The organism is Allomuricauda sp. XS_ASV26 (assembly GCF_041224615.1).
Taxonomy (GTDB): Bacteria; Bacteroidota; Bacteroidia; order Flavobacteriales; family Flavobacteriaceae; genus Flagellimonas; species Flagellimonas alginolytica.
Genome location: NZ_JBGFGK010000028.1, coordinates 57,672 through 288,357, shown reverse-complemented (window position 1 = coordinate 288,357; position 230,686 = coordinate 57,672). Strand labels below are relative to the sequence as shown.

Genomic DNA, 230,686 nt, shown 5'->3' with positions numbered 1-230,686 from the left:
GTTTTCAAGGGTACCTTTAAAAGAAGGGTCGTTCGTTATCTTATTGAAAGACTCCTCTACAAAATATGTATCCTCCGCCAAGGTTACCTCTTCCGCGATCTCTTCCAATCGTTTTCTTGTAGCGGCATCTTTTGCTATTATGTAATCTATGACCGTTTGGCTCAAATCATTACTGCTGGCAAGTAATGTTGGCCCAAGTTTTTTGACCTCCTCTTTTTGTGCCTCTGTGGCAACAGGGCTGTCCAGTATTCCTTTTTTGATTTGCTCTCCGAACAAATCATCCAATTTTTCAATATTGTTTACCTTTTCATCTGCCTGTACCTTAAAGTCTTCCCTTGTTATAAGGCCCTCTGACAATTGATCTTGTAATTCTTCCAGTTGTTTCAGCTCGGATTCTCTTCTATCAAAGATTTGAGAAATAATATCTCTTAGCGAGCCTACAAACTGGCCAATATCCGAATTGAAATCATCCACACTTACCACATTGTTCCAATCCGGGTCATAACTGGTCTCCACCATACCCTCCACCAATTGGTAGTCGGTATTGATCTTAATGTTATCGAACTCCACACGAATCCGAGTGAATTTGCCCACGTTTACCTCTCCTCCTGTCACCACATTGGCAACATCGACCACTTCTTTGATACTTTCCAAAAAGGGCAACGTGATATAGCCCCAACCGGAGAAATGGCCGTTGCTCCACGGACTTCTTTTTCTTTGTCTGAAAGTCCGTGGATAATTTTGATTTCAATAAGTCAAAGAACTTTTGATTCTGACACAATTACTAGATGTTTAGGTATTCACAAATACTTATTTAAAGATTCTTCAATTCTTTCTTTTAAATTTTCAAGGTTATTAAATTTCTCAGACCAATTATAACTTTTCATCTCACTATCATCTTTGGACATAAAATCAAAAAACAAATGGCTATCTTCATAAATAATGACAATCCCCATATTACTTTTATTTTCCAAATCAATTGCTAAAGTTCTTATATTTTGAAAGTTCACTTCTTCTTTAAATGTCAAATTTGCATTCTTGATTTCATTTAAATTCTCGAACCACATTTTTATTTCTGTCTTAGTATTGTTAAAGTCCATTTTGATCAATTATTTGAATATTAGATACTTTTATCATATTCATATCTAACCAAATTGATTTAAATCATTCTATAAATAGCTATCAAATGCCAGGAATTTGTTTACTTTCATACTTAATTAAAAAGTTCATCCAATCATTAAGTAGATTTAACATAAATGAAGTATCAACCTCAAACGGTTCAAACTCCTCAAAACCATTGCGAATGATGCATTTTTCTCCTAGAACCTCTACAATACACCAATCATCACTTGCGAATGAATATTTTTGTTTTCTTTTAATAGCTTTATTGATTTCTTTGAGTACATATTTTATTTTATCTGATTTTGAAAATTCCTCAAATCCCAAATGTGCTAACATTGAATATTTTGGAGGAAAAAATTCCATCATTGGGTATTGATTCCCCTTTTCATCAACTCTTATATAAAAACTTCTTTCTATTTCCATTACTAAAAAATTGGGAAGGCTGATATTATTTGGTTTGTCCCATCCGATTTCAAAAACATTCTTATTTCTATACCTTCGGTGCTAAAACCTTTCCATGTATTTCCTGTAACAAGTATTTTATTTATAAATGCATTTTGAATCTCAGTTAAAATTTTGTAGTTCCTCTATTTTTCTTTTCCACATATCTTTATCAAAAACAATTTGATACTTATTTATCAATTCATCATATAATTTTTTTTCAGATTCAATCACTCTTTTGCAAAAAATCAATTCCTCTTCTTTTGATAGTTTTATTGGCTCTGCAGGATAGTCATCATTATATGTCAATTGATAAATAAAATCCAACGCTCGTATCTCATTTTTTAAATCTTGACTTATTGGCAAAGCATCAACGTTAACATTTTTTACCCTTGACATATCGTTGGGAGTTTCATAAAGCCAAATAGGAGAACAGAAGTATTCAAACAGATACATTATTTTTTTCATAATTTTTTAAAATTATTTAGTTGCAGATTTCATATTCGCACCGACAACGTACCCATTACTTCCTGTTGTAATGGCTATTCGTTGTTTATTTCCTTGATAAATCAATTCGTATATGGGTCGACCGTTCCCAGAACCTTGATAACCTACAATCTTATTTTTCTTAAGCGCTTGCAAAATGAAATCCGAAATATTGGTCTCGCTGATTCCAGCATCAATAAATTCTTGTTTGTGTCTTAAAATATGTTCAAATCCAGAGGAAGTATTTCCTTTTTCAAGAAAAATAATTTTGTCCTTATTATTTTTAAATATCCAAATTAAATCAGCTTCTGTAAATTTTACCCCAGAAGCCCTAAGCTGCACTATTAAGGCTTCATCCAATAAATTTCCATTCTTACCTAACCTCCTTCCAAGGTCATCCCACTGCGCTTTGGTAAAGTTACGCAGGCCAATTAAAATATCCTTTACCTTCTTGATCTTGGTAACGGCCCCTATGCCCGTGGCAACAGAAAGTAGCTGCACGTCCAGCACCGCCCGTTCATAACGTTCCTCGTTTACAAAGGAGTAGTAGCTGTAAACTTCCAAGGTTTCCCACAGCTTCTCGGATACTTGGTCGCTAAGGTTTTTTATCTCTTTCCAATCCGTAATAAACTCGAAAAAATCCTCTACCGCCTGTCTGGTGTCATCAAACCCTTTGCACTTATCCAGATATTGCTGTAATTGCTCCTGCCTTTCCTCATCGTCCACGGTAAACTTATCCAGTTCCTCCTTCATCCAATCCAAGAGTCCTTTTCGTTCATCAGGCACTTCAACGGTCTCCAACAGTTTATTCAACCGCTCCCTGTTTACTTTTACGGCCATGGGGTTGCACTCTATATAGGCCACTGTAAACGAATAAATGAGTTGGTGGATGCCACTTCCCAAATCCTTTAGTAACTGTGGCAGTTTTAAAACACCATCTACTTCCATATACACTCCATCCACCAAACCAGACAGATAAGGAATATCGCTCCCTGAGTATAGATTTTCGTTCGCAACCTCGGCATCCCTCCACAAGCAATATGGAACAATTCCTTTGTCTTGATAGCTTTCCCAATCTTCACTGTTGCATTGTTTCAGGAAGTCATAAATTTCTTCCAGTTTTTCTATCGTCTCCCAAAATGCAACACTGTTTTCAGGGTCATTGAGAATTCTTTGGGCCTCTCCCAGAAAAATCTCATCCTCTGCCTTTTCAATGCTTGTCTGCAGTTTGTTGTTCTTTTGGATGACCTGATCGGCCATTCCATTGCCGGTATCGTACCCATCTTCACTAGTGGATTCTGCGATAAGGTCATTGGATATGGTTTTATAAACTTCTTGATTGGCAACAAGTTCATTTTTGGTCTCAATTGTAATATGGGGGCTGGATAGCAATTCGGATATATGGTCGTCCTGTTTTTGGTTCAGTTCCTGCAAAAGGGAAACTTCTTCTTCCGTTCCTGTATAGTTGCTCAGTAGTTCATTGATTGCATTGAACAACTCCCCAATATCCTCAACGAATGCATCTACATCCCCAATATTGCTCCAACTTGGGTCATATTCCGTCTGCACCAAACCATCAATGAGCTGGTAATCGGTATTCACAATGATATTTGTGAAACCAACCGTTATTTTGGTGTCCCCAAAATATGGCACGGTAATGAAACCCTTCCCAGAAAAAAGGCCGTTGCCTCTCTGTACCTCAACCACAGTAACAGGAAAATCCCCTGCCATAAACACTTCGTTCACGCCAAGGCTGAGCAACGGATCCTGATTGGAAATTTCAACATCTGGTGGAATGCCGCAATTATAGTAGGCCATTTCGTCCTCTGTTGGGGTGGTAAACTCGTGTATCGCAGAATAGGCCAGTCCACCGTTCGGGGTGCATTCGCCGCCCACACGGAACTCGTAGGTGGTACCCGACTCCAAATTTCGGATGGTGGCCTCGTTCGCCTGCGACCACAGCCCAAACCAATCGTCTTCCCCATAGCCTTTTTTACGATACTGCACCCTATAGCGCAAATGTTGCTCCATTTGCCAATTGATCTTTACGGTCTGGGAGTTCTCAGCCTCGGAGAGCACAAAACGTGGCGGTGGGCAATCGGCCCGGTAGGTAAAATGGTAGATTTCGCTCATCCCGTTGTTACGGAACAGGGAGGTCTCCGTAAAGCCGTCGCTCACAAAGGCCCTTACCTGCCAACCGTAGGTCTTCCCCTCCAAAAGCGGCATCTGTGCCGGGCCGTAGTGCAGGGTGGTGGCATAAGTGGTGGTTTGGTACAGCGGTGGACTTGCTAAAAAGGCCGCCTGTGGATCCATTCCTGTGTCCCATAGTTCCTTTAAAGTGAACTCGTACTGTACCGCTCCTGCGTTGATGTGTCTTGGCGTCCAGTTAAAAATAATGTTCTGTGGTTTCTGGGCCGTGACCAAGTCACCTCGAAAAGGAACATTGAGCAATGGTGGGTCGTTGAGCAGCAAATAGATATTGGCGCAACTGCGATTACTTATACGCTGACCCGAAAACTGGTCGTACACCTCAAAACAGAAGCGGTACTGCCCTTCGGGCAATTGTTGGCCATACTGTTGCTGGGAGATACCCACCAGATTGTTATAATTAAAATAAGCCTGTAGATCCAAATTGGTCAACCTGTTGTTGATGCCTCCGTTGAGGATAATGGGTATGGTCCCCGAAACAAAATCCGTAGATTGGAAATTGATTCCGGGTCCCTCCACATAAAGTTTTAATCGTACTTGCCTACCGGATTCTTGGGCATCGGTGAGCAAAAGGTTCACAAAGAGTTTTTCCTGCGTTGTGGTGGTATAATCAGAAAGTTGAAAACTGTAAGGTGGTATTATCTGTGGGGTGACCTGTACCGGGTAGATTTGAGCGGTTGCCAATACAGTGTACAATAAACAATATACAATGAACAGTTTATTAAATAATGACTGGTAGGTTTGAGGCCATGTGAGATTCTTCTCGATGTTCAGAATGACATTCACCAGGCTTTGATAATTTTTCCTTTTGATTATTGTAAATTGTTTATTGCTCATTGGTCACTGCTTTTGCACTTTAACATCCATAACTATGTGAGAGTTAGCTCCATCTTTTACAAACTCTTTTATTTTGATGGCTCCTTTTCTACCATCCCATGTTTCAAACAATACTATTCTTGGAACTTCGGTATCATCAAAATCCTGAATTCCCCCAATCGTTTCTTCAATGGTCATTTCGGATAAAAGGGCATCATCTTCCATAGCATCAAATTCCACAACAGAAAGTGATGCTCCACACTCGCAAGATTCCTGCAGGTTGATGAACTTGGTATGTTTTGCATTGGGTATTGGTTCAAACGTACAATCCTCAACCTCATCTGGAGACACAAATTTGTTGAAGTTGAAATCTTGATTCAAGGCAAAAAAAGCAACATCAATAATGCTTCCGTTATCCAACGGAACACCTTCTTTTATATATACTTCTCGTGATGTAGTGGAGTAAAATGCGCCTACAATATTGTTGTTATGTGCTGAACTGATCCCAAGCTTAACATTATTAATGATTCTTAAATTGGTATCATCATAAATGGTTATCTCTTTGGTGATTGTATGCGACCGTTTACTATTGGAAGCTTTTAACTTTAGTTGATGAACACCTGGGGTATGAATGGTAATAGTTGGATTTGTCTCCATGCTCGATGATGGAACCGCAGTATCAAAAGTCCATTCAAAATTTGTAGCACTTATACTTTTGTTGACAAGGGTCAGTGAAACGGGTACCTGAAAGTCATCATCATCAAAAGCAACTTGATAATCGAAATCGGCATAAACATCTGGGGTTACGGTAATGGTATCGGAGACCAGTTGTGTTTCTCTCCCATTACTGGCTTCAAGGATTATGACATGGTCACCCGGTTCGTTAAAAACTATATGCTGCGGTGATTTCTCCGTGGATTGTGATGGAATGCCTTTTTCAAATTTCCATTGGTAACGGTCCGCTCCCGTAGTCATATTTTCGATATTGACCGTAACGGGCGGGTAGTTATCGTCAACTATGTGGGCTTCAAATTTGGGGATTATAGCTTCGTCTATCTGTATTTGATATTGAAACGTTTCGTTGCTTCCATCCCGGTTGGATGCCTTCAAGTCAATTGTATAGCTACCCGGTCTGTTGTAGCGAACCATACCCGGGTTTTTATCTGTGGAGGAGGATGGTTCACCTCCTTCAAAAGCCCATTGATATGTGTCCGCACCTTCGGTAAGGTTATTTATTGTGACACGAACGGGCACGGAATAATCATTCGATTCCGCAGTAACTTCAAAATGAGCCTTTATGGGAAGAGCCACTTCTTTGGCACATGAAACCAAAAAAACGATCAGAATGAGGATGGCTGTTTGTTGATACCGCCTCATAAGATCACAATCTTCCTGATTTCACTCCCTTTGGCCGTTTCCAGGAGCAACAGGTAAACCCCAGAGGCTAAATCCATAGCGTAAGGTACTTGGTAATAAGCGCTATCCTGTAATTGTTGCTCGTCGTAAATATGGTTCGTGGTAAGACCAAACAATCGCAAAGCGGCAGGGGATGCTTCTTGAAGGGATACGACTACTGTAAACATACCCGAAGAAGGGTTGGGAAATACCTTAAACTCTTTAATAAAAGGTGTAATGGATTCCCCGACATCCGGGAGTTCCCTAGCTTCTGCTACAATAATGGACTTTGAAATATCCTGGTAACAATCTCCTTGATAATTCCGAAGAATCACTTCGTAAGCACCGGGTTCTTCAAACCTAACGATTACAGTACCCTTTTCTTGCTCAATTACTTTCATTCCAACGGGAAAGACCCACTCTTCATTGGTCCCAATAGGATTACTTGTATTCACCAAAACAACATCCTCGCCTGCGAAGGCTTGTGATGTAATCAAAAACTGGGAATCAATCTCTATTTCGGTTGTAGTAATTTCGATGGTATCACTTCCAGAGCAACCTAAACTATTAGTCACCGTCGCAGTATATCTACCAGGTTCGGATAAAGTGACTTTGGGTGAGTTGCTACTAAATCCATTATCAGAAATCCATTTGTATTCGGCATTGGGATCGTTTATGGTAATATCCGATGTATGCTCTTGCCCATTGCATAGCGTTCTATTTCCTCCCAAATCTACTTGCGTAGGGAATGGTGCTTCCAAGATTACTTCTTTGCTAGTGGTGCAGCCTACGGCATCAACAACCTCCAAGTTATAGCTCCCCTGCCCGATATTGTTCAGTGACAATGAAACTTCATCTACGTTCCACAAGTAAGTATATGGTGGTATTCCTCCTATAATTTCCACATCTAAACTACCGTCTTCTGACTCAAAACAGGTAGGTGATACTATATCAATTACACTTACAGTTAACTCTTCTGGCTGATCTATGGTCACCTGAGCACTTACTTCGCAACCATAAAAATCCATTACATATACAAAATAGGTACCTGCAATTAGATTTTCCGCAATTTCTGTATCGGCTCCTGAAGACCATGAAATGTTATAAGGGGGCATCCCTCCTTCTATGGCTACCGTTGCCCATCCATCGTTACCATTAAAACAACTGACATCCAGTTTATCCATTTGCAGAACAATAGGGTCAGTTTCCTGAACCGGGTATTCATAATCCGTTGGTTCTTCTAGCATATTATTCACGTAAACACCTAGAATAATTCCATTGGCATCTTCAATATTGACCGCATATTCACCAGCATCCACATTATCCAATATATTTCCGGTTACATTTGGAATAGTTTGCCAGATATTTTGGTCATCTTTCTTTTTCCAAGTGTAGATGTAGGCAAACTGACCATTTATCAATGGATCAAAAGGCACTCCTCCTGATGCGATGGCCATCAATTGACCATCATCGGATGGATTATTGAATAGGTTTTCCCCATTACAGGAAATGGGTATGGTTTGTACTACACTCAAATCCAAAGCGGGCGGCTCATCTAAAATAAACTCAGCAACATAGGTACATCCTTCTTTCTGTACTGCATTTTCGTAGTTGGCATCAGTCACAGTCATTGTGTATGTGCCAGCTGGAACATCATGCATTTGAACAATATAACCCTCTGGAGCAGTTTGAGCTGTTGTTGTATTGATAACATTGTCTTGTTCATCCCGCCATTGATATGCATAACTATCATTGTTTAAAGGCGTTCCTCCATTTACTTGAACCGTGATACTTCCGTTGGTAAAGCCAAATGCTGTAGGTTGCACATATTGTGGGTTGGAAATTGATACCGGAGCATCGGGTTGACCAATGGTAACTTCTGCCTCGGCTTCACAACCCCGGGAATCCACAACATAAACTGTATGGTTACCCAACCAAAGTCCTTCGGCAGTTTCGCTTGTAGCTCCAGTTGACCATAAGTATTCAAACGGGGGTGTTCCGCCATTGACAATTGCTGTGGCTGTTCCGTCTGTTCCTCCAAAACAGTTGATGTCCGTTTTTTCTATTTGAACGGTAAGGAGTTCGGGTTCTTCCAATACATAGGTCACATCATTGGTTTGTTGCAGTTGGTTGTTAATATAGGTGCCGATTACAACCCCATTAGCATCCTCAATATTTGCAGCATATTCGCCCGCTTCCAGATTGCTGAGTACATTGGAACCATTGTTGGGAATATTTTGCCAATTGTTTGGCCCAACTTTTTTCTTCCAAGTATATATGTATGCATACTGACCATCGATCAAGGGGTCAAAAGGTACACCACCAGTGGCAATTATGGTTAATTCACCATCGTTGGATGGATTGCTATATATATTGGCGCTGTTGCAAGAAATGGGAACAGTTTCTTCTATACTCAATTGCAGCTTAGGAGGGCCTATTAGCTCAAAATTTTGGGTTAAAATACACCCTTGTATATCATCTGCTTCACTATAATTGGCATCCGATATATTCAATGTGTAAGTTCCTGCAGTTACATTTTCCAAGGTGATACGATATACATTGTTCACATATTGTGCAGAGGTTGTATTAATAGGATTATCATCTTCATCGTACCAGGTGTAGTCATAGCTATTGTTTTGATAGGGAGTTCCGCCCGAAATATCCACAGTGATGCTACCATCGGTAAAACCATAGGCGGTGGGTTCTACAAAATTGTCATCAGTAATCTCCCCTATTGATAGTGCCTTTGAAGGTTGACCGATATATATTTGGTCATCTTCTTCATTGGATATACAAATGGCATTGCCATTGACCCGCTGTACTGCCACCTCATAATTGCCTTCCTCCAAACCAATTAGCGTATGATTATTGGGATTATCAAAATCCGTCCAATTGCCCTCATTATTGACCTTAAATTGGTACTTGCCTTCCTCGGAACCACCAGAGGCGGTTATTTTAAAACGACCATCGCTGCCTCCAAAGCAATACACATCGTTTAGTTCTTGGAGAACAAACATGACCGGATCGGGGTCCTCTACTACAAATTCATCCGAAAACTCAAGACTGTTCCACGATTCGTCTTCAATATCCTCACCATCTGGATGTGTTTGATATTTTACCAGATAGCTCCCTTCTACTAAAATTTTCGGAAACGTATAGGAATAGGTATCATCTTGGTTGTCAATTAAAACCGTGGTGTCTTTTTGTACTAAGATTGGGCCATCTGGGTCATTTGCATCATAAACTGAAACAACGAGTTCTTCATTAATATTTTCATCTAAATCCCTATCCAGAATCATGGTAAAACTGCCATCATCGGCTCCTACGCAGGAGGTTTTATGAGGGGTTAGGTCGAGGAGTTTTGGTGAGCAGCCGATGATATTAAATGTAAAACTATCTTCAGGATTCAACACAACATCTGAAAATGACGCCTCAACTGTATACCTCAATTGTAAATTTCCATCAAAAAGAGAGTCATAATTAAGACCAAGTGCCTCTTCTAAGCTAACATTTAATGGATATCTATTCGAAAAATTTGGAATTTCAACCCACTGACTGTTTTTATTGTAATATTCCCATTTCAAACCCTCTACCGTGTGATCTTGGTTGTCCTCATATTGTTCAAATAAGAGTTCTGTTGGACACCGTTCAAAATCATCTGGATTCAAATTTGGTAACAATATTGCATAATAATCAATAGGTAAACATGTTCCAGCTTGCTCATTCGCTGTACATGTAATTTCTTCTGGTCCATCATAAAAAAGATTAATTGATTCAAATAAGCTTATTTTTTGGTCTACTTTATCATCAGGGTCATCACAATACCAACTAAATTGTCCACAAGGTCCATTACAATTCCAGTTGGGGTCATCGTTATACTCTTCCTTAAAATCGACATATATGTCTACTTCATCTTCAATTAAAAGATATACGCCAGTTTCATAAGAAATACCATATTGAAATTGGTACTCATCATAAAAACAGTCTATGTCGTTGATAAAATTTATTGTTGGTTTTTTAGAATGTACGAACAACTTAGATTGTGAAAATGTAAGTTGACACAACAATCCTAAAATGACAAACAACACTAGTTTTTTCATAGTATTTAATATTTTACATCCAAACTTATAATTTCACTCACCCCTCCATCCCCAAAAACTACCCGAAACAGATACTCATAAGTATTGTTGGGTTGTACTTTACGGTCCACTAAGCCTCTTGCTTCAATTGGAACTTCTTTTAACAGGTTTTTGGGTTGGCCTTGTACTCCTTTGTAAATGGTGATTTTGGAAGCATTGGGTTCTTTATAAGCTTTCCAGTGAATGGTTATGGTTCCGGCTTCTTTATCCGCTTTGCCATACAGTCCTTGTAATGGAGGGTGTAAACTGGTCTTGGGCACAATTACCGTAAGTGGCGGTGCCGGGTCGGAATCGAGTTCGCTGTCGTCAATGGCAATAAGGGTGTACGTGTATTGCTGGCCTTCGACTACATCTTCGTCTGACCACTGCTTCCTGCCCTCTGCTATATGTCCTCTGCTACCCGCATACTGCATACTGCTATCTGCATCCTGCTTACTGGTATCTGGATATTGCATTCTGTCAACCGTATAAACAAGTTTCCAATCAAGACTATCACCCGCCTTCCGATATAGCTCGTGCCTTACCACATCGTCACTGGAGCTACTGGCCCAACTGAGATGCACTTTGCCATTCTTTATATTGTAAGATTTGAATACGGGCTGCGTAGGTTTTATAAAATCTGGCTTTTTGAGTTCCAGGATTTCCGAGGGTTCGGACATATTGAAGCGTTGGTCCACGGCAATCAGCTGGTAATACACTTTGCTGTTGAGATTCTTTACCGAAACACTGTCATAATAGATTGTGTTTTGATGTGGTGAAACCGTAATCTGTGAATATTCTTCGTCTTTATTGTTACCTCTAAAAATGCGATAGCCCAGTATATCTTTCTCGATATTGGCGGCCCAACTTAGGGTTACTACTCCCAAACTATCCACTTTTCCTGTAAACCCTTTGGGCTTGGTCGGGGGAACGGAGTCCACGGGCTGCACCAATGCCGGGAATGAAGTTCGCTTGCTTCCATTTTTGCCCAATGCAGTAATCGTCATGTAATTTGTTGGCATTAAGCTATCGTACCGTACTTTTCGTGCTTCGGGCGGTATATTTTTTACCACGGTTTTATATGCCCCATCAACATTATCACTTTGGTTAAGTTCAAACCCTGTGATCATAGTATTCCCTTCTTCCATAAACTCCCACTCCAACAATACCGTTTTATCATCTTCAAAATATCTTGAAGTGATATGGGGCACGTAGGCCAACTTTTTTTCTCCTTTTCCGGAAACCACTTCGGAGATGGGACTTAACTCCCCAAAAGGTGTCTTGCCCCTTATTCGATAATAATACGTCTGACCATTGGTAATGGAATCCGTATAAAACATCCGCATCGGGTCAGTTTTTTCACTATTATTGAGTGTGGTAAGAGGTAAATCATTCAATCCTTTAAAGTTGACCCCATCAATAGACCTTTCCACGAAATAGCTGTTATATGTCTGGTTATGGATGGCATAATTCCAGCTCAGCATGGATTTTCCATCAAAAAAAGCCACAGCTAAATCCAAAGGCCTGGGTAAATCTTCATAATCGTGAAGACCAATAAAAACCCCTCCTTCTTTAATTTTTATTAAAGTTTCAGGAACCAGTGAAGTAATTTTATATACATATTTTTCGTTCGCATACACCTCTTGATCTACATATCCCAAACCTGCCATTTGAGCTACTTCATAATCTTGATCGGCAGCATATAAACCCCATGTAAATCGTTGTTCTTGTTCTTCAGCTAAATTAATTATGGCCGATAGTTGGTCCATTCCCTCCACATCAAAAGCTTCTCCGTAAATGGATTGTGCCATCACGGCTGCATTATCATTTTTATCTATCACTGACACCCATTCTTCCAATGGTTCGGGCTTAAAGGTCCCCAGAAGCTTTTCAATTGGGGCTGATAATGTTTTTTTATTGCGAGTGACGGTGTATCGTTTCACCTGATAACCATATTCGTTCAGCTTCCGCCATGCCAATGGTGTAGTAACTGCCCATCGGAGCATTATTCTACCATCTTGTTGTGGACGGGCCATCGCTACAATTTCCGGCACATTTTTAACCAAAGAATCTTGTTGGGCATTAATTTGAATTGCAGTAAAGCAAATTATCAACACTGCCATAATATTTTTTGAAGAAATCGAATATTTCATGGCGATGCGATTAATAAGGGTTATTGTATTTAAAGATTTGTGAAGTCCCCTCGATTTCTCCAGGAAGCATGTATTGGAACCTTACCTTATAATCCCCTGTTCTGATGGGTGGCATAATGCCATTTATGATGTAGTTGTACTTAGCAATTTGGGATTGATATTTCGATGGTTCATGCAAATAGACATTGACTACTTTATATTGGATATCTATAAAATCCTGTTTGTAGTAATACGGTAGATTATATCGATATGGAATCCTCCTGTCTAATAATGAATAATCGGGATTGGATTCCAAATACGAGATGTACCAAGTCAGAATATCCACTCCTTTTTTGGGCGGTACACCTAGTTTCTTCGTATCTCGGTCAACTGTGAAACGGGATTCCAAGGGGTAACCCTCATATATAAGTGGGTGTATAGCTTGGTGATAATAACTGTCACTCAAGATAGCCTGTCTTGAGATCATAGGCTTATTATCCGAATATTCAGCTCCTAATATTTCATCCTTCCCAAAACGTTCCGATGGTATAATAACATCTACCTGTAGTGCGTGAACATTGGAGTGAATGGGATCTAATAAATATTGATCTACTTGCTTGGCCGCTACTTTATCCTTAAAAGTGTTGTATTGACTTGTAGTGAACTCGAAAACCAAAATTTCGGTTTCTGCGGTTTGTTTTGCTTCAGTTCCTATTTCTCTGTTACGTACTTCGATCGAGGTACCTTCCTGACCACTGTTTTCCGAAACATAGTTTTCGTTAATGGTTCCTGAGCTTGCCTCTTCCGGCGATGCGCTTAATAGTTTAAATGTGTAGGTTGTTTGATTCTGCAATTCAGGAAAATCAAAGCGTACCATTTTATCCGAAGCATTGTAAACTACTTGATTTTTGCTTACAGATTGTGATTCCGTTACAAACTGTGTGGATTGCACCCAATCCGTCTTCGGCGCAAATAAATAAGGTTGCCCCCTTTTTAGTTTTACGTAGCCCTCGCTACTCTCATTTTGATAAAAGTATTGCTGATCCACCACGGGATATGTGTAAACCACATTGGTAAGAGGAATATAGTCAGGTGCTTCTCCAGTGGTAAAGCTTCGCTCTTCTATTTCTTTTGCTGGCTTTCCATTCTGGGTCAGCGTAATCCATCGGTTTCCTCTCCATTCTTGAAAACTTACAGAAACCTTTACATCGATCGCAGTATTTGGAGGCAAAATATCATGAGAGACAAAATTTGCCAAGTCATGGTTTTCATTCCATTCCAGCTCTCCATTGATTGCCGTTCCCTCACTTGTCACTCGATATTCATCCAAGAGAATGCGATAGGTTTTCACACCTTCATCATCCTCCAACTCAAATGGGTGATCTATTCGCATATTAAATGCAGCCTGTGGGACAGCAAACACATCAATATTATCAGAACCATCCCTTGGAGTAACATCAGCAATCACTTTTAAACCACCTAAAGGTGAACCCCCGATAATCTCGCATTCTTCCCCAAGTTCTATTTTAAAACGGAACCTTCCTTTGACCAATCCACCCAAAAGGTTAAAATGCCCGCCCAAGTATCCTTTAAACCATGCTGGATTGGGTAGCTTTGCTTGAAGAAGAACAGCCGCACCCGCTTTTATTATGGGTATTTTTTTCTTAACGAAGAGTAGTTTTATATTTATGCCCAACTCGCCTTGGAGGTAAGCATAGGCCTGCCCATTGGCATACCAACCATCAATCCCTATTTGTCCTTTACCTTTACATGCGGCCTCACCATAATCCTTGATCATAATATCAAAGCCAAATCCTGCTTGGAATCTTGCATAGAATATCAAAAAGGTCATATCCCCTGTATCCAAGCTAAAGTCAGCTCCAAAGGCAAATCCCATTCCGCTCTCCAAAGCATTTAAGTCCCGCATATAATCGAGGCTTTCTATATCTACACCCAAAATTTCAGCAACAATAGGGGGAGGCGGTGGACTACCTGGCAAATCCTCACCGATCATTAAATATGATGTGCTTTTTAGACTAAAGTTGCCTAACCCAAGTTTCAATCCAATACGATCTTGTGGGGTTCCGATATGCAGATACCATTCTTCGGGTTCAATATGAAAAACGGCCCATCCGGCTCTTCCTCTGGGTCCGACCCCTTGAAAAAAGCCACCGGGTGTATTCACGTAAATTTCCAGTTCGGCATGGAATGTTCTGTGCTGAAAATCCATCTCCATGGCAAAATGGGCATCTATGCCTACATCAAAAGTCAACCCATCTTGGGGAAAGCTCACTTTGCTGTAATCCACAAGATTGGTTTCTTTGAGACGTTGCATGGTGGGATTGTTCTCGCCAAAGGAGTTGATTTGTTCCTCCATGTCTTTCAGCTTTTGTTTGAAAGCTTCTCCAAACTGAAAGTCCAATGCTTTAACAATATGTCCTTCCCCAAAGAACATAACACGGTTAAGACCGTAATGGTTATTAAAATCCATTTCGAAGCCTACCTTGCCATTGAATGCTTTTTCATTGGCCAGTGCAAAGCCGACCAGCGCTCGAAAGCCAAGCGCATTGTTCTCATTTGGGATATAGGATTGTCCGGAAGGAACCAATGCAGAGTATTCTCCAGGCTTTTTGCTCATCCTATAATATGCGCCGCCTCCAAAACCATTTACTTTGGCCGGACCAATAAAAGCCGGAACTTGGGATTGCGATAGGTCGGCGTATGCGTCTACATACCAATATCTAAAATCTGTTTTGCCAAACCATGCCGAAGCGTCTACAGCAATCCCGTTAAATGTAGCTCCCAACTCTCCGTAAAAACCATCTCCATAAACAGGATCATCATTTTTAATACTTACCATGCCTTCGATTTGAATGGTACCCAAGTCAGCTTGCACATGAATGTCGTGTATGTCCAGCTTTTGAAAGCGCCAGCGATGTAGCCCTTCATTTTCATTGAATCCACCAACAATGGAAACCGTTGTATTTCCCGCAAACCCTTTTTCCATCATATTTACATCAAGGTTAAAAGTGAGCGCTGCGGAAGTGTTACTTGCGTTGATATAAATATCTGAAATGGTTACAGGAAAATTGGCAAAGGTGACATCCCCTGTATAGCCCATGTGATCCACTTGAAAATAGGGCGAAACGGTCTGTAATTGTAAGTTTTGAAAGGTTATCCCCTTAAAATCAATCGTACCTTTGTCTGGATCCGAAGTACTGTTGCTTCCCTTAATGGCCAAATTGCCATGCAGTACGGCCTTGGGTCTGAACTTTTTTTCAGATACCCTTAATTCCACGTAAGAATTGGCAGTGATCGTTGCCTTTGCTTTAAATACATCAAAAGGTATGGCATCGTTGGTCGTTGCGGTTAGTAGATACTCGTCATTTACAGGGTCGATGATAGCTTGATAATTAAGTGTCCTTTGTTTGAGCGTTGTTTTGTCATTTGCTTCCTCCACTGTAACCTTTTCCGTAACGGGCAACACGATCATACCGTCAAACCCAGCTCCAACCAGATTATTTGCCAACAAATCAGCTTCTATATGATCTACTGAAAACTGCCACTTAGAAGCCTCTCCTTCATTTATTGGCAAAACATTGTCTGCCGAAAAATTCCCTGAGACTCCTACCCCGTCAATAAGTAAATTAGATGCTTGAAAAGTGATTCGTTCCTCACTATTCCTTTTTTTAAACTGTTTGGGTAAAATAACTTGAACGCTATTTACGTATACACCACGCCATAGCTGTTCGTGACCAGGGATTAAATATTGTTGATAGCCTTCGGGAAATTCTACGCTTGATGAATTTCGGACGTCACTAAAATCAAAAACGGCATTGTTGATGTCAAAAACGAGTCCTCCTTTTCCAGAATGATCAGAAATGTGGTTTTTTGCCAATTGGAAAGCGGGTAAATCAATTTCAACCAAAATATCGTTCCAGTCCCCAACTATGGTTTGGAAATGTCCCTGTACTTTTACATTTTCATCCGTAATAACTTCAAAATAGGAATCCACAGGTTCCAACATACTTCTGGGAAAAAGTACATCCGCAGTAATTCCCAATTCTTTAAATCCTCCGCAATCAATGGTAACATAAGTGAGGTCTTGAACATTTCCGGTTTCCATATCTAACCCTCCCTGTAACGCTACTAATCCGTTACCCCCGTTTATCGGAATACCTATATCTCCCAACAACACCAAATTGGCATCACCATAAATGCCACCTTGATGGGAGATTTTAATGTTGTCCGCACCAAAAAATAACTCTATTGGTTCGCCATCTGTATCCGTTTGCGGTATTTGAATATGGACAAAAGCAGTGACTGCTGCATAATTGGGCATAATTTTAGCCTTACTTATAGCCATTCTATAAGTAATAGTTCCTATCTTTTTTTTTACTCCAATAGGTAGGATTGCCAAGTCATTTGAAGAAATGAGGTCTATATAATTTTGAGTTTCTTCCAGTTTTTCAAAAACCGATTGGGCAGCACCTAATTGCTGGGTTATTATGGTGTCTCGTGAAAAGTTTTTGTTGATATACTCCTGATCAAATTCACTTTTCGTTGAAGAGTGAATTAAAAAATGATTCTCGTTATGCCCCAACAGTTGGTCAAAGCTCCTAATTTTAGTTTTTTTGGGATGTAATGAGTCTGTTTTTTCAAGTTTGTTTGCACTTGCATATTGAAGCAATTGTACGACCAAAAAAAAGGTCAGTAATACCCTTTTGTACATAGAAAATTCATCTAATTTCTTGGGGGAAGAGAAAATGTTTTAACAATTATTTCGGAAAAATAGTCGAAAAGAAATGTGAATGGGGCCTCAATTGACGGATGGCACTTTTCAATTGACGGATGAGGTTATTTTCTTAAAAAAGGATAGAAAAATATGATCTAAAACTAAAAATTATTATAGATCAAGCTTCTGCTGACAACGAAGTGCACTAGAATTTGGCTTTGATTCTATTTAAAAACAAAAAATCCCAAACCTAATGGTTTGGGATTTGATAAACTTAAGGGTGGAAGACCGGGTTCGAACCGGCGACCTCTGGAACCACAATCCAGCGCTCTAACCAGCTGAGCTACAACCACCATTTAAAGCGGATGCAAAAATACTTTTTTGTAATGATTCAACCAAAATATTTTTCAATTTCCATCAATAAAATTATATCCAATGGATTTGCCCTAGAAAAATCCCGCATTCAACTAACATAATATCAAATCTGTACAATTTACCGACGAAGTGCACGTTTTTAAGACCAAACACACAATTTTGGCAGTTTCACAACAAATAATTCCAATTAATGTAGTGTAAAGGTAGATTTACCATAAATAATTTTCAACCTATTGTTGTCAGAAAAAAACTTCATACCCAACAACTTTAAAACACTATCATTTTGTATGGTGGTACTGGGCTTTTGTCTTTTTTCCGGTCCGCTCTTAGGACAAACCAGCAAAAAAGACAGTATGGAGCTTAGATTACGTCGGTTGGAATCTACCAACAGATTTAATCCCAAGGATAGTACCCACATTAATCTACTCCTAGGTTTGGCAAGAGTTTACAGGTTCCACGACAACGAACGTCTCTACGATGTGGCCCAAAAAGCCTTGGAATACAGTAGTGAAATTAATTACAACTATGGCACCATAAAAGGATTGGAAGCCGTGGCAAACTATTACTATGATAAAGGGGATAGAAAAAAATCCATGCCCCTGTTCAAAGAAGCGCTTCAACTTTCGAAAGATGTGGAGGATGTTCAAAGTGAAATATCCATATTGAACACTCTGGCCCAAAATTATAGTTTCGAAGGCAACTATGCCGAAGCTCTTAACTTAAATCTGAAAGGCATTGATCTGGCAAAACAGATCAACAACCTTAAAATGCTCTCGGTACTCAATGAAAACATAGCCGGCCTCTATGCCGACCAGAAAGATTTTAAAAATGCTCTGATGTTCTACGATACGGTCCAAAAAATAAATCGCAAAGTGGGCAACGAAATTATCGATGCGGAGACCCAGAGCAATATGGCATCTTTATACAGAGATGCTAAAGATTATAAAAATGCAATCTTCAACATCAACCGCAGTATAAACACATTCGAAAAATACAAAATATACGATTGGCTTGCCTACGCCTACGAGGTAAAAGGCGATATCTACCTGGATCAAAAAAAATATAAGTGGGCCTTGTATTGGTACGATCAAAGTAATATGCTCTTTAAAGACGAGATTGAGGACAATAGGATAAAGATCCAATTAATGAACGGTATGGCCAAAGTCTATTATGGCTTGGAAAAGGATAGTTTATCTTTGGTGCATGCAAAAAAAGGTCTCGCAATATCCCAAAAAATAAAATCGCTACAAGGACAGATCGATTGTTCTGAGACTTTGTACAAAATATATAAAAAGAAAGGTGAAAACGAGGAGGCACTGGCCTATCTCGAAACTTTTAAAACCCTGTCCGATTCCCTGTTTATGGACAAAAACAAACAGAGCTTGTCCTTGCTCGAAACCAAATTGGAATATCAACAGGAGAAAAAAGAATTGATCGAGGCCAACCAAGCCGCATTGGCCAAACAACGGAACTATATTTATTTTTCAGTAATTGTTTTACTTATTCTGAGTATCATCACCTTTGTGGTCCGTAGGAGTGAAAAGATCCAGAAAAAACTGAACAGGGAGCTCAAGGAAAAATCTTTGGCCGTAACCCAGCGAGAAGCGCAGCTGCACGAAATCAATAAAACGAACACCAAACTATTCTCAATCATCGGGCACGATCTGCGAGGACCTATTGGAGGATTGCAAAGTATTTTAAAAATGTTCACCGATGGGGATATTTCAACCAAGGAACTGGTATCTTATATTCCAAAACTAAAGTCCGATGTGGACAATATTTCCTTTACACTGAACAATCTATTGTCTTGGGGCATGAACCAGTTGAACGGAGTGATCACCAAGCCAAAACGCGTATCATTATCCACATTGGTCGTCAACAATATTCAATTACTGTCGGAAATTGCGAACAACAAGTCCGTTAAAATAATAAATCAACTGCCGGATAATCCCCGTATTTGGGCGGACAACCACCAAATAGATATTGTTATCCGGAACCTTTTGAGCAATGCCATAAAATTTACGCCCGAGAATGGTCTTATTACCGTAGGTGCCGAGGAAAAGGCGGGCATGTGGCAGATATCGGTAAGGGATACTGGTGTTGGTATGACCCAAGAAATGCAGGAATCCATATTCAAGGACTCTTCCAACATCACTACTTACGGAACCAACAACGAAAAAGGTACCGGTTTAGGTTTATCGCTATGTAAAGAAATGGTCCACAAAAATAATGGCGAAATCTGGGTAGAAAGTACGCCACGTAAGGGGACGACCTTCTATTTTACCGTACCAAAAGCATTGAAAAGATACCAAAATGCATCTTGATCAAATCAAATCGCACAAACTGTCCACGCCTACAAAACGTTCTACTGTAAACCCTTCGGCATGCTCCACCCCTATTATTCTACCTAGGTCCCTTGCCCTGTAATTAACACTGTCCGTAAAATTTTTACTACTGATGGGAGTTTCGGGCTCATCGCTATTGGGATCGTAAAATTGAGAGCTGTACGCCATTATGGCCTCGGTTTTTTTATCAATAAAACCGCTAACATCCACAACAAAGTCGGGTTCCAAATTTTTCCATTGGATGTAATGGTAAACCAATTTTGGTCTCCATGCTTCCTGCCATTCGTCATCCCCGTCCATTTTAGTGTCAATTTTCATTAAACCACTCAAAAAGCAAGCGTCACTTACCAATTTACTGCCGCGCGCATGATCTATATGTCTATCATCAACGGCATTGCATAATACAATTTCTGGTCTATACTTACGAATAATTTTAATGAGCTCCAGTTTATGCTCTTTGTCGTTAACAAAAAAACCATCGGCAAACTCCATATTTTCCCGAACGGCAACACCTAAAATTTTTGCAGCCCTAGCCGCTTCTTGGTCCCTTATTTCGGCAGAGCCCCGTGTTCCCAATTCACCACGGGTCAAATCTACTATACCTACTTTTTTACCTTTGGAAATTTCCTTTGCAATGGTGGCCCCTGCCCCTAGTTCGGCATCATCAGGATGGGCACCAAACACTAAAATGTCTAATTTCATATATATTCTTAAACCGTAACGGTCATGGATTTTACCTTGGCTATTGCCTGTTCTATATCCTCGACCAAATCTTCTATTTCTTCAATACCCAACGAAAAACGGATCAGAGAATCCTTTATTCCCTGCTTGGCCCTATCCTCAGGGCTCATTAGCGCATGGGAGGTCTGTGTTGGCGAGAGCATGGTGCTTTCAATCCCAGCTAAGCTCATGGAAGGTTTTATCAATTGTAGTTCTTTAAAAAATAAAGACGCATCAATTTCTGGATTCAGCTCAAAGGACAACATGCCCCCAAAGCCTCTCATTTGTGATTTGGCCACTGCATGTCCCGGATGATTTTTTAACCCCGGGTAATATACATTGTCCACATCTTGGTTGCTCTCCAAATACTCCGCCATTTTCATCGCATTTTCGTTCTGGGCCCTAACACGAATGGCCATAGTTTTTAGACTTCGCTCCAACAACCAAACGGTGTAATCGCTTAAACTGCCTCCAAAACAAATTCCTGTTTGGAATACTTTGTCCATATTCTCTTGTGATGCAGCTACTACTCCTGCACAAATATCCGAGTGTCCGCCCATATATTTTGTTGCGCTGTGCACCACCACATCGATTCCAAAATCTGTCGGGGTTTGATTTACCGGACTTGCAAAAGTATTGTCGATCATAGAAAGGATTCCTTTCTTTTTTGCCAAATCCGCTACTCCTTTTATATCGGTAATGGTCAATAATGGATTGGATGGTGTCTCCAAATACAACACTTTAGTGTTGGGTTTTATTTCCTTTTCAAAATCATCCACTTCCCACCCATTGGTAAACGAATATTCTATACCAAACCGTTCAAACTGGCTCACCGCAAAATGATAGGTGCCCCCATAAATGGTTTGTTGCAGTACAACATGATCACCGGCCTGAAGAAAAGTCATTAAGGCTGTGCTGATGGCCGCCATACCACTGCCAAAGATCAAAGCGGCCTCGGTATGTTCCAAGGCTGCCAATTTTTTGCACAAAGCTTCCTGGTTGGGGGTATTAAAATATCGTGGATAACGTTTTACCTCCACATCATCAAACTGATACGAGGTACTCATATACAATGGCGAAACGGCTCCCTTGAACGCTTTATCCTCCAATTCCCCAACATGGGTACAGATGGTGTTCAGACCTTTTTTATCACTTTTCATATTGGATTTTCTTTATGCTAAAGATACGAAACCCATTATACTTGCACCTTCTTCCAGTTTCCTTTTTTGAACCAGACCATGGCCAAAACTGCCAATAAAATTTCCGCTGCGGTAATGGCCACAAAAACACCAGTTGCGCCCCAACCTAAAACCAGTGCCGAGATATAGGCCAATGGCAATTGGAAGAACCAAAAGGAAAGCAAGTTGATCTTTGTAGGGGTCCTGGTGTCCCCTGCCCCGTTAAAAGCCTGGGTCATAACCATTCCATAGGCGTAGAAAATATAGCCCACCGCAATAATCTGAAGACAGAGCGCACCGCTCCCAACAACTTCCGGTGTTGAATTGAACCATGAGATTATGGTCTTTGCAAAAATGAGGTAAACCAAGGAAACCAAGCCCATGAACCAAGCATTGTATTTTCCTGTTTTCCAAACAGATCTTTCTGCCCTATCGGGTTGTTTGGCACCTAGATTCTGGCCGACCAAAGTTGCTGCAGCGTTGCTCATGCCCCAGGAGGGCATTAAGGAAAACATCATTACCCTAATGGCAATAGTGTAACCTGCCAACACTTCGCTTCCAAATTCGGACATGATCCGCATTAAGAAAATCCAACTGGAGGTACCGATCAAGAACTGTGCAATGCCACCTAAGGAAACCTTTACCAGGTTTGCCATAACCTTAAGGTTGACAACCAAATCCTTGGCCGCCAATTTGATTTTGCCCCATCCAAAGAACAAAATTCCCAATTGGAACAGTACCGCTGTTCCACGACCGATATTAGTGGCGACCGCGGCCCCTTTAACTCCCATTTCCGGTATTGGACCAAATCCAAAAATGAACATGGGGTCCAAAATTATATTGAGCCCATTGGAGAGTACCAAGGTCCACATGGCAATGGATGCATTTCCTGCACCCCTAAATATGGCATTGATCAAGAACAGTAGGACCACAGTGATATTCCCTCCTATCAAAAATTGGGTATAACCGTAACCTTCTTCTATCAAGTCGGGCTCTCCCCCCATTAATCCAAGGATTTCTTTGGCATAAACTATTCCGAAAATGCCAATTACCACAGAAATTAAAACACCCAATCCTATGGCCTGCACTGCGGCAATTCGAGCTCCATCCACATCCTTTTCGCCTATTCTACGGGCCACCACTGCGGTTGCCGCCATGCTTAGACCAATGGCCAAGGCATACACCAAAGTAATTACGGATTCCGTTAACCCGATAGTCGCAACTGCATTTACACTTACTTGGGAAACGTAAGCAATATCCACCAAAGCAAAAATGGATTCCATGAGCATTTCCAAGATCATGGGAATGGATAACATAAAAATGGCTTTACGGATGCTTCCTGTGGTAAACTCAGTCTCTTTCCCAGAAATAGCTATCCAGAAATACCGAATAAATTTTTTAAATGAATTTGTATGTTGATTTGTCATTATAAATAGAATTATGTGTAAAAAAAGAAGTGAAATACCTAGTTACCGAGAAGTTTTCGGTTACTTAAATCGGGTTTCCCCAACGTTGGCATCTATCGCGTACATAATTCTTATAACTTCATAATGGCGCAAAGATGCGAAAAAAATGGATACAATTATATCTATTTTATATTTATCGGAAAATCAGTTGTAGTATTTTAGTAACCAAACCAATTCAAAAATTCTGAAAACCATGCGAATTAAACTTTTGATTACCATTGGAACATTATCGTCCTTGGTACTTCTATCCTCCTGTAAAAAAGGTCCAGAAACTATAGAAAGTAAAGAAAAAACGGGTTATCAAGGGCAAGGAAAAAGTCCAGTTGTACCTACGGTGGACAAACCCATCCAAAAACAATGGAGAGGCGTTTGGGCCTTTAACGACAGTACTACTTTTTTCTCCAATAAGTTCGATGGTGCCCGACTGAACGGCGTTGCCTACGATGGCAATGATCACTATACCGTTTGGATAACAGCAGAAAATACCCCCATTAATGTGAGTCCCTGGTACGCCTTTCAGGTTTGGTCCAAAGAGGCGAAGGAGATTACCGTACAGATCAATTACCAAGATTCCCGAAGCAGATATTACCCAAAAATAAGTACTGATGGTAAAAACTTTAAGCCTTTGGACAGTACCCGTTTTAAAGCAATTAATCCGGGTGAAGGCGAGTTTGGCATTAAAGCCGCACCAGAATCTGCCGAGCTTACCATTAGTGTCAACGAAAAACCTACTTGGGTGACCGCTCAGGAGCTATATACATCTGCCGTAGTGAAGGAATGGGTGGATTCGTTGAGCCAAAAGAGCTTCATTGACAATTATCCCATTGGGCTTTCCAAGGAGAAAAGAACCATGCATTTAATGGAAATCAACGAAAATACTGTCACTAAAAAAGCATTAATGATCATATCGAGGCAACATCCACCAGAGGTTACTGGATTTTTGGCCATGAAATCCTTTATAGAAACCATCTCCAATGATTCTGAACTGGCTAAAAATTTTAGAAAGGAGCATACCATTTTTGTTGTGCCATTAATGAATCCTGATGGAGCAGATAACGGTCATTGGCGGCACAACATGGGCGGAATCGACCTTAATAGGGATTGGCAAAATTTTAATCAACCCGAAACTCGGAATGTTCGCAATTTTCTTGTGGATAAAGACAAAGAATATGATTTTGTCTTTGGCGCAGACTTCCATTCCACTTGGGACGACATTTATTATCCCATTGATACAACGGTTACCGGTAAAAAAGGCAAAATAATCTTTGATTGGATCGAAAGGATCGGAGATAGATTACCTCAAAAGAAAACCAATGTAAGTGCTTCCGATGAAATTGACCCGACCATGGTATCCAGCAAATACTTTTATGTGCACCACAATATGCCATCCATAGTTTTTGAACTGGGCGATAATACCTCTAGACCTTTCCTAAAGGAAAAGGGCAAGGTGGCCGCAGAAGAGATTATGAAGTTATTAATGGAACAATAGCCTACTTTTTGGCATAATGTACTTTGTACCTCCAAAAACTAATTCCACCTAAAATAAAGACCCCGAGTACTGTATACCATACAAAGCTTGGGGTTATTACTTGGTCCCCACTGGCGTAACTATGCAGTCCGACCAAGTAGAAATTTACGCCAAAATAGGTCATCATAATACTGGCGAAAGCCACAATGCTCGCAAAATTGTATATCCATTTGCCACGTAGTCCCGGAACCAGCCGCATGTGCAAAACAAAGGCATACACCATAATGGAGATAAGGGCCCAGGTTTCTTTAGGATCCCAGCCCCAATAACGCCCCCAACTCTCGTTGGCCCATTGTCCTCCTAAAAAGTTGCCAATGGTCAGCATTACCAAACCTGCCGTTAATGCCAGTTCGTTAATCACGGTGAGCTCCTTAATATTCAGGTCCATACGTTTTTTGTTCTTTTCCGTGGTGAGTATGATCAATAACAACGCAACTACACCCAAGATCATACCTACCGTCAACGGTCCATAACTACCTACAATAACAGCAACATGGATCATTAACCAATAGCTGTCCAATACGGGAACCAAATTACCTATGGCCGGATCTACCCAACTTTGGTGGGCTATCCACAATAACATGGAAGTTACAAAGGCGCTTGCCGCAATGGTGAGCTCACTTTTTCGGCCAAGGGCCAGTCCAATGCCCATAGTTGCCCAACCTACGTACAATATACTTTCATAAGCATCGCTCCAAGGCGCGTGCCCCGAGATATACCATCGCATTATCAACCCAACGGTATGCCAAATAAAGAATAAAACAATGGTTCCCTTTAACAGGTAGGCAAAGGCGTCCAAAAATTTACGCTCCTTAAAAATTTTGGCAATCAGAACAAAAAACAACAGCACACCGACCATGGCGTAGTACTTGTACAATCGGTTGAACAAATCCAGTTTGTTATATATGATCTCGGCTTTTATTTTGTTGTCCGATGGCAATATTTCCGCTCCATGGTTTACCTGATTTTGTTTAAAGGCGTCCAACAATCTATCGGGCTGGGAATAATCCCCGGTCGCAATGGATTGTTGCAAGGAGTTTAAATAGTAAGGCATTGCATTGTTCACAAAATTGGCATATAACGAATCTTGCATTTGATATTGACCAGAACGGTATTCCACAGCAGAGATCCATTTGTTGTTCTCATCGTTCAACAAAGGAAAAATCTTCACGATCTGTCCACTCAGCGCAATATCCAACAAGCTTAATCGCTCCCCTACTTTTTTAATGTCCTTCTCAAAATTGGATGGATTATTGGTGGATGTTGCTTTTTCCAGATACGGCCTTAGTTTGTACGCCCCTTTGGCATCAAAAAAATCGGTTGCTTTTACAAATTCTGTGCCTTCCGGAACTCCTATTACTTTTCTAATACTATCGTTTTGCCATTTTCCCACTTCAATAAAATCCACGGTATACCAAACACCCGGATTGAGCATCATGGAAAGGAAAACTTGACCTGGCGTAAGGTCTTTGTATTTGTTTTCCCCACTTAGTTTTCGCAATAGTTCAGAAGCAAAGGTGTGTACGGGTTTCATTCGTCCTCCCTCGTCCTGTATGACCAATGCGCCAAATTTTTCCGCATGTTCCCTGGCAACAGTCGTAGCTTGGATAACTGAGTCGATTTGAGCTTTTGTGGGCAGCCCTTGGTGCTCATGTGACGTTTCTTGTGCGTTTATGGAAACAAAAGCAAAAAAGAGCGTAATTGTGGTCAAGGCGGCTTTTTTGGCCTTTATTTTTTCGAGCATTGCCTGTAGATCCCTAAATCGTGTTTTTCCGTAGAACATAATACCCATTAGTCCAATATAGAGAAGAAAGTACCCTATATAGGTAATCCAGGTCCCCCACCAATCGTGGTTAACGGAAAGTACTGTTCCCTTTTCATCGGGGTCAAAACTGGATTGAAAAAACCGATATCCTTTATGATCTAAAATATGGTTCATATAAATATCATAATCAAAAGGTCTTTCGTCGTGAACGGTTACTTTGCTCATAAAAGAAGCATATCCTGTTTCGGTCCCAGGGTATTTCTCGGCGATAAAATCGTTCAATTGAACAGAGAACGGAAGCTCGTACACTTTAGAGCCATAACTTAATGTAAAATCGAGACCTCCAACATTGAACTTATCGGAAAAATTGGAATTTCCCTTGCTTCCCAATAGTTTGATTTCCTTACTTTCTCCATTTGCAGAAACGGAGACAATGAGCGCATCTTGGGTTACGGCGGTAATCTCTTCGTCCGGAACTTTTACAATGCCATAACTACCTTTGGTAATAGGTTCGGGGACAACGAACTGCATGCCTCCCACAGTGTATAGCGACCGTAATTGCAAAGGTTGTATGCTATCTGCCAGCAATTCACCTTGGTATTGGTCGGCCATCCTCATAAAATCACCCTCAAAAGGAGATTTTATACGAAAGCCATTTTCTTCATCATAAAAAATATTGATGGCCCCTTCCGTTTCGTTGTTTAGGGCAAAAAGAATATTGTGCAAACTGGCAATTTTCCCATTTTCCAAATAGTGTTCATGCCTTTGGCCATTGCCCGCCTCAACAATCTGCAAAAACTCGGTGCCATTTTCATCAGGAATCAATCCACGTTCCGCTCCTTTTATAAAATCCACATAACTTATGGTAAAGGGCTGTCCATTAAAATCCGATTTCCACGGTAAACTCGACCGTCTGCCTTCTGGAGTAACCAAAATGGCATCCTCTAAAACCCTTCGTTTGGTTTCCCCGTTGATATCACCATCTATAAAAGCGGTCAAATATGTTTTGTCCGAATAAAAAACCTTTTCCGTGGCGCCTTCACGAATGGGCATCATGCCTTCGTAACTGATATATCGGGTTACAAATGCCCCCACAATGATCAAAATCCAAGAAAGGTGAAGCAAAAGTACCGGCCATTTTTTCCATTGCAACAAACGATATCGGTAAATATTACCGAAAAAGTTGATTACAAAAAAGACCATTATGGCCTCGAACCAAGTGGCGTTGTAAATATAAATTCTTGCGGTGTCCGTACTGTACCAGCTCTCTATAAACGTTCCCATGGCCATTGCCGCAGCAAAAACCAAAAAAAGAACGGCCATAAGTCTCGTGGAAAAAAGTGTTTTCTTAACAATGTCGATCATGGAAATTCGGTCTACTTTCGGCTTGCAAAAATACGGCCTTTTTAGAACTTCCTAAATGCGAAAGCTGATAAAAATCATACAGATTTGTTAATTCTTGCTGCAATCCATCAACCCTAAATTTGTAGTTTTGATCATGCTCAAGATAGTACTATTGGGAACCGGTAACTTGGCAAAACATTTACACGATGCTTTTACCAAGGCCAAAAACGTTAATGTGGTCCAAGTTGTAGGTCGCAATACCCAAGCGTTGCACCAATTTTCCGACAAATCCGAAGTAACCGATAATTTTAAGGAAATCGTCGATGCCGATGTGTACATTATTGCTGTTAAGGACGATGTTATAGGCAAAGTATCCAAATTTGTTGCAAACAAAAAAGGTGTGGTGGCCCATACTTCCGGAGCTATGCCCATGGCAGTTGTTCACTCCACAAAAAAGGGTGTTTTTTATCCCCTACAAACCTTTACCAAAGGTAAGGTGGTAGATTTTTCCACAATTCCCATTTGTATTGAAGCAAGCGATACCGAATCTCTGAAAGTATTGGAGCTTTTGGCCAGATCTATATCTGAAAATGTACATCCTATCGACTCGGAACAGCGAAAAAAATTGCATCTTGCAGCCGTTTTTGTAAATAACTTTACCAACTACCTATATGGGGTTGCCGAAGAGATTTGCCTACATGAGGGCCTATCTTTTAATTTGTTGAAACCATTGATTTTGGAAACAGCGGAGAAAATTAAAACGATGCCACCCAAAAAAGCACAGACTGGGCCCGCACGCCGAAACGATCGGCAAAGTATGCAAGGTCATTTGGAACTCTTAAAAAATGAAGAACATATTACTTTATACAAACTATTGAGCAGAGCCATAATACAAGCACATGAAGAAGAATTATAAAGAGCTTTTGAGCAATATCACAACTTTTGTTTTTGATGTCGATGGTGTTTTTACCGACGGCACGGTATTGATCACCACCGATGGTGAACTATTGCGCAAAATGAGCGTTAAAGACGGTTATGCCTTAAAAACAGCTATTACCAAAGGTTACAACGTTTGCATAATTACGGGGGGTACCAACCAAGGGGTAAAAGAGCGTTTAAAAGGTCTAGGTGTTACCGATTTTTACATGGGGGCACACCATAAACAGGAACCTTTGGAAGAATATATGGACATTCACGATATAGACCCGAAAACCGTGCTTTACATGGGCGATGATATGCCGGATATTCCCCCTATGAAAATGGTCGCATTGGCGACATCCCCACAAAATGCCGTTGCAGAAGTTAAGGCGATTTCCGATTATGTTTCCCATAAAAACGGAGGAGATGGTTGCGTAAGGGACGTGATTGAACAGGTCTTGAAAGTTCGAGGGGACTGGAACGATAATTTTAGTGCAAAGAATGACTAAAAACCCACTCAAGGAAAAACTCAAAGGTAGGCACATAATCCTAGGTTCGGGTTCTCCCCGTCGTAAAATGTTTTTGGAAGAATTAGGGCTGGATTTTGAGGTACGCCCAAAATCCGTGGAAGAAATTTACCCTCAAGAACTACAGGGCGAAGAAATATCCGCTTATTTGGCCAAGTTAAAAGCTACCCCCTTTAAGAATGAATTGAACCCTTCGGATATTTTGATAACCTCGGATACCGTGGTCTGGCACAACAATGCATCGTTGGCAAAAGCGAGCAGCCAAGGTGAGGCTTTTAAAATGTTAAAGACCATGTCCGGGGATTGGCACGAAGTTATTACCTCGGTATGTTTTACCACCACGCAAAAACAAACCATGGCCAGTTGTGTTACCAAAGTAAAATTGAAAGATTTGACCGATGATGAGATCAATTTTTATATAGAGAGATGCCAACCTTACGATAAAGCAGGTGCCTACGGTATTCAGGAGTGGATCGGAATGATCGGTATTTCTGAAATCCAAGGTTCTTATAACAATGTCGTAGGATTACCCACTCATTTGGTGTACACTACCCTTTTGGAACTTTGATCAGGTTCTTTTTACCGATATGATTTTTACAGGACATGCCTTGGAAGCTTGTTCACAGCTATCAAAAATTCCCTCATCGTGCGATTTTATGGTATGGAACCCCTTTTTGTTCTGTGAATGCAATAAAACAGATTTACCATCCTTTTTGGACATGGCAAAATGCTGTGGCGCCATTTCAACACAATAGTTGCAGCCGATGCATTTTTCTCGCTGAAGCGTAACAACTACCATTAGGCTTCCACCTTGTTTTCAACAATTTTATACAATTTGTCCGAAAGGCGAATCCTAAATTCCAAAGGAATGGTTACGGAGTCTCCTTTTTTGGCTGTGGATAATTTGGCATCGTTCACCAACATTTCGGTAACCTTCATTTCCTTGGCACCAGTGGTGGGGCCTGTAACCAAAATTGTATCTCCAACAGAAAGATCATAGGCTTCAATAGTAAACTCGCCAATGTTGCTTTTTGGAAAGAAATGTGCTCCTTTTCCAATGTACACTTTCTTTTGTGTGGCAGAGGAACCGGGTATTTTACTCCACTCTCCCAGCTTTTGACCTAAATAATAACCGCTCCAGAAGCCGCGATTGTAGACTTTTTCCAATTCTTGCATCCATTCGATCACTCTTTTCTTATCATAGTTTCCCTCGTACAAACTATCTATCGCCTGGCGATAGCATTTTATTACACGGGCCACATATTCCGGAGCACGTCCACGTCCCTCTATCTTTAAGACCTTTACCCCTGCATCTGCCACTTGATCAAGAAAATCGATGGTACAGAGGTCTTTCGGCGACATTATATACTCATTGTCAAGTTCCATCTCAAAACCACTTTCTTGATCGATCACCGTATACTTTTTACGGCAATTCTGCTTGCAAGCTCCTCTATTTGCAGATGAATTGTGGGAGTGCAAACTCATATAACACTTACCGGAAACAGCCATGCAAAGAGCTCCGTGTCCGAATACTTCAATCTCGACCAAACGCCCGGATGGACCCTTGATCTGCTCCTTCTCAATTTGTTCCGTTATCTTCTTTACCTGACGCAAGCTCAACTCACGGCTCAAAACCATGGTGTCGGCAAACATGGCATAAAACTTGACCGTTTCTATATTGGTCACATTGATCTGTGTAGAAATATGAACTTCCAGTCCCAACTCTCTTGCCGAAGATATCACAGCCTGATCCATAGCAATTATGGCGGTGAGACCAACCTCTTTGGCTTTTTTTAAAAGATTTTTTACAATGGATAGATCGTGATCGTAAATTATGGTATTCAAGGTAAGGTAAGTCCTAACACCTTTGGCATTACATCGTTTGGCTATCTCGGGCAGGTCGTCCAAAGTAAAGTTCATCGTGGCCCTTGCCCTCATGTTCAATTGTTCAACTCCAAAATATACCGAATCTGCCCCATTGTCCAGAGCGGCTTGCAAAGATTCAAAATTACCGGCCGGAGCCATCAGCTCAATTTGTTGCATACCAAGAATATTTGCTTCTGAAATTTTTGCAAAATTACAGTTTTCCCTGTATTGGAAAAAGTTAAGTATATTGATATAAACCGACTTTAACCTTAAATTTGAAAAAAGCATCCATGAAACTTTCTCATATAATACCAAAAATTGCCCGCTTGATTATTGCAATCGCATTATTTGTCAGTTGTCAAGAAAAAAATAGTGTTGCCGAGGAGACTTTGCAAAAACCAGAGCTCGAAATGGAAAAGCCCCTGCCCAGAAATCCGCTCACCGAAGATTTTAAAAAGTATTGGTATGCAGGAAATGCCGAAATCACGTCCTACCGGTTGGAACAGGCACGATATGGAGAGCTACGAGATGGAACAGCCGCGATGATCTACGTTACCGAACCCTTTTTGCCCAATAAACAAGTAAAAGCAGACCGTGCCAGTGCCGATAATATTTCAGTTCTTAAACTCAATGCGACCAAAAAGTTTTTAACCGGTATTTATCCATACTCCATTATGAACAGTACGTTTTACCCTGTCCGTGACAATCAACACGCTATAAAGACGAGTTTATCGGTCCAGGAATGGTGCGGTCACGTATACGCTCAATTGAACAATAGAGATCAATTTGAGTTTACTTCACATTCTTATTTTGAGAGTGAGGCGGACCAAGCATTTTCAATGGAAAAAGCCAACTTGGAAAACGAAATCTGGACCAAGATCCGCATAAACCCCAATAATCTTCCCTTGGGCGATATATCCATGGTACCTTCGCTGGAATATTTACGATTGGTCCATAAAAAGGTTAAGACATACAGTGCCATGGCCAACCTATCATCAAACCACGAAACTTCTACCTACACCATTCATTACCCTGAATTGGAACGTACTTTAAAGATTGATTTTACTTCAGATTTTCCTTATGCCATAGAAAGTTGGACGGAAGAATTTAAAAGTGGTTTTGGTCCAAATGCAAAAGTAATGACCACTTCTGCCACAAAAATAAAAACATTGAAAACAGCATATTGGGGTCAAAATAGCAATAATGATCTAATTTTAAGGGACAGTTTAGGTTTATAACATTGAGCATTTTCTATGTTAAAAGTCTTGTAAAGAAACGAATGTCTGTACACAAACTACCTATATTTGAACAACTTGCTAAACCAACGATCATGAAACATTTCTGGATATTTTTTTCAGCAACAATAGTATTGTTTACCAGTGGATTTGCGCAAAAACCAGAAAAACTTACCTCTGCCGAACTGTTTCACGAAGTTCAGAAATTGAATTTTTTGGGAACCGCACTTTATGTTGCGGCCCACCCCGATGACGAGAACACCAGCTTAATTTCGTACCTATCCAATCACAAAAAAGCAAAAACAGTATACCTATCCCTAACCCGTGGTGATGGTGGACAAAACCTGATTGGTTCAGAACTCAGAGAATTATTGGGCGTTCTGCGTACCCAGGAACTTTTGGCGGCAAGAAATGTGGATGGTGGAGAACAACTATTTACACGGGCAAACGATTTTGGATTCTCCAAACTGCCCAAAGAAACATTGGAGATTTGGGACAACGATAAAGTGTTGGCCGATGTAGTTTGGGCAATCCGAAATATTAAACCGGACGTGATCATAAATCGTTTTGACCACAGAACACCGGGAACTACGCATGGCCACCACACGGCCTCCGCAATGTTGAGCATGGAAGCTTTTGATCTGGCCAACAATCCACAAGCTTACCCGGAACAACTGAACCACTCCGATACTTGGCAACCCAAACGTATTTTTTATAATACATCTTGGTGGCAATATGGAAGTAGGGAAAAGTTTGCCAAAGCGGATAAATCCAATATGATTAAAATGGATGTTGGCGTATATTATCCGGAGCTTGGCCTATCCAACAATGAAATTTCGGCAATGTCCAGAAGCCAACACTTATGCCAAGGTTTTGGAACGTTAACGGTTCGTGGTTCGTCCGAGGAGTATTTGGAATTGCTTAAAGGACCGGCAGCTACCGGCAACGATCTTTTTGAAGGGGTCAATACAACCTGGTCCCGTGTAAAAGGTGGTGAAGCCATTGGACGGATTTTGGAAAAAGTCGAAGAAAATTTCGATTTTCAAAACCCGGCCAAGCACATACCTGAACTCATTAGAGCCTATCAAATGCTTCAAAATATTGAAGATGAGCATTGGAAGAGTATAAAATCAAAAGAATTAAAGCATATTATTTTGGCCGCTACTGGGCTATATCTGGAAGCCAGTTCCGAAAATGCTTCAGCCACCCCTGGAAGTCAGGCGTCCATCAATTTGGAAGCCATAAATAGATCGTCCGCCAACATTACTTTAAAAGAAATCCAGTTGGTCGGTGCAAACGCCAAGATCGCTCCAAACAAGGTTTTAACCAACAATCAAAAGGAAAGTTTTTCAATTGACTTTTCTGTCCCAAGTTCCATGATGTATACCAGTCCGTACTGGTTGAACGAGCAGGGGTCGCTTGGCATGTACGTGGTTAACAATCAACAATTTATAGGAAAACCGGAAACGCCCAAAGCCTTTAAAGCTAGATTTAGCTTGTTGTTCGATGGAAGTGAAATTATATTCGAAAAAGATATAGTACACCGCTATTCCAGACCGGACAAGGGAGAATTGTACGAGCCTTTTGCCATTCTTCCCGAAGTAACCTCCAAGATCGATGAAAAAGTTTTGATTTTTGCAAATTCGGACACCAAAGAAGTACAGGTAAAGGTCAGAGCTGGAAAAAATAATGTCTCTGGAACCATTTCATTAGATCATCCAACGGGCTGGTCGGTCTCCCCAAAATCCATACCATTTACGATCGAACAAAGAGGTGAAGAAATTCCGTTTACCTTTAAGGTCACTCCCCCAAATTCTGAGAGTGAAGGTTATATTGAACCAAAAATTACCGTTAGCGATCAAGTTTTTGACAAGGAATTGGTGGAAATCGCTTACGATCATATTCCAAAACAATCGGTTCTTTTGCGATCGGCGGCCAAAGTAGTGCGAATGAACATAAAAAAAGCTGGTGAACACATTGCCTACATTATGGGAGCTGGTGATAAGGTCCCTGAAAGTTTGGAACAGATCGGGTACCAAGTACATATTGTAGACCCCAATGAAATACAAAATGGAGATTTGGATAAGTATGATGCCGTAGTTGTAGGCATTCGAGCATACAATGTGATCGGCTCACTTAAGTTTAAACAGCCCGTGTTATTCGATTATGTGGAAAGAGGCGGAACTATGATCGTGCAATACAATACCGCTGGCAGATGGTCCAATCAATTTGAAAATATTGCGCCCTACGATATTACACTTTCACGGGATAGGGTTACCGACGAGAATGCCGAGGTCAAAATACTGGCTCCAAAAAATTCCCTTGTTAATTTTCCCAATGCCATTACCTCGAAAGATTTTGAAGGATGGGTACAAGAGCGCGGTCTATATTTTCCAAGCAAATGGAGTGCCGAGTTCACCCCTATTCTATCCATGAAAGATGAAGGTGAAACCGAAAAACAAGGAAGTTTAATTGTGGCACCTTACGGAGAAGGTCACTATATTTACACAGGACTTAGCTTCTTCAGGGAATTGCCCGTGGGAGTTTCCGGAGCATATAGACTGTTTGCCAACATGCTTTCGATCGGCAAAAATGAAGTAAAAAAGGACAGTAATGTCAAAGGATAACATGAACACCAAATACGAATGGAAAAGGGAATACAGCATTGTAATCCTCTTAAATGCCATTTATATCTTGGTTTTTTACCTCATTATGATACTAAATAATTAACATCCTGAATGGCATTACTTGATTGGATAATTCTTGGTAGTACCTTGCTTTTCATTGTTGCATACGGTGTTTGGAAAACACGTGGCAATAGCAATGTGGACGACTATGTCCGCGGGGGAGACAATATTAAATGGTGGACCATCGGTTTGTCCGTGATGGCCACTCAAGCCAGTGCCATTACCTTTTTATCCACACCGGGACAGGCTTTTAACGATGGTATGGGCTTTGTTCAATTCTATTTTGGATTGCCCCTGGCCATGATTTTTATTTGCTTGGTATTTATTCCCATCTATAAAAAACTAAAGGTCTATACCGCATACGAAATGTTAGAAGGTCGTTTTGACCTTAAAACCAGGACACTTACGGCATTATTATTCTTAATTCAGCGAGGACTTGCCGCCGGAATTACGATTTTTGCCCCTTCCATAATTCTTTCAGCAGTTTTGGGGTGGGACTTACGAACGCTCAACGTTATTATAGGAATATTGGTAATCATCTACACAGTTTCTGGAGGGACCAAAGCGGTAAGCGTAACCCAAAAACAGCAGATGTTCATTATTATGTTGGGTATGTTCTTTGCCTTTTTCTTTATTATGGGGGCTTTACCGACCGACCTTTCCTTTGGAAAGGCATTAAAAATTGCCGGGGCCAACAATAAACTCAATATTCTCGATTTTTCTTTCGATACCAATAATCGCTATACATTTTGGAGCGGTATCACTGGCGGGTTCTTTTTAGCTCTGGCCTATTTCGGGACCGACCAAAGCCAAGTACAACGTTATCTATCGGGCAGATCTGTTCGCGAAAGTCAGTTAGGCCTTATTTTTAACGGCGTTTTTAAAATCCCGATGCAATTTTTCATCCTTTTGGTCGGGACCATGGTTTTTGTTTTTTATCAATATAATTCCTCTCCCCTTAATTTTAATCCGGCAGCCACCGAGGCGGTATTGCAATCCGATTACGCCAACGACTACCAAGCACTGGAGAACGACCACAAGGAACTGGAAAAAGAAAAACGGATGGCACAGCATTCGTTTTCAGCGGCACTGGAGCTCAAAGAGTACAATGCGATAGAACAAGCAAAGCAGGATATCGTAAAGATCAATGAAAAGGAAAAAGCAAATCGGGCCACGGCAAAAACATTAATTTCAAAAGCTGATGATACTGTAGAGACAAATGATAAGGATTATGTGTTCATCCATTTTATTTTGAATAACCTGCCCATGGGTCTTATTGGGCTGTTATTGGCCGTAATTCTGTCCGCAGCAATGTCCTCCACGGCATCCGAATTGAATGCTCTGGGTACCATTACAGCGTTGGACCTTTATAAAAGGAGTATAAAAAAAGAAGAATCTCAGGAACACTATGTTAAAGCGACCAAGGTTTTCACTCTTGTTTGGGGAATAATTGCAATTATTATTGCCAATGTGGCCAACCTCTTTGATAACCTGATCCAGCTCGTAAACATTATTGGTTCTATTTTTTACGGTAATGTCCTGGGTATTTTCCTTTTGGCCTTTTTCTTTAAATATGTGAAAGGAAATGCCGTTTTTGTTGCTGCCATTGTTACCCAAGTGATCGTAATTATAGGTTGGTATTTTGATTGGATGTCCTATTTATGGTTGAATGCTTTCGGATGCTTGTTGGTTATCCTATTGGCCTTTATTACTCAAATATTCGATAATTTTCTGGGCAATTCCACCGCAATTGATGAATAAAAAAACCCACTTTTAAAGTGGGTCTCTTCAATATATTAAAATTGGGGCTTGCTTACATCTGGGCCCATTCTTTCAAGGAATCCTTGTTCATTTTAACATAATCCTGATTACCCGCAGCTTGAGCGGCCGCCAATGATTTTTTTGCTGCTTCGATAGCAGCTTTTTTATCTCCAAGTTTGGCATAGATCAAAGATTGTGTCCGCATCATCCAATATGCTTTACCTCCATCCATTTCTACTGCTTTGTTTACCCATTCCTTGGCTTGCTCCATATTCATGCCCTCGGCAAAATAATAAGAACCTGCGGCATAATAGTCGCCGGCTTTTAAATCTGCTGTATTGGCCATGGTCTCCTCTATACTTTTAGTGGCTTTTTTCACAGTTGGAACGGTAAATTCTACGCCGACATAAGTGTTCTCCCACATAATGCCCAACACACCTCCATTGTTATGAAGATCATCTATGGTAATGGTAAATGATTCTATCGGCACGGGTATATCCATTGTCTCCACTTTTACAGTAGCCGCAACTTTAGATGCATCCCACTCCTGTGGAGTACCCCAATTCTCTGTATCGGAATAGAAAAATACTTCCCAAACCGTTTCATTGGGTCTAGTGTAAATGGCATAGGAACCGGCTTTCAACTCCTTGCCCTTTACCACAACATCATCAGAGAAGGTTACTTTGGTATTTTGGTTGGCACCAGTTCTCCAAATAGCATCGAAAGGAACCAAATCCCCGAATATTTTTCTCCCTCTCATTGCAGGTCTGGAATATTCAACAGTAACATCGGTCAATCCCACTTTTTGTTCCAATTTGGAAAATGGACTGGGTGCAGGAGTCTGTATTTGCGCTTCCAAAGAAAAACACATGGATACAGTAAATAATAAGAGTGCAAATTTTTTCATAATTAAGTGTATTAAATGTTTAGCAAAACAAAATTAAGATAAAGCAGAGCTCAATTTGTTAATTAAAGTATAAATCAAAAATATCAATAAAAACTGTAGAATTTAATTTTTGTTTAACTTTATAACAAATAAATTAAACATTTTACGATTATCTTTGTACAAACTATTCGAATGCAGCTTTATCAATTAAAATCGAGGCAATTTTTGCCTATCAGTAAAAAGGAGGCCTGGGATTTTTTATCCGATCCAAAAAACCTTGCTGTGATAACACCCCCACACATGGGGTTTCATATCTTGTCCGGTGCAGATAGGCCCATGTTCCAGGGGCAAATAATCCAATATATAGTTAAACCATTCCCGCTTGTCTCAACAAAATGGGTAACAGAAATCACCCATGTGCAAAAAGGATCCTATTTTGTGGATGAACAACGGTTTGGCCCCTACTCTTTATGGCACCACAAGCACTTTATTAAAGAAGTTCCGGATGGTGTGGAAATGGAAGATATTATTGATTACAAATTACCTTTTGGGTTTCTTGGGCAAATAATGCATCCTATTTTGGTAAAAAAACAGTTGCAAAAAATATTCAGGTTCCGCGAAAAAAAACTGGCGGAAATGTTCGGAGAAGTAAAAGGTAAAACCAATTATCTCAACCTTAGAAAAGTATAAAATGAAACACATATTATTAATTGGAGGTTCTTATGGTATAGGCTTGGAAATGGCCAAACATCTTTCCAAGGAACACTCTGTTTATGTTGCAAGCAGGAGTAACGAAGAACTACACAATTTGGACGTAACCCATATTCCTTTTGATGCCTTAACCGAAGATATAACGCACAAAAACATCCCCGAAAAACTGGACGGCTTTGTGTATTGCCCCGGGAGCATCAATCTTAAACCTTTCAAATCATTGGGAATCGAAACAATTCAAAATGATCTGGAAATCAATTTTATCGCATTGGCCAAGACCGTAAAATCCATTATCGAACGTATGAACGAAGGTGGCAGTATGGTGTTTTTTAGTACCGTAGCTGTTGGAACAGGAATGCCTTTTCATACTAGTGTAGCAGCGGCCAAAGGTGCTATAGAAGGATTTTCTCGTGCTTTGGCGGCCGAGTACGCCCCAAAATTACGAATCAATGTAATTGCTCCATCCTTAGTGGACACTCCCCTATCCGAAAGATTGCTCAGCAACGAAAAAAAGAAAGCTATGATGGATCAGCGGCACCCTCTCAAAAGGGTCGGAACTGCAACCGATATAGCCAAAATGGGTGTTTTCTTATTGCAAGACGATAGTTCTTGGATTACCGGTCAGGTAATTGGTGTTGACGGCGGAATGTCCAGTTTAAATGTAAATTGATGAAGGACAAGGTCAATATATTTTGGTTTAGGCGAGATTTACGATTGGATGACAACGTTGCCTTGTACCATGCCCTTCAAAATGGCACGCCAGTTTTACCGATATTCATTTTTGATACCGAAATACTGGAAAATCTGCCAAAAAATGATGCCAGGGTCACGTTTATCCATGAACAGGTCCAAAAACTGAACAATCAACTTTCTACAAATTTCGATAGTGGCTTGGCCCAGTTTTACGGCACCCCAAAAAAGGTTATTCAACAACTAATTGAAGATTATACCATTGAGGCTGTTTATACCAATCACGATTACGAACCATACGCCAAAGAAAGAGATGCTAAAATAAAATCGTATTTAGAGGAAAACAATATTGATTTCAACACCTTTAAGGACCAAGTGATCTTTGAAAAAAGCGAAGTTGTCAAGGACGATGGCGAACCCTATGTGGTGTACACCCCGTTTATGCGTAAATGGAAAGAAACTTTTAATCCGTCCATCCATCTGGTGGATTATGATACTTTTCCCAATCTTGACAAGAATACGATTAAGAACAAGTCCTTGCCCCAACTCACCTTGGAAGATATAGGTTTTGAAGCATCTTTCATTAAAGTAGCGGATTTTACGGTTACACCAAATCTTATTCAAAAGTATGAAGATACCCGTGACTACCCCGACAAGGAAACAGGAACATCGCGATTGGGGCCCCATTTGCGATTTGGAACGGTTTCCATACGAAAAATGATAAAAAAAGCCATTGGAGAAAAAAACGAAACTTTTTGGAACGAACTGATCTGGAGAGAGTTCTTTATGCAGATATTATGGCATTTCCCCCACACGGTCAATCAAGCCTTCCGGGCCAAATATGATCGAATAGAATGGCGCAACAATGAAGATGAATTCGAAAAATGGAAAACGGGAAAAACAGGGTATCCATTGGTGGATGCCGGCATGCGAGAACTCAATGAAACCGGTTACATGCACAACCGTGTGAGAATGCTGGTTGCCAGCTTTCTTTGTAAACATTTATTGATAGATTGGCGTTGGGGCGAAGCCTATTTTGCAGAAAAACTCTTGGATTACGAAATGGCCAGCAATGTGGGGAATTGGCAATGGGCCGCTGGCAGTGGTGTGGATGCCGCACCATATTTTCGGATATTCAACCCCACTGCCCAGATCAAAAAATTTGATAAGGATAAGAAATACATCAACAAATGGGTCAAAGATCTTCAGGAATTAAGCTATCCAGACCCTATTGTGGAACACAAAATGGCAAGGGAACGATGCCTAAAAACCTATAAAGAAGCGGTTAGTTAAAGCTTTTTCTTTAAATTTAGTGCTATCGATATCGCTTTGCTGTACCACTCTCGGCAGCAATGTAGTTACGATATATAGCTAACTCAAAACTTTTACAATGAAAAATTTAACAACCTTATTTCTTTTTGGGATGTTCGTCCTGAACCTATCCGCCCAAAAGATGACCAAGGACAAAAAAGCCGTGGTCGAAGCCGTAGAAAAACATAAAGATAACCTTATACAAATCAGCGATTCTATCTGGGCCTTGGCCGAGACCGCTTTTGAGGAGTCGATTTCATCAAAATTACTTGCGGATTATGCTGAAAAAAATGGAATGACCGTTACTCGCGGTGTTGCGGATATCCCAACGGCCTTTGTTGCAACCTTTGGTTCGGGAAAACCCGTAATCAGTGTGTTGGGCGAGTTTGATGCACTCCCAGGATTATCCCAAAATACGGTCCCCAACAAAGATCCTCGAGTTGATGGCGCTCCTGGTCATGGCTGCGGCCACAATATGTTCGGTGCTGCCAGCTTGGGTGCCGCATTGGCAATTAAAGAACAGATCGAAGCTGGAAAAATACAAGGGACCGTCAAATTTTTAGGTACACCTGCCGAGGAAAAGTTCTTTGGTAAGGTTTGGATGGTCGAGGCCGGCCTCTGGGACGATGTAGATGTCAATGTAAGTTGGCACCCCTCCGCTCAAATAGAGGCCGATGTGCAAAGTGGGCTCTCCCTTATCGACTTTATGATCGAGTTTTATGGTCAAGCAGCACATGCATCATCCGATCCATGGAACGGAAGAAGTGCCGCAGATGCCCTGGAACTCTATACAACGGGAATCAATTATTATAGAGAGCATATAAAACCAACATCAAGAATACACTATCATATTCAAGATGGTGGCCAAGTGGTCAATGTAGTTCCCGATTATGCCCGTTTATGGGTTAGGGTCCGCGATCCTAAAAGAGAAGTTATGCTTCCAACTTTTGAACGAGTAAAGGCCATGGCGGAAGGTGCAGCCATTATGGCCAATGTAGAATATAAATACTCCTTGATTTCGGGTATCTACGAGACTTTGGTAAATCGTGAAGGAGGAAAGATCATGCAGAATAACCTAGAGCTTTTGGGACCAATAACCTATACCGAGGAGGAGACTGCCTTTGGTAAAGCCATTCAAGAGGCGACCGGAAAACCACAAGTGGGCATGGATGGCGAAATTCATCCGTTAAAAGAAACCGAGGCTTTGCCCGGCGGCGGTTCCACCGATGTTGGAGATGTAAGTTGGAACGTTCCGAACATTAACCTTGGGGTAACCGTTGCACCCAAAGGAACACCATGGCACTCTTGGGCCGTTGTGGCATGTGGCGGTATGAGTATAGGACATAAAGGCATGGTCTATGCTTCAAAAGCCATGGGAATGACCATGTTCGACCTGTTCGATGACCCCAAATTGGTAGAAAAAGTCAAAGATGAATATATTACCAGAAAAGGTGATGTAAAATACGAGGCCATGATCGATGGCCCACCACCTATTCCCGGAAAATAACTTGCTACGAAATACATAAAAAGCCTGCTCAGAGCAGGCTTTTTTACCAAAACAAAACTTAACATGAAAAAATCGGTAAAACAAACGTTTCCATTAAGTATACCATGGCAAACATTAGATCCCTTTTTGTTCAGTGTGTATCATTTGGACAATTACCCAAAAGGTAACGGTGAAATGGGTCCTGACAGCTCACTACTTCAAGATAGAAACTTAGGAAACGATTTTGACCCATCTCACAAATGGCGAATGTACCACGGACAGACCATTCCTGGGTTTCCTTATCATCCACATAGAGGTTTTGAGACGATAACCATAGTAAACAAAGGGTTTTGTGATCATTCCGATTCGTTGGGAGCAGCTGGAAGGTTCGGCGAAGGCGACGTACAATGGATGACAGCCGGACGCGGTGTACAGCACTCCGAAATGTTTCCCTTGCTCAAAGATGATGAGGAAAATACTTTAGAGTTGTTCCAGATTTGGTTGAATTTACCGAAAGCTGGAAAATTCGCGGACCCTCACTTCAGAATGCTCTGGAATGAAGATATTCCAGTTGTAGAGGAGCAAAATGCAAAAATCAAGATAATTGCCGGTGCCTATAAAAATGTTGCCTCGCTCGATCCCGCTCCCGATTCTTGGGCGGCTGACCCCAAAAACGAAGTTGCCATTTGGAACATCCATGCCCGTGCAGCGTCCGAATATGTGTTGCCAAAAGCCAATACCGCTGTTAGTCGGGTGCTATATTTTTATGATGGCAACTATATTCATATCGAGGATAAAAAAATAAATCCCAACTTTGGCATTGTTTTAGACCCCAGCCGAGATGTTAATATTAAAATTGGCTCGGAAACTGCACATTTTATGCTATTGCAAGGAAAACCCATTGGTGAACCGGTTGCCAAATATGGACCCTTTGTAATGAACACCCAGGCTGAGATCCAAAAAGCAATGGAAGAGTACCGATTGACTCAATTTGGGGGATGGCCATGGCCCTATCCAGACCATGTTCACGAAAAAAATAGAGGGCGTTTTGCTCTGTATCCTGATGGGAATTTAGAAAAGAAATAATCATTTTTTTCCTACTTCTAGAATTTTTTTAATCCAAATTCTCGCTAACAGGTCACAATAAGGAGAAAACTTCATAAATTAATACCAGCCAGAACCATTTGAATAGAAATCAACCTTCATCTATTCGATAAACCAACCATTGTATGAAGTCATCCTTTTGTTTAATTTTTACTTTGCTCCTATTCCTTTTATCCCAAAACATCTGTTTTGCCCAAAGCAAAGAAATAGATAGTTTACAGAACCTACTAAAAACAGCAGATGACACAACCAAGGTAAATCTAAAAAGAAGGTTGGCCGGGCTACTACGTTCCAAAGACAAGGAAAAAGCTGTGGAAATGGTAACATCTGGAATTGAGTTGGCAAAGAAAATAAACTACCCAAAAGGGGAAATAGAGTCTCTTTTCTCTTTGGGAATCATACACGGGATGACCGGTAGTTATCCGGAATCCCTTGAAGTATTTAAACAATGCCTTGCCTTATCCAAAGAGCATAAAAATTATGAGCACGTCTACAAAAGCTACAATTCCTTTGGCATCATATATAAGCAAATTGGTGATTATCCAACGAGTAAGGATTACTATCTCAAATGCATTAAACTTGTTGATTCCCTAAACCTATCCTTGGATATTACCGCTGCTTATACCAATTTGGGTGTTTTATACGACCTAATGGATGAACCGGAAAATGCAAAAAAGCAATATGAAAGAGCATTGGAAATATATAGTGGATCAAACAGGGAGTCTTTGGAAAACATTGTAGTTAGCAACCTGGCCTTGTTGGACATGAACGAAAACAAATATACCGATGCGCTGGAGAAATTATTAAAGAGCAAGGAGTATCAGGAATCCGAAAATGAAAAACTAAAACTCTGTACAACATATTCGAATATCGCACAATGCTATTTAAACCTAAACCGATCAAAACTTGCAGAAGAATACTTTGTAAAATCGTTGGAATTGAGCAAACAGCTCTCAAACAAAACACAGATCGCGGTTTCTTATTATGGTCTTGCCGAATTAATGCTGCAACAAAATAAATATCCAGAGGCAATTGATTATTCTAAAAAAAACCTAGAGGCACTCAATAAAACCCGAGGTTACAAATATTTTATGGAGGCGCATGACCTGGCGCACGAAATTTATACCTCCACAAAACAATTTCCAGATGCCATTTATCATCTAAAACAGTCCGTTGCCTTCCGCGATAGCCTTTTGAACGAAACCAAGATCAAGGAGATTCAAAACCTCCAGATACAGCATGATGTTTACCTAAAAGACCGGGAAATCAAAGAGAATAAATTAGAACTCGAGTTGATGGGCTCTTATATCGATTTAAACCAGAAACGTATTGGCTACCTTTCGATAATTGCTCTTTTATTGTTGTTTTCTGCCAGTTTATTGTATTTCCGCTATAGAAGCAAGCAAAAATCGAATGCAATGCTTGTTGAGAAAAATATACTGATTTACGAACAAAAAGAAATAATCCAAGAAATGAACATTGAATTGGAAAAAAGGATGCTTCGAGCACAAATGAATCCCCATTTTATCTTCAATTCTTTAAGTTCCATTCAACACTTGATCAATTCAAACGATCGAAAAGGAGCATTGACCTATCTATCCAAATTCTCAAAACTGCTGCGGCAAGTACTGGAAACCTCTATCAATATAAGTTTACCTCTAAAGGACGAAATTGAATTGTTAAAAATCTATATTGAATTGGAAGCCCTACGTTTTGACAATTCTTTTACCTATGATTTTAAGGTTGATGAAAACTTGGATATCCATAATGCTGAAATACCCATGTTATTGGTTCAACCTTATATTGAAAACGCCATAATACATGGCCTTATGCCTAAAAAAGGAAACAAAGAACTCAAAGTATCTTTCCATGAGAGCGATGATAATATTGTTTGCACGATAGAAGATAACGGCGTGGGAATGTCCTCAAAACCAAAAGAAAGTTCGTATGAGCGTCCATCCAGAGGTATGTCCATAACCGCAAAGCGTATCGAAGCCCTCAAAAAGTTTTCAAATCAAGAATTAGTGCGCATACAAAGCACCAAAGAAGGAACAAAAGTAACTATACTTATTCCCAAGGATTAGATCACACTCTTACGATATTCGCCCCTATAGCACGCAAACGTTCATCGATATTCTCGTAACCCCGATCAATTTGCTCAATATTATGTATAGTGGAAGTTCCCTTGGCAGACAATGCTGCGATCAAAAGGGAAACTCCAGCACGAATATCCGGAGAAACCATGGTAGTGGCTTTTAAGGTAGATTTAAAATCGTGTCCAATCACCGTGGCTCGGTGTGGATCGCAGAGAATTATCTTTGCCCCCATATCGATCAACTTATCTACAAAGAACAAACGACTCTCGAACATTTTTTGATGGATGAGCACTTCTCCCCTTGCTTGAGTGGCTACAACCAAAATTATACTCAATAAATCCGGGGTTAGTCCAGGCCATGGGGCATCGGCAATGGTCAGTATAGATCCATCGATAAAGTTCTGTATTTCGTAACCTTCTTCGTGTTTCGGGATAAAGATATCGTCCCCTTTTCTTTCTAAAGTGATACCCAACTTTCTGAATACGGTCGGAATTTGTCCCAAATCGTTCCAACTTACATTCTTAATGGTAAGTTCGCTTTGGGTCATTGCAGCCAATCCGACCCAGCTACCGATTTCTATCATATCGGGCAACATGGTATGTTCCGTACCCCCCAAAGAGTCCACCCCATCGATAGTCAATAGATTGGAGCCTATACCTGAAATTTTTGCGCCCATACGGTTCAGCATTTTGCACAATTGCTGCAGATAGGGTTCACAAGCTGCATTATAAATGGTTGTTGTTCCCTCTGCCAAAACAGCTGCCATCACAATATTGGCTGTACCGGTAACGGATGCTTCATCCAACAACATGTAGGTTCCGGTGAGTTTCTCCGCTTCTACACCGTAAAAGTGTTCTTCTTTGTTATACCTAAAATTGGCTCCCAGTTTAATAAATCCTTCAAAATGGGTATCCAATCTTCGCCTGCCTATTTTATCGCCGCCTGGTTTGGGGATGTATCCTTTTCCAAATCTGGACAACAAAGGTCCCACCAACATTATGGAACCCCTAAGGCCTCTACCATCTTCTTTAAACTTGGCCGATTGCAGGTAATCCAGATTTACGTCGTCTGCCTTAAATGTGTAGGAACCCTTACCTTTTTTCTGGATTTTCACGCCTAAATCCTCGAGTAAGGAAATTAGTTTATTGACATCGACGATGTCCGGTATGTTGTTGATGGTAATTTTTTCTTCTGACAACAAAACAGCACAAAGAATCTGTAGTGCTTCGTTCTTTGCTCCTTGCGGGGTGATCTCACCATGTAACCGGTGTCCGCCCTCTATTCGAAATGTACCCATGAATTCCTTTGGAGTTTAATATCTTTTTTTCCTTCCTCTTTGATTCTTTTTTCCGCGGTTGCTGTTGGATCTAGCCGGTTTGTTTTTAAGGAACTGCCCACTTTCCGTTAGACTCTCGTCTTTTTTGGCCAAATCGATTTTTCCATCACTCAGTTCTTTGAGGTGGTTAAAAATCACACCATCTTCAACGGTATCCTTGTTCCAAACGAGGTAGCACTTTTTCATGTGGTTGGCAATGGCATATTCCAGTCCCGACCTCATGTCCCCTTCTTCCCATTGAACCGCCACATCTATCATTCTTTTGATATTGTTTCCATAAAAACGGTATTTGGGATGATTTTGTGGGTAATTCAATGGCTCGGGTCGCTGTTGCAACATTTCCTTGGAAGTAATGGGAAATGGTGAATCCACATCCAATTTAAAGTCGGCCATAATAAACAACTGGTCCCATAATTTGTGCTGAAAATCGGGAACATCCCTTAAATGCGGCTGTAGATTGCCCATAACACTAATTATGGATTTGGCCACTTTATTACGCTCTTCACGGTCTTCTATGGCAACTGCATGGTCTACCATCTTTTGAAAATGACGACCATACTCAGGAATAAAAAGTTTTGGACGTTCTGTATTGTATTCTAGGTTATATACTTCGTTCAAATTAACGTGTTTAGAAGTTTAAATTAGGAAAGTCTATCCGATAACGCCTGCAAAATACTAAAATTATGGCAAACAAAGGTTTTACAGGGAAATAACGCCTTCTACTATGGAAACCTCCTTGTATTTTTCTATCACTGCATCGGGATCTTGCATTTGTACCATAATGGATATACTGGTGTACGTTCCTTTTTTCGATTTTTTTGACTCGATCACTGCACCGGTGTTATCAAAAATCTTATGCACTTGCTGTATGCGCGCCTCATCGGTTGGTACTATAAATTTATAAAGATAATTGGACGGCCAATCGGTGTTTTCGAGCAATTTTTCCCTTAACCTATTATAAAATTCATCTGTATCGTTCTTGTCCATGCCTTATTTTTTACAAATATATGGCTTAGCCTTCAATTTTTTTTCCTTGTGGCTATTTCATTACTTTGCACCTTTAATTCAAGGTCTTTGGGAAAGAGCAAGGTAGTAATTACAGGAGCTCCCGGAACGGGAAAAACATCCATTGTTAACGGATTGGAAAGCAAAGGGTATCATTGCTTTCATGAAATTATCAGGGACATGACCTCCAAAGCTAAACTGGAAGGACAGTGTGAGGAACATATCTCCAACCCATTGGTGTTTGTGGACGATGCCATGCAGTTCAACAAAGACCTGCTCGAAGGCAGAACGAGGCACTATAAACAATCTTTGACCACCAATGTTCCCATAAGTTTTTTTGACCGTGGTATTCCCGATGTATTGGCCTATATGGATTTTTTTGAACAGGAATACGACACGTTTTTTACCTCCCATTGTGAGGACCACAGATACGATTCTGTTTTTATTGTTCCGCCATGGAAAGAAATTTACGTATCCGACAACGAAAGATTGGAAACTTTTGAAGAGGCTGAACGCATTCATCTTGCCTTGATGAAAACCTATACCCAATTTGGCTATGACCCCATCGAAGTGCCAAAAGATGCAGTCCCAAATAGGATTGAATTTATTTTGGAAACACTTAAAAATCCATAGTGCACAAAGACACCGCAAGTATTTTAAAACACTTTTGGGGCTACGATGGTTTTAGGGGCTCCCAACAAAACATTATTGGCAATGTCCTAGCAGGCAAAGATGTTCTGGCTTTAATGCCCACCGGAGGCGGAAAGTCGGTTTGCTACCAAGTGCCCTCGCTTGCCATGGAGGGTATTTGTATTGTTGTTTCTCCATTGGTCGCGTTGATTCAAGATCAAGTATCTCAGCTAAAAAAAAGAAACATTAAAGCTATTGCGTTAACAGGTGGGATTTCAAAAGAGGAACTGAACAATCTGCTCGATAACTGCATTTATGGCAATTATAAATTTTTGTATCTGTCCCCAGAGCGATTGCAACAACCCTTGGTTCAAGGACGTATCCAACAGATGAATGTTAACCTTATCGCCATTGATGAGGCCCACTGTATCTCACAATGGGGTAACGACTTTAGGCCTTCTTACTTGGGCTGCTCCATTTTAAAGGAATTGGTGCCCAACGCTCCAATGATCGCACTTACGGCAACGGCGACTCCAAAAGTTGTTCGCGATATTGTCGAGAATTTACAATTGGAGCAGGTACAGATCTTTAAGGATTCGTTTTCGCGATCTAATATTGTATTTAAGGTAAAGCATTCCGAAGATAAGCTCTACCAACTTAAAAAATACATGGACAAGGTGCCGGGCAGTGCCATTGTTTATGTACGCTCAAGAAAAATGTCCATCTCTCTTGCCAATTTTTTGATAAGGAACGGTATCTCCGCCTCGTTTTTTCATGGAGGCATTCCAAAATCCGACAAAGAAGAAAAACTTAACCTTTGGTTAAGCGGTAAGGTACGGGCGATGGTGGCTACCAATGCCTTTGGAATGGGAGTGGACAAGCCGGATGTTCGCCTAGTGGTCCATTATCAAATCCCCGATAGCCTGGAGAGCTATTTTCAAGAAGCGGGGCGCGCAGGAAGGGATGGTAAACCATCAACGGCCATAATTGTTTCCTCTAACGAAGATGCCGAAAAGGCACAACAACAATTTTTGGCCAATTTGCCCGATGTGGCATTTGTTAAAATGGTGTATTCCAAACTCAACAATTATTTCCAGATATCGTACGGTGAACTTATAAGTGAACCTTTGGCCTTTACATTCAATGAATTTTGCAAACGCTACGGGTTTAATCCGAACACGACTTTTAATGCTATTCGAATATTAGATCAAAATTCGGTTCTTACGCTTTCCGAAAACTTCAAGGAGAAAACAACATTACAATTTGTTGCGCCAAAAACGCAAATATTTGATTATTTGGACAAAAACAGGAAAACGGCCCCCATCATTCAGACCATACTAAGAACGTATGGGGGCATTACGGATTACGAAACAAAAATCAATCTGTATCTGTTGTCACAAAAAACCGGAACAAGCGAGAAACAGTTGAAGCAGTTACTTCAACAGCTTGCCGACGACCTGATTGTGAAATACAAAAACAACACATCTGACCTTGAAATTACTTTTTTGGTACCCCGCGAAGATGATCACACCATTAATTTGTTTGCAAAGAAAATCAAGGGTTTTAATCAAGTTAAACAAAAAAATATGGAGGCCATGTTGGGGTACATTACCAATATAAAGGTATGCCGAAGTGTATATCTCCTGAATTATTTTGGTGAAAAGGTTTCCGAAAACTGCGGTACTTGCGATATTTGTAGACAAGAGAAAGTAATGCCCTCCTCGCATTATTTGGAGAAAAAGATCATGGAGCTATTAGAAATTCGGCCCCATACTTCCCGACAATTGGAAAAGGAAACCGGCGCCAATGAGGAGGAACTTTTAACAACACTGGAAAGACTGCTTGAAGATGAGCTGATCTCCATAAACTATAAAAATGAGTACATCAAAAAATAGCCCCCTACGTATTGTATTTATGGGCACCCCGGATTTTGCCGTGCAAAGCCTTAAAAAAATATTGGAGGCTGGTTTAAATGTTGTCGGTGTAATTACTGCTCCCGATAGACCTGCAGGTCGAGGACGAAAGGTTCAACAATCGGCCGTAAAGCAATTTGCGGTCGAGCAACAAATAAAAGTTTTACAGCCCACCAATTTAAAGGATGAATCTTTTTTGGAAGAACTCAAAAGCCTTGAAGCGAACTTACAAGTGGTCGTGGCTTTTAGGATGTTGCCCAAAGCTGTTTGGCAAATGCCGGAATACGGCACCTTTAACCTTCATGCGTCTCTCCTGCCCCAATATCGGGGAGCCGCCCCAATTAATTGGGCTATAATCAATGGTGAAACCGAAACAGGGGTCACCACATTTTTTATTGATGAAAAAATAGATACGGGGAGCATCATTCTACAGAAAACAGAAAAAATCTCACAAGATGATACCGCTGGCTCCTTACACGATAGATTAATGACCATTGGCGCCGATCTAGTGGTAGAGACCTGTAAGCAAATAGAAGCAGGAACAGTTATTCGACAAAAACAGGACGAAAGCACGGAATTAAAACCAGCTCCGAAAATCCATAAGGACACCTGCCGGATAAATTGGGAAGCATCCATGGAAGATATTTATAATCATATACGTGGACTAAGTCCTTATCCCGGTGCATGGACCAAATTGGTCAATGCGGAAAAAGAGGAGCCTATGAAAATCTTTAGGACCGAAATGGAAGAGATTGAGCACGATTATGGAACTGGAGAATTATTTGTGGAGAAAAACTCCATGAAGGTGGCCGTGAAAAATGGATATATCAACCTTTTGGAGCTACAATTGCCCGGTAAGCGAAAAATGCATATCAACGAGGTTTTGAACGGATTAAATCTGGAAAAAGAGGCTCATCTCCGCTAAGGCCTTGCTATGATTGGGCTAGGAAAATTTGTCATTTTTTTCCGACTTTATCAACAAACGTTTCAAGTTATCAACAAAAACCCCTATTTCCCTAGGTTTTGCTTGCGTGGGACGCAAATCCATATAAATTTGTTCAGCATTAAAATTATATTAACAACAATTAATTTAATTCCATTATGAACAAAACAGAATTAATCGATGCTATGGCAGCTGATGCTGGCATCACTAAAGCAGCAGCTAAAAAAGCATTGGAGTCTTTCTTGGGAAATGTAGAAGGAACGCTTAAAAAAGGAGACAGAGTTTCCTTGGTAGGTTTTGGTTCTTGGTCAGTTTCTAAAAGAAGCGCTAGAGAAGGTAGAAATCCACAGACTGGAGCTACTATTAAGATTGCCGCTAAGAACGTTGTAAAGTTCAAAGCAGGTGCTGAATTGAGCGGTGCAGTAAACTAATCAATTGTATTTTTAATATACAAAAGCACCCCGATCGGGGTGCTTTTTTAGTTTATATGATTCCCATTTTTTGTATATGTTAAATATTATGTTAAATTTAAATAAACGAAACACTTGAAGATGGTAACCCAAAAGCCAAAAAAAGGAAATTTGCTCGTTGCTGAACCTTCGCTGACCGGGGATGTTTCTTTTAACCGATCGGTGGTGCTTATAGCGGAACACAATGATGAAGGTTCTGTAGGCTTTATATTGAACAAACCCTTGGATTATACCATCTGTGACCTCGTTTCCGATATTACCATTCCGTTCCAAGTTTTTAATGGAGGCCCCGTAGAACAGGACAATCTCTACTTTATCCATAAAGTACCGGAACTTATTGAAAACAGTGTTGAGATTTCCGATGGTATTTTTTGGGGCGGTAATTTTGAAAAGACCATTAAATTGATCAACAACGGTATTATTACCGAACAGGATATCCGTTTCTTTTTGGGGTATTCCGGTTGGGGAATAAGTCAATTGGATCAAGAGCTGTCCTCCAAATCGTGGGTAGTGCTTCCCAACGAATATGAAAGCAGTATTTTGGAAAAATCCTCCAATGCGTTTTGGAAAGAAAAAATGGTCGAATTGGGCGGCGATTATCTTCTATGGTCCAATTCGCCGGAGAACCCTTCGCTGAATTAAACGCCTATCCTAGCTTTTGCATTTAGTTTGCCCACCAAACTTTTGGCAACTGTTCCATTGTACTCCTTTTTCCTGTATTTACTTATTGGCTGAATACCTATAATTGAATTGGTAATGAATAGTTCATCCACTTTTTGAAGTTCAAATGGAGAAATGGATGCTTCTACAAGATCGAACTCTTCAGAAGCAGCGATCAATTTCATCAAATTTTTTCTGATGATACCGTCCAGGCATCCATCGCTCAAAGGGGGGGTTTTAACCTCATTGCCCTTAACCAAAAACAGGTTGCCATTAATGGCCTCGACCACTTTTTTATCCGTATTCACCAACAAACAGTTGGCGTATCCATTTTCTTGGGCATAAACCCCTGCAACAACATGTAATAACTTATTGGTGGTCTTTAGGTTGGACAACATGTCCTTGTTCACATAAAAATCCTTGAACAGCTCCACCTCGTAAGTACCATTGTCTATCGTGAAAAATGGAGATTTCATGGAACTAACTTCTATAAGGTAGGATACGTTATTTGTACTTGGTGTGTACAGCCCCCCCTCGTTTCTATACACGGATAACCGTATGCGAACTGCGCCATTTTCCAACTCATTTGCTGTAATGGTTTTCTTGATCTGTTCTTCTAAATACTCCAGAGTAAATTCCATTGGAATTTCCATTCTAAGAATACGCATGGAAGCCATCAGTCTAAAATAATGGTCTTCCCAAAAAAAGAGTGTCCCATTTACATAACGAACAGTTTCAAAAAGGGCATCGCCGTACTTAAATCCCCTATTATTGTAGGTAAATATTGCCTCATCATCCGCTAAAATTTCTCCATTAGAATTGACCATAAAAAAGTCCCGATTTTTTTCGGGACCAAATATACGGTTTACTTAAGAATTGTTCTAGGTAGATCCCAGTACTTGCTTAAGGTCGGAAACTTGGTTTTCCCAGAGCATTTTTGCCTCGTCCACTTCATCTTCGTCTGCAAAATCTGTTATAAACAAGGAAACATCCTTGGTGATTTCGTCTACAATAATTCGCATTTCAAAAAAGGAATCGTCATCATTTTCTTCCCAGGCCAACTTTACAAACTCTTCGCTTTTACGTTTTAGCATTTTTGCTCTTTCCTCTGATCCATCCCAGATAAAGGTAAACACCTCTCCTCTGGAATTAACGTTATCTGCGTACCATTCAGATAATCCTGAAGGTGTGGAAATATATTGGTAAAGCAATTGTGGTGAGGCCTGGATAACGAATTCCAGTTCAAATTTAACCTTATCACTCATAGTCGTGTTCTTTAAATCCTTTTCAACATTTGTATAGTTTGGGAAGATATAAAAATAAATGTCAAATAATAAATTAATAATGAATTTTGATTCAGCGAAAATTTAAACATATATTTGCACCCGCTTAGCAAAACCATGGCGAGGTAGCTCAGCTGGTTAGAGCGTCGGATTCATAACCCGGAGGCCGGGGGTTCAAGTCCCCCTCTCGCTACAAAATGAGAAGCCATTTAACTGTATTTTAGTTAGATGGCTTTTTTTATGTCCTTCATCTACATTTCCTTTTTTTAATTCAGATAAAAACTCTACAACTTTTCTTTATAGGACTCCCAAACAAAGCATACGGAATAGCTATTTGGTACTAGGTTGATCTATATTATTAATGCGACTTTATTGCATTAATAAATTTTTAGCTAATTTTATCCATTATTGGATTCTCGCAAAAAAATTAGCTGATACAAATGGTTTTGTACCTCAATAAATAAACAACTATCAGAAATACAACACAATGAATAAAAAAGATTTCGAAGTAATTATAATAGGCGGCAGTTATGCAGGACTTTCAACAGCCATGGCCTTGGGACGTTCTCTAAGAACAACTTTGGTAATTGATGCCGGTAATCCTTGTAACCGACAAACGCCACATTCCCATAATTTTCTTACCCAAGACGGATCCACACCAAATGAGATTTCAGAAATTGCACAAGATCAGGTAAAAAAGTACAACAGTGTACATTTTTATAATGGTCTTGTAGTTAGTGGTAAGAAGGTTAAAAATGGATTTGAAGTCACAACGCACAAAGGAGACAGTTTTACTGCTAAAAAAATGGTGTTCGCATCCGGAATTAAGGACCTAATGCCGTCAATAAAAGGATTTTCGGAATGTTGGGGAATTTCCGTTGTACACTGTCCGTATTGCCACGGATACGAAATAAGAAACACAAAAACTGCCATAATCGCCAATGGGGACAGAGCGTTTCATCTTGCTTCTTTAATAAATAATTTAACCGATCAAATCACTGTTCTTACCAGCGGTAAGCACGATTTTGATGAGACTCAAATCAAAAAGTTGGAGCGGCACAATATTAAGATCATAGATAAAAAGGTATTGGAAATTGAACACGTTAACGGACACCTGGAAAAGATCGTTTTTTATGATGGAAGTAAGGAAAGCTTTGAATATGCTTACGCCTCTATTCCTTTTGAACAAAATTCTCACCTGCCAAAAATGTTGGGCTGTAATCTTACAGATCAAGGACATATCGAAGTTAATGCAATGCAAAAGACAACACAAGAAGGCATTTTTGCCTGTGGAGACAATAGTTCCATGATGCGCTCCGTTGCTACGGCGGTGTATGGCGGAAACTTAACCGGAGCAATGATAAACCATGAACTGACACAGGAAAGCTTTTAAAATGGAGGACGGCCCTATATGCAGTGTAAAATTAGAATTAACCTCAAAAGAAATTCAATAATTATTGAATGAAAACTATCCCATGCTCAAAACCAAGCAAGTAGAGCGTTAATTATTAGAGGCAAAATTTGTGGTAGTTTAGTAGGTTTTTGGATAAGCAGTTAACTATAAAATTTACTTTGTGCACTAGTTTAATTGATCTACTTTTAATCATATTGGTTTTGATCATTTGAACAATAGAATGGCTACTTAATATCAGTGATTGATTTATAGAACTCAGAATACCTAGGCTAAAACACATTTGTTTCTTTCAAACTACATATAAATTTAAATGAACAGGGAATAAAATGAAACACGCATTTTATATAATAGTACTACTGTTAACATTTCCTTCAGTGGGAATTTCTCAGGAAATTGAATCATTAAAAGAGCAGATCAACAGTATCACAAAAAACAAAAAGGCAATTGTTGGAGTCGCAATTAATGGGTCTAAAGCTAAAAATACGCTAAGAATAAATGGCCAAAGGCACTTTCCGATGCAAAGTGTTTTTAAATTTCCTATTGCGTTAACTATTTTATCCGAAGTGGATAAGGGTAATCTTTCGCTCAATCAAAAGATTGTAATTGAGAAAAGTGAATTATTGCCTGGTTTATGGAGTCCATTACGAGAAAAGTATCCCGATGGGTGCACATTGACCATTGCGGAAATTATAGAGTATACCGTAGCCCTAAGCGACAATGTTGGCTGTGATGTTCTATTGAGATTACTCGGAGGGCCACAAGTCGTAGAAAATTATTTTTCAAACTTAGGTTTCAAGGATTTTGCAGTTAGAATTAATGAAGAGACCATGCAAAATAATTGGGACCTACAATTTCTAAATTGGACAACACCAGAGGAGGCCAATAATATACTGACAACTTTCCATCAAAATAAGAATGGTTTGCTTTCCAAGGGAAATTATGACTTTATATGGGACATTATGAAAGGAACCAAAACAGGAAAAAACCGAATAAAAGGGCTTCTACCCAAAGGAACAGTTGTTGCACATAAAACGGGGTGGTCGGGAAAACACAAGGAAACAGGTATTACCGCAGCAGTCAACAACATCGGTATTGTTTTTCTCCCCAATGGGGAGTATTTTACTATTAGTGTTTTTGTATCCGAATCAAAAGAAAACTTTGAAACTAACGAAAAAATAATATCTGATATTTCCAAAGCAACCTGGGACTATTTTATTGGATTATAGAGAGCACTATTATGATTTGAAAACCTTAAAACCCACCACACTTTTCTTCAAATTTATTTTCAGCTATTTAAGAAAACAAATAAACGGTCATATAAATCGGAATAGCTATATTTACCACCTGTTTTATTAATTCTACATACTACCTAGGTCTAGTCTTTTAAAGACCAACTCGATCTATCGAGTAGCCAGCACATTAAAATCGATTGGATTTTGATGTGATCAATAGTACATCCAATTATTTATAAACCTAAAAATGGCAATCAATTTCCGAATTTGATTGCTCCGCATATTTGGAATGTACCAGTACGTTTCAAATACACTAGTTACATAATACACAGAATGAACAACAAGCAACTTATAAACAGAAACATAGAACTATTTTATAATAAAGCGTCCGAAGAAACCAGATTAAACAAGGGTATGGGTGTTTTTGAGTTTGAAAGAGTTAAGTGTTTAATTGAACAATTTATCACAGAACCTGCTTTAAAAATAATTGATGTTGGCGGCGGAACGGGGAAATATTCTGAATGGCTCGCAAGAAAAGGACATGAAGTCCATTTGGTGGAACCGGTGGAAAAACATTTAAAATTAGCACAGAACAGGGCCAGAAAAATAAAAAACAAATACTCCGTCCACCAAGGAGAATCTCGCAATCTAAAGTTCCAGAACAACTATGCCGATCTAATTATTCTACATGGACCTCTATATCATCTACAAAAAAAAGAAGACCGCGTCTTAACAATTAAAGAGGCTAAACGAGTTGTAAAAAACAAGGGGATCATTCTGGGATTTGCCATTAATTATACCGCATCTACTTTAGTTGGACTATTGAACGGTCTTATCCACAATAAATTCTTTTTCGAAATGTGCAAAGAAGAACTTACTACAGGAATACATAACCCCCCGGAAAATTTTCCATGGCTCTTAGCTGAAGCATATTATCATAATCCGGCAGAATTAAAAGAAGAGTTCCTAGATCAGGAATTGGAATATCTTAATACCTATGCAGTTGAAGGTATGGCCTGGCTGGACAAAGATTTCTTTTCAAATATTACGAACAACAAAAGAAAAACCAACTTATTGGAACTTATAAACGTTACGCAGAACGATTCTTATCTACTACATTTTAGCCCACATATGATGATAGCTGCTCAAAAAAAGAATATTTATGGATAGTAAAAGCAAATATTATTTCTTGTTGAAGAAAAACAATGGTCTACTGAACGAAATAGATCTTGGAGAACAAATTGGACTTGATACCGATGAGACTCAAATAATAATCTCACAACTTTTATCTGAACACAGAATAGAATATGTAAAAAACAAAGCAAGTAACTATAGAATTATAAAAAAGAGGAAAACAAACAAAAAATAGTAACGACCGCTTGACAGCTACCATTTTGGCCTGCCCTTATATTTATTGTGGGTGGGCTTTTAAAAAGTTACAATATATATGTTGAATGTTAACTTACATATTACAACCAAACCTCTTAACTTGTATTACTTTTAGACCAAGTGGCAAAGAAATAATGATTCTATGAGCAGAATAATTAATTCAAAGAAAAACCTAATAATTTTCGGGGTACCATTTTCTATAATTGCACTAATGGTGTACATTTCAAGGTCTCCCCTTTTTTATGCAAATCCAAATGGATTGTCCATCGGAATTACAATTGACCTAGTATTTACCGCTCCACTTGTATATTTCCTACTTATTAGAAAAACAAATATTCCCAAAACTACATTTGTGCCGTTTTTGGTCTTAACAACCACAATCTGTACATTAATACTTCCTCCAGAAAATCACTATTATCTCAACCTATTTAAACGTTGGGTATTCCCATTGATTGAAATCGTATTAGTATCCTACATAATTTTTAATGTCACCAAAGCGGTAAAACATTTCAATAAAAATAAGCATAAGAAAATAGATTTTTTCGATGCCCTTAGGAACACCTGTAGAGAATTACTGCCGAAAAGAATGGTAATGCCAGTGGTAACTGAAATAGCTGTTTTTTACTACGGCTTTATTTGTTGGAAAAAAACGATATTGAACGAAAATGAATTCTCCTATCATAAAGATAGCGGAACTATTACTTTGCTTATTGCAATTATTTTTATTGTGGCCATAGAAACTATGGTACTCCACACTCTCCTAGCAAAATGGAATCATTTGGCTGCTTGGATCCTGAGTTTTTTGAGTATTTATTCAGGAGTCCAACTTTTTGGTTTTTTAAAGTCCATGTCCAAAAGACCTATTTCAATAGAAAAAGACAAACTGTACCTCCGGTATGGAATTATGTCAGAGACCACCATTGAACTTACCAACATTGATCAGATCGAGACTTGGACGAAGGACATAAAATTGGATGAGAACACGCGAAAACTATCTTTTTTGGGAGAGTTGGAAAGTCACAACATAATTATCCGATTAAAAGAAGAAAACACCTTGCTCGGACTATACGGGATTAGACGAAAATATAAGAACTTAGTACTGCATGTCGACACAAAAGAGGAGTTGATAAATCGTATTCGAACGGCAACTCGATAATTTTTATAGGTGGATCAGTAGGGAGCTTTTAATTATTTCAATATCAATGATTATTTTATAAATACGGAACAATCAGCAATGTTTCTGCAACTTTGACCACAGGATACGTTTCGATAAACGCTCAGAAAAATGAAGGGAGTACAAGTGGTCTTACAAGTATCTAAATGAAAACGCATACTTTTAAAATTTGATATTTTATGGTCAACACTGTTTTAAAACAAATTAAAACCTATGATCAAGATTTTTAGACGAATTAGAAGGAGATTACTTTCGGAAGGAAAGTTCAAAAACTATCTGGCCTATGCCATTGGAGAAATAACGCTTGTGGTCTTGGGAATATTGATCGCGTTGCAGATAAACAATTGGAACCAAGACAAACAATTGCACAGGTCTGAGCTTAATACCTTAAAAAGTCTTCGCGAATCCATCAAAATAAACCTTAACGAACTGGACCTTATTTTAAAGGCGCAAATACTAAGGAACAAAAGCCTTCAGGAGGTTATTTTTGTCGATCTCTCCGATAGGGACCTAACCTATTTGGATTCGTTGATCACCACTAATGTTGAAAACCACACCTTTGATCCATCAACAGGGATTTATAATTCCATAATCAGCTCTGGTAAAATTGAGATCATCACCAACGATTCGCTAAAAAATAGAATTTCTAAGCTTTATGACCGCGTTGTGGATTACCAAGAAAGTGAAGATGAGATAACCGAGTTTACCAAAGAGCATCTGGAAAAAAATTTCATTGAACATTTAAATATAAATCCAGAAATTCTAGCTAAAATCCGTAAGCGGACCAACGACGAAAAGCTTAAGGACAGAGCACTTTATATCGAAACCTTCAGCTCCCAAAAACTTAAGAACATGTATATTCTATTACTCAACAAGATGAACGAAGTAATTTTAAAAGGCGAGAGTTTGGAGTTGGAGTACCAAAGTTTGATTTCCAGTCTGGAAAAAGAAATTAGAAACAAAGAATAAAACAAATTCTACCTCGGTCATTCATAATTTGAATACTATATCCAATTCCCTAGAATTTAGTTCTGTGTAAAGAATTTAATTCGGAAAGTGGAATCCTAAAATATTGAGGCCCTATAAAATCAGTCATTTAAATCGACATAGACTAGTCATTAAAATAATTGCTACAATGGGATCTCGTTAGTTTTATATTTACAATGCACAATAGCAAAACAAAAACCTGACTAAACCATGGGAAATACCTTGCCTTGGATTGTTTTGATAGCCCATGTAGGCGTACTCTTGTTTATCGATTTCTTTATCCTACACAAAAAGGATAAGGTGACCAACCCCAAACAAGCTGTATTTGAAACCCTCTTTTTTGTTGTAAATGCCTTGGTTTTTAGCGGAATTGTCTATTGGTTTTACAAAAATGGGATGGTGGACAACCCAAGCAACCTCTCTCCTGGCAATAGTGTAATAAAATATCTCACAGGCTACATTATCGAACTATCGTTAAGCGTGGACAACCTGTTCGTTATAGCGATAATTTTTGTTGGGTACAAAATCCCAAAACAGTACCAACATAAATTACTGTTTCTCGGTATAATCGGAGCCATAGTGTTTAGGGCAATTCTTATTGGTGTAGGTCTCATTCTAATTCACAAAATTCACCAAATCACCATTTTTTTTGGTCTGTTCCTCTTATACACCGCTTTTAACATGCTAAAAAAAGAAGAACAACCTAAGGACTATGAACAGAACAAAGGAATCGCCAAGTTTTTTAATATATCGAACAAATTGGACAATGGCCATTTTAGGACCGAAATAAACGGAAAACGCGTTTTTACTGCAATGTTTGGAGCCCTGATCACTATAGAATTTACCGATATTTTATTTGCTCTTGACAGTATTCCGGCAATCTTTGCCCTCACTACCGACCCGTTTATTGTTTTCAGTTCCAATATATTTGCCATTATGGGACTGCGTTCGCTCTATTTTTTCTTGGCGAACATGTTGGAGAAGTTCAAGTATTTAAAGTATAGTGTTTTTTCCATATTGATCTTTGTTTCCCTTAAGCTCATTACAGCCAGTTGGGTGGAAATACCAGAATGGTTTTCATTACTGTTCATCGGTATTTCGTTGGCCATAGGAATCTGGATTTCAATTTTAAAGGCCAAAACAGATGAAAGTCAATAAAACATTACGCGTATTGCTCCATAATATTTTTGGATTTAACTAAAAAATGGCATTTGCAACCAACAGTACACCCTGTAAACAAGTTGAATCTGACCATATCAAGTTTAACCCATTCATCCATTTATAAAAATCATTTTGTTTCGACTGACCTCACCCCTCTGGATTTTGTAATCCATAATTCCTGGTGCATCACAAATAATCCTTAACCATTAGGCAAGGCTGGCTAAAACCTATGCTTATCCCTACCTTTGGTGTTCAATTAATTTATAGAATGGAACAGTCGGAACAAGAAAAATTAAATTGGAGCGAATTCATGAAAGTGGAAATGAGGGTAGGAACCATTATCTCTGCAGAAAAATTTAAAGAAGTAAGGAACCCTGCCTATAAAATGATCGTGGATTTTGGACCCTTTGGCACAAGAAAAACATCGGCCCAAATTACAAAACTATATACACCGGAAGAATTGGTCGGCAAACAAGTGATCGCAGTTCTCAATTTTCCTCCAAAACAAATAGCCACGATAATGAGCGAATGTTTGGTGATGGGCTGCGTCGGCGATGAAAAAGAAGTTACATTGATCCAACCGGAAAGAAAAGTGGCCAATGGAACTCGAATTGGGTAACTGCGTAGCCATAAACCGCCCCTCTCCTTAAAAGTAGAACAATTTTATTTTCTTGGTATTCTTTTTTCACTAACTTAAAAGTCCAAAAACCAACCAAATAATGAATTATTTTAAAAAACTGGGAACCGCTAATCTATTGATGCTGACTCTATGCGCAATGATCATCTTAGTGGCGGAATACCTTTTTCTTAATGGACACACCGAACATGGTCTCTTTGTGGGACTGTGGGCCCCTACCCTCTTGGGTGTTATGATTTACCTAAAACTTGTGGACAATGACGGCAAATAATATCGTTTTATGGTTTTCTGTTGTTGTTATTGTGCTCGTGGCCGTATGGGCCATTCTCATGATCAGGGCCTATAATAAGGCCAGTAAAGGGGAATAACGTTGCCATTGGTTGTTTGTGACAACCCAATGCTCATATTTTGATGGACTTTTCTAGGATTTACATTTACATATAGGTTAGCATGAAGAATACAATATCCGAACGTATTGCCGACTTTTTAAAAAATTACCCGCCTTTCAATGCAATGGAGTCCGAACAATTGGAAAAATTGTCCATTGAGGTGGTCATTATCCATAAAGAGACCAATACCATAGTTTTTTCCCAGAACGAAAATCCCCATGATCATTTTTATGTGGTAAACAAAGGAGCCGTATCGCTGTCCAAAGTAGGATCAAGTCAAATCTTGGATATATGCGACGAAGGCGACGTTTTTGGTTTACGCCCCCTTTTGGCACAGGAAAAATATAAATTGGAAGCAAAAGCTTACGAAGAAACAATTCTTTATGCCATTCCTATCAAGGAATTTAAACCCTTGGCCCTCGAAAATAAACGTATTGGCAATTTTTTGATCGAAAGCTTTGCGTCCAATACCGGAAATCCCTATTCGATAAAACATCGGGGCAAACTTTATGGAATAAATGAAGATGCCGAGCGCTATTCTACCAATAAAATATTGGACCTACAACCTATAAAATACTCCAAGGACCTCATCACCTGTGCGGAAAACGCAAGTATAAAGGAAATTGCAGATATAATGACCAAGCACAATGTGAGCTCTATTTTAGTGGAGAAAGAGCAATTGCCCGTGGGAATAATAACGGACAAGGACCTCAGAAAAAAAGTGGCTACCGGACAATATCCAATAACCGAATCGGCCAGGACCATTATGTCTTCACCAATCATCACCTATCCAAAAGAGCTTACTTTGGCCCAATCTCAAATGGCCATGATGAAAAGTAACATCAGTCATTTGGTTCTCACAGAAGACGGTACAACCGAGACTCCCGCTGTCGGGATTCTTTCCAAACACGATATTATGGTCGCTGTCGGAAACAATCCAGCAGTGCTTCTACGTGCCATAAAAAGAGCTGCCACAGCTAAAAGATTACGAAGTATCCGGCACGGCACCATGAACCTTTTGCAAGGATACTTGGAACAAAACATCCCTTTGGGACTGGTGTCGAAAATAATTTCTGAATTAAACGATGCCTCAACCAAGCAGGTTATACAATTGGCTTTAGCAAAAATGGAGCGCGAGCCCCCCGTTAAATTTACTTGGCTCAGTATGGGGAGTCAAGGACGCGGGGAACAATTACTAAATACCGATCAGGACAATGCCATTATTTTTGAAGATGTTGCGGATGAAAAGCTCGAGGAAACCAGAAGTTATTTTCTAAAATTGGGCGAGCGTATTTCCAAAAGTCTGAACACCATTGGTTTTGAATATTGTCCTGCAAACATGATGGCCTCCAACCCATCTTGGTGCCAGAGTTTGAGCGAATGGAAAAAGATAACCGCCCATTGGATCCATAACCCCGGACCGGATGAGATATTGCTCTCTTCCATTTTCTTTGATTATAGCGTGGTCTTTGGAGAAAAGTTACTGGCGGACGAATTGTCCCACAGTATATTTGGCCATGCCAACCGATACCCACAATTTTTTACACATTTGGCCAGTGGGGCTCTTCAGAATCCGTCACCTTCAGGGTTTTTTAGGGATTTTTTGGTGGAACAAGATGGTGAGCACAAAGACTTTTTTGATTTAAAGCTCCGTGCGCTAATGCCGATAATCGATGCAGCAAGGGTACTTATCCTGTCACATTCCATCAAATCCATAAACAATACAGCAGGTAGGTACGAAAAACTTGCCGAACTGGAACCCAATAACAAGGAATTATACCTGGCGTGCTCATACGCTAGTAAAGCCTTGCTCAAATTTAGAACCAGACAGGGCCTGCTCCATAATGATTCCGGCAGATATATTGCACTGGATAAATTGAACAAAGAGGAAAAAATAAAATTAAAGAGAACCTTTAAGACCATCAAGGAAATACAATCTTTGATCGAGGTCAGGTTCCAGGTCAAAAACCTCTTGCGCTAATGTGGTCTTTCTTCAAAAAAAAAGAATTGGAACTTCCCGATTTTTGGTGGGATTACGATGCAAATTTCAATCAAAAGCTACCCACGGATGTCAAAGACAACACGTTTGTTGTATTTGATACGGAAACCACCGGCTTTAATCTTACCAAAGATCGGATGTTGTGCATTGGCGCCTTAAAACTAAAGGACAATAATATTGTGGTAAAAGATAGCCTTGAGCTGTATTTAAAACAAGAGCATTACGATAAGCAGAGCGCCGAGATACATGGCATCCTTAAAAAAACCAAGTACAACTGCATTTCCGAATTGGATGCGCTGAAATTATTTTTAAAATATATTGGAAACCATGTTCTGGTGGGGCACCATGTTATGTTCGATGTACGTATGATGAATGCCGCTCTTAAAAGGAACGGACTCCCTAAATTAAAAAATAAGACACTGGATACCGAATCACTATACTCCAGAACTGTGTTGATTTCTTCCGTAGTGGAAAAAAAGGAACGATACTCTTTGGACGATTTGGCCAAAAAATTCAGTATTTCCCGAAAAGATAGGCACACCGCCCTGGGCGACGCCTACATAACTGCCATAGCCCTATTAAGGGTTATTGAAAAATTAAAGCCCAATAAACTAAAAGACCTCCTGAGATAAGGAGGCCATTTTTTTTATTTGAATTTGTTGTTTTAAAGACTTTCCTTGATAATGCTCTCCACTACTTCCGGATTCAATAAAGTGGATGTATCTCCAAGGTTTGCCGTGTCTTTGGATGCAATTTTTCTTAGAATACGCCTCATGATCTTACCGCTTCGCGTTTTGGGCAATCCTTCTGTAAATTGAATCTTGTCCAATTTGGCAATTGGTCCAATGTGATCGGTGATCAATTCATTGATTTCCTTTTTTAGGTTATCCCGGTTACGGTCTTCTCCTGTTTCCTTCAAAATAATATAACCGTACAACGCATTTCCTTTTATATCGTGTGGGAATCCAACAATGGCAGATTCTGCAACGGCTGGATGTTCGTTAATGGCATCTTCAATGGGCGCTGTTCCTAGATTGTGCCCGGAAACAATGATCACATCATCTACCCTTCCCGTAATCCTATAATAGCCCACTTCATCTCTTAAAGCTCCATCTCCGGTAAAATATTTGCCTTCGAAGGCAGAAAAATAGGTGTCCTTATACCGTTGATGATTGCCCCAAATGGTCCTTGCTATGGATGGCCATGGAAACTTGATGCATAAACGACCATCTACCTGATTCCCTTTGATTTCTTCTCCTGTCTCATCCATTAGCGCTGGTTGAATGCCCGGCAAGGGCAATGTTGCATAGGTTGGTTTTGTAGGAGTGGAAAATGGAATTGGAGAAATTAGAATTCCTCCGGTCTCGGTTTGCCACCAAGTATCTACGATAGGACATTTTTTATCACCTACATGATCGTTGTACCAGTGCCAAGCCTCCTCATTGATCGGCTCCCCAACGGTTCCCAAGACTTTTAAACTGGACAAATCGTAATCGGTCACAAAATCTAAATTCTGCTTTGCCAAGGCCCGGATCGCCGTTGGTGCAGTATAAAACTGGGTTACCTTGTGTTTTTGAACCACTTCCCAAAATCTGCCAAAATCGGGATAGGAAGGAACTCCCTCGAACATAACTGTGGTGGCCCCATTGGCCAGCGGTCCATAAACAATATAGGAGTGCCCTGTGATCCAACCAATATCCGCGGTACACCAATACACATCCTCCTCACGATATTGGAATACATTTTTAAACGAATATGCGGTGTATACCATATATCCTCCGGTGGTATGCACCATTCCCTTTGGACGGCCTGTAGAACCTGAGGTGTAAAGAATAAACAGGGGGTCTTCTGCATCCATAATTTCCGGAACACAGTCCAAATAGGCCTTATCCAGCAATGGTTGCACCCATATATCGCGACCTTCCTTCATAGTCACCTCTCCTCCTGTGCGCTTGGTCACTAGAACGGTCTTTACATCCGGGCAACTCTCCAAGGCTTCATCTACAATAGCTTTTAAGTCGATTATTTTTTTTCCTCGGTACGATCCGTCAGAAGTGAGCACCATCTTAGCGCCACAATCGTTAATCCTAGTAGAGAGTGCAGTAGAAGAAAATCCGGCAAAAACCACCGAATGTATGGCTCCAATCCGAGCGCAGGCCAAAATTGCAATGGCCAAATCGGGAATCATAGGTAAGTAAACTACGACCCTATCCCCTTTTTTTACACCTTGATCCTTTAATACATTGGCATATTTACAAACACGTTCATGCAGTTGGTTATACGTAATATGTTCCGCTTCTTCGCTCGGGTCGTTCGGTTCAAATAGAATTGCTGTCTTGTCGCCCCGGATTCTTAAGTGACGGTCGATACAGTTTTCCGTAATGTTAAGTTTGGCTCCTTTGAACCAGCTTATCTCCGGCTTGGAGAAATCCCATTCCAAAACAGTATCCCATTTTTTTCGCCAATGAAAGTGTTCCTCTGCTACTTCCTCCCAGAAACCTTCCGGGTTTCTTACGGATTTCCGGTACACTTGAAAGTACTCTTCCAAATGTTTGATATGATAATTACTCATCTATAAATTTGTTTAGTTTATATGTAATTTATTTTTCTTCTCGCTATTTTAAAAGCATGTCTACCTCAATAACCCTTCGATATCGGTGATTACTTTTTTTATGGAAAAGGGCTTGGTCATGTAACCGTCGGCGCCCATTTTTAATCCTTTTTCTATATCTTTTTCCTTACTTTTTGCTGACAGGAATACCACTTTGGTATGGTTGAGGTCCTGATTGTTTCTTACTCGTTTCAGCGTTTCAAACCCGTCCATTTCCGGCATCATTATATCCAATAAAATAAGGTCTGGTTCCTCTTTGATGGCTATTTCCAATGCCTCTGTACCGTCTCTTGCAATAAACACCTCAAAATCTTTCTTTTTAAAGGCATATTCCAACGACATTACGATATTGGGTTCATCATCTACGATCAGTATTTTCTTCTGCTCCATTATTTTTTGGGTATTGAAAAGATCATTCGAGTACCTGACTTAAAATTCTTATCCACCACAATGGTCCCGTTATGACTTTCCACTATTTTTTTACAAATGGCAAGACCAAGTCCACTGCCCTTTGGTTTTTTTATGTTCTGGTTTTTTGATTGATAAAATTTTTCGAAAATGTAATCTTTGTCCTCATCTGGGATTCCTCTTCCATTGTCCTCAATGGCGACCAACACCTCGTTTTCCAGACCTTCCAACAGAATTTTAATTTTTCCGTTACGGGGTTCTGTAAATTTAAGGGAATTCGACAGCAAATTTGTCAATACCTGTAAAATTCGGTCTTCATCATAAAATGCAAGGATTTTTTCCTTGCTCGAAAATTTGATCTCTGTTTCTTTTTTGGATGCGATCTGTTCCACCCCCTTGATGGCCTTTCCTATAGTTTTGGACATATTGTGTTCCCGAATGTCCAACTCTGTTCGATTACCGGACAATTTTTCCAGATCTAGGATATTGTGTATTAAAGTGCTCAACCTATCCGTGTCCCTATTTATATTCTCTAGGAACCTATTTCTTAATTCGGGAGGCATATTCTCGTCCTCCAATACTTCCGATGCAGCTTTTATGGAGGTTATGGGTGTTTTGAGCTCATGTGCAACCGTATCCAAAAACTCATCTTTAAGTTTATCCTGTATACGCAGTTCTTCATTGGCCGTTTTTAATTGCTGCGTCATTGCGGCCAGTTCAGCAGATTTTTCCCTGAGCAGTTTATTACTGGCCTTTGTCTCTTTACTCTCTTCCAGAATATTGAGCACTTCTACCAAACTTATAGGTGTTTCCTTGGATACCGAGGCCAATAAAATTTTGGCCGAAGCACTCCCAATACTTCCCGTTAGTAGTTTTTCAGAAAAATTGATCAATCTTGCATCTGCCCGTTCCTCTGCTTCTGATATATTATATTTTCTATTGAACAACCGCAAAGCCCTGTTGGTACGCTGCTCCCCCAAAAATCGGCTCAACAATCGCTTTATATCGGCAACGTAGGCTTCTCCTTTCCATATAAACCCCCCTTCTTGAAGGTTGCCATAATTCTCGTGGTTCACAAACATTTCAGCATAGTTCCTCTCCCTATAATTTCCTTTTGTTCTTAGGGATAGTCCAACAAACACCAGAGTGTTGAGAGACATGCTCCAGAAAAAGGCATTGCTTTCCGGGGTTAAATAATCCAATCCTAACAAATGTACGGGCCTGAGCCATGCAAAACCAAAAAAGCCTTCTTCAGTAAAATCAAGTTCCGGCATTGTTGCTTTACTGATAACTGGCAGGAACAAGGTGTAAAAAACAACAACCAAACCTATTAATATCCCTGCTTCGACACCACGCGCAGTCCCTCGTCTCCAGGTCAACCCTAGAAAGAACGACGGTGCCAACTGAGCAATGATCAAAAAAGAAATGAGTCCGATGGAGTACAAGGATAATTGGGCCGAAAATTGGATGTAGAAGTAATAAGCTATAATGATCAAAAGGAAAATAGCGACCCTTCTTATATTTTTGATACGCTTGGTGTTTTCTTCCGGATTACCTTCCACCAAGGTTTTTATAAACCCATAAGGGATCACAATATTGTTGCTCACCATTGTGGACAACGCCAGGGTCGATACCACAATCATTGAAATTACGGTAGTGAATCCCCCAACAAAAACCATTAAGGCCAATCCATAATTATTGTGCTGCAATGGCAATAAAAGTGAATAATAATCGTGGTTTACCGATTGTGACAAATTTAAGTTTCCTGCCCAGGCAATAAAGATCACAAATACATTGAACAACAGCAAATACAAAGGAAACAACCAAATGGCCTTACGCAGGTGACTCTCGTTATCATTTTCCACTACGGATACATGGAACTGTCGGGGCAATAAAAAAATGGCGAAAAAAGAGAGACAAATCGTAAAAAGCCAATTAAACCCATTTTCCAAACCGCCAAAAGAGATCAGCTGATCAAAATTATCTCGTAAACTTGCTTTATGGTAGATATCCGCAGTGCCATCAAAAAGGTAGAATGTGATGTAAATACCGATCACCAAGAAAAAACACAACTTTAAAATGGATTCCAAGGCCACTGTTGCCACAATCCCTTTTCTATGTTCCGAAGTATCTGTTGATAGTGTTCCGTAGAAGGCTACAAAAACCGCTATAAGCAACGCGATGTAAAAAGTAGAATCATCAAAAAAACCTGTGGATCGGTAACTCCCCTTTGCGGAAATGAGTGAAAAGGTCTCGGATACGGCTTTAAGTTGTAAGGATATGTATGGAATTATAGCGAACAAGCACGTTAAGGTAACCAAAGCTCCCAATTGTCTGTTGTTACCATACCGCATGGAAATAAAATCGGCAATACTGGAAATTTTGTGCTGCTTGGATATACGGATCACCTTTCTCATTAAAACGATCCAAAGTGGTAGTGCGATTACCGGTCCCAAATAAATGGCCAAAAAACTAATCCCGGAGCTCGATGCTATCCCTACACTTCCGTAATAGGTCCAAGCTGTACAATACACGGCCAAGGAAAGGGTGTACACATACGGGTTGTTCGTCCATTTGCTTCGTTTGTTCTTTTCGGCAAAATACGCTAGAACAAAAAGCATGGCCAAATACAGTACAATAACCAATCCTACTGCATAATTACTCATAGAACCGTTTTAAAATGATATAGGCCAAAACGATCGCGATCAACCAGCTCAAGAAAATAAAAACATAAAATATGGGGAAACCAAAAAAATGCCCATCGCTGTCAAATAGGGTAACAAAGGGAACATTCCATAAAAAGAACAATACTATGGAAACAAGGATCAATTTCTGCTGATGCCGTTTTTTCATTTTTATTTTCAAGGTCGCCAAACTTAAAATTACAAAAAACGGTACGGTAAAACCATACCGTACCGCTTTTTCACAACCAACTAATTAATGTGTCGATGCTTCACCCGCACCGCTGGGTATTCTTATGTGTTCCACTATTTCCTGTACTTCTTCAGGTGGTTCGGGAGTAAACATGTTAACTACAATGGCGACAATAAAGTTGACTACCATGGCAATGGTTCCAAATCCTTCTGGCGAAACACCAAACCACCAACTTTCTTGAAGACCTGCTACGGCATCTTTTCCGCCGTCAAAAATTCCAAATTTAAATTTCAGCATATAAAAGAGCATAAGACAAAGGCCTACGATCATTCCTGAAACAGCTCCCTTGCTATTCATTTTTTTGTAGAAAATACCTAAAATAATGGCAGGGAAGAACGAAGCCGCTGCCAATCCAAAGGCCAAGGCCACCACCGCTGCGACAAACCCGGGGGGATTGATCCCAAAATAACCGGCTATAACCACTGCTACGGCTGCAGAAAGTCTTGCTGCCCATAGCTCGCCTTTTTCTGAAAGATCTGGTTTAAGTACGTTCTTGATCAGATCATGGGAAACCGAAGAGGAAATAACCAACAACAGACCTGCTGCCGTAGATAGGGCAGCCGCCAATCCACCTGCCGCAATTAAACCGATAACCCATGCCGGGAGATCTGCAATTTCCGGGTTGGCCAAAACCATAATGTCCCTATCAACGGTAAGTTCGTTTAACTCGGGTGAGGCTACATATTGAATTATGCCATCGCCATTTTTATCCTCGTGCCCTATCAACCCTGTTTTTTCCCAACGATTGAACCATTCTGGCATGCTATTATATTCTTTTCCACTAACAGTTTCGATAAGATTAGTTCTGGCAAACACGGCTACTGCGGGTGCAGTAGTGTACAAGATCGCAATGAACAACAAGGCCAAACCTGCCGATTTTCTTGCATCTCGCACCCGTTTTACGGTAAAGAAACGTACGATTACATGAGGTAAACCTGCGGTACCGACCATAAGTGCCAGGGTTATGGCAAAAACATCGACCATACTTTTAGATCCATCCGTATATTCTGCAAATCCGAGTTCCGTGGATAGTCCGTCCAGTTTATCCAAAAGATAAGTTCCAGAGCCATCGGCCAAAGTGCTGCCAAATCCTAGTTGTGGCACAGGGTTCCCTGTCATTTGGATAGAAATGAAAATTGCAGGTACCATAAAGGCGAAAATCAATACGCAATATTGGGCCACTTGAGTATAGGTTATCCCTTTCATACCACCAAGGACGGCATAGAACAATACAATCACCATTCCGATAACAACTCCGGTATTGATATCTACTTCCAGATACCTTGAAAACACAATTCCTACCCCTCTCATCTGTCCGGCAACATAAGTAAAGGATACGATGAGTGCGCAGATAACTGCAACAACCCTAGCTGTTTTGGAGTAATAGCGTTCCCCAATAAAATCGGGAACTGTAAACTTTCCAAACTTTCTTAAATATGGTGCCAGAAGCAGTGCCAGGAGAACATAACCACCGGTCCATCCCATAAGGTAAACGGCGCCATCGTAGCCGGCAAAAGAAATAATTCCTGCCATGGATATAAAAGACGCTGCCGACATCCAATCCGCTGCAGTGGCCATACCGTTGGCCAATGGGGAAACACCTCCTCCGGCCACGTAAAATTCTTTAGTGGAACCCGCTCGGGACCAAATTGCTATTCCTATATACAGACCAAATGACAAGGCTACCAAGACATAGGTCCAAATTTGTACATCGCTCATAATGTTTTGATTTTATCGGTTAATTATTCTTCGTCGTATCCGTACTTTTTGTCCAATTTGTTCATTAGGCGTACGTACACAAAAATGAGGATGACAAATACATAAATGGATCCTTGTTGCGCGAACCAAAACCCAAGTTTAAATCCGCCCAGTCGAATGTTGTTCAATGCATCCTTAAAAAGGATACCTGCTCCGTAGGAGACCAAGAACCAAATGACTAGTAGTATTACCAAGTACCTTAGGTTCTCTTTCCAATAGGCCGAGGCCTTTTTTTGTTTTTCTAACATAATTTGTTGGTTGTTTAGTTATAAATAAATCTGTGCTTGCAAGGTAACCACACCATTGTTGTCACCAGAACCAATTTTTGAATTGGCATACTCCAATGTTAATTTGGAATGATGCCCTGTCATAAATAGGTTGATTCCCAAGCCCAACCGTGTGGCGTTATCGTCTATTGCGTCTATCGATCTTGTTTGGTAGGACACATAAGGCTGTACCCTTGATTTATCCGCTGGACCGGAAACCAGATATCCTACATGTCCATAAACCATATTCCCGGTTCCGTACGGCCCAAGGTTGAAGTTACGACCATAATCGTTATTTTGGAATACTGCATAGGCCGTAATGGCAGAACCATCTTCACCAAGAGGGGCATCGTAATAGGCATCCACTGCGAAAATATTTACATTTTCGCCTTCCAGGTTTCCTGCTCCGTTCGCTATTACCGTACCGTTTCTATGGGTCAAGAATCCGGCACCGACATTAAATATTCTTTTACTGCCCAAATATGTTCCTACTTTATAGGGCAAAAAATTGGATTCTTGATCTAAAAAATGATAGTCAAAATAACCTTGGATCACTTTGCCCGCATCTGCTGAACCCAGCAATTCGCGACCCCGATATACTGCTCGACCATTGGGTATTGGATCGTTTGAAGCATCCAAGGTATTGGTTATGGCCTCGTTAAAGGAAACACGATATTGTAATCTTCCAATATTACCTTTGGCATATACCCCAATGTGACGGGCAAACTGATCACTTAGTCCCAAAACTGCCCAAGATGGACGGTTGTTGTCCAAGGTCAAGAAGTTTAGGGTACTACTGTTGTTCATTCTGGAAATACCATTCCAATAGTGCAATCCGGTACCAACAGCTACATTCTTGTGCACTTGCCATTCCCCCCAAAAATCGTGAAAGAACAATTGGGAAGAATCTTCCTTTCCAACAGCACTAATGTTATTTCCATTTAAACTGTTCAACCCAAAATGGGTTAGTATTAGAAATTTCTTGTTCAGTTGTGTAAAGGTCAAAAACCTAGCTCGTCTTACACTAAGGTTTGTAGTGCTCACATCGTCTGGAACATTATCATTGTATTGGGCCCAAAATTGACCCCATGCTATCATACGAAGATATTTGGAACCATCCTCGTTAAACTTGACTTTGAAACCTCCCGTGTACTCGGTGTTTCCTTGCGAAAATGATTTTGGAACCCAAAGAAGAAAAAACGCAGTTCCGATCAGTATATTTTTCATTTTAGTTTGGATGTTAGTAAGTTATGTGCTCTACGAACATCTTAAAAATATATTCCCGAATGAAAATCAATATATTTTTTTGCTAATTACCTATATCTAGTCTTTGAACCGATCCCATTTAATAAGCATAAATTTATCTCCAAGTTCGGTTACCAGTTGCCCTGCACCTTTCAGATTTTCAGGGCTTTGAAAGTATTTTTGAAGCTCGGTAAGATTCAAAATCTTATAAGTGGGGTGATATTTGGAATTGTAGGGTCTTTTAATATTATACTTTCTGACCCAGTTCATCACCGATACATGTGAAACCCCTAAAATACGCTCTATTTCGCGATAGGTAAGTCCCTCCAAGTACAGTTGTAAAGCTTTGTTCACAAAGTAATCATCGATTTGCTTTCCCAACTTAGGTACTGTAAAATAGTAACCACAGGATTTGCATTTGTAGCGTTGCCTCTCTTTAATGATCCCAGCTTTGGTAAACTCTGTAGATGAACAATTTGGACAGCTTTCCATGGTTGATATACTTAATTAGCATAAATATATCAAATTAGCTTTAAATATTTTGCAAACCTATTGATATAAATAAAGGGAATTGATAAAATTCCCTTTATTTTATTGGTTAAATCGTAATTCGAGATTACTATTTTACAAAATAATCAGTAACATTGGTCAAAATACGTTCTTGGAGATTCGATATATCACTTTTAACGAATTTCTCCCCGGTTATGTTTTCGTAGAGTTCAATATATCGGTTAGATACGGATTGGATATACTCATCGGACATTGCAGGGACCTCCTGTCCCTCCAGCCCTTGGAATCCGTTGGAGATCAACCATTGTCTTACAAATTCCTTTGACAATTGTTTTTGGGCTTCACCTTTTTCTTGACGCTCCTTATAACCATCTGCATAAAAATAACGTGATGAATCGGGAGTGTGGATCTCATCGATCAACACAATTTCCCCATCCTTGGTTTTACCGAACTCGTACTTGGTATCCACCAAGATCAGTCCTCTTTTGGCGGCAATTTCGGTTCCTCTCTGAAAAAGTGCACGTGTGTACTTTTCCAGAACTTCGTAATCTTCGGCAGATACGATGCCTCTTTTTAAAATTTCTTCTTTGGAAATATCCTCGTCATGATCTCCTTTTTCTGCCTTTGTTGCCGGAGTGATGATGGGTTCTGGGAATTTATCGTTCTCTTTCATACCCTCTGGCATGGACACACCACAAAGTGTTCTTTTTCCCGCTTTATATTCGCGAGCGGCATGGCCCGACATATAGCCCCGAATCACCATTTCCACCTTGAATGGCTCACAGGCCTTACCTACCGCAACATTGGGGTCCGGAGTGGCCATTAACCAATTAGGGACTATATCTTCAGTATCCTTCATCATTTTAGTTGCAATTTGATTCAGGATTTGTCCTTTATAGGGTATTCCTTTGGGCATTACCACATCAAAAGCGGATAAACGATCGGTTGCCACCATTACCAGAACATCGTTATCCAAGGTATAAACCTCTCTTACCTTTCCTTTGTAAACAGATTTTTGCCCAGGAAAATTAAAATCCGTGGACATCAGTGTATTCATTCCCATTATTTTCTTAGAATTGATTCTGGTGCTCTATATTTTGATAGGCATCGATTACCTTTTTCACCAATTTGTGTCGGATCACATCCTTATCGTCCAAATAAATTATACTGATACCCTCCACGTTTTTTAAAATCAACAAGGCTTCCTTAAGTCCGGAGATTACCCTACGTGGCAAATCAATCTGGCCAGGATCCCCTGTTAGCAAAAACTTGGCGTTCTTGCCCATACGGGTCAAAAACATCTTCATTTGGGCATGGGTGGTATTTTGCGCTTCATCCAGGATTACAAAGGCGTTATCCAAGGTACGACCTCTCATAAAAGCCATTGGCGCTATTTGAATAGTGCCGTCCTCAATATATTTTTCGAGCTTTTCAGCTGGAATCATATCCCGAAGGGCATCGTAGAGGGGCTGCATATATGGATCGAGCTTTTCCTTAAGATCTCCCGGTAGAAATCCAAGGTTCTCCCCTGCTTCTACCGCAGGTCTCGTTAAGATAATTCGCCTAACCTGTTTTTCTTTTAAGGCCTTTACGGCCAACGCCACTCCCGTATAGGTTTTTCCGGTTCCCGCAGGGCCAATGGCAAAAACCATATCATTTGTTTTGCAGGCATCCACCAAACGACGCTGATTGGCGGTCTGTGCCTTGATCAACCTGCCACTTACCCCATGTACCAAAACATCGCCACTAGAGGAAGACGACGTATAATCCTCCTTGCTGTTGCTGGTAAGTACCCTTTCGATCATGTTTTCATCGAGCTTGTTGTATTTGGCAAATTGCCCGGTTAGCTCATCAAAACGTTTGTCGAATTCTTCCAATAGTTCTTCGTCTCCAAATACCTTGATCTTATTTCCTCGTGCTACAATTTTAAGCTTTGGAAAGTATTTCTTCAGTAACTCGATATTTGAGTTTTGTTGCCCAAAAAATTCTTGTGGACTGATTTCCGTAAGTTCGATTACAAGTTCGTTCAAAAATAGTGAGGTGTTACAGTTGCTTTTGAAGAATTTTATTCTTTCTTTTTAACTAATTTTACAAAACAAACTTAACTAAAAATCAATTTGAACGCCGAAAAACATATCAACAGTATTGCATGGCAATCATAACCCTTACCACAGATTTTGGATATAAAGACCACTTTGTTGGTGCGGTAAAAGGGGCAATACTGAGCAACCTGACTGACATCAACATTGTTGATATTTCGCATGCCATAGGACCATTTAACATACAAGAGTGCGCCTACATCCTTAAAAATGCATACCGATCTTTCCCAAAGGGAACGGTACATATTGTTGGGGTCGATTCCGAAGTATCCCCAGAAAATGAGCACATGGTCGTACAGGTAGATGGACATTACTTTGTAAGTGCGAACAGTGGCGTAATTTCCTTGATAACCTCCGAGGTACAACCGGAAAAAGTGGTGCAGATAGATCTGCCCAATTCCCGGCCCACTGCCTTCCCTGTTCTGGACGTATTTGTACAAGTAGCCTGCCATATTGCCCGGGGCGGTAAATTGGAAGTGATCGGCAAACCTCTGGAAAGCTTAAAGGAAATACGCGATTTTGAACCAAGGATAACCAACGAGGGCAAGACTATTTCTGGCAATGTGATCTATATTGACAATTACGGCAACGTAGTTACCAATATTCAGAAAAGTTTGTTCGAGGCGTATAGGAATGGTCGTGATTTTGAAATAATTGCTCGGACCACCAAAATACGGCAAGTACACCAAAGTTATAACGGTATTGTAAATTACAACTTGGAACGGAACCAGCGCAAGGGACCCGGCGACGCCCTTGCCCTTTTCAATTCAGCCGGTTATATAGAGCTTGCCATTTACAAAAGCGACCTTAATTCGGTCGGAGGTGCTTCAACGCTTCTTGGCCTAAATTATAGGGATACCGTAACCATAAATTTTCTGTAAATGTTGATACGCATCGTAAAACTGACTTTTAAACCCGAAAATATTGCTAGTTTTGAACGAATCTTTGAAGAATCGAAAAATAGTATTTTGGGATTTGAAGGCTGCAACATGGTAGAATTATATCAGGACATTGGTAATCCCAATATATTTTTCACCTATAGTTTTTGGGATACGGAATCACATCTCAACAACTACAGGAATTCTGATTTTTTTAAAGAGGTTTGGGGCAATACCAAAAAATTGTTCTCCGATAAACCCGAAGCTTGGAGTGTTCATAAATTACAATCAACAAACCCGTCTTAATGTTTGCAATTTTTAAGAGAGAGGTACGATCTTTTTTTACATCGCCCATCGGTTATTTGATCGTGGGGTCGTTTTTACTGCTCAATGGACTTTTTTTATGGGTGTTTAAGGGCGAATACAACATTTTTGACTTTGGCTTCGCCGATTTGGGCAACTTCTTTTTGCTGGCTCCCTGGATTTTCATCTTTTTGGTGCCGGCCATTACCATGAAGAGTTTTTCCGAGGAACGAAAAATGGGAACGCTTGAATTATTGTTGATTAAACCTATCTCCGTTTGGAAACTGGTCCTTGGAAAATTTTGGGGCGCATTCCTTTTGTGTGTCATTGCTGTAATTCCGACAATCGTTTATGTTTTTGCCATTTCGGGGTTGGGAATGGTAGAAGGCAATTACGACCTTGGGGTGGTATTGGGCTCTTACTTTGGATTATTGTTTCTGATGGCAAGCTATACGTCCATTGGGATATTTGCTTCCACACTTTCCGATAACCAGATCATTGCTTTTTTGGTAGGCGTACTGGTTTGCTTATTGATATTCAATGGGTTTGATGCCGTTTCCTCCTTATTTTCCAACGGAGAAACCCAACAAACCATTGAGGCCATTGGCGCCAGATCACATTTTGACAGTATTGCAAGAGGAGTGATAGACACCCGTGACCTGATCTATTTTGTATCGTTGACCCTATTATTCCTTTATCTTACTTTTCAACGTTTAAAACAATTACCGCGATAATGGGAAAGTTTGTTGTATCCACATTAAAAATACTTATAGCTGTTACAGTAATCAATTTGTTGGCCAGTTTTGTCTATACCCGTTTTGATCTTACCGAAGATAAAAGGTACACCCTTTCCGAGCCAGCGGTAACAGTGGTCAAAAAATTTGAATCGCCCGTAATTATAGATGTGCTGTTGGACGGTAACATTCCAGCAGAATTTTCCAAGTTAAAATCGGAAACCGTACAACTGCTCGAATCCTTTGCATCAAAAAACAAGAATATTAAATACAATTTGGTGGACCCGCTGGTAGATGAGGAACTTGCGGAACAAACCATTGCCGAACTACAGGGCTTGGGGCTACAGCCTGCAAATGTTACTGTAGAGGAAAATGGAAAAGTGTCCAACGAGCTGGTTTTTCCATGGGCCATGGTCAATTATAAGGACCAGACCGTAAAAGTACCATTGCTAAAAAACAAACTGGGAGCCACTGCCGAAGATCGTATCAATAATTCCGTGCAACAATTGGAGTATGCCTTTGCGGACGCCTTTACCAAACTCAACATCGGAGAAAAAAAGAGCGTGGCCATTATTAAAGGAAACGGTGAGCTGGATGATATGTACATTGCGGATTATCTTACCACCATTAGGGATTACTATAATATTGCTGCCATAACATTGGATTCCGTAGCTTCCGATCCGCAAAGTGTTTTAAATCAACTTAAGGAGTTTGATTTGGCCGTTATTGCCAAGCCAACACAAGCATTTTCCGATCAAGAAAAGTATGTTCTCGATCAATATATGGTCAACGGGGGCAAGTCCATTTGGATGATAGATCAAGTAAGCATGGAAATGGACAGTATTTATGCCGGTGGCGGTGAGGCCATTGCAGTACCAAGAGACCTCAACTTAAAGGACCTGTTCTTTAGATATGGCGTTAGGATCAATCCCGTACTGGTAAACGACCTGTATTTTACACAAATTGTCCTGGCCACGGGCGAAGGAAACGATTCCCAGTACAATCCGCTGCCTTGGTTCTATTATCCCATGGTTTTTTCCCAGAACAATCACCCCATTAATACCAATATTGAAGCGGTTCGTTTCCAATTTACCAGTCCAATGGATATTCTGGAAAACGATTACAAAAAAACAGTTTTGCTACAAAGTTCACCACTTTCCAAAACCGATGGCATCCCAAAAATAGTTAGTTTGGAAATGATCAACCAGCAACCTAACAGGGAGAACTATACCAATGGTAATCTACCTTTGGCCGTTTTGATCGAAGGTAACTTTACTTCAATGTACAAAAACAGAGTGAAACCGCTCAAACTACAGAATACTTTAGAGGAAGGGCCCGAAAATAAAATGATCGTAATCTCTGATGGGGATATTGTCAAGAACCAGTTACGGAACGGAAGGCCCTTGGAACTGGGGTACGACAAATGGACCAATAGCTTTTATGGCAACAAAGAATTTTTGGTGAACAGCACAAATTACCTTTTGGACAATACCGGGCTTATTAACATTCGGAACAAAAAAGTGACCATTCCATTGCTCGATGTTAAAAAAATAGCTGAGCAAAAAACCAAATGGCAGCTTGTAAATATTGGATTGCCAGTAATTTTAACCTTACTGTTCGGCCTTTTCTTCGGATATTACAGAAAGCGCAAATTTGCCTTGTAACTGTTAATAAAATTGTTTCTTTGCTTAATCCATTTGGGATATATTTGTTTTTATTGATTTTAAAGGCCCTGGAACAGGGGTAAATTGCCAAAAAGGCAGCCATACTAAAGTATTTCGTTGATGAAATTTATTGTATCGAGTACATATTTATTGAAACAGCTTCAGGTTTTGGGAGGAGTTATCAACAATAGCAACACCTTGCCCATCCTTGATAACTTTTTGTTCGATCTAAAAGAAAGTAAACTGACCGTTTCCGCATCCGATCTGGAAACTACCATGAGTACGGTTCTAGATGTGGATTCCGATTCCGAAGGTACCATTGCGGTTCCCGCACGATTACTGTTGGATACGCTAAAAACTTTTCCGGAACAGCCCTTAACATTTGTTGTTGAGGACAACAATACAGTGGAAATTAGTTCCAATCATGGTAAATATGCCTTGGCCTATGCCGACGGTGCCGAATTCCCAAAGGCAGTAGAAGTCTCGAACCCGAGTTCCACTACCCTATTGGGCGATATTTTGGCCACGGCGATCAACAAGACCATTTTTGCCGCAGGCAACGATGACCTTCGTCCGGTAATGAGCGGCGTATTCTTCCAGTTTTCCCCGGAAAATTTGACCTTTGTGGCCACCGATGCCCATAAACTGGTTAAATATCAACGTCAAGATGTAACAGCTTCGGAAGTAGCCGAATTTATAATGCCCAAAAAACCTTTAACTTTATTGAAAGGCATTTTGGCAGGTTCAGAATCCGAAGTCACCATCGAATACAATGATAGTAATGCAAAATTCTACTTTGACAATACTGAGTTGGTTTGTAGATTGATCGATGGAAAATATCCGAACTACGAAGCCGTGATCCCAAAAGAAAACCCGAACAAACTTACAATAGCAAGGAATCAGTTCCTCAGCTCTGTAAGAAGGGTATCTATCTTTTCGAACAAAACAACACATCAGATTCGATTAAAGATTGCCGGAGCGGAACTCAACATTTCCGCAGAAGATGTGGATTACAGCAATAAGGCCGAGGAAAGACTTTCTTGCTCCTACCAAGGAGATGATATGCAAATCGGCTTCAACTCCAGGTTTCTTTTGGAAATGTTGAACAATCTTTCTTCCGACGAAGTATCCTTGGAAATGAGCTTGCCGAACAGAGCGGGCATCCTAACACCGATCGATGGACTGGACGAAGGAGAGCATGTTACCATGCTGGTGATGCCGGTGATGCTGAACAACTAAATCAACTATCCAACCATAATTAAAAAAGCTGGGACAACTTTGTTCCAGCTTTTTTGTTTTTAAATAAACCTGATGGTCATAAAATGAGATGGGGATTCGCCATTTGCGGCCTTTACCGCATTTACAATAGGTAAAATAAATCCTATAATGGCAACACCGATCAAACCTAATATGCCCAATCCCAAAAGTAGGATGGCCGGAATACTGATTATAATATATAGGATAAGACTTATCTGAAAGTTGATAATGGCCTTTCCATGTTCGTTCATCCCCTCTACCCTATCCTTGGAGGATAACCAAATGATCAAAGGAACGATCAAGCTGCCAAATCCTATGGCATAGCCCAATAATTGTGTCAAATGTGTTACGGCCAACAAGGTATTGTCCGTTCTAACTGTTTTGTGATTTATTATTTCCATTTTTTGATTGATTTTGATGATTCAACTTATTAGTATACAAATCCATAAAAATGTTACAAACAGCAGCTTATTTGTACTTTTGTGCCCATGTCGTATTCAGATAACATCGTAGCCTTGGCAACCCCATCGGGAACAGGGGCCATTGCTGTAATCCGAGTTTCGGGTCCACAGGCCATCAATATAGTAGATCAATTGTTCAAATCCATCAAAGGTAAAAAACTGGTCCAGCAAAAAAGTCATACCATACATTTGGGGAACATTGTAGACGGTGCCAAAATTTTGGATGAAGCCTTGGTGTCCATTTTTAAAGGACCACATTCCTACACAGGCGAAAATGTAGTGGAAATTTCCTGTCATGGCTCACCTTTTATTCAACAACAGATCATACAATTACTTTTAAGAAATGGGTGTCGTACAGCATCTGCCGGAGAATTTACATTGAGAGCATTTTTAAACGGCAAAATGGATTTGAGTCAGGCCGAAGCTGTGGCGGACTTAATAGCAAGCGATAGTGAAGCAGCCCACGATATAGCCATGCAGCAAATGCGCGGGGGGTTTAGCAACGAAATCCAAGAACTGCGACAAGAACTTCTTAATTTTGCATCGTTAATTGAACTTGAACTCGACTTTTCGCAAGAAGATGTGGAATTTGCCGACAGAACCCAGTTCAACGAACTGCTTACCAAAATCAGTAACGTCCTTAAAAAATTAATTGATTCCTTCGCCTTGGGCAACGTCATTAAAAATGGAATTCCAGTGGCCATTGTAGGGCAACCCAATGTCGGGAAATCAACTTTGCTCAATGTTTTATTGAACGAGGAAAGAGCCATCGTAAGTGAAATCGCGGGTACCACACGAGATACGGTCGAGGATCATATAAGCATAAAAGGTATCGGTTTTAGGTTTATTGATACCGCTGGAATCCGTGAAACCGAAGACGTAGTGGAAAAAATCGGTATCGAACGAACTTTCGACAAGATTGAAAAAGCTCGGCTCATTGTGTATCTGTTCGATGGAATAAATTTTAACATAAAAGAGCTAGAAAGTATACAAGAAAGATACCCTAACAAGCAATTATTGCCCATTTGCAATAAAATGGACCTTTTGAACGAGGAACAAAAAAATAAGGTTCAAAAAGAAATCCCCAACGTCCTATTTCTTTCAGCAAAGTTTAAAACGGGTATTTCTGAATTGGAGAATAAACTATTATCATTAGTTGATTCGGGTGCTTTGAGCGGCGACAGTACCATTGTTACCAATAGCAGACATTACGACGCTCTTTTAAAAGCCCTGGAAGAAATTCAAAAAGTAAAAGAAGGTTTGGACATGGAACTTTCCAGCGATTTGATGGCCATAGATATTCGACAAGCTTTGTATCATTTGGGCGAGATTACGGGAAGCGTGACTACGGACGACCTTTTGGGCAATATTTTTTCCAATTTTTGTATCGGGAAGTAAGGCTTTTAACCAAGCATGAGTTAATCCATTACCTAAAAAAACAACTACAAACGGTTAAATCGATAGAGGTTATCTGTGGCTTGTAACAACTTGCCCTTTAAGGAAAGTTCCAAATCCGGATGGTTCCGTAAATAAGATTCCACATGCTGCACGGCCTCCTTGGATTGATATTGCCCTACCGTTGCCACAAGCCAGCGTTTAGGAAAAAAGATATCTCCCGTTTGTTGAATTTCCTGTAAAAGCTCCAAGGCCAAAGGTACTTGTTCAATTGCCGTTTTTTGGCGCAAAGGATGATGGATATATCTGCAAGCTGTGGTTATCCAAGATTCCTTTTCGCGGTTTTTGGCGTCTTTAAAGGACTCAAAAAAGGCATCCCTCACAGCAACATCGGAAGATAGGGCAGGCCTTAAAAACTCGAAACGCTCAATTTTGTCCGGATTATTCAATTGGGCTTTGGCCGTTTCCAAAACTTTTTCGGACAGCCTGTGCTCATACAATGCCAAGGACATGGCCATCTCGGAAAAATCATCCTGGTTAAGCATTAGATCAGGAATTTGGACGGTCTTGTTCCACACACCGTATAACTTTTCCTTCGCCTTTTCTGAATACGCTATTCCTTGCCACAAATCAAAAATGTTCTTTTTAAGGTTGGGATTTACATCGGTTTGAAGCAACTTCACCCAAAGTCGATTTTCGATCAAATTATTGTGTTCCGCACGTTGTTGATCATTTAAAAAACTCCAGTATAAGTTATTTGCCAATCCAGTGAGCATTCCATGGACAAATTCGTTTTCCTCGTTTAAAACACCTGCTATCAAAAGAGCAAAGGTTTGTTCGGCGGATAAATTTCCGGTCAATATATTCTCGTAGGTATTTAAGTAGGCATAGGCTCGAGCTACCTCCTCCTCCAGATTGGGAATTATGTCCAGATCTGATGTGTTAACCGGAAAAACTCCATACCCAAAAGCATTGGAATTATATATAATGGCGTTGGGCTTGGACAGACCAATTGCTAAATCCACAGAAGTGTTTTTCTTGGAAATGGACACTGGAATGGTTCGTGTACTATCCGGATATACCAAGGATACCTCGAAACTTTGCGGCCATAATCTATCACTGCCATCTTCTGCATTTTGCGTGATGACAAACCTGGCTATTTTTCCATCAACATATTCAATTTTATCCGTAATTACGGGCCTACCGGATTGATTCACCCAAACATTGCTCCACTGTTTTAGATCTTGAACCGTTTTTTTATCCAAAATATCAACCAAATCGTTCCAAGTTGCATTACCATAGGCATGGGTAGAAATATACTCCCGAACACCATCTCTAAATGCCTTTTCGCCAATGGTGGCTTCCAACTGGCGCATCATTATGGGCGCTTTGTTGTAAATGATAGATCCATACAGACTGCCCGCATTTTTTAGGTTGGCCAAATCTTGGCGGATGGAATTGGTTCCTTTTGTTCTATCCTCCCCATAAGCGTTTCGGTAATGGGAGATTAGAAATTGTAAATTATGGTTGATTTCTGGAAAGGCTGGATTTATGATCTTATCTGCCATAAAATTGGCGAAGACCTCTTTCATCCATACATCGTTGAACCAGTCCATGGTCACCAGGTCCCCAAACCACATATGTGATGCCTCGTGGGCAATTAATTTGGCACTTCCCATTCTGCGCCGTTCGGTGGAGCTTTCATCCAAAAAAATGGCGGATTGCCTGTATTGTATGGCACCTACATGCTCCATACCTCCATATTGAAAGCCAGGTATGGCTGCAAAATCCAACTTTTGGAAAGGAAAATCGTATTGGGTATAGTCCTTAAGAAAATCTATAGAACGCTGGTGTAAATCAAAAATTCGAGGTATACTGAATTCAATTTTGGAGGAATCTGTTTCTCGGTACAAAAGGGTCATATCGAACGCTCCCGGATTTTCGGTGACCGATTCAAATTTTCCGGCCACCAACGAAAACAGGTAGGTACTCATGGGGTCGCTCTCCACAAAAGAAAAATAGTGCTTGTCCCCTACCTCTTTTTTTTCTTTCAATGAAGAAGCGGATAAGACGCTCCACTGCTTGGGTACGGCAACATTCAACATGTAGCGTGCCTTGATGTTCGGTTGATCAAAACATGGGAACAATGTACTTGCCCTATCTGGCACTAAAAGGGTGTACAAATAGTCTTGATTTCGGTTTAGCGACATTTCACCGGCGTTGAACTCGATATCTATGGTATTTGGTCCTTTTTTAAGGTTTTCCGAAATAATTATATGCTGCTTTTGATGGTTTATGGTTTGGTTTTGCCCATTCACCTTTATGTTTTTTAGCAACGTACTATCTGCATTAAAATCCAGGTAAAGCGGATGTGAAAGATCATGGATGGATAAATCCAGCTTCATTTTGGAAGGTATGGGTTTTTGCCGCTCTTCGGGAATATCGAAGGTAAGGGCATATATTACGTTGGAAACCTGCTCTTTGCGATATTCCGCCATTTTAAGGGGAATTCCGTTTTGTAGTAAATCGGTTCTGGGTTTAGGATTGCATGCAATCACAAATATCGCAGCAAAAAGGGAGAACATAATATGATTTTTCATAAGGCCGGATTGATATAGATTTGTAAAAGGTACTATTTTTCACCATCCAAATCAATCCAAATACCCAAGTAAGCCCATAAATTAATCTCGGACCACGTAGTTGATTTTATCCACCCCCGTGTTCCCCGTTTTGGAGTTATACGCATAGACCGTGATCTGATAGTAGCCGGATTCCTTGACCGCCAGATTACCTTCAAAAATATTCTGCCCGGGATTGTTCAACGGCACATCGGTATATGCTTCGCCATCCTTTTGCACAACGGCCCTGACTTCCATAAGATTAGAGTCCCAGAGTCCATCTTTTTGAATGGGGCAACCGCACATCATCACAATATTTGCTTTAATATTAATCCCCGATGTTACCACTGTTTCCAATGGAATATATTGATGTGTATTGAGCTCCAATATGTCGATTATAAAGCCGGGTATTTCCAATACTATCCCATCACCCAAAATATCTTTTCCCGGTATAAGCCATATTTGAGTACTAGCGTGTATTTGAGCATTTCTTTTGTTAATAGGAGATATTACTTCTATTTGAACAAAAGTTGGTTCATCAATATCCACAACCGCTAAAAAACCAGCTGTATCATTATCGGACAGTTGGGTGTAACGTTCATGGGGACTTCTCATAATAAGGTCTGTATTTCCAGTGCTACCGGTGGTTTCCCCTTCTGCCAAGATATGCCCGTTTAAAGTGTTTCTAACGATAATATGTGCCCCTCCGATGGAACTACCAATAAACTTGGCATCTTTTGCCTTTGCCCTAACCATAAGTTTGGTATCCGTGGCAAATGCATTAATACAAATTGAAAACAGGGCCAGAATAAGGATTGAATTTTTCATTGAGTCTATTTTTCAACCTTAAAGTTACTGCTTTTAGCGTGTTTACTAAATGGGAAAGCGGCTTTAATTTACGGGGTTTCTCTTTCCATGATCATTTTCCTACCATTCATATCGATGATATGTTTCAAGAGCTTTCTGGAGCTTTTGCTTATATAATAGGTGTTCAGGACTCGGTTATCACTGATATCATCGGTCACATCTACTTTCCAAACATCCAAGGTGCTTCCCTTATACTTCATTTTATGGGTAGTTACTTGGTTGATGGATGCGGACAATTCCCCAATTTTAGCCTTCGGATTGTAATCAAAGATGGAAATTGCAGCGCTAAAACCATCTTCATAGGGAAGACATCGAATCAATTGGGGGTAACTACTGCTATCAAAAATTGATGCCGGTAAACTTTCATTGATAATTGTTTTTTCCTCACTCTTCTTATCAAAATAATAACCGGTCAACTGATTTCCATATTTCAGTACCATATCCCTATTTTGATTGTATGAGGAATGATAAATGGGCGCAAAATCCTGTTTTTTAACGATAGTGGTATCCACCCAAGGAGTCGTGGCATTTGGAATTCTCACATTGACCACAAAGCTGACTTCATGATCTTTCACTATGATTTCGGTATCAACTTTCCCCAACGTACGTATTATGGAATCCTGGACCATATACCAGTTCAAGGTGTATGCTTCATCTGTTAAGGCATTTTGTTCTATGTTATTACTTTTTGGAGTAAGGATTTGTTGTCCATAAGTAGTTGTAGCCAAGACACCGAAAATTGTTACAATAATGTTTTTCATATATATAGATTGAGATTCTTATGTGCTTCCCCATGGGAAAACATTTGGAATAACAGTCGTATGATCTACAAGATCGTTACAATTAAAAGGTATTCCCTCTGATATAAAAGTAATTCAGCATTGTAAAAGTTCCGGAAAATTTTAAATTTCGAATCACCCACAACGGCAAGATTTAACGAAGTCTAACACATTCAAACCTACGCTATGAACCAGACGAAACAGATTTGAGCTTTTTCAATTCAATATCCGCAGCTTCTATAAGATTCTTGAAGAAATCGATTTCCACTTTGGGACAGGATTGTCTTAATTGATATTGTGAGCTTTCAATAAGTCTTTGACAATAAGATATTTGCTCTTGCAATGGGCATTTACGAATGGTATTCGCATATAAACTATCAAGTTGGGACAACGTTGGCTTGGGGGCACGTTTTTTTAGAAACTTCAGCATACAATCAACAAAATGGCATTCTAGTTTAAAATAGCCGCCTCAAATATTAAGCCAAAATATGTGATCACACTTCAGATTCGCGTAACATAAATCCTCTTCGACTAACATTTACGATGCTCAATCTGGGATCTTTACCCAAAAGTTTGCGCAAATGCGAAACGAAGACGTTCAGGCTTTTTTTGTTGAAATAATCATTTTTGTCCCATACAGTGGTGAGTATCTCCTTATGGGTGCAAAGTTGGTTCTTGTTCTTTGCCAAAAGCGCCAATAGATCAAACTCTTTGGCCGTTAACTTTATGGATTCTCCTTTATAATTCAGTTCAAAATTATCCATGTTCAGCAAATAATCCCCGATTATATATTGAGAAACATGGGGTTCTTCCACTTTATCGGCCACCAATCTGGCAAGGAGTGCATTGATCCTTACCACCAATTCCTCTTCGTCTATCGGTTTTTTAAGATAGTCAACTGCGCCGAGAGAGAATCCTTTTAAAACATCTATTTTTAACGATTTTGCAGTTAAAAATATAAACGGAAGTTCGGGGTTTATGCTCTTTATTTTCTGCGAGAGTTCAAAACCGTCCATATCTGGCAACATAACGTCCAAGATGGCAAGATCAAAAACGTTGGTCTTTGTTTTTTGAACTCCTTCTTCTGCATTTTTTGCCCAACTTACGGTAAAGCCCTTCATTCCCAAATATTCCGACAATAAATATCCCAGGGCATTATCGTCCTCCACCAAAAGTAGTTTGTACATTCTATCCATTGTTCATTAATTTAAGGGATAGGGTAAAGTTGGTGCCTTTGCCCAATTCGCTTTGTACGGATACCTTTCCCCTGTGCATTTTTATAATTTTTTGAACGTAATACAACCCAAGGCCATATCCTTTTACCTTGTGCACGTTACCGTTTTTTACCCTATAATATTTGCTAAAGATTTTATTGATGTCCTCCTGTGAAATTCCAACTCCGTTATCGGAAATATTGATCAGTAATTTCCCCTTTTGTTTGTATGCGTTTAGTTTTATAATGGGGTGATCGGAGTATTTACGTGCATTCTCTAAGAGGTTACCGATTACATTTTCCAAATGGAACTTTTCTGCTTTTATTAAATAAGATCCCTTTTCCAATGTGTAGCCAAAATCAATCTGCTCGTGCTTGGCAAGTAAGGCAAAACTCTGACAAATCCGCTCCAATTCGGGCCTAAAATCCACTTCCTGAAACTGCATCAATGGATTTCCGGATTCCATACTGGCGAGTTCCAAAACCTTATCGATATGTTTTTTAAGTCTATCCGATTCTGTTCGTATAAGGTCCACAACCTCTTTTTTCTCATCTGGAACATCCTCTTTTAAAATTTTTGTGGCCAAGCCAATGGAAAACACAGGGGTTTTGAGCTCGTGTGTCAGGTTATTTATAAAATCGTTCGTGGTTGTAATAATGCTTCGTTGCAAGTAAAACGACCGCAACACCCAAATAACAACGAAAATTATCATCAATAAAAACAACAGTCCTGGCAGGATCAGTCCCCTGATCTGTCCCAGAAAATAGTTGTTTAAATCTTCAAAACCGATTTCCAAGATTACTTCCTTTTGTAAGAGCTTGGGCAAATAGCCTTCGATCTTCATAGGATACGTCAAGTTTTCCTTTTTAGAAAGATGTGGCCTTGCAGAACTTAAATAGGTAATAGAATCCCTGGAATAAAGGGTATAGGTAAATGGGGCGTCTATGCCCGATACTTTTAATTGATATGCGATATAATCGTTTAGATAGTATTGTGAGGCTTTTTCCAGACTGTCCAAACTTATATGTACTTGGGAGGTGTCCTTTTGTATGGCATTCCCCAAAGTATAGGTCAGTGCATTTACCGTGGACAATTCACTATTTATGTTCTCCCGTGCTTTATCTATTTTATCGGAAAACTGAGCTTTGGCCAATCCCAAACCTACTCTTAAATACTGGTATTGGACCACCAAAAGACCTATAACGGCAATTACAAAAATTAGGACATAAAGGTTTCTTTTGGTCAGCATAATGCGAAGTAAACAAAAAATCGGGAGCTATTTACATGTTGGTTAACCTGATTAATCTTTCGTTAACCTTTTTGACCTTTTGTTAATCGATAAGCCTTTGGATGTTGCTTATCTTGCCTTTAAGTTTAGTTTAGAAATTTAATGTAGCGAATCTATACATCCGGTCCTATGGGCCGGATTTCTATTTTGGACCGGTCTAATCCCTATTATTGATTAATGTCTTATGGATTGAGGGTACAGAACCATTATCTTTGCAGTCCAAATTTTATGCATGATAAGTTTTTTTGAGAAGAAAATTTATTTGGCCGATTACTTACACGGTCTAGTGGACATTCACAATCATATAATTCCAGGTTTGGACGATGGTGCCAAAACTGTGGATGAATCCATTGCATTGATCAATGGCTTCGCAGATATGGGAGTTACCTATTTTAGGTGTACGCCCCATATTATGCACAACCATTACGATAACACGCCGGAAACAATAAAAAATGCCCATAAAGCGCTATTGGCCGGAATGGAGAAAAACGGCTTGTCGGATATTACTTTGCACTGTGCGGCCGAACATATGATCGACGATAATTTTGAGAATATTTTGGAAGAGAAACAGATAATGCCATTAAACAAGGAATATTTGTTGATCGAAATGTCCTATCTACAGCCTTCTTTCAATTTTGATCTTGCGGTGAACAAGATTGCCCAGCACAAGTACTTTCCCATTTTGGCGCACCCGGAACGCTATATGTACTACCATAGTAAATATGGCAAATATCCGTCCATGAAATCGAACGGGATCTTATTCCAGCTCAACCTACTTTCGTTAAGTGCCGCGTCCTATGGCTCCGATGTACAAAAAATTGCGGAGAAATTGTTGAAAGACGACCTTATCGACTTTGTGGGAACCGATGTCCATAATGCGAGGCAATTGAATCTTCTCAAAGAAATCCGACTGTCCAAAAAAATGTTGAATAGACTATTGCCAGCTATCGAAAATACAATCCAAACTTTTTACTGATTACGAGAATTTCCACCATTTTTTAACGGTTTTACCGTAGCCGTAACCATACTTTCCACCGTAGCCTAGATTGGATTGTTTAACGTTGTTTACCACAAATGATAGTCCCTTTAGCTTGCCCTCCTCTTTTAATTTTAACGGAAAGTCAAGAACTTTTAATTCTGTGGCACCTGCCTTAACAACATATAGTATTTGACTGGCATGTTCACTGATCAAAAGTGTATCCGTTACAACCATAAGTGGTGCGGTGTCCACGATTACATAATCATATAAATCGGATACTTCTTTAAATAAATCATTTATCCTATCGCTCATCAACAATTCCGTTGGATTTGGAGGTATCTTACCTGAAAAAATGATATCTACTTTATTAGTATTAACATCTGTCGGCACAATAATATCATTTAAAGATACGCTAGTGTCGTATAGATATTCCGTAAGTCCAGTTTTTACAATCCGTTTGGGCTTAAGATTTGTCTTTCCATCCGTAGGGGTTCCCTCAGTAAAGAAATTATACAGTTTTGGGTTTCTAATATCACCGCCTATCAATAATACTTTTTTTCCGGTACTCGCATAAATGGCGGCTAGATTAGAGGAAACAAAAGTTTTACCCTCGCCAGGCACACTAGAGGTTACAAAAATCACATTCTTATCGCCTTTTTTTGACTTCTGGATATAGTTGATATTGGTTCTTAATATTCTTAACGCTTCGGCCAAAACCGAACGGTCTTCATTTTTTACAAATTTTGATTCCTTTCGGCCAAGTTTAGGAATTTCGACCAAAACAGGGACATTTCCGGCGATTTTCTCCAAATCCAATTTATTGTGCAACTTGTTGTCCAACAAATCAATCACATAAATAACAGAAAAAGGAATCAATAAGCCGATAATAATCGACAACAAGTATATAATCTTTTTATTGGGAGAAACCGGTTGATTGGACCCATAAGCGGAATCTACGATTTTAGACTTGGGAGCTGCAGATGCAAAGGTTATCTGAGATTCTTCTCTTTTTTGTAACAGGTATAAATATAAGGACTCTGTTGTTTGTTGTTGTCGGGAAATATCGCGCAAAGCTCTTTCGTTACTTGGTGCGGCGTATATCCTGGAATTAATTTGAGACAATTGTTTGCTCAAACTGTTAACCTGAAGGTCCAGGTTATTGGTCACATTGTTTAAACTGGACTGCATTCCTCTCTTGAGACCTTCGAGCTGTTGATCCAATTTAACAATAACAGGGTTTTTCTCATTGGAACTTTCCAGCAACCTGTTACGCTGAGCAATCAACTCATTATATCGCTGGGCAGCGTTGGCAATTCCAGGGTCGCTTAAACCAACATTGGTCGGAATATAATCGTACCCTTCCTTGTCGTTGATCAGATCTTTCATAGAGTTGGCAATATTCAGTTGAATATTTGCTTCCTGCAATTGCTTTTCGTTTGCAGCACTTTGGGTAAAATTCACATTGGATTGTGATCCTAAATCGGCTATTCCCCTACTTTCTTTAAAACTCTCCGCTGTTTGGTCTACAGATGAAAGGTTACTATAAATTTCGGTTATCCTATCGTTGATAAACTTGGTGGTCCTATCCGCAATGGCCTTTTTGTCCGCTACTGCATTTGCATTATTGGTGAGTACCAATTCATCGATAACGTCTATTGCCCGTTTTTGAATTGGGTCGGTCAGTGATATATTAATAATGTTAGAAAACTCGGCCGCCGGACTTACATTGATTTTTTGCCTGTACCCTGCAGCAACTTTAGGTATGGGCTGTACTATTACTTTTAGCCTTTTATTCTTGTAAGATTTTATCAGTTTGGTATTGGGAACTAGAATTATATCACCAATATTTGTTTGGATCTTTGATCCAAAATCATATTTCTTGAATGGTGCATCCTCTTGTTCGGAATATTCAAAAGACGTATCCGAATTTAAGTCTATGAAAAATTGATGCCTAGATTTGTTTACAATGGAATCTGCGGAAATAAAGTTTATGTTAAAAGGAAAATCAACACCGTACAGTTCGCTGTCCCTTATATTTCCGATAACGAAGTAACGAACATTCAACTTTAACTTTTTAACCACTTGGGTTAGATTGCTTCGAGATTTTAATATTTCAATCTCATCCTCAATCCTTGTCTTTCCTCCAGAAAAAACATCAAGATCTTGAAGTACACTTAATTCGGAAGATGCCCCTTTGTCTTCAATGATTTGAATTTTGGCCGAAGCATTGTATTTGGGTATTGTATAGCGCAGGTATGCAAATGCAAGTAAAAATGCTACTATTACACTCAATACAAACCATTTCCAATGTTTTAAATATGAGTCTAATATGCTTTTAATATCTAACTTGGTATTCATTTATAACTGAAAATAGGTTAATGAATTGGTGTGAATTAGGGCAAACAAATTAGTTTCTGATCAAAATAACGGTCGAGGTTACCAACATTGACACAATGGATATGATTATACTGGCCCTTTGATCTAAGCTGGATTGGGTTTTTCCTGATTTGTTAGGTTCCACATAAACCACATCATTCTGAGTTAAATAAAAGACCGGGGATTTTAAAGCATCTTTCTGGTTTAGATTTATTCTATTGTAAACTTTTGTGCCATCAAAGTCCCTAATGACCATAACATTGTCCCTTCGTCCCTTTATATTTATATCGCCGGCCATTCCCAATGCCTCCATAATAGTTATCTGTTCGCCATTTACGGGATATGTTCCGGGCCTATTGACCGCCCCAAGAACGGTAACCGTAAAATTGCGTATCCTAATGTTTATGATCGGGTCCTTTAAATAATCTTTTAATTTCTCTCTTAACAAATCTCGGGTTTCGCTAGGTGACAATCCTTCAATCTTTATTTTTCCTATTACCGGAAAATCAATTTCACCATTCTTATCCACCAAATAATTCACCTGTTCGGCGCGTAAGCCTCCTTCTTCAGCCCCTCGTAATAAATTGAACGGTGCACTGGCTTCAGGATCCAAAGTGGATATATGGATACTTACCAAATCATCTACCTTGAATTTTGTGGAGAAATTGTTTTCGTCGACCAAGGTTTCAAACTGATTGGCGTCTTGAAAATAGACAACATCTTTTGATGGTGTGCAGGATACGATAAAAAGTAAGGAAAATACAGCAAGTACTGCCAACTTATTGTTTAGGAACACAGGTTTGAACATTTATTTAATTGTTTAGTTGTGGATATCGCGGTTTTTGATTTTTCTCCAACTCAGGTCTTGGATATTTTTTGTCCAATTTACAAAAATCGGAATTGTTGGAAATATACTCTGGAACAATACTCTTCATCAATTGTACAACATTGTCTTTGAAAAAGAGGTTGGAGATGCATAATTCATCTATCATTGTTCTTATTTTTCCATATTCGATTTCCCTGACCTTGCTTATCATAATCTTATCATGATACGTTGGGAGTGTGTTTTCTCCATTGGCCAACAATTCTTCATACAATTTTTCACCTGGCCTTAATCCGGTTATCTTAATGTCTATATCATCGGGGTAGTGCAACCCTGAAAGGCGGATCATGTTTTTGGCCAAATCCATAATTTTAACGGACTCACCCATATCAAAAATAAATATTTCGCCTCCCTTGCCCATTGCTCCTGCTTCCAAAACCAATTGGGATGCTTCGGGTATCGTCATAAAATAACGGGTAATATCTTCATGTGTAACGGTCAGTGGCCCTCCTTTTTCTATTTGCTTTCTAAACAATGGAATCACTGAACCGTTGGAACCAAGAACATTCCCAAATCTTGTGGTAATAAATTTAGTTTTTCCTTCTTGTTGCCTGCAACTAATGTACATCTCGGCAATACGCTTGGTCGCGCCCATTATATTTGTTGGGTTTACCGCCTTATCTGTAGATACAAAAACAAATTTTTCAACCATATATTCCACGGCAAGATCCACTATGGTCTTGGTTCCCGCTACGTTGATCTTTACTGCTTCGTACGGATTCTGCTCCATAAGGGGAACATGCTTATAGGCTGCTGCATGGAAAATTCGGTCCGGTCTATATTCCTCGAAAAGCACGCGCATCTTGTTTTTATCCCGAATGTCGCCAACAATCGGTACATAATTGAAAAAACCTGACTGTTTTAATTCTTGTTGTAAATCGTAAAGAGCTGACTCAGCTTGGTCTATCACTATAAGAGCTCGGTAGTTGTATTTACAAATTTGCCTGACCAATTCGCTACCAATCGAACCTGCGCCCCCGGTGACCATGATGACTTTATCGTCAAAATCCTTCATCACCTTACTGTTCTTGATTTCGATAGGAGGTCTATCCAAAAGATCTTCTATCTGTACCCTCTTAATTTGCGAGACCTTTAATTCCCCATTGATCCAATCTTCTACCGGAGGTACTATCTTTACTTTTACCGGCAGGTCCACAATCTCGTTTACCAATACCCGTAATTGCTTGGGATGGATACTTTGAATGGAAAAAATAACTTCGGTGATGTTGTTAAAGTTAACAAACTCCTTGGTTAAAATGGATTTATCATAAACTTTGACACCATTTATCTGCTTACCTACTTTTTGAAGATTATTGTCTACAAAGCCAATTACTTTGGCCCGCATTTTTGAATGGTTGGTCAGCGTATTGTAAGTAATGATCCCTGACTCACCAGCTCCATAAATAATCATATTTTTAGTTGGAGCCTCATTTCTGTTCATCAACGCTTCAAACGCTATTTTAAACACGTATCGGGAAGCAGCCAGCGCTATAAAAGTGAGCAAACTGTTGATAATGATTATGGAAAGGGGAATTGTAAAGTCCTCCAACAGATCTAAATATCTATTGGCCATAACTACGCCGATGGTGCCGATACTTGCCAAACAGACCGCATTGAAAATCGCATAAACATCCTTTATACCGGTGTGCCGGACTACACCTTTATAACTCCCCGAGATCAAAAAGGCTACCAAAAACAAGAAAACTACCACGGGCAACTGGACCCAAAGTCGGTTTACATCAAAATTAAAGCTTAGATTGAATCGGATAAAATATGCCAAAATAAATGAGACGGATACAATAAAAAGATCTATTGCCAGGACAGTCCATTTAGAAGCGTAACGTCTACCGTTTTTATAAAAGTACTCTCGAATCATCTTAATTCACCTTTAATAATTGTGCAAATACGTTGTAAATCATCTTCCTCCAAACTGGAGCCACTGGGCAGGCACAAACCTTTTTCGAACAGATTTTCGCTTACTCCATTTACGTATGATGTTTCCTTTTCAAAAACAGGCTGCAAGTGCATGGGCTTCCATAAGGGCCTTGACTCTATATTTTCAACTTCGAGAGTTTTTCTTATCTTCTCTCTAACCTCCAATGAAGGTGTCAATATGCAGGTGAGCCATCTATTTGAAAAATAACCTTTTGGCTCTTCTGGAAAAGAAATCATTTCTAAATCGCCCAAGTGTTTTTTGTAAAACTCAAAATTCCTTCTTCTTGCTCCCACCCTATCTTTGAGCACTTCCATTTGCCCTTTTCCAATTCCGGCAAGAACATTGCTCATCCTGTAATTATGACCAATGTGGGAATGTTGGTAGTGAGGTGCACTGTCCCTAGCTTGAGTAGCCAAAAAAACCGCTTTCTCTTTAGTTTCTTTGGATTTGGCAAGTAAAGCGCCCCCTCCCGATGTTGTAATTATTTTGTTCCCGTTAAAGGACAATATGGCCATATCTCCAAAGCTACCGCAATTGATACCATTGAACGAGCTGCCAAGGGCCTCTGCACTATCCTCCAGAACAGGGATGCCATAGTGTTTTGCGACCGCATGAACAGCTTCGACCTTATATGGCATCCCATAAAGGTGCACGGCAACTATGGCCTTGGGTTTTTTACCTGTTTGTATTCTTTCCTTAATTGCCTTTTCCAGTAAAACTGGGTCTAAATTCCAGGTATCGGGCTCGCTATCGATAAATACAGGTGATGCTCCCAAATATTTGATCGGGTTAGCCGATGCGGCGAAGGTAAAACTTTGACAAAGCACCTCGTCACCGGTAGCAACACCCAATAGCTCTAATCCAAGATGGATCGCTGCGGTACCAGAACTTAAACATGCGGCATGCACGTTATTTCCAACAAAATCTTCTATTGCACTTTCGAAAGCTTGAACGTTTGGACCTAGGGGGGCGATCCAGTTGGTATCGAATGCTTCTTTCACATAGGCTTGCTCATTGGCTCCCATATGAGGTGGAGATAACCAGATTTTTTTTAAGACTGTGGTTTCCATTAGTGGTTTTGGGTTGATGTAAGTAGGTGAGCGTTTTACTTCTCAATAGTAAAAGTAATATGAAAATTAGCCTCGCTACATTTTTGCAGGCACTATTCGGCAAAAGGTGGTAAAAAATCGGTTGAATGTATTTATTGAAGATTACCAAGTATAGTATTGAAAAATAGAATGACGTTTTTGGGTTGAGACCTAAAATGTTAGCAACATGGAAATTGCCATAGCTTTTTCTTATTCAGTCTCTTTAATACTTGCTGCCAACCACATCGAGGACTTCTCTTCGAAATGATTCACCTATTTGAAGATGAAGATAAACTTTTTGCTGTCGTGTTAATCCAAGAACAATTGGGTACTTAAGTTTTTAGAATATAGTTCAGCCCCATATTTAGACATGTGGCTCCTATCCTTCCAATGGTCTATATCAAAATCATTGAAAAAATCCAGATCGTCAATATACCTGATTCCCTTGGCACTAAAAAAATTAGCTGTTCTTGCACGGGTACTATCGTCTACTTTATTTAAAGATGGAGAAGTAAAAAATATTATCTCTGAACGCTTGTTCTGAGCGGATTTTTGTGCTATTTCGACCAGACTTTCAAAAAATGTGTTCACTTTTAAGGGCCGGGGCATTTTTAGCTCTTGATACCGTCCTTCCTTGTTAAGGATATCTTGAAACGTTTTTCTTTGCCCTGCACTTGGTTCCAGAGGATCAAAACCATTTGAAATCCTTGGTGCTCCTGTACTGCCAAGGTAATTTTTTAACATACCAAGAACTTTCCCGTTGTACACATAACTTTTTGACACTTTGGACAATATGATCTCCTCTGGAAAATATTTATTGATAACTTTTTCCATTTTACTGTCGTCCGTGGCTTCGTTAAGCAATGCCAACATGTCTTCCGCATCATACTGGTCATCAAAAACCTCATGGTGATCTATGTGTACAAGTATAGTCTGCCCTTCTTTATCCAACACAGCCATGAGTGCTGTGGCGTAACCAAGATGGGTCCCGTCCATTCCCATATTAAAACCAGACACAGGAAATAGCTCTGGGTCTACATGGCGAGCAGCTCGAGAACTTCCCAAAATCATCAAATCCACAGAATCCTTGACTTTATTAAAGAGGTTTGCCTTGCCAACACTTTGCCCAGTGTACACTTTTTGCTCCATAGAATGCAAAAGAGCATAAACCATCCTGTCCACCAATAGTAGACTCAACACTATCATTAAAAACAGAATCAAAGATTTCTTTTTCATCTCTTATTAAAATTGGAAATAGATAAAGTTATTGGCATCTGAATAAAAAAGAATAGTGTTTATGATTATAAAACATGTAATCGGCACATACCACCATACTTTAAGGGAAGACCCATAACTTTCCAACCGTATATTCTTAACAAATAGAAATGTATCAAAAATTAGGGCCACCAATAGACCGTAGACTACGGTAGCAAATATGCTTATATTCCCTATAAACGGTTTACCATAGTCAAAACTGAACAATTTTGAAATAATGATTTCGGTATCGTGAAAACTCAACGACCTGAAAAAAATCCAGATAAAAGTAACTATGGCGAACACCAATATATTATTAAAAAAACGATACTTGTTCGGTATTAGATTAAATCTTTTTTCCACCGCCAACAATATTCCGTGCAGGGAGCCCCATACAACAAAATTCCATGAACTCCCATGCCAAAGACCTCCTAAAAACATGGTAATGAACAAATTTCTGTATTGCTTTACAAGTCCCTTTCTGTTCCCTCCCAGTGGAATGTACAAGTAGTCCCGCAGCCAAGATGACAACGAAATATGCCATCTTCTCCAAAACTCTGTAATGGAAGAGGAAAAATAGGGCAAATTAAAGTTTGGTTTAAACTCAAACCCCAATAGCTTGGCCGTACCTATCGCAATATCTGAATATCCACTAAAGTCAAAATAGATTTGGAACGAATACAGGACCACCGCCATAACAATACTGGTGGCATTATGAATATCGGGCGCATTGTATATTCCATCTATCAGAGACCCGATAGAATCCGCCACAACTACCTTTCTAAAAAAACCAACAAGTATTTGGAAAAATCCGTCCTTAAATTTATTATGGCTCCAATACCTTTGGTTCAGTAGCTGAGGGACAAGATTTGAGGCCCTCTCGATCGGGCCGGCCACAAGTTGCGGGAACAATGCCACAAAACTTGCAAATGCTATGAAATTCTTTGTTGGTGATATCTCCTTTCTGTATATGTCTATTGAGTACGACATAGTTTGGAATGTATAAAAGGATATACCTACCGGTAATATAATATTTAGTGTGGTAAATCCGGGGGTATACCCTATACTTTCCCCAATGGCCAAAAAAGATTCTATAAAAAAATTAAAATATTTAAATACTCCCAGTAGCCCTAGGTTGGTAAAAACACTAATCATTAAAAAGAAATGACGTTTTCTTCCTTCGTGTTTAGATATGGCCAAACCGATAAAAAAGTCTACCAATGTCGAAAAAGCAATCAATGATAAAAATCTCCAATCCCACCAACCATAGAATACATAACTCGCCAACAAAAGAACTAGGTTTTGCAGTTTTACCTTTTTTGTTGGTATGGCCCAGTAAATTATAAAGACCAATGGGAAAAACAATAAGAATGCTAAGGAATTGAATAACATTTGAGGTCAATGAAATTTGCTTCCAACAAAAATAATCTCTTCGGGCAATTTATAATCCATTATTAGATGTTTGTCCTTTTAAAAGGATAAAAAGCACAAACCCGGCTTAATTGCCGGGTCTGATCTATTAGGTTATTTAAAAAGATTTTGCTTAGTTCATGTCAATCAAATTAATATACTCTTCAATGTTGGTATAACCATCATTGTCCAAATCTCCACTGTCATCGGCAACTTGTGGATTAAGCCCCATGGCGATTTCCCAATCATCTGGCATACCATCTTGATCGGTATCCTCTTCTGCCGTTCCTTTGTTAAGGTATGGATAACCTCCGGACATTTCTGGGGAGTCAACAATTTTTCCTGCGGAACTGTAAAAATTCTGTACGACTCGTTGGTCGACCGAGTCAAAATAAGGATATCTGGCACCTGCATTGGATAACACGTAGCTGATTGCGGCATCCACTGATTTTGCGTTAATACCTGAATCTACCGGTGGCGCTCCTACAATATATGGTTCCCATTTAGGGGACAAGAAGGGTATCCCTATATCATTTGTATTATCGGCATAATAAATACTTCCTGAATGACCTTGCCCTGAATCGTTCACATAACTTGTTATGTTAGCCGATGTTACATCTGTGGCTCCTTTTTTCCAATGGTTGCCTATTGCCGTCCAATTTTGTCCTGAACTAAATCCGCCTGCACCTTTAAAATCGTAAAATACATTGTTGATCATTTCAAAAGTAGATCTGGCCGCTCTGATATTTCTTTCGGAATTATGTGCTACGTAGTTGTTGTAAAAAGTTACATTTTCCGACCTGTTTATTAAGACGCCCATAGAGTGAGAACTACTCTCGTAGTGTACGGATTGAGCCAATGCCTCGGAAATTATACAGTTTTGAACGGTAATATTTTGAGAATCGACCACGGAGAAATTTTCGTCTATACTCCATGAAACCGAGCAATGGTCAATTATCATATTGGAAACATTAAGTAGTTCCAATCCATCGTAGGCTATCCCTGATGGTTTTGAGCCAACAATGTTGCCTGATGCATCTTTCCAACCATTATCTCCAAGTCTAAACCGAATATTTCGCAGTATAATATTATCAGTATAGTTAAACCTAATGGATCCTTTGATTGTAATTCCTCCACTGTTGGCCGGTGCTGTTTGTCCGGCAATGGTCAAATCTCCATTTCTTACATAAACTTGATCTTCATAATCCAGTTCTATTGTACCTCCCACGGCAAAAACAATTATTCGAGGTCCAGATGCCTCCAAGGCTTCCACAAAAGACCCTGGCCCATTTTTATTTAAATTAGTAACTGTATAGACCTTTCCTCCACGACCACCAGTAACATTCTTACCAAATCCTTCTGCAGTTGGGAACGCCTTTAGATCAGAAGACACTACATTGTCCGTTGGGAGGTCGCTGTCCGTGTCCCCACCTTCACCATCATTAATTGGGTCATCCTCATCCCCGTTTTCTTCCGAATCTTCATCGGTATCTTCCTCAACTGTTTCTTCCTCTATATTCTCAACTATCTCATCCTCTATGGATTGGTAAAAAAGATCTGTGTCCTTTGAACAGGAAAATAAGGTTACAAAAATTAATACAAGTAACATACAATGTAATGGGGTGAAAATTCTTTGTGTCATGGGATTGCTGCTTTGGGGCTTAAAAATAAATACAGAAAAACTTTTTTTGACGAAATGTCTTATTTTTTCGATGAAATACACTTTTTTGTCTAATTGTCATTGTTTTATGTAATCAATCTTTCTCATGTAATCTTTGGACTTACACTCATTCTTTTACGTATCTCATCTAAGAAATAGTTCACTTCGTCGATTTTTTTAACAAAAAACAACTGTTTTTTCGACGAAATGCACTTTTCTTTAACATCCGCCACATATTTTTCATCATCGTGGACTTTAAGCATTATTAAATTACTTTATGTTAATCCATTACGAGGACTATCTTTGCAACCAAAACTTCTAAAATGCAAATATTGGTCACCGGGGCAGCCGGCTTTATTGGATTCCACACATCAAAGGCATTATTGGAACTGGGGCATTCCGTTATCGGTTTGGATAACATCAACGACTATTACGACACAAAACTTAAGACCGCCCGATTAAAAGAACTAGGGGTTTTTGACAATGTTCTAGAAAAACCCAACGAAGTTTGCCAAAGTTCAACATATCCTAAGTTCAGCTTTGTTAAATTGGATATAACCGACCGTGAAAATCTTCCTAAGTTGTTCAGCAAACATAACATTGGTATTGTTTGCCATTTAGCTGCACAAGCAGGTGTACGGTATAGCATTGAAAATCCAGAAGCCTATATAGATAGTAATATTGTTGGCTTTCTCAATATTTTGGAATGCTGCAGAAACTTTAAAATAAAACATCTTTTGTATGCCAGCAGCTCGAGTGTTTATGGCAATAACAAATCCATTCCATTTAAGACAACGGATAATGTAGATCATCCTGTGAGTTTGTACGCCGCGACCAAAAAAAGCAATGAACTCATGGCCCACACATATAGCCACCTTTACGATATTCCTACTACAGGGCTACGCTTTTTTACTGTATATGGGCCTTGGGGCAGACCCGATATGGCAATGTTCCTTTTTACCGATGCAATACTAAAAGGCAAGCCGATCAAGGTGTTCAACCATGGGAACATGGAACGTGACTTTACTTATATAGACGATATCGTGACAGGTATTGTGCATATTATTGAAGGAGACCTTGAAAAACGATTGAAATTTGGAGAAAAATATAAAGTCTACAATATTGGAAACAATCAGTCCGTAAAATTAACAGATTTTATCAAAGCCATAGAAGAAGAGTTGGGAACAACGGCACAAAAGGAATTATTGCCCATGCAAGATGGTGATGTTCCCAAGACCTGGGCAGATGTGAAGGATTTAATGAATGATTTTAACTATAGACCAAATACATCAATCAAAAAGGGAGTTGCAAGTTTTGTTTCCTGGTACAAAAATTTTTACGGATATAACCACGAGAATCCTTATTAAAAAGATCATTGATCAAAATTTTACGCTAAGGAATACGTTTTATCGTATTTTATCAACGTTGATAGAAAACTAACTCCCATTTCATTTGTTTTAATGAATTTTACGTGAAAAATCGAAATAGACTTTAATGGAAATTAAAAATCTAAACCTAAAAAAGGATTTCAATATTTTAGTAACCGGAGGAGCTGGTTTTATTGGATCAAATCTCTGTGAAGCTATACTTAAAAATGGCAACAAAGTAAGATGTTTGGATAATTTTGCCACAGGTAAAAAAGAAAATATTCAACACCTTATGTCCAATCCAAATTTTGAATTGATTGAAGGTGACATCAGAAATTCAGAAGATTGCAACGAAGCATGCAAAAACATGGATTACGTATTGCACCAAGCAGCTTTGGGTTCGGTACCCCGATCCATTAAAGACCCTTTTACCAGCAACGAAGTTAATGTAGGCGGTTTTCTCAACATGTTGATCGCTTCTCGGGACAATAATATAAAACGCTTTGTTTATGCGGCCAGTAGCTCAACCTACGGTGACTCGAAAAACATGCCAAAAGTAGAAGACATTATTGGCAAACCGTTGTCCCCATATGCAATAACCAAATATGTAAACGAATTGTATGCAGATGTTTTTGCCAAAACATACGGTATGGAGACCATCGGTCTTAGATATTTCAATGTATTTGGCCGAAAGCAGGATCCCAATGGTGCCTATGCAGCAGTAATCCCTAAGTTTGTTATGCAATTAATGAAGCACGAATCCCCGACTATTAATGGTGACGGTAGCTTTTCCCGGGATTTTACCTATATAGACAATGTAATTGAAATGAACATCAGGGCAATTGTCAGTAACAATGTCGATGCTGTGAATACCGTTTATAATGTAGCTTATGGAGAACGTACAACCCTTAACCAACTTGTTGGTCTACTTAAAGAGAACCTGAGTGTTTACGACTCGGAAATATCTAACGTAGAAATTAACTACGGTCCTGAAAGAACCGGAGATGTACCCCATTCCTTAGCGTCGATAGATAAAGCTAAAGAACTCTTAAATTACGATCCTAATTACAATATTGAACAAGGATTAAAAGAAGCTGTTCATTGGTACTGGGAAAACTTGAAGTAACTTTGAGTTTTTGATACTGATTTCCCCAAATTTATTCTAAAAACAATAACAAATGAGATTAACCGTAATTGGTACTGGCTATGTTGGTTTGGTAAGCGGCACCTGTTTTGCCGAAATGGGCAATGAGGTCACATGTATCGACATTGACCAGAAAAAAATAGAAGGCCTAAAAAAAGGTATCATTCCAATATACGAACCAGGTCTGGAACCAATGGTTCTAAGAAATGTTAAGAACGGAACACTTCATTTTAGCACGGATTTATCAAAACACATCAAAAATTGTGACATTGCCTTTATTGCTGTGGGCACACCTATGGGTGAAGATGGTTCAGCCGACTTACAATATGTATTAAAAGTAGCCGAACAAATAGGTCAGAGCATGGACGCAACCTTAATAGTGGTCGATAAATCAACTGTTCCGGTGGGTACTGCGGACAAAGTTCGGACCACTATTCAAAAAGAACTTGATAAGCGCAAACTGAACATAGAATTTGATGTTGTATCAAACCCGGAGTTTTTAAAGGAAGGTGATGCTATCAACGATTTTATGAAACCTGATCGCGTGGTAGTAGGTGCGGACAACCCTGAAGCCACCAAAAAAATGAGACAACTCTACGCTCCATTTTTTAGGAGCAGCATGGATCGATTGATTACAATGGACGTACGATCTGCGGAAATGACCAAATATGTCGCGAACGCTATGCTAGCGACCAAAATATCCTTTATGAACGAAGTCGCAAATATTTGCGAACTAGTTGGTGCCGATGTGAACAAGGTAAGGATCGGTATTGGCTCGGACAGTAGAATAGGCTACAGTTTTATATATCCAGGTAGTGGTTATGGAGGATCTTGCTTTCCAAAAGACGTTAAAGCCTTAAAAAAAACTGCAACGGAGCATGGCTATATTCCACAACTGATAGGAGCAGTGGAATATGTGAACGATAGGCAAAAACTGGTAGTGGCCAAAAAAATTGCCCAAAGGTTCAATGAAGATCTTAAAGGAAAAACTTTTGCCATTTGGGGACTTGCCTTTAAGCCTCAAACCGATGATATGAGAGAAGCACCCGCCATTTATATTATAAAATATTTAGTGGAAAGAGGTGCCAAAATCCAAGCGTACGATCCCAAAGCAATGAACGAAGCAAAAGAGTTCTACTTAAAGGACCTTGATAATATTAGTTATCACGATTCCAAATATGACACTTTAAACGGTGCAGAAGCTATGGTTTTATTAACAGAATGGAAAGAATTTAGGTCTCCAGACTTCAATGAAATCAAAAAGCGATTGAACAAAGCCATAATATTTGACGGTAGAAACCAATATAACGATACCATATTGGAAGAATTGGGAATCGAGTACCATCAAATTGGCAAAACCACAAAGAATAAATAACCATTATCTTAAATTATAAAAATGAACTCAATTAAAATAGCTGTTATCGGACTAGGGTATGTAGGTTTGCCTTTGGCGCGCCTTTTCGCCACTAAATATCCTGTAGTCGGATTCGATATCAATGAAGGCAGGGTAGCCGAATTGAACAAGGGTACGGACAGTACTCTTGAAGTAGAGGACGATATTCTTCAAGAAGTTCTGCAGTCCGGCCCAAATATGGACAAAGGATTGTATTGTTCGTCTAATATAGAGGATATAAAAGACTGTAACTATTATATTGTAACCGTACCAACACCTGTAGATAGTACAAACAGACCTATTCTTACTCCGTTGTACAAAGCAAGTGAAACTGTTGGTAAAGTTCTAAAAAAGGATGATATCGTAGTATACGAATCCACTGTCTACCCCGGTGTAACCGAAGAAGAGTGCGTACCTGTTTTGGAAAAGGTAAGCGGTCTTAACTTTAATAAGGACTTTTTTGTAGGGTATTCACCAGAAAGAATAAATCCAGGCGATAAAGAGCATACCGTAGAAAAAATCTTAAAAGTTACCTCTGGCTCTACTCCAGAAATAGGGAAAAAAGTTGACGATTTGTATGCGTCCGTTATTACGGCAGGAACTTATTTGGCAACGACCATTAAAGTGGCAGAAGCGGCAAAAGTCATCGAGAACTCCCAACGCGATATAAATATCGCTTTTGTAAACGAGTTGGCCAAAATCTTTAACTTGATGGATATCGACACACACGATGTTCTGGAGGCAGCCTCAACCAAATGGAATTTCCTTCCCTTTAAACCGGGTCTCGTAGGCGGGCATTGTATAGGTGTTGACCCATACTACCTTGCGCAAAGAGCACAACAATTCGGGTATCATCCAGAAATAATTTTGGCCGGAAGGAGAATGAACGACGGTATGGGCAAACACGTAGCGGCAGAAGTAGTTAAGTTAATGGTTCAGCGAGACATTAAGATCAAAGGGTCTAAAGTGTTGGTGCTGGGCATCACGTTTAAAGAGAACTGCCCCGATGTACGCAATACCAAAGCTGTAGACGTGGTTTCGAACTTAAAGAGCTATGGAATCAATGTAGATGTGTTCGACCCATGGGCCTCCCCAGAAGAGGTTATGCATGAATATGGCCTTAAAACCACCAAAAAGCCCGAAGGAAACGACTACGACGGATTGGTACTTGCCGTAGCCCACAAAGAATTCGCAAACTATCCGTTCAATTCTCTTTTAAAGGACAATGGTGTACTTTACGATGTTAAGGGATACTTAGAAAAATCACTGGTTAACGGTAGGTTATAATTTATGAAAGATCAACCTTTGATCAGTGTTGTTGTGCCTGTGTACAACGTGGAAGAATACTTACGGAAATGTATAGACAGTATTCTGGCCCAAACATATAAGAACCTTGAGTTAATTTTAATTAATGATGGCTCTAAAGATAATGGCGGAGCCATTTGTGATGACTACGCTAAAAAAGATGATAGGGTTATCGTGGTACATCAGAAAAATAAAGGGCTCAGTGGTGCCAGAAACACAGGTTTGGGGCTGGTTAAAGGCGAATACTTATCGTTCGTGGATAGTGATGATTGGATAGAGCCCAGTATGTTTTCCGTACTCATTGGATTACTAGAAGAAAACAATCTCGATATAATTGAATGTGGTATTGCCAAATCCAATGTTGAAACGAAAGAAAAAGAGCATCATTTTTATAAGGAAGACTGCAAAACTGCACTTAAAAGGATCATTAAAAATAACCAATACTCCGTTTGGCGCAGATTGTATAGATCTAAGCTGGTAAGCGATTATCGCTTTTTGGAAGGTAAAACCTCGGAAGATGTTTATTTTACCATGGACAATATACCCAAGGTAAAAGAAATAGGCGTGTATCTAGAACCATTTTATAACTACAGGTACAATCCAACGAGTATTACCAAGAGCCCTTACAGTACTAAAAAGTTTGATTCATTGGATGCAGGTTGGTATTTGCTGAATAAGGTTAAAAAGGAAAACAAAGATCCGGAAATTATTTCAATAGCATATGATCATATGATCAAAAAACTATTGAAACACTACAAATTGCTCAACTATAATCCAAAGATCGATCCCGATTACCAACATCGGAAAAGATTAAAGGGAAAAATAAAAGAGCTATACCCGAAATCCAAAGAACCGCTCCCCTACCTAAAAATGGCAATAAATTTGCCCATAAGGGTGTTCGAGGCAATTATTGGGTTCAACAAGATTAGACATACTTTAACCAATAGCAAGGTCGGCTAAACTACTTTTAAATGTCCAGAGTAAGGAAATCAATCAAAAATGCCAAAATTGGAATTCTCTTTTTTGGGCTGTCCATTATTGCACAGTTCTTTTCCAGAAAGATTTTCCTGGAATTTTTGGGAGATGAATTTATTGGGCTTACCGGCACGTTAAGAAGTGTATTGAGCTTTTTAAATCTTGCAGAACTGGGAATCGGAACGGCAATTGGTTATACGCTCTATAAACCAATTTACGATAACAATAAGCAAGAAATAAACAAAATAATTGGTCTATTAGGTTTTTTATACCATCGAATAGGTTTGTTTGTTTTGGCCGGAGGGTTATTGGTTTCTTTATTTTTTCCTTGGATTTTTGAAAGTACCTCGTTATCCATACCCTTGGTTTATTTTGCCTTTTATTCTTTTTTGGCGACTACCTTGTTCAGTTATTTTATCAATTACCATATGGTTTTGCTGGAAGCAGATCAAAAGGGCTATGTGGTACAGGGGTATTTTCAAACAAGCAACATATTAAGGCTAATTGTACAATCCCTGTTGTCCTATTATTTCCAAAGTCTTTATTTATGGGTGGCACTAGAGGTGTTTTTTTCCATTATTTATGCCGTGATATTGAGAGTTAAGGTAAAGGAGCATTACCCTTGGCTTATTGTAAATGCAAAAGAGAGCAAAGGAATAGTTAAGCAGTATCCCGAGGTAATTAAAAAAATTAAGCAATTGTTTGTTCACAAGCTCGGATCCTTTGTTAAAGATGGAACAGATAATATATTGGTGTTCGCCCTTGTAAGCTTGGAAAGCGTTGCTTTTTTTGGAAACTACCAACTCATTTTCACTAAGCTTACCGGTCTAGTAAAAATGGTTTTTTCCGGAACAAGGGCAGGAATAGGAAATTTGGTTGCAGAAAACAACAAAAAAAACATTTTTAAAGTTTTTTGGGAAATACAGGCCTTACAGTTTTTTATAGGTGGCGTAATCGGTCTTGTCTTGTTTTACTGTATTGAGCCCTTTATAACCATATGGGTCGGAAAACAATATGTTCTGGAAAAGGAAGTCCTAGTTTTATTGTCCATCATCTTCTTCATTGGGCAAACAAGAGGAGCCGTCGAGTTTTTTAAAAATGCGTATGGTCTATATTCAGATACATGGGCTCCGGCCGCAGAGGCCATTGTCAATCTACTGATATCTTTCATCTTTGGGCGAATGCTCGGTATTAGTGGAATAATGCTGGGAACGTTGGTCAGTCTTGTGCTGTTCGTGGTAATCTGGAAACCCTACTTCCTGTTCAAGTACGGTTTCAAAAGCAACCTTTGGCATTTTTGGAAAGGATACTTAGGACATCTTTTATTATTTTCTTTATTGGCAATTGCGATGGATTATTTAATCGGCACCTATCTGAACCTACAAGTGGAAAATTATTTTAGTTGGTTTATGTTGGTCTTACAAGTTGCCCTTCTATGTGCCATAACTTACGGTGCCCTGCTATATATTTTTACAGATGGATTCAAGCACCTGGCTCACAGGGCCATAAATCTTATTTCTAAAAAAATAAATAAACGTGGAAAATAAAAAAAGGATTGCTTTTGTAATCAGTAGACTTACATCTGGAGGAGCTCAAAGAGTTGTAACCACGCTTGCAAATGAACTTACCTCAAAATTTGATATTACAATAATCACTTTTTCCAATGTAACTCCCTTCTATAAGATTGATAAAAACATAAAATTAATTTCCTGTTTTCCAGAAGAGAGTATACCGCCCAGTGCCAATTTCATAGACTCGATCAAACTAAACTTCAAAATCTATCGAAAAATCGGCAAAATCATCGAGAATCAAAAAATCCAGTTGGTAATAGGCTTTATTACACAAGCAAATATTCTATCCATTCTTGCAGCCAAACGCAAAGGTATTCCCTGTATTGTAAGTGAAAGAACCAATCCGAAGAGGGCAAATACACCAAAATTTTGGAGTTTTTTGAGAAAATTGACCTACCCAAAAGCGGATAGTCTTGTTGTACAGACCAAAAATGTAAAAAACTATTACTTAAACAAAATTCCAACTAATAGGATTACCATCCTTCCCAATCCTATCAACAAAGAATTAACAATTAAAAGGGACCTAAAAAATAAAGAAAACATTGTATTGGCCGTTGGTAGGCTGCATAAGCTGAAAAACCATGCTATGGCAATTGAGGCGTTCCACAAAGCAAATCCGAAAGGATGGAAATTAAAAATACTTGGTGAAGGTTCAGAAATGAATAAATTACAAGAACTTATTGCCGATAAGAACAATATAGAGTTACTTGGTTCCAAAACAAATATTGAGGATTATTACAATAAGGCCAAGATATTCCTATTTACATCCAATTACGAAGGGTTTCCCAATGCCTTGCTGGAGGCCATGCATTTTGGATTGGCTCCAATTTCGACAGATTGTGAGTCCGGACCATCTGAAATTATTGAGGATGGAAAAAATGGATATTTGGTCGAAGTAAAAAATGTAGATCAAATGGCCGAAAGACTTAAGCTCTTAACAACGGATGAAAATCTTTTGACGAACATAAGAAATAAGGCTGAAAATAGTACACAAGGATACTTATCGGAAAATGTAAGCCGTTCATGGTATAATCTTATGAACAGCAAGCTGAATTAAAAAAAGACCATTAACTTAACAGCTTAAAATCAATCATTTGAAAATACTCAAATACTCCATACTAGCATTGATCCTTCTTAATTTACCTGCTGCGACCCTTAAATTTGGTGGCGGAGGTGTTGGAAGCCTGCTAAGCTATTTTTCACTGGTCTTAATGTTGTTGTATTTTATTCTTTCCAAAAAAGGAAAGGCCAATGTTTGGATGATAGTAATAGGTCTAAGCTACTATCTTATTTCTGCGTTCCAATACACGGGGGACTTCAGGTTTTTTGTTACCCTGTTCCTAAAGTTTTTTATAGTAGCCATATGCGGGTATGAGGTAATTAAGGATACCTCTAAAAAAGAACTCTTCTATTTTTTGATCATAGGTGCCTTGAGCATTCTTATGCACACATTGTTCTTTACAAGTGATTATGGTCGATACAGCGGATTCTATATTAACCCGAACGTTGGTGGGTTTATTTGCATTACCGGATATGGATTATCCTATGGGCTGAAAAATAAAAAAATGAAATTGATCGGGCAGTTCCTGTTCACATTAATGGGATTGCTGACCTTTTCAAGAACATTTATCGCCCTTTGGTTGCTAATAAATCTATTGTCCATTTTTATAAATATAAAAAACATCAAAATATTTGTGCTAGGAGCCGTTATTTTAAGTACTCTCTTTATTATTGATGAATTCATTGGCTTGAACAATCCAAGATTTCAACAGCTAAAAGCATTGGTAACCAATGAGCAGGTAGATCGCAATCAAATCAGCGAAGATTCAAGAACCGAGACCTGGGCCCGTTTTTACGATTATATCCTCGACAAGCCAATAGTCGGTAATGGATATGGGGCATTTCAGGGTGGCGGAGTACACAGATTGGGATCCCACAACACATATCTACTGGTAATAGGAGAATCGGGCATTGTTCCCTTTCTTATTTTTACTTGTCTATTTTTATACTTACTGATCAAAGGGATCGCACTGTTCAGTGTAGCTCCAAATATACTCATGCAAGCCATAGGCATCTCTGTTTTCCTGCTGGCCAACCATAACTTTTTTAACTTTTATTACATCACATTTTTAACGATGTGGTTACAATATCAAGTAATCCTGAACGAAAAAAAGATACATCAACCCGAAAAGAACCTACAACCAACATGATCAGGAAAATAATTTTTGTTATACCCTCTTTAAGGGCCGGTGGAGCAGAAAGGGTAATGTCCTTTTTGGCAGCAAACCTTCCAAAAAATAAATATCAGGTCTCTTTAATCGTAATCGGGCATAAAAAAGACCAAGCATATTCTGTTGAAAGTAATGATCTAGAAATCGTTTTTTTAGGAAAGGACAAGATTTCCGATGCCTTTTTATCACTCTTTAAACAAATAAAAAAACGTAGGCCCCATCTTGTAATTAGTTCCATTTCTCACCTGAACATTATGATGTCTTTTATGGCATGTTTCTTTTTAAAGACTGTTTTTATCGCAAGAGAAGCCAATGTGGATAGGGTAAGAAAAAAGTACAGCGACAGAAAAAAAAGATTCGGGGGAATTAACCTAAAAAAAATAGGCTACCGTTTTCTGGGTGCAATAATATGTCAATCCCAAGACATGTATGATGGTTTTATCTCCGAGTATCCAAAATTTCGGTCAAAGACCTACATAATCAATAATCCGATTACGGACGCCTTTATTCTTAAACACAACAATGCCCCTAACCCAATACAACACTTTATTACAGTAGGATCGCTCCATCCTAGAAAAGGGCACGACCGTATCCTTAGAACGCTGTCCAAATACCCTCACCCTTTTAAATACACAATAATTGGTGATGGTGTAAACAAGGAAAAACTGGCTAAGATGGCCAAATCATTAAATATTTCTGAAAAGATTAATCACATACCACATACAAGCAATGTAGCCAAATATTTGGCCCAGAATGATTTTTATCTACAAGGCTCATATGTTGAGGGGTTTCCAAATGCTGTTATTGAAAGTTGTGCCGTTGGCACACCCGTATTGGCTTTCGACGCTCCTGGCGGAATAAATGAAATTATTGAAAACGGCATAAATGGCCATGTTTCGGTCAACGAAGAAGAATACCTCAACAACCTTAGGCATTATACATCCTCCAACCATTTTAACACCCAAGAAGTAAGAAGTTCAGTTGTAAAAAGGTATGGAAAAAAAATAATCCTTGGTAAATATGAGGATTTATTCGAAAATATGATCAACAAAAAGTAGCATGAAAATTCTTTTCATTTTACCGAACAATAACTTAGGGGGAGCAGAGCAATTCCTTAGACTGGTGGCCAACCATTATGGTGAAAAGCATGATGTAACAATTTACTACTTCTATAAAAAAGTAGAAGCCAATGCATGGGACCAGCTAGAGGGTGCCAACATAAAAAAACGCTTGTTTTCCAATAAGAACGAGAAAATAGGTTTTATAAAGTTTCTTTTTCACCAACTAAAAAGTAAAAAAGAGAAGTATGACTATATCTATACTTCCAATGTATTTGTTACCGGAACCACAGGACTTTTGCTTAAGTTGGGATTACTGAACACCCATAAATTCGTGGGTCGTGAGTCCACTTCTATATTTATTCGTTATAAGGGTCTGAAACTTAAAAGGTATAAGTTCTTTTATAAAATTGGATATAGTAAGGTAGACCTACTGATTTGCCAAACAGACCTTATGCGCAATCAATTGGTGAATGCCCTACCCTACTTACAACCTAAAACAAAAACAATTTCCAACCCTATTGATCTAAAAGAAATAATGGCAATGTCCAAAATTGATTTGGACAAAGAACTTCCGGAAAAATATATTGTAACAGCGGGAAGATTAATGCCCATCAAAGGTTTCGACTATTTGATCAAGGCCTTCTCTTTGATCAAGGAACATTTCCCCGATTATAAATTGATCATACTGGGCAATGGTAACCAGGAAAGCGAGCTCCAACATCTTGCCAAAACGCTCCAGATTGAAACAGATGTAGTGTTTGAAGGATATGTAAATAATGTTTATCCCTATTTTAAAAAGGCCGAATTATGTGTGGTTTCTTCCATTTTAGAAGGATTCCCCAATGTTCTATTGCAGATGATGAGCCAGAACAATAAAGTGGTTTCCACGCTATGTGCAGGCAATATAGAGAACATTAAAGGTGTAGAAACCTGTACGCCCAGTGATACGAACGCATTGGCCAAATCCATGGAAAAGGCCCTTAACAGTGATACAACGGGTAATAGAACTTTGTTCGATACGTTCTTGAAAGAGAATGATATTGAAAACTTTGTGGATAAAGTTGAAACCCTATCTTAATTAATATTATGGATAAAAAAAACGGTGCACTGGTCATCTCCCTAGACTTTGAGCTCCTATGGGGCGTTAGGGACAAAAGAACCATAACTTCTTATGGTAACGATATAATTGCTGTAAAAAAAGTAGTGCCAAACTTGTTAGACCTGTTTTCTCAATATAACATTAAAACCACTTTTTCTACCGTAGGTTTCTTGTTTGCCCATTCCAAAGAAGAGCTTCTAAATTACATACCAATTTTAAAACCCGGATATAAAAACAAAAACCTATCTCCATATAACGGACATTTTGATATCGTAGGAGACAACGCTAACAGTGACCCCTATCATTTCGCACCAGAATTGATTTCGGAAATAGCAAAAGATCCCAACCAAACCATAGGCACTCACACTTTTAGCCATTATTACTGTCTAGAGCCCGGTCAAACATCAAAAGAATTTAAAGAGGACCTTAAAGCCGCCATAAAAATCTCTCAGCAAAATAACATTAATGTGAAATCTATTGTTTTTCCAAGAAACCAATGTAACACGGAGTACTTGGAAATATGCAAGGACTTGGGAATTACATCCTATAGAGGTAACGAAAAAAGTTGGGCCTTTCAAGGAAACGGAAATAAATCTTCTTTACCCAATGTATATGCCCGAAGGCTTTTTCGCGGTTTGGATGCCTATCTAAATATCTTTGGCCACCATTGCTATACATGGGATGAGCTTTTGGAAAAAAAACCTATTTACAATATACCTTCCAGCAGATTATTGCGCTCTTATTCAGATAAACTTGGTTTTTTAGAATTTTTAAAAATACGAAGGATCAAAAAAAGTATGAGTTACGCTGCCAAACACAACAAGATATTCCATCTATGGTGGCACCCACATAATTTTGGTTCAAATATGGACAAAAACCTAAAAAACCTTGAAAAGATACTCAACCATTACCAAAAGCTGAATAAAAAGTTTGGTCTTGATTCCCACTCCATGGAATCGTTGGTAGAAAAATTGGAAAAAAATGGATGAAATAAAAATTAGGGAAGCTACCAAATCCGATTCGCCCGAAATAGTAAAGCTCCTTAAAATTGCGCTCGGTGAAAGCACTGAAAAGTCGGTACAAAATTGGCACTGGAAACACTATGACAATCCGTTCGGCGAATCTAAAATCTACCTTGCCACAATAGGGTCCGAAATAGTTGGCGTAAGGGCTTTTATGCAATGGCAATGGAAAGAAAAAAGCACAGGCAAAACCCTTAGGGCCGTAAGGGCGGTAGATACGGCTGTTTCTCCAAATCACCGAAGAAAAGGAATCTTTTTGAGCCTTACCAACCATGCATTAAAAATGGTATCCGAAGAAGGGTTTGATTTTGTTTTTAATACCCCAAACGACCAAAGTATTGGTGGTTATTTAAAGTTGGGGTGGGTTCTCAACAGAAAAATCCCTGTCGGACTCGTAATCAATCCTTTTTATTGGCTATCTTCCAAAAAGAGGCTCAACGAATATTCAGCAAAAGTCAAGATAGACATTCTGGAAAATAATCATTCCTACCACACCCCTTTTATTGATGCGGATATCTTCTGCCCATTTTCAAAATTATATTTTGAGTGGCGTTATGTAAAAAATCCACTCGCAAACTACCAGTTTTACAAACTTGATGATGTGCTAATTATATATAGACTAAAACCATTAAAGGGTTTTATGGAATGCCGCATAGTAGATGTACAACTGTTGGACCCAAATGCCCAGGGAAAAATTAAGTCTGCCATTTCCCATTTGATCAAAAGATATCCATTGGTGTCCATGGTAGATGGCCTCATCGGAACCAAGTTGATTGCCGGTGGTTTGTATGTTGCACTAAACCTGAACAGAAAAGGGCCCAACATGGTAACTAAAAGACTGAATTTCCCTGAACATAAATATGCCCTGCTTTTGGACAAAGAGTCAAATTTTTGGGGATATAGCCTTGGGGATATGGAGTTGTTCTAAAAATTATATCTAAATTAATGAAACGTAAAAAGCTGATAAGAATCACTACTGTCCCGGGGTCGCTTGGTGTTCTTTTGGACGGACAGCTAAAATTTATGTCCAAATATTATGAGGTAATTGGAATATCTTCTACCGGTAATCCTCCTTTTTCTCTTAAAGATGTTTCCCAAAAAGAAGAAGTTAGGGTAATACCAGTAGAAATGAGTAGAAAAATAACACTTTTTAAAGATTTGGTCGGTGTATTTAAATTGTGCTACATCTTTTTAAATGAAAAACCTACGATAGTTCACACCCATACCCCAAAAGCTGGATTATTGGGAATGGTGGCCGCATATTTAACCCGAGTACCTTATAGACTGCATACAGTGGCTGGAATGCCTTTGCTCGAAGCTAAAGGAAGTAAAAGAAAACTTTTGGATTTTATTGAAAAAGCCACCTATTTCTGTGCAACAAAGGTATACCCCAATTCTTTTGGGCTAAAAGATATTATTGTACAAAATAATTATGCGCCCGAGGAAAAAATAAAGGTTTTAGGTCATGGCAGCTCCAATGGTATCGATACTTCGTACTTTGATCCAAGCCTGTACGCCCAAACAGATAGGCAAGAATTGCGAAATGCAATCGGTATACCTCAAGATGATATAGTATTTACTTTTGTGGGCAGATTGGTTAAGGATAAAGGAATTAAGGAACTGATATCCGCTTTTTCAAAAATAACCAAAACCAGCAACAATGTTTCTCTTCTTCTGGTCGGAGGTTCAGAACCCGAATTGGATCCATTGCTTCCGGAAACGGTATCCGAAATAGAAAACAACAAAAAAATCTTCTCTGTTGGTTGGCAAAAAGATGTACGGCCCTTTTTGTCGGTTTCTTCGGTTTTTGTGTTTCCAAGTTACAGGGAGGGGTTCCCTAATGCCGTTTTACAGGCATCCGCCATGGGCTTGCCGTGTATTGTTACCAATATTAATGGTTGCAATGAAATTATACAAGATGGTAACAATGGTATTATAGTGCCTCCTAAGGACACAGATCAATTTTACAGTGCAATGAAATCGGTCGTCAACAATGAAAATATACTAAAATTAGATTCCAGTGCCATTAGAAGATTGATAGTTGACCAATACAAGCGAGAAGTTATTATGAAAGCCATACTAGAAGAATATGAATCCTTAACAACTTAAAGGTTGGATTATAGTGGTTTAGGAGACCAGGTCCATAGTATCTGTTTCCTCTATAATTTCTTTTTTGGTCCTCGCTGGTTTCTGTATTGCATTGTTAATAACCAATTTTCGTTTTCCTGAAGGTAATAGGGGAATATGATCAACATACTCAATGGTAACCTTAGCGCCATGTCCAAAATACTCTGAATAGATACGTACTAGTTCATCTTCCTCTGTTGACCCCAAGGGCCGGGTCATCTTTAATTTTATCACATACTCGTTATTCAGTTCCTCAATAAACTGAAACTGTTCAATACCATCATATTGCAATACATGGTGGATAATGTGCGAGGATATATATTCGCCTTTTGTATTGGTGAACATGTCCATTTTTCTTCCATCGATCTTACTTAAAACCAGGTTGCCGTTGTCTTGATCTACGTCCATAATGGCTACATCACCGGTATCGTAGCGAATCATTGGCATAGCATAGTTAAAATAATCCGTAATCACAACTCGTCCAACTTCTCCATATTTGGCCGGCCTATCTTCGTTCAAATCCAATATTTCAATATGATAACTCGCCCAATTTATTTCGAAACTATCTTTTGCTGTATTAATGCCTTGTTGCGCAAAAATTCCGTTTTCACTATTTGAGTATCTAGACACTACTTGAGCATTAAAGTATTTTTTAAATCCCTCTTTTACATCTGGTGCCAATGCTTCCGCCATTGCGATTACAGAATCCATTCTACATCTAAATTTTTGCTCGGGATGGTTTTTGTCCAAATAACTACATATTGTATCCAAAGCCGATGAATATGCAAGAATATTTACACTGCCAGTATCTTTCAGCAGCTCTTTAACCAACATCTCCAACCTAATATCATCCAGCTCGTCCACAGAATATGTTGAAATGTTTTGCACAAAAGAAAGCAGTTTATTTTTCTGATACTGCTTGTCCCATAATCTCAAATAATATAATTTGGTACCAAGTTCAAAACCGGCACGCTTTGCAAAGAAAAGAGTGTCTGCTGTGTTTCGGTCTCTTTTGTTCTTATCGTGATATAAAATAAATGGGTTGCCCGTTGAGCCGCTTGTTCGAACTTCGTGATTATGTTTATCCTTAAAAGAACTACTTCTAAAACTTTCAAAATTATCTCTTATCAGTTGCTTATCTATAATAGGAAAGTTCTTAATATTCAAATCTGCACCGTTAACCTCTTTAGAGTAAAATGGTACAGTTTTTACAGCGTGTTCCAGAACCTTATTTAAGTTTTTGGTCCTAATTTCCAAGGACTTTGTTGAGTTTGGGTTTGCCTGAACTATTTTCAGTTCATTAAAATGTTTCCTTACTCCTCCTCCTTGCAGAGCATCCAAAACCCAAAAAGCCGATTTTCGAATATGCTCTAATGTTTTTGTCATATGGTATCTCTTTAGTAGTTTAATCAAACTATAATCAACTTGGACATATCACGGATTATCCCTGCCAAAGCTCAAAAATATCAATCCATCCTGGATGCTATCGATCCTATAGGTATACTCACCCTGGGTTCCCTTTGGGATAATTAAATATCTTCCGTAATTCGTCTGATTGCTAACACAGTAAATTAGAGGGTCGTCCTTTAAAGGATCATAGACCAACTCTTTGTATTCCGATGTATCCCCTGGGTATAATGTTTTAAATGGCATAGAAAAAAGAGAAACATTTGTAAAAACGTGTTCGGTGTTATTTATTACCCGTATTTGTTTTATGCTTTTTCGTTTCAGACCCTTAGATCCTCCGCAAAATAAAAGCAATACCCAAACAAAAAGTACTACAATAAATTTTGTTAAGCCCATATCACTCCATAGAAATAGCACATTACCAAATTAAAAGTAGTTTATCGCATTTCAAACCGTGGCTATATTCTGTTAACTTCCAAAAAAATCTATGAACTACATCTAGTTTAAAAAATTAGGGGTCAATGATCCAAATGCCCCACTAATAATGTAGATTTGGGATGTAGATAGCCCCTCTCCAAATGAGACAACTATTTTTTCTTTTTTTTGTATTTGCCTTAAAATCCGGTTTTTCCCAGTTTCAAGTACAAGGCAAGGTTTTGGAGTTTAACGAAAAAGGCAAGACCATACCCATTGCCAATGCCAACGTATATTGGTTATCCAGTACAATTGGTACAACTACGGATTTCGACGGAAAGTTTAGCACGCCGTACCAAAAAAACATACGGCAGTTGGTGGTCAGCTCGGTGGGTTACCGTTCGGACACCATTCCTGTTAACCGGCCTAATCTTGGTAACATTGTACTCTACCCCAATGTAGTTTTGGACGAGGTAGTGGTTGAAAAAGAAGTCGCACCACTACAAAAATCACTTTTCAAAGTTCAAAATGTGGTATCGGTAGACAGTCGTGAAATGCTAAAGGCAGCTTGTTGCAACCTTTCCGAAAGTTTTGAAACCAACCCGGCGGTAGACGTGAACGTTTCCGATGCTGTTCTTGGGGCCAAACAGATACAAATGCTAGGGCTAAATAGTCCTTACTTAATGTTCACCCAAGAAAATATGCCATCCATAAGAGGGGCTTCACAAGTATTTGGACTTTCTTTTATCCCGGGTTCCTGGATAGAAAGCATACAGATCACCAAAGGCGCGGGAAGCGTTCTGAACGGGTTTGAAAGTATATCCGGGCATATCAATAGCGAACTCGTAAAACCATTGACGGATAAACGATTCTTCCTTAATTTTTACGCCAACAATTTTGAACGTTACGAATTCAACACACGGTTGAACCACAATATTACTGACGATCTGGGGGTCGGGCTTTATATACATGCAAATCTTAGAAATGGGTATATAGATAATAATGACGATTCTTTCTACGACACTCCATTGGCCCGACAAATAAATTTTATGAACCGGTGGCAGTTTATGGATCCCGAAAGCGGATGGGTAAGTTATGCCAATATTCAGTACCTCTCGGACACCAAAGAGCTGGGGCAAACAGATTTTAATATAGATGAAGATAAATTGACCACAAATGCCTGGGGAAGTGAAATCGAAACTTCGCGGCTGGATATCTCGGCAAAGACGGGATATGTTTTTCCTGATCTACCCTATCAAAGTTTCGGGTTCCAAACGGCCTACAGTGCGCATGATCAAAACTCTTTTTATGGATTGAACCAGTACGACATCAATCATCGTTCTTTTTACTCCAACCTTATTTTTAATAGTATAATCGGCAGTACCCAGCACAAGTTCAAAACCGGGGTGAGCCTAACTTATGATGGGTTCGAGGAGAACGTGAACAATACTCCTTTTACACGGTACGACAACTCATTGGGAGCCTTTTTTGAGTATACCTACGATAGTCTGGAAGGTCTAAGTTTTGTAGCAGGACTACGAGCGGACAGGCATAACAACTTGGGCACTTTTATTACTCCAAGATTGCACTTAAGATATTCACTCTGGGACAAGGCCAGTTTTAGGGCTTCTTTTGGACGGGGCATACGGGGCGCCAATATATTCGCAGAGAACCAACAATTGTTCGCATCTTCCAGACAAATTGTTATTGACGGTACCAATGGAAACTATTATGGCCTTCAGCCTGAAAAAGCTTGGAACTATGGAGTAAGCTTTATTCAAAAACTCTACTTATGGAACAGGGTCCTGGAGTTTTCCATGGATTATTATAGGACCCAATTTGATGAACAGGTAGTGGTAGATTGGGAAAATGCCAGAGAAATTGCATTTTACAATCTTGAAGGAGAAAGTTTTTCCAACAGTGTACAAGTAGATTTGAATTATGAGATATTGCAAGATCTTCATTTAAGGACGACCTATAAATATTTTGATGTTGCCACGGAATATAGAAGCGGTACGTTTGAAAAACCTCTTCAGCCCAATTATAGGTTTTTTGTAAACCTGAGCTATGAAACCCTAAAAATAGCAGAAAAACAATGGCGGTTCGATGTTACCGGCAATTGGTTGGGAAGACAGCGATTACCCAATACAAATATCAATCCCGAGGAATTTCAACTTGCAGAATGGTCCACGTCCTACAATTTGTTCAATGCACAGATCACCCGTGTTCTATCCAATAAGTTCGAAGTATATGTTGGAGGAGAAAATATCGGTAATTTTACACAACCCGAACCAATTCTATCCAGTTCCGACCCATTTGGCACTTATTTTGACAGTACAATTTTATATGGTCCCGTACTAGAAAGTCTGTACTATGTAGGATTTAGATATAAGATATAATACAAAAATTGACATAATGAAAACAACCTTAATCACCTGTATTGCACTGTTCTTTATGGCCATTGGCCATTCGCAGGACAAAAACAAGACCGTTAGCTTTGAAGTAAAGGGGAATTGTGGGATGTGCAAAACTAGAATCGAAAAAGCTGCTGTTAAGCTAAAAGGTGTGAAGTTCGCCACATGGAACTCCGAAACCAAGCTCTTTGAGGCCATTATCGATGAACGAAAAGTAACCATACCCAATATTCAAAAAAGAATTGCGGAGGTAGGACATGATTCCGAAGGTTTTACTGCACCGGATTCTGTATACAATAAACTACCAGATTGCTGTAAGTACCGAGATCCTTCTACTATCCATATGGATCATGGAAATCACAATCAGTAACCCACTTATAAAACAAAAAGGGGCCTTTGGCCCCTTTTTGTTATGAACAAACTGTTACTTCTACATTTTAATAATTCTTTTAACTACAAGAATCTCCCCATTGGCATCGGTAACCCGAATAACATAGAATCCATTGGCCAGACCATATAGGTTTTTTATGACCATGGTATCGGTGTTCTGGAAAGCTTCCTCCTTTATCAACATACCCATCATATTAAAGACTTCGATAACACAATCTTTACGTTCGTTAAGTTTTATTGTTATTTTTTCTGTAAATGGATTAGGTGCCGCAGTTATGATAATAGGTTTATCATCCAATAAATCCCCTCCTTCTTCCCAGACTATCTCCGTGTAGAGCATTTCTGAGTGTGGATATGGTTTATTGTCTCTTTTTGCCAATAAACTTCGCCTATTACCAAGGTTTGCGTTTTGGTCATCGATCGATGCTTGGAAAGAGGAGCCAGCAGAAGCTTCAAAACCAGGTGTAAGGTTTATCTCGTTTAAAGATGCCATTCTTGCCGCTGCGCCAGAGGGTACAATAAAATTGTTGCCTGCCTCTATATTAAATTGATAATAAAACACTTCCTCGGGATTATAGGTGTTGCTAACAATGTAGTTATCTAACTGAGCCAGCCCATTTTCTGCATAAAAAACTCCATAAACTCTAGCATCGGTAATGTCGTTAGGATCTACGGAAGCCAAGGTTTCTCCATCAAAAACATAAGTTCCATCGTATCTCAACATAGATGTGGGCATAAAGGAAGAGCTCTGATAAATTGTTTCCCATTCCTGCCAAATCTTATCCACAAACGAATGGTGGATAAAGAATACCGGATCCCTTGGAGACAATGGAGAATTCATCGGTCCTCCGGTCCAAACGTGTCCTCCTCTGTGTACCGCATCTCTTTCTAGAACATTGGAGAATTGGTAAAAATCAGAGATGCCCATTAAGTTAGAAACTTCTGTTACCGTTGGCAACGGTCCATTTCCTCCCAAATTTCTGCGTAACCCCCAATTGGCATCAAAACTTCCGAGAAAACTTTCATCCCAAAGTGGGTCGTTGGGAGATTGATATATGGACGAGTCCCAATAACAAAGGCTGATATCCGGGTTTATCTCTTGCATGGCCTGTTCCAGTTCAAAGATCATTCTTCTGTGCCAAGCAAGAAAAATTTCCCTTTCTGGCTCATCAGGAAGATTAAAATGTAGATCTAACCGGGTCGGGTCCATCGTATTATCAAAATTGAAGAACTGTCCGTGGAAATTGGCCAAGTCGTTCATTAGATCTGGACCGTTCCTAAGATCGTAAAACGCATTTACGAGCTCCGTTATCTCATAATCAGACATTTCATCAAAACTTTTTCTGATACTTTGTCCAGAAATATTCTGTACTAACAGAACCAATATGACGATGCTAATTTTTAGGTAATTTTTTTTCATAAGTTTTTAAAGTGCTGGGGTTGTACCACTTGTTAAATTGTTCGCTCTACTATTAAATTTTTATCGACAATAGTATTACTTATTTTCATTAGACTTGGAATTCAATTTGGATTCAAGTCTATCCATTCTTTTTAAAAGAAGTTGCATTTTTTCGTTTTCCTCTTTCAATTTTTCGATTTCTGACTCTTGCTCGATCAAATACAAGGTCAACTCCTCAATTTTTTGGAGAAGCTTAGCATCCATGGAGCCTAAATCTATGCCAGAATTTTCAACTTCTTTGGCACTTGGTATATTTGGCAAATGCCCGTTCAAGGCAATAAAGGCCTTAATTTTTTCCAATTGTGGCAGGTCATAGTCTTTACTAAAAACAAAATCGGGCCAATTTACCTGCAGTTCAACTCTAACCGCTTCAGCAATCATGTTTCCCGCTACAGCTAGCCTATAACCTTGTGTATCCGTTGTTCCAATTCCAATATTCCTGTCTGCAAATAAATCCCTTGCAGTCCAATCCACGGTATTCAGATTGGCATTTTCAGAAGTATAATCGGTTATTCCCGTTCCTATCAATGTCACAATTGCTGCTGTATTGCTGCTGTTGGACGTATTGCCTGCAGCATCTTCGGCGAAAACCGTAAAATTATAACTTGTATCCGGTGTAAGTCCATTCACGGTAAGTGTGGTAGAGGTGCCTGTATTTCCGATACTCGTACCATCCCTGAACACTTCATAATTTATAACTCCTACATTATCCGTAGAAGCAGACCACGAGAGTGTGGTTGACGTTGAAGTTGTACCAGCCGCGGCTAAATCTGAAACTGCACTTGGCGCTTCGGTATCAGGTGCCGCCGCTGTAGTTATCGATACTGTATTTCCTGGCCCCGAAATATTACCTGCACTATCGGCGGCTGTGACCATAAAATTGTACATTGTACTTGGAGATAGTCCCGTAACATTGAAATTTGTTGTGGTTCCCGTGTTGGCAATACTGATACCGTTTTGATATACCTCATAATTGGTTACCCCAATATTATCTGTGGATGCAGTCCAATTTAAATCCACTGATGTTGTGGTAATATTACTGGAAGCCAAATCCGAGACCGTACTTGGCGCCTCCACATCTGCCTCGTTGGGAGTAACAACAGTTTCCGTGTTTCCTGCACTCGATGTATTGCCTGCGATATCTGAAGCAATCACCGAAAAATCATAACTCGTATTGGGCAATAAGCCTGTTACATTAAAATTAAGTGCAGTACCCGTATTTGCAATACTGATTCCATTTTGGAATACCTCATAATTTGTAACGCCTACATTGTCCGTAGATGCACTCCAACTTAAATCAGTGGTGGTAGCGGTTGTATTGCTGGAAATTAAATCCAAGACTGCACTTGGGGCCTCAGTATCCCCAGAGGAAGTGGTATTCACTGTTTCAATATTACCAGCAGAAGAGGTATTACCTGCTGCATCGACAGCAACTATGGTAAAATCGAAAGAACTTGCAGGTGTTAAACCAGTTACGTTAAAAGTCGTAGCAGTTCCGGAGTTTCCAATACTGATACCATCCTGAAATATTTGGTAATTGACAACACCCACGTTATCGGTAGATGGACTCCAATTTAAATCGGTTGTGGTAGGGGTCGTGTTACTTGAGGTCAAATCCAAAACTGCACTTGGTGCCTCGGTGTCCGGAGCAGCTAACGTAGTAACCACTAACACATTGCCCGGAGCTGAGACATTCCCGGCAGCATCGGATGCCTCAACCGAAAAATCGTAGCTGGTATTGGGGTTGAGACCCGTTAAGTTCAAAACTGTGTTTGTTCCAATATTGGCTATACTAGTACCATCTTGGAATATCTCATAATTGGTTACACCAACATTATCTGTAGATGCGCTCCAGGATAGGTTTACTGAAGTAGATGTAATATTACTGGAAGCCAAATCCGATACACTACTAGGAGCTTCCGTATCGATCAAGGCACCTGTGGTTACCGTAACGGTATTTCCCGTATTAGAAGTATTGCCCGCAGCATCCTCGGCCACTATTGTAAAATCATAGCTGGTACTGGGCGATAATCCGGTTACATTAAAATTTGTGTTGGTTCCGGTATTGGCGATTATGGTTCCATCTTGTACAACCTGATAGTTTGAAACTCCAACATTATCCGTAGATGGGCTCCATGTAAGTTGGGTAGTCGTTGAGGTTGTATTGCTCGCGGCCAAATCGGATATAGCACTTGGAGGTTCAGAATCACTCCCGGCAACCACAATAGAAACTGCATCTATCAAAACTGTATTCCCTGGAATTGTGCTTGTTGAAGAAGAACTCGTATAGACCCTTATTCTAGGCCTGGGTGACGTGGCCGTTAGGTTAAACACATATTCGGCCCAATCGGTTCCTACAATGGGAGTTACGGAAAAACCCGAAAAACCCGACCAAGCAGCAAATGCAGGGCTTCCAGGAACAGTTCCCTTTGGACCTTCCTTGGCCCATATTCTAATGGTATATTCCTCCCCCACTGAAGCATCAAAATAATACTCCAGGATTCTTCCGTTGTTACTTGTTGAAACTGCCCTGATGGAAAAATTTCCCGATTGCGAGTCTGTTCCATCAACAGTTAGGGTTGCATCGCCAGACCATCCGGTAAGGGCGTTGGATTCGTTTTCAATGGATGCTGCATTGGATTCGAAATGTAAATTTTGGGCAGCTACATTTATCGATATCCCCAGAAGAAAAATTACTGATAGTGTTCTCTTTAAAATCATTCTATTGGTGGTGTATTTAGGTTGCTTGGGGGGACTATACAAAAATATGTTACATAAAAATTAATCGAAGATTTACGTTCAGATTATCGATGAAACGCAAAAAATGACTTTGAGTACCCTTTTTTACCATAGCGATGTGAACATATTGGGAAAAAAGTGCGTAAATGTCGTAAAAGTATACTCTTATCAACATTGTATCGTTTATGAGTATATAAAAGCCTATGCAAGAGTAAATAAACGTTTTAACCTAAATAGACTGATTCGTTAAATGTAGTATTGAATATTTGTTCCCATTCAGGTTTAAGTCGTACTTTGTATAGTAGTTTGTTTTTTGTAGATAACCCCCGATACCATGAACAATCAATTATTGAATAATTTGAGGAAGACCATTTTTTGGAGTTTGGACACCATTAAAGGAAGTAAAATACAAAGAGAAATAAAGAATATAGAGCGGGTCCTGTCATCACCAAATTTTTCGACCCTTAAAGAGAGAACCAAAGAACCTCTTACTATTTTGCTCGAACATGCTGTTAATGAAACTGAGTATTATAAACCCTATCAAGGTTATGGCGATTTATCGGATTTTCCTGTGATGGATAAAAGAATAATTACTTCAAACTTCGAAAAATTGCTGTCAAAATCAAAACAAAGGCAAAAATTATATAAGACATTCACCAGTGGTTCAACTGGAACTCCTTTCATGGTTGTTCAGAATAAGGAAAAGAAAATCAGAAATACTGCCGACACCATATTCTTTGCATCCAAAGCTGGTTTTACAATTGGCGACAAGCTTTTGTATGTGCGCTTATGGAGCAATAAACTTAGTAAGAGTAAAGTGTCTTCCAATATGCAGAACATAGTACCCATAAACATTGATAAGCTTAACGATCGGTACATACAAGAGTTGTTGGACAGCCTAAAACAAGACAAGTCTTCAAAAGGCTGGCTGGGATATCCCTCGGCTTTAGAAAAAATATGTGATTATTTGGACAAAAATAAATCTAAACCGCTGGATTGCAATGTAAAATCCATTATTGGCATGTCCGAAAACCTTAGTGACCATGTTCGAAGTAGAATGTGGTATTATTTCAATTCACCCATGGTCTCCAGATATTCCAATCTTGAGAATGGAATTATTGCCCAACAATCTATCGACAGTGACCACTTTACAATCAATTGGGCAAGTTATGTCTTGGAAATATTGGATTTTGAGAAGAACGAGCCTGTTAAGGATGGTGAGTTGGGCAGAATTGTGATTACAGACCTTTACAATCATGCATTGCCCATGATTAGATATGATACGGGGGACATTGGTTCCATTACCTCAAAAACTGATGGCAGTATTCCCGTTCTTAAAACTGTTGAAGGAAGAAAAGCTGATATTTTATTAAATACATCTGGAAATATGATTAGTGCATATCAGTTTATGGGAATCACTGTAGATTTTCCAGATATAGACCAAATACAATATGTGCAAACAGGTAAAACTTCGTATTTAATAAAGTTGAATACCGAAAAACCTTTCACAGGTGAAGAAAAGCTAGTTCTTCGCTGTAAAGAGATAATGGGTGCCCAAGCGACAATAGATATAGAATATGTTGACGAAATACCACTTTTAAGCTCGAAAAAAAGAAAGATCACGAAAAATTTGATGCCTTCGGACGAAATCAGCCAGTTGGTAAATTAAGGGCGCCACAAATTTTTATAATAAATACCTAAGAAATATTTTTGCTTACAACTAAACACAATTCTCACCATTGATTTCCTGAAAAATGTATGCCAATTTCTTTAAAAGATTAATCGATTTCTCGGTTTCGTTTTTGCTCATTTGTTTAGCATCGCCAATTATTTTGTTTCTTACCATTTTTTTGTTTTTCTCAAACAATGGTAAACCCTTCTTTACCCAGATAAGGCCCGGCAAAAATGAAGAGCTTTTCAAATTGATAAAGTTCAAATCAATGAACGATAAAAAAGATGCAAGCGGAGCGCTTTTGCCAAACCATGAAAGAATAACTCCTGTAGGGCGATTTATAAGAAAGACATCCTTGGATGAGTTACCGCAGCTATTTAATGTTTTAAAAGGTGAAATGAGTTTGATAGGACCAAGACCTTTATTGCCAAAATACTTGCCACTATATAATGCTGAACAACGAAAAAGACACAAAACACGCCCAGGTATAACAGGGTGGGCTCAAGTGAACGGTAGAAATGCAATCTCTTGGAACAAAAAATTTGAACTGGATGTATGGTATGTTGACAACGTTTCTTTCTTAACTGATATAAAGATCGTAATATTGACCATAAAGAAAGTTCTTCTAAGAAAAGATATCAACGATACCGAAAATATTGGCATGCAGCCATTTACAGGAAACAACAATGGGTAATAATTCAATAATTATAGGAGCTGGAACGCATGGTCAAATTTATGCATCATACTTAAGGGAAGCCGGTATAAATATTATCGGTTTCATCGACTCAAATCCAAAGCTGCACGGGAAACAAATCTTAAACTTACCTGTTTTAGGAAATTTTGAGGACCTTAAAAAGAAAGAATTCAAAAGTAGGATTCAAAATGTATACTGTCCAATTGGTGATAACAAAATTCGTGAGAAATATTTATCCGAAAGCAAGACCCTAGGCTATAATATACCAAGTTTTATTCATAAAAATGCCGATATCGGGCCCGATGTGGAGCTTGGCGAAGCTTGTTACATTTTGTCCGGGAGCATAATTATGCCACATACAAGAATCGGGAATTTCTTTATGATAAACATGGCGACCACCATAGGCCATCATGTAGATATAGGAAATGGAGTTTTTATGTCGTCCGGTGTAAACGTCGGCGCTAATTTAAAACTCGAAGACCACGTTTATATAGGTATTGGTGCAACGGTCATGACAGGTATCGGCAAAGTTGGCCAAGGCAGTCTAATAGGAGCGGGCGCTGTGGTAATACGAGAAGTAGCGCCACATACTACGGTTGTGGGAAACCCAGCCAAAATCATTGAAAAAAAATAAAAAAACGCCCGGGAATTTCCCGGGCGTTTTTTATAGTTAGTATTGATATTCTAATAATTTAATATCTCAAACTCCGACCTCCTGTTCTTGGAATGCTGTTCTTCCGAACAACGTACACCATCCTCACATTCGTTCACCAACTGGGTCTCGCCAAAGGCATCATGACTTATTCTACCGGCGGACACACCCTTGGAAACCACATACTCAACAGTACGTTCGGCACGTCTTTCGGAAAGCCATTGATTATATTTTTTGGTGCCTCTGGAATCGGTATGTGCCGAAACCTTTATCGCCAAATTAGGCTCATCTTGCATAATGGTCACCAATTCATCAAGTAATTCCTTATCTTTTGAGGTCAAGTAGGAAGAATTGAGTTTAAAGTATACTTTGCCCAAGTTGTTGATCTTGTTGCGAAGTTTTGCTCTTCTGGCCTCCTCCGCTTCTTTCTTGGCTTTTTCGGCAGCTGCCAACTCTGCTGCTTCTTTTTCCCGTTGCAAACGCTCGGCCAATAGTCTTGCTTCTTCTGCATCGGCAATAGAATCCTGTACACGTTGTTGTTCTTTTTCCAGCTCTTCCAATAAAGCCAGTTTTTCTTGACCTTTTCTAGAAAGTCCCTTTTCTACCTCGAACCTATAAGCTACACCGAGTGCATGTTGTATATGGTTCGATGCATTTTCGGTATCCATGGCCCATTTTCCCGTTGAGTTGAAATCCAGCCCCCAATGATCGGAAAACCATGTTCTAAAACCAATAACCGCGTTGTATGTTCCCCTGCCTTGGTTGTTGGCATCGGTATACCCCGCGCCAATTCCGATATAGGGATCAAAAAAGCCGGTTTCTCCCAAAATCATATTTAAATCGTAGCTTACCCTAAAATCGAGACCCCAATAGTCAACATCTTCAGGATTTACAACATTATCCACGATTTTGCCTTCTTTGTAACGGTTGTACGACCCTATGGCCTCCAAACCAAGGCCATTTTTAAAATATCGTCCTACGCTTACACGAGATGGATAGGGTACCATGTTCCAACCATCACTTAAATCGAATAGTTCACCAAATTCATCACCGGAGTCATCAACAATGTTGGTACCCAAGGACACCAGCCAATAGCTTTGCACTATGCTATCCTTTTTGGTCAATTCAAGGTCTTGGGCAAAGGTCAAAGCAGAAAAACTCATGGCAATGACCATCATTGCAGGTTTAGAAATGTTCATTTTAATTGATTTGAGGTTATCAGCCCCAAAGCTAGTTCAAGGTGATAAGAAAGCGAATTTTGCACTTTTAAGTGCGCTTATTTTCGATGAGTAGTAGATTGGTTTTGGAAGACCCTAATTATCAACCTTTTGAAAAACAACCGCTTTATCGACCAAAGGCATTTTGTATAGATAAAATGGATAGGTAATGGGCTGTTTCCCGATTTTATCCTCTTTTTCCTCTGCTATCAGCTCAACAGCAATTGTAATCGCCTGATCTGATTCTTTTAGCTTGGACAAAACAGGTTTTCGTACATTATTTTGCTCGCCCAAGCATATAATAATGGCCATTTCCGAGGAAAAATCCAAAATTGGCAATGGAAGTCCTGGTTTTCGGGTCTTGTTAATTTGCGAGTAGTATTTGCGCAACGATTTATTGTCGGTAATAATTGTGGTTTCGTAGTATTCTATGTTACTATGGTTATCAAAATCCACCAACTCCATATGCTCTAATCTTTCACCCACGGGAGAATGCCCCTCCTTTTGTGCTTTACAGGAGAACAAACAAACCACTGCTATGAGATAAATATACTTAATGGTCAAAAGGTGTTCTTAAAACGTGATTTATAGGCTTTTTCATAAAGTTCCTCGTACAAGGGCAAGATATGCACAATATCGAACTTGGAGGCTACATTAAAGGCGTTTTCCTTGAATTTCTCCAAGGTTTCATCGTCTTTTAAAATTTGAATCCCCTTGGCCGCCATGGTATCCACATCGCCCACATCTGCCAAAAATCCGGAAACGCCATCAATATTCACTTCTGGAATTCCTCCCGTATTGCTGGAGATTACTGCTACTTTATTGATCATGGCCTCCAAGGCCGCAAGTCCAAAACTTTCGGTTTCCGAGGGCAACAAAAATAAATCGGAAAAACAAAGGATCCTATCTATCTCGTTACTGTTTCCCAAAAACAACACTTTATCCTTGATTCCTAGTTTATCGCAAAGATCTTCTGCCTTTTCCTTTTCCGGGCCCTCACCCACCATGATCAATTTGGCGGGAACCTCTTTTTGGATTTTATGAAAAACCTTTATTACGTCGGGTATCCGTTTTACTTTTCTAAAATTACTGATATGCGTTATGATCCTCTCGTCTTCCTTCGCCATCATAGAGCGTTGACAGTCGGTATAATCCTTACTGTACTTTTTGCTCTCGATAAAGTTCGGGATGACCTCAATGTCCTTTTCGATATCAAAAAGCTTTAAGGTTTCTTCTTTGAGGGCCTCGGATACGGAGGTGACCACATCGGATTTATTGATACTAAAAGTAACTGCAGGCTTGTAGAATGGATGCTTGCCCACCAGTGTTATATCGGTTCCGTGCAAAGTGGTTATCATTGGTATAAAAATACCATATTCCTGAAGCATTTTTTTTGCCATATAACCCGCATAGGCATGTGGGATGGCATAATGTACATGCAATAGCTCTATTCCGTGGAGTTTGATGGTGTCCACCAATTTACTGGACAATGCCAGCTCATACGGTTGATAATGAAACAGGGGATACTCCGGAACATGCACCTCATGAAAATGGATATTGTTTCCCAAAAGTTCCAAACGTACTGGTTGCCGGTAGGTGATAAAGTGCACCTCGTGGCCTCGTTCGGCAAGGGCAATACCCAGCTCTGTGGCAACCACTCCACTACCTCCAAACGTTGGGTAACACACAATAGCTATCTTCATAGGACAAATCTAAGTCAATATATTTAAAACTTAATTGATAATGGAATCATAAATGGCCTGCTGAATTCGGGTTCGCAGTCCTGATTTTATCAATAACGTATTGGTCGCTGTGGGGTAGGTTCTATTAGAAAGGAAAACATAAACGATCTCCTCATCCGGATCGGCCCAAGTATAGGTCCCGGTAAAACCGCTGTGCCCAAAACTATTTCTGGAAACACAACCGCAAGTGGGCCCTTTCTCTTCCAACTGCGGCTTATCAAAACCTACGCCACGCCTTACATTCTTATTACAAAAATAGCAGGTATTGAACCGTTTTACGGTACGGGCATTAAAAAAACGTTCCCCACCATAATATCCCCCCTGTAAATACATCTGCATTATTTTAGCCACCTCGTTCGCTGTACTAAAGAGTCCGGCATGGCCTCCCACCCCTCCTTGCATGGCCGCACCCATATCGTGTACGTAGCCCTGAACCGTTTGGTACCTAAAATAATCGTCCTCTTCCGAAGGAACTATCTCCTCCTTTGAAAATTTGTTAATTGGATTAAAGGTAGTTCGTTGCAAGCCCATGGGGGTGTACAAAAACTCATCCACTAATTCATCTATGGGTCGATTATGTTTTTTTTCGATGTATTCTTTAAATACATAATACCCTACATCGCTATACCTATACCTATTGGATTTTAAACTCTGTCTTCCAATTCGGTTATAGATTGAGTCCTTAAATGATCTTGTAAGGTACAGGTGTTCAGCTACTTTGTACGGAAATGCTTCAGATGGGTTTTGCCTGTAAAACTCGTTGGAAGGTTTACGGTCCTTATTTAAGGTATCCAGATAAAAAGCAATCCAGGATGGCAATCTGCCGTAGTGGGATAGAGCCTTTAGAACGGTAACATCCTTTAATTCCGTATCCTCATATTCCGGAATCAAATCTTTGAAGGTGTCGTTCAAAGCAATTTCCCCCTCCTCTTCCATTTTCATTATCATCGGCAAGGTGGAAAGAATTTTGGTCAATGATGCCAAATCATAAATGGACTCTTCCGTAATATCCTTTTCCGATCGGTATGTTGGTTTTCCAAAACTTTTGTTGTAGATAACCTTACCCTTGCGGGCCACAAGTACTTGAGCACCGGGGAACATTAACGAATCCAACCCATGCTGCACCAAGGTATCCACTTCTGCCAACATTTCGGAACTCATACCCACTCGTTCTGGTATACTGTACCCCAACCGCTGTATTGGTTTTACATCGATCCCTGTGCCCACCGGAAACTCATCGTGTGCGGATACAGGCAACTTTCCGGTTGCTCCTATGGCTCCAAAAATGACTTCCGCTACTTTTTTTTGGGCGATCTCACTATTCTGATAACCCACCACTACACCGTCCACCTTATCGAAATTTAAAACGTCCAACATCGCGTATGGTCGTGCAAACAGAGCCAAGATCGTATTGCTGGTCCGCAATCTGGAAATTTCTGCTAACCAAAACAGTTCGTTTTTGGAGAATTTATATCCCTTCCACGGGCTCTCATTACTTTTATGCAACCCTACGATCACCAAATTAAAATTTGCCAATTCCTTTTTGTACTCCGCAATATCCTTGGCCTTGATATGGGTAACTTTATAAAATCGGTTCAATGCGGTATAAAATGGTGTACCATCATCATCTCCAAAATGGATGTATGCTATTTTTTTATTATCCAGTTTTTTAATGGGCATTAGGGAAAAATTGTTTTTAGCGACCGTTATGGCCCCCTCAATGGCTTTTTCATAAACCACATCATTCTCCACATGGTTCAGGTCTTCGTACAAGTTTTCCATTTCTACAGGCTGATAATTGTAGAGGCCCACCTTGTATTTGGCCATTAATATTTTCTTGACGGATTTGGCCAATCGTTCTTCCGAAAAGTCCCCTTTTTTATAAGCTTCTAAAATCCTTTCCTTGGCCTTGACTACATTTTCAGGCATTAAAAGCATATCATTTCCGGCTAAAAAGGCCTGTAGTTCAACTTCACCTTCGGGGGCAAATTGGGAAACAGCTTTCATATTCAAGGCATCTGTCAGTACCAAACCATTAAACCCCAATTGCTGCTGCAAGACATCGGCAACTATACTTTTGGAAAGCGACGAAGGGTGCCCTTCCCGGTTTTCCAAACTTGGTACACTCAAATGGGCCACCATTGTTGAGGAAAGCCCACTTTTCATCACATTTTTGAAAGGATATAGTTCAATGGAATCCAAACGTTCCAACGACGACATGATCACAGGTAAAGATTTATGGGAATCGGTAGCGGTATCTCCATGCCCTGGAAAATGTTTACCACTTGAGAGCACCCCCATTGACTCCATTCCCCGAACAAACGCCCTGCCTTTTTCCGCTACATTTCTTGGATCTTCACCAAAAGATCGATTTCCGATAATAGGGTTTTTAGGATTGTTGTTCACATCCAGATCGGGCGCAAAATTTATATGCACCCCTAAACGCTTTGCATGCTTTCCTATTTGTTGACCTACACGTTCTACTATACTACTATCTTGTATTGCGCCCAATGTCATGTTCCACGGAAACGCATAAGTGGAATCCAAACGCATGGCCATGCCCCATTCCGCATCGGAACCAATGAGCAAAGGAACTTTGGAAACAGCCTGATAATCGTTGGTCAATTTGGCTTGCTTTACGGGACCGCCCACCATAAAAATAACCCCACCAATACCATGTTCCTCCACAAGGTTTTTTACCCTATCTGTGGCCGCTTGGCTTTGATTGGATGCCACACTGGCCATAAACAGCTGACCAATACGCTCTTCCAACGATAAATTTGCATACGTGTTTTCTACCCAAGCCTTTTGAGCCAAAGAATCTTTGACAACTAGGGGATTATACTGCCCATGGGCATGTAAACAAATCAATAGGAATAGGGGAAAGTAAGGGGTTATCCGCATAAATTTCTTGTCTGAAACTCGAACTAAATACCGATAAAAATATTGCATTTCATCGAGGAAAGTATAAAAATTAAGATAAATTAAGAGGACTACACAAATCTTGAATGCCAACTTTCGCTTGCGGGGACTTCCCAATTCTCAATATATTCCTGTTTTGTGGCAACTAAATTATTGAAAACGATGGTGTTCGCCGAGACGGATTTAGCTTTGGCCAATTTTTTAAAATCCTTTAAAGGTTTGTAGGCAATATATTCACCTTGCTTAAAGGAAACATTCATCCGATCTAGCAATTCCACTTTATATTTTTTCTCCAAACTTTGGATAAAATGGACAGAGGCATCAATGGAGCAACCTGAGGCGCTGGCATTGGTCTGATCTAACCCAATTATCAAAAATCTTTTGTATTTGATCTCAAAACCGGCATGTAAATCACTTCCATGAGCGGTCCACTCCTTGAGGAAATCCACCATGCTATTTTCCAATTCGGCCAACTCTGATTCTGTAAAGCTCCTATTTGCCTGATAAATCCAAATTCTTGAATGATCTGGCAATTCATTAAAATCCACTAGCATATTCTATTCTCTGTCTAAAAATTGATCTTGAACTTATCTTGATCCAAATATTTTACAATCCTTGGGATTTGGCCAACAGTTCGGCCACATCCATAACGGTTACGCTATCTTCCTTTTCGTGCGCTTTTATACCGTCCGTCATCATGGTATTGCAATATGGACAACCTGTGGCAATAATATTTGGATTGGTTTCCAAAGCGTCTTGTGTGCGCATCACATTAATATCCATATCGCCTTTTTCGGGCTCTTTGAACATTTGTGCCCCACCTGCCCCGCAACATAAGGCTGTTTTTTTGTGGCGTTTCATTTCCACTAAATCGGCATTGGTTTTGGCCAGAACTTCACGTGGTGCATCAAAAACGGAATTTGCCCGTCCTAAATAGCAGGGATCGTGGAAGGTTATCCGTTTGCCTTTGTACCCATCACCGGTTATTTGTAAACGTCCGTTGTCCAATAACTCCTTTAGGTATTCGGTATGGTGGACCACATCATAAGTACCGCCAAGTCCCGGATATTCATTTTTTATGGTATTGTAGGAGTGCGGGTCACAGGTTACAATCCTCTTTATTTCGTAGCCATTCAACAATTCTATGTTCATCATGGCCTGCATTTGAAACAAAAATTCGTTACCTGCTCTTTTAGCCACATCTCCTGTAGAGCTTTCTTCGGTGCCCAATACAGCGAAATCAACTTCTGCCTTGTTCAATAACTTTACAAAGGCCCTGGAAATCTTTTTGGCACGATCATCGTAACTACCGGCGGAGCCTACCCAAAATAAAATTTCGGGCTGTTTGCCTTCAGCCATAAACTCTTGCATGGTCTTAACCTTCAATTGTTCGCTCATAGTTTTAGATTTATTCGTTAACCCAGTTTAAACGGTCCATTTGGTTGTAAGGCCATGGTGCTCCGTTATTTTCTATATTGGACATCATATTGTTCAATTCGGTCGGTGCTGCTGATTGCTCCATTACCAAATATCGTCTCATCTCCACAATTATGGACAATGGGTCTATGCTTACTGGGCAAGCTTCCACACATGCATTGCAGGTTGTACAGGCCCATAACTCCTCATGACTGATGTAATCGCCCAGCAATTGTTTTCCATCCGGCACAAACTCCCCTTTGTTCGCATCGATAATTTTACCCACTTCTTCCAAACGGTCGCGTGTATCCATCATAATTTTTCTGGGCGACAATTTTTTACCTGTTTGATTGGCCGGACATTCCGAGGTACAACGTCCACATTCGGTGCAGGTATAGGCATTTAACAGTTGTACCCAATTCAAATCCGTTACGTCGGATGCTCCAAACTTTTCCGGTTCCGCCGAATCATCTTCTGTAGGTGCGGCAAATGGGTCCGCACTGGGGTCCATCATCAACTTAACTTCTTTTGTGACGGATGCCAGATTATTGAATTGTCCCTGTGGCCTTATTTTTCCGTAATAGGTATTGGGGAAGGCCAAAAGTATATGTAAATGTTTTGAGTAGTAGAGGTAATTTAAAAAGGCCAGTATTCCCAATATATGAATCCACCAAGCGGTTCTTTCCACCATAATCAAAGACGACTCCGAAAGTCCCTGCAATAAAGGTGCAATAAACTGACTCACGGGAAAAGCGCCCGCTTTTGCGTAGTGTTCCGCTCCGAGTTGCTGTAGTTGGAAATCTGCAGCGTTCATGGTGAGAAACAAGGCCATCAGAACGAGTTCTATATACAAAATCAAGTTTCCGTCCTTTTTGGGCCAACCTTTCATTTCGGGCTTTATAAATCGCTGTATTCTGATTATGTTCCTTCTAATCCAGAAAACGACCACTGCTACGATTACCATAAGGGCCAATACTTCGAAGGCTCCTATTAAAAAGTTATAAATGGAACCCAGTGGCGCAAAAATTCTATGGGTGCCCAATAGTCCGTCGAGAATGATCTCCAATACTTCTATATTTATAATGATAAAGCCGACATACACGATAATATGCAGCAATCCTGCTATGGGCCGAACGACCATTTTGGTCTGTCCCAAAGCTATTTTTGCCATATTTTTCCAACGTTGTGGTTTATTGTCGCTAACATCTACATCTTTTCCGAGCTTAATGTTCCTGGACAATTTTTTAACGTTGCGCACAAAAAACCCAATTCCAACAATTAGGGCTATTGCGAAAGCTATATTGGGCAAATATTCCATTATTGATTCTCTTTTTGTTCAGTTGTGTTATTTTCTTCTGCCGGGTCGTTTTCCGGAAGGGTGTACTCCTTTTGCTTTTTGCCAAAAACGGAAACGTTCACATATCGCTTCGGATTTAACCTAAAATCCTGTAAAAGCAGATCCAATTCTCTTGATGCCGCAGCCAAATTATCGTAAAGGGCTTCATCTTTACTTAATTTACCCAAAGAGCCTTCACCATTTTCTATCTTCGACAGAATACCGTTCAATTTTATCACTGTGGATTGGAATTCGGATAGGGTTCCACCCAAATCAGCACTAACCAAAGAATCGGATAATTGAGAAAAGTTGCTGGTTATTTTGCTCACATTTTTTAACGAGCTGTCCAATTGTGTCTTATTATTCTCCAACAATACATTTAAATTATCGGCACTGCCCTTAAATGCCCGTACCAGTTCGTTTAGAGAAACTATGGTTTCCTGTAGTTTATTCTTGGTGGGATCATCCAATATTTGGTTTACGTTCATCAACAAAGAGTCTGCATGGGAAACTGCCCCCTCAACCTTCATTTGGAGTGGTGTTAGCTTCTGCTGGACCAATTCTGTTAAACCTGGTTTTATCTGTGATTTTAAGGTGTCACCAGATTTTGCCATGGGTGCCTGATCAAAAACCGGAACGATCTGAACCCCTTTACCTCCAATTATCCCTGTATCAAAAAGTTCGGCCACACTGTTTTCGGAGAATTCGAAATCATTGTTAATGGATATGGTGACCAAAAGCTTACCTGAACTATCCTTGAACTTTATGCTGGTAACGTTGCCTACATTGTAACCGTTAATGGAGACCTGGGTACCAGGCTGCAATCCGCCAACGTTGTCGTAAACGGCGTAAAAAGTTTTGTTGTTTTCAAAAAGCGGAGAGGATTTTAAGTAGCTGAGCCCAAAAATAAAGGCTATGATACCTGCAACTACGATAATCCCAGTTTTTACTTCCCTGGATAGTTTCAAAAGATTCGGTTTATGGTTATAACAAAATTAGGAATAATTTTTACACTTGATCCCTTGTTGCTCAACTACTTTAAAGCTTCGGCTATAGTGACCCGTATCCCATTTTTATATGCCACAATGTATGAGGTTGTATACCCCTTGGCATCCGCTTCCCGTTTTAATTTCTTCGCTTCATCCAAAGTACCTGCACTTCCAAACATATATCGAAACATATTTTTGTACGGTTCTTTGGATAGATTGTTCAATCCATTAAAATTATCCGGGGTCAGTGGAATTGTTTTTCCGCTGGCCATTAACTGAACTTTGAACTCCACACCGGAAGTTGCCACTCTCTTTTCAGTATCGACCTTGGTTTCTTGTATTGTGCCAGATGTTGTACTTGTTTGGTTCTCCTTTGGCTTTTTCTCTTTGTTTTTAATCTCCTCCGGTATATTTACGGCCACCTCTGTATCCTCAATTTTTGGGGTAGATGTAACCGGTGCAGCATTGAAGCCCATATCCTTTTTATAGGCCAATATGGATTCCGCGATGGCCTTGCCCATTTCGTTCTGTCCTTTTTTCGAGTTTAGATAGCTGCCCTCGTTTTTATTGGTCAAAAAACCAGCTTCGATCAACACGCTTGGCATAAAAGTTTGGTGCAGGACAATAAAACCTGCCTGTTTTACTTTTCTGTCCTTGCGTTTAAGCTTTACCGTAAAATTATCCTGAAGCTTTTTTCCCAAAAGGATACTCTGATCCAAAAACTCTTCTTGCATTATGGTAAGGCCGATCACCGACTCCGGAGAATTGATATCGTACTCGGCATATCGCTGCTCATAATCGTCCTCCAAATAAATAACCGAGTTTTCCTTTTTGGCCACTTCAAAATTCTGGCGGTTGGCATGTAGTCCCAACACATAGGTTTCCGTTCCGTAGGCATCCGAGTTGTGGGCATTACAATGCACGGATACAAAAAGATCGGCATTGGCCTGGTTGGCGATCTGGCCTCTTTCGAACAAATCTACAAAAGTATCGTCATCTCGGGTGTACACCACTTTTATATCCGGATGTTTTTTTAACTCTTCGCCAATTTTGAGCACTATGGCCAATGCTATTTTCTTTTCCAGATAGCCATTGCCTATATTACCAGGATCATGCCCGCCATGTCCGGCATCCAGTACCACAACGAATTTATCCTTGGTTTCGACCTCGGTGTCATTTTTGTTAAAAGAGGTCAATGGAAGGACCAATAGGAGAAAAAATAAAAATGTCAACCGACTGTTATTCATAAGAACTGAGTAATTAAAGCGTTCCATAATGGTTAAAAATATTGTAATCCCCAATTAGTAGAACAAAAAATATATGTAAGTTTGACCCCAAAACTGGGCCGACTAGCACAAAAATAGGATTTATCACGTTGCAACCAAATAAACATTTTTTACTTTTCCTATTTGTTCTTCTTTGTGGCATAGCAACCTTAAGTGCTCAGGAAGACCTTATTAAGCCTTTGCCCATAAAGGTGTCCAAGGATAGCATTTCCGCTCCTTTATTGCCTTCAAATATTCTAAACGATTCTACTCGGGTGGATTCTACAAGCACAGATTCCGTGCCAAAAAAACAACCATTGTTGTTGGATAAAATCCAGTACAAAGCAAAGGACTACGTAAAATTGAGTCAAAAGGACAACAAGATCTATTTGTACGACGAAGCTGAAATCTACTATCAGGACACAGAATTGAAGGCTGGGGTAATTGTAATGGATTATGTTAAAAATGAAGTATACGCGGGCAGAATGAAGGATTCCTTGGGCAATTATTCACAACTGCCTTTTTTTAAGCAAGGTGATCAGGAAGTTCGGCCAGATTCCATTCGTTTTAATTTTGACACCCAAAAGGCTTTGATCTGGAATTCGCGAACCGAACAACAGGCAGGATTGGGGCAATTGGGAAGCGATGCCATGAAGGTGTACGCCCAAAAAACCAAAAAGGAAAACGATTCGGTCTATTTTATGAGCGAAGGCAAGCTAACCACCTCTAGCGATACAGTGAATCCCGACTATTATATTCGGGTAAGAAAAGCCAAATTTGTACCCAAAAAGAAAATTATCGCAGGTTACAGCAATATGTACATTGCAGATGTGCCCACCCCTATTGCCCTACCCTTTGCTTACTTTCCATTGACCACAGGGAGGGTTGCGGGAATATTGTTCCCTACCTTTGGTAACGACCCCAATAGAGGTTACTTTATCCAAAACGGTGGGTACTACCTTCCTATTAGCGATTATGTGGATTTGAGTATTACCGGGGATTACTACACCAACGGCAGCTATGGCCTACAGGGACAGTCCATCTACTCAAAACGATATAAGTTCAAAGGGAACATAAACATCAGCTACGAAAACTTGATCACAAGTCAAAAAGGCTTCGATGATTATAGTAGAAGTAGCAATTACAATATTCGAATTTCCCATTCACAGGACACCAAGGCCAGCCCCAACTCTCGTTTTTCAGCATCGGTGAACCTGGGGTCGAGCCAGTATTATACCAACTCGCTGAACCAAGTAAACCGAAACAATACGCAGACAAACACCTTTGCATCGTCCATTAGTTACTCCAAAACTTTTCCGGAATATCCATCGGTGAATACAAGTTTAACGGTGAGCCACACCCAGAACTCGCGGACACAGGTAATCAATATGTCCTTACCAACATTCCAGGCCAGTATGGAACGTATTTATCCATTTGTAAAACGGGATGAAATCAAAAAAGGCATTTTTGAAAACATCAATTTTCAGTACGATGTCAATGCACAGAACAGCATAACCACGGACGAGGAGAACTTTTTTAAAAGCGGTATGTTCGATGAGGCTCGCATAGGTGCCCGACACAGAATACCCATTGCCACCAATTTTAAATTGGCCAAATATTTAAGTGTGAGCTTAAGCGGAAACTACGAGGATATCTGGACTTTTAAAACCATTAGAAGGCAATATGATTCGGAGGCGGCACAAGTTGTGACCGATACCATTAATGGCTTTGATCGTTTTAACCGTTACAGTTTAGGAACAAGTATCGGTACCACCGTATATGGAACATGGAACTTTGGTGAGGACAAAAAAATACAGGCATTGCGCCACGTAATGCGACCTTCGGTAAGTTATAGTTATACCCCCTCTTTTGAGCAGTTTTATGAATCTTATACAGATGGTGATGGTGAAGAGGTTCAATACACCCCTTTTGAAACGAGCATTTATGGTAGACCGTCGTTAACCAAGGGAAGCTCTCTGAACTTCTCACTCCAAAATTCACTTGAGGCCAAGGTGCGGGACAAGGATTCCACAGCTACCGAACCACGCAAAGTAAAAATATTGAGCAACTTGACCTTCGGGGCCAGTTACAACCTGGAAGCGGACTCTTTAAGACTGAGTCCGATCAGTATGAGCGGTGCAACAGAGATCATAAAAAATGTACCTATAAATTTTGCAGCTACGTTCGATCCGTATGCCATAGACAATAACGGCCGAAGAATCAATACCTTAAACATAAAAAATGGTGGCGGGCTTGCCCGTTTAACGTCAGCACGCGTGAATACCAGCTTTTCCTTGAACAGTGAAATGTTCCAAAAAGGAGGAGCCAAAGAAAAAAGCGACAGGGACAAACAATCCAGCTTCAGCGACAACCCATTTGCCATGGACGATGTCCGGGGAGATGCCGGTTCACGTTTTGACAATAGAGGGAGTTCACAAGATAGGAACAAACAAGAAAACGAAGAACAGCCCATATACAACAATAAACTCCCTTGGGACGCCAGATTCACCTATGTTGCATCGTATAACAACTCCAATAGGCAAAGTGAAATCACCAACCACTCGCTAATGTTCTCCGGAAACATTCAGTTAACCCCTAAATGGGAGGTTGGCTTCAACTCGGGATACGATTTAAAGGACAAAGGTTTCACCGATACCCGTTTTGCCTTTAAACGCGACCTTGGCAGTTTTAGGTTAAGTTTTGACTGGACTCCATTTGGTAGATATGAGCGCTGGTATTTCTTTATTGGTATAAAGAGTTCTATTTTGAGCGACATTAAATGGGAGAACAGAAGTCAACGATAAATCATGTTGATATTATTTATCTTCACTAACTAAAACCTTCTTTCAAATGAAAAAAATAATTAACACCCCAAAAGCACCTGCACCCATTGGCCCATACAACCAGGCCGTATTGATCAAGGATACCCTTTATATTTCCGGTCAGATTCCCATTGATCCTTCCACGGGAAAATTGGTCGAGGGAGACATCCAAAAAGAGACCAAACAATCCATGGAGAATTTAAAAGCCATTCTGGAAGAGGCCGATATGAGTTTTGAGCATGTGATCAAGACCTCGATTTTTATTAAGGACATGAACCAATTCGCACAGATCAACGAGGTTTACGGCACTTATTTTAATGCAGATACAGCTCCTGCAAGAGAAACAGTGGAGGTAGCCAATCTTCCCAAGTTCGTAAACGTGGAAATTTCTATGATCGCGGTCAGATAGTTTCGCGATGGAACTCTACAAGACCTTCAATGGGTCTTCTTCGGATTACACCCAGAATTAAATCGTTGCGCTCCAGGCAAGCCGTTAGTTCGTCCCTTAAAAAATGGGCAATACTGCCAACAAAGCTTACGGGAACTTTGGTGGCTAGTTCGTATTGCATTATATAATTGTTAACGAACTGTTGCAATCCCTTTTCTATGACCCCCTTGCAATAAGGATGCTCTTTGTTCTCTATAATAAAACGTGCAAATGTGGCCAAATAGGTGTTAGGGTTGGGTTGTTTGTACAGATGATCTTTAATAACATCTGCATCCAAGTCGTATTCCTTGGCGAATTTCATCCCAAGATCCTGTGGCATTTTATGAAAATAGTAGTCCCTTATCAGTTTTCTTCCAAAAAAGTTTCCACTTCCATCATCCATTAAGATATACCCCAACGAAGTTACCTTTTGGATCAATTGATGACCATCATAATAACTGCAATTGGATCCTGTGCCCAAAATACAGACAATACCTTGTCTTCCAATTTTGGTCGTGGAATAGATTGCGGCATAGGTATCCTCCCTTACCTCTGCTTTGGCATTGGGAAAGAAGTCCTTGAATATGGACTTTAAAAAATTCTTCATTCTATCGGTACCGCATCCGGCACCATAGAAGTACAACTGACGTACATCCTGTCTGTTTTTGGAAAGCTCAAAATTATTGGCCAATCGATCCTCGATCACTTCTTTAGTCAATACCTCGGGGCTTAAACCTAAAGTTTGGGTAACAAACAATTGTTTACCACTTTCGTCAAGAGCGATCCAATCCGATTTTGTGGCTCCGCTATCCACTATCAAAACCATACGTCTATATTTTATATTAAAATCCTGAAGAGGGGAAATCCCTCTTCAGGACAAGTACTATTTTAGATAAAGATTATAGGCTTGCAGCGTGCAATGCCAAATCAACTAGTTTATTGGAGTATCCAGTTTCGTTATCGTACCAAGAAACCACTTTGAAGAACTTGGAATTCAATTCGATTCCAGCGCCTGCATCAAAAATGGAGGTCCTAACATCCCCTACGAAATCCTGAGATACCACCAATTCCTCGGTATAACCAAGAATTCCGGCCAATTCACCTTCAGATGCAGTTTTCATGGCTTTCTTAATTTCTTCGTAAGAAGTTTCCTTTTCCAAACGAACGGTCAAATCCACTACGGAAACATCTGCAGTAGGCACTCTAAAGGCCATACCTGTAAGTTTCCCTTCCAATGCCGGGATTACCTTGGTCACTGCTTTGGCAGCCCCTGTTGATGCCGGAATAATGTTCAATAAAGCACTTCGTCCCCCTCTGTAATCCTTTTTGGAAGGACCGTCCACAGTTAATTGAGTGGCCGTGGTAGCGTGAACAGTGGTCATCAATCCTTCGTCAATACCAAAGTTATCGTCCAACACCTTGGCAATTGGTGCCAAACAGTTAGTGGTACAAGATGCGTTGGAAATAATTGTATCGGTTGCTTTAACATCTTTATGGTTAACTCCCATTACAAACATCGGTGCATCTTTGGATGGAGCGGAAATAACCACTTTTTTGGCCCCTCCGTCGATGTGGCTTTGTGCCATGTCCAAAGTAGTGAAGATTCCCGTACACTCCGCAACTATCTCAGCTCCTACCGCATCCCATTTTAAGTTTTTAGGGTCACGCTCGGCAGTTATTCTGATGGTTTTACCGTTTACGACCAAGTTTCCGTCCTTAACTTCCACGGTACCGTCAAAATTGCCATGTACCGAATCATACTTCAATAAATACGCAAGGTGTTCAACATCCAACAAATCGTTGATTGCAACTACATCTACGTCGCCTCTTTTTACGGTTGCTCTAAATACCAACCTTCCAATTCTACCGAATCCGTTGATTCCAATTTTCAAATTTGACATATTTTCTTTTTTTGTCATTAAAATTATGTTGTCATTATATCTGAAACCCTTATGAGTTCCTCATCGATCTCCGTATGTGCTTTAATGGCTTCCGCCAAGGGCGTAAGCACCATTTTGGTATCCCTTATCCCTACCATTTGATTGGACTTGCCCTCCAAAAGGCTTTCAACGGCTTTCACTCCCATCCTACTGGCCAGAACACGATCAAAACAAGTTGGGTTGCCCCCTCGTTGCATATGTCCGAGAACGGACACCCTAACATCGTAAATGGGCAAATGCTCCTCTACGTATTCTTTTAGTTCGAATACATTTTTACCGGTTTTATCGCCTTCTGCCACAATTACAATACTGGACGATTTACCGGAGGCCTTGCTGCGTTTTAAGGATTCCAATAAACGCTCCAATCCCAAATTTTGTTCGGGAATCAGAATTTCCTCGGCTCCTGCCCCTACTCCCGCGTTAAGTGCAATATGACCGACATCCCTACCCATTACTTCCACAAAGAACAATCGGTTGTGCGAGCTTGCGGTATCCCGAATTTTATCGATAGCATCGACCACGGTATTTATGGCCGTATCGAAACCTAACGTATAGGAAGACCCCAAAATATCGTTGTCTATGGTCCCGGGAATTCCCATTACGGGAAACCCGTATTCGTCGTTGAACATAAGGGCGCCGGTAAAGCTTCCATTACCTCCAATGACCACAAAGGCATCTATGCCTTCCTTGACCAATTGGTCGTGCGCTTTTTTTCTTCCCTCTTTGGTCCTAAACTCTTCGCAACGGGCAGATTTTAGTATTGTTCCTCCTTTGTTGATAATGTTGTTTACACTACGTGCATCGAAGGTCTTAAAGTCGCCCTCGATCATCCCCTGGTATCCTCTGTAGATACCCACACATTCTATTTTTAGATAAGCACAGGTCCGGACTACGGAACGAATCGCGGCATTCATTCCAGGAGAGTCTCCACCTGATGTAAGTACTCCTATTTTTTTAATTTTTGAAGCCATTCAAATTTTTAAGAGATCAAAGCTAGGAAACTTTATTCAAATTTTGAATGTCTTGATAATATATTTGATTTAAACAAATTTCTCAAACGTTTTCGTAATAAATTAATCAAAAAACTTTGAAAAATATAAATTCTTTTTAGGGTATTAAGGGCGATTTGCTGGCTTTTGAGAGAAGCGGATCAAGCTGTCCTTACCCATGACTTGCAAAGGTTGTTTTTGAGAGGGTGTTTCCTTTATATTTTCCTCTTTTTCTTTTTTGTTGAACACTTTTCGCATCAACTCCCTAAAGCTATTAAAGTCAACCTGATAGGACAGACCAATACCTTGTGTATACCCTTGGCGTTCTGCCAAAAACTGTTGTATCTGGTTTTCCCTATTGAATATTTTGGCGCTCAAGGTCCCTTCATCGTTCAACAATATTTGGACTTCAACATCTCCCGCAACTACAGTCTCGGAAACCCCGCCAACAGGCACCCCTACCCTTCCATTGACCAATATTCGGTCCGAAATCTGCGTGGTCACGGTAACCCCGATACGATCTTCGGTGGATATATCGGCGTTGGGATCGTTATAACCTTGCTCGTAGGATAGACCAAAATTGAGTTTGTCGTTATTGCCGGATAAAATTTGATTGAACAGTCCCGAAGCTGTTTGAATCAGGTTTCCGGTAACCGCTTGTTGATTGATCCCGCCGGATTGAGGGTTCACAAATGTTCCTTGCGCCAACAGAAAAAAGGCGTTGCGCTCTTTAATGGTCGGATCCTGCAATCGATACTCAAGTTCGGATTGCACCACGGAATTGGTCCCTGGGAAGTCAATATCAAAATTAATATTGGGGCTCTCCAGTTCTCCATCCAATCGCACCACAACCTCTGTGGGTATTCTGCCCGTGTACCCGGCGTTGTCCAAAAGAGGGGCCGGGTTGGCATTTAGAGAATAAACGGCTTCCAGGTTCAACTGTGCCGCCAATGGGTCTCTTTCCCATAGAATGGTGCCCCCGGGCCTAACCTTGAACTTTTTGTCGATAACGCCACCGTATTTAAAATTGTATTCTCCAGTTACGGCCACAAACTCCCCGTACATGTTAAATTTACCGTTGGTATTGATCTCGATCAACAAAATACCCTCCCCTGTTCCCTTTAAGGAACTGCCCGTACTTTGGTCCACTACGATTTCTACTTCGGCCTCGGGTGTGACCGCAAGATCGAACGCCATTTCCAACCCTTGATAATCCTCCAGCACCCGTTCTTCTTCAAAAGAGTTGGATGTTCCTTTTTCTATAAAGTTGATAAAGGAATAGTCGCCGACGCTCGTTACATCGCTCAAAGGTATTTTTAAAGCGGTACCGGCAGCCGTTATTGCATCCACCGAAATGGTAAGGGCGTCCGTTGGCCCATAAATACTACCTGTACCATTTATAAAGCCCGTACCATAGTACAGGGACTCTTCATCATACTCGGTATTTAGGATCATAAAACGATCGTTTTGGGTATCCACGTCGAGGCCAAGGTACCAATCATCAAACCCTGTGTGACTTATAGTACCATCCATGGTCGCAGTGGTCTTTTCTTCCACATCGGAAAGCTCTACATTTTCAAAATAAAAGGTTTGATCAAATAAACGTACTTGGGAATAGGGTGCAAAATCGTAATCTACATTAAGGTATGGAATTCCAATGCCCGCATCGTTTAAACTGAGAACGCCATTTATAGAAGGGTTGTTTACATTGCCCGTGATCGTTGCATTTCCGCTCACTTTCCCCCTAATGTTGGAAATTATATCTTCTCCCAAGGGACCAAAGGGTTCCAATGCAAAATCAGAAAAATTGGCCGCAAGGTCCAATTCTTGTTTGTTGTTATAATTGGTTACCTTTCCGTTAATGCTCATCCTTTCTTTGCCACCGTCGTTCAGCCAAGTGCTTACACCAAACTCGGTAAGGTCGTTATTGCCGTAGATGCCTACTTCCAAATCACCCATCCGCATGGTATTCACGCTAAAATCTTTGATGTTGAGGCTGGATGTCGGCAAATATTTCCCATCTTTTTGAAGGATATTGAGAAATCCATCTACTTCACCATCCAACTTTAGACTATCAATGGACGGTGTAATCTTGTTCAAGGAGACCAACTTAAATTGAAGGTCGAGATCTTTGTATGTGGAATCTGCAAACTCGCCTCGCAATCGAATCTGCTCGTTGTTATTGTTGTCCATTACCACATCTTCAATACGAATACTATCCAATGCACTATTGAATATCACCTTGTTTTTTTGATTTCCCTCTTTATTGAGTACCCAGGTATTGCCCTTAAAGCTAACATCGGATCGCTTGAGGCCGATCACAGATCTATTGTTTTGATTAAAAGTGTGGTAAAAATTTAGGTTGTAACTATCATCGTACTCACTTCCGCCTTTAAACTCTGTTCTAAAAAACAGGGTATCCTTTAGTGTAGTGTTGATAAGGCTAAAGTCTTTGATGTCGTAGTACACTGTGGACATATCCTCTACGGAAACGAAGGTGTTGAAGAGTGGGTTCTTATTATCGATTTGCAGCTCTATATTGTCGAACTTGTTACCGAACGCCTCAATACTCGGCGATTTAAAGGTTAGTTTAAAATCGCTTTTATCGGCCTCTATTGCCCCGCGTATAAAGGTATTGGAACCAAAGGCCATTTCGGGGACAAAAACGTCCACGATCTTGTTGTATATCCTAAAGTTAAAATCCAAATATTGACCTTCTGAAATTTGGTAAGGTTGATAGTTGGTGTAAATACTACCAACGGAATTCTGCACCAATTTACCCAATTCGTTTACCTTAAAACTACCGCGCATGTACCCGGTAATAATATCCGGCGAATTGATCTCGATGGTGCGGATGGTATCTTGGGCAAAGGAGGAAACCACGTTAAAATCCTCAAAATAATATGTGTCGTTTATATTTTGATATGTTGTATTGGAAAATCGCAGTTGACCGGCTATATCATCCAAATTGTTGCCCTCGATGTCCATATCTATATGTCCTTTGAATATCGAGATACTGTCGTTGATAAAATTTAATTCCTTGAGATCGGCATAATCGACCGCTGCAACAAAATTGAATTTGTTCTGTCGACTGCCAAAATTGGCCAAGCCTTGAAAATCGAACCTAAAGTTATCGTCGTTGCACAACAGGACACCATCGAACAATTGATTTTTTAATATACCGGTAACCTTTATCTTGTTGTATTCATAATCATTGAACTCGATTTTGTAAACATCACCGGATATTTCCGTATTCAGACTTTCTGCCACGAATCCCTTCCCCTCGACATTCATATCCATGGATGCCATGCCCAAATCTTGATTATCTATAAACTCCCCGAGATTAAAATCTATCAACGATATAAAACCCATATAAGAAGCATCTTCAATGGTCTGTACATTCGTCATTTGAAGATCCACGTAGCAATCCCCTACCGCGGTATTCAAATTAGCTGTTACATCTATGGAGGTTTCTGTTATTTCGGTATCGCCCCGAACGGTAAATTGCCCAAGCTTTTGAACCGATTCGGGAATATTTTGACCCAAAATATTTGGCAATATGCTCCTAAGCTGGTAGTAACTTGATGTTAGATTATCAATTTCCCCTTTTAACACAAACGGTGCTTGTTCGCTAAACATGTTATCGAACCTAAAATCTCCTCGTATTCCAGTATTATCCGTAAACAAGAAGAGGTCTTCCACCTGTAATTGATTGAGGACCCCACTAAAATTTCCGGTAAAGTTGACCACCTTGTCCGCTCCAAATTCATTAAAAAAAGCATTGATCTCGTTAAGGGCTACGGAGGATTCCTTGAAACTCGCATCTATGTTCACTAAATCCACAAAGTTCGCCAAATGTTCTCTTTCGTAGTTAAAGACCAGATTCCCTTTCAGTTCCGATTGCTCGGTGTCTATCAACAAGGAGTCAAAACGCATTTGTTGTTTGGTATAGGTAAATTCGGCAGCCAGTTTTTTAAGTCGAATACCCCGTTTTGCCAAAGTGGAGAGATTATCGATTTTTAAGGATACGTCTGGACCCAAAATCTGAAAATCACGGGCCATGACAGAAATCTCCGAAAAATTCAACACCTCTTCAAACTCTAGATTTTCATCAACAAGTCTAAACTTGCCATTATTGATCTGTATCCCATCCGACGACAGAAAAAATGGAGGTGTTCCCGGGTCTCTTGGCGAGCCATCGTCCAGCTTGTCCACAAAAACGTCCAAATTGGTGTCGGTCTCCCCTTCATAAGTCTTTAGATTAAAGGTAAGTCCGTCCACTTCTATATCTCCAAACTCCATTTTATTGTTGACCATATTCCGCAGATTTAAAATGGAGGTGGACAATTTATGGATGTAGATAAGTGTGTCCTGTTGGTAATCTTCTACATAGATGCCCTTTATGCCTGCATTTAAATTGAACAGCGACATACTAATGCGGTCTATACGAATGTTGGTGCCAAATTCCTCGTTCAACGAATCCATGGCGTACTTGCCCAATCTGGTCTGTACAACGGGCAAGGAAAGAACCAGCGATCCCAATACCATGATTAGGATGATGGCCAAAAGCAAACGCAACAGTATTTTACGAAGTTTTTTGATAGGGCTTTTATGTTTTACCTTTGTCAACCAATTTTTGTTCCAAAACCTGTGGAAAATTCTAAAAAATATATTCTTGCCATAGAATCCTCTTGTGACGATACCTCAGCGGCCGTACTTTGCCATACAAAAGTACTGAGCAATGTGGTAGCCACCCAAGAAATCCACAAGCAATATGGAGGTGTTGTCCCCGAATTGGCTTCGAGGGCGCATCAACAAAATATTGTTCCCGTGGTACACCAAGCCTTGGCCAAGGCAAATATCGATAAAAAACAGCTATCCGCCATAGCTTTTACCAGAGGACCAGGACTCATGGGCTCCCTGCTTGTGGGCACATCTTTTGCAAAGTCGTTGGCCTTGGGGCTCAATATTCCCTTGATCGAGGTCAACCATATGGAAGCCCATATTTTGGCCCATTTTATAGAGGACGAAAGTCAGACCGCGCCCACTTTCCCCTTTTTGGCAATGACCATTAGCGGGGGGCACACACAAATCGTTAAGGTTTCTGATTATTTTGAGATGGAAGTTATGGGCGAGACCCTGGACGATGCGGTCGGCGAAGCTTTCGACAAAAGTGCCAAATTGATGGGGCTACCTTATCCCGGAGGGCCACTTATCGACAAATATGCCAAACTGGGCAATCCTAAGGCATACACATTTCCAAAACCAAAAGTTGATGGGCTTAATTTTAGCTTTAGCGGGTTAAAAACCAGTATTCTCTACTTTTTACAGCGAGAAAGCCAAAAAAATCCTGATTTTATTTCCCAGAACATGAACGATATTTGTGCCTCGGTACAGTTTACCATCTTGGAAATATTAATGGAGAAATTACAAATGGCCGTAGAGCAGACGGGAATAAAACAAATAGCCATTGGTGGTGGCGTTGCTGCCAATTCCGGAATTCGGGGAAGACTTAAAGATGCCGAGGAAAACTTGGGCTGGCAAACCTTTATCCCTAAATTTGAATACTGTACCGATAATGCGGCGATGATCGGAATCGTGGGGCTCCTTAAATTTTACCGAGGTGATTTTACGGACCAAAGTGTTGCGGCCAAAGCTAGATACGCCATCGGTAGTTAATTAACACCTCTCAAAATGCAACTTTTTTACAACCCCTTGTTGGACAACAGTGCAAAACAATTCATTTTTCCACCGGAAGAGAGCAAGCACATAGTGCGGGTTTTACGAAAGTCGGAAGGAGACATTGTGCATATTACCAATGGCAAAGGGTATTTGTTCGAAGCGGAGATATTGGTGCCCGATCAAAAAAAATGCAAGGCAAGGATTATTTCAGAAAAAAAATCCATACCCAAACGTTATAAATTGCACATGGTCGTGGCTCCAACAAAAATGAACGACCGTTACGAATGGTTTTTGGAAAAAGCGACAGAAATCGGCGTGGATGAGATTACACCCATAATTTGTGAACATTCCAAAAGAAAGACCGTTAAAATGGAACGGATGGAGCGAGTACTTCAATCGGCCATGAAACAGTCCCTACAAACCGTTTTACCCAAATTGAATCCCCCGATTAGCTGCAAAGAATTTTTAGAGAACGATACCGCTCTAGGATACCGGTTCATTGCCCATTGCCAAAATGAGGAAAAAATGGAATTAAAGCGAAAAGTTATCGCGGACAACGACACCACCATACTTATTGGGCCGGAAGGGGATTTTTCCAAATCGGAAATCGACTTGGCCAGAGAAAAAGGCTATGTCCCTATTTCTTTGGGAGCCAATCGACTTAGGACCGAAACTGCCGCCATTGTGGCATGCACAACAGTTGCCATTATTAATAGTTAACGTACAATTCTTTTTTGGGCCGCCCCAAGTATATCTCGATCTTGGTTTTCCACAATCACAACCAGGGTCAAACCATCGTTTTGTTGAACCAGATCCGGAACTTTCAGTGATACTTCATTTTTACGCAATCTTAAGTCAGTCCTTTTTTCCGCGACAACAATATTACTGTTCTTAAGCTTTCTATTTCTATTTTCTCCCCTGTTCACCATCGTTTCCCTCTCGTCAATTACCAATAAGGCCCTTATCCATTTTTGGTCCGGAGCCGTTATAAAGTTGTAAGTGAACGAAAGTACACCATCGGACAATGTTGTTTCACATATTTCCACAAGTTTCGCCGAACTATCGAAAGTATGCTCCTGGATCTTCGACTGGAGTATCAATCTATTGGAGCCTACAAAATGCTCCTTCCCGTTTACGACCATTTGAGGGGTGTAGATGTTGCGTTGGTCAAATTTATGGGCATACGCTTTTTGTTTTTCGGTAAAAGCATGGTCGGAAAAAGGATCTTCCCAGCCGATGTAATTCCAATAATCCACATGATAGGACAACGCAATCACCTCTTCTGGGTAATCACTCTTTACTTGATCCAATAGTGCATCGGCAGGCGGGCAACTGGAGCAGCCCTGAGAAGTAAAAAGCTCCAGAACAACTGGATTATTTTTCTTAGCGACTTCTGGTGCAATTTTATTGGCTGTATAAAGTGTATATAAAGACAAGGCAAAAAAGGTAAATGATAGAATTATGGCCTTTTTAATCATGAATGCTGTACTTTTGGTTATATAGTTATTCGTTTTAAGATGGGACAACTTACCAGATTAGTATGTACTTTAACTTTTTTTATGATTACCATGGCATCCGCACAGGAGATTGCCATTCTTAAATACGGTGGTGGCGGTGATTGGTATTCCAACCCAACCGCTGTTCCCAACCTGATAGAATTCTGCAACACCAATATAGATACCACAATCAAACCTGAACCGGAAACCGTAGAGGTCGGCAGTATTTCACTATTTAAGTTTCCGTTCCTGCACATGACCGGGCACGGAAATGTCTACTTTTCGGATGAAGAGGCGGAAAACCTAAGAACTTATCTTTTATCCGGTGGATTTTTACATATCGATGACAATTACGGCATGGAACCATATTTAAAAAGGGAATTGGCCAAAGTCTTTCCTGATATGCCCTTGGAGGAGCTGGGCGTGGATCATCCCATATTTTCACAAAAGTTCCAGTTTCCCAACGGATTGCCCAAAATACATGAGCACGATGGAAAAAGACCCCAGGCCTTTGGTATTTTTGACGAGGGGCGACTGGTGCTGTTATACACCTTTGAATGCGATCTTGGAGATGGTTGGGAAGACCCTTCCGTGCACAACGACCCGGAAGAAGTTCGCATAAAGGCCCTCCAAATGGGCGCCAACATAATTGAATACGCTTTTAAAAGTTAACACATGAATGCTAAGATAATTGCCAACGGAATACTCAGGGCCATAGCCATATTGGTCGGAATTGCACTTATTTGCTGGTTTTTCTTTAAAATACAATCCGTTTTGGCCTATTTGGCCATGGCTGCGGTGTTGGCCTTGCTGGGAAGGCCCATTGTTATGTTTTTAAGGAAAAAACTAAGGTTTCCCAACACCTTGGCCGTAGTGGCGACAATGGTGTTTATGATTTCTATTTTTTTGGGCATATTGGCACTCTTTATACCACTGATTTCCGAACAGAGCAAGAACTTATCGCTTTTGGACATTGAAGCGCTTAAAGGCAACCTAAATACACTTTATCTACAGACACTGGATTATTTTGGTGCCTCCACAGGTAGTTTTAATAATCTTTTGGATGAATCCCATATCGAAGAAAATGTTTTAAAAGAATTAGATCTCGGCTTTATCCCAAATTTTCTCAACTCCTTTGTAAATCTATTGAGCAATTTTAGTATCGGTTTGTTTTCTGTCCTCTTTATTTCGTTCTTTTTTTTAAAGGACAGTAAATTGATGCAAAATGGAATATTGACTTTTGTTCCGGATAACAAAGAAAGTAACTTGATAAAATCCATAGACAAGATCAACAATTTACTTTCCAGATATTTCGCAGGAATACTTTTACAGTTATTTATCCTCTTTGTAATTTACACGATTGCGCTGTTGATCGTTGGTGTCGAAAACGCCATTGTTATAGCATTTTTGTGTTCGCTGTTCAACATTATACCATACATAGGGCCCATTATTGGGGGAGCTGTTATGATCACCCTTACCATGACCAGTTTTATCGATGCCGATTTTAGTACAGTTATCTTACCAAAAGCACTCTATGTTTTACTTGGATTGACCATAGGTCAGCTCATCGACAATTTCTTTTCACAGCCCTTTATTTTTTCCACAAGCGTAAAGTCGCACCCTCTGGAAATTTTCCTCATTATTATAATAGCCGGTCTTCTATTTGGTGTGGTCGGCATGGTAATCGCCGTACCGGGGTACACCGCAATAAAGGTGATTTTAAAGGAGTTTTTAGCTGAATATTCCATAGTGAAGAAGTTGACTAAAAATTTATAGTATCACTTTGAATAAATTAATACTAAATACTGGTGCACAGGATTTTATAAGCAAAAATTTATTATCTGACATCATGTCAGTTTTACTATCAAAACCTATTTTTGAAGGTATTGGACAAAAAGAACTGGCTGAGCAGATCGAAGCCAAAAAGAAATGTAGGGAAAAGCTGCCCACTTGGTTTAATGCACCAAATATTTATTACCCGAACAAACTTAATATTGAACAGACCAGTTCGGAACTTACTGCAGAATACAAGTCGCAATTGGTCCATGGAAAATCTTTGATCGACCTTACGGGAGGCATGGGGGTCGACAGTTACTATTTTGTGCGAAAGGTCCTTAAGGTTTTTCATTGTGAAATAAATTTGGGATTGAGCACCATTGCTTCACATAATTTTAAAATATTAGGACAAAAAAATATTACTTGTATTCCCGAAGATGGGATCGATTTTTTAATGCGTTCCGATCATAATTTTGATTGGGCCTATATTGACCCTTCCCGAAGAAGTGATAAAAAAGGAAAGGTATTTTTACTTGAGGATTGCCTGCCAAATGTACCGGGCCATCTAGCTTCGATTTTTAAAAAAACGTCGAACATCCTTTTGAAGACTTCTCCGCTTTTGGATATAAAAATGGGAGTCCAAGCTTTGGGTTTTGTAAAGGATATCTTTGTTGTGGCCGTGCAAAACGATGTCAAAGAATTATTATTTGTTCTGGAAAAAGGATATTCGGGACCTATTCAAATTACTGCCGCGAATATAAAGCCCAACAAAATAGACGAGTTTACATTTTCTTTGGAATCGGAACCACTGACCAATTGCAATTATGCCTTGCCATCCATCTATTTGTACGAACCAAATGCAGCCATTTTAAAGTCAGGTGGGTTTAGGTCGGTAGCCCAAGCGCATGGTGTACATAAACTGCACGTGAACTCCCATTTATACAGCTCGGAAAACCTAGTGGAATTTCCCGGCAGACGGTTTAAGATCCAACAAGTATTGCCCTATTCCAAAAAAACATTGAAAACGCTTTCCTTCTCAAAGGCCAATATTACCATCCGAAACTTCCCCATTTCGGTAGCGGAAATCCGTAAAAAACACAAAATTAAAGAGGGTGGTGACCATTACCTTTTCTTTACCCAAGATCTGGAGGAAAATTTAATCGTTCTGGTCTGTTCCAAAATCTAATCTGGGCATTCCCATTTAAAATTGGCCACCTTATCGTTAGATGCCGCCGATAGATTATAGTGCCACCACTCTGTCCTAATGGACCAGAACCCATGAGCCTCCATGGTCTCTTTCAATAATTTACGGTTGTCGAGAATTTCTTGTGGCAAATCCATATTATCGTGATAGGCCTTTTTTCCAAAGTAATCAAAGTCGGTGCCCATATCTAGCTCCTTACCCTCCAAGTCCACCAGTGTGATGTCTACGGCACCTCCCTTGTTATGGATAGATCCCTTATCGGGGTTGGCAACGTATTGAGGGTTGGGAACAATCTCCCACATTTTGTATTGCACGGAATTGGGACGATAACAATCAAAAAACTTGATCTTTACCCCCTTCTCCATAAAATCCTTATTGGCTCTGATCAGAGCCTTTGCCGTTTTTGCACGGGTATAGCACTCAGGGCAATCGTACACTTTTGCTTTTAAAAAATTGTTCTCTGTGGCATAGCGCATGTCGTATGCAAAATCCTCACTAAAATCGGCAAGTCTTACAAAGGTGGTATCCGCTATCCCTTCAAATGTTTTTAAGGTGTTTTTTTTCTGCTCTACAATGGTGTCTTTTGGAATTGTATCCATTACAACCTCTGCATCCGATCGGGTTGAATCGTTCTTGGACACATTGGGTTGCTGCTTGCAGGCCCCAAGAATCAAAACACCCATAAAAATCCAGGAGTACTTCATTTATATCAATTTATCCGTTTTTGTTTGGTGAACCAAGTGTATAAAGAATCCGTGGTGTAGGCCCTGCTCCATGCATTGTGTCCTACTCCTTTGTAACGGGTATACCGTATATCTTGCCCCATGTTTCTCAATTTTTCCACCATCCTGTCAGATTCCTCGACCCCAATTACCTTATCCTCCTCTCCATGGAAAACCCAAATAGGCAAATCTCTATCTATCCAATGTGCATAAGGTACGGGCGCCATGCCACAAACTACCGCCATGGCCGCGAACTTTTCCGGATATTGTGTGGCCATTTCCCAAGCTGCACTTCCTCCACGGCTCAGACCGGTTAGGTAAATCCGTTTTTTGTCCACTCTATTGTTACTTGCCACAGAATCCATAAGTTGGACCACGGCTTGAGTATTCCACCATTTTTTAATGTGCGGGTTTTGCGGGGCCAAGACCAAAAATGGAAATTGCTTGCCCTCCGCCAACATTTTTGGGGGTCCGTTTTTCTTGATCTCACCTATATCCCTTCCCGATTCTCCTCCGCCATGTAAAAAAAGTAGTAGAGGGAACTCCTTATCGGAATCAAAATAGTCCTCTGGGTAGTATAAATAGTATTGTAGGTTTTCTACAGTAACGGCGTCCAGTTCGTCCTGAATTAAATGCGATTGTGCTGCGCACCCTTGCATTAAGAGCAGTAACATGGAACATACCGAAAATTTAAAAATGGACTTACACATTTCCGAAACAAGTTACAAAAGTTTATCCGCGATTTCTTTCCAACTATCGGCTCGTTCAAAATTCGACACATTTACATTGTGGGGCGAAGTAAACATTATGGACCTTCCGGAGAAGGGTGCAAGATTTTTACTCCGATCATCAATTAGCACATCGCCTTTTAACACATGCTTATCTCCACATAAAATTCGTTTTTGCCATGAAATAAATGGGAAGTGCTTATCCAACCAATCCGATTTTTCCCTTAGGGACTGCGGAAATTCCATAGCTGCGGATGCTATGTACACATCGTGTTTTTCACTCAAAGCTTTGAGTACCTCTTGGCTATCGGCGATAATACTTAAATCCTTAAAAAAACAATCCCTGTAGGTATGGTTCTTTATTGTTTGCTGATGCTCCTCGGGCACACATTGCCAAACTTCTTTGCCGAGGCAGTCCTCCGCCTTTAATTGAGCATTGAACTCTTTATTATAAATATCTATATGGGCTTGGTATGCATCTGCGATCACCTCGTCCATATCAACAAAAATGGTCATGCCATAATTTTTTGTGAAGTACGGTAATACTCTTCATATTTAAAAACCAAGTTTATCAATGTTTTGTTAAGAGGTGGGCATTGAACCAAAAATGTGTTTTTATTCTAGATAAGTTATTTTTCGCCTCATTTGAATAAATTAATTTTGTAACGCTATAGTCAACTTCACAGAAATACTATTTTAAAAAACTATGATGTTACCCAAAGGAAACTATCCTGAAAAAATATACGTAAATGGTGAAATTTTTTCATCTGAGAATGCCAAAATATCCGTGTTCGATCGTGGCTTTCTATTTGGAGATGGTATTTATGAGGTAATGATGCAGCTGGAAAATGGTATTTTTTACAAGAAAGCCCATTTTGACAGACTCCAGTCCAACCTTAATAAAATTGGCATCGACTATGCCGTAGAGGAGATTGAAAGTGAACTGGACAACCTAATATCGGCCTCGAGTTTAACGGATAAAACATGCTTGATCTACATACAGGTTACGCGAGGAATTGCTCCCCGAAAACACTCGTGCCCAAAAGGCGTTAGCGCAAGTGTAATGATGTATGCCCTGCCCTATTCGCTTCCGTTGGTCAACCCCACTCACATGAAATCCATACTAACTGCGGATTTTAGATGGCATCGATGCGATATAAAATCCACATCCCTGTTGGGCAATATTATGACCAATGAGTCTGCCGTGAGCGCCAATGCAAATGAAGCTACCTTGGTAAGACAGGGATTGGTCACCGAGGGGTCTCACAGCAATATATTTTTTGTGAAAGATGGCAAGGTAATCACGCATCCGGCCAACGAACATATCTTGGACGGCATTACCAGACGTATTGTTATCGGTCTTTGTAGGGATTTAAACCTTCCTGTAATCGAACAAGCTGTAGCCGAAACTGATATTGAACAAATGAACGAAGCCTTTTTTACGGGCACCACCACACAAGTAGCGTCCATTGCAGAATTGGGAAGGCATGTTTTTTATCGGAACGATCAAGTTGGCGAGGTTACCCGAAACCTACAAAGAGCTTTCTCCGAGCTAAGGAGCAGGGATACGGCACTTGTGGATTTATAAGGGACTTGTAACCTAAAAACTACTAATCTTAATATTTCCTTACGTACATTTCAAAGTATAATTTGAACACTTCCACTACTTTATATGCAAGAAAATTAAAATTCGGTTACAAAAGATTAAATTTGAGAGCAACGAATCTTAATAACATTTAACTGCATAAATGCTCCATAACGAAAATATCGAGAAAAAATATTTTATTATCCCTTTTCTCAATGCCATTTACCCCTTAGGTCCTGAATTAAAATCTTTTTTGCTTACCCATATTAAAACATGCATTTTCGACAAGAATGAAATTATAAGCAAAGCAGGTGATATTTGCGACAACCTCTACTTTATTAAAAAAGGTATGGTTCGTGGTTACTTTGAAATAGACTCGACCGACATCACCACGTGGGTGGACCTTGAGAATGAAATATTCACATCTATCACAGGTTTTTTTAGGAATGAAATTAGCCAGGAAAACATACAAAGCCTGGAAAAAACTTACTGCGACTATTTAACATTTGAAGATTACAAATATTGTTGCGACAATTTTCCGGAGATGCTCGAAATCAACCGAATATTAATGGAAGAATATTACATAATGGCGGAACAAAGGGTGTTTTTGGCCAGGATTCCCAATGCAGGTAAACGTCTGGACTTTTTTATGGATGTTTACAAGCCAAAGATAATAGATAGAATTCCTAAAAAGTACTTGGCTTCTTTTTTGGCCATGCGACCCGAAACCTTATCCAGGCTTATGAAAGAAAGAAACTGATCACCCTTTCTTTGTTTTTACGAAAACATCAATAACCTGTTCAACTTCATTGGTTCCATAGTTAGTTCGGTATTTGTTTCCCATAGGGGATTATTGCTTTTAAGTATTAATTATAACAATACATAGATTGGGTTCCTGAATTTTCTTTACCTGTCTCAAATACCTCCAACTCAATTCCGTTTATTGGAACAAGGGTTGACCTGGGAAAGTTTATGGCTTCTTTTGTTATTTTCATAATACTTTAAGTACTGATCCTTCTTTTCTAAAATTAATTGCATAGAACATTTAGCTCTTGATTATTGGATAATGATACAGTTGGTATATTTTGTCCGCTGGCAATTTGAATACAGCTTAATCCTGGATTTCTATCCACCTTTAATTCTATCAAATTTTGATTATTGCCTACGTCTAAATTTGTAAGCATATTACTGAATAGATGTAAGTGGGTTAAACTTTTGTTTTCACTAAGATCAATACTTTGCAACTGGTTGTCAGACACCAACAGGGTTTGTAGTTTTTTATTTGAAGAAATATCCAACGTAATAAGCTTATTTGTTGTTAGCAATACATTTGTAATGTTTATAGCTGCAGTAATATCTAGAAAAATTAAATCGTTGTTGCTGATATGAAGAATTTCTAAAGATGTATTGACCATAGTAAGTTCTTCAATATAATTAAAAGATAAATTGAGATTTTCCAACTTTTTTAACTTGGACAATCCAGTTATTGTAGTAAGCTGGTTAGCTGTTAAATCCAGTAATATTGTGTTTGTGTTTTTACTAACATCAATACTTGATAAATAGTTGCCGGCAAGATAAATTTCTTCTAAAAGTATATTATTTCCTAAATCTATTTGTTCAATGTTGTGTTGGTTCGCGACCAATCTTTTCAAGTTTGTGAATCCTTCAATGCCAGATAGATCAGAAATCGCACCGTACTCTAAATTTTCTAAATTCAATTCTTTGACAACTTCCGCATCCGACTTCAACATTTGCTTATTTACAACACCGTCAGTATCTATGCCTTTTGCTATTAATAATTTCTCAAAGCTCGCATCGGGTATTCTTAAGTACGTATTTGAGAATATGTCCTTGGTATCATCATCTCCAGAGCATGATGTACATAAGACCATTATCAATGTTGTGGTGTAAATTAGTATCGTGCGTGTTTTCATATTATGAATTGCTTTTATCTATTATTAGCTGTTCTATTTTTTTAAAATCTGTTGCATTTGGCACGTGTTTAGAACCTTTTAATAAAACAACTTCTTCTAAAGAAGGGAATATCTGCTTGGCTCTTTTTATCATTTTTTTACCGGGGAACATAATGTCCTGCTCTGCCGCAAAAATGGAGATGGGAGTTTTTATGTTCTTTGCCCGATTTTTAGAAATTACAGGTAGCGGCGAAAAGTCCATATTGCAGTTTTGAAATACCGTTGACATAAAGACCAATGCAAAACCATCATATTCGGAAAAAAGTGCGTCCATTACTTTTTTAATGTATGCCTGATTGTTTGTTTTGATGAATTTTTTTAATGGAATAAACATTTTCCATACATTAATAATGGGATTGCCGTTTACAATATAAACTGGTGCAATCAAGAACACTTGTTTGATCGGGGTTTGGTTATACTCCAATGCTTTTAACGCGATCAATCCCCCAAAGGAAAAACCTGCCAAGGTTACATTGGTCAACCGTAGTTTTATAATTACCTCAATAAGCCATTTACCGTAATCCAAAGACTTCATGTCCAATCTGGTCTCAGCGCTTTTATTGGGTTGTGCGAGCACATCTACTGCATACACACAATATTGTGATGCTAAACTAGGGAAGGAATCCAGAATCTGAGGGGCGCAGCCTCCCGTACCATGTATTAAAACAAGTGGTGGCAAGTTGGCGTCGCCGACACATACAACATTGGTCTTGCCAAACTTGGTGTCCACTAATTTTTCTGAATGACCGACATTGAGTTCTTGAAGTTTTCTGTTGTAGAGACTTAATATTTTTGATTTTCCCTCTGGTGATTTAAATAACATAACTTGTTCGTTTTTTAATGCTTTGACCGCGCTAAGCACGTGTTGATGATTTATGAATTTTTAATAACAATGTTCCCGACTTTACGACCTGTCTCCACGTATTGATGCGCGTATTTTATTTCGGAAAGTTTAAAAGTATTGTCAATATTGGTGTGTAGTTTTCCCTGTTCGAAAAATTGAACCAATTCCTCGAACAACCGTTTTAACTCCTTGGTCTTTTTTACGCCCGTTGCGGCAAACTTTACTTTCTTTGGACGCCATAACATATGCCATAGAACCTCCCCGTTCAATACCGGTGTCATAAAAAGACCATTGGAACCTATAAGGGTTTTAAAGGTTTTATACGATAATTTTCCAACAGTATCGTAAACAACATCGTATGTACAAGAAAGCTCGTCCAGTTTTACTTTGGTGTAATCCAATACTTCATCTGCTCCCAACGCCAGCACAAAATCAATGTTCTTTGCGCTACAGACTCCTGTAACCTTCGCTCCCATTATCTTTGCCAATTGTATGGCTGCACTTCCCAAGCTCCCCGAAGCACCATTGACCAAAACATGCTGACCCGATTTTATTTTGGCTATATCTTTTAGAAAGTTGTAGGAGGTTAAAAAACCATCGCAAATCGGAGCAGCTTCGGAATGGGATATTGATTTAGGCTTATGCGCAATTACCAAATCTTCTGACATACATAAATACTCTGCATTACTCCCTTCGCTAAACAATTTTTCGCCAAAAACGACACTGCCTATCCTAAATTTGGTGACTTGCGAACCTACAGCTTCCACAACTCCAGAAAACCCGGTGCCCAAAGCCGTATTTTTTGGCTTGATGAGTCCTAAAAATAATCTGCCAAATTTTGGGACTCCTTGGCGAATCATGGTATCGGCCCTAGTTACGGAAGATGCTTCGATTTTCACTAAAACCTCGTCTGGTTTTGGTGATGGTTTTTCTGTATCAACAATCTGGATAACTTCTGGCGCACCGTAGCGGGTAAAAATGGCTGCTTTCATAATTATGATTATATATAGCAAAATTGACGTTAATCAAGCTATTAAACGTTCGTGTTTTATAATCGGAACACTATTCTTCACATATAGGGAGAGCCGACCACATGAAAGACCAAATCCCAAACAACATGTACAATTATTGCTGCGAGCAAACCACGTTTCCAATATACCCAACCAAAAAAAGACCCTGTTATAAGGTTGCCTATCATCGTAGAACTAACGGAAACCAAGCTAAGACCAGAAAAGCTTTTTGATAATGGTAAATGGATTAAACCAAAAAATACCGCAGATACAATAATTCCCGTCCAAACCACGCTTATCGAAGGCGTTTTTGCTTTTCTAAAAAGCTGAATCAAGGCTACGACCAAAGACATTAAGCCAAACCGGAACATAATCTCTTCCGTAATTCCTGCTGAAAATGACACAATGGCGTAAAACGGTTTTGAAGGTCTTTCAATAATTATTTCCACAGGAAAATAAGCTCTTGTTACTTTATGGGCCATTAGTAATACAAGTGCCAGGACTACACTAAGACCGATCGGAAACAATAGCTTTTTAAAAAAATCTTGATATTTTATATCTGTTGTATCCGAAAAGATATTTTCTATTACCGGTGCTCCCAATTGTGCATTCTTAGCCAACCATAAGCCAATAAAAATCAAAACAACACCCAAAACAAGGCCATAAATACTTGTTTGAACTAAATCCGTAGCAATTGAATCCGATAGTGCTACGCTTGTATCACCAGCTTCGATTTTTAGTCTTTTTAATTCTCTGCTGAATGGAATGTTGAGAAGTGTTCCAATTATAAAAAGAATAACCACAACCGTTGCAGTTTGGATACGACTTCTCCTATTGGTTTGCATTTTCCTTTGCCAAAATAAATTCTTCAGATCTTTTGATCTGTTCTTCTAGGTCCCATTTAAAGTCTACCCGTTTACGTTTTAAGAATTCCGATATTGAATCCAGCCCCATCTCTGCCCTTCTTTTTTCTAAATTTTCCGGGTCCTTAATGGGCCACAAATTAAAACTCTGACTTTCTGGATAGTACTTCATTTGTTGGCCATATATTTGAAGTTCATTTTTATCGGTTGCTATCCGATCCACTGCTCTGACCAAAAAACGAGCTGACAGTTCTTTGTCCTTAACCGCCTTTCGCATTAGGGGCAAGTATTTTTCGCGCACTTCTAAACTAGAATGTTGTAATACATTACAAATAGTTAAGTTGCCCTGTTCACCAATTATTTCTTTACTCGGCCAGCCAATAGAATCTAAAATTTGTAAAACTTTTTTTTCGTTTTTATCATGGTTTTTATGATAAATCTCGTTTTGCTTTTTAAAGGCTTCTGATTCAAAACCTACTGCTCTACCAATAGAATCCCTTAATCGTATTGGTCCTTGCTCCGTTTGCCAAATAGTATCCAAAATAGCTATTAGGTTTTCTTGGGTCTCTTTTTTCGCCGATACTTCTTTGGACTTGGAGGTATTTGTGCATCCCATCACTAACAGTAAACTGGTCATTAAAATAAATTTCATTCTTTTAAAGGTTTTTATGAATATCACTATGCTTGGGTCTATATTTTAAAGTGTCGATATCCATAGTTAGTATATTCATATGCCCAAACCAAAATAATTTGGTTAGGGCATACTAGTTGAATATATAGATTACTTATAAATAGATTATTATTGGTGTTAGTACTTAAAACTCATTCAATGTAAGAACTATAACCAACTGAACCCTAATCCTATATTAAAGATGGCTGCATCTCTATGTGCATCTCCTTCTAAAGATACACGGCCCAAAACCAATTTGGACTGCACATTAAGTGCGAAGTTTCTCTTTTTATAAATTTCATAACCTGTACTTGCCATAACGGCACAACCAAAGTTCCAATCGTCATTTATATCCTCTTTAATATCATAAAGTGCTGGCGAATCTATGGCTAAACCAATTCCCCCATGTATCCACCAACGATCTTTTACCCAATATTGTACAGAGGGAATAAAACCTCCGAAATTCCTATCATTGTCCTGAAATTCGTAAATATTTCCTGGCATGGCGACGGTAATGGCGAAATTCTCATTTAACATGTGGCCAAGCTTTAGATCTGGAAAAACAAAGGTTCCCTGGGATTTGTCGAAAGTTTGAATACCAGCACTGTCTTCTATACTGATAATACCTCCACCCACTGCGAATTCGATGATAAAACCATCTCTTTGTGTTGTTGATTCTTGATATGTGTTTTGTGCATATGTTGTGCTTGATACCAATGCAAAAGCGGCACAAGCCATTCTTAATAAAATTTGTTTTTTGATTGTTTTCATTTTAATCGATGTCATAATTGTTCGTTTTTAGATTAATGATGTATTTATTGATAAATTATATTTTTTAATGACGATTTTCAAGTGAAAAGATAACTTTCGCATCCACCCAAAAGATATCTACGTTTTCAAAATCGTCTGAACCTACATTTCTACTGAAGAATAGGTATTTGCCATCTGGCGTTATACTTGCAGAGGCTTCCCAAGCATCAGTGTTTATTTTATCTCCCAAATTAATAGCATTACCCCAAGAACCATCGTTTTGTTTAAAACTGATATAAATATCAGAATCACCATAACCATCTTCCCTTATAGCATCGAACAATAAATAGGATTCATCTGGAGCTATAAAAGGATGACTTAAAAAAGTTCCTGTATTTATTGCTTTTGGCAAAGCTATTGGCTCTTCATGCTTTCCGTTTATCAGACGTGAATAGCGAATTGGAAACGTTGAATCATTTTCTTTATAAGTATCAAAGAAATATGTGCCATTTGTAGATGATGAAAGACGCATAATATACATTGAATCATTACTTACAGTAGGTGGTTCCAGCTTTTTTAATTCAGACCATCCTGATGCTGTTCTTTTTAAATAATTATCCCCTAAATGCATGGTTTCACCGTCTGGTGAAATTACTGGTCGTCCAATCCATGGAGATGCTATTTCTGATTTTTCCCATTCGCCGTTAGTGTCATTATATTTGTATTCGTAAAAGGCTGATGTTTTATTTTCCTCTCCTCTTCTAATAAAATAAAACGCCTTCATATCTTTTGAGAATGCACCATCGTACTCATAAATTTCAGTAGATACAAGACCTGGAGCGAATGGTATAGGCCTTAATCCTGGTGGTTTTTGACCAAGATAAATTCCTTCTAAACTTGCTTCTTTATTAACTTTTGAGTTTTGTTCTTTATGGTTACAAGCATTCAGAGCCAATGTTAATGCAGAGAATATTAAATAATGTATCGTTTTCATATATTAAGATTTTTGTTGAACTCCATATTCTAAAGCGGCCCCGATGGCAATCCCTAAAACAAACCATAATTGCATATTTGATGTTATATAGCCCACTATGGTTCCAAGAACAATTCCAATTCCCAGTTTTACGCCTTTTTTACTTTTTTTAGGTTCCATCTTTTCCATGGTTTGTTTTTTCTTGATATCCATTATTAAACAAAGCAACGTTTCACTTTTAAATAGTAAAAGGAAAAGTACAGGGACGTCAAAAATGAGGTTTAAGTGCAATTACAAACCAAATCATTGCCCTTTTACAATAAATTGCTTTTTCTAAGTCCCAAATATTCATTGAAATTATTTTTGGAAGACTTCGGTTTCTTATCAGTCTTTATTTATTCTATATCGTTTCTTAATTTCATACTTTTCAAATAATGCCTTGATCCATTGATTCATGATCCCTTCATCTATTTAAGGTTCTACGGAATAATTAATCTGCAAACTGTACGCGTATCAACGGACTGTTGATTAAGCTTACCAGTGTTTTCACATTCATATGAAAACTTGATGCCGCCCTTTCTGAGAATTTTTTGAGTTCCGAGATTTTTCCTTGATCGTAATACACACCGTTCAACAACACTCCTTTGATGCTTTTTGTATTTTTAATATCATCTAAAGGATTTTTATCCAATAAGACCAGATCCGCCTTTTTGCCTATTTCAATGGTTCCGTAATCCTTCTCTACGTTTGAAAAAATTGCAGGAACTATGGTTGCACTTTGCAAAGCTTCTACATTTGATAAACCGCATGAGGTTAATTCGTAGAGTTCATTGTGTAAACTAAAACCTGCAAATACATAACTATCGGTAATAACATCGGTACCTGCCATGATGGGCACACCCAATTTATGGGCCATAGCCACTTGTTTTTTCGAAGCTTCATAAAACTGTTCGCTTACATTGACTCCTTCATTTTCGATATTCTTTTCTTTGTTGTTGTCTACATCATATTGCCACCAGAGTTTTTTTCTAACCTTAGTTATGTATTTTAAATTTTCATTGTTAGTAAAACTATCTTTATGTGCCAATGCTTCAAACTTTAAGGTCTGTAAAGTTGGGACCCAGTAGGTTTTATTGTTACGCATTACAACCATTAACTCCTTTGCTCGAACACTGTCAAACTGCTTGACCATCTTTTTTTTGGATCTAGAGAAATAATCTTTCCAATTATTGGGGTTTTTTAGACTATCGGCTTCGGGAAAACACTCGTACAAAAAAATGCGTCCATGTTCAAAACTCCTTTGGCCAGAGTCCACAGCTTCTTCCAAACTAAGAAACATGGGTTTATGGCCGGCTATATGTAAACCATAGATAGGTGCTTTTTTAGCCAGATCTAAATAAATGTCTTTTGGTAACTGCGCATAAATCTTTATAAAATCTACCTTTTCGTTTTTATAAAATTGTAACAGGGAGTCTACTTGTAAACGGTTCTTCAGTTTAAAAAAATTGGGGGAATTTTCCGGTATTGCTTTTTCACCATCCATTTGATAACTGCTTTGCAATACGTACCTGGGCGAGACCCTAGTGTTATTCTCCAGTTCTTTATTCCACTGTAAACGCTCCTTACTGCCCACCCAATAGCTATCTTTCTCATTCAATTGGCCAGACATATCCCGTACGCCCGTAACGCCATTTGCAATGTAAAGCGGATGGTGCAACCATTCAGAGTGTTGGTTGGAATGGGTGTGCATATCCCATAATCCAGGTATTAAATATTTACCGGTGCCATCTATACGCAATGAATTATCAATGGGTTTAAATGGTACGCTATCTATTCTTGTTATTCTGGAACTTTCTATCAGTACAAATTGATTGTAGGCAGTTTTACCTGTTTCAACATCAACAATATTTATATTATTGATCATTGTTTTAGTATAAACTCTTGGTGTTGGCAATACCGATGTGGGCCACAAGTAAGCACCGGTGATCGTTATGATCGACAGCAATACAAGTACCGCAACTGTTTTAACTAAGTATTTGAGCTTTTTTTTCAAAATTGATTTCCATTGTTACATGGCAATACTAGCTCTAAACGATAAAGTAAAAGTTCCAGATTATAAATCCGAACCAATTTACCGATGGGATTTTAGATAGGCATTAGGTGTTACACCTTCTATTTTTTTGAAGAATGTGTTGAAAACCGTTTTAGAGTTAAACCCACTATCATAAGCTATCGCCATTATGGTCAACCCTTTGTTTTCCTCGAGAAGAATACGCTCTTTAAACTCGTTTATCCTAAAAGTATTGATGTACTCTGAGAAGTTTTTCTGAAACCCCAAGTTCAATAGTTGAGAAACATAATTGGCAGGAAGGTCTAAATAAGATGCCAAATCTTTTAATGATAGGTCTGGATTTAAATACAGCTTATAGTCCATCATAATTTGTTTTAACTCTTTGCTGTACCTAGTAACTTCGTTAGTATCCAGTAAGGCTTGTTTGTATTTTTTTTTCTGCTTGTAATTTACATTGTCAGGAATTGCCCTTAGCATAATATCCTTATAATGTTGGTTGTTTTTAAAAGACTTGAGAACAGGGGATGGATTTAACAATAAAACTAAAGGTAAATGGTTGTTAAAGGCTTCTTTTACATATTCCAAAACCTTGTCTTCATTCTCCAATAAAGCATAAACCAGAATTAGGAAAATCAGTGCTTTTTCAACAAGGTCGGATGTTAGGTAACTTTCCAGTTCTTTTATACCATCATCACATTTGGTCCTTTCGCCAAGAACGGCATAGCACATGGTTTTACCTCCTAATTTAGTAAGGTCTTTTATAGAAATGCCCGATAGTGTATTAAAGTAGCTTAAAGCTTCAATCGGCTTGCCCGATAACAATAAACTATTTCCAATATAAATAGGTGGAAAAGGTAAATTAGGGTTTAATTCCAATGCCTTTTCCAAGTAGCGCTTTGCTTTGTCATAATCTTCCTGTAGATAATACAGAAACCCCTTGTAATGATGGTTTATTGAAGAAAAAGGATCCAATTCCAACGCTTTATCTATATAATTTTGGGCAGGACCTAATTTGCCCTCAACAGTTAATAAATTTGAAATGGTCAGGTAAATTTCATCCGTAGGTTGCGTCTCCAAAGCTTTATTTGCATGTTCGTACGCTTTTTTTAGGTTCCAATTTTGCCAACATTCTATCCAGGCCAAATTTAATTGTACTCTAGATGAATTAGGACTTAGGGACCTTGCTTTTTCAAAAAAGGACTGTGCCTTTTGAAAAGCTTCAAATGCTGGCAATAATCCCATGGTTCCCATAAAAGTATAGGCCTGATTAATATCTAAATAAGGGTTTACAAAGTTTGGTGATCTCTCTATAATGCTTTTAAAAATTTCGATGGCCTTTAATGAACTATCATAATCCAATTTCATTAAATAATACCTACCTTTTAAATATTCTCTGTAAACAGGTACAGGGACCTCGTAACGCTCAATTAGTTTATCTTCAATTTCGAGATGACCGATATGCTCGCGTAATTTTTCAGCAATAAAATGACTTATTTCTTCTTGTATCTCGAATACATCTTCCGGGTTTCTATCAAAGACCTCCGACCAAAAATGAAAGTCCTCCAAAGTATCGATCATTTGCACCGTAATGCGCATTTTTCTCTTGGATGTTCGTACACTGCCCTCGATAAAAGTCGCCACATTTAGCTTCTCCCTTATCTTTTCCACGGTAACTGTCTTATTTTTAAAATAAAATGAGGATGTACGTGAGGTAACGGAAAGCTGTTTGATTTTTGCCAATGCATTGATGATCTCCTCCGTTAATCCGTCGCAGAAATATTCATTGTTAATATCATTGCTCATGTTAACAAAGGGTAGGACTGCAATGGATTTTTTGTTCATTTTATGTAATGACTAAACTTGGTTTGTTGGATCTTTAGTTACTTCTGCCAAATAAATTGATTCCCCTCTTTTAAAACAACGGCAATTGCTACAACCCAATCGTGGTTTTTAGAGTGATTGTTTTATTATGCTGATGTCAAAACTTCCAAGGCAGCCCATTGGACTATGGCCTTATCCTTTTTAACGTCTTAAAATTAAGTAAATAGTAATTAGCATTTGCTATTCTTGGAATATCTATCTGGAATTTCGTGTACTTCCCAGTACTTATTAAAGAAATGGTATCTCCTTAGGTTATACCCTACCTAACCAAGCAATATCTTAAGTTGTGCTTTAAGTTGAAGGAATAAGGAAAAATAAACCTCAGGAAGATAAACTCGCGGAGGCCCTGTGATGCTTTTTACTTAATATGGTCACAATCCTTGCCTTTAGGCGGTATTTGGGCAGCTTGTAAAGAGGGTTCCAATCGTGTAAACCTCAATAGGTTTTCTGCCAGTTGGTCAACAGCCTTACAATCACAGCCATGTGTTTTTATAAAGTTTTTCATTTCAGTTCTTACTGTAGAACCAAATGAATCGGCGTATGTACTATAGTAACTCTGAAATTTCTGTGAAAATCGTTTGTCGATATGGAGGGTACCCATATCCGTAGTATTTGAAGAAACTTCCTGACCTGAAAGTGTGGAGGTCTTGAAAGTGGAGCTCAACTGTAAAATATCATAGTCCAAACCTAAAGTCTCCTGGCACTCTGCGGTATAGTTTATGGCAAAAGAAGAATAAAGTTCTATAAAACGTTTAATGGAACTGCCTTCAAAGAAAAGTTCCGCTAAATTCTTACTTCTGTCCTTTTCCTGTAATGCCTCCCATACTGCGTTGAAATCTCCGTGAAAAATTTCCATGTACATGGTTCTTTCCGTCTCATCTACCCCGTCTCGGTATACACCTATCTTCGAAAAGTATGGTTTGGGAAAGTACACAAATCCTTTTTTTCTCAAGGTTGCTATCCGTAATCTTTCCGCCTCTGCCTCTTTTCTGATTCTTTCTTCCTCCCTAACCTTATCAAGGGCAATTTGCGCTTTATAGCCAATATCTTCTGTTAGTTCCCTGCCTGCGGCCAACACCTCGTTTATGGTCGTGCCTTGATAGTCAGAAATTCTTACAAGGGGTTTTAAGCGCCAAGCAAACTCACCTGCGCTTTCACTGTATTTTTTTTCCAACCCTGTCAGTAACATTGGCTTTTGCCTTTTCTCCAATTCACCTGTCATGATATTGTTTTTAAAGAATATACCTCGTGGATAATGATAAATGTTGAGATGGTTGGGAGAATCTTTCACATAGTCGGCAAAAAGAGGATGTTCAACAATCTTCAACTGTATTTTTTCCACTTGGTCCGGGTGCACAAAGTTTACGTATGTATCCGGATGCGCATAGTTTTTCTTCGCGTATTCGTTCCATTCTTTGTTTTCTACAAACAAGAAAAGGGGATCGTTATAATCCTCAAGAGAGTGGAGTGCCAATACAGCTGGTTTTTTATCCTTACTGAACCAAAATTGAAAATAGCTTACATCGTTTTCCGTAAACAGTAATGTATAATCATCGACTCCCAGCTGCTCGAGGTTTTGTTTATCGGAAATGCTGCTGTTTTGGGATAGGATAGCCCATGGAATAAAGAAAAGAATACAGAGCTTTTTCATAAATATGTTGGTTATGGTGGTATTCAACATGGTCTTGTTAAACCCATGTAAGATACAATATTATGACTTTCATACAGCTAACGAACGAAGCAATATCATATGAAATAAAACCTATTGGGTTCAGGACTTGATTGTATAAAAGAAACGGAGTTGTATCTAAAAAAATTACCATTCCATTACTGTACGATATTGAGTTCTCTCTAGGGGAATGAACGGATTTATCTCTGCGCCGTGGTTGCACAGCAATTATATAGTTTTACGCTCTAAGGTTAATTCAGTGTTTTTCGAATTGGTTCTACTGTTTAAAAAATGAATGAAAGCGTAGTACGGACTGTTCTTGACATTGAGAAATCAATCGTTTTGTTTTTGCCCAACAAACTATCGTATTTTCAAATTTGAAAAACAATTTCAGCACATTAATTTAAAATTATATGTTGTGATTTATGCAAACAAGCATGGCATGAATTTGGCCATACCCTTAATCGGAAATTGCTAACTCCATAGAATTCATTAATTGAGAAAGATTTAATTTATAGCGCCAATCGCATGAACAGTTCATGAGTGTTGTTGTCAATACCATCAATTGCTTTCTGAGTAGAGGTTTCATAGGCGTAGCCCAAGTTAAAACCGCTGCTGATGTTGAACAGTACCAGCCCACTTATACTTTCATTATAACGGTATCCGGCTCCAAACTCAAAACGTTCCCCAAAGTCCAGTACACCAGTAAATTCCACTGAAACCGGGGAAGCATCCACATATCGGAGCATTCCCGTGGTCTTGAGGTCCAGGGTCCTCCCCAATAAAAAAGTATAGCCGCCACTTAGATAGGCATGTATACGATCTTCTCCCAAGTAGACCTGACCATTATTTTCTTTTAGGCGTTCGGGAGTCAATAATCTGGGAGCGGAAAGGGATACAAAGTATCTATCGTGTTTCAAATAGGCACCTGCTCCCACATTTGGGGTAAAACGACTTTCATAGTTGTCCAATGTAGCATCTTGTCCAACACCGTAGGTAATCAGTCCTTCAGTATTGGCATCGTAGGAATTTGCACTACCCTTGATACCAAAATATAATTGAACTTCTTGATTTAACCGGATGGAGTAAGATATGTCTATGGCCATCCAAGTCTGTTGCTCAATAAAGGTCTTGTCATTAAGGATAGAGGCTCCAATACCAATATTATTTCCCAAGGGCATTCCAAAAATAGCACTTTGGCTTTCAGGTGCACCTTCCACACCTGCCCATTGACTCCTTATTCCCAAGGAGAACTCTGTAGCCTCAGAACTTCCTGCATAGGCCGGGTTATAAATGTTCATGTTATAACGAAAAAAAGTATAGTTGGGATCCTGCTGGGCATTGCTCAATAAGGAACAGCCAATAACGGCCACTATGATCTGTATTTTATGAATTAAGTTCATGTCTTTATCTAGTGTTTTTTGTGTTTTGGTTGGTTAATAGTTGATGAATATCCAGCCTTGTAACGGTGGCTGTCCATTGCCCAGGTTGATCACGTATAGGTAAGAGCCCGCGGGCAACAGTTCCCTGTTATTCTTGTAGAATCCTCCCCAGTCGTTGCGGTAGGATTGGGCGGCAAATACTTCATGCCCCCATCGGTTGTAAACACGAACCACATTGTTGGGGTAATTGTCTATCCCGGGGACTATCCAGGTGTCGTTGTTGCCATCACCGTTAGGGGTAAAAGCTTGAGCAGGGACCAATGCTGGCTTAGCCATTGTATCATCCTCCCTGTCATCATCAATGTCATCTACATCCTCTGGAATACTGGTATTATCCTTGGGATCAGTCCCTTGGTTTTCTTCCTCTTCATCCGTGTAACCATCACCATCATCATCATTATCGGCATTGTCACCGGTTCCATCACCATCCGTATCGGTATCCTCGGTCTCGTCCAATGGGAAGGCATCCTCAGAATCAGGTGTGCCGTCATTGTCGTCATCCTCATCGGCATTATCACCTGTTCCGTCTCCGTCCGAATCGGTATCTTCATCGGGGTTCAAAGGAAAATCATCTTCGGTATCAAGTGTACCGTCGTTGTCGTCATCGGTATCTGTACTATTTCCAATACCATCATTGTCTGTATCCAAATCATAATATGTACCGTTCACGAACCCCAAGGGTATGGTCTGATTTCCAGCTTCATCCCTGGCAATGCCATAAAGATCATTAAAGAAGACGATTTCACCTGGCACCAATGGAGTGACCTGAATGTCATAGGCCAATCCTGCGGTCACCTCTTGAAGTGAACCCAAGGTCGCCATTTGTTCCCCGCCTGGCCCTGGTGCAATCAACACTGGATTGGGGGCTAGGTCAAAAACAGGTTCTGAAAACTGTAATCGAATTGTGAAAGGTCCAAAGTATATGGATTCAGCAATCACCAAAGTAGGTACTGGCTCCACAACATCCTTTGTTTTGTTGTCAGTGGCTGGAATCCCTTCGTTGTCATTAGTATCGGTAAGCGTTACAGACAGTGTGATATTTCCATCACCAAGACCACTAAGGTCAATACCTGTTATTTGATCGGTTGCGGTAGCAATGGTTCCCGAACCAGTAACATTTGTCCCGCCACCGTTGCTACTGAAGGTATAGTCGTAATCCGCACCAACTTCTGCACCGACAATAGTAAAACTGACGGAAGTATGATTAGAACTAACTATGGGGTCTTGATCAATGGTTACCGTGTAGCCTACGGGTGCAACATCATCGGTGACGTCAACGGTAAATTCCTTGGCAAAATCATCCGTACCATCACTGGTATTGATTCTAACACTGTAACTACCCTCCACTAATGAGCTATTGGTTCTTAATGTGTTTCCACTGATAGTAAAACTACCGTTATCTGTATCACCAGTTCCCGATACCAACGTGTAGGTATGCGAATCTCCAGCATCAGCATCGATGGTGGACAATGCACCTACCGTGGCGGATACACCTGTAGCACTCTGCCCGATACTGTTATTATCTATCGTAATATCGGTTGGAGCAGTATTAATCGCTTGAACCGTGATTTGGAAATTATAAGGCACATTATCTATACCGTCGCTAAGTGTAAGTGCAACGTTGTGGATACCTGCATCAGCATTGGTTGGCGTACCGGTTAATTCAGCCTTGGTTGCTACCCGTGCAATAAGTGTGGTCGTCAATAAGTACAGCTCACCTGCATCGGATATTACTAAATCGTCTGCAAAACCACCGGAAGAAACTGTAAAAAATGTATCAATATCACCGTTGGTACCAATTTTTCGTATCCGTTTGCTCAACCGCTCGGAAATAAAAATTTCATCGTGCTGGTTAATGACCAATCCAGATGGGTCGGCAAAAGTCGCATTGACTGCGGGTCCACCATCACCAGCTTCCGTTCCTGCCCCTTGCGTACCTGCTATGGTTTCAATGGTGTCTGTCGCTAAATCAACCCGCCTGATGATGTCGTTGAATCGGTCGGTAAACACCAAACGCCCTGCACTGTCAAACGCCATACCATGCGGTTGAGAAACTTGTGAGGTTGATGCGTTACCTGTATCACTATACCCCATGGTTCCTGTGCCGACGACACGCGTCCAGTTCGTATTGGGGTCATTGTTGGTAAGGTCAATTTCATAAATACCTCCTCGCGCAGACACATACAGTTTAGATCCGCTTGCATTGACCAGCAGCCTTAACATAAACGCTTCTGGCAAATTGGACAACAGTGTTCGAGTACCTGTATTATCAATTTTCAAGATGTCCGTCTTGGCATAATCTCCTACATACACGGCATCATTGACCACATCATAGGCAATACCGACGGGATTTAGATTCGTGTAAGTTCCATCCCCTTGATACCAGGTTTGCACATTTCCGCTCTCATCAACATAGCGAATCCCATACTCTTCGGTATCGGTGAAAAACAATTTATTGTCACCATGGGCGGCAGTGCCTGTTCGAATGACTGTACTGGAAGCACTGGTCCCATCCGGAGACTGATTCACCCCATCCCCTGTATTGGCGGGCATGGCACCAGTACCTACAAAACTGGTCTGCAGTGTGCCACTGGTAAAGGTCAACCAAGTAGGGACGGTGTTTGCCGTCCAAGTGATCACATCGTTATCGGCATCTGATGCTTTAATATCATAGTAATACAGTGATTGCGCAGTTGCTGATGTTATAGACGTGGATGTAACGGTCGGGGAATTATTGGGCGTGGAAGCAATCGGTCCATCCAAAGCACTTTCTTCGGGACCGCCCGAATCCGAACCATCACTGGGTGTCACTTGAAAACTGATGTATTTGGCCAAATCATCATTTACCAATACATATGTGTCATTGACAGCTCCGGAAATGGCCGCCTTGTTGGCACCTGCTCCGTCATCGGAGCGATACCATTGATAGGTGGTTCCGCTTTCGGCGTCGCCCTCTTGGTCGTCATAAATATAGCTCCCTGTTAGGGTCTGGCCTACTGTCAAGTTTCCCGAAAAACTTACCGAGGAAACTGTAGGTGCATCATTAATTGCTGCTATCGTAAAACTGAAGGTTTGATTATCTACTGAACCTCCTTGACCATCACTGACATCGAATTGAAAACTATCTGAAGTAGTATTACCTCCATTATGTACATAGTCAATCCTGTTGTTATTTAAATCGTCTTGAGTAAAAGTACCTCCAGCTAATAATGGTGTGGTGTTATTTCTAAGTATACCATTAGAAGGTGTACTATCGAGTGTATATGTAATATCGGTATCTGCTTCTTCCGCATCATCAAATTCTAGTTCGGTACTGGAAATAATATCTGTACCACCCTCACTAAGTGCAGAACCTGTATTTGCGTTTTGAGTTGGGGCGGAGTTTGCCGTTGTATCGTTTGCATCTAACCCTGTGGTTTCATAGGTTTCCGTGCCTGAGCAATCGTTGTAAGAATATATTCTAAAGAAATACGTTGTGCTTCCTTCTAAGCCTGAAACCGTAATGTTTGGTGAAGCTGATGTACCAAAATAAACAGGTTGTTGTCCTGCACCATTCCAAGTGACATCTGCTATCGGTTGATCACCATCGCTTGGGGCCGTAAAACTATTAGTGCTATTCAAATAAACAGCATAGCCATCCGCACCACCAGCCGGTGCCGTAAAACTTGACAATGTCAGGCTAGACTCTGTTTCTGTTCCAAATACTGCTAATGTGGGTGCTGCTATGGGTGCTGAGCAGCTAACAGCTTCTCCTACTAGGATATTATTTAATCCGATGTAAGAATTGTTAGTTCCTGACTGTTGACTTATTCTTACCCTGTCTACATCTTGAAAAGAAATACCTAATTCATCGCCCTGATTTACAGTGACAAAAACACTAGTCGTATTTCCTGAAAATGTACCTGTTCCTACAGAACTACCATCTTTAAACCCTTCCACTTCATAGGTAGCCCCATCGTAATTTCCCCAATCATGGAAATCAAATTGTAAAAGAGAAAATTCACTTCCATCCGAGGATTGAATAATCATGCCATCAACGGGAGAACTAACACCGTCCTCATAGGTTAGTTGTCTTAATGTATTATACACTAAAACCTGTAAACCTCCAGTTAGTTTTGTATCCGAAGCATTAACAGCAAAGGTTTGTAAATCAAAAGAATTGATTGAAACAGAACCTAATTCACCATCTGTTGCCAAGTCATTGGAAGCTACATTTCCATCCACAGAGTAGGTAATTGTAGGATTAGTACTTAAATTAACTCCAGCTACACCGGATACATCACTAACATTTAACCCTGTATTCTCATAGGTTTCCGTACCTGAACAATCGTTGTATGCATAAATCTGAAAATAATAGGTCGTATTAGGGTTTAAACCGGATACCGTAATATTTGGCGAAGTTGATGTCCCAAAATAAATGGGTTGTTGCCCTGAGTCATTCCAAGTGACATCTGCTATAGGTTGATCGCCATCGCTTGGGGCCGTAAAACTATTAGTGCTATTCACATAAACAGTATAGCCATCTGCACCACCAGCCGGTGCCGCAAAACTTGATAATGTCAGGCTAGACTCTGTTTCAGTTCCAAATACTGCACTTGTGGCTGCAGCTGTTGGAGCGGAACAGCTAGCTCCAATTGTTGTTATATCAAAAACCAAAGTACCCATTTGACCTAAGGCAAACCCTTGGGCAAAATTTTTATTCTGTAAACCGGATAGTGTAACGCTTGAACCTGTAAAGGATGCAGAAACACCAGAAGTATTAGTTCCAGTAGAAGCTCCGGAATTGAATGAAGCACCGGTAATACTTCCAAAGGCCCCTCCAGAAAAATTAAATGTTATATCATCAACAGTTAGAATAGAACTATTTCTAGCTCCAAATACAATTTTATTACCGTCTACATCTACATACATATTAGAACTACTACCTATTTCAAATTCTACGTTATAGCCAGGCGTGCTGGAGTAGCATCAAGTTCATCATCAGAATTATTTACACTTGTTGATGAAGAAAGTTCTACAAATTCAACATTAGAGCCTGACAAACCTTGAGAAAAGGAGGTCTGATGGAAAAGAAAACAATTAAGTGCAAGTAAGAATATAATTTTTTTCATGAGGCTAGTTTTTTGATTTTAATATCTTTAATGTGTGAGCAACATATGGATACTTTTGCCATGTAGATTCTTAATTTATGTTTTGATAGAAATGTTATTTTTTTCCAACTTCCCTACGAGTTTTGGTCTTTATTCGAGAAAAATAATTCTTGGAAAATATATTGGTAATTAATTAGGGGAATAGTCAATCTGAGGAAAAATCAAAAGTGGGGTCGTTTTTTTCGTTTGCATGCTGTTTATCAGTTGAATATTGTTCAAACATAGATACATGCGTGAGGTATTTTCCTACTTTTGTTGTCTATTAAGTAAAACTTGTTGTAAAACTTTTCTATCCTGATATTACAATTCAAGTCTATGAAGACCATTTGCTATTTTTTTACGCGAGAAATATAAATTTCAAAGAGTCTTCACTCATATGGATATGAATTATCACAATTCATCACAACGCATCCTCCAAGGGACACCGAGGTAAACCTAAAGACATGCAATTGGAGGATTTAACTCTTGTGTTACTAGATGCGAGTGATAAGAATTGGTTTCAGAAGTGTTACATCCAAGCAAAATTAGCATCTTCCCCTTTACACCGAAATGTTTAGAAGCCGTTTTAAGACCAAATCTTTAAAAAATCAAAAACACTATATTCAATAGTTTTCAATTTTAACTTCATTTGACATCAAATAAAATCAAGCATTTATTTGTAAAAAAATAGGCCTCAGAAAGATAAGCTCTCTGAGGCCCTTTGATTAACGGTGATCGCGGAAGGATTCGAACTCCAATCTCTACCCCTTGTTTTTATTAGCTTTTACCTTGCTTATGTTTTGTAACTAACCGAAATACAGACCAATAGTGGTTTTCTGCCTTCGTAGATTCTAAAATTAACTAAAAAATATTAAACTGATACATATATGAATGGTAAGTAATCAAATAGAAAATTAGTCCTTAGAATAACGTGTTAAATTTTTGAAGTTTGTATTATGAATAGTGCCGGCAAGAATCGAACTTCTCTCTCGGTGCCCCAGTTTTACGGAGGTTCAGCTTTTTGGCTTCAAAATGTTGACGATTTGTGAACTTTTGTGACCTATTTGACTTTCGTCACATTAAACATATACATACTGCAACAGATTATTTCCATTGATTTGCATATTTCTAGCAAACAAAGTTTTATAAATAGCAAAATCCTCAATTGGATATAGAATCAATAATGCTTCCACAGGTTAGCATAGCCTCTCCATAATAGGGGTTTCTGATTTCCTTTTCGGCACTTATCCAATTGGCTCCCTTGTTATTGTCCGCCATGGGGCAATGCTGTACATACAGTTTTTGGTCCAACCCCTTCAATTGGTTTCCAATTAGAATCATGTTCTCCGACAACAGTACAAAATCTTTTCGTTGGGACTCAATGGAGCTTCTTTCAGAGATATTGGAAAGGTATTCTTCAATTTTTTCCACATGAGTCATGCCCATTTTATCCATCTCCATTGATTTTAGGTTTTGCACTTTTTGTAATGCCTTACTGGCCCATTTTTTTGCTCCATCCATATCCGAATCTACCAATGCATCCTTCAGCTTTAAATAAGAGCCCATCACCTCATTGAATCCAGTTTCAAAGGCATTGGAAAAATCCATTTTCATTCCATGGCCCTCGTGACCTGTCATGGTTGCACCACCACTTTTGTTCATCATGGATTTTTTGCCTTGTAATTGAGCGGCGGCATCCACGGTAAAGGTGCCCTTTGCCACAACTTCTTCTCCAGCTTCAATACCTGAAACCACTGGGTAGCTTCCATTACTCAAATTTCCCAAGGCTACTTCCCGCATTTCAAAAACGGATTCCCCGGGGTTTGGTTGCACATAAACCACCGAACGTTCCCCAGTCCATAACACGGCACTTTCAGGAACAGTGACCACATCCATTGTCATAGTTTCTGCTGCTTTTATTTCACCAACAACAAACATTCCCGGTTTCAACAGGCCTTTTTTGTTATCCAATTCTGCCCGGACTTCCAAGGTTCGGCTAGAATTGTTGAGCAAAGGATCTATAAAGGAAATGGTCGCCTGAAATATTTCATTGGGATATGACTTGGTAGATACTTCCAGGGTTTGCCCTTTTTTAAACAGCGCCAACTGATTTTCATAAGCATCAAAAATGGCCCAAACTGAATTCAAATTGGCCACTTTCACCAAAGGTGAACCGGTTTTTACATAATCGCCTTCCTCCACCATGATGGAAGAGACCACCCCGGAAACATTGGCATACACCGGAAAATTTTCAACCACCTTCCCTGAGGTCTCAATTTGATTGATTTGGCTCTCTGACAACTTCCATAATTTCAATTTGTTTCGAACAGCATTGTACAACTGAGGTTGGGATTCTTTTAATTTACCTGCGGTCAACAATTCTTGTTGGGCCGATACCAATTCAGGGGAATAAATAGTGGCCAATTGTTGTCCTCTTTTAACCTCTTCACCCTCATAATTGATGTTCAAACGTTCTATTCTACCATTAAAATATGCAGATTGTACGGCATCAGATTCTTGGTTGACCGCTACTTTCCCAGAAAGTTTTACGTGACCACTACTGACTCCTCCTTTACCAACTGTCACTGTCTCCACACCCGCCAAGGTCATGGCATTTGTCGTCATGCTAATTTGCGAATGCGACAGTCCTTCGCCTGCTGCATCAGCTGGAATTAAATCCATACCGCAGATTGGGCAAGACCCAGGTTCTAGCTGCATAATCTGTGGGTGCATGGAACAGGTCCACATTTGGCCCGATGCTGCTTCGGTGCCATGGTCATGTTCATCCGTTATGGTGGTTTCGGAATTGCCACCAAATATAAAGTACCCTATTAACAATCCAATTGCTACAGCAACCCCAATGTATATGATGTTTTTCTTTTTCATGACACTATTTTTTTTCGTTCTGCAATCGTTCAATCATTTTTTCCATTTCAGTAATTTCCCTTCGCTGAGCCTCAATGATTTCCTCTGCCAGTTTCTTTACCTCTGGATCTTTGATGTCTGCACGTTCACTTGTCAATATGGCAATGGAATGGTGAGGTATCATCGCCTTCATCCATAGCACATCGCCTACCGTAGATTTTTGGTCGCGCACAAGAAATAGGGAGCCAAGAAACAAGACCAAACTACCTAGCAATATGGCCATATTCTTTTTCTTGTCGGTGTACATTTTGCGCATAAAGAACCACATTATGACTGCCATTGCTGCTATTCCCAAACAGACCATATAGAATCGCGTTAAACTGAACCATACATGGTCAAACTCATAGGTGTTGAGATACATTGTGATGTACATTGCCACGAAAGAGCAAGCCAGCATAATAAAAAGGGTTTTGTAATTTCCCTTGTTTGAGCGTTTTGATTTTTCCATGGTATTAAAATTTTAGTGCTTATTGTTTCCCTTTTTTACTTTTCGAACTGTAGGCGAGCTGATAAACCATAGCAGGAACCCGCTCAAAACGGTTATCAACCCCATCAGGGAGAAGGCTCGAAGGACGGTGGTATTGAAATTATCCCTACTTTCATAATCCATCGTATGGGTCATCCACAAAAAATCGAACCAGCGCCAGTTCCTGTGCCGAACGGCCTGAAAAGAACCATCCTCCACAGAGACATAAGCCTTAATTTCCTCTGGGGAATCATACGAAATCACATAAGCGGGCAATTTCCGTTCCCGATACTCGTGGTGCTTGTCCGTTTCTTGAATCACCTCAACATTCTTCACTTTTAACTCAGGTGACATTTGTTTCTGGGCAACTGCCAGTGCTTCCTGTTCCGAAATACCTTTTTTCAGACTTCCGTCCCTAGCATCGACCAAATATGCATTATTGATCCAATAATATGGTTTTCCTCCTATGTCCTTTAGGCGCAACGAACTTATTTTAGCGGGTAGATTGATTTGCGAAAGTCCAATGAGACCATCAAAAGCTGCAGGCTCATAATCCATATTTCTGAAATGATCTCCATGAATTTCATCAATATCAGTCCAACTGAAATAAAGACCACTGGCCGTCCACATGATGAATTGAATCCCTAAAAAGAGCCCCAAATATCGGTGGGCCTTTCTAATCTTAACCGCTGTTGTTCGTTTTACCATTTTAGTTTTAGTCGATTGATTTAGTTCGTAGTCGTAATGCATTGGCAATCACCGATACGGAGCTAAAGCTCATGGCCAAGGCAGCAATCATAGGTGAAAGCAAAATCCCAAAGAAGGGATAGAGCACCCCTGCCGCAACCGGCACACCGATGGTGTTATAGATCAATGCAAAAAATAGGTTTTGTTTAATGTTTTTCATGACGGCCTTACTAAGGTTCCGTGCTTTTACAATGCCATGCAGGTCGCCTTTTACCAAAGTGATCATGGCACTTTCTATAGCCACATCCGTTCCAGTACCCATGGCAATGCCCAAATCACTTTTTGCCAATGCTGGGGCATCATTTATACCATCACCGGCCATAGCAACCACCTTTCCTTCGTTTTGCAAGCGCTCCACTTCTTTCATTTTATCCTCGGGCAAGGTTTCGGCCTTAAAATCATTTAAATGCAATTCGCTAGCCACCGCTTTGGCCGTGTTGGCATTATCTCCGGTGAGCATGATCACAGAAATACCCTTATCCTTGATATTCTTAATAGCTTTAGCACTGGTTTCCTTTATTTTGTCGCCAATGGCCACATAGCCATGACACTTTCCATCTATGGCCAAATAAGAAACGGTTTTCCCTTTTTCTTGTGCTTTTTTGACCTTTTTCTTCATGTCTTCGGAAATTTCCACCTCAGCTTTCTCCATCAACTTGAGGTTTCCCAAATGGATTTTAGCGTCTTTGATCTTCCCTTCAACCCCCATTCCTGTGACGGCATTGAAGGACTCCGTTTTTATAATCTTGACATCTTTTTCCTTACCATAATTTACCGTAGCCTGTGCCAAAGGGTGTTCGCTATTGGCATTTACGGAGACAACGTATTGCAACAAATCTCTATCTGAATAGTCATCAGAAAAGGCCTCCAAATGGTCAAATGTTGGTTTACCTTCGGTAATGGTTCCCGTTTTGTCGATAATCAAAGTATCCACATCAGCCATTTTTTCCAAGGCTTCCGCATTTTTAATGAGCACACCATTTTGGGCACCTTTACCCACCCCGACCATCACCGACATCGGCGTCGCGAGCCCCAATGCACAGGGACACGCAATAATTAAAACTGCAATGGCATTGATCAAAGCGTAAACATAGGCAGGCTGCGGCCCCCAAATGGCCCAAACCGCAAATGTGATTATGGAGATAATGACCACCGCGGGCACAAAATAGGCGGATACCTTATCTGCCAAATTCTGAATGGGTGCCCGGCTTCGACTGGCTTGGTTCACCATATCGATGATTTGTGACAAAAGGGTATCGCTACCCACTTTTTCAGCTTTCATCAAAAAAGATTGATTCCCGTTGATGGTACCACTGCTGACCTTGTCATCCACTCCTTTTTCTACCGGAATGGGTTCCCCGGTGATCATGGATTCATCTACAGAAGTTTCCCCTTCAGTGATGATGCCATCCACAGGAATTTTTTCTCCCGGTTTTACCCGGAGGATGTCCCCTTTTTCAATATCGTCAATACTGACCTCAACTTCTTCCCCATCCACAACTTTGATGGCTTTGTTGGGAGCCAATTTCAACAATTCCTTTACAGCATTATTGGTTTTGCTGTGCGCTCTGGCTTCCAATAGTTGTCCTAAAAGCACCAGCGTAAGGATAACAGTTGCTGCTTCAAAATATACATGAACCGCCCCAGATTCGGTCTTGAATTGGTCTGGGAAAAACCCGGGAAACAACAGTCCAAGTATACTGAACACAAATGCCACTCCGGCACCGATTCCAATTAAGGTGAACATGTTCAGGCTCCATGTCTTGATACTTCGATAGGCTCTATCAAAAAACATCCATGTAGCGTAAAAAACTACAGGAATTGATAACCCAAACTGTACCCAATTCCAATATCTCGGCGCCATTAGTTTGTACAATGGATTGTTGGGCAGCATCTCACTCATAGCAATCAGGAAAATAGGGAGGGTAAATCCCACCGCTATCCAAAACTTCTTAAGTAATTTTTTATAGGTTTTCTCCTCTGCACTTGCTTCGCGCTTCATCGGAACCAAGTCCATTCCGCAAATGGGGCAAGAACCGGGACCATCCTCCACCACTTCGGGGTGCATGGGGCAAGTCCATTGTTGTTTGGAACTTGTAGCCGTGTTCTGTTCCTCTACCAAATCCATACCACATACCGGGCAATCTCCTGGTTCGTCATAGGTTTTGTCCCCTTCGCATCGCATGGGGCAATAAAAGGTGCCATTCCCGTTTGAAACAGTTTTTTTCTCTTTTTTTTGGGGTGGGTGATGGTGGTGACCGTGCAAATGAATGGTATATCCGCCTCCATCATTCTTTAGTGCTTCCGTGAAGGTTTCAATAGGAATATGTTCCCTCATCTCTATTAAGGCCTCAGCCTTCTCCAAACTGACTTCAACCCCGGTAACCCCATCAACTTTTGATAGGGTTTCTTGTACATGGTTTCTACAACCATTACAGCTCATTCCATGTATGTGATAGGTATGTTTCATCTTTTTTGATTTTTATTCAAAACTAGCTGAATACCAGTCGGAAGCTTTTTACAATTCTGGGTTTCTTTTATACAATTTGGTCCAACGGCCTCCTGTTCCACTCCTGCACCCTTTTATATTCACTCATCGACATCCCAGTTACTGATTTAAACTGTTTGGCCAAGTGGCTACTGCTCTTGTAGTTTAAATCGTAGGCTATTTCTGAGAATGTTTTGGTTCCCATTTGAACCTCTTCTTTTACCTTCTCCATTTTGAGCAGGATAAAATACTTTTCAATGGTCAATCCTTCTTTGGCACTGAACATTTTACTGAGTGCCGAATAGTCTCTGTTCAGTTTTTGGGCCAAGTATTCCGAGAGATTTTGTTCGGAACGGTTCTCCAATGCATTGATCAAGTATTTTTTGATGTCCACGATGTATGTCTGATTCACATCCTCAATCAATTCAAAACCATTCTTGGTCAAAACCTCCCGAATACGCTCTATTTGGCCAATAGCCGAATCTTTAAATTCAACTTCGCCCAAGTCAATTTGCACCACTTCAATGCCCATATCCCGAAATTCGTTTTTCAGAACACCTTTGCATCTTTCGCAAACCATATTTTTGACTTTAATACGCATCTTCGGCACAAATAAATTTTTAATTAGTGTTGGTCGTGACCTTCTTCCATTTCAAAATCCTCGTTCAGTACGTAGGTCATGCCACAAACTGGACATTTCCCTTCTTCTTCGCTACCACTACCTTCGCAGTGCATTGGGCAAACATATTTAGAGGTGTACTCCTTGCCTTGTTTATCTGCGGTTTCCATGTTATCCATGTCATGACCCTCGTGGTCCATTTTATCCATATCATGACCTTCATGTTCCATGGTCGCTTCTGTGGATATCTCCTTGGCTTCCTCCATTTTTCCTTTGCAGGATACCGTAAGTACCAAGGCTGATGCAAATGCAATTCCGATAATTGTTCTAATGTTTGCTCTCATTTTTGATAAAATTAAATTTACTTGTTAATTAAATAATTGATGATGGCAGATTGTAAATAATACAGCTGCACTGATTGTATTTGATTCGTTTGAAACTTTAATTGTAATTCTTGAATATCCAACACATCGTTGAAGTCGATGGTTCCAGTCTCATAGTTCTTAATCAGAATTTCTTCAGCATCCTTTGCCTGATTTAGGTTCTTTGCTTGAGTTTGATGGGCAATACGTGCTTGATTCCGTTGCGAAATGGCATTGGCATAAGCATTCTCCAAAACATTCAATCGCTCTTGTTTTTGAAATTCAATCTCTTTTTGACGAAGCTCGTTCTGCTTGGTGACTGATTTAAACCTGTTGTTGAAAACGGGAATGGCAAACGTGACCATGGGCATTACAATATCCTTTCCATTATCGCTCATCATCATATCGGTGCGTTCCGAAACCGGAATATAGTCCAGCCCAATCCCAAAGCTTGGCGCGTTCTCTTTTTGGTTGAGCAGTTCGGATTGTGTAACCGATTCGTACAACTGGTCGTATTTGAGCAATTCCGGATTTAAACTTAAATTGTATTTATTAAGCATAGGGTCATCCTCTGGAATGTCCATTTCCTCCACAACCTCCACAGCGATACTTTCATCTCGATTCAACAAATTGTTGAAAACAGCCTGCTCTGCGATATAGGATTGTTCTAATACCTTCTTCTGCTGTTGCAATTCATTTTGGCGAATTTGAAGTTTCAAAATATCCACCGCCGAAGCTCTTCCCACCTCAACCGAAGTTAATGCCAAGGTTTCATAGGTTTTGAGCAGTTCAATAGTTTCCTGAAGTACTTTTTGTTTCGCCTGAATCCCGTATAAATTGTAGTAGGATTGTGCCAATGACAATGCCAATTTTCGTTTGGCAATGACAATTTCGGTATACTCCGTCTCCGCCATGGAACTGGCATAGTTTTCCCGGGCCGTGATAGTGCCAAACCATGGCAACATCTGCGAAACCGAAAATCTTGCGCGTTGCGCTCCCGTTCTGGTCTCTGGTTCACTCACAAAATATCCCAAAGCAACCGTTGTGTTTGGCAAGGTGTTCATTTCCCTCACCTTTTCTTTCGCAATATTGTACCGCAGCTCCAAAGCCTGAATCATGGGACTGTTTTGCTCAGCTTCTTGTAAATAAAACTCCAACGATTGGGCTTTTACTCCAAAAGATGTGAGTGCAAAAACTATATATAAAAGACTCTTTTTCATCGGTTTTTCAGTTTAAGTTGTAACTCACTTTTCCAACTGTACAAGACGGGCACTACAAAAAGCGTGATCAAAGCGATGAGCATGCCTCCAAAACTTGGAATGGCCATCGGAATCATAATGTCGCTCCCCCTTCCGGTACTGGTAAGCACGGGCAATAGCGCCAAAATGGTGGTCGCCGTTGTCATTAAACAGGGACGGATTCGTTTTTCACCTGCTTCCAACACAGAAGCACGGATTTGTTTCAAGTTGTCCGGTTTGTTCTTGTCAAAAGTTTGGGTGAGATAGGTAGCCATCACCACCCCATCATCCGTGGCAATTCCGAATAGGGCAATAAACCCAACCCACACCGCCACACTTAAGTTAATGGTGTGCATTTGGAAAAGGTCGCGGAGGTTTTCTCCCATAAAACTATAGTTGAGAAACCAATCCTGACCATAGAACCAAATCATTAAAAAGCCTCCCGCAAAAGCCACCAAAATACCAGAAAATACCATCAAGGATGTGGCCACTGACCTAAACTGAAAATACAGAATCAAGAAGATGATCAAAAGCGCCAGTGGAACCACAACGGATAAGGTTTTCTTGGCCCGCAACTGGTTCTCATACGTACCTGTAAATCGGTAGCTGATACCTTCGGGCACCACCAATTCCCCACTGTCTATTTTTTCCTGAATCTTGGCTTGGGCATTTTCCACCACATCCACTTCCGCATAGCCATCAAGCTTATCAAAAAGTACATAGCCCACCAAAAAAGTATCTTCGCTTTTAATGGCCTGCGGACCTTGTTCATAGCGAATAGTCACCAACTCGCTCAACGGAATAGGGTTTCCTTTTTGTACAGGAACATAAATGTTTTCCAAATCGGATGGGTTTTCCCGAAGCTCTCTTGGATAGCGCACTCGGATTCCATAACGTTCCCTGCCCTCCACGGTTTGGCTCAGCGACATACCTCCAATCGTTACTTCCAATACTTGCTGTACATCTTCAATGACCAATCCGTAACGGACCAATTTTTCACGGTCTATATCGATTAGGAGATAGGGTTTGCCCACTATTCGGTCTGCAAAAACCGCTTCATCCTTGACCCCAGCTGCTTCTTTTAAAATAGGTTCCAATTGTAGGCCAAAGTTTTCGATTTCCTTTAAATCCTGACCTTTCACCTTAATTCCCATCGGTGCTCGCATCCCTGTTTGAAGCATTACCAGTCGGGTTTCTATAGGCTGCAGTTTAGGTGCTGAAGTGACTCCGGGCAGTTTGGTGACCTTCACGATTTCGTTCCAGATGTCATCTGGACTTTCGATTTCGGGACGCCAGTTTCGGAAATACTCCCCATCACCATCCGGAATCAAAAGATTTCTATCGATGCGCAAAGGTTCGCTTACATGGCTGTCCTTATAATTTTGTTCATTGGTTACTTCCAAATTTGGATTGGCCAGCACTTTTCCATTGCTCAACTCAAAATAACCATCATCATTCACCTTGAATCGCTGTGGACTCCCTGCTTCATTTTTTTGATATTCTGAACGGTATTGAATGATATTCTCGTACATGGAGAGTGGCGCTGGGTCCAAAGCGGATTCCGTTCTTCCAGCCTTACCCACTACAGTTTGAATTTCAGGGATGGTGGCCACGGCCATATCCAATTGTTGCACCACCCTTTTGTTCTCCTCCACTCCAGCATGCGGCAAGGAAGTCGGCATCAGCAGAAATGAACCTTCATTGAGCGATGGCATAAATTCCTGCCCTGTGTTCCGCATGATCATGAATCCGAAGACTACAATTATGGTAGGAATGGAAAGAAACATCAATTTATGTTCCAACGCCCAGGTTAAAATGCGGCTATAGTATTGTCTGAACAGATAAAACCCTCCCAATAAAAAACCACAAATCAATCCTACAAAAATTAGGTTGATGGCAATGCTACGGTCAAAACCAAGCGGCCTCCAATAGGTAGCCAATAGAAAGGCAATGGTGCCCACGCAGATACCCACATTGAGCATACTGACTTGTTTTCCGTCTAGCGTTTGGCGTACTTTTAAGATTTCGGAAACGCCAAAAGCAATCAAGCCCAAGCCCAACCAATGGCCAAAACCAACGGCCACCAATCCTAGGGCAATCAAAATACCATTCCAAACATAGGCGAAAATGGGCGTTCTATTTTTCTTTTTAAATATGATGGCCGCAAATGGTGGAATGAGGAACAGTGCCACAATAATGGATGCCGTCAATGCCATGGTTTTTGTAAAAGCAAGTGGTCGGAACAATTTTCCTTCAGCGCCTACCATCGTGAACACAGGTATAAAACTAATGATGGTGGTCAACACTGCAGTTAAAATTGCGCCCGAAACCTCAGCGGTGGCATTATACACTACCTCATTAATGGACAAATTTTGGTCATTTTCATCCATGTGTCGGATGATGTTCTCGGAGAGGATTACCCCGACATCGACCATGGTTCCAATGGCAATGGCGATACCTGAAAGTGCCACGATGTTGGCATCCACACCAAATAGTTTCATGGAGATGAACACCATGAGTACGGCAACTGGCAACAGCCCCGAAATAAGAATAGAGGCTCTAAGATTGAACACCATGACCACAATCACCAAAATGGTGATGAGAATTTCCAGGGTCAACGCCTCATTTAAGGTTCCTAAAGTTTCTTGGATGAGTTCCGTTCTATCATAAAAGGGAACGATGGTCAATTGCGAAGTGGTTCCATCTTTTAATTGTTTGGATGGAAGCCCAGCACTCAACTCCTTTATTTTTTCCTTTACATTATTGATGACTTCCAACGGATTGGCACCATATCTCGCCACAACCACTCCACCGACCACTTCGGCTCCTTCCTTGTCCAAAATTCCACGACGGACAGCCGGACCCAAAGACACATGGGCCACGTCTTTTATTCTGATGGAGGTGTAATCGGTTGATGCAACTACAGCATTTTTGATATCGTCCAAAGATTTGATGTATCCTAAACCACGCACCAAATACTCAGCTTTGTTGATTTCAAGGGTTTGTGCCCCAATATCCCGATTGCTCTGCTTTACCGCTTTTACCACTTGGTCCAATCCCACGCTGTACTGCTTCATGAGTTCAGGATCCACATCTACTTGGTATTCCTGCACAAATCCACCTATGGAGGCCACTTCAGATACGCCTGATGCCGAGGATAGGGCATATTTTACATAGTAATCCTGTACACTACGCAACTCCTGCAAATCCCATCCACCAGTCACATTTCCGTCTTTATCCCGACCTTCCAACGTATACCAGAAAATCTGTCCCAAAGCAGTTGCATCCGGTCCCAAGGCAGGATTTACACCATCTGGTAATAGGTTGTTGGGTAAGGAATTGAGTTTTTCCAAGATTCGACTTCGACTCCAGTAGAATTCCACATCCTCTTCGAAAATGATATAAATACTGGAAAACCCGAACATGGAAGAACTTCTGATGGTCCTAACCCCCGGAATGCCCAGCAAAGAAGTGGTTAATGGATAGGTAATCTGATCTTCAATATCCTGTGGGGAACGTCCGGGCCATTTGGTAAAAACAATCTGTTGATTTTCTCCAATATCAGGAATGGCATCCACACCTACTGGATTACTTGGCAAAATACCACCCGTATCCCAATTAAAAGGCGTGCTTACAATGCCCCATACCATAAAAAATAGCAGGAACAGCATGGCTACCAACTTGTTATCTATTAAAAATTTGATGCTTTTGTTCAGCATAAGGGTTTGATTTAAACATTAGATTGACAAAAAACATGTGTAAACGCGCTAGCCCAACCAGTTAGGTCGGGTACATTCAATCCATCTTAAATCAAATACGGAAAGTCTGGTCAAGAACCTGCACATCCCGTATCAATGGGGGCGGGTTGTACTCATTGAAAGCATGAGGTTCTTCAGAATCAGTTTTAAAAAGTTGAAAATACGTTTGAACAAAGCTTACTAAGAAGACTTGCTGGTCCAAATCAAATTTCTCAAAAGAGATTTTTAAATCGTCCTGACCTTGAACGGTGAAAGATTCATCATCACAACAGGATTTTTCCATATCCATGTCCATACCACAATCGTCGGCATGTGCGAAAAAGGAAATATCCATTACCCGGCCCATGCAAATATGCTTGTCCACGGTCCATGAAACCGTTGAGGCCAAGACCAAAAGAGCCATAAATGAGGATACTATTTGATGAAAAAACTGTTTCATTCGACTACAAAACTACAAAATATTAGCATTTATTGTTTTATTTAATCACGTTTATGGACTTCAAGTAAGGGCAAACGAAGCATGGCGGAGTGCTGCAAGCGTCCCAAACCTTACCCTTAACTAATACTACTGAGCGAGGCATCTTTTTCTATTGATTGCCACTTACTTCATATCAATAAAGGGAATCCAAAGGTCTATTGGCTTCAAGTTTATATCGTTCCAACCTTCCTTCCGTGATTTCAAGCTTCAGATAACTCTTCCCAAAACTGCCCTTGACCACTTTTACCTTTCCAAGGATATCCTTTAGATCTGTTTGAAGTGAGGCAGCTTTTTCCTCTAAATGCTCATATTTGATCCTAGGGACCATTACCTCACCTTCAAACTTTGGATATGGCTTTGGAGGATTCTTCTCAATCATGTCCTCAAGGAAGTCATCCCCTTCCTCTTCATTGTCCAATTCCTGATTGAACAAGGCCTGCATCATTCCAATGGTAGGTAGGGTTTGGTTCTTTTCAATGTCCCTGATTATGGCAATGACCGCATCGGTCCGTTTCCTATTTTTAATGATCTCTTGACCAATGCTCTTTTCAAACCTTTCAGACGGCAAAAACCCATGCCACTCGAAAAAGTCCATGACCATATCCAAGGTATGGGAATAGCTTTTGCCAACTTTTTTAGAAAAACTCTTAAATCTGGAAAGCGTTCTTTTCTTTATCCTTACCGCTTTAAAATCATCCATATTAACTTGTTTTAAGTGTGCAATTGTTACAATGCTGTACAATGTTTACAGGAAATCCCAGCATTTTTGCAACAATTATCACTATAGTTCCTATAATCAATACTTTCCAAAATCCCTTTAAACAGGGCTTTTCCGAAGGAAAATGAATAAATAGTGCCGCTTTAGCGCGCTATCCTCTTGCTTTTCCATTTAGTGTCGCCAAGGCAACGCTATGAAGAAAACTTTTACCAAAGCACATTGTAGGTTGCACCCTATCCGGTTTTTGCTTTACGCTTCTCTTCCCGAACACTTCAAAAACCCGATAGGAACCAAGTGCAAAAGTTGGAGGTAAGATTGGGACAAAAAATCTTATATAACTTTGGATAGTTAATTAACCGACCAATCACAACAACTTAAGAGTCAGAATTCCTCAACTTCTCGCCTTCGGGACTTGACTCAGAAAACTTAGTTTCTAAAATTGATTCCAAGCCACTCATATCTTCACTGATTTTTTTATCCAACACACGAGCATAAACTTGGGTTGTGGCCAATTTTGTATGACCTAAAATTTTGGAAACAGTTTCTATTGGAACCCCATTACTTAGAGTAATAGTTGTGGCGAAAGTATGTCTGGCAACATGGAAGGTTACATTTTTTGTAATGTCACATGCATCAGCAATTTCCTTTAAATAACTGTTTAATTTTTGATTGGATATTCTGGGGAACAGTTTTTCAGAATCCCGTTTAGGATGATATTGATATCGTTTAATAATGGACAATGCCGGACCTACCAATGGAAGCTTAAAGCTATTTTTGGTCTTCATCCTTTTTGTACTTATCCAATACTTTTTATCTATCCCCAATACTAGGTTATCTTCGGACAAGTCCATGATATCGCAATAAGAAATGCCCGTATAGCAACTAAAAACAAATAAGTCTTTCACAATTCGTAACCGTTCAATCCCTGTAAAATAATCTTGAATTTTTTCAAGCTCCGATAAAGTCAAAAACTCTCTTTCCTTTCTTTCCATCCTGACCTTGAACTTTTGAAATGGATCTTTATCTATCCATTCATTATCAACGGCTATCCTAATCATTTTACGTAGGCGTTGAATATGCTTCATAGCGCCATTGTTTGAAAGGTTTGCATGATGGTTAATGGGATGCAGTTTTCGTAAATATGTTTCAAACCCAACAATAAATTGATGATTGAGTTGTGATAATCTGTAATCATCACATGTGTATTGCTTTTTGATATACCTTAATAAGTACTTTTGACAGGTCTTGTAATGACTAAGAGTAGCCCTGCAAAGAATATGTGCATTGTGCGTATTGTGATAGTCGAACAAATTCTTTAAAGTAAATTCACTCACATCTTCTCCAAAATAGTGAGCCTTGACCATCTGTGGAGTTATATGGGGCGTTCTAGATCGAATTTCACGATAGCATTGGAATAGTTCTGTTTCAACTTCCATCAGATAAGTATTGATTTCTTGAGCTTCTTTTGTTCGCCCCAGAACCTTCGACCCCTTACTGTCCCATATCTCTTTTGGGATAGTATACTTTAAACTCATGTTTGCCCTTTGCGAATCAACGGTTATACGGGCATAAATCTTAGCGGTGTTGTCACTCCTCCGGGAAGTGCTTATCCAGAAACTGATTGAAAATGTAGACCGGGTTCTCATAGGTTTTGTTTTAAATTGAACGAAAATCACCTACGAAAGTCAAATACTAAGTGGTTGTAATATAGTTAATTACATTCTTATTCGGTTAACACTTTAAAGAAAATATTTTACTAACCGAATTACAAACCAAAACATACCATTTCAAACCAATTCAAATGGGGCTCCTAAAAAATTAAAGCCTTGCAAATCAATAAGATATGCAAGGCTTTGCTTTTATTTGAACTCTTGAAGTGATCGCGGAAGGATTCGAACCTTCGACCGTCTGCTTAGAAGGCAGATGCTCTATCCAGCTGAGCTACGCGACCTAAGTTTGCGGGTGCAAAGATACTAATGTAACCGATTGTAAAAAATATTTTTTTAATTTCTTGGTTTTTTTCTGCCCAATCAGCTTGATCAATCCAGGTCTCCTTTATTGAAACCCTATCTTTTTCAGTCCTTTATGGCTTATTTTTATCACTTCCAAAGGCTTTTTGTCCCAAGTCATATCTTGTTCAACAAAGTAGTTTTCCATACCCGAAGCATTTTTTTTCTTCAAAATTCTACTAAAATCGATGGTTCCTTCGCCAACTGGGGCAAATTTACCCTCTTTGTCCATATCCTTCACATGCCATAGTTTGAATCTACCCGGGTACTTTTCAAAATAAGCGACCGGATCGGCCCCTGCCCGGGTTACCCAATATAAATCCATCTGAAAGTTTACATAGTCGGGGTCGGTATTCTCCAAAAGATAGTCGATAGGTACAACCCCATCTTCATTCTCCTTATACTCAAAATCGTGGTTGTGGTACAATAATTTTAAGCCGACCTCCTCACACTTCTTACCAAGGGTGGTCAAAATAGTGGCGAGATCCTCAACAGGTCCATCCATTCCCATGGTCATGCTTTCACGGTCAAAGGTAAACATGCCCATTGGCGGAACAGGAATGGTAAAATACGTAAAACCTGCCGCCTTGGCATCCGCAATCTGTTGGTCCGCATTTTCCATAGTCACTCCTCCCATGTGCGTGCTTACAGACGTTAAACCAACACGGTCTAAGTAGGTTTTAAATGCTTGAGGTTCCATACCGTAAAATTTCCCATGGTCGTAACCTGCAGCTTCAATATAGGCATATCCGGCATCAGCCACTTTCTGTAATGTTGCTTTAGCATCTTCCCCCATATCGTCCCTAACCGTATAAAGGGCCAATCCACCAAAATTATCTTGTGCATAACTTGGCGCTGCAGATAGAACAATCGCAATTATGAGCAGTATGATTCGATTCTTGTGTACCATAACAATATTCAGTTTGTTTATTAATATTCTTATACAATATAGGGCAATACACATAATTTTTTTAAAAGATATTGTGATTTTATGCTTGACGAATACCTTCCTGCTGACCAGAATAAGATAAATACCTTTTTGTATCTGAAAAGAATGGGTTATCTTATTCATCCAAAGCCAACTAAGATGACCAAAAAACTTTTTTTTGCCTGTAGTGCAACCTTGCTTTTATTTTCCTGCGTACAGAACAATAAAACAAACCACAAAACTCAAGTATCTTTTGACCAAGCGGCAAGTGAGCTAAGCAAAGATGGCCGCTTACTTCTAATGCTTTCAACGGACGATAGCAAGGAACCACGTTTTCAAATTAATGATGGGTTAAACACACAACTCATTTTTGGGATGAACGTAGAGGGTATGAAACCCGATGAAACCTTCACTTTTGATGAATCCATATTTGGGTACCCCTACCCAAGTTTATCCGATGTCCCACCTGGAGAATACAATGTGCAGGCACTATTGCACGTGTATGAAACTTTCAATTTAAGTACAGGGCATACGGTAAAACTGCCCATGGACAATGGGGAGGGCCAACATTGGAATACCTCTCCCGGAAACCTGTATAGTAAACCTTTTAAAATTACGGTTAGAGAAAACGGTATCGAAAATATTTCCATCGTAATGGATCAGGAAATCCCCCCGATTCCCGAGCCGGAAGACACTGATTGGATAAAACATATCAAAATAAAATCCGAAAAATTATCGGAATTCTACGGGAGGGATATGTATCTGGGTGCACATGTACTTTTGCCCAAAGGTTTTAATGAACACCCAGAGGCCAAATATCCGTTAATGGTTTTCCATGGACATTTTCCAAAGGATTTTGGCGGATTTAGGACCACCCCGCCCGACCCCAATTTAGAACCCGAATATTCTGCAAGGTTTGATTTGGAAGGCTACAATATTATACAGCAACAAGAAGCCTATGATTTTTACAAAAGATGGAACGAGCCAGACTTTCCCCGCTTCTTGATCATTGAAATTCAACACCCCACCCCCTATTATGATGACTCCTACGCGGTAAATTCAGCCAGTCAAGGCCCCTATGGCGATGCCATTACCTATGAACTCATACCATATATCGAAAAAGAGTTCAGGGGTATGGGAGAAGGTTGGTCACGATTTTTGTACGGAGGTTCCACTGGTGGTTGGGAGGCTCTCGCGGTTCAAGTAAAATACCCGGATGAATACAACGGTTGTTTTGCTGCCTGTCCCGACCCCATAGATTTTAGAGCGTATTGCCTCACCAATATTTATGAGGATGACAATGCGTATTACTACGATTCGGCACATAAACAACTGGAGGTACCTTCCCATAGGGATTATCTGGGCGACATTCAATCCACCTTAAAACAAGGCAATCATTTGGAACTGGTGCTTGGCGACAAATCCCGATCTGGGCAACAATGGGATATTTGGGAAGCTACCTATTCCCCTCAAGGGGAAGATGGTTATCCGGTAAGGATCTGGGATAAAATGACCGGGGATATTGACCACGAAGTTGCCGAGTATTGGAAAGAAAACTATGATCTAAGACACATACTGGAACGCGATTGGGAAAAACTGGGCCCTAAGCTTAAAGGCAAAATACATATTTATTGCGGCGATATGGACAATTACTATTTAAACAACGCCGTCTATCTCATGGAAGATTTTCTTGAGAACACCACAGAGCCCTTTTATGATGGCGAAGTGCTGTATGGAGACCGCGCTGAGCATTGTTGGAACGGCGACCCCAATGAGCCCAACGCCATTAGCCGTTTACGATACAACTCCATGTATGTACCAAAAATTATGAAACGGATTGCAGAAAGTGCTCCGCAAGGCGCCGATTTGAGCAGTTGGAGGTACCCGTAAAGAACTTTTACCCATCCAAGAGCAATGCTAATGCATAATATTTAAAGTAATTGATGCTTTATGGTTTATCAAATGGTCAATAAATACAAGATAGCATATTACTTGTCCAAAAAATTGAACAAACCTCAATATTGGCCAAGAAATAAAACAATGAGTGACAAACAGTTTTTAAAGTGAAGTTTAAAGAGCCTTAATGCATTACTTATGTGGGTCTCAACGGTTCTGATAGAAATATCCATTTCCAAGGCAATTTCCTTGTTATTGTACCCTTGAACACGACTTAAATAAAAAACTCTACGGCACTTGTTGGGGAGTTTCCCCATCGTTGTTAGAAAGAGTTCTTCGGATTCCAAGTAATCCATATGTTCTTTTACCCCATCTACAGCAGGCCGAGCTTCCAAAACTTGTTCGGAAAAAACTTTCCTCTTTTCCAATTTTACGTAGTTAATGGCTCTATATTTGACACCTCTGAAAAGATAGGCCTCGATTTGTTCAATCTTGACCGTTTCGGTTTTTTCCCAAAGACTTATAAATATTTCCTGTACAAGATCTTGGGCCACTTGATGGTCATCCACAAAACTATGTGCATAAAGATATAGTCTTTTCCAATAGCTGTTAAAAATCTTTTCCAGTGCTTTTTCTTGGCGATTCTGGAGTGCATTTATGAGCAGTTTTTGGTTTTCCATCAGCTGGGGCAGCTTGGTTATGTATTGAGCTTCGCAATCAAATTTATCGCCTGATCGTGAATAAATTTGTAGTTGTAGATTATGCTATTGTTATCAAAAAAACTCCAGGACAAGACATAGCCGTCCTGGAGCTTTATCATTACTAAACTACCAATTTGGGTTTTGCGTTAGATTCGGGTTCAATTGCAGTTCCTGTATCGGAATAGGTAAAAGATAATCCCTGTCTTCATTAAAACTTCTGGTGTTGAATTCTGGTAGTGGATCTATTAAGTTATCCGCACTTAAATGAATATCTGCGCCCAACTTAAAATATTTTGCGCCTGCAATTTGATCGGCAGGTGCATCACCTTCGTAGATTACAGTATCGATGGAACCATTGCCGTCCAAATCGTACTCCCCTGCCCCCGGCAAATAAATTCCGCGCAGTGGCAATGTTATGGATTGGCCTATCTTCCACCGTCTAATATCGTTCCAACGATGTCCTTCCATATAAAGTTCTATTCGGCGCTCCCGTCTAATTTCCAATAACAATCCTTGATTGGCACCGCTAACGTTGGGATAGATCATTGCTTGGTAATCATCAGGGTCAGCATTGGAATCATCCATGGACAGACCGGGCATACCTACACGATTTCTTAGTAGTCCGATCGAACGGTCCACATCATCTTGTGTAATGGTCCCTAATTCCGCTTTTGCTTCGGCAAAGTTTAGTAGTACCTCTGCAAAACGAAATACGGGCAGATCATTGGTATTTTGATTGATACCATCGGAATTGGAACTGGTCACAAACTTGGTAATATGATACCCTGTTATTGAAAATGACAGGTCCGGAGGCAAGGCCGTACCCTCACCCACCCTACTATATCCGGGGGTTCGAATGGTCTGTGCCAACCTTGGGTCGCGATCTACTGTTTCATCGGCAAAGGAAACGGCATTAAAATCGGCTTGATCGGTAAAACGGGAACCGTCCGAATTTAAATATGAATTTACCGCACTTTTTGGCATTCCCGGTCTTCCTTGTGACCCTGTCAAGGTATAATAATTGGCACGGTGCCCGTTGGTAAGGGGTTCCGTATATTCCCGTGCCAAAATCACCTCTGTTGTTTGCGCTGTTTCAGCTCTGAACAAATCCGCATAATCTAAATTTGGGTTTCCGGTACTATAGAGTGAATAAACACCGGTGTCCATCAACTCTTCCGATGCATCAGCGGCCGCTTCCAGATATTTCTCATATCCGGATATACCGTGGTATTTTTCGAAAGTTCCTTCAAATAAGGCTACTCTGGATTTTAAGGCGAGGGCCGTAAATTTACTCACTTCGTAAGCATATTGTTCATCACCCATGTTGTTTATGGCCCAATCCAAATCTTCAAGGATCTTGTCAACTACAAATTGTCTGCTATCCCTGGCCTTGTAAAGTCCTTCGTCGTCGGCCTCCATAGTGGTATCGTACCATGGCACGTCGCCAAAGTTTACGACCATTCCAAAATAATAATAGGCCCTAAAAAACCTGGCAACTCCTCCAAATCTGTTCTTGGCCGCTTCATCCTCACACCGCTCATAGTTTTCCAAGAAATAGTTGATGTTGCGTAAATTGCCCCAGTTCCAGCCTCCACCGGTAGCAGGTACGATTCGCGCCCCGATCATTAGATCGCTCAAGGTGTTGTGAACAATGTCACCACACTGGCTGTCGTAAGTAAAAATCTCGTTTCTAGCGGTGCTGTTGGGTAACATTAAATAGAAACCATTGGTGTACAACTCTAGGTCGGAAGCCGTAAGAAAGAAGCTTTCTTCGCTTACATCTGAAATTGGATTTTTGTCCAAATAATCATCACTACAGTTGATAAAAAACAGACTGCTTAAACTTAACAATGTAATATATAATCGTTTCATCGTCATTTTTTGATTTAAAATTGAATGGATAGGCCCAATGAATAGGTTTTGGACATAGGTGCTTCCTGACCTCTTGAATCGTAGGTATAAGAGCCAGAAGGAGCATTCAAGTTAACTTGATTACTGGCAATCTCCGGATCTATATAGTCGGTCAATTTGGTAAAAGTCAAAATGTTCTCCCCACTTAGATATAGCCTTACCTTTTTAACCGGTAATCTGTTCAATACGGATTGTGGTAGATTATATCCAACGGTAAGGTTCTTTAACCTTAGGTACGATATATCCTGTAGATAGCGATCGTTGGTATTTCGGAGTGAGTTCCGTGTACTTAGTGCTATATAACCAAATCCTCTTGGATAGTAGGCGTCAGGGTTATCTGCCGACCATATATTATTGGCCAGGTCCTTACGCACAAAAGATGCATATGGGCGACTATAGGGACCCCAGAATAATTGCGAATTATAACCAGGGTACCAATCTTGTTTGCCAACCCCTTGAAAAAATGCGGAAATGTCAAAACCTTTCCAACTGGAGGCTATCTTAAAGTTGTACAGATATTGCGGAGCCACATTGCCCACAATTTTTTGATCCCCTGGATCATCAAGGGTATTGGTACCTGCATTGACCACACCATCACCATTTAGATCGGTATATTTTACGTCTCCGGGCTGTAGCCCTCCCCTTGGGGTTATCCTTGGGCTAACATAGGATTGGTCCACATGGGCGGCAATTTCTTCCTCGGACTGGAAAAGTCCCTCAATTTCATATCCCCACAAGTCTCCGATCTTCATGCCTTCATAAAATGAATTTAACAGGTTTTCCGGATTATCAAATCTGGTGATCGTAGTTTCCGAATTGGAAAGACCTGCGCTAAAACTAAATTGCAATGGTGATCCTCCGACTACAAAGCTATCGGAGTATGCAACAGAAAGTTCGAACCCTTTTGTCTCCAAATCCGCTGCATTTTCCTGTGGAGCAGCTGCCCCCAATGTTGCAGGGAGTACTTGCCCCGCTGTCAACATTCCCAAGGTTTCCCTTTTAAACCAGTCGAAATTGGCGGTTACCTTATTTTTGAACAATCCCAAATCAAGTCCAAAATCCAAGGTTCTGACTTCTTCCCAAGTTATCTCTACCGGATTTAGAGATGGAGACGAAATATACTCCAAAGGACTTCCATTTAAGGAGAATGCTTGGTTAGCAGATCGGCTCAATACAGGTTGGTAGGCATAAGGGTCAACTTCTTGATTTCCCAAGGAACCATAGGAAGCTCTTAATTTTAATTGACTAACGGTAGGGTTGAGGCCTTGCATAAAACTTTCGTTATGTATGGCCCAAGCTGCGGATACCGATGGAAAAAAGCCCCATCTAAAATCAGAGGGGAATCTGGAAGTACCATCGTACCTTCCGTTCAGTTCTAAAAAGTACTTACTATCATAATCATAGGATAACCTTGTATATACTCCCTGCAACGCCCATTCAAAGGCACTGCCCGTGGCATTGTCCGCAGTGGTTCCCAATCCAAGAGAATTTAGTTCGTCGGATATTAAACCCTGAGTACTTGCCTGTATTGTTTTGCTGTACATGGATTCCTGACCAAATCCTGCCATTATATCTACTTGGTGCTTTCCAAATCGATTCTTATAATTGGCATAGATATTAAAGGCATCATAATCGGATGTAGTATTGTACTCCGTTAATTGATCTACTCCCATATTCTCAACCTCACCGACATAAATACTCCATGGAACCATAGTGGAACGCTGATATATGTTCTGGTTCATTTTCCTATAGGCATAACTTGCCTTAAGGGTAAAGCCATTGAAAGGTGTCAACGTAGCGGTGATGATATTGGAGAATTCCGAATCCTCTGTCTCTTGCTTGGCCCGACCATATAACAAAGAGGCGTACAACCCATCTCCGGCGGCATAATTGTTCAATTCGCTTCTATAAAAATAGGTGCCGTCCGGATTCGTCGGGGCGTACCAGGGCATTGCATGGTTGTACACTAGGTAGTTCCAGTAATTGCCATGCCATCCACCTCTGTATCCGCCATGCTGCAGATCATTGAACCGGTTATATTGCATGTTATCCGTTAAAGTGATCCAATCATTCAGTTTAAAATCGACTTTTGCCCTATAATTTTCCTTTTTGAATTCATCTTTTTGGACTTTCAGGATACCGGTCTCTCGATAGTTTCGATAAGAGAAATATCCTTTCAACTTCTCTGTACCTCCACTTATGGATGCATTATAAATTTGCGAAGGCCTGCTTTTTCTAAAAAAAGTATTCCACCAATTTGCTTTGGCATAGTGCACATATTGCTCCCTTCCGTTTCTTGTATCCGTGATCACACGTGCCAATGAAGGATTGGCCGATACTTCCTGAAGTGCGGCAAGATCACTTTCGGTATATCCGGAATAGGATGCACCGCTATTGGCCTGGAAAAACCCATCGGCAATTTGAATGGCCTCATACGGGTCCGTTACAAAGTCTGTATTGGTGGTTACTTGGCTAAATGCAGTAGTCGTTTCCAGACTAACGGTAAGATCGCCCTGTTTTGCTTGTTTTGTAGTGATAAGAACAACACCAAAAGAAGCACGGGCCCCGTAAATAGCTGCTGCACCCGCGTCCTTCAAAACACTGATGTTCTCTATATCGTTTGGATTGATATCGTTTATATCCCCTTCTACACCATCTATTATGATCAAAGGCTCTCCCCCGTTTATGGACGTAAAGCCTCTAATATTAATATTTGGGGTATCTGTTGGGCGTCCGTTCGACCGTGTAATGGTGAGTCCCGGGGTTACTCCCTGCAAGGCAACTGCAGCATTGCTCAAAGGACGTTCGGCCAATGCCGACACATCTACCTTGCTTACGGCCGCACTGAGCGATTCCAAGGTCTTCTCTCCATATCCGATGACCACTACCTCATCGAGTTCCTGATTGTTGGCAGCCATCGTTATGGACACATTATCCACCCCAGCCAATATGGTGTAGGTCTGGGTTTCCATTCCTATGTAAGAAAACTCGAGAACTTCACCGCTAGCTGCACTTATCTCAAAATTTCCATCGAAGTCCGTGATTATGCCCTTGTCCGTTCCAAGCACTTTTACATTGGCTCCCATCAATGGTTGTCCATTGTCATCCTTTACGGTTCCACGAATTGTTCTTTGTAATGATCTGGCCTCTTTTTTTGGGAGTACAAATACAGTAATGTTGCTTTTCTGGATCTGATAACCAAGTCCGTAAACCTTGGCCAAATGGTCCATTACATCGGTAAGGGGCCTGTTCTTAAAATCGACATTGATTTGCTGATCGATGTTCTTTACTTCGCTATTGTAAATAAAACTTACCGTAGCCTGCTCTTCGATACGATCAAAAATATCCATTAGACTTATCCGATCTTGTTTTAAACTAATGGTGTTAAAACTTGCCGGTCCGGCTTGTACGGGCATGGCAAAAAAATGGAATGTCCATAAAATCATGAACACTTTCATAATGTTTCTGTTGAAAAAATATAGTAATTTTGGTTTCATTATTTCATACTATGTATTTGGTGAATATGTAGTTTTTATCGAGCCTTTTCTGTTGGCGCAGGAGAGGCTTTTTTAAATTTTGGCTTTAGTTCATTGGCACAATGGTTTATTTATGGTTTTGCTTTTTATAGGTGATTTTTGTTCCAGTAAGCAATTCCAAACTATGGAGTGTCTCATCTAGTTTTGGGTCTATAAACTTACCTGTTATCGTCTGTTGTGTTACTTCTCCATTTGACTCGATCTGAAGTTCCACATTGAACCAGCGCTCCACTATCTTCTGCGCTTCTTGCAATGAATGATCGTTCAATTTCAAAATATTCTTCATCCAAGAAGTATCATTATCCGTTTTTTGGGTCAAGACACTATATATTCCGGTCTTGTTATGGTACAACAATTGTTCATCGGGTTTTAAAATTGCCAATGTTCCGTCCTTACCATCAACTTGTACAGACCCTGTTTTAAGGCTCACCTTAATTTTTTCGCTTGTGTCATAGGCATTTATATTGAATGTAGTTCCCAGTACTTTTGTTGTTAGACCAGCTGCAGAAACTAGGAAAGGTTGATCCGGATTGTGTTCTATTTGAAAAAATGCCTCTCCTTTTAGGGTAACCTGTCTTATGTCGGTATCAAAAAAGCTTGGATAAGAAATACTGCTCCCGGCATTTAAGGTAACTGTGGAACTATCTGGCAAAACCACCTCTTTTCTTTCACCAAATCCGGTAGCTATAGTGATGACCTCAGCGCGATCAAACTTAAACTCGTTCAACAAAGTGGCTCCCAACGCAATGATCAACGCCAATGATGCGGCAATTCGAACAAAATTTAAGTTCGTTCTTTTTCGTCCGCTAGTGTTTTCAACTTTTCCAAGATGAACCAATAGCTGCTGAAAAATGGTCCTTCTCACCTCTTGTTTCTTTCTAGGGGTTAGCAACCTTCTTTCGTAATGGCGGTAGTGTGATTCAAGCTCATTTTTTTCGCCTGTACTAAGGTCACCGTTCAAATGCTTATCGACTAGCTCATGAAACCGCTTCTGATGATCCATCATATTTGTTTTTCGGTCTTTTGGGGAAAGTCAAAAAAAAAGACCTTTACACGTATGGTGAAAGGTCGTTCTGTGTGGTTGTTAACGATTATTTCATACCGGGTTTATTTGCTTAACAATGAACTAACATTTTAAGCTGTCGGTCCTTTACATATCCTCGCTTTTTATGGTTTGGATATAAGTATTACCGAAGTTGTCCGTTACCTCAATTGTGATCTTATCCAGGTTTTCGCCAGGTTCAAAAAAGAACATATGATCACTTTTTGCTGGTTCTACCCATGGTCTTCTTTCTGGCAAGAGCTTACCAAGGTGCAATTCTATGCTCATTGGGTCGGTAGCATCAACTTTATGGATATGGGATTTGCGATCTCCGTTTTCGTACCAGCAAATCTTCCAGTCAGGGTTCCAGTTCCATATATTTAGGGCACAGGAGTTTGGGAACTCGGGATGACTCCCTCTTTTATAAAACCTGAATTGATGATCCATCGATTCGCCTACCGATTTGTATTTCCAAGTTACCTCGCTTCCGCGCATTTGATATACTCCATATCCGTTGGGTGTTCCATCACTGCAAATAGGTCCGCTCCACCAAGCACCGCACACGGCCCCATGCACATGTTCAAATCGATTTGAATCGGGATAATTGGTATTTCGATGGGTATGCCCAGAAAGTATATGTACCTTAAAAGGTGCCAAAAGTTCGTACAAGTGTTCTTTGTTCTTTACTCCAGAGGCAACGGGTATATGTGTACACACGACTACCGTACTGCCCTTTTCTATATGGCCAAGGTCCTGTTCCAACCAAATCAACTGGTTTTCCGTTATATACCCTATGTACTCCTTATTATTACCTGTAAAGAAAACATCATCCAAAATTACGTAGTGGATCTCCCCGCGGTTAAACGAATAGTAGGTTGGCCCAAAAAGCTTGTTAAAGGTACTTGTTGATAGTTCATCGCTCCGGACACCTAAATCCATGTCATGATTTCCAACGACTTGAAAAAATGGAACCCCCATCTGCATAACGGCATTATTGTAATCCTTGAAAAGATCTAACCTATCGAACACCAAATCCCCGCACCCTACACCAATTGTATTGGGATCATTTAGGCTTTTAATGGTATCCACTATATCTGGAGTGGATATTTCCAAAAGTTGTGCGGCCTCATACTCGTTCTGGATCTGGGGGTCCGCCAAAAGTAGCAGACTATGTTTATCATCACTCTGCCCAAGTGGTTTAAGCTGGAACAAGACCTCCATTTTATGGTTTGCAGGATCAATTGGAAAAAAATAGGAAGCCGATCCATTGCCCAACTGATCTATTTCGTAACCCGCGGGCATACTTAAAAACACAAATGGTTGATGGGTTGTGCTCAAAAACTCAAAATACCCGTTCTTATTGGTCAAACCTGTAGTATTTCCGTCCGACACGACCACATTTCCAATGCCTTTCCCGTTAGTTGCCACCCTGCCTTTTATGCGGATCGGATTTTTACGTTCAATAATCGGACTCCATCCAAAAGCAGGGTACAATCCCAATAACGAAACGGCTCCTGCTGTCCATCCAAGCTTTTTTACAAATGATCTACGGTTTTCCATGATTTGTTGTTTTTAGGTTACTAGTAATGAGTCAAAATTTTAAGGAAGAACACGTAATTCCAACTCCATAAAAGTGCCAATAATAGCAATTGTTAATTTTTATTTAACCTTGGGATTGGAGCAAGACCCTTTGCATGCTCGCAAATTCTTGACTACTTTACAGATAAAATCCAAAATATACCGGATTTCACATTCAACTCTTTAAGAGAAGATAAACCCAAAATCAATGAAAAATGAAAGTCACAGAAAAACAAAATGAGCGTATTGCAAATATGACATTTGCCTCGGTCTACCCGCATTACCTATCCAAGGTAGAAAAAAAAGGCAGGACCAAGGATGAGCTAATTACGGTAATTGAATGGTTAACAGGATTCAATGAAGAAAAATTACAGAAATTAATAGATGATAAAACCACCTTCGAAATTTTTTTTAAAGAGGCAAAATTGCATCCAAATGCTGGATTGATCAAAGGAGTTATATGTGGATATCGAATAGAAGAAATAGAGTTTCCTTTAACCAGGCAAGTACGATATTTGGATAAATTGGTAGATGAACTGGCAAAGGGCCGTAAAATGGAAAAAATCTTACGTAAAGTAGTTTAAGTCTTTATCGGTACAAATTAAATCTCTAAAAAAACATCAACGTTCATTCACGGATTTTGTAGATTTGAAAACCATTCAGCCAATGACCAATACAAAATCCATAGCCGTATTGCCCTTTGTCAATATGAGTAATGACAAGGACAATGAGTATTTCTGTGACGGAATCACTGAAGAAATTATAAATGCACTGACAAAGGTAGACCAGCTCAAGGTAATCGCCCGAACTTCTTCTTTTGCGTTCAAGGGAAAAGATGTGGATGTTCGAGATATCGGGAGTCAATTGGGCGTGAATACAATTCTGGAGGGCAGTATTAAAAAATCACAGGACAGGGTCAGGATTACAGCACAATTGATCGATGTTGAAGATGGAACCCACTATTGGTCCAAAAGGTTTGATAGGGAGTTGATCGATATTTTTGATCTGGAAGATGAAATAAGTTTGGCCATTGCCGAAGAAGTCCGAAACAATTCCGGACATTTTGAAATCCAAGAGCATTTAGTCGAGAAGCCTACTACCGATATAAACGCCTACCAATTGTTTTTAAAAGGACGTTCCTTGCAGTTGCAATGGACACCGCAGAGCATTAAAGAGGCTATATCCTATTATGATCAGGCAATTGCTGTGGATAAAAATTATGCCAAGGCTTACTACGCAAATTTGCAATGCTATGGCCTAATGGCAATGTGGGGCTATATACCTTATGAAAAAGGTATTGAATTGGCCATAAACAACCTATTAATAGCCAAGGAGCTAGACCCCTCTCTACCCGAATATCCATTATCTTATGTTGGTAAATTTTTTTGGGAAGAATGGGATTTTAAAAATGCTTTTATCCACATCAACAAGGTTCTGGAAATTAATCCCAATCATATAGATGGTTTGGAAGCCATGGCAGAGTTGTTCATGGCACTCGGTTTTTTTGAGGAGGCCCTAAACTATGCGAACAAACTTTTAGAGGTAGATCCGCTTTCAGCGAACAATCATTATACCTTAGCTCATATCTATTATTACAAAAACCAGTGGGAAAAGGCATTGGAAGCCGTCAATTATGCACTGATACTTAATCCTGAACTGGAGTTGGCACATCATTTAAAATGCTTTTGTTTGATATGGCTAAACAAAAGACAGCACTTTCTAGAGTTTATTCACAACACATCTTTGTTAGCGGAAAAAAAACTATTGTTCGAGCTTATCAATGGAGAACAAATGGAAGTTCCCGCCAAAATAATTGAAAAATGGTCACAACGAGACGACAAAGAAACTATGCTGGTCCCGTACGATGTGTTTATTTTAAGTAATTCGCACCACAAAGAACTTGCTTTTTCTCGATTAGCAGAAATGATCGATCAGAGGCGTGGTCAAATTATAAACTACAGACAGGAACCGTTTTTGCAGCCATTGCACAAAACAAAGGGATTTGACGAACTGCACCGTTCCAACCTATCCTTTTCAGATATCAAACCCCAAACGGAGGAAGAAGAAGAAAAATCGACCTCAACAATTTTGAGTGATGCTCAAATAAAAAGTTTAAAAGAAAAGCTTCTTACCTATTTTAAGGAAGAGGAACCATACTTAAATCAACAATTAAGTTTAAAGTTTGTTGCCGAGTTTTTAGGATTGAACACCAATAAAATGTCATTTCTGATCAACCAGGCGTTTCATACTAATTATAACGATTTTGTTAACTCCTACCGCTTAAACCATTTTAAAACCATAGCGCAAGACCCTAAAAATTCACATCTTACCATACTTGGATTGGCCTACGACAGTGGTTTTAATTCCAAAAGCGTATTCAATACCTACTTTAAAAAAATGGAAGGCATGACTCCTAGGGCTTGGATGAAAGCCAGTCTGTCCTAAACTCTCCCTACTTCGTTTCAGATTATAATTTAGAACGATTGGCATATCGATCCGGTGAATCTTTGCCCTAAAATCAATAATCTAAAAACGAACAGTTATGACAACATTACACAAATTCTTAGTCCCATTGGCAATTAGCACGGTCATGCTTTTTACATCTTGCTCAAAAGATGACGACAATAGCACACCTACAGTTGATTACACCACCGTTGAAAATTTATTAACCGAGAGCGACTTTAAAGGCTATGCCATTATCACAAAAAATGGTAATGATTTGGTACGGCAGGGTTTTGGGTTGGCCAATGAAAATACTGCATTGCCACAAGATTACGATCTGGCCTACCGAATTGGTTCGGTAAGCAAAACATTGACGGCCGCTGCGGTTGTTCAGTTAAAACGTGATGGTCTCATCTCTGGTTTTGATCAAACCCTGGATGAGTTCGATATTGAATTTCCAAACGGTGACCAAATTACCCTTGCCCATTTATTATCGCACCAATCGGGTATTCCTGATTATCAATTAATAATTGAAGATGCCTACGAACAAGGCGAAACTTTGGATGAAGAAGATATTTACGGAGTCATTATCGAAATGATCGATGAAAACGGACTCAATTTTGTACCGGGCGAGGGAAAGGAATATTCAAACTCGAACTTTTTGATTGCCGCCATGTTGATTCAAGAATTATCACAGATATCTTACCACGAGTATATTCAACAAAACATTTTGCTTCCTTTGGAAATGGAAGACACCTACAAAGGGTCTGACGAAATTGATACCGACATCCATGCCCAAGGGTACAATAACGGCAACATCAATAGCACATATCCTATGACCATTGCATTTGGTGCAGGTGATTTTAGCAGTACACCAAGAAATATGGAAACTTGGACCAATGCCGTAAGAACAAATTGGTTTACCGAAGCTGAAAAAGCCGAAATATTTGCCCATGATGTAACGAGTGGTTATGTGGATTTTGGCCTTGGTTGGTTTACGACCCAAGAGGGCAATACCAGCATGTATTGGCACGGTGGGGATATCAATGGGTACTGGAGCATGATCGGTTTTATACCAAAATATGATGCTACCATTGTACTATTAAGCAACCAGCAAGATGATACGGGAGCGCAACGCAATACCATTATCCAACAATTATTGACGAACGAGTTCGATTAATATAACCCTCTACATATATTGACAATGAAACATACCAACGTATTATTGGCGGGCGCCACAGGGTATTTAGGGACTTACTTATTAAAAGAATTGATTGCAAAAGAAAATCAGGTAGTAGCCATTGTCCGTAACCCTGATAAACTAAAAATCACCGATGAAAATTATTTAGAGCTTAAACAAGCCGAGATTACCAAACCGGAATCCTTGCGGGACATTTGTAAAGGTATTGACACGATAATATCAACCGTTGGCATTACCCGGCAAAAAGACGGCCTGACCTATATGGATGTAGATTATAAGGCCAATATGAATTTGTTGGAAGAAGCCAAAAAGGCCCGTGTAAACCACTTTGTTTATGTTTCTGCAATCGATGGGGACAAATATAGAGACCTAAAAATTTTCGAGGCCAAGGAAAAGTTTGTCGATGCCCTAAAATCTTCCGGACTGGTCTATACAATAGTGAGACCAAATGGATTTTTCTCGGATATGGAAGATTTTTTACACATGGCCAAATCTGGTCGGGTGTACGTGTTCGGGTCTGGCAATCAAAAATTCAACCCAATACATGGTGAAGATTTGGCGAGGACCATTGTAAATTCATTGGAGGAACAACCTAAAGAATTGACCCTTGGAGGACCCGATGTGCTTAGCCTGAATGCAATAGGAGAACTGGCCCTGACCGCATTGGACAAACCTGTAAAAATCGTTCATTTACCCGATTGGTCGAGAAAACTTACCATCTGGTTCCTTAGAACCTTTACCAGTGTAAAAACCTATGGTCCGTTCGAGTTCTTTTTGACCTTGATGGCAGAGGACCATATTGCACCAACTTATGGAGAACATCGCTTAAAGGAGCATTACATTGAAGTGGCCAAAACCCTGAAAGATTAAACTGGACCTGCCATGAAAACTTGGGAAAAAGGGATATTAATTATTGTATCGGGTTACTGCGCAATGCATTTAGCCATCGTTATGCAAATAGTACCACATCATATTGTATGGGGCGGTAAAATCGATTCCATTGAAAAACTTTTCGTATTGGAAGGATTTGCATTGGCAACAATGCTATTTCTAGGGATAGTCCTAGCTATGAAAAACAAGATTATAAAACCTATTTTTACGGATAAGGTAATAAAAAGGATACTATTGGTATTTTCGGTGTTTTTTATATTGAATACCCTTGGTAACCTTATGGCAGAAACCAATATTGAAAAAGTCCAGGCCGTTATCACCCTGTACTTGGCCTTTGCATTGTTCAAATCATCAAAACAAATTGAAACTTTATGAAAATTCCTGACCCAAATACGGTTTACCCATTGGCGAATTACAAAAATCTATGTTTTTTAAAAAACTACATCAACAACCCTAACATAGTAGTTGGTGATTATACCTATTACGATGATTTTGAAGATGTAGGCAATTTTGAGAAAAACGTAAAATATCATTTTGATTTTGTTGGGGACAAGCTCATTATCGGTAAGTTTTGTATGATCGCATCGGACGCCACTTTTATAATGAACGGGGGCAATCATTTAACAGAAGCGACATCGGCGTACCCTTTTGCCATTTTCGGCGGTGCTTGGCAAGATGCCATGAAAGACAAAAGTTACCCGACCAAAGGGGACACGGTTATCGGCAATGATGTATGGATAGGGCACGGTGCGACCCTTATGCCAGGGGTGAAAATTGGTGATGGAGCCATTATTGCCACGAAGACGGTAGTAACAAAAGATGTGGAGCCCTACACTATAGTTGGCGGAAATCCAGCGAAAGAAATAAAAAAGCGTTTTTCCGAGGATATCATCTCAAAACTATTGGAACTGCAATGGTGGGATTGGGATATTGAAAAAATCACCCAAAATGTACATAAACTCACCAGTGGTCCGGAGACCTTGTTCTAAACCATAAAGCTTTCGTTTGCAAAAAGGCCCAACATGTCGAATGTCGGGCCTTTTTTTATGCTTTTCCCATACTAGTTTTATTGGTGTCAACAAAAACGTAGACACTCCAGGGCCCAAACAAAAAAAGGTTTGAAATCATAATTCAGTACGATTGGCCTTCCGTTCAGGGATTTCTTTGCATCATCAAATTAAGTAATCATACATCAAAAAACGAACAGTCAAACAATTATCAAAAATGAAAAAACTAGTTATCATCTGCCTAACACTTTGTACTTTCAATGTTTTTGCACAGGACAACACGGAATCATTCAACAATAATGATCCGGGGTTCAAATACAGGGCCAGCTTTCCGGCAATTATCTTGGCCAACATTGGTGAAGGAGGAAAAAGAACCAACACCCAGCATATTGAGCTTCACGTAAAGCGTGAATTGGATTCAAAGAACATCATTGGGGTCAAATTCGCTACTTGGAGGTTGTTTCAACCCATGGGCATTCAATGGTGGGATGGCCTTTTGGACAAAATAGATTCTGAAACTGAGTTCTATCCAGGTTATCTGAGGGAAACAGGTATAGGAATATCGTACCAACGTATGCTCTGGAAAGGATTGTTCGCCTCCGTGGAAGTGTTGCCCCAATACAAAACGTATTTGGATTTGAACGACAAAAAAATAGCGAACGGATTTAAACTCTATACCTCGTATCACCTTGGTTATCACATTGCTTTTGGCAAAAAGAAACGCATATTTATAGAACCTCAGATCCATTGCCAAAACTGGATGTTCGACACCAACACCCCAGAGGCATTTAAACAATTGGACAATAAATGGAAATCCTATTTCCTTTTTGAGCCCAACCTGTATGTGGGGATAAAATTTTAATTTAAAGAACGATCAAACCATTTTTATAATTAGCAATATGAAAACTATACTTTCAGGTTTAATACTATTGATGGGATTTTCCTGCCTTGGCCAACAAACTACAAACAAGGACATCGAAACATTGTTTTATGCCCAATTGGAAAGAGAGAATGTACACAATGCCTTTTTGCAGGTGTACTCCAAATCCAAAGGCATCGACATTCAGTTGGCCGATAGTGATAACGATTCAGAAGACACTTTCTCCATAGACAACCCCATTTATACGGCCAGCATCACTAAAATGCTAACGGCCACCGCCATTGGTATTTTAAAGGATGGCAAGAAGTTGGATTTTGAAGACAAGATATACCGGTACCTTCCGGAGCAATTGATGAAGAACCTTCATGTGTTTGAAGGTAAAGCATACTCCAAAGACATTACAATTGCCCATTTATTGCAACACACTTCAGGTTTACCGGATTATTTTACAGGCACCACAGTTGATGGAAGTCCGAATGTTATCAATCAATTATTGGTCGATACGAGTAAATCTTGGTCTCCTCAAGAAATGATCGAGTTTGCCAAAGAAAAGATGGTGCCCCATTTTGTCCCCGGGCAAGGCTATCATTACACCGATACGGAATATGTTCTTTTGGCCCTGATCATTGAAAACGTAAGCGGCACCACTTTAGATCAGTTCTTTCAACAGTTCATTTTTGAACCTTTGGAAATGGATGCCTCTTATATCAATTTAAAATCAGCTCCCATAAAAAACCCATTGCCCATGGCCAAATTTTATGCTGGTGATATTGCTTTATCGTCCATTCAAAGTTTGAGTGCCGACTGGGGCGGTGGTGGTCTGGTGTCCACGACCCAAGATCTTATCCAATTTCTAAGAGCCTTTCAAGACGATAAAATCGTAAAAAAAGAAACCCGTTTGGCCATGCAACATTGGGTGCGCGAAACCAAGGGAATGGAATATGGTTTTGGGATACGAAAAGTATCTTTCAAAAACCTTTTTGATACCGATACAAAATTGGAAATTATAGGTCATACTGGCAGTACCGCCTCTTTTTTATGGTACTGTCCTCAACTGGATACGTATATTGCAGGTACCTTTAACCAATTGGAAGCTTCAAGGAGCACACCGCAATTGGTGTTCGAAATACTTACCTTAATTGAAAATAAATAGTCGTATGGGGACCCTACACAAAGTATTGATCCATTTTTTGATTCTTATTATCTCTACAGTAGTGAATATACTGTTTGCCCAAACAGCTGACAAAATAGATTGGCAAGAGGATCTTAAAACATACAGGTCTTCGTTGGAAGAAAGACACATCCATCTTTTTCATTCGGTGACCGAAGGGGAGTTTACCAAGGAGTGGAACACTATTTACGACCGTGTCGATAATTTGGGCGATTTTCAAATCATTCTGGAACTAATGCGGTTAACAAGACTCGTGAATGATGGCCATACGGCTGTATCGTTAAGAAATGTGCCCATACATCGGTTTCCTTTTGAGGTCAAATTTATAGATCAGGGATGGTATGTAATAAAGGCGGACAAATCATATGAAAACTTGTTGAAACTAAGATTGTCCGCCATTGATGGCGTTCCGATTGAAGAAGTTATGGCCAAGGTTTCCGAAGTGGCCCAGTTTGTGGAAAACGAATACTCACAAAGCATCAGGACAGGAAGTTATATGAATATCAGCGAATTGCTCTTTGCGCTTCACATTACCCAAAACGGGCAAAAAGCCGTGTTTACTTTTCTTGACCCAAATAATAAGGAAGTAAAAATAACATTGGAGGCCATAGATGAAGCTTCATACCATAAAACAACGGATTTTGTTCATGTAAGCAGCGGAGTGCCCGAAATAACCAAACCAAACAACCCCAAATTCCCCTATTTGTGGTACGCACCTATCAAAGGTACCAAGGCCCTCTATATTAATTTTGAAAGCTACCCGACCTTTGCACAGATGCAGGTCTTTGGGGAAGAGCTGGTTGGCTATATTTCTGCGAATCAGATAAAACAGGTGGTGATAGATATGCGCAACAATGGTGGCGGCGATCTATATGTCGGCGTGGTTTTGGCCTATGCCCTGAACCTTGCCGATTCCATAGACTGGGAGAAAGGGGTGTACGTATTGACAAGTAACAGAACTTTTTCTGCAGGAACCAGTAATGCAGCGCTATTTAAACAACTGTTGAACACAAAAGTTGTAGGTCAGCCCACCGGTTCCAATCCTAGTGGATACCAAGATATGGACAGTTTTACATTGCCCAATTCAAAATTAACGATAACCTATTCCAAAAGACTTTTTCGTTTATCCAATCAAGAAAACACGGCCCTACAACCAGATAGTTTGATAACCGAGACACGCAGCGATTTGCTTAAAGGGACCGATACAGTTTTAAAGGAACTAATAACAGGTTTGCAATAAAAATTTTATACCCACCAGTTAGGTTATCTTTAAAAAAAACTATTCTATGCAAGGGCCCTATTATATAAAGTTCAGAGGAACATATTTCCCCACTCAGCACTGTTGATAACAAATCAAACATTCCTTAGGTATACTATGAATAGGCTTTTATTTTTGGCGGCCAGTAGCCTATGAGACCACTAGAAATCGGAGATAAAGTATACAATGTGACCCAAGATGGGTTCGATGATTTTAAGCGCTATACCTTTTCTGTAGTTGTAGAACTTACCAAAACTTTGGCCATACTAAAAAACGGGACCCGCCTGGTAAACTACCCTAAACCCTCTTATATTATGGAAGATATCGGTTATTCCGTATATCGTCAACGCGGGGTGCATTGGCATTTGGTATCCATAAATGCCATTAGGCAAGCACAAATAGAAAACAAAAAAATAGAAGTGTACGATTGGTTCGAGGACAAAAAATTCACTTTGGAAGAAAAACAGGCTATATATAATCTTTTTAAGGGCTAAGCTTGCGAATCGAAGTACCGAGGTAATATTTCAACACATTTTTGACGTTACCTAATTCTTGAGCAGTCCATTCAACAATAAATCAAATTATACTATAAAAATGGAGACTCAAGAGCGCCACGTTTACTTGTTAAGACATCTGTTCAGTCCCAATGTATTGTTAGCTAACCCACAAGTATTCGACAAAGATTGTACAGTTAACCCTAACAATGTTACACGAATTTAGACCAGAAATCGACAAAGTGTACTTTATCAATAAGTATACGCTTTTCCTCCTAATTTCCGGGACAGGGAGCATTCAGGTTGACTTTGCAAATTATAACGAATGGAAGGATAAGGCCATCTTTTTGGGAAAAGGACAATACATTAAGTTTTTATCGGATGATTTTTTAGTCCGTAAACTCGAGTTCCCCACACAAGAGATCTATGGAAATAAAGATGTCCGCGTACTTTTTAAACACCTTATTTCCTTAGGGTATATTAATTTCAACGTAGACTTTAATGTCCAAAACAGTTTAACCAAAACCTTGTTTCAGGGAAGCTCCAAGGAAATAATCGATGTCTCACTTCAGCAATGGTTTTGTCAAAATCCTTTTAATGCCAGTAAGAGCGAGTATCAGGTAATTTTTGATGTAAAAGAGATCATAGACAAGGAGTATATGAACCAATTGGCAAAAAAGGACTTAGAGGCATTGATCAATGAAAATGGAAGTGACTTTCCAATTTTGGTAAAAAATAAGTTGGGCATTACGGTAAAAATGATGCTTGATCGTAAAAGGCTTGTTGAAAGTAAAAAAGAAGTAGTCTTTACGGATAAAAATATACAAGAGGTGTGTTACGATATGGGTTTCAAAGACCCAGCATATTTTAACCGGATCTTCAAAAAAAGTACAGGATATAGCCCAACACAGTTTAGAAATAATTTTGATTACGACCGTAAAGATACTTTTATCGAGGACATATTAGGTTTAGTTCGGGAGTTCCATACAACTGAGCGCTCCTTAATGTTTTATGCGGATAAAATGAATATGTCCATTAAAACCTTAAGTAAAAAAACCAAAGACAAAACCAATCGATCATTGGGCCAGATCATCCGGGATGAACTGGTAAACTCTTCAAAAAGTCTTCTTTTTAACGAGGTCTCTATCAAAGAAATCTCCTTTCACCTAGGATTTGAAGAACCCAATCACTTTTCTACTTTTTTTAAACATCATACCGGTTTGGCGCCTTCAGAGTTCAAACATCAAAAAGTACAAGAAAACGTTCTTTTTTTGTAGCTAGCACCCTCCACGGTTCCCGGATATTTGCCATGTAATTACAACAAATAAAAGTTAAATAAGTAAAAACATAGCAAATGGATATTAGAACCCTAGCTACAGAAATGGACAGTATTGTTGCGCAAGGCGCAATTGTAGAAGCTGTTGAGAAGTATTTTGCCGATAATGCAAATACATCGGACTACAACAACGTAACTACCACCGGAAAAGCACAGATGGTGGAAAAAATGAGAGCTTTCGCGGATGCCATAGCCAAAGTTAATGGTATTGAACATCATGGAACTTATGTAGATGGTAATATTACCCTGTCGTTGTTCACTTTCGATTTTTTAATGAAGGATGACAGTAAAGTGCTTTGGCACGAGATCATCAAACGTAATTGGAACAACGAAGGTCTAGTAACCTTTGAAGAGTATTTTAACGCCTAACACCATCGTATGAAACTTAGGTTTATAACACCGACCCTACACGGAGTGGCCGATTATTCCGCAGGTATCGGACTTATCGTTGCTCCCTTTCTGTTAGGTCTCGGTGACTCATCCAACACAGCGGTTTGGTTTTCGGTAATTACCGGGTTGGCCGTAATAGTTGCAAGTATGCTCACTGACTATAAACTAAGCCTATTGGGCCTGATTCCTTTTCAGGGACACTTGGCAATAGATCTTTTGGTTGCCGTAACCTTTATGATGGTACCCTTTATTTTCAGTTTCTCGGGAATCGATGCCAATTATTATTGGTTCAATGCAACAGTAGTTTTTTTAGTAGTCGCCTTAAGTGCGAGCAAATAATCAAATCAGTTAATTTTAAACATATAAAAAATGAATCTAGTAAAAAATCTTACAATTTTATTGATAGCGGTTGTTACCATAAATACAACCTTTGCCCAAGACAAAAAGGCAAATAATATAGATAATAGTAATATAGCCCTGCAAGGGTACAGTCCGGTCTCCTATTTGGAATTGGGCATTGCCCAACGGGGTCTTAAAGAATACAAATCCGAACATAACAAGATCGTGTATTATTTTACGGATATGGAACAAAAGAAAAAGTTCGACAAAAATCCGAACAAATATTTGCCCCAATACGGAGGTTACTGTGCGTTTGGCGTATATGCCGGCGCCAAATTTAGACCCGATCCCAACAAATTTATTGTAAAAGATGGAAAATACTTTCTGTTCCTATACAATATCGAATTGGATGCACAACAACTTTGGCTTGCTGAAAACAACCACAACGGATTGGTAAAAAAAGCAAATACCAATTGGAGCAAACTTAAAGGCACTTATAACTAGTCTTTTTCTGATTAATTGTGTTAAACACTCCAACGCCGTTCTGTTGGGGTGTTTTTCCAATTTATGGTAAATTATGCCCAAATGGATCAGCTCTTACATCAAATCCAAGACTGTAACCTCTGCGAAAAACATTTGGCATTGGGACCAAGACCTATTGTTGCGGCCCATCCAAAATCCAAAATCGCTATTATTGGACAAGCCCCGGGAGCCAAAGTTCACCAAACAAGTGTACCTTGGGACGACCCAAGCGGAAAAAAACTGAGGGAGTGGCTCAATGTAACAGAACAACAATTTTACAACAAACAGTTATTTGCATTGATTCCCATGGGGTTTTGCTATCCAGGCAAGGGAAAATCCGGGGATCTGCCTCCGCGACCCGAATGCGCTCCAAAATGGCACAATCCATTAATGAACCAAATGCCCAACCTCGATCTCATTATTTTAATAGGCCAGTATGCCCAAAACCATTACTTGGGAGATACTATGAAAAAAAATCTGACCGAGACCGTGAACAACTATAATATTTATTTGCCCAAATATTTTGTACTCCCCCACCCATCTCCACGAAATAGGTTTTGGTTGCAAAAAAACCCTTGGTTCGGTAAACAGGTACTACCGGAATTGCAGAAACGGGTAAATGCATTGATCGCACCCTAGGCTTCCCATTTTATAATCGACCAAAAGGATCAATGTACCCTACTTCCTATTGAAGCAACATCCTATCCAAAACAGGGCCGGGCAAACCTAGTAGACCAAAAATCATCCTTATTAATGTAGCTTAAGAAAATTAGGGTAATACTTGGTTTTCTTTGTAAAAGTATGCGATGATGAAGTCGCTTTGCTTTTATAAGATCTTTAAATCACATCCATAATTTTCCATCATGATAAATCGTATATCAACTTTAATCATAACACTTTTATTGACCATTGTTTCTTGTAAAAGGGAAAGCAATGGCTCCTCATCTCAAGAAACGACACTTCGATTGGAACTGTTTACATCCGATATGGAAGCATCCATTAACTTTTACACAGATGTTCTTGGCTTCACCATGGCGGGAGAAAAACCAGACCCATCGTATCAAGTTGTAAATAAAGGTGGTGTAGTGTTGGGGATTGGTCCCATACTAAAACTTTCCCCAGACCATTATTTTGATCCCAAGCTAAAAAGCATCCAAAAAGGTTATGGAACGGAAATTGTTATAGAGGTCGAAGACATTGGCGAGTTGTATCAGAAAGTGAAATCCAACGGGTATCCGATACATGCCGACTTAAAAAAACAAAATTGGGGTCTCACTGATTTCCGTTTGATAGACCCTGATGGTTATTACCTTCGTATTACTTCAAAAGATTAGTGCTTGGACCATTTTTAGTGTAAAACCAAGGTTTAAATACGAACTTGTGCATGGATTTGTTATCTTGAGAGCAGCGTCAAACATCTAAAAGATCGTATTGAAAAGTGAAATTGTCCAATTGTTGGAAAGTGCTCTGACCCTGACCGATGAGGAAGCCTTGGTCGTGACCCAATGTATTCCTATCCATAAATTTTCGAAAGGTCATATTTTATTGCGCGAAGGTCAGGTTTCCAACGAGTCCTATTTTAACATACAGGGGCTGGTACGGAAGTATTATATGGTAGATGGTGAAGAAAAAACCACGGAATTCTATGTTGAGCAAGATGCTATTTCTTCCTTGCAGAGCTATCATCTTAAAATTCCCTCCAACCATTATCTGGAATGCATTGAAGACTGTAGATTGGCTATCTTATCAAGAACAAGCGAGAAAAAACTATTCAAACATGTACCTGCCTTCGAATCCATTTGTAGGGTTTCTGTGGAGGAGGAACTTGGAACGTACCAGGATAAATTGGCCCAGTTCATGATTTCCAGCCCAGAAAAACGATACATAGACCTATTGGAAAATAGGCCTGACCTTTTACAGCGTATCCCACAGTACCATTTGGCAAGTTACCTGGGCATAAAACCTGAATCGTTGAGCAGGATACGAAAACGCATCAGTTCTCGGTAGTACCACCCGACCAGTTGTACTTTCTATTAAACCGGTCTCCCCAGAACCCTTGGAACAATAACCAAAACGTAAAAGTCAATTCACCCAGTACACCGCAGATAAGTACCATTATTTCAAAAGTTTCCTTGTAATTTTTGTAGCTTTCCAGAAAGAGTTTGGCCAAACCATCCAATAGGTATCCAGAAGCCGCTAAAAGCAGTATTCCTCCAATGCCGTTTGCAATCCTATGGGATTTTAAACAGAGGTACCCCAAAACCAACAAGTGCATTCCAAAGAGCAACAATCCAATATTCCAAGTTGCATTAAAATTGGCCAGTGCCGTAATTACCAACTCCTGCAATTGCTTTTCATCCATTATTAAGGATGGGTGTGTATTTTGGTAAATACTGAACAAACCCATCAATGCGACAGTAAAAACCAATGCATGGGAGAGTCGCAACAGAGAAGCGAAAATGGTTACTTTTTTGTTGACGTGATGTGTTACAAAATACAACGAGCCTACCAAGGAGATATCAAAAAGCAGCATCACAACAAAACCTAATATCCCTTGACGGAACAATGAACGAAATTCAACAAAATTGCTGACGGTAATTTCTGGATCTGAGGGAACTACCAGTTTTTCCAAAACAAAAAAGTTAGCATAAAATCCAGCAACGAACAGCAGAACATAACTGATACCCGAAAATTTTATCGATGGTTTGTAGCACATTGTAAAACATGTTTAAAGCCAGGCAAAGCTAAATTTCGATGTAACAAAATTCATTGACTTTGGTTAAGAACTTTTTGTGCCAAAAAATTGGTTAGCATACATTTTTTGTCAATTAAAGGGATGTATCATTAGCCTTTGTTCAACTTTTAGTAATTTCAGGTTTAAATTGAATTTTGGATTCCAAGGCCCAACTAATATCGCATTTAAAGGAAAGTATCAGGCTTACGCCCGAGGAAGAATCCATCGTATGCGATAGCTATTCCGAAGTACAGCTAAAAAAGAAGGAGGTTTTGCTTTTTGCCGGGGAGGTATCCTCGCATATGCGTTTTATAGCAAAGGGTTGCCTTAGGGCCTATCACATGGATGAAGAGGCTAAAGAACACATCGTACAGTTTGGCATAGAAGGTTGGTGGGTGAACGATCTCTATAGTTATCTGACCCGAACCCCTGCCAAACAATTTGTACAGGCCCTGGAGCCTTCCGTGGTTTTACAAATTCATCGAGATACGTTAAACGATCTATATAACAAAGTTCCTGCCATTGAGCGGTTTTATAGATTGAAGTTCGAAAATGCTTATGTGGCCCTACAAGATCGCACTATTAATTCCATGAGCAAAACAGCAGAAGAACGTTATTTGGAATTCCGCACAAAGTATAGAAGCATAGAGCAGCGCGTACCCCAATATATGGTTGCCTCGTATCTGGGAATTACCCCGGAATTTTTAAGTGCATTGCGAAAAAAACGGTAACAAAAGCATTTCTTAATCCACCTTAAGATTAAAAATTTCCCCTCTATTTAGGTTTGCACTGACCATACACATTAGTGCAGCATGAAAAAAATAATAGCGATCTCGGGCAGTAATGGCCGTAACTCCATTCATAAAAAGTTGATCGGTTATATTCTAAAGGAATTTGCCGAAAATGATATTGAGTATATTGATCTTGAAACGTTTGACCTACCTATTTACAGTCCGGATATCGAAAAAGAGGGCTTTCCCATCCAAGTCAAGGAGCTTTTTCAAATTATCACCTCGGCAGATGGATTTATCATCGCATCGCCAGAGTACAATGGCCTGCCTACAACTTTTTTAAAGAACCATATTGATTGGCTTTCACGCATAGATCAACGGTTTTTTGGCGATAAGCCCATTCTTCTTTTAAGTGCCTCGCCCGGAAAACTAGGCGGTAGTACCCACCTCAATATTTTAGAAAGATTGATGCCCAATTGGGGTGGAAAAATGGTGGGGCGATTTTCCTTAGGTGCGTTCCACAAAACATTCGATATAGAAAACAATGAACTGATTAGGCTGGAAGACAAACTGGAACTAAAAGCTGTGGTCCATAATCTTCTGAACTACCACAATCAACCTAATGGCAGGTTCAGAACACAATTAGAAATGGATTCATTTATGGATGAAATCAAGCATAATCTAAAGTCCAAAGGATTTATATAATAAGAGAAATCATGAACAAACAAATCATTTCGCATTTATTTGAACTGTGGGAACAGATTGGAAAACATACCGATTCTTTTAACAAGGAAAGAGGCTTTGCCTTTACAAAACCAGAGCCCGACTCATGGCCCAGTAAAGTTTACAACATTGAGGTCGGTCAAATAAATATTAAAGATGTACAGCGAAGGATTCGCACAGGTGAAATTCCCAATTCGATTGGAATACCCGAGTGCGAAAACACGAAACAGTTGTTGGAATCCAATAATTTTTGCTCCACCTCCAAGGTAAAAGCCATGGCCATGAGCACCGAGCAATTATATTACGATGATATTGACGAGTCTGAATTTACACTCGTGGACTCAAGAAAGAAGGCACGTATTTTTGCGAGGACAGCATCGGCATCGTTCGGATATTTGGTAGATACCTCGATAGTCCAATCCTTGATCAACAAAGAAAACATGCAGCTCTTTTTGGGGAGATGTAAGGATGACTTCCCAAGCTGCGGAATGGTCTATTTGGACAAAAAGGGTATTTCAGGAATCCATATGATAGGTACCCGGGCAGAATTTCAGGGATTGGGCATGGGCAAAAAAATGACCCGATTCCTCATAAATCAATCAATAAAGTCAAAAAGCAATACGGTATTTCTTGTGGCATCGGAGGCAGGTGAGCGTATTTATCACAAACTTGGTTTTTCCACGTATGGTAATTTGGAAAGCTTTTCGCTAACCGGACCATAAAACAGTGTCTGCTGAATAGGTTTTATAGGCGTCCCATTTTAACAAAGGGGCGCCTTCCCATTTTCTATGACCCTATTTTCTTTCTTAATATACCTTAAGTATTCCCTTTTGGTTTGCATGTAGGTTTGTCCCAATAAAATTTAGAACAATGGGCAAGGGCAAACTTCTATTCATCTTTTTAAATGTATTGGTTATTGGCGTTGGGTTTGGACAAGAACTACGTTTTGATCCCGATGTGGTATTGGGTAATCGATCTATCACATATAAACATTTGGTCAAATACACACTCAACCAAAAATTGACCGTCGATAATTTAACCCTGTTCGATACCGAATACAACACCGATGAAAACAATCTCTTTTTTATAAGAAACACCGTTTCATATTCCATGTTCAAAAATGTGAGTGCAAATGCGGCTATCGGCATAAAAAATCCTGGGGCATTTAGCACTTTGTCGATGTCCTATACTTATCGGTCACCAAACTTTCTCGGTATTTATACCGTGGGCGGAACATATCAAAAAGGCGTGTCATTGGAGCAATCACTGGTAATGAGCTATATGCCCGTGTTAGGAAAAGGTAACCGAGGATATCTAAATCTGCTCGCAACAGCAAATTTGAATTCGAATGGATACACAAGAGGCCTCCAACAAGTTAAGGTCGGTATCCAAAAAAAGCTACTGACCACTGGGATTGCTGTTAACCTTGACCAGTTCAATAACGCAAAAAGAACACTTACCAATTTCGGAATATTCTTTAAGTATAATTTTTAAATCAAAATAAATTGAATCATGAAACGAAACAAAAATGTTGCTATCCTTCTTTTTAGGGTTTCCATTCCCTTTACCATGCTGATTTATGGTATTGATAAAATTACAAACGGCACCGGGTTCATCGGCAGTTTATTGGATGCCTATAATTTGCCCTCCTTTTTGGTCTATGGGGTTTTTATAGGGGAAATAGTAGCACCACTAATGCTCGTGTTAGGCTACAGAAGTAGATTGGCGGGTTTACTATTAGCCTTTAATTGTTTATTGGCCATACTTATGGCCCAAATCCAACATATTTTCACATTAAACCAGTATGGCGGTTGGACATTAGACCTTTTGTTTATTTATCTTGTTGCCGGAGTCGCTTTTTATTTCAGTGGCGCAGGTAAACATGCTATCTCGACCTCCCATGCTTGGGACTGATGATAGCCAATAAAACAAAGTCAATATGTATGCAGTAATCTATCGGTTTAAAGTTATCCAAGGCAAGGAAGTTGCTTTTGAGAACTTATGGCGGGCGATTACCAAAGCATTTATGGCCCATGCGGAAGGGCTTGGCTCCCGTCTCCATAAAACCAAGGCGGGAGTTTATATTGCATATGCCCAATGGCCAAGCAAGAACCACTGGAAGTCAGCAAAGGAAAAACTCTCCGAGTCGGATCTTGAAATTATCCAAAATATGAATGATTGTTGCGAAACTGCGACTGTGCTACATCAAATGGAAGTGATGGATGATCTTCTTGTTTTTCCAAGTACCTAATCAAATACTAGAATTCCCACTTCGCGATGCTTTTCGTCTGTACTGTTGCCCTCAAACTTCTATAAAAAGTAATGGCCTTAGTGTTGTTGGTTTCAATTTCCCATCCTATCAAAGTCAAATTTTCACCCAAACCGTGTTCTCGTGCCTGTTCCACGAGCTTGCGCCCTACCCCTTTGTTTCGAAATTACTTTACCGCATACACCTCTTCCATTGTTATATATTGGTATTATTTTCTAGTTTCATATGCAAAATCGGGTAAGGCTTTCCCAATGAATCCACTTCTGACCGTCCAATTACCACAAATCGGCAATGTTTATAAAACCCAACAGCATGTTCATTCTGCTCATTAACATCAACTTTAGTCACATTTAAATGGTTGATACCAAAATCCAACAAGGTCTTTCCTATTCCTTTTCCTATATATGATGGATGGATGAATAGCATTTCCAAATTTTGATCGGCCACTCCAAGAAAGCCCATTATTTTTCCATTTTCATCTCTAATGCCTTTTAAATCAACAGCATCTAAATAGGTATTTAAAATTAAAGGCTTGAAATAGGCTATGTCCTCTTCTTTTAAGAAGTGGTGAGTAGCTCTCACAGAGGCTTCCCATACATCTACAATTTCCTTGTATTCTGTTTTATCTATACTGGTAATTTTTACTTCCATTTCTTAATTTTTATGTTGAAGAATTATGCTCCACCAAACACAGATAGTATAATTTCTTTTACATTGAATATAGTTAAGCCATAGTTTTGGTGACTGCATCTCAAGCATCGTATTGGAGCAGTCGAGGACAAAATGAGGCATGCTAATTAGATTTTTATTTTTTGCGTTGCGTTAATTTCTCGATTTGTTCTAGTGCGTTTTCACAATAGAAACAATCCTCTTTTGGCTTAAGCTCCAGGGCCTTCCTATAACTTTTTATAGCATCCTCATCTCTATTGGATGCCATGTAAACTTCTCCCAATGTATCCCAAATATTTCCGTCATTGGGAAATAAATCACAGTTCAACCGTGCAATTGCCAAGGCCTTTTCCTGTTCTTGTTCTCTCAAGTACAGACCACTTAATCGATTTAGGTGCGAAGGTGAATCCAATTCTGCGCTATATTTCTTCTTTATAGCAGCGGACAGTTCTTTGTGGGTACCGGAAAAATCTTCTACAAAGTGAACTAGTTGCATTACCAAATTTTGAGGATAAGGTTCAGCAACATATGCTTCATCAAAAAGTATCCTTTCCAACTCAATGGGCATTCTTGATGTTTCTCTTGTGGACGAATTGGAGGCGAATAAAATAAGGGCATCTTCTTCTGGAAACCAAAGAAACTCAAAATAGCTCACCCCATTGAATCCGTTATGACCAATTATTTTGGTATTTCTATCCGATTCAAAAATGGCCCATCCATACGCATAATAGGTAGACTGCCCCACTTGTTCCTGAACATGAGGCCGGGTCAATAGATCTATGGAGGCTTTACGCAACACTTTTTGATCTCTCAATGCCAAATACCATCTATACATATCTTGCAAAGTAGAGTTGATTCCCCCATTGGCTTTTAAAGGCCATGCGATTTTTCCATCCGCTAGATATCGATCAACATGATTTCCTTTATCAATTACATTGTACACATACTCATTGGCTACATGGTTCAAGTTCCAATTGGGCAAAATATAGCCGGTCTGTGTCATTCCGGAAGGAGCAAATAATTTTTCCTGAAGAAAGGTCTCGTAGGATTTTCCAGATACTCTTTCAATAATTTTACCAAGTACGCTATACCCGGAATTGGAATAACTATACTTTTCGCCGGGTTCAAATCTAAGTTCGCTGGAGAACAACCGATCAAAATACTCTGCCTCTGGAATATGATCAAAATCCCCTTCGCCGATGCCATGGGAAAAACCTGCGGTATGTGTCAACAATTGGTGAATTGTGATATTTGCCTTGTCCAAAGGCATGTCTTTAAAATAGATGTGTAAAGGGTTATCCAGTTTAAGCCTTCCTTCTTCCTCCAATTTTAGGATGGCAGCTGCAGTAAATTGTTTGGTAACAGAACAAATATCAAAAACGGTTTCTTTGGTATTATAAATCGAATCCGCCGTGTTTGCCCAGCCATAGCCTTTATCCAGAATAACTTCATTGCCCTTAACAACCAATACCGCACCATTATATCCATTGATCTCGGATGCCGATAAATAGTTGTCCAATCGCTGAACCAAATCTTGGGTTTTGGTAGGTAGTTTTTGACCAAAACTCTCTGAGCAAAAGCTAAAGGCCATCAAAATAAGGAGATAGAATTTTCTCATGATAACTCGTTGTGTTTGTAATGGTTTTTATCGTAAACTGTGGGTAGAACAGTGTACTTTTTAATTCTGTTAAATTATGTCTTCTCGGTCGTGCTACAAACTTTACCCTTTCAAAAATATTTGTATTGGTAACATACCATTTAGATCAGTGTAAAAAAATCAGTGTAGGGGAACCTATAAAATATCATTCAGAAATGCCTATTCATCAACCAGCCAACTGGAAATTTCATCTAAAAATCCATCAACAAATCTCTTTTCAAGTTTTGAATATTCATCGCGATTGCCGGTCTCGGCTTTTTGAAAGAAATGGTTGGCCTTATCAAAGGTTTTAAATTGATAACTTGTCCCTGCACTCAGCAAAGCATTTTCCATTCTATCTTTATTTTGATGAATGGGCACTTGAAAATCCAGCCCGCCAAACAGACTTAAAACAGGAGTATTGAGTCGCTCAAAATCCTTGGAAGGGTCGTAATATAGAAAAGATGTTAAAGAAGGTAGACCATAGATAATATGGTATTCTTTTGCGGTAACCCTGACTTGCTCCGCTATCTTCTTCAAATCCAATTCCTTTTCTGAATTTTGGAACCATAAAATAGCCTGACTTGTATTTTGGAACGCTTCGAGCGCTGTTTCGATGTTGTTCTGGTCCTTTATGGCTCGCATTAATCTATTGTGAGCTGAAACATCTTCCTCTATCAATGAGGGTGAAATACCCAATTGTTTATGCTCCTCTCTAATTTGATAAAGCACGACATCGATCAATGGCACTGCCGGAGCCCCCATTAAAATTACTTTCTTAACTGATGTGTTTGCAACCGCGACCTTAGAGGCTACAATTCCACCTTGACTATGCCCTAATAGAGCAAAACTTTTGAACGTATGGGATTTTGACACTTTAAAATAGTCTATGATGCTTTCCAGATCCTTGGCGTGGTCATCGAGCGTACTATTTACAAAATCCCCGGTACTCTCTCCAACTCCCCTATCATCGTATCGGAAAGAAGCAATTCCATTAGCTGCCAAATGCTCGGCAATGGTCTTAAATATCTTAAATCCCTCCAAAGTTTCATCCCTATCCTGTGGGCCACTGCCCGAACTCATAATAACAAGCGATCTTGTTTTTAAATGAGAGGGGATCACCAGGGTTCCTCCAATGGCAACTTTTTCTGTTTTTATAACCATATCAATCGATACTGGTGGTTTTTTTTGGAAACTATTATTTCCAAAACAGGAAAATGTTGCGAACAACAAAGCTGTTAAGTAGATTCCTAGTTGGGTGCCAGCACTCAGCTTTTTGGATCCACTATCTGGACCTACTATCAGTTTCTCAAAAAACCGTGGCCTGTTTCCATAATTGGATTTTGATTCTAAAAATATCATTACATTCTCTCTATTTGATGCTTGTTTTCCCATTCCCACAAAAATATTTTGTGACCATCACATCCGCATTGACTTTGGTTAAGAAACCATTCTTCAATCCGAATTAAAGTATGGTCCAAAGCTAGATTTGTGCGTTGTTTGGTTTCTTAATCTACCTTAAGAAATTCCGAGCTGTTGAACTATAGCTTTGCTTCATCAAAAAGTAAAGTCATGAATCAGTATATCAACATTTTATTGGCTTTTGTAGGCGGAGTGTTTCTGGCCATGCAAGGTGGATTAAATGCACAATTGGGCGTTCAATTAAAAAATCCGTTGTTGGCTTCGCTCACGGCATTTTTTTTTAGTACACTCTTTGCACTGGTCGTAGTGGTGATTAGTATCAAAAACATTCCTAACGCCTCTCAACTATGGAGTATTCCAAAACATTTATGGTTCACTGGAGCTCTTTTTAGCGTGATAGGGATAGGACTCTACTACTACACAATCCCGAAGCTGGGCATATCCACTATGATCTCCGTTGGTTTGTTCGGTCAACTTATTTTTTCAGCAATCGCCGGGCATTTTGGCTGGTTTGGACTGCCCCAAGAACCGATGGCCATAAAAAAAATGGTTGGATTGATAACAATGGTGATCGGCATTTTATTAATCAATAAAGTTTAAAACATTCAATTAAAAATCCAAGACAATGAATCTAGTAGAAAACCTAAAATGGCGTTATGCCACCAAAAAATTTGATGCTTCAAAAATGGTAAGCAAGGACGAGCTACAAAAACTGAAAGAGGCTTTGCAACTTTCCGCTTCATCCTACGGGCTTCAGCTGTATAAAGTTCTAATTGTCTCCAACAAGGAACTTAAAGAAAAATTAAAGCCTGCCGCATGGGGTCAAGATCAGCTTACCGACGCCTCCCACATTTTTGTTTTTTGTAATTATACCGAAAGAAAAAACGAGCATATTGATGATTACATTAGAGCTACCTCTAAAATTCAGGACACCCCGATCGAGAAACTTGAGGGGTACAGTAATCTGATCAAGCAGAGTACATCGAGTAAATCGGATGTGGAATGGCAAAGCTGGTCTCAAAAGCAAACCTATTTGGCTCTTTCCAATCTATTGGCCGCCTGTGCGGAACTAAAAATTGATTCCTGTCCTATTGAGGGGTTTGAACCTGAAAAGTTCAATGCCATTCTGGGTCTTGAGGAGCAAGGTTTAAATGCAGCGGTAATTGCAACGGTCGGATATCGTTCTTCCGAAGACCACACCCAGTTCAGAAAAAAGGTAAGAAAACCCATGGAAATTCTTTTTGAGGAAGTTTAAGCAATTTGCAACCTGCACAACACTCAAAAGATAATCTAAGTAACCTCGACCGGAGTTTACTCGTCCAACCTTTGCATCAAAAAAAACAAAAACATCATGAGATTGTTATTTATTCTAACTTTAATATTAATAGCTAACGGATGTGGGACCAACAAGGTTATCGCTCCCACCAATTCTGAAATTTTTGCTGAAAACCACCCCGTTTTTGCAACGCAATTTCAAAACAAGGTAAAGGACATTTATCTTGAAAAAGAAATGTATGGGGATTTCATCTTCGCCGTGGTCGACGAAAACGGCTTGGCATATTCATTTGCATTGAATCGGGAAATTTTAAATGGCAAAGAGGGCTCTCTGGGTAACGATACTCCTATTTATATTGCATCCAGCACCAAATCGTTTACGGGTACTTTGCTACAAATTTTGGAGGAGAAAAATGTTCTCTCCTTGGAAAAGTCGTTGCACGACCACCTCCCGGATTTAAATTTCAAAGATAGTGTCGATACAAAGAACATTACCCTTACCCATCTTTTAAACCATACCCATGGGACCTTTAGTACGCCGATGACATGGAAAACCGCCTTTTTGGGATACAAGGATGGGAATAAAGAGCTGATACATGATCTAAACACTGATTTTCTATTTGATCCCTCAGGCAAGTATCGGTATTCCAACGTAGGACCCATCCTAGCTGGCATGGTTGCAGAAAAAGTGACCGGAAAAACATGGAAAACCCTTATGGGGAACCACATCTTTTCTCCTTTAAAAATGGAAAACACAAGTGCCAATGTCAGTGATTTTGACTTCGAAAACATTCGTCCTTCATTAACCGTTACCAAAGAAAAGGGAATTGTTGAAAAAGGTTTCTATAAATCAGATATCACGATGCATGCCTCTGGAGGGATTGTTTCCACCATCAATGATCTATCCAAATGGTTGGCCGCGAATATCAATCAGGATAGTGTGCTATTACATAAAGGTTCGTGGGGTGAACTGCATACCTCAACCGCAACCCAGGACAAAAAGTACTTTACCTACCAGCGGTCTGGTTATAGTTTGGGCTGGGATATTGCGGCATATGGGAATGATAGGATTTTGACCCGATTTGGAGGACTGGCCGGGATCAGCTTTCACATCTCTTTTATGCCCGATAAAAAGGTCGGGGTGATTGCTTTTTCGAACGATAACAGAGCTTACCTATTACCTCATTTGATGGCAAATTATGCCTACAACCTAATCAATGAACAGCCTGCTGACAGTATTTTAAAAATTGAAAAAACCTCTTTCGATAATAGTTTTAAGAGGGAAAATAACTTGGAATATCCTGATGACTCGCAAATGCTTTCAGCCAATTCAACCAATGATAGCATCATAGGAACGTATCACAATGAGCAAAACTGGCCCACCATTGAAATTTACAGAGAAGAGGACCACTACATTTTTAAATGGGGAGTATTAAAGGGTAAAATATTCCGAAACGATGAGGGTGGATACAGTAGCAATCTAGGGGTATTATCAAGAACTTTTCAGGTCAGTAAAGACTCCCTATCCACCGGATCTTTAATTTACAAAAAATGAAATAGTCCTGTAAAATCACCTCTTGAAAGTTATCTTTAAGGAACAAGAATATTATACAAAAGAATATTTTATTATTGTTTTACAATAATTTTTTATATGTTTGCAGAAACATTTATCATCTAACCAATGAAAAAAACAAGAGTACTATCTACAATATTGTACGCCATTACCAGAAGTCTCGCTTGGATATATTTGGTAATTGCATTGTACGGGGGCTTTGCTTGGCTAACAAAAACGAATATTCGCACAGAGGATACACGGGCCATAATCAATTATCCCTTTAGCGATGTTTCTTTTTTAATATTGGACAACAACTGGTCGTATTTTTTATTCGCCTTTTTACTGCCTGTTTCGTCTTACACCTTATTTTTTTGGTTGCTCTCCAATGTATTTAAAGTATTCTACCGGGAAAAACTTTTTACCCAACCCAATGTTGCACATTTAAAGCGGTTTTATGCAGCTAATTTGATTTTCCCCATAGTGCTCGTTGCCTTTTCGTCGTTCTTTATTGAGATCGATAAAGGAATATTCATTATTGTAGCGTTACATCTTGTTTTAGGGGTCTTTATATTTATTATTTCAGAAATTTTCAATCAAGGACTGTCATTACAAAACGAACAAGATCTATATATCTAAGTTATGCCGATTATTATAAATATTGATGTGATGCTCGCCAAACGAAAGATAAAGAGCAAGGACCTCGCCGAAGAGATTGGAATAACC

At 39.8% G+C, this 230,686-nt stretch carries 194 protein-coding genes, 3 tRNA genes and 1 pseudogene (2 of these 198 only partly in view); 94 read left to right on the top strand and 104 right to left on the bottom strand.

Translation table 11 applies throughout. The annotated features are described in order from the left end of the window. The 10 genes from AB9K32_RS04330 to AB9K32_RS04285 form a co-directional block, all read right to left on the bottom strand. Positions 1–654 carry the start of a deaminase domain-containing protein gene (locus tag AB9K32_RS04330; protein ID WP_369884465.1) on the bottom strand. It extends 1,230 nt beyond the left edge of the window, so only the first 654 of its 1,884 coding nucleotides appear in the window; the start codon lies at positions 652–654; its stop codon lies beyond the left edge, outside the window. Between the two features lie 146 nt (positions 655–800). Continuing rightward, the gene (locus tag AB9K32_RS04325; RefSeq protein WP_369884464.1) at positions 801–1,100 is read right to left on the bottom strand and encodes a hypothetical protein; all 300 of its coding nucleotides are present in this window, start codon (positions 1,098–1,100) and stop codon (positions 801–803) included. A gap of 82 nt (positions 1,101–1,182) precedes the next feature. Next, a complete protein-coding gene (locus tag AB9K32_RS04320) occupies positions 1,183–1,545 on the bottom strand; it encodes a hypothetical protein (RefSeq protein WP_369884463.1) in 363 nt (120 codons plus the stop codon). A gap of 141 nt (positions 1,546–1,686) precedes the next feature. Further along, complete coding sequence (locus AB9K32_RS04315) at positions 1,687–2,031, bottom strand: hypothetical protein (RefSeq protein ID WP_369884462.1); 345 nt, start codon at positions 2,029–2,031, stop codon at positions 1,687–1,689. 12 nt (positions 2,032–2,043) lie between these two features. After that, positions 2,044–5,094 carry a fibronectin type III domain-containing protein gene (locus tag AB9K32_RS04310; protein WP_369884461.1) on the bottom strand — a complete coding sequence of 1,017 codons (3,051 nt, stop codon included), beginning with the start codon at positions 5,092–5,094 and terminating at the stop codon, positions 2,044–2,046. A 3-nt stretch (positions 5,095–5,097) separates the two neighbouring features. Next, on the bottom strand, positions 5,098–6,450 hold the full coding sequence (locus AB9K32_RS04305; RefSeq protein WP_369884460.1) for a PKD domain-containing protein: 1,353 nt from the start codon (positions 6,448–6,450) through the stop codon (positions 5,098–5,100). Continuing rightward, positions 6,447–10,568, bottom strand: coding sequence for a hypothetical protein (locus tag AB9K32_RS04300; RefSeq protein ID WP_369884459.1), 4,122 nt, complete (start codon positions 10,566–10,568; stop codon positions 6,447–6,449). The genes AB9K32_RS04305 and AB9K32_RS04300 overlap by 4 nt, the downstream gene beginning before the upstream one ends. A gap of 5 nt (positions 10,569–10,573) precedes the next feature. After that, positions 10,574–12,739 carry a hypothetical protein gene (locus tag AB9K32_RS04295; RefSeq protein ID WP_369884458.1) on the bottom strand — a complete coding sequence of 722 codons (2,166 nt, stop codon included), beginning with the start codon at positions 12,737–12,739 and terminating at the stop codon, positions 10,574–10,576. A gap of 10 nt (positions 12,740–12,749) precedes the next feature. Further along, complete coding sequence (locus AB9K32_RS04290; protein WP_369884457.1) at positions 12,750–17,450, bottom strand: hypothetical protein; 4,701 nt, start codon at positions 17,448–17,450, stop codon at positions 12,750–12,752. A gap of 281 nt (positions 17,451–17,731) precedes the next feature. Then, a tRNA-His gene (locus AB9K32_RS04285) sits at positions 17,732–17,807 on the bottom strand. A gap of 374 nt (positions 17,808–18,181) precedes the next feature. Between AB9K32_RS04285 and AB9K32_RS04280 the strand changes: the two genes are divergently transcribed. Beyond that, positions 18,182–20,152 (top strand): ATP-binding protein, encoded by a 1,971-nt coding sequence (locus AB9K32_RS04280; RefSeq protein WP_252079632.1) that lies wholly within the window; start codon positions 18,182–18,184, stop codon positions 20,150–20,152. On the opposite strand, the gene bshB1 is transcribed toward AB9K32_RS04280, so the two are convergent. From bshB1 to AB9K32_RS04265, 3 genes are read right to left on the bottom strand one after another with little or no spacing between them, the layout of a single operon-like run. Beyond that, positions 20,153–20,875 (bottom strand): bacillithiol biosynthesis deacetylase BshB1, encoded by a 723-nt coding sequence (gene bshB1 / locus AB9K32_RS04275; protein ID WP_252079631.1) that lies wholly within the window; start codon positions 20,873–20,875, stop codon positions 20,153–20,155. 8 nt (positions 20,876–20,883) lie between these two features. Then, complete coding sequence (locus AB9K32_RS04270) at positions 20,884–22,053, bottom strand: PLP-dependent aspartate aminotransferase family protein (RefSeq protein ID WP_369884456.1); 1,170 nt, start codon at positions 22,051–22,053, stop codon at positions 20,884–20,886. A 35-nt stretch (positions 22,054–22,088) separates the two neighbouring features. Beyond that, positions 22,089–23,498, bottom strand: a complete 1,410-nt coding sequence (locus AB9K32_RS04265; RefSeq protein ID WP_369884455.1) for an MATE family efflux transporter — start codon at positions 23,496–23,498, stop codon at positions 22,089–22,091. Between the two features lie 232 nt (positions 23,499–23,730). Here AB9K32_RS04265 and AB9K32_RS04260 point away from each other — a divergent pair, with 232 nt between their 5' ends. Further along, complete coding sequence (locus tag AB9K32_RS04260; protein ID WP_369884454.1) at positions 23,731–25,026, top strand: M14 family metallopeptidase; 1,296 nt, start codon at positions 23,731–23,733, stop codon at positions 25,024–25,026. Between the two features lies 1 nt (position 25,027). Here AB9K32_RS04260 and ccsA read toward each other — a convergent pair whose 3' ends face one another. Then, a complete protein-coding gene (ccsA, locus tag AB9K32_RS04255) occupies positions 25,028–28,195 on the bottom strand; it encodes a cytochrome c biogenesis protein (RefSeq protein WP_252079627.1) in 3,168 nt (1,055 codons plus the stop codon). Between the two features lie 133 nt (positions 28,196–28,328). Between ccsA and AB9K32_RS04250 the strand changes: the two genes are divergently transcribed. Genes AB9K32_RS04250 through AB9K32_RS04240 form a run of 3 tightly spaced genes read left to right on the top strand, consistent with a single transcriptional unit; the run spans position 28,329 to position 30,187 of the window. Continuing rightward, positions 28,329–29,090 (top strand): Rossmann-like and DUF2520 domain-containing protein, encoded by a 762-nt coding sequence (locus tag AB9K32_RS04250; RefSeq protein ID WP_369884453.1) that lies wholly within the window; start codon positions 28,329–28,331, stop codon positions 29,088–29,090. Further along, positions 29,074–29,601, top strand: a complete 528-nt coding sequence (locus tag AB9K32_RS04245) for a KdsC family phosphatase (protein WP_369884452.1) — start codon at positions 29,074–29,076, stop codon at positions 29,599–29,601. The genes AB9K32_RS04250 and AB9K32_RS04245 overlap by 17 nt, the downstream gene beginning before the upstream one ends. Then, the gene (locus tag AB9K32_RS04240) at positions 29,594–30,187 is read left to right on the top strand and encodes a Maf family nucleotide pyrophosphatase (RefSeq protein ID WP_369884451.1); all 594 of its coding nucleotides are present in this window, start codon (positions 29,594–29,596) and stop codon (positions 30,185–30,187) included. The genes AB9K32_RS04245 and AB9K32_RS04240 overlap by 8 nt, the downstream gene beginning before the upstream one ends. Here AB9K32_RS04240 and AB9K32_RS04235 read toward each other — a convergent pair whose 3' ends face one another. Both AB9K32_RS04235 and AB9K32_RS04230 read right to left on the bottom strand, forming a co-directional pair. Beyond that, complete coding sequence (locus tag AB9K32_RS04235) at positions 30,188–30,418, bottom strand: ferredoxin (protein WP_224837254.1); 231 nt, start codon at positions 30,416–30,418, stop codon at positions 30,188–30,190. Beyond that, complete coding sequence (locus tag AB9K32_RS04230) at positions 30,418–31,662, bottom strand: peptidase U32 family protein (protein ID WP_369884450.1); 1,245 nt, start codon at positions 31,660–31,662, stop codon at positions 30,418–30,420. Before AB9K32_RS04230 ends, AB9K32_RS04235 begins: the two co-directional genes overlap by 1 nt. Positions 31,663–31,775: 113 nt before the next feature. Here AB9K32_RS04230 and AB9K32_RS04225 point away from each other — a divergent pair, with 113 nt between their 5' ends. The 3 genes from AB9K32_RS04225 (at position 31,776) to AB9K32_RS04215 (ending at position 37,168) form a co-directional block, all read left to right on the top strand. Next, positions 31,776–32,723: a septum formation inhibitor Maf gene (locus tag AB9K32_RS04225; RefSeq protein ID WP_369884449.1), complete on the top strand. Its 948-nt coding sequence runs from the start codon at positions 31,776–31,778 to the stop codon at positions 32,721–32,723. A gap of 92 nt (positions 32,724–32,815) precedes the next feature. Then, a complete protein-coding gene (locus tag AB9K32_RS04220) occupies positions 32,816–35,347 on the top strand; it encodes a PIG-L family deacetylase (protein ID WP_369884448.1) in 2,532 nt (843 codons plus the stop codon). Between the two features lie 111 nt (positions 35,348–35,458). Then, a complete protein-coding gene (locus AB9K32_RS04215) occupies positions 35,459–37,168 on the top strand; it encodes a sodium:solute symporter (RefSeq protein ID WP_252079621.1) in 1,710 nt (569 codons plus the stop codon). A 52-nt stretch (positions 37,169–37,220) separates the two neighbouring features. On the opposite strand, the gene AB9K32_RS04210 is transcribed toward AB9K32_RS04215, so the two are convergent. Continuing rightward, positions 37,221–38,075, bottom strand: a complete 855-nt coding sequence (locus tag AB9K32_RS04210; RefSeq protein WP_369884447.1) for a DUF2911 domain-containing protein — start codon at positions 38,073–38,075, stop codon at positions 37,221–37,223. Between the two features lie 171 nt (positions 38,076–38,246). Here AB9K32_RS04210 and AB9K32_RS04205 point away from each other — a divergent pair, with 171 nt between their 5' ends. The 6 genes from AB9K32_RS04205 (at position 38,247) to AB9K32_RS04180 (ending at position 45,440) form a co-directional block, all read left to right on the top strand. Continuing rightward, positions 38,247–38,744, top strand: a complete 498-nt coding sequence (locus tag AB9K32_RS04205; RefSeq protein WP_252079619.1) for an SRPBCC family protein — start codon at positions 38,247–38,249, stop codon at positions 38,742–38,744. Position 38,745: 1 nt separating this feature from the next. After that, entirely contained in the window at positions 38,746–39,435 is a 690-nt protein-coding gene (locus AB9K32_RS04200; protein WP_369884446.1) for an SDR family NAD(P)-dependent oxidoreductase, read from the top strand. Further along, entirely contained in the window at positions 39,435–40,748 is a 1,314-nt protein-coding gene (locus AB9K32_RS04195; protein ID WP_369884445.1) for a deoxyribodipyrimidine photo-lyase, read from the top strand. Before AB9K32_RS04200 ends, AB9K32_RS04195 begins: the two co-directional genes overlap by 1 nt. 97 nt (positions 40,749–40,845) lie before the next feature. Further along, positions 40,846–42,273: an amidohydrolase gene (locus tag AB9K32_RS04190; RefSeq protein ID WP_369884444.1), complete on the top strand. Its 1,428-nt coding sequence runs from the start codon at positions 40,846–40,848 to the stop codon at positions 42,271–42,273. A gap of 63 nt (positions 42,274–42,336) precedes the next feature. Next, on the top strand, positions 42,337–43,338 hold the full coding sequence (locus AB9K32_RS04185; protein ID WP_369884443.1) for a pirin family protein: 1,002 nt from the start codon (positions 42,337–42,339) through the stop codon (positions 43,336–43,338). A gap of 143 nt (positions 43,339–43,481) precedes the next feature. Continuing rightward, positions 43,482–45,440: a tetratricopeptide repeat protein gene (locus AB9K32_RS04180; protein WP_369884442.1), complete on the top strand. Its 1,959-nt coding sequence runs from the start codon at positions 43,482–43,484 to the stop codon at positions 45,438–45,440. Position 45,441: 1 nt separating this feature from the next. Here AB9K32_RS04180 and murA read toward each other — a convergent pair whose 3' ends face one another. The 3 genes from murA to AB9K32_RS04165 all read right to left on the bottom strand — a co-directional run bounded on the left by murA (position 45,442) and on the right by AB9K32_RS04165 (position 47,775). After that, on the bottom strand, positions 45,442–46,749 hold the full coding sequence (gene murA, locus AB9K32_RS04175) for a UDP-N-acetylglucosamine 1-carboxyvinyltransferase (protein ID WP_224837242.1): 1,308 nt from the start codon (positions 46,747–46,749) through the stop codon (positions 45,442–45,444). A 15-nt stretch (positions 46,750–46,764) separates the two neighbouring features. After that, positions 46,765–47,406 (bottom strand): DUF4290 domain-containing protein, encoded by a 642-nt coding sequence (locus tag AB9K32_RS04170; RefSeq protein ID WP_252079614.1) that lies wholly within the window; start codon positions 47,404–47,406, stop codon positions 46,765–46,767. A gap of 81 nt (positions 47,407–47,487) precedes the next feature. Then, positions 47,488–47,775, bottom strand: a complete 288-nt coding sequence (locus AB9K32_RS04165; protein WP_224837240.1) for a DUF493 family protein — start codon at positions 47,773–47,775, stop codon at positions 47,488–47,490. Between the two features lie 87 nt (positions 47,776–47,862). Between AB9K32_RS04165 and AB9K32_RS04160 the strand changes: the two genes are divergently transcribed. The 5 genes from AB9K32_RS04160 to AB9K32_RS04140 all read left to right on the top strand — a co-directional run bounded on the left by AB9K32_RS04160 (position 47,863) and on the right by AB9K32_RS04140 (position 52,391). Beyond that, positions 47,863–48,426, top strand: a complete 564-nt coding sequence (locus AB9K32_RS04160; RefSeq protein WP_224837239.1) for an AAA family ATPase — start codon at positions 47,863–47,865, stop codon at positions 48,424–48,426. Further along, positions 48,426–50,318: an ATP-dependent DNA helicase RecQ gene (locus tag AB9K32_RS04155; protein ID WP_369884441.1), complete on the top strand. Its 1,893-nt coding sequence runs from the start codon at positions 48,426–48,428 to the stop codon at positions 50,316–50,318. Before AB9K32_RS04160 ends, AB9K32_RS04155 begins: the two co-directional genes overlap by 1 nt. Next, positions 50,299–51,261 (top strand): methionyl-tRNA formyltransferase, encoded by a 963-nt coding sequence (gene fmt / locus AB9K32_RS04150; protein ID WP_369884440.1) that lies wholly within the window; start codon positions 50,299–50,301, stop codon positions 51,259–51,261. Before AB9K32_RS04155 ends, fmt begins: the two co-directional genes overlap by 20 nt. A gap of 176 nt (positions 51,262–51,437) precedes the next feature. Then, positions 51,438–51,710: an HU family DNA-binding protein gene (locus tag AB9K32_RS04145; RefSeq protein ID WP_014034238.1), complete on the top strand. Its 273-nt coding sequence runs from the start codon at positions 51,438–51,440 to the stop codon at positions 51,708–51,710. Positions 51,711–51,830: 120 nt separating this feature from the next. After that, a complete protein-coding gene (locus tag AB9K32_RS04140; protein ID WP_224837236.1) occupies positions 51,831–52,391 on the top strand; it encodes a YqgE/AlgH family protein in 561 nt (186 codons plus the stop codon). On the opposite strand, the gene AB9K32_RS04135 is transcribed toward AB9K32_RS04140, so the two are convergent. Both AB9K32_RS04135 and AB9K32_RS04130 read right to left on the bottom strand, forming a co-directional pair. Beyond that, positions 52,388–53,236 (bottom strand): aminotransferase class IV, encoded by an 849-nt coding sequence (locus tag AB9K32_RS04135; RefSeq protein ID WP_369884439.1) that lies wholly within the window; start codon positions 53,234–53,236, stop codon positions 52,388–52,390. The genes AB9K32_RS04140 and AB9K32_RS04135 overlap by 4 nt on opposite strands. 54 nt (positions 53,237–53,290) lie before the next feature. After that, positions 53,291–53,674, bottom strand: a complete 384-nt coding sequence (locus AB9K32_RS04130) for an START-like domain-containing protein (RefSeq protein WP_224837234.1) — start codon at positions 53,672–53,674, stop codon at positions 53,291–53,293. A 137-nt stretch (positions 53,675–53,811) separates the two neighbouring features. On the opposite strand from AB9K32_RS04130, the gene AB9K32_RS04125 reads away from it, so the two are divergent. The 12 genes from AB9K32_RS04125 (at position 53,812) to AB9K32_RS04070 (ending at position 64,706) form a co-directional block, all read left to right on the top strand. Further along, positions 53,812–53,885, top strand: a tRNA-Met gene (locus tag AB9K32_RS04125). 294 nt (positions 53,886–54,179) lie between these two features. Further along, entirely contained in the window at positions 54,180–55,085 is a 906-nt protein-coding gene (locus tag AB9K32_RS04120; RefSeq protein ID WP_369884438.1) for an NAD(P)/FAD-dependent oxidoreductase, read from the top strand. A 347-nt stretch (positions 55,086–55,432) separates the two neighbouring features. Next, a complete protein-coding gene (gene bla / locus AB9K32_RS04115) occupies positions 55,433–56,332 on the top strand; it encodes a class A beta-lactamase, subclass A2 (RefSeq protein ID WP_224837232.1) in 900 nt (299 codons plus the stop codon). 339 nt (positions 56,333–56,671) lie between these two features. Beyond that, positions 56,672–57,508, top strand: a complete 837-nt coding sequence (locus AB9K32_RS04110; protein WP_369884437.1) for a class I SAM-dependent methyltransferase — start codon at positions 56,672–56,674, stop codon at positions 57,506–57,508. Continuing rightward, entirely contained in the window at positions 57,501–57,707 is a 207-nt protein-coding gene (locus AB9K32_RS04105; protein ID WP_224837230.1) for a hypothetical protein, read from the top strand. Before AB9K32_RS04110 ends, AB9K32_RS04105 begins: the two co-directional genes overlap by 8 nt. A 162-nt stretch (positions 57,708–57,869) precedes the next feature. Continuing rightward, positions 57,870–58,883 (top strand): hypothetical protein, encoded by a 1,014-nt coding sequence (locus AB9K32_RS04100; protein ID WP_369884436.1) that lies wholly within the window; start codon positions 57,870–57,872, stop codon positions 58,881–58,883. A 231-nt stretch (positions 58,884–59,114) separates the two neighbouring features. Then, the gene (locus tag AB9K32_RS04095; protein ID WP_224837228.1) at positions 59,115–59,870 is read left to right on the top strand and encodes a DUF6090 family protein; all 756 of its coding nucleotides are present in this window, start codon (positions 59,115–59,117) and stop codon (positions 59,868–59,870) included. A 228-nt stretch (positions 59,871–60,098) separates the two neighbouring features. Next, positions 60,099–61,046 carry a TerC/Alx family metal homeostasis membrane protein gene (locus tag AB9K32_RS04090; protein ID WP_293295364.1) on the top strand — a complete coding sequence of 316 codons (948 nt, stop codon included), beginning with the start codon at positions 60,099–60,101 and terminating at the stop codon, positions 61,044–61,046. A 271-nt stretch (positions 61,047–61,317) separates the two neighbouring features. Next, positions 61,318–61,668, top strand: coding sequence for a tRNA-binding protein (locus AB9K32_RS04085; protein WP_224837226.1), 351 nt, complete (start codon positions 61,318–61,320; stop codon positions 61,666–61,668). A 100-nt stretch (positions 61,669–61,768) separates the two neighbouring features. Further along, positions 61,769–61,957 (top strand): hypothetical protein, encoded by a 189-nt coding sequence (locus AB9K32_RS04080; RefSeq protein ID WP_224837225.1) that lies wholly within the window; start codon positions 61,769–61,771, stop codon positions 61,955–61,957. A 179-nt stretch (positions 61,958–62,136) separates the two neighbouring features. After that, complete coding sequence (locus AB9K32_RS04075; protein WP_369884435.1) at positions 62,137–64,056, top strand: DUF294 nucleotidyltransferase-like domain-containing protein; 1,920 nt, start codon at positions 62,137–62,139, stop codon at positions 64,054–64,056. Next, on the top strand, positions 64,056–64,706 hold the full coding sequence (locus AB9K32_RS04070; protein ID WP_224837223.1) for a PolC-type DNA polymerase III: 651 nt from the start codon (positions 64,056–64,058) through the stop codon (positions 64,704–64,706). The genes AB9K32_RS04075 and AB9K32_RS04070 overlap by 1 nt, the downstream gene beginning before the upstream one ends. Before the next feature lie 32 nt (positions 64,707–64,738). Here the strand turns inward: AB9K32_RS04070 and acs are convergent, their stop codons facing one another. The 10 genes from acs to AB9K32_RS04020 all read right to left on the bottom strand — a co-directional run bounded on the left by acs (position 64,739) and on the right by AB9K32_RS04020 (position 75,836). Next, a complete protein-coding gene (gene acs / locus AB9K32_RS04065; protein WP_252079604.1) occupies positions 64,739–66,646 on the bottom strand; it encodes an acetate--CoA ligase in 1,908 nt (635 codons plus the stop codon). A gap of 60 nt (positions 66,647–66,706) precedes the next feature. After that, positions 66,707–67,075: a response regulator transcription factor gene (locus tag AB9K32_RS04060; protein ID WP_252079603.1), complete on the bottom strand. Its 369-nt coding sequence runs from the start codon at positions 67,073–67,075 to the stop codon at positions 66,707–66,709. Then, complete coding sequence (locus AB9K32_RS04055; RefSeq protein WP_369884434.1) at positions 67,075–69,759, bottom strand: ATP-binding protein; 2,685 nt, start codon at positions 69,757–69,759, stop codon at positions 67,075–67,077. Before AB9K32_RS04055 ends, AB9K32_RS04060 begins: the two co-directional genes overlap by 1 nt. Beyond that, positions 69,752–69,946, bottom strand: coding sequence for a hypothetical protein (locus AB9K32_RS04050; protein WP_224837219.1), 195 nt, complete (start codon positions 69,944–69,946; stop codon positions 69,752–69,754). Before AB9K32_RS04050 ends, AB9K32_RS04055 begins: the two co-directional genes overlap by 8 nt. 84 nt (positions 69,947–70,030) lie before the next feature. Continuing rightward, positions 70,031–71,746: a sodium:solute symporter family protein gene (locus AB9K32_RS04045; RefSeq protein ID WP_369884433.1), complete on the bottom strand. Its 1,716-nt coding sequence runs from the start codon at positions 71,744–71,746 to the stop codon at positions 70,031–70,033. 23 nt (positions 71,747–71,769) lie between these two features. Beyond that, the gene (locus tag AB9K32_RS04040; RefSeq protein ID WP_369884432.1) at positions 71,770–72,033 is read right to left on the bottom strand and encodes a DUF4212 domain-containing protein; all 264 of its coding nucleotides are present in this window, start codon (positions 72,031–72,033) and stop codon (positions 71,770–71,772) included. An 18-nt stretch (positions 72,034–72,051) separates the two neighbouring features. Continuing rightward, on the bottom strand, positions 72,052–73,278 hold the full coding sequence (locus AB9K32_RS04035) for a hypothetical protein (protein ID WP_369884431.1): 1,227 nt from the start codon (positions 73,276–73,278) through the stop codon (positions 72,052–72,054). A 96-nt stretch (positions 73,279–73,374) separates the two neighbouring features. Next, positions 73,375–73,788, bottom strand: a complete 414-nt coding sequence (locus tag AB9K32_RS04030) for a helix-turn-helix domain-containing protein (RefSeq protein ID WP_224837215.1) — start codon at positions 73,786–73,788, stop codon at positions 73,375–73,377. 127 nt (positions 73,789–73,915) lie between these two features. Beyond that, on the bottom strand, positions 73,916–74,869 hold the full coding sequence (locus tag AB9K32_RS04025; RefSeq protein ID WP_369884430.1) for a phosphoribosylaminoimidazolesuccinocarboxamide synthase: 954 nt from the start codon (positions 74,867–74,869) through the stop codon (positions 73,916–73,918). A gap of 7 nt (positions 74,870–74,876) precedes the next feature. Next, on the bottom strand, positions 74,877–75,836 hold the full coding sequence (locus tag AB9K32_RS04020) for a PhoH family protein (RefSeq protein ID WP_369884429.1): 960 nt from the start codon (positions 75,834–75,836) through the stop codon (positions 74,877–74,879). Positions 75,837–75,955: 119 nt separating this feature from the next. Between AB9K32_RS04020 and AB9K32_RS04015 the strand changes: the two genes are divergently transcribed. From AB9K32_RS04015 to dnaN, 5 genes are all read left to right on the top strand, one after another. Beyond that, positions 75,956–76,786, top strand: coding sequence for an S-adenosyl-l-methionine hydroxide adenosyltransferase family protein (locus AB9K32_RS04015; protein ID WP_224837212.1), 831 nt, complete (start codon positions 75,956–75,958; stop codon positions 76,784–76,786). Continuing rightward, complete coding sequence (locus AB9K32_RS04010) at positions 76,787–77,089, top strand: putative quinol monooxygenase (RefSeq protein ID WP_369884428.1); 303 nt, start codon at positions 76,787–76,789, stop codon at positions 77,087–77,089. It abuts the gene before it with no gap. Then, positions 77,089–77,820 (top strand): gliding motility-associated ABC transporter permease subunit GldF, encoded by a 732-nt coding sequence (gene gldF / locus AB9K32_RS04005; protein WP_369884427.1) that lies wholly within the window; start codon positions 77,089–77,091, stop codon positions 77,818–77,820. The genes AB9K32_RS04010 and gldF overlap by 1 nt, the downstream gene beginning before the upstream one ends. Continuing rightward, entirely contained in the window at positions 77,820–79,484 is a 1,665-nt protein-coding gene (gene gldG / locus AB9K32_RS04000) for a gliding motility-associated ABC transporter substrate-binding protein GldG (protein ID WP_369884426.1), read from the top strand. The genes gldF and gldG overlap by 1 nt, the downstream gene beginning before the upstream one ends. A gap of 120 nt (positions 79,485–79,604) precedes the next feature. After that, positions 79,605–80,723: a DNA polymerase III subunit beta gene (dnaN, locus tag AB9K32_RS03995; protein WP_224837208.1), complete on the top strand. Its 1,119-nt coding sequence runs from the start codon at positions 79,605–79,607 to the stop codon at positions 80,721–80,723. A 59-nt stretch (positions 80,724–80,782) separates the two neighbouring features. Here dnaN and AB9K32_RS03990 read toward each other — a convergent pair whose 3' ends face one another. Next, positions 80,783–81,142: a DUF4870 domain-containing protein gene (locus tag AB9K32_RS03990; RefSeq protein ID WP_369884425.1), complete on the bottom strand. Its 360-nt coding sequence runs from the start codon at positions 81,140–81,142 to the stop codon at positions 80,783–80,785. A gap of 87 nt (positions 81,143–81,229) precedes the next feature. Between AB9K32_RS03990 and mnmE the strand changes: the two genes are divergently transcribed. Continuing rightward, positions 81,230–82,600, top strand: a complete 1,371-nt coding sequence (gene mnmE, locus AB9K32_RS03985) for a tRNA uridine-5-carboxymethylaminomethyl(34) synthesis GTPase MnmE (RefSeq protein ID WP_369884424.1) — start codon at positions 81,230–81,232, stop codon at positions 82,598–82,600. Positions 82,601–82,644: 44 nt separating this feature from the next. Here the strand turns inward: mnmE and AB9K32_RS03980 are convergent, their stop codons facing one another. From AB9K32_RS03980 to AB9K32_RS03960, 5 genes are all read right to left on the bottom strand, one after another. Next, positions 82,645–85,197 carry a M1 family metallopeptidase gene (locus tag AB9K32_RS03980; protein WP_369884423.1) on the bottom strand — a complete coding sequence of 851 codons (2,553 nt, stop codon included), beginning with the start codon at positions 85,195–85,197 and terminating at the stop codon, positions 82,645–82,647. Positions 85,198–85,278: 81 nt separating this feature from the next. Beyond that, the gene (locus AB9K32_RS03975) at positions 85,279–86,043 is read right to left on the bottom strand and encodes a hypothetical protein (RefSeq protein ID WP_369884422.1); all 765 of its coding nucleotides are present in this window, start codon (positions 86,041–86,043) and stop codon (positions 85,279–85,281) included. Between the two features lie 68 nt (positions 86,044–86,111). Then, positions 86,112–86,843, bottom strand: a complete 732-nt coding sequence (locus tag AB9K32_RS03970) for a hypothetical protein (protein ID WP_369884421.1) — start codon at positions 86,841–86,843, stop codon at positions 86,112–86,114. Between the two features lie 512 nt (positions 86,844–87,355). Then, positions 87,356–88,048 carry a response regulator transcription factor gene (locus AB9K32_RS03965; RefSeq protein WP_369884420.1) on the bottom strand — a complete coding sequence of 231 codons (693 nt, stop codon included), beginning with the start codon at positions 88,046–88,048 and terminating at the stop codon, positions 87,356–87,358. Position 88,049: 1 nt separating this feature from the next. Next, positions 88,050–89,324, bottom strand: coding sequence for a sensor histidine kinase (locus AB9K32_RS03960; RefSeq protein WP_369884419.1), 1,275 nt, complete (start codon positions 89,322–89,324; stop codon positions 88,050–88,052). 271 nt (positions 89,325–89,595) lie between these two features. Here AB9K32_RS03960 and AB9K32_RS03955 point away from each other — a divergent pair, with 271 nt between their 5' ends. Further along, on the top strand, positions 89,596–90,339 hold the full coding sequence (locus AB9K32_RS03955) for a tyrosine-protein phosphatase (RefSeq protein ID WP_369884418.1): 744 nt from the start codon (positions 89,596–89,598) through the stop codon (positions 90,337–90,339). Here AB9K32_RS03955 and AB9K32_RS03950 read toward each other — a convergent pair whose 3' ends face one another. The 7 genes from AB9K32_RS03950 to AB9K32_RS03920 form a co-directional block, all read right to left on the bottom strand. Beyond that, entirely contained in the window at positions 90,340–92,700 is a 2,361-nt protein-coding gene (locus tag AB9K32_RS03950; protein WP_369884417.1) for a GumC family protein, read from the bottom strand. Between the two features lie 49 nt (positions 92,701–92,749). Continuing rightward, the gene (locus AB9K32_RS03945) at positions 92,750–93,526 is read right to left on the bottom strand and encodes a polysaccharide biosynthesis/export family protein (RefSeq protein WP_224837199.1); all 777 of its coding nucleotides are present in this window, start codon (positions 93,524–93,526) and stop codon (positions 92,750–92,752) included. 4 nt (positions 93,527–93,530) lie between these two features. After that, on the bottom strand, positions 93,531–95,477 hold the full coding sequence (locus AB9K32_RS03940) for a nucleoside-diphosphate sugar epimerase/dehydratase (protein WP_224837198.1): 1,947 nt from the start codon (positions 95,475–95,477) through the stop codon (positions 93,531–93,533). Further along, positions 95,474–96,607 carry an aminotransferase class I/II-fold pyridoxal phosphate-dependent enzyme gene (locus AB9K32_RS03935; protein WP_338194695.1) on the bottom strand — a complete coding sequence of 378 codons (1,134 nt, stop codon included), beginning with the start codon at positions 96,605–96,607 and terminating at the stop codon, positions 95,474–95,476. The genes AB9K32_RS03940 and AB9K32_RS03935 overlap by 4 nt, the downstream gene beginning before the upstream one ends. 327 nt (positions 96,608–96,934) lie before the next feature. After that, positions 96,935–97,861, bottom strand: a complete 927-nt coding sequence (locus tag AB9K32_RS03930) for a hypothetical protein (protein ID WP_338194693.1) — start codon at positions 97,859–97,861, stop codon at positions 96,935–96,937. 6 nt (positions 97,862–97,867) lie between these two features. Further along, positions 97,868–99,271 (bottom strand): MBOAT family protein, encoded by a 1,404-nt coding sequence (locus AB9K32_RS03925; protein ID WP_369884416.1) that lies wholly within the window; start codon positions 99,269–99,271, stop codon positions 97,868–97,870. 151 nt (positions 99,272–99,422) lie between these two features. Next, a complete protein-coding gene (locus AB9K32_RS03920) occupies positions 99,423–100,898 on the bottom strand; it encodes a polysaccharide lyase family 1 protein (RefSeq protein WP_224837194.1) in 1,476 nt (491 codons plus the stop codon). Positions 100,899–101,272: 374 nt separating this feature from the next. On the opposite strand from AB9K32_RS03920, the gene AB9K32_RS03915 reads away from it, so the two are divergent. The 13 genes from AB9K32_RS03915 (at position 101,273) to AB9K32_RS03855 (ending at position 116,226) form a co-directional block, all read left to right on the top strand. Further along, entirely contained in the window at positions 101,273–102,316 is a 1,044-nt protein-coding gene (locus tag AB9K32_RS03915; RefSeq protein ID WP_369884415.1) for an NAD-dependent epimerase, read from the top strand. Positions 102,317–102,443: 127 nt separating this feature from the next. Beyond that, the gene (locus AB9K32_RS03910; protein ID WP_224837192.1) at positions 102,444–103,442 is read left to right on the top strand and encodes an SDR family oxidoreductase; all 999 of its coding nucleotides are present in this window, start codon (positions 102,444–102,446) and stop codon (positions 103,440–103,442) included. A 52-nt stretch (positions 103,443–103,494) separates the two neighbouring features. Further along, entirely contained in the window at positions 103,495–104,835 is a 1,341-nt protein-coding gene (locus tag AB9K32_RS03905; RefSeq protein ID WP_369884414.1) for a UDP-glucose/GDP-mannose dehydrogenase family protein, read from the top strand. A gap of 21 nt (positions 104,836–104,856) precedes the next feature. Further along, complete coding sequence (locus AB9K32_RS03900; RefSeq protein WP_224837190.1) at positions 104,857–106,140, top strand: nucleotide sugar dehydrogenase; 1,284 nt, start codon at positions 104,857–104,859, stop codon at positions 106,138–106,140. A 3-nt stretch (positions 106,141–106,143) separates the two neighbouring features. Continuing rightward, positions 106,144–107,118, top strand: coding sequence for a glycosyltransferase (locus AB9K32_RS03895; protein WP_224837189.1), 975 nt, complete (start codon positions 106,144–106,146; stop codon positions 107,116–107,118). An 11-nt stretch (positions 107,119–107,129) separates the two neighbouring features. Continuing rightward, positions 107,130–108,680 carry a lipopolysaccharide biosynthesis protein gene (locus AB9K32_RS03890; RefSeq protein ID WP_224837188.1) on the top strand — a complete coding sequence of 517 codons (1,551 nt, stop codon included), beginning with the start codon at positions 107,130–107,132 and terminating at the stop codon, positions 108,678–108,680. Further along, on the top strand, positions 108,670–109,761 hold the full coding sequence (locus AB9K32_RS03885; RefSeq protein ID WP_224837187.1) for a glycosyltransferase family 4 protein: 1,092 nt from the start codon (positions 108,670–108,672) through the stop codon (positions 109,759–109,761). The genes AB9K32_RS03890 and AB9K32_RS03885 overlap by 11 nt, the downstream gene beginning before the upstream one ends. A gap of 37 nt (positions 109,762–109,798) precedes the next feature. Then, complete coding sequence (locus AB9K32_RS03880; protein WP_369884413.1) at positions 109,799–110,914, top strand: O-antigen ligase family protein; 1,116 nt, start codon at positions 109,799–109,801, stop codon at positions 110,912–110,914. Then, positions 110,911–111,993: a glycosyltransferase gene (locus tag AB9K32_RS03875; RefSeq protein WP_224837185.1), complete on the top strand. Its 1,083-nt coding sequence runs from the start codon at positions 110,911–110,913 to the stop codon at positions 111,991–111,993. The genes AB9K32_RS03880 and AB9K32_RS03875 overlap by 4 nt, the downstream gene beginning before the upstream one ends. A 1-nt stretch (position 111,994) precedes the next feature. Beyond that, entirely contained in the window at positions 111,995–113,074 is a 1,080-nt protein-coding gene (locus AB9K32_RS03870) for a glycosyltransferase (protein WP_369884412.1), read from the top strand. 8 nt (positions 113,075–113,082) lie between these two features. Further along, complete coding sequence (locus AB9K32_RS03865; protein ID WP_369884411.1) at positions 113,083–114,084, top strand: polysaccharide deacetylase family protein; 1,002 nt, start codon at positions 113,083–113,085, stop codon at positions 114,082–114,084. Continuing rightward, positions 114,077–115,045, top strand: coding sequence for a GNAT family N-acetyltransferase (locus tag AB9K32_RS03860; RefSeq protein ID WP_369884410.1), 969 nt, complete (start codon positions 114,077–114,079; stop codon positions 115,043–115,045). The genes AB9K32_RS03865 and AB9K32_RS03860 overlap by 8 nt, the downstream gene beginning before the upstream one ends. Positions 115,046–115,062: 17 nt before the next feature. Beyond that, positions 115,063–116,226 (top strand): glycosyltransferase family 4 protein, encoded by a 1,164-nt coding sequence (locus AB9K32_RS03855; RefSeq protein ID WP_369884409.1) that lies wholly within the window; start codon positions 115,063–115,065, stop codon positions 116,224–116,226. 18 nt (positions 116,227–116,244) lie between these two features. Here the strand turns inward: AB9K32_RS03855 and AB9K32_RS03850 are convergent, their stop codons facing one another. Both AB9K32_RS03850 and AB9K32_RS03845 read right to left on the bottom strand, forming a co-directional pair. Continuing rightward, on the bottom strand, positions 116,245–117,630 hold the full coding sequence (locus AB9K32_RS03850) for a CoF synthetase (protein ID WP_338194662.1): 1,386 nt from the start codon (positions 117,628–117,630) through the stop codon (positions 116,245–116,247). Positions 117,631–117,678: 48 nt separating this feature from the next. Next, positions 117,679–117,897 carry a hypothetical protein gene (locus AB9K32_RS03845; RefSeq protein ID WP_224837179.1) on the bottom strand — a complete coding sequence of 73 codons (219 nt, stop codon included), beginning with the start codon at positions 117,895–117,897 and terminating at the stop codon, positions 117,679–117,681. 332 nt (positions 117,898–118,229) lie between these two features. Between AB9K32_RS03845 and AB9K32_RS03840 the strand changes: the two genes are divergently transcribed. Both AB9K32_RS03840 and AB9K32_RS03835 read left to right on the top strand, forming a co-directional pair. Next, positions 118,230–120,464 (top strand): carboxypeptidase-like regulatory domain-containing protein, encoded by a 2,235-nt coding sequence (locus AB9K32_RS03840; protein WP_369884408.1) that lies wholly within the window; start codon positions 118,230–118,232, stop codon positions 120,462–120,464. A 16-nt stretch (positions 120,465–120,480) separates the two neighbouring features. After that, a complete protein-coding gene (locus AB9K32_RS03835) occupies positions 120,481–120,849 on the top strand; it encodes a heavy-metal-associated domain-containing protein (protein ID WP_224837177.1) in 369 nt (122 codons plus the stop codon). A gap of 60 nt (positions 120,850–120,909) precedes the next feature. Here the strand turns inward: AB9K32_RS03835 and AB9K32_RS03830 are convergent, their stop codons facing one another. Continuing rightward, on the bottom strand, positions 120,910–122,289 hold the full coding sequence (locus tag AB9K32_RS03830; protein WP_369884407.1) for a tyrosinase family protein: 1,380 nt from the start codon (positions 122,287–122,289) through the stop codon (positions 120,910–120,912). A 75-nt stretch (positions 122,290–122,364) separates the two neighbouring features. Next, a complete protein-coding gene (locus tag AB9K32_RS03825) occupies positions 122,365–125,049 on the bottom strand; it encodes a fibronectin type III domain-containing protein (RefSeq protein ID WP_369884406.1) in 2,685 nt (894 codons plus the stop codon). Between the two features lie 352 nt (positions 125,050–125,401). Here AB9K32_RS03825 and AB9K32_RS03820 point away from each other — a divergent pair, with 352 nt between their 5' ends. After that, complete coding sequence (locus AB9K32_RS03820) at positions 125,402–126,736, top strand: CoF synthetase (protein WP_369884405.1); 1,335 nt, start codon at positions 125,402–125,404, stop codon at positions 126,734–126,736. A 51-nt stretch (positions 126,737–126,787) separates the two neighbouring features. On the opposite strand, the gene AB9K32_RS03815 is transcribed toward AB9K32_RS03820, so the two are convergent. Then, on the bottom strand, positions 126,788–126,913 hold the full coding sequence (locus AB9K32_RS03815; protein WP_369884479.1) for a hypothetical protein: 126 nt from the start codon (positions 126,911–126,913) through the stop codon (positions 126,788–126,790). On the opposite strand from AB9K32_RS03815, the gene AB9K32_RS03810 reads away from it, so the two are divergent. After that, positions 126,870–127,433 (top strand): sugar transferase, encoded by a 564-nt coding sequence (locus AB9K32_RS03810; RefSeq protein WP_224837335.1) that lies wholly within the window; start codon positions 126,870–126,872, stop codon positions 127,431–127,433. The genes AB9K32_RS03815 and AB9K32_RS03810 overlap by 44 nt on opposite strands. Continuing rightward, on the top strand, positions 127,426–128,067 hold the full coding sequence (locus tag AB9K32_RS03805) for an acetyltransferase (protein WP_369884404.1): 642 nt from the start codon (positions 127,426–127,428) through the stop codon (positions 128,065–128,067). The genes AB9K32_RS03810 and AB9K32_RS03805 overlap by 8 nt, the downstream gene beginning before the upstream one ends. A gap of 50 nt (positions 128,068–128,117) precedes the next feature. Here the strand turns inward: AB9K32_RS03805 and AB9K32_RS03800 are convergent, their stop codons facing one another. The 9 genes from AB9K32_RS03800 to AB9K32_RS03760 all read right to left on the bottom strand — a co-directional run bounded on the left by AB9K32_RS03800 (position 128,118) and on the right by AB9K32_RS03760 (position 138,954). Next, a complete protein-coding gene (locus tag AB9K32_RS03800) occupies positions 128,118–129,284 on the bottom strand; it encodes an OmpA family protein (protein ID WP_369884403.1) in 1,167 nt (388 codons plus the stop codon). 114 nt (positions 129,285–129,398) lie between these two features. Continuing rightward, positions 129,399–129,866 carry a hypothetical protein gene (locus AB9K32_RS03795; protein WP_369884402.1) on the bottom strand — a complete coding sequence of 156 codons (468 nt, stop codon included), beginning with the start codon at positions 129,864–129,866 and terminating at the stop codon, positions 129,399–129,401. After that, complete coding sequence (gene bshA / locus AB9K32_RS03790) at positions 129,863–131,005, bottom strand: N-acetyl-alpha-D-glucosaminyl L-malate synthase BshA (RefSeq protein ID WP_224837170.1); 1,143 nt, start codon at positions 131,003–131,005, stop codon at positions 129,863–129,865. Before bshA ends, AB9K32_RS03795 begins: the two co-directional genes overlap by 4 nt. 30 nt (positions 131,006–131,035) lie before the next feature. Then, entirely contained in the window at positions 131,036–133,948 is a 2,913-nt protein-coding gene (locus tag AB9K32_RS03785) for a glycoside hydrolase family 3 N-terminal domain-containing protein (RefSeq protein WP_369884401.1), read from the bottom strand. A gap of 89 nt (positions 133,949–134,037) precedes the next feature. Continuing rightward, positions 134,038–134,520, bottom strand: a complete 483-nt coding sequence (locus AB9K32_RS03780; RefSeq protein ID WP_293295473.1) for an ABC transporter ATPase — start codon at positions 134,518–134,520, stop codon at positions 134,038–134,040. Positions 134,521–134,572: 52 nt separating this feature from the next. Further along, positions 134,573–135,364 carry a (Fe-S)-binding protein gene (locus AB9K32_RS03775; RefSeq protein WP_369884400.1) on the bottom strand — a complete coding sequence of 264 codons (792 nt, stop codon included), beginning with the start codon at positions 135,362–135,364 and terminating at the stop codon, positions 134,573–134,575. A 10-nt stretch (positions 135,365–135,374) separates the two neighbouring features. Next, on the bottom strand, positions 135,375–136,700 hold the full coding sequence (locus AB9K32_RS03770) for a 4Fe-4S dicluster domain-containing protein (RefSeq protein ID WP_369884399.1): 1,326 nt from the start codon (positions 136,698–136,700) through the stop codon (positions 135,375–135,377). After that, positions 136,700–137,686 carry an MlaD family protein gene (locus AB9K32_RS03765; RefSeq protein ID WP_369884398.1) on the bottom strand — a complete coding sequence of 329 codons (987 nt, stop codon included), beginning with the start codon at positions 137,684–137,686 and terminating at the stop codon, positions 136,700–136,702. The genes AB9K32_RS03770 and AB9K32_RS03765 overlap by 1 nt, the downstream gene beginning before the upstream one ends. A 65-nt stretch (positions 137,687–137,751) precedes the next feature. Next, entirely contained in the window at positions 137,752–138,954 is a 1,203-nt protein-coding gene (locus AB9K32_RS03760) for an N-acetylmuramoyl-L-alanine amidase (protein ID WP_369884397.1), read from the bottom strand. Positions 138,955–139,082: 128 nt separating this feature from the next. Here AB9K32_RS03760 and AB9K32_RS03755 point away from each other — a divergent pair, with 128 nt between their 5' ends. Beyond that, complete coding sequence (locus tag AB9K32_RS03755) at positions 139,083–141,776, top strand: putative LPS assembly protein LptD (protein WP_369884396.1); 2,694 nt, start codon at positions 139,083–139,085, stop codon at positions 141,774–141,776. A 46-nt stretch (positions 141,777–141,822) separates the two neighbouring features. Further along, positions 141,823–142,203 carry a RidA family protein gene (locus tag AB9K32_RS03750; protein WP_224837162.1) on the top strand — a complete coding sequence of 127 codons (381 nt, stop codon included), beginning with the start codon at positions 141,823–141,825 and terminating at the stop codon, positions 142,201–142,203. Here the strand turns inward: AB9K32_RS03750 and AB9K32_RS03745 are convergent. The 4 genes from AB9K32_RS03745 to AB9K32_RS03730 all read right to left on the bottom strand — a co-directional run bounded on the left by AB9K32_RS03745 (position 142,196) and on the right by AB9K32_RS03730 (position 149,698). Then, on the bottom strand, positions 142,196–143,047 hold the full coding sequence (locus AB9K32_RS03745) for an N-acetylglucosamine kinase (RefSeq protein ID WP_224837161.1): 852 nt from the start codon (positions 143,045–143,047) through the stop codon (positions 142,196–142,198). The genes AB9K32_RS03750 and AB9K32_RS03745 overlap by 8 nt on opposite strands. 73 nt (positions 143,048–143,120) lie before the next feature. Beyond that, positions 143,121–144,122 (bottom strand): type I glyceraldehyde-3-phosphate dehydrogenase, encoded by a 1,002-nt coding sequence (gap, locus tag AB9K32_RS03740; protein ID WP_252079552.1) that lies wholly within the window; start codon positions 144,120–144,122, stop codon positions 143,121–143,123. Between the two features lie 23 nt (positions 144,123–144,145). Beyond that, positions 144,146–145,132, bottom strand: a complete 987-nt coding sequence (gene pfkA, locus AB9K32_RS03735) for a 6-phosphofructokinase (protein ID WP_224837159.1) — start codon at positions 145,130–145,132, stop codon at positions 144,146–144,148. A 144-nt stretch (positions 145,133–145,276) separates the two neighbouring features. After that, positions 145,277–149,698 (bottom strand): translocation/assembly module TamB domain-containing protein, encoded by a 4,422-nt coding sequence (locus AB9K32_RS03730; RefSeq protein WP_369884478.1) that lies wholly within the window; start codon positions 149,696–149,698, stop codon positions 145,277–145,279. Positions 149,699–149,761: 63 nt separating this feature from the next. Between AB9K32_RS03730 and tsaD the strand changes: the two genes are divergently transcribed. Together tsaD and AB9K32_RS03720 are read left to right on the top strand one after the other, a co-directional pair. Beyond that, the gene (gene tsaD, locus AB9K32_RS03725) at positions 149,762–150,829 is read left to right on the top strand and encodes a tRNA (adenosine(37)-N6)-threonylcarbamoyltransferase complex transferase subunit TsaD (protein WP_369884395.1); all 1,068 of its coding nucleotides are present in this window, start codon (positions 149,762–149,764) and stop codon (positions 150,827–150,829) included. Between the two features lie 15 nt (positions 150,830–150,844). Continuing rightward, entirely contained in the window at positions 150,845–151,552 is a 708-nt protein-coding gene (locus AB9K32_RS03720) for a 16S rRNA (uracil(1498)-N(3))-methyltransferase (RefSeq protein ID WP_338194619.1), read from the top strand. Here AB9K32_RS03720 and AB9K32_RS03715 read toward each other — a convergent pair. Then, positions 151,549–152,310 (bottom strand): thioredoxin family protein, encoded by a 762-nt coding sequence (locus AB9K32_RS03715; RefSeq protein ID WP_338194616.1) that lies wholly within the window; start codon positions 152,308–152,310, stop codon positions 151,549–151,551. The genes AB9K32_RS03720 and AB9K32_RS03715 overlap by 4 nt on opposite strands. Positions 152,311–152,391: 81 nt before the next feature. On the opposite strand from AB9K32_RS03715, the gene AB9K32_RS03710 reads away from it, so the two are divergent. From AB9K32_RS03710 to AB9K32_RS03700, 3 genes are all read left to right on the top strand, one after another. Then, entirely contained in the window at positions 152,392–153,000 is a 609-nt protein-coding gene (locus AB9K32_RS03710) for a DUF4159 domain-containing protein (protein ID WP_338194613.1), read from the top strand. A 3-nt stretch (positions 153,001–153,003) separates the two neighbouring features. Beyond that, a complete protein-coding gene (locus AB9K32_RS03705; RefSeq protein ID WP_369884394.1) occupies positions 153,004–154,104 on the top strand; it encodes an AI-2E family transporter in 1,101 nt (366 codons plus the stop codon). A gap of 73 nt (positions 154,105–154,177) precedes the next feature. Further along, positions 154,178–155,290 (top strand): class I SAM-dependent methyltransferase, encoded by a 1,113-nt coding sequence (locus AB9K32_RS03700; protein ID WP_313777772.1) that lies wholly within the window; start codon positions 154,178–154,180, stop codon positions 155,288–155,290. On the opposite strand, the gene AB9K32_RS03695 is transcribed toward AB9K32_RS03700, so the two are convergent. The 3 genes from AB9K32_RS03695 to AB9K32_RS03685 are packed head-to-tail and all read right to left on the bottom strand — an operon-like array spanning position 155,287 to position 157,274. Next, positions 155,287–156,012, bottom strand: coding sequence for a M15 family metallopeptidase (locus AB9K32_RS03695; RefSeq protein ID WP_369884393.1), 726 nt, complete (start codon positions 156,010–156,012; stop codon positions 155,287–155,289). The two genes, AB9K32_RS03700 and AB9K32_RS03695, sit on opposite strands and share 4 nt — an antisense overlap. 5 nt (positions 156,013–156,017) lie before the next feature. After that, the gene (locus tag AB9K32_RS03690) at positions 156,018–156,704 is read right to left on the bottom strand and encodes a PHB depolymerase family esterase (RefSeq protein ID WP_252079545.1); all 687 of its coding nucleotides are present in this window, start codon (positions 156,702–156,704) and stop codon (positions 156,018–156,020) included. Positions 156,705–156,752: 48 nt separating this feature from the next. Continuing rightward, complete coding sequence (locus tag AB9K32_RS03685; RefSeq protein WP_369884392.1) at positions 156,753–157,274, bottom strand: 5'(3')-deoxyribonucleotidase; 522 nt, start codon at positions 157,272–157,274, stop codon at positions 156,753–156,755. 190 nt (positions 157,275–157,464) lie between these two features. On the opposite strand from AB9K32_RS03685, the gene AB9K32_RS03680 reads away from it, so the two are divergent. Beyond that, positions 157,465–158,346: an aminotransferase class IV gene (locus AB9K32_RS03680; RefSeq protein ID WP_369884391.1), complete on the top strand. Its 882-nt coding sequence runs from the start codon at positions 157,465–157,467 to the stop codon at positions 158,344–158,346. 160 nt (positions 158,347–158,506) lie between these two features. Then, the gene (locus AB9K32_RS03675) at positions 158,507–159,103 is read left to right on the top strand and encodes a Crp/Fnr family transcriptional regulator (RefSeq protein WP_338194590.1); all 597 of its coding nucleotides are present in this window, start codon (positions 158,507–158,509) and stop codon (positions 159,101–159,103) included. 268 nt (positions 159,104–159,371) lie between these two features. On the opposite strand, the gene AB9K32_RS03670 is transcribed toward AB9K32_RS03675, so the two are convergent. The 27 genes from AB9K32_RS03670 to AB9K32_RS03540 all read right to left on the bottom strand — a co-directional run bounded on the left by AB9K32_RS03670 (position 159,372) and on the right by AB9K32_RS03540 (position 194,336). Continuing rightward, positions 159,372–160,277: a hypothetical protein gene (locus AB9K32_RS03670; RefSeq protein WP_369884390.1), complete on the bottom strand. Its 906-nt coding sequence runs from the start codon at positions 160,275–160,277 to the stop codon at positions 159,372–159,374. 1 nt (position 160,278) lies between these two features. Beyond that, positions 160,279–161,139: an alpha/beta fold hydrolase gene (locus tag AB9K32_RS03665; protein WP_252079537.1), complete on the bottom strand. Its 861-nt coding sequence runs from the start codon at positions 161,137–161,139 to the stop codon at positions 160,279–160,281. Between the two features lie 50 nt (positions 161,140–161,189). Further along, entirely contained in the window at positions 161,190–162,152 is a 963-nt protein-coding gene (locus AB9K32_RS03660; protein WP_369884389.1) for an NAD(P)-dependent alcohol dehydrogenase, read from the bottom strand. A gap of 77 nt (positions 162,153–162,229) precedes the next feature. Further along, the gene (locus AB9K32_RS03655; protein WP_369884388.1) at positions 162,230–163,015 is read right to left on the bottom strand and encodes a CPBP family intramembrane glutamic endopeptidase; all 786 of its coding nucleotides are present in this window, start codon (positions 163,013–163,015) and stop codon (positions 162,230–162,232) included. Further along, a complete protein-coding gene (locus AB9K32_RS03650; RefSeq protein ID WP_369884387.1) occupies positions 163,002–163,685 on the bottom strand; it encodes a DUF6624 domain-containing protein in 684 nt (227 codons plus the stop codon). The genes AB9K32_RS03655 and AB9K32_RS03650 overlap by 14 nt, the downstream gene beginning before the upstream one ends. Before the next feature lie 186 nt (positions 163,686–163,871). After that, a complete protein-coding gene (locus AB9K32_RS03645) occupies positions 163,872–164,474 on the bottom strand; it encodes a hypothetical protein (RefSeq protein WP_369884386.1) in 603 nt (200 codons plus the stop codon). A gap of 64 nt (positions 164,475–164,538) precedes the next feature. Continuing rightward, a complete protein-coding gene (locus AB9K32_RS03640; RefSeq protein WP_369884385.1) occupies positions 164,539–165,447 on the bottom strand; it encodes a hypothetical protein in 909 nt (302 codons plus the stop codon). Between the two features lie 3 nt (positions 165,448–165,450). Next, the gene (locus AB9K32_RS03635; protein ID WP_224837137.1) at positions 165,451–165,606 is read right to left on the bottom strand and encodes a hypothetical protein; all 156 of its coding nucleotides are present in this window, start codon (positions 165,604–165,606) and stop codon (positions 165,451–165,453) included. 310 nt (positions 165,607–165,916) lie between these two features. Further along, positions 165,917–167,350, bottom strand: coding sequence for an amidohydrolase family protein (locus AB9K32_RS03630; protein WP_369884384.1), 1,434 nt, complete (start codon positions 167,348–167,350; stop codon positions 165,917–165,919). A gap of 207 nt (positions 167,351–167,557) precedes the next feature. Continuing rightward, the gene (locus AB9K32_RS03625) at positions 167,558–169,300 is read right to left on the bottom strand and encodes a tetratricopeptide repeat protein (RefSeq protein ID WP_369884383.1); all 1,743 of its coding nucleotides are present in this window, start codon (positions 169,298–169,300) and stop codon (positions 167,558–167,560) included. Between the two features lie 436 nt (positions 169,301–169,736). Next, positions 169,737–171,029 (bottom strand): hypothetical protein, encoded by a 1,293-nt coding sequence (locus tag AB9K32_RS03620; RefSeq protein ID WP_369884382.1) that lies wholly within the window; start codon positions 171,027–171,029, stop codon positions 169,737–169,739. Between the two features lie 530 nt (positions 171,030–171,559). Then, the gene (locus tag AB9K32_RS03615; RefSeq protein ID WP_369884381.1) at positions 171,560–172,450 is read right to left on the bottom strand and encodes a type IX secretion system membrane protein PorP/SprF; all 891 of its coding nucleotides are present in this window, start codon (positions 172,448–172,450) and stop codon (positions 171,560–171,562) included. Between the two features lie 33 nt (positions 172,451–172,483). After that, a complete protein-coding gene (locus AB9K32_RS03610; RefSeq protein ID WP_369884380.1) occupies positions 172,484–177,400 on the bottom strand; it encodes a gliding motility-associated C-terminal domain-containing protein in 4,917 nt (1,638 codons plus the stop codon). Positions 177,401–177,426: 26 nt separating this feature from the next. Beyond that, positions 177,427–177,600, bottom strand: coding sequence for a hypothetical protein (locus AB9K32_RS03605; RefSeq protein ID WP_369884379.1), 174 nt, complete (start codon positions 177,598–177,600; stop codon positions 177,427–177,429). A 1,179-nt stretch (positions 177,601–178,779) separates the two neighbouring features. Beyond that, positions 178,780–180,504, bottom strand: a complete 1,725-nt coding sequence (locus AB9K32_RS03600) for an efflux RND transporter periplasmic adaptor subunit (protein ID WP_369884378.1) — start codon at positions 180,502–180,504, stop codon at positions 178,780–178,782. A 4-nt stretch (positions 180,505–180,508) separates the two neighbouring features. Further along, entirely contained in the window at positions 180,509–180,991 is a 483-nt protein-coding gene (locus tag AB9K32_RS03595; RefSeq protein WP_369884377.1) for a DUF305 domain-containing protein, read from the bottom strand. Between the two features lie 12 nt (positions 180,992–181,003). Beyond that, positions 181,004–181,717: a hypothetical protein gene (locus AB9K32_RS03590; RefSeq protein WP_369884376.1), complete on the bottom strand. Its 714-nt coding sequence runs from the start codon at positions 181,715–181,717 to the stop codon at positions 181,004–181,006. Between the two features lie 7 nt (positions 181,718–181,724). Further along, entirely contained in the window at positions 181,725–184,226 is a 2,502-nt protein-coding gene (locus AB9K32_RS03585; protein ID WP_369884375.1) for a heavy metal translocating P-type ATPase, read from the bottom strand. Between the two features lie 67 nt (positions 184,227–184,293). Further along, entirely contained in the window at positions 184,294–184,824 is a 531-nt protein-coding gene (locus AB9K32_RS03580; protein ID WP_369884374.1) for a helix-turn-helix domain-containing protein, read from the bottom strand. Positions 184,825–184,868: 44 nt separating this feature from the next. After that, positions 184,869–185,207, bottom strand: coding sequence for a heavy metal-binding domain-containing protein (locus tag AB9K32_RS03575; protein WP_369884373.1), 339 nt, complete (start codon positions 185,205–185,207; stop codon positions 184,869–184,871). Between the two features lie 17 nt (positions 185,208–185,224). Then, entirely contained in the window at positions 185,225–186,445 is a 1,221-nt protein-coding gene (locus AB9K32_RS03570; RefSeq protein ID WP_369884372.1) for a TolC family protein, read from the bottom strand. Next, on the bottom strand, positions 186,442–190,182 hold the full coding sequence (locus AB9K32_RS03565; RefSeq protein WP_369884371.1) for an efflux RND transporter permease subunit: 3,741 nt from the start codon (positions 190,180–190,182) through the stop codon (positions 186,442–186,444). Before AB9K32_RS03565 ends, AB9K32_RS03570 begins: the two co-directional genes overlap by 4 nt. 91 nt (positions 190,183–190,273) lie before the next feature. After that, positions 190,274–190,660 (bottom strand): hypothetical protein, encoded by a 387-nt coding sequence (locus tag AB9K32_RS03560; protein WP_369884370.1) that lies wholly within the window; start codon positions 190,658–190,660, stop codon positions 190,274–190,276. 172 nt (positions 190,661–190,832) lie between these two features. Then, positions 190,833–191,399: a BfmA/BtgA family mobilization protein gene (locus tag AB9K32_RS03555; RefSeq protein WP_369884369.1), complete on the bottom strand. Its 567-nt coding sequence runs from the start codon at positions 191,397–191,399 to the stop codon at positions 190,833–190,835. 392 nt (positions 191,400–191,791) lie between these two features. Further along, positions 191,792–193,063 (bottom strand): site-specific integrase, encoded by a 1,272-nt coding sequence (locus tag AB9K32_RS03550; RefSeq protein ID WP_369884368.1) that lies wholly within the window; start codon positions 193,061–193,063, stop codon positions 191,792–191,794. A gap of 231 nt (positions 193,064–193,294) precedes the next feature. After that, positions 193,295–193,368 (bottom strand) — tRNA-Arg (locus AB9K32_RS03545). A 104-nt stretch (positions 193,369–193,472) separates the two neighbouring features. Continuing rightward, entirely contained in the window at positions 193,473–194,336 is an 864-nt protein-coding gene (locus tag AB9K32_RS03540; protein ID WP_369884367.1) for a sugar phosphate isomerase/epimerase family protein, read from the bottom strand. A gap of 177 nt (positions 194,337–194,513) precedes the next feature. Here AB9K32_RS03540 and AB9K32_RS03535 point away from each other — a divergent pair, with 177 nt between their 5' ends. Further along, positions 194,514–196,244: an alpha/beta hydrolase-fold protein gene (locus AB9K32_RS03535; RefSeq protein WP_369884366.1), complete on the top strand. Its 1,731-nt coding sequence runs from the start codon at positions 194,514–194,516 to the stop codon at positions 196,242–196,244. Positions 196,245–196,369: 125 nt separating this feature from the next. On the opposite strand, the gene AB9K32_RS03530 is transcribed toward AB9K32_RS03535, so the two are convergent. The 5 genes from AB9K32_RS03530 to AB9K32_RS03510 form a co-directional block, all read right to left on the bottom strand. Next, positions 196,370–196,930 carry an RNA polymerase sigma-70 factor gene (locus AB9K32_RS03530; RefSeq protein WP_224837129.1) on the bottom strand — a complete coding sequence of 187 codons (561 nt, stop codon included), beginning with the start codon at positions 196,928–196,930 and terminating at the stop codon, positions 196,370–196,372. A gap of 147 nt (positions 196,931–197,077) precedes the next feature. Further along, positions 197,078–198,823 carry a RagB/SusD family nutrient uptake outer membrane protein gene (locus AB9K32_RS03525; protein ID WP_369884365.1) on the bottom strand — a complete coding sequence of 582 codons (1,746 nt, stop codon included), beginning with the start codon at positions 198,821–198,823 and terminating at the stop codon, positions 197,078–197,080. A 14-nt stretch (positions 198,824–198,837) separates the two neighbouring features. Continuing rightward, positions 198,838–202,320 (bottom strand): TonB-dependent receptor, encoded by a 3,483-nt coding sequence (locus AB9K32_RS03520; protein WP_369884364.1) that lies wholly within the window; start codon positions 202,318–202,320, stop codon positions 198,838–198,840. 145 nt (positions 202,321–202,465) lie between these two features. Beyond that, positions 202,466–203,401 carry a FecR family protein gene (locus tag AB9K32_RS03515; protein ID WP_369884363.1) on the bottom strand — a complete coding sequence of 312 codons (936 nt, stop codon included), beginning with the start codon at positions 203,399–203,401 and terminating at the stop codon, positions 202,466–202,468. A 147-nt stretch (positions 203,402–203,548) separates the two neighbouring features. Beyond that, positions 203,549–205,000 (bottom strand): calcineurin-like phosphoesterase C-terminal domain-containing protein, encoded by a 1,452-nt coding sequence (locus tag AB9K32_RS03510; RefSeq protein ID WP_369884362.1) that lies wholly within the window; start codon positions 204,998–205,000, stop codon positions 203,549–203,551. Between the two features lie 233 nt (positions 205,001–205,233). Here AB9K32_RS03510 and AB9K32_RS03505 point away from each other — a divergent pair, with 233 nt between their 5' ends. The 17 genes from AB9K32_RS03505 (at position 205,234) to AB9K32_RS03425 (ending at position 218,956) form a co-directional block, all read left to right on the top strand. Continuing rightward, complete coding sequence (locus AB9K32_RS03505; RefSeq protein ID WP_224837124.1) at positions 205,234–205,602, top strand: DUF2200 domain-containing protein; 369 nt, start codon at positions 205,234–205,236, stop codon at positions 205,600–205,602. An 82-nt stretch (positions 205,603–205,684) separates the two neighbouring features. Further along, entirely contained in the window at positions 205,685–207,463 is a 1,779-nt protein-coding gene (locus AB9K32_RS03500; RefSeq protein WP_369884361.1) for a tetratricopeptide repeat protein, read from the top strand. A gap of 97 nt (positions 207,464–207,560) precedes the next feature. Next, positions 207,561–208,640, top strand: coding sequence for a serine hydrolase domain-containing protein (locus tag AB9K32_RS03495; RefSeq protein WP_369884360.1), 1,080 nt, complete (start codon positions 207,561–207,563; stop codon positions 208,638–208,640). A 24-nt stretch (positions 208,641–208,664) separates the two neighbouring features. Then, on the top strand, positions 208,665–209,531 hold the full coding sequence (locus AB9K32_RS03490) for an SDR family oxidoreductase (protein WP_369884359.1): 867 nt from the start codon (positions 208,665–208,667) through the stop codon (positions 209,529–209,531). Positions 209,532–209,543: 12 nt separating this feature from the next. Beyond that, positions 209,544–209,927, top strand: a complete 384-nt coding sequence (locus AB9K32_RS03485) for a hypothetical protein (RefSeq protein ID WP_252079504.1) — start codon at positions 209,544–209,546, stop codon at positions 209,925–209,927. After that, on the top strand, positions 209,924–210,541 hold the full coding sequence (locus AB9K32_RS03480; protein WP_369884358.1) for a CatB-related O-acetyltransferase: 618 nt from the start codon (positions 209,924–209,926) through the stop codon (positions 210,539–210,541). The genes AB9K32_RS03485 and AB9K32_RS03480 overlap by 4 nt, the downstream gene beginning before the upstream one ends. Positions 210,542–210,776: 235 nt before the next feature. Then, a complete protein-coding gene (locus AB9K32_RS03475) occupies positions 210,777–211,421 on the top strand; it encodes a hypothetical protein (protein WP_369884357.1) in 645 nt (214 codons plus the stop codon). A 37-nt stretch (positions 211,422–211,458) separates the two neighbouring features. Continuing rightward, positions 211,459–212,592 (top strand): serine hydrolase domain-containing protein, encoded by a 1,134-nt coding sequence (locus tag AB9K32_RS03470; RefSeq protein WP_369884356.1) that lies wholly within the window; start codon positions 211,459–211,461, stop codon positions 212,590–212,592. A gap of 4 nt (positions 212,593–212,596) precedes the next feature. Then, the gene (locus AB9K32_RS03465; protein ID WP_369884355.1) at positions 212,597–213,850 is read left to right on the top strand and encodes a hypothetical protein; all 1,254 of its coding nucleotides are present in this window, start codon (positions 212,597–212,599) and stop codon (positions 213,848–213,850) included. A gap of 170 nt (positions 213,851–214,020) precedes the next feature. After that, a complete protein-coding gene (locus tag AB9K32_RS03460; protein WP_369884354.1) occupies positions 214,021–214,362 on the top strand; it encodes a pyruvate kinase in 342 nt (113 codons plus the stop codon). Between the two features lie 209 nt (positions 214,363–214,571). Next, on the top strand, positions 214,572–215,639 hold the full coding sequence (locus AB9K32_RS03455; protein WP_224837114.1) for an AraC family transcriptional regulator: 1,068 nt from the start codon (positions 214,572–214,574) through the stop codon (positions 215,637–215,639). A 77-nt stretch (positions 215,640–215,716) separates the two neighbouring features. Beyond that, positions 215,717–216,067, top strand: a complete 351-nt coding sequence (locus AB9K32_RS03450; protein WP_224837113.1) for a hypothetical protein — start codon at positions 215,717–215,719, stop codon at positions 216,065–216,067. Between the two features lie 9 nt (positions 216,068–216,076). After that, positions 216,077–216,427, top strand: coding sequence for a hypothetical protein (locus tag AB9K32_RS03445; RefSeq protein WP_224837112.1), 351 nt, complete (start codon positions 216,077–216,079; stop codon positions 216,425–216,427). A gap of 30 nt (positions 216,428–216,457) precedes the next feature. Then, on the top strand, positions 216,458–216,931 hold the full coding sequence (locus AB9K32_RS03440; RefSeq protein WP_224837111.1) for a YHS domain-containing (seleno)protein: 474 nt from the start codon (positions 216,458–216,460) through the stop codon (positions 216,929–216,931). A gap of 81 nt (positions 216,932–217,012) precedes the next feature. Beyond that, complete coding sequence (locus AB9K32_RS03435; RefSeq protein ID WP_369884353.1) at positions 217,013–217,588, top strand: uracil-DNA glycosylase family protein; 576 nt, start codon at positions 217,013–217,015, stop codon at positions 217,586–217,588. A 224-nt stretch (positions 217,589–217,812) separates the two neighbouring features. Then, positions 217,813–218,283 (top strand): VOC family protein, encoded by a 471-nt coding sequence (locus tag AB9K32_RS03430; protein ID WP_224837109.1) that lies wholly within the window; start codon positions 217,813–217,815, stop codon positions 218,281–218,283. Positions 218,284–218,380: 97 nt separating this feature from the next. Next, positions 218,381–218,956: a Crp/Fnr family transcriptional regulator gene (locus AB9K32_RS03425; RefSeq protein ID WP_369884352.1), complete on the top strand. Its 576-nt coding sequence runs from the start codon at positions 218,381–218,383 to the stop codon at positions 218,954–218,956. On the opposite strand, the gene AB9K32_RS03420 is transcribed toward AB9K32_RS03425, so the two are convergent. Next, the gene (locus AB9K32_RS03420; RefSeq protein ID WP_369884351.1) at positions 218,943–219,665 is read right to left on the bottom strand and encodes a DUF4386 domain-containing protein; all 723 of its coding nucleotides are present in this window, start codon (positions 219,663–219,665) and stop codon (positions 218,943–218,945) included. The genes AB9K32_RS03425 and AB9K32_RS03420 overlap by 14 nt on opposite strands. 173 nt (positions 219,666–219,838) lie before the next feature. Between AB9K32_RS03420 and AB9K32_RS03415 the strand changes: the two genes are divergently transcribed. The 6 genes from AB9K32_RS03415 to AB9K32_RS03390 all read left to right on the top strand — a co-directional run bounded on the left by AB9K32_RS03415 (position 219,839) and on the right by AB9K32_RS03390 (position 223,388). Then, positions 219,839–220,414, top strand: a complete 576-nt coding sequence (locus AB9K32_RS03415; RefSeq protein ID WP_338194519.1) for a Crp/Fnr family transcriptional regulator — start codon at positions 219,839–219,841, stop codon at positions 220,412–220,414. Between the two features lie 81 nt (positions 220,415–220,495). Then, positions 220,496–221,119 carry an NADPH-dependent FMN reductase gene (locus AB9K32_RS03410; RefSeq protein ID WP_369884350.1) on the top strand — a complete coding sequence of 208 codons (624 nt, stop codon included), beginning with the start codon at positions 220,496–220,498 and terminating at the stop codon, positions 221,117–221,119. A gap of 11 nt (positions 221,120–221,130) precedes the next feature. Continuing rightward, positions 221,131–221,859 (top strand): GNAT family N-acetyltransferase, encoded by a 729-nt coding sequence (locus AB9K32_RS03405; RefSeq protein WP_369884349.1) that lies wholly within the window; start codon positions 221,131–221,133, stop codon positions 221,857–221,859. 148 nt (positions 221,860–222,007) lie between these two features. Then, a complete protein-coding gene (locus AB9K32_RS03400) occupies positions 222,008–222,631 on the top strand; it encodes a hypothetical protein (RefSeq protein WP_252079491.1) in 624 nt (207 codons plus the stop codon). Between the two features lie 18 nt (positions 222,632–222,649). Further along, positions 222,650–223,051, top strand: a complete 402-nt coding sequence (locus AB9K32_RS03395) for a DoxX family protein (RefSeq protein WP_293295616.1) — start codon at positions 222,650–222,652, stop codon at positions 223,049–223,051. Between the two features lie 25 nt (positions 223,052–223,076). Next, positions 223,077–223,388: an antibiotic biosynthesis monooxygenase gene (locus tag AB9K32_RS03390; protein ID WP_369884348.1), complete on the top strand. Its 312-nt coding sequence runs from the start codon at positions 223,077–223,079 to the stop codon at positions 223,386–223,388. 7 nt (positions 223,389–223,395) lie between these two features. On the opposite strand, the pseudogene AB9K32_RS03385 reads toward AB9K32_RS03390, so the two are convergent. The 4 genes and pseudogenes from AB9K32_RS03385 to AB9K32_RS03370 all read right to left on the bottom strand — a co-directional run. After that, a pseudogene (locus AB9K32_RS03385) lies at positions 223,396–223,560 on the bottom strand (GNAT family N-acetyltransferase); the annotation flags it as partial. Positions 223,561–223,601: 41 nt separating this feature from the next. Beyond that, positions 223,602–224,057: a GNAT family N-acetyltransferase gene (locus AB9K32_RS03380; RefSeq protein WP_369884347.1), complete on the bottom strand. Its 456-nt coding sequence runs from the start codon at positions 224,055–224,057 to the stop codon at positions 223,602–223,604. 154 nt (positions 224,058–224,211) lie between these two features. After that, positions 224,212–225,693, bottom strand: coding sequence for a serine hydrolase (locus tag AB9K32_RS03375; RefSeq protein ID WP_369884346.1), 1,482 nt, complete (start codon positions 225,691–225,693; stop codon positions 224,212–224,214). Between the two features lie 198 nt (positions 225,694–225,891). Further along, the gene (locus AB9K32_RS03370) at positions 225,892–227,106 is read right to left on the bottom strand and encodes an alpha/beta fold hydrolase (protein WP_338194503.1); all 1,215 of its coding nucleotides are present in this window, start codon (positions 227,104–227,106) and stop codon (positions 225,892–225,894) included. 177 nt (positions 227,107–227,283) lie between these two features. On the opposite strand from AB9K32_RS03370, the gene AB9K32_RS03365 reads away from it, so the two are divergent. The 5 genes from AB9K32_RS03365 to AB9K32_RS03345 form a co-directional block, all read left to right on the top strand. Then, complete coding sequence (locus tag AB9K32_RS03365; protein ID WP_369884345.1) at positions 227,284–227,733, top strand: DMT family transporter; 450 nt, start codon at positions 227,284–227,286, stop codon at positions 227,731–227,733. Between the two features lie 25 nt (positions 227,734–227,758). Continuing rightward, on the top strand, positions 227,759–228,388 hold the full coding sequence (locus AB9K32_RS03360) for an NAD(P)H-dependent oxidoreductase (protein WP_369884344.1): 630 nt from the start codon (positions 227,759–227,761) through the stop codon (positions 228,386–228,388). A 96-nt stretch (positions 228,389–228,484) separates the two neighbouring features. Next, positions 228,485–229,963: a serine hydrolase domain-containing protein gene (locus AB9K32_RS03355; RefSeq protein ID WP_369884343.1), complete on the top strand. Its 1,479-nt coding sequence runs from the start codon at positions 228,485–228,487 to the stop codon at positions 229,961–229,963. Between the two features lie 126 nt (positions 229,964–230,089). After that, complete coding sequence (locus AB9K32_RS03350) at positions 230,090–230,599, top strand: DUF2975 domain-containing protein (protein WP_293295627.1); 510 nt, start codon at positions 230,090–230,092, stop codon at positions 230,597–230,599. A 3-nt stretch (positions 230,600–230,602) separates the two neighbouring features. After that, positions 230,603–230,686: the beginning of a helix-turn-helix transcriptional regulator gene (locus AB9K32_RS03345; protein WP_014034008.1), read on the top strand. 120 nt of this gene lie beyond the right edge of the window; 84 of the gene's 204 nt are visible here — the first part of the coding sequence; it begins with the start codon at positions 230,603–230,605; the stop codon falls past the right edge of the window.

Bases quoted from the DNA above. Each gene is read 5' to 3' on its own strand.
- AB9K32_RS04325 (WP_369884464.1), bottom strand. From the start codon at position 1,100: ATGGACTTTAACAATACTAAGACAGAAATAAAAATGTGGTTCGAGAAT.
- AB9K32_RS04320 (WP_369884463.1), bottom strand. From the start codon at position 1,545: ATGGAAATAGAAAGAAGTTTTTATATAAGAGTTGATGAAAAGGGGAAT.
- AB9K32_RS04315 (WP_369884462.1), bottom strand. From the start codon at position 2,031: ATGAAAAAAATAATGTATCTGTTTGAATACTTCTGTTCTCCTATTTGG.
- AB9K32_RS04310 (WP_369884461.1), bottom strand. From the start codon at position 5,094: ATGAGCAATAAACAATTTACAATAATCAAAAGGAAAAATTATCAAAGC.
- AB9K32_RS04305 (WP_369884460.1), bottom strand. From the start codon at position 6,450: ATGAGGCGGTATCAACAAACAGCCATCCTCATTCTGATCGTTTTTTTG.
- AB9K32_RS04300 (WP_369884459.1), bottom strand. From the start codon at position 10,568: ATGAAAAAACTAGTGTTGTTTGTCATTTTAGGATTGTTGTGTCAACTT.
- AB9K32_RS04295 (WP_369884458.1), bottom strand. From the start codon at position 12,739: ATGAAATATTCGATTTCTTCAAAAAATATTATGGCAGTGTTGATAATT.
- AB9K32_RS04290 (WP_369884457.1), bottom strand. From the start codon at position 17,450: ATGTACAAAAGGGTATTACTGACCTTTTTTTTGGTCGTACAATTGCTT.
- AB9K32_RS04280 (WP_252079632.1), top strand. From the start codon at position 18,182: ATGGAGCTTAGATTACGTCGGTTGGAATCTACCAACAGATTTAATCCC.
- bshB1 (WP_252079631.1), bottom strand. From the start codon at position 20,875: ATGAAATTAGACATTTTAGTGTTTGGTGCCCATCCTGATGATGCCGAA.
- AB9K32_RS04270 (WP_369884456.1), bottom strand. From the start codon at position 22,053: ATGAAAAGTGATAAAAAAGGTCTGAACACCATCTGTACCCATGTTGGG.
- AB9K32_RS04265 (WP_369884455.1), bottom strand. From the start codon at position 23,498: ATGACAAATCAACATACAAATTCATTTAAAAAATTTATTCGGTATTTC.
- AB9K32_RS04260 (WP_369884454.1), top strand. From the start codon at position 23,731: ATGCGAATTAAACTTTTGATTACCATTGGAACATTATCGTCCTTGGTA.
- ccsA (WP_252079627.1), bottom strand. From the start codon at position 28,195: ATGATCGACATTGTTAAGAAAACACTTTTTTCCACGAGACTTATGGCC.
- AB9K32_RS04250 (WP_369884453.1), top strand. From the start codon at position 28,329: ATGCTCAAGATAGTACTATTGGGAACCGGTAACTTGGCAAAACATTTA.
- AB9K32_RS04245 (WP_369884452.1), top strand. From the start codon at position 29,074: ATGAAGAAGAATTATAAAGAGCTTTTGAGCAATATCACAACTTTTGTT.
- AB9K32_RS04240 (WP_369884451.1), top strand. From the start codon at position 29,594: ATGACTAAAAACCCACTCAAGGAAAAACTCAAAGGTAGGCACATAATC.
- AB9K32_RS04235 (WP_224837254.1), bottom strand. From the start codon at position 30,418: ATGGTAGTTGTTACGCTTCAGCGAGAAAAATGCATCGGCTGCAACTAT.
- AB9K32_RS04230 (WP_369884450.1), bottom strand. From the start codon at position 31,662: ATGCAACAAATTGAGCTGATGGCTCCGGCCGGTAATTTTGAATCTTTG.
- AB9K32_RS04225 (WP_369884449.1), top strand. From the start codon at position 31,776: ATGAAACTTTCTCATATAATACCAAAAATTGCCCGCTTGATTATTGCA.
- AB9K32_RS04220 (WP_369884448.1), top strand. From the start codon at position 32,816: ATGAAACATTTCTGGATATTTTTTTCAGCAACAATAGTATTGTTTACC.
- AB9K32_RS04215 (WP_252079621.1), top strand. From the start codon at position 35,459: ATGGCATTACTTGATTGGATAATTCTTGGTAGTACCTTGCTTTTCATT.
- AB9K32_RS04210 (WP_369884447.1), bottom strand. From the start codon at position 38,075: ATGAAAAAATTTGCACTCTTATTATTTACTGTATCCATGTGTTTTTCT.
- AB9K32_RS04205 (WP_252079619.1), top strand. From the start codon at position 38,247: ATGCAGCTTTATCAATTAAAATCGAGGCAATTTTTGCCTATCAGTAAA.
- AB9K32_RS04200 (WP_369884446.1), top strand. From the start codon at position 38,746: ATGAAACACATATTATTAATTGGAGGTTCTTATGGTATAGGCTTGGAA.
- AB9K32_RS04195 (WP_369884445.1), top strand. From the start codon at position 39,435: ATGAAGGACAAGGTCAATATATTTTGGTTTAGGCGAGATTTACGATTG.
- AB9K32_RS04190 (WP_369884444.1), top strand. From the start codon at position 40,846: ATGAAAAATTTAACAACCTTATTTCTTTTTGGGATGTTCGTCCTGAAC.
- AB9K32_RS04185 (WP_369884443.1), top strand. From the start codon at position 42,337: ATGAAAAAATCGGTAAAACAAACGTTTCCATTAAGTATACCATGGCAA.
- AB9K32_RS04180 (WP_369884442.1), top strand. From the start codon at position 43,482: ATGAAGTCATCCTTTTGTTTAATTTTTACTTTGCTCCTATTCCTTTTA.
- murA (WP_224837242.1), bottom strand. From the start codon at position 46,749: ATGGGTACATTTCGAATAGAGGGCGGACACCGGTTACATGGTGAGATC.
- AB9K32_RS04165 (WP_224837240.1), bottom strand. From the start codon at position 47,775: ATGGACAAGAACGATACAGATGAATTTTATAATAGGTTAAGGGAAAAA.
- fmt (WP_369884440.1), top strand. From the start codon at position 50,299: ATGAGTACATCAAAAAATAGCCCCCTACGTATTGTATTTATGGGCACC.
- AB9K32_RS04145 (WP_014034238.1), top strand. From the start codon at position 51,438: ATGAACAAAACAGAATTAATCGATGCTATGGCAGCTGATGCTGGCATC.
- AB9K32_RS04140 (WP_224837236.1), top strand. From the start codon at position 51,831: ATGGTAACCCAAAAGCCAAAAAAAGGAAATTTGCTCGTTGCTGAACCT.
- AB9K32_RS04135 (WP_369884439.1), bottom strand. From the start codon at position 53,236: ATGGTCAATTCTAATGGAGAAATTTTAGCGGATGATGAGGCAATATTT.
- AB9K32_RS04130 (WP_224837234.1), bottom strand. From the start codon at position 53,674: ATGAGTGATAAGGTTAAATTTGAACTGGAATTCGTTATCCAGGCCTCA.
- AB9K32_RS04120 (WP_369884438.1), top strand. From the start codon at position 54,180: ATGAATAAAAAAGATTTCGAAGTAATTATAATAGGCGGCAGTTATGCA.
- bla (WP_224837232.1), top strand. From the start codon at position 55,433: ATGAAACACGCATTTTATATAATAGTACTACTGTTAACATTTCCTTCA.
- AB9K32_RS04110 (WP_369884437.1), top strand. From the start codon at position 56,672: ATGAACAACAAGCAACTTATAAACAGAAACATAGAACTATTTTATAAT.
- AB9K32_RS04105 (WP_224837230.1), top strand. From the start codon at position 57,501: ATGGATAGTAAAAGCAAATATTATTTCTTGTTGAAGAAAAACAATGGT.
- AB9K32_RS04100 (WP_369884436.1), top strand. From the start codon at position 57,870: ATGAGCAGAATAATTAATTCAAAGAAAAACCTAATAATTTTCGGGGTA.
- AB9K32_RS04095 (WP_224837228.1), top strand. From the start codon at position 59,115: ATGATCAAGATTTTTAGACGAATTAGAAGGAGATTACTTTCGGAAGGA.
- AB9K32_RS04090 (WP_293295364.1), top strand. From the start codon at position 60,099: ATGGGAAATACCTTGCCTTGGATTGTTTTGATAGCCCATGTAGGCGTA.
- AB9K32_RS04085 (WP_224837226.1), top strand. From the start codon at position 61,318: ATGGAACAGTCGGAACAAGAAAAATTAAATTGGAGCGAATTCATGAAA.
- AB9K32_RS04080 (WP_224837225.1), top strand. From the start codon at position 61,769: ATGAATTATTTTAAAAAACTGGGAACCGCTAATCTATTGATGCTGACT.
- AB9K32_RS04075 (WP_369884435.1), top strand. From the start codon at position 62,137: ATGAAGAATACAATATCCGAACGTATTGCCGACTTTTTAAAAAATTAC.
- AB9K32_RS04070 (WP_224837223.1), top strand. From the start codon at position 64,056: ATGTGGTCTTTCTTCAAAAAAAAAGAATTGGAACTTCCCGATTTTTGG.
- acs (WP_252079604.1), bottom strand. From the start codon at position 66,646: ATGAGTAATTATCATATCAAACATTTGGAAGAGTACTTTCAAGTGTAC.
- AB9K32_RS04060 (WP_252079603.1), bottom strand. From the start codon at position 67,075: ATGGAGCAGAAGAAAATACTGATCGTAGATGATGAACCCAATATCGTA.
- AB9K32_RS04055 (WP_369884434.1), bottom strand. From the start codon at position 69,759: ATGAGTAATTATGCAGTAGGATTGGTTATTGTACTGTATTTGGCCATG.
- AB9K32_RS04050 (WP_224837219.1), bottom strand. From the start codon at position 69,946: ATGAAAAAACGGCATCAGCAGAAATTGATCCTTGTTTCCATAGTATTG.
- AB9K32_RS04045 (WP_369884433.1), bottom strand. From the start codon at position 71,746: ATGAGCGATGTACAAATTTGGACCTATGTCTTGGTAGCCTTGTCATTT.
- AB9K32_RS04040 (WP_369884432.1), bottom strand. From the start codon at position 72,033: ATGTTAGAAAAACAAAAAAAGGCCTCGGCCTATTGGAAAGAGAACCTA.
- AB9K32_RS04035 (WP_369884431.1), bottom strand. From the start codon at position 73,278: ATGAAAAATATACTGATCGGAACTGCGTTTTTTCTTCTTTGGGTTCCA.
- AB9K32_RS04030 (WP_224837215.1), bottom strand. From the start codon at position 73,788: ATGGAAAGCTGTCCAAATTGTTCATCTACAGAGTTTACCAAAGCTGGG.
- AB9K32_RS04025 (WP_369884430.1), bottom strand. From the start codon at position 74,869: ATGGGAATGAATACACTGATGTCCACGGATTTTAATTTTCCTGGGCAA.
- AB9K32_RS04015 (WP_224837212.1), top strand. From the start codon at position 75,956: ATGGCAATCATAACCCTTACCACAGATTTTGGATATAAAGACCACTTT.
- AB9K32_RS04010 (WP_369884428.1), top strand. From the start codon at position 76,787: ATGTTGATACGCATCGTAAAACTGACTTTTAAACCCGAAAATATTGCT.
- gldF (WP_369884427.1), top strand. From the start codon at position 77,089: ATGTTTGCAATTTTTAAGAGAGAGGTACGATCTTTTTTTACATCGCCC.
- gldG (WP_369884426.1), top strand. From the start codon at position 77,820: ATGGGAAAGTTTGTTGTATCCACATTAAAAATACTTATAGCTGTTACA.
- dnaN (WP_224837208.1), top strand. From the start codon at position 79,605: ATGAAATTTATTGTATCGAGTACATATTTATTGAAACAGCTTCAGGTT.
- AB9K32_RS03990 (WP_369884425.1), bottom strand. From the start codon at position 81,142: ATGGAAATAATAAATCACAAAACAGTTAGAACGGACAATACCTTGTTG.
- mnmE (WP_369884424.1), top strand. From the start codon at position 81,230: ATGTCGTATTCAGATAACATCGTAGCCTTGGCAACCCCATCGGGAACA.
- AB9K32_RS03980 (WP_369884423.1), bottom strand. From the start codon at position 85,197: ATGAAAAATCATATTATGTTCTCCCTTTTTGCTGCGATATTTGTGATT.
- AB9K32_RS03975 (WP_369884422.1), bottom strand. From the start codon at position 86,043: ATGAAAAATTCAATCCTTATTCTGGCCCTGTTTTCAATTTGTATTAAT.
- AB9K32_RS03970 (WP_369884421.1), bottom strand. From the start codon at position 86,843: ATGAAAAACATTATTGTAACAATTTTCGGTGTCTTGGCTACAACTACT.
- AB9K32_RS03965 (WP_369884420.1), bottom strand. From the start codon at position 88,048: ATGTACAAACTACTTTTGGTGGAGGACGATAATGCCCTGGGATATTTA.
- AB9K32_RS03960 (WP_369884419.1), bottom strand. From the start codon at position 89,324: ATGCTGACCAAAAGAAACCTTTATGTCCTAATTTTTGTAATTGCCGTT.
- AB9K32_RS03955 (WP_369884418.1), top strand. From the start codon at position 89,596: ATGATAAGTTTTTTTGAGAAGAAAATTTATTTGGCCGATTACTTACAC.
- AB9K32_RS03950 (WP_369884417.1), bottom strand. From the start codon at position 92,700: ATGAATACCAAGTTAGATATTAAAAGCATATTAGACTCATATTTAAAA.
- AB9K32_RS03945 (WP_224837199.1), bottom strand. From the start codon at position 93,526: ATGTTCAAACCTGTGTTCCTAAACAATAAGTTGGCAGTACTTGCTGTA.
- AB9K32_RS03940 (WP_224837198.1), bottom strand. From the start codon at position 95,477: ATGATTCGAGAGTACTTTTATAAAAACGGTAGACGTTACGCTTCTAAA.
- AB9K32_RS03935 (WP_338194695.1), bottom strand. From the start codon at position 96,607: ATGGAAACCACAGTCTTAAAAAAAATCTGGTTATCTCCACCTCATATG.
- AB9K32_RS03930 (WP_338194693.1), bottom strand. From the start codon at position 97,861: ATGAAAAAGAAATCTTTGATTCTGTTTTTAATGATAGTGTTGAGTCTA.
- AB9K32_RS03925 (WP_369884416.1), bottom strand. From the start codon at position 99,271: ATGTTATTCAATTCCTTAGCATTCTTATTGTTTTTCCCATTGGTCTTT.
- AB9K32_RS03920 (WP_224837194.1), bottom strand. From the start codon at position 100,898: ATGTTACTTGTATTAATTTTTGTAACCTTATTTTCCTGTTCAAAGGAC.
- AB9K32_RS03915 (WP_369884415.1), top strand. From the start codon at position 101,273: ATGCAAATATTGGTCACCGGGGCAGCCGGCTTTATTGGATTCCACACA.
- AB9K32_RS03910 (WP_224837192.1), top strand. From the start codon at position 102,444: ATGGAAATTAAAAATCTAAACCTAAAAAAGGATTTCAATATTTTAGTA.
- AB9K32_RS03905 (WP_369884414.1), top strand. From the start codon at position 103,495: ATGAGATTAACCGTAATTGGTACTGGCTATGTTGGTTTGGTAAGCGGC.
- AB9K32_RS03900 (WP_224837190.1), top strand. From the start codon at position 104,857: ATGAACTCAATTAAAATAGCTGTTATCGGACTAGGGTATGTAGGTTTG.
- AB9K32_RS03895 (WP_224837189.1), top strand. From the start codon at position 106,144: ATGAAAGATCAACCTTTGATCAGTGTTGTTGTGCCTGTGTACAACGTG.
- AB9K32_RS03890 (WP_224837188.1), top strand. From the start codon at position 107,130: ATGTCCAGAGTAAGGAAATCAATCAAAAATGCCAAAATTGGAATTCTC.
- AB9K32_RS03875 (WP_224837185.1), top strand. From the start codon at position 110,911: ATGATCAGGAAAATAATTTTTGTTATACCCTCTTTAAGGGCCGGTGGA.
- AB9K32_RS03870 (WP_369884412.1), top strand. From the start codon at position 111,995: ATGAAAATTCTTTTCATTTTACCGAACAATAACTTAGGGGGAGCAGAG.
- AB9K32_RS03865 (WP_369884411.1), top strand. From the start codon at position 113,083: ATGGATAAAAAAAACGGTGCACTGGTCATCTCCCTAGACTTTGAGCTC.
- AB9K32_RS03860 (WP_369884410.1), top strand. From the start codon at position 114,077: ATGGATGAAATAAAAATTAGGGAAGCTACCAAATCCGATTCGCCCGAA.
- AB9K32_RS03855 (WP_369884409.1), top strand. From the start codon at position 115,063: ATGAAACGTAAAAAGCTGATAAGAATCACTACTGTCCCGGGGTCGCTT.
- AB9K32_RS03850 (WP_338194662.1), bottom strand. From the start codon at position 117,630: ATGACAAAAACATTAGAGCATATTCGAAAATCGGCTTTTTGGGTTTTG.
- AB9K32_RS03845 (WP_224837179.1), bottom strand. From the start codon at position 117,897: ATGCCATTTAAAACATTATACCCAGGGGATACATCGGAATACAAAGAG.
- AB9K32_RS03840 (WP_369884408.1), top strand. From the start codon at position 118,230: ATGAGACAACTATTTTTTCTTTTTTTTGTATTTGCCTTAAAATCCGGT.
- AB9K32_RS03835 (WP_224837177.1), top strand. From the start codon at position 120,481: ATGAAAACAACCTTAATCACCTGTATTGCACTGTTCTTTATGGCCATT.
- AB9K32_RS03830 (WP_369884407.1), bottom strand. From the start codon at position 122,289: ATGAAAAAAAATTACCTAAAAATTAGCATCGTCATATTGGTTCTGTTA.
- AB9K32_RS03825 (WP_369884406.1), bottom strand. From the start codon at position 125,049: ATGATTTTAAAGAGAACACTATCAGTAATTTTTCTTCTGGGGATATCG.
- AB9K32_RS03820 (WP_369884405.1), top strand. From the start codon at position 125,402: ATGAACAATCAATTATTGAATAATTTGAGGAAGACCATTTTTTGGAGT.
- AB9K32_RS03815 (WP_369884479.1), bottom strand. From the start codon at position 126,913: ATGGTAAGAAACAAAATAATTGGCGATGCTAAACAAATGAGCAAAAAC.
- AB9K32_RS03805 (WP_369884404.1), top strand. From the start codon at position 127,426: ATGGGTAATAATTCAATAATTATAGGAGCTGGAACGCATGGTCAAATT.
- AB9K32_RS03800 (WP_369884403.1), bottom strand. From the start codon at position 129,284: ATGAACATTTCTAAACCTGCAATGATGGTCATTGCCATGAGTTTTTCT.
- bshA (WP_224837170.1), bottom strand. From the start codon at position 131,005: ATGAAGATAGCTATTGTGTGTTACCCAACGTTTGGAGGTAGTGGAGTG.
- AB9K32_RS03785 (WP_369884401.1), bottom strand. From the start codon at position 133,948: ATGCGGATAACCCCTTACTTTCCCCTATTCCTATTGATTTGTTTACAT.
- AB9K32_RS03780 (WP_293295473.1), bottom strand. From the start codon at position 134,520: ATGCTAGTGGATTTTAATGAATTGCCAGATCATTCAAGAATTTGGATT.
- AB9K32_RS03775 (WP_369884400.1), bottom strand. From the start codon at position 135,364: ATGAGCGAACAATTGAAGGTTAAGACCATGCAAGAGTTTATGGCTGAA.
- AB9K32_RS03770 (WP_369884399.1), bottom strand. From the start codon at position 136,700: ATGGAATATTTGCCCAATATAGCTTTCGCAATAGCCCTAATTGTTGGA.
- AB9K32_RS03760 (WP_369884397.1), bottom strand. From the start codon at position 138,954: ATGAATAACAGTCGGTTGACATTTTTATTTTTTCTCCTATTGGTCCTT.
- AB9K32_RS03750 (WP_224837162.1), top strand. From the start codon at position 141,823: ATGAAAAAAATAATTAACACCCCAAAAGCACCTGCACCCATTGGCCCA.
- AB9K32_RS03745 (WP_224837161.1), bottom strand. From the start codon at position 143,047: ATGGTTTTGATAGTGGATAGCGGAGCCACAAAATCGGATTGGATCGCT.
- gap (WP_252079552.1), bottom strand. From the start codon at position 144,122: ATGTCAAATTTGAAAATTGGAATCAACGGATTCGGTAGAATTGGAAGG.
- pfkA (WP_224837159.1), bottom strand. From the start codon at position 145,132: ATGGCTTCAAAAATTAAAAAAATAGGAGTACTTACATCAGGTGGAGAC.
- AB9K32_RS03730 (WP_369884478.1), bottom strand. From the start codon at position 149,698: ATGGTATTGGGATCGCTGGTTCTTTCCTTGCCCGTTGTACAGACCAGA.
- tsaD (WP_369884395.1), top strand. From the start codon at position 149,762: ATGTTTTACCTTTGTCAACCAATTTTTGTTCCAAAACCTGTGGAAAAT.
- AB9K32_RS03720 (WP_338194619.1), top strand. From the start codon at position 150,845: ATGCAACTTTTTTACAACCCCTTGTTGGACAACAGTGCAAAACAATTC.
- AB9K32_RS03715 (WP_338194616.1), bottom strand. From the start codon at position 152,310: ATGATTAAAAAGGCCATAATTCTATCATTTACCTTTTTTGCCTTGTCT.
- AB9K32_RS03710 (WP_338194613.1), top strand. From the start codon at position 152,392: ATGATTACCATGGCATCCGCACAGGAGATTGCCATTCTTAAATACGGT.
- AB9K32_RS03705 (WP_369884394.1), top strand. From the start codon at position 153,004: ATGAATGCTAAGATAATTGCCAACGGAATACTCAGGGCCATAGCCATA.
- AB9K32_RS03700 (WP_313777772.1), top strand. From the start codon at position 154,178: ATGTCAGTTTTACTATCAAAACCTATTTTTGAAGGTATTGGACAAAAA.
- AB9K32_RS03695 (WP_369884393.1), bottom strand. From the start codon at position 156,012: ATGAAGTACTCCTGGATTTTTATGGGTGTTTTGATTCTTGGGGCCTGC.
- AB9K32_RS03690 (WP_252079545.1), bottom strand. From the start codon at position 156,704: ATGTTACTGCTCTTAATGCAAGGGTGCGCAGCACAATCGCATTTAATT.
- AB9K32_RS03685 (WP_369884392.1), bottom strand. From the start codon at position 157,274: ATGACCATTTTTGTTGATATGGACGAGGTGATCGCAGATGCATACCAA.
- AB9K32_RS03680 (WP_369884391.1), top strand. From the start codon at position 157,465: ATGATGTTACCCAAAGGAAACTATCCTGAAAAAATATACGTAAATGGT.
- AB9K32_RS03675 (WP_338194590.1), top strand. From the start codon at position 158,507: ATGCTCCATAACGAAAATATCGAGAAAAAATATTTTATTATCCCTTTT.
- AB9K32_RS03670 (WP_369884390.1), bottom strand. From the start codon at position 160,277: ATGAAAACACGCACGATACTAATTTACACCACAACATTGATAATGGTC.
- AB9K32_RS03665 (WP_252079537.1), bottom strand. From the start codon at position 161,139: ATGTTATTTAAATCACCAGAGGGAAAATCAAAAATATTAAGTCTCTAC.
- AB9K32_RS03660 (WP_369884389.1), bottom strand. From the start codon at position 162,152: ATGAAAGCAGCCATTTTTACCCGCTACGGTGCGCCAGAAGTTATCCAG.
- AB9K32_RS03655 (WP_369884388.1), bottom strand. From the start codon at position 163,015: ATGCAAACCAATAGGAGAAGTCGTATCCAAACTGCAACGGTTGTGGTT.
- AB9K32_RS03650 (WP_369884387.1), bottom strand. From the start codon at position 163,685: ATGAAATTTATTTTAATGACCAGTTTACTGTTAGTGATGGGATGCACA.
- AB9K32_RS03645 (WP_369884386.1), bottom strand. From the start codon at position 164,474: ATGAAAACAATCAAAAAACAAATTTTATTAAGAATGGCTTGTGCCGCT.
- AB9K32_RS03640 (WP_369884385.1), bottom strand. From the start codon at position 165,447: ATGAAAACGATACATTATTTAATATTCTCTGCATTAACATTGGCTCTG.
- AB9K32_RS03635 (WP_224837137.1), bottom strand. From the start codon at position 165,606: ATGGAACCTAAAAAAAGTAAAAAAGGCGTAAAACTGGGAATTGGAATT.
- AB9K32_RS03630 (WP_369884384.1), bottom strand. From the start codon at position 167,350: ATGATCAATAATATAAATATTGTTGATGTTGAAACAGGTAAAACTGCC.
- AB9K32_RS03625 (WP_369884383.1), bottom strand. From the start codon at position 169,300: ATGAGCAATGATATTAACAATGAATATTTCTGCGACGGATTAACGGAG.
- AB9K32_RS03620 (WP_369884382.1), bottom strand. From the start codon at position 171,029: ATGAAAAAGCTCTGTATTCTTTTCTTTATTCCATGGGCTATCCTATCC.
- AB9K32_RS03615 (WP_369884381.1), bottom strand. From the start codon at position 172,450: ATGAACTTAATTCATAAAATACAGATCATAGTGGCCGTTATTGGCTGT.
- AB9K32_RS03610 (WP_369884380.1), bottom strand. From the start codon at position 177,400: ATGTATGTAGATGTAGACGGTAATAAAATTGTATTTGGAGCTAGAAAT.
- AB9K32_RS03605 (WP_369884379.1), bottom strand. From the start codon at position 177,600: ATGAAAAAAATTATATTCTTACTTGCACTTAATTGTTTTCTTTTCCAT.
- AB9K32_RS03600 (WP_369884378.1), bottom strand. From the start codon at position 180,504: ATGAAAAAGAAAAACATCATATACATTGGGGTTGCTGTAGCAATTGGA.
- AB9K32_RS03595 (WP_369884377.1), bottom strand. From the start codon at position 180,991: ATGGAAAAATCAAAACGCTCAAACAAGGGAAATTACAAAACCCTTTTT.
- AB9K32_RS03590 (WP_369884376.1), bottom strand. From the start codon at position 181,717: ATGGTAAAACGAACAACAGCGGTTAAGATTAGAAAGGCCCACCGATAT.
- AB9K32_RS03585 (WP_369884375.1), bottom strand. From the start codon at position 184,226: ATGAAACATACCTATCACATACATGGAATGAGCTGTAATGGTTGTAGA.
- AB9K32_RS03580 (WP_369884374.1), bottom strand. From the start codon at position 184,824: ATGGTTTGCGAAAGATGCAAAGGTGTTCTGAAAAACGAATTTCGGGAT.
- AB9K32_RS03575 (WP_369884373.1), bottom strand. From the start codon at position 185,207: ATGAGAGCAAACATTAGAACAATTATCGGAATTGCATTTGCATCAGCC.
- AB9K32_RS03570 (WP_369884372.1), bottom strand. From the start codon at position 186,445: ATGAAAAAGAGTCTTTTATATATAGTTTTTGCACTCACATCTTTTGGA.
- AB9K32_RS03565 (WP_369884371.1), bottom strand. From the start codon at position 190,182: ATGCTGAACAAAAGCATCAAATTTTTAATAGATAACAAGTTGGTAGCC.
- AB9K32_RS03560 (WP_369884370.1), bottom strand. From the start codon at position 190,660: ATGAAACAGTTTTTTCATCAAATAGTATCCTCATTTATGGCTCTTTTG.
- AB9K32_RS03555 (WP_369884369.1), bottom strand. From the start codon at position 191,399: ATGGATGATTTTAAAGCGGTAAGGATAAAGAAAAGAACGCTTTCCAGA.
- AB9K32_RS03550 (WP_369884368.1), bottom strand. From the start codon at position 193,063: ATGAGAACCCGGTCTACATTTTCAATCAGTTTCTGGATAAGCACTTCC.
- AB9K32_RS03540 (WP_369884367.1), bottom strand. From the start codon at position 194,336: ATGGTACACAAGAATCGAATCATACTGCTCATAATTGCGATTGTTCTA.
- AB9K32_RS03535 (WP_369884366.1), top strand. From the start codon at position 194,514: ATGACCAAAAAACTTTTTTTTGCCTGTAGTGCAACCTTGCTTTTATTT.
- AB9K32_RS03530 (WP_224837129.1), bottom strand. From the start codon at position 196,930: ATGGAAAACCAAAAACTGCTCATAAATGCACTCCAGAATCGCCAAGAA.
- AB9K32_RS03525 (WP_369884365.1), bottom strand. From the start codon at position 198,823: ATGAAACGATTATATATTACATTGTTAAGTTTAAGCAGTCTGTTTTTT.
- AB9K32_RS03520 (WP_369884364.1), bottom strand. From the start codon at position 202,320: ATGAAAGTGTTCATGATTTTATGGACATTCCATTTTTTTGCCATGCCC.
- AB9K32_RS03515 (WP_369884363.1), bottom strand. From the start codon at position 203,401: ATGGATCATCAGAAGCGGTTTCATGAGCTAGTCGATAAGCATTTGAAC.
- AB9K32_RS03510 (WP_369884362.1), bottom strand. From the start codon at position 205,000: ATGGAAAACCGTAGATCATTTGTAAAAAAGCTTGGATGGACAGCAGGA.
- AB9K32_RS03505 (WP_224837124.1), top strand. From the start codon at position 205,234: ATGAAAGTCACAGAAAAACAAAATGAGCGTATTGCAAATATGACATTT.
- AB9K32_RS03500 (WP_369884361.1), top strand. From the start codon at position 205,685: ATGACCAATACAAAATCCATAGCCGTATTGCCCTTTGTCAATATGAGT.
- AB9K32_RS03495 (WP_369884360.1), top strand. From the start codon at position 207,561: ATGACAACATTACACAAATTCTTAGTCCCATTGGCAATTAGCACGGTC.
- AB9K32_RS03490 (WP_369884359.1), top strand. From the start codon at position 208,665: ATGAAACATACCAACGTATTATTGGCGGGCGCCACAGGGTATTTAGGG.
- AB9K32_RS03485 (WP_252079504.1), top strand. From the start codon at position 209,544: ATGAAAACTTGGGAAAAAGGGATATTAATTATTGTATCGGGTTACTGC.
- AB9K32_RS03480 (WP_369884358.1), top strand. From the start codon at position 209,924: ATGAAAATTCCTGACCCAAATACGGTTTACCCATTGGCGAATTACAAA.
- AB9K32_RS03475 (WP_369884357.1), top strand. From the start codon at position 210,777: ATGAAAAAACTAGTTATCATCTGCCTAACACTTTGTACTTTCAATGTT.
- AB9K32_RS03470 (WP_369884356.1), top strand. From the start codon at position 211,459: ATGAAAACTATACTTTCAGGTTTAATACTATTGATGGGATTTTCCTGC.
- AB9K32_RS03465 (WP_369884355.1), top strand. From the start codon at position 212,597: ATGGGGACCCTACACAAAGTATTGATCCATTTTTTGATTCTTATTATC.
- AB9K32_RS03460 (WP_369884354.1), top strand. From the start codon at position 214,021: ATGAGACCACTAGAAATCGGAGATAAAGTATACAATGTGACCCAAGAT.
- AB9K32_RS03455 (WP_224837114.1), top strand. From the start codon at position 214,572: ATGTTACACGAATTTAGACCAGAAATCGACAAAGTGTACTTTATCAAT.
- AB9K32_RS03450 (WP_224837113.1), top strand. From the start codon at position 215,717: ATGGATATTAGAACCCTAGCTACAGAAATGGACAGTATTGTTGCGCAA.
- AB9K32_RS03445 (WP_224837112.1), top strand. From the start codon at position 216,077: ATGAAACTTAGGTTTATAACACCGACCCTACACGGAGTGGCCGATTAT.
- AB9K32_RS03440 (WP_224837111.1), top strand. From the start codon at position 216,458: ATGAATCTAGTAAAAAATCTTACAATTTTATTGATAGCGGTTGTTACC.
- AB9K32_RS03435 (WP_369884353.1), top strand. From the start codon at position 217,013: ATGGATCAGCTCTTACATCAAATCCAAGACTGTAACCTCTGCGAAAAA.
- AB9K32_RS03430 (WP_224837109.1), top strand. From the start codon at position 217,813: ATGATAAATCGTATATCAACTTTAATCATAACACTTTTATTGACCATT.
- AB9K32_RS03420 (WP_369884351.1), bottom strand. From the start codon at position 219,665: ATGTGCTACAAACCATCGATAAAATTTTCGGGTATCAGTTATGTTCTG.
- AB9K32_RS03410 (WP_369884350.1), top strand. From the start codon at position 220,496: ATGAAAAAAATAATAGCGATCTCGGGCAGTAATGGCCGTAACTCCATT.
- AB9K32_RS03405 (WP_369884349.1), top strand. From the start codon at position 221,131: ATGAACAAACAAATCATTTCGCATTTATTTGAACTGTGGGAACAGATT.
- AB9K32_RS03400 (WP_252079491.1), top strand. From the start codon at position 222,008: ATGGGCAAGGGCAAACTTCTATTCATCTTTTTAAATGTATTGGTTATT.
- AB9K32_RS03395 (WP_293295616.1), top strand. From the start codon at position 222,650: ATGAAACGAAACAAAAATGTTGCTATCCTTCTTTTTAGGGTTTCCATT.
- AB9K32_RS03390 (WP_369884348.1), top strand. From the start codon at position 223,077: ATGTATGCAGTAATCTATCGGTTTAAAGTTATCCAAGGCAAGGAAGTT.
- AB9K32_RS03380 (WP_369884347.1), bottom strand. From the start codon at position 224,057: ATGGAAGTAAAAATTACCAGTATAGATAAAACAGAATACAAGGAAATT.
- AB9K32_RS03375 (WP_369884346.1), bottom strand. From the start codon at position 225,693: ATGAGAAAATTCTATCTCCTTATTTTGATGGCCTTTAGCTTTTGCTCA.
- AB9K32_RS03370 (WP_338194503.1), bottom strand. From the start codon at position 227,106: ATGGGAAAACAAGCATCAAATAGAGAGAATGTAATGATATTTTTAGAA.
- AB9K32_RS03365 (WP_369884345.1), top strand. From the start codon at position 227,284: ATGAATCAGTATATCAACATTTTATTGGCTTTTGTAGGCGGAGTGTTT.
- AB9K32_RS03360 (WP_369884344.1), top strand. From the start codon at position 227,759: ATGAATCTAGTAGAAAACCTAAAATGGCGTTATGCCACCAAAAAATTT.
- AB9K32_RS03355 (WP_369884343.1), top strand. From the start codon at position 228,485: ATGAGATTGTTATTTATTCTAACTTTAATATTAATAGCTAACGGATGT.
- AB9K32_RS03350 (WP_293295627.1), top strand. From the start codon at position 230,090: ATGAAAAAAACAAGAGTACTATCTACAATATTGTACGCCATTACCAGA.